Source organism: Streptomyces sp. NPDC055962, from assembly GCF_042270185.1.
Taxonomy (GTDB): domain Bacteria; phylum Actinomycetota; class Actinomycetes; order Streptomycetales; family Streptomycetaceae; genus Streptomyces.
The window spans coordinates 913,715-1,140,758 of sequence record NZ_JBHJYN010000002.1; the positions used below are offsets into that span (position 1 = coordinate 913,715).

The 227,044-nt window shown below is 71.8% G+C and carries 205 protein-coding genes, 5 pseudogenes and 2 riboswitches (2 of these 212 cut by a window edge); of the genes and pseudogenes, 110 read left to right on the forward strand and 100 right to left on the reverse strand.

What is annotated here, in order from left to right:
• Together ACFC51_RS09345 and ACFC51_RS09350 are read right to left on the reverse strand one after the other, a co-directional pair.
• A protein-coding gene (locus ACFC51_RS09345; protein WP_376527798.1) for a pyridoxamine 5'-phosphate oxidase family protein crosses the window boundary here: on the reverse strand, positions 1–98 show its 5' end (the start). The gene continues 331 nt to the left of window position 1, outside the view; 98 of the gene's 429 nt are visible here — the first part of the coding sequence; the start codon lies at positions 96–98; its stop codon lies beyond the left edge, outside the window.
• A 78-nt stretch (positions 99–176) separates the two neighbouring features.
• The gene (locus ACFC51_RS09350) at positions 177–683 is read right to left on the reverse strand and encodes a universal stress protein (RefSeq protein ID WP_376527800.1); all 507 of its coding nucleotides are present in this window, start codon (positions 681–683) and stop codon (positions 177–179) included.
• A gap of 197 nt (positions 684–880) precedes the next feature.
• Here ACFC51_RS09350 and ACFC51_RS09355 point away from each other — a divergent pair, with 197 nt between their 5' ends.
• Positions 881–1,372: a GNAT family N-acetyltransferase gene (locus tag ACFC51_RS09355; protein WP_376527802.1), complete on the forward strand. Its 492-nt coding sequence runs from the start codon at positions 881–883 to the stop codon at positions 1,370–1,372.
• A gap of 26 nt (positions 1,373–1,398) precedes the next feature.
• Here ACFC51_RS09355 and ACFC51_RS09360 read toward each other — a convergent pair whose 3' ends face one another.
• The 3 genes from ACFC51_RS09360 to ACFC51_RS09370 all read right to left on the reverse strand — a co-directional run bounded on the left by ACFC51_RS09360 (position 1,399) and on the right by ACFC51_RS09370 (position 4,463).
• The gene (locus tag ACFC51_RS09360) at positions 1,399–2,301 is read right to left on the reverse strand and encodes a glycosyltransferase family 2 protein (protein ID WP_376527804.1); all 903 of its coding nucleotides are present in this window, start codon (positions 2,299–2,301) and stop codon (positions 1,399–1,401) included.
• A 78-nt stretch (positions 2,302–2,379) separates the two neighbouring features.
• Positions 2,380–2,961: a GNAT family N-acetyltransferase gene (locus ACFC51_RS09365; RefSeq protein ID WP_376373035.1), complete on the reverse strand. Its 582-nt coding sequence runs from the start codon at positions 2,959–2,961 to the stop codon at positions 2,380–2,382.
• A 53-nt stretch (positions 2,962–3,014) separates the two neighbouring features.
• The gene (locus ACFC51_RS09370; protein ID WP_376527807.1) at positions 3,015–4,463 is read right to left on the reverse strand and encodes an MFS transporter; all 1,449 of its coding nucleotides are present in this window, start codon (positions 4,461–4,463) and stop codon (positions 3,015–3,017) included.
• A 107-nt stretch (positions 4,464–4,570) separates the two neighbouring features.
• Between ACFC51_RS09370 and ACFC51_RS09375 the strand changes: the two genes are divergently transcribed.
• Entirely contained in the window at positions 4,571–5,182 is a 612-nt protein-coding gene (locus ACFC51_RS09375) for a TetR/AcrR family transcriptional regulator (protein ID WP_376373031.1), read from the forward strand.
• Between the two features lie 141 nt (positions 5,183–5,323).
• On the opposite strand, the gene ACFC51_RS09380 is transcribed toward ACFC51_RS09375, so the two are convergent.
• The 3 genes from ACFC51_RS09380 to ACFC51_RS09390 form a co-directional block, all read right to left on the reverse strand.
• Positions 5,324–6,178, reverse strand: coding sequence for a PhzF family phenazine biosynthesis protein (locus ACFC51_RS09380; protein WP_376373028.1), 855 nt, complete (start codon positions 6,176–6,178; stop codon positions 5,324–5,326).
• A 145-nt stretch (positions 6,179–6,323) separates the two neighbouring features.
• Positions 6,324–6,788, reverse strand: coding sequence for a lamin tail domain-containing protein (locus tag ACFC51_RS09385; RefSeq protein WP_376373026.1), 465 nt, complete (start codon positions 6,786–6,788; stop codon positions 6,324–6,326).
• Positions 6,789–6,925: 137 nt separating this feature from the next.
• On the reverse strand, positions 6,926–7,681 hold the full coding sequence (locus ACFC51_RS09390) for an SDR family oxidoreductase (protein ID WP_376527809.1): 756 nt from the start codon (positions 7,679–7,681) through the stop codon (positions 6,926–6,928).
• A 142-nt stretch (positions 7,682–7,823) separates the two neighbouring features.
• Between ACFC51_RS09390 and ACFC51_RS09395 the strand changes: the two genes are divergently transcribed.
• Positions 7,824–9,491, forward strand: coding sequence for an alkaline phosphatase D family protein (locus ACFC51_RS09395; RefSeq protein WP_376527811.1), 1,668 nt, complete (start codon positions 7,824–7,826; stop codon positions 9,489–9,491).
• Between the two features lie 17 nt (positions 9,492–9,508).
• On the opposite strand, the gene ACFC51_RS09400 is transcribed toward ACFC51_RS09395, so the two are convergent.
• Positions 9,509–10,516 (reverse strand): Gfo/Idh/MocA family protein, encoded by a 1,008-nt coding sequence (locus ACFC51_RS09400; RefSeq protein ID WP_376373017.1) that lies wholly within the window; start codon positions 10,514–10,516, stop codon positions 9,509–9,511.
• An 85-nt stretch (positions 10,517–10,601) separates the two neighbouring features.
• On the opposite strand from ACFC51_RS09400, the gene ACFC51_RS09405 reads away from it, so the two are divergent.
• The gene (locus tag ACFC51_RS09405) at positions 10,602–11,990 is read left to right on the forward strand and encodes a Bcr/CflA family multidrug efflux MFS transporter (protein WP_376373014.1); all 1,389 of its coding nucleotides are present in this window, start codon (positions 10,602–10,604) and stop codon (positions 11,988–11,990) included.
• A gap of 43 nt (positions 11,991–12,033) precedes the next feature.
• Here ACFC51_RS09405 and ACFC51_RS09410 read toward each other — a convergent pair whose 3' ends face one another.
• Positions 12,034–13,338, reverse strand: a complete 1,305-nt coding sequence (locus ACFC51_RS09410) for a hypothetical protein (protein WP_376373013.1) — start codon at positions 13,336–13,338, stop codon at positions 12,034–12,036.
• 165 nt (positions 13,339–13,503) lie between these two features.
• Here ACFC51_RS09410 and ACFC51_RS09415 point away from each other — a divergent pair, with 165 nt between their 5' ends.
• Complete coding sequence (locus ACFC51_RS09415) at positions 13,504–14,520, forward strand: small ribosomal subunit Rsm22 family protein (RefSeq protein ID WP_376373010.1); 1,017 nt, start codon at positions 13,504–13,506, stop codon at positions 14,518–14,520.
• A gap of 198 nt (positions 14,521–14,718) precedes the next feature.
• On the opposite strand, the pseudogene ddaH reads toward ACFC51_RS09415, so the two are convergent.
• Positions 14,719–15,555: pseudogene (ddaH, locus tag ACFC51_RS09420) on the reverse strand (dimethylargininase); the annotation flags it as partial.
• 163 nt (positions 15,556–15,718) lie between these two features.
• Here ddaH and ACFC51_RS09425 point away from each other — a divergent pair.
• Both ACFC51_RS09425 and ACFC51_RS09430 read left to right on the forward strand, forming a co-directional pair.
• A complete protein-coding gene (locus ACFC51_RS09425) occupies positions 15,719–16,345 on the forward strand; it encodes a TetR/AcrR family transcriptional regulator (RefSeq protein WP_376373007.1) in 627 nt (208 codons plus the stop codon).
• Positions 16,346–16,487: 142 nt separating this feature from the next.
• On the forward strand, positions 16,488–17,231 hold the full coding sequence (locus ACFC51_RS09430; RefSeq protein ID WP_376527814.1) for a bifunctional DNA primase/polymerase: 744 nt from the start codon (positions 16,488–16,490) through the stop codon (positions 17,229–17,231).
• A gap of 57 nt (positions 17,232–17,288) precedes the next feature.
• On the opposite strand, the gene ACFC51_RS09435 is transcribed toward ACFC51_RS09430, so the two are convergent.
• From ACFC51_RS09435 to ACFC51_RS09465, 7 genes are all read right to left on the reverse strand, one after another.
• Positions 17,289–18,287 carry a hypothetical protein gene (locus ACFC51_RS09435; RefSeq protein ID WP_376373003.1) on the reverse strand — a complete coding sequence of 333 codons (999 nt, stop codon included), beginning with the start codon at positions 18,285–18,287 and terminating at the stop codon, positions 17,289–17,291.
• A complete protein-coding gene (gene efeU / locus ACFC51_RS09440) occupies positions 18,199–19,134 on the reverse strand; it encodes an iron uptake transporter permease EfeU (RefSeq protein WP_376527816.1) in 936 nt (311 codons plus the stop codon). The genes ACFC51_RS09435 and efeU overlap by 89 nt, the downstream gene beginning before the upstream one ends.
• 22 nt (positions 19,135–19,156) lie before the next feature.
• Entirely contained in the window at positions 19,157–20,413 is a 1,257-nt protein-coding gene (gene efeB / locus ACFC51_RS09445; protein WP_376527818.1) for an iron uptake transporter deferrochelatase/peroxidase subunit, read from the reverse strand.
• Between the two features lie 11 nt (positions 20,414–20,424).
• The gene (efeO, locus tag ACFC51_RS09450) at positions 20,425–21,561 is read right to left on the reverse strand and encodes an iron uptake system protein EfeO (RefSeq protein WP_376527820.1); all 1,137 of its coding nucleotides are present in this window, start codon (positions 21,559–21,561) and stop codon (positions 20,425–20,427) included.
• Between the two features lie 189 nt (positions 21,562–21,750).
• Entirely contained in the window at positions 21,751–22,590 is an 840-nt protein-coding gene (locus tag ACFC51_RS09455) for a heme ABC transporter ATP-binding protein (RefSeq protein WP_376527822.1), read from the reverse strand.
• The gene (locus tag ACFC51_RS09460; RefSeq protein WP_376527825.1) at positions 22,587–23,669 is read right to left on the reverse strand and encodes a FecCD family ABC transporter permease; all 1,083 of its coding nucleotides are present in this window, start codon (positions 23,667–23,669) and stop codon (positions 22,587–22,589) included. The genes ACFC51_RS09455 and ACFC51_RS09460 overlap by 4 nt, the downstream gene beginning before the upstream one ends.
• Positions 23,666–24,730, reverse strand: coding sequence for a hemin ABC transporter substrate-binding protein (locus ACFC51_RS09465; protein WP_376527827.1), 1,065 nt, complete (start codon positions 24,728–24,730; stop codon positions 23,666–23,668). Before ACFC51_RS09465 ends, ACFC51_RS09460 begins: the two co-directional genes overlap by 4 nt.
• Positions 24,731–24,865: 135 nt before the next feature.
• On the opposite strand from ACFC51_RS09465, the gene ACFC51_RS09470 reads away from it, so the two are divergent.
• The 3 genes from ACFC51_RS09470 (at position 24,866) to ACFC51_RS09480 (ending at position 28,623) form a co-directional block, all read left to right on the forward strand.
• Entirely contained in the window at positions 24,866–26,257 is a 1,392-nt protein-coding gene (locus ACFC51_RS09470; protein WP_376527830.1) for an HtaA domain-containing protein, read from the forward strand.
• Between the two features lie 41 nt (positions 26,258–26,298).
• On the forward strand, positions 26,299–27,858 hold the full coding sequence (locus ACFC51_RS09475) for an HtaA domain-containing protein (RefSeq protein WP_376527832.1): 1,560 nt from the start codon (positions 26,299–26,301) through the stop codon (positions 27,856–27,858).
• 93 nt (positions 27,859–27,951) lie between these two features.
• Positions 27,952–28,623 carry a PhzF family phenazine biosynthesis protein gene (locus ACFC51_RS09480; RefSeq protein ID WP_376372980.1) on the forward strand — a complete coding sequence of 224 codons (672 nt, stop codon included), beginning with the start codon at positions 27,952–27,954 and terminating at the stop codon, positions 28,621–28,623.
• Between the two features lie 15 nt (positions 28,624–28,638).
• On the opposite strand, the gene ACFC51_RS09485 is transcribed toward ACFC51_RS09480, so the two are convergent.
• Both ACFC51_RS09485 and map read right to left on the reverse strand, forming a co-directional pair.
• The gene (locus tag ACFC51_RS09485) at positions 28,639–29,301 is read right to left on the reverse strand and encodes a heme oxygenase (biliverdin-producing) (protein WP_376372977.1); all 663 of its coding nucleotides are present in this window, start codon (positions 29,299–29,301) and stop codon (positions 28,639–28,641) included.
• Positions 29,302–29,471: 170 nt separating this feature from the next.
• Entirely contained in the window at positions 29,472–30,329 is an 858-nt protein-coding gene (gene map, locus ACFC51_RS09490; RefSeq protein WP_376372975.1) for a type I methionyl aminopeptidase, read from the reverse strand.
• A 58-nt stretch (positions 30,330–30,387) separates the two neighbouring features.
• On the opposite strand from map, the gene ACFC51_RS09495 reads away from it, so the two are divergent.
• Positions 30,388–30,630, forward strand: coding sequence for a hypothetical protein (locus ACFC51_RS09495; protein ID WP_376372972.1), 243 nt, complete (start codon positions 30,388–30,390; stop codon positions 30,628–30,630).
• A 130-nt stretch (positions 30,631–30,760) separates the two neighbouring features.
• On the opposite strand, the gene ACFC51_RS09500 is transcribed toward ACFC51_RS09495, so the two are convergent.
• Positions 30,761–31,693, reverse strand: a complete 933-nt coding sequence (locus tag ACFC51_RS09500) for an aldo/keto reductase (RefSeq protein ID WP_376372969.1) — start codon at positions 31,691–31,693, stop codon at positions 30,761–30,763.
• Positions 31,694–31,784: 91 nt separating this feature from the next.
• Between ACFC51_RS09500 and ACFC51_RS09505 the strand changes: the two genes are divergently transcribed.
• Positions 31,785–32,402, forward strand: a complete 618-nt coding sequence (locus ACFC51_RS09505; protein WP_376372966.1) for a TetR/AcrR family transcriptional regulator — start codon at positions 31,785–31,787, stop codon at positions 32,400–32,402.
• A 38-nt stretch (positions 32,403–32,440) separates the two neighbouring features.
• Here the strand turns inward: ACFC51_RS09505 and ACFC51_RS09510 are convergent, their stop codons facing one another.
• Complete coding sequence (locus ACFC51_RS09510; RefSeq protein WP_376372963.1) at positions 32,441–33,043, reverse strand: hypothetical protein; 603 nt, start codon at positions 33,041–33,043, stop codon at positions 32,441–32,443.
• 118 nt (positions 33,044–33,161) lie between these two features.
• On the opposite strand from ACFC51_RS09510, the gene ACFC51_RS09515 reads away from it, so the two are divergent.
• The 3 genes from ACFC51_RS09515 (at position 33,162) to ACFC51_RS09525 (ending at position 34,478) form a co-directional block, all read left to right on the forward strand.
• Positions 33,162–33,500, forward strand: coding sequence for a hypothetical protein (locus ACFC51_RS09515; RefSeq protein ID WP_376527834.1), 339 nt, complete (start codon positions 33,162–33,164; stop codon positions 33,498–33,500).
• Between the two features lie 10 nt (positions 33,501–33,510).
• Complete coding sequence (npdG, locus tag ACFC51_RS09520; protein ID WP_376372957.1) at positions 33,511–34,221, forward strand: NADPH-dependent F420 reductase; 711 nt, start codon at positions 33,511–33,513, stop codon at positions 34,219–34,221.
• Positions 34,222–34,298: 77 nt separating this feature from the next.
• Positions 34,299–34,478 (forward strand): hypothetical protein, encoded by a 180-nt coding sequence (locus ACFC51_RS09525; RefSeq protein ID WP_376372954.1) that lies wholly within the window; start codon positions 34,299–34,301, stop codon positions 34,476–34,478.
• Between the two features lie 107 nt (positions 34,479–34,585).
• Here the strand turns inward: ACFC51_RS09525 and ACFC51_RS09530 are convergent, their stop codons facing one another.
• Entirely contained in the window at positions 34,586–35,398 is an 813-nt protein-coding gene (locus tag ACFC51_RS09530) for a site-2 protease family protein (protein ID WP_376372951.1), read from the reverse strand.
• Between the two features lie 123 nt (positions 35,399–35,521).
• Here ACFC51_RS09530 and ACFC51_RS09535 point away from each other — a divergent pair, with 123 nt between their 5' ends.
• Entirely contained in the window at positions 35,522–38,866 is a 3,345-nt protein-coding gene (locus ACFC51_RS09535) for a BTAD domain-containing putative transcriptional regulator (RefSeq protein WP_376527837.1), read from the forward strand.
• Positions 38,867–38,870: 4 nt separating this feature from the next.
• On the opposite strand, the gene ACFC51_RS09540 is transcribed toward ACFC51_RS09535, so the two are convergent.
• From ACFC51_RS09540 to panB, 3 genes are all read right to left on the reverse strand, one after another.
• The gene (locus ACFC51_RS09540) at positions 38,871–39,722 is read right to left on the reverse strand and encodes an ABC transporter permease (RefSeq protein WP_376372946.1); all 852 of its coding nucleotides are present in this window, start codon (positions 39,720–39,722) and stop codon (positions 38,871–38,873) included.
• Positions 39,719–40,738, reverse strand: a complete 1,020-nt coding sequence (locus ACFC51_RS09545; protein ID WP_376372944.1) for an ATP-binding cassette domain-containing protein — start codon at positions 40,736–40,738, stop codon at positions 39,719–39,721. Before ACFC51_RS09545 ends, ACFC51_RS09540 begins: the two co-directional genes overlap by 4 nt.
• Positions 40,739–40,860: 122 nt before the next feature.
• Positions 40,861–41,748, reverse strand: coding sequence for a 3-methyl-2-oxobutanoate hydroxymethyltransferase (gene panB / locus ACFC51_RS09550; RefSeq protein ID WP_376372942.1), 888 nt, complete (start codon positions 41,746–41,748; stop codon positions 40,861–40,863).
• A 184-nt stretch (positions 41,749–41,932) separates the two neighbouring features.
• On the opposite strand from panB, the gene ACFC51_RS09555 reads away from it, so the two are divergent.
• The 5 genes from ACFC51_RS09555 (at position 41,933) to ACFC51_RS09575 (ending at position 48,521) form a co-directional block, all read left to right on the forward strand.
• A complete protein-coding gene (locus ACFC51_RS09555) occupies positions 41,933–43,540 on the forward strand; it encodes an MFS transporter (protein WP_376527840.1) in 1,608 nt (535 codons plus the stop codon).
• Between the two features lie 105 nt (positions 43,541–43,645).
• Positions 43,646–44,347 (forward strand): TetR/AcrR family transcriptional regulator, encoded by a 702-nt coding sequence (locus tag ACFC51_RS09560; protein WP_376372936.1) that lies wholly within the window; start codon positions 43,646–43,648, stop codon positions 44,345–44,347.
• 167 nt (positions 44,348–44,514) lie between these two features.
• The gene (locus ACFC51_RS09565) at positions 44,515–45,537 is read left to right on the forward strand and encodes an endonuclease/exonuclease/phosphatase family protein (protein WP_376372934.1); all 1,023 of its coding nucleotides are present in this window, start codon (positions 44,515–44,517) and stop codon (positions 45,535–45,537) included.
• A gap of 320 nt (positions 45,538–45,857) precedes the next feature.
• Positions 45,858–47,051: a Cmx/CmrA family chloramphenicol efflux MFS transporter gene (locus ACFC51_RS09570; protein WP_376527842.1), complete on the forward strand. Its 1,194-nt coding sequence runs from the start codon at positions 45,858–45,860 to the stop codon at positions 47,049–47,051.
• Between the two features lie 249 nt (positions 47,052–47,300).
• A complete protein-coding gene (locus ACFC51_RS09575) occupies positions 47,301–48,521 on the forward strand; it encodes an MFS transporter (protein WP_376372928.1) in 1,221 nt (406 codons plus the stop codon).
• A gap of 119 nt (positions 48,522–48,640) precedes the next feature.
• On the opposite strand, the gene ACFC51_RS09580 is transcribed toward ACFC51_RS09575, so the two are convergent.
• The 6 genes from ACFC51_RS09580 to ACFC51_RS09605 form a co-directional block, all read right to left on the reverse strand.
• Positions 48,641–49,843 (reverse strand): MFS transporter, encoded by a 1,203-nt coding sequence (locus ACFC51_RS09580; protein ID WP_376527844.1) that lies wholly within the window; start codon positions 49,841–49,843, stop codon positions 48,641–48,643.
• A 202-nt stretch (positions 49,844–50,045) separates the two neighbouring features.
• Positions 50,046–51,800, reverse strand: a complete 1,755-nt coding sequence (locus tag ACFC51_RS09585; protein ID WP_376372923.1) for an NAD+ synthase — start codon at positions 51,798–51,800, stop codon at positions 50,046–50,048.
• 91 nt (positions 51,801–51,891) lie between these two features.
• Positions 51,892–53,487, reverse strand: coding sequence for a multicopper oxidase family protein (locus tag ACFC51_RS09590; RefSeq protein ID WP_376527846.1), 1,596 nt, complete (start codon positions 53,485–53,487; stop codon positions 51,892–51,894).
• Between the two features lie 279 nt (positions 53,488–53,766).
• Complete coding sequence (locus tag ACFC51_RS09595; protein ID WP_376372918.1) at positions 53,767–54,192, reverse strand: CBS domain-containing protein; 426 nt, start codon at positions 54,190–54,192, stop codon at positions 53,767–53,769.
• Positions 54,193–54,316: 124 nt separating this feature from the next.
• Positions 54,317–55,021, reverse strand: a complete 705-nt coding sequence (locus ACFC51_RS09600) for a DUF305 domain-containing protein (RefSeq protein WP_376527849.1) — start codon at positions 55,019–55,021, stop codon at positions 54,317–54,319.
• On the reverse strand, positions 55,018–55,692 hold the full coding sequence (locus ACFC51_RS09605; RefSeq protein WP_376527851.1) for a DUF3105 domain-containing protein: 675 nt from the start codon (positions 55,690–55,692) through the stop codon (positions 55,018–55,020). Before ACFC51_RS09605 ends, ACFC51_RS09600 begins: the two co-directional genes overlap by 4 nt.
• 246 nt (positions 55,693–55,938) lie before the next feature.
• Between ACFC51_RS09605 and glnA (ACFC51_RS09610) the strand changes: the two genes are divergently transcribed.
• Positions 55,939–57,300 carry a type I glutamate--ammonia ligase gene (gene glnA, locus ACFC51_RS09610; RefSeq protein WP_329228065.1) on the forward strand — a complete coding sequence of 454 codons (1,362 nt, stop codon included), beginning with the start codon at positions 55,939–55,941 and terminating at the stop codon, positions 57,298–57,300.
• A gap of 445 nt (positions 57,301–57,745) precedes the next feature.
• Here glnA (ACFC51_RS09610) and ACFC51_RS09615 read toward each other — a convergent pair whose 3' ends face one another.
• Positions 57,746–59,413: a replicative DNA helicase gene (locus tag ACFC51_RS09615; RefSeq protein WP_376527854.1), complete on the reverse strand. Its 1,668-nt coding sequence runs from the start codon at positions 59,411–59,413 to the stop codon at positions 57,746–57,748.
• A gap of 195 nt (positions 59,414–59,608) precedes the next feature.
• Here ACFC51_RS09615 and ACFC51_RS09620 point away from each other — a divergent pair, with 195 nt between their 5' ends.
• From ACFC51_RS09620 to ACFC51_RS09630, 3 genes are all read left to right on the forward strand, one after another.
• Positions 59,609–59,755 carry a hypothetical protein gene (locus ACFC51_RS09620; protein ID WP_376380247.1) on the forward strand — a complete coding sequence of 49 codons (147 nt, stop codon included), beginning with the start codon at positions 59,609–59,611 and terminating at the stop codon, positions 59,753–59,755.
• A gap of 330 nt (positions 59,756–60,085) precedes the next feature.
• Entirely contained in the window at positions 60,086–60,694 is a 609-nt protein-coding gene (locus tag ACFC51_RS09625; protein ID WP_376527856.1) for a hypothetical protein, read from the forward strand.
• A 118-nt stretch (positions 60,695–60,812) separates the two neighbouring features.
• Positions 60,813–61,298 carry a hypothetical protein gene (locus tag ACFC51_RS09630; protein WP_376527858.1) on the forward strand — a complete coding sequence of 162 codons (486 nt, stop codon included), beginning with the start codon at positions 60,813–60,815 and terminating at the stop codon, positions 61,296–61,298.
• A 1-nt stretch (position 61,299) separates the two neighbouring features.
• Here the strand turns inward: ACFC51_RS09630 and ACFC51_RS09635 are convergent, their stop codons facing one another.
• A complete protein-coding gene (locus tag ACFC51_RS09635; protein WP_376380238.1) occupies positions 61,300–61,626 on the reverse strand; it encodes a hypothetical protein in 327 nt (108 codons plus the stop codon).
• Positions 61,627–61,811: 185 nt separating this feature from the next.
• Positions 61,812–62,402, reverse strand: a complete 591-nt coding sequence (locus ACFC51_RS09640) for a TetR family transcriptional regulator (protein WP_376380236.1) — start codon at positions 62,400–62,402, stop codon at positions 61,812–61,814.
• Positions 62,403–62,661: 259 nt separating this feature from the next.
• Between ACFC51_RS09640 and ACFC51_RS09645 the strand changes: the two genes are divergently transcribed.
• Together ACFC51_RS09645 and ACFC51_RS09650 are read left to right on the forward strand one after the other, a co-directional pair.
• Positions 62,662–64,161, forward strand: a complete 1,500-nt coding sequence (locus ACFC51_RS09645) for an MDR family MFS transporter (RefSeq protein ID WP_376528022.1) — start codon at positions 62,662–62,664, stop codon at positions 64,159–64,161.
• A 319-nt stretch (positions 64,162–64,480) separates the two neighbouring features.
• Entirely contained in the window at positions 64,481–65,269 is a 789-nt protein-coding gene (locus ACFC51_RS09650; protein ID WP_376527860.1) for a putative protein N(5)-glutamine methyltransferase, read from the forward strand.
• Between the two features lie 14 nt (positions 65,270–65,283).
• Here ACFC51_RS09650 and ACFC51_RS09655 read toward each other — a convergent pair whose 3' ends face one another.
• Positions 65,284–65,883, reverse strand: a complete 600-nt coding sequence (locus ACFC51_RS09655) for a pyridoxamine 5'-phosphate oxidase family protein (RefSeq protein ID WP_376527863.1) — start codon at positions 65,881–65,883, stop codon at positions 65,284–65,286.
• A 149-nt stretch (positions 65,884–66,032) separates the two neighbouring features.
• Between ACFC51_RS09655 and ACFC51_RS09660 the strand changes: the two genes are divergently transcribed.
• Entirely contained in the window at positions 66,033–69,029 is a 2,997-nt protein-coding gene (locus ACFC51_RS09660) for a bifunctional [glutamine synthetase] adenylyltransferase/[glutamine synthetase]-adenylyl-L-tyrosine phosphorylase (protein ID WP_376380227.1), read from the forward strand.
• 47 nt (positions 69,030–69,076) lie between these two features.
• Here ACFC51_RS09660 and ACFC51_RS09665 read toward each other — a convergent pair whose 3' ends face one another.
• Positions 69,077–70,051 (reverse strand): phosphatase PAP2 family protein, encoded by a 975-nt coding sequence (locus tag ACFC51_RS09665; protein WP_376380224.1) that lies wholly within the window; start codon positions 70,049–70,051, stop codon positions 69,077–69,079.
• A 76-nt stretch (positions 70,052–70,127) separates the two neighbouring features.
• On the reverse strand, positions 70,128–71,171 hold the full coding sequence (locus ACFC51_RS09670) for a LacI family DNA-binding transcriptional regulator (protein WP_376380222.1): 1,044 nt from the start codon (positions 71,169–71,171) through the stop codon (positions 70,128–70,130).
• Between the two features lie 360 nt (positions 71,172–71,531).
• On the opposite strand from ACFC51_RS09670, the gene ACFC51_RS09675 reads away from it, so the two are divergent.
• The 8 genes from ACFC51_RS09675 (at position 71,532) to ACFC51_RS09710 (ending at position 80,288) form a co-directional block, all read left to right on the forward strand.
• A complete protein-coding gene (locus ACFC51_RS09675) occupies positions 71,532–72,803 on the forward strand; it encodes an extracellular solute-binding protein (protein WP_376380219.1) in 1,272 nt (423 codons plus the stop codon).
• 21 nt (positions 72,804–72,824) lie between these two features.
• Entirely contained in the window at positions 72,825–73,841 is a 1,017-nt protein-coding gene (locus ACFC51_RS09680; RefSeq protein ID WP_376414730.1) for a carbohydrate ABC transporter permease, read from the forward strand.
• Positions 73,838–74,716, forward strand: coding sequence for a sugar ABC transporter permease (locus tag ACFC51_RS09685; RefSeq protein WP_376374739.1), 879 nt, complete (start codon positions 73,838–73,840; stop codon positions 74,714–74,716). The genes ACFC51_RS09680 and ACFC51_RS09685 overlap by 4 nt, the downstream gene beginning before the upstream one ends.
• 98 nt (positions 74,717–74,814) lie before the next feature.
• Positions 74,815–76,491 (forward strand): glycoside hydrolase family 13 protein, encoded by a 1,677-nt coding sequence (locus tag ACFC51_RS09690; RefSeq protein WP_376527866.1) that lies wholly within the window; start codon positions 74,815–74,817, stop codon positions 76,489–76,491.
• Positions 76,476–77,534 carry a LacI family DNA-binding transcriptional regulator gene (locus ACFC51_RS09695; RefSeq protein WP_376374745.1) on the forward strand — a complete coding sequence of 353 codons (1,059 nt, stop codon included), beginning with the start codon at positions 76,476–76,478 and terminating at the stop codon, positions 77,532–77,534. Before ACFC51_RS09690 ends, ACFC51_RS09695 begins: the two co-directional genes overlap by 16 nt.
• Before the next feature lie 174 nt (positions 77,535–77,708).
• The gene (locus ACFC51_RS09700) at positions 77,709–78,911 is read left to right on the forward strand and encodes an NAD(P)/FAD-dependent oxidoreductase (RefSeq protein ID WP_376527868.1); all 1,203 of its coding nucleotides are present in this window, start codon (positions 77,709–77,711) and stop codon (positions 78,909–78,911) included.
• Between the two features lie 33 nt (positions 78,912–78,944).
• On the forward strand, positions 78,945–79,844 hold the full coding sequence (locus tag ACFC51_RS09705; RefSeq protein WP_376527870.1) for an RNA polymerase sigma-70 factor: 900 nt from the start codon (positions 78,945–78,947) through the stop codon (positions 79,842–79,844).
• A gap of 105 nt (positions 79,845–79,949) precedes the next feature.
• Positions 79,950–80,288, forward strand: a complete 339-nt coding sequence (locus ACFC51_RS09710) for a hypothetical protein (RefSeq protein WP_376374753.1) — start codon at positions 79,950–79,952, stop codon at positions 80,286–80,288.
• 23 nt (positions 80,289–80,311) lie between these two features.
• Here the strand turns inward: ACFC51_RS09710 and ACFC51_RS09715 are convergent, their stop codons facing one another.
• Positions 80,312–80,527, reverse strand: a complete 216-nt coding sequence (locus ACFC51_RS09715; RefSeq protein ID WP_376374756.1) for a DUF397 domain-containing protein — start codon at positions 80,525–80,527, stop codon at positions 80,312–80,314.
• Between the two features lie 14 nt (positions 80,528–80,541).
• On the opposite strand from ACFC51_RS09715, the pseudogene ACFC51_RS09720 reads away from it, so the two are divergent.
• From ACFC51_RS09720 to ACFC51_RS09730, 3 pseudogenes are all read left to right on the forward strand, one after another.
• Positions 80,542–80,685 (forward strand): annotated as a pseudogene (locus ACFC51_RS09720) (ATP-binding protein); the annotation flags it as partial.
• 61 nt (positions 80,686–80,746) lie between these two features.
• Positions 80,747–80,905: pseudogene (locus tag ACFC51_RS09725) on the forward strand (helix-turn-helix domain-containing protein); the annotation flags it as partial.
• A gap of 16 nt (positions 80,906–80,921) precedes the next feature.
• Positions 80,922–81,645, forward strand: a pseudogene (locus ACFC51_RS09730) (hypothetical protein).
• 21 nt (positions 81,646–81,666) lie between these two features.
• Here the strand turns inward: ACFC51_RS09730 and ACFC51_RS09735 are convergent.
• Entirely contained in the window at positions 81,667–82,440 is a 774-nt protein-coding gene (locus tag ACFC51_RS09735; protein WP_376374759.1) for an alpha/beta fold hydrolase, read from the reverse strand.
• 94 nt (positions 82,441–82,534) lie between these two features.
• On the opposite strand from ACFC51_RS09735, the gene ACFC51_RS09740 reads away from it, so the two are divergent.
• The 5 genes from ACFC51_RS09740 (at position 82,535) to ACFC51_RS09760 (ending at position 92,089) form a co-directional block, all read left to right on the forward strand.
• Positions 82,535–82,978, forward strand: a complete 444-nt coding sequence (locus ACFC51_RS09740) for a MerR family transcriptional regulator (RefSeq protein WP_376374762.1) — start codon at positions 82,535–82,537, stop codon at positions 82,976–82,978.
• Entirely contained in the window at positions 82,947–83,969 is a 1,023-nt protein-coding gene (locus tag ACFC51_RS09745; protein ID WP_376374765.1) for an NADPH:quinone oxidoreductase family protein, read from the forward strand. The genes ACFC51_RS09740 and ACFC51_RS09745 overlap by 32 nt, the downstream gene beginning before the upstream one ends.
• Before the next feature lie 451 nt (positions 83,970–84,420).
• Positions 84,421–86,145 carry a carbohydrate-binding module family 20 domain-containing protein gene (locus ACFC51_RS09750; protein WP_376374768.1) on the forward strand — a complete coding sequence of 575 codons (1,725 nt, stop codon included), beginning with the start codon at positions 84,421–84,423 and terminating at the stop codon, positions 86,143–86,145.
• A 93-nt stretch (positions 86,146–86,238) separates the two neighbouring features.
• Positions 86,239–91,545: a pullulanase-type alpha-1,6-glucosidase gene (pulA, locus tag ACFC51_RS09755; protein WP_376527873.1), complete on the forward strand. Its 5,307-nt coding sequence runs from the start codon at positions 86,239–86,241 to the stop codon at positions 91,543–91,545.
• A gap of 193 nt (positions 91,546–91,738) precedes the next feature.
• The gene (locus ACFC51_RS09760; RefSeq protein ID WP_376374774.1) at positions 91,739–92,089 is read left to right on the forward strand and encodes a 5-carboxymethyl-2-hydroxymuconate Delta-isomerase; all 351 of its coding nucleotides are present in this window, start codon (positions 91,739–91,741) and stop codon (positions 92,087–92,089) included.
• Here ACFC51_RS09760 and ACFC51_RS09765 read toward each other — a convergent pair.
• Positions 92,074–92,808, reverse strand: a complete 735-nt coding sequence (locus ACFC51_RS09765) for a TetR/AcrR family transcriptional regulator (protein ID WP_376374777.1) — start codon at positions 92,806–92,808, stop codon at positions 92,074–92,076. The two genes, ACFC51_RS09760 and ACFC51_RS09765, sit on opposite strands and share 16 nt — an antisense overlap.
• 87 nt (positions 92,809–92,895) lie before the next feature.
• Positions 92,896–94,821 (reverse strand): hypothetical protein, encoded by a 1,926-nt coding sequence (locus ACFC51_RS09770; protein ID WP_376527875.1) that lies wholly within the window; start codon positions 94,819–94,821, stop codon positions 92,896–92,898.
• Between the two features lie 107 nt (positions 94,822–94,928).
• Between ACFC51_RS09770 and ACFC51_RS09775 the strand changes: the two genes are divergently transcribed.
• Positions 94,929–95,423 carry a hypothetical protein gene (locus ACFC51_RS09775; RefSeq protein ID WP_376527877.1) on the forward strand — a complete coding sequence of 165 codons (495 nt, stop codon included), beginning with the start codon at positions 94,929–94,931 and terminating at the stop codon, positions 95,421–95,423.
• A gap of 44 nt (positions 95,424–95,467) precedes the next feature.
• Here the strand turns inward: ACFC51_RS09775 and ACFC51_RS09780 are convergent, their stop codons facing one another.
• The 5 genes from ACFC51_RS09780 to glnII form a co-directional block, all read right to left on the reverse strand.
• The gene (locus tag ACFC51_RS09780; protein WP_376527879.1) at positions 95,468–96,988 is read right to left on the reverse strand and encodes a DUF1996 domain-containing protein; all 1,521 of its coding nucleotides are present in this window, start codon (positions 96,986–96,988) and stop codon (positions 95,468–95,470) included.
• A 280-nt stretch (positions 96,989–97,268) separates the two neighbouring features.
• Positions 97,269–97,916, reverse strand: coding sequence for a LuxR C-terminal-related transcriptional regulator (locus ACFC51_RS09785; protein WP_376374788.1), 648 nt, complete (start codon positions 97,914–97,916; stop codon positions 97,269–97,271).
• On the reverse strand, positions 97,901–99,166 hold the full coding sequence (locus tag ACFC51_RS09790; protein WP_376374791.1) for a sensor domain-containing protein: 1,266 nt from the start codon (positions 99,164–99,166) through the stop codon (positions 97,901–97,903). The genes ACFC51_RS09785 and ACFC51_RS09790 overlap by 16 nt, the downstream gene beginning before the upstream one ends.
• 177 nt (positions 99,167–99,343) lie before the next feature.
• Positions 99,344–99,973 (reverse strand): winged helix-turn-helix domain-containing protein, encoded by a 630-nt coding sequence (locus ACFC51_RS09795; protein ID WP_376374795.1) that lies wholly within the window; start codon positions 99,971–99,973, stop codon positions 99,344–99,346.
• Between the two features lie 389 nt (positions 99,974–100,362).
• Entirely contained in the window at positions 100,363–101,397 is a 1,035-nt protein-coding gene (glnII, locus tag ACFC51_RS09800) for a glutamine synthetase (protein WP_376374797.1), read from the reverse strand.
• Between the two features lie 205 nt (positions 101,398–101,602).
• Here glnII and ACFC51_RS09805 point away from each other — a divergent pair, with 205 nt between their 5' ends.
• The gene (locus ACFC51_RS09805) at positions 101,603–102,535 is read left to right on the forward strand and encodes a Gfo/Idh/MocA family protein (RefSeq protein ID WP_376374800.1); all 933 of its coding nucleotides are present in this window, start codon (positions 101,603–101,605) and stop codon (positions 102,533–102,535) included.
• A 42-nt stretch (positions 102,536–102,577) separates the two neighbouring features.
• On the opposite strand, the gene ACFC51_RS09810 is transcribed toward ACFC51_RS09805, so the two are convergent.
• Positions 102,578–102,937: an ArsC/Spx/MgsR family protein gene (locus ACFC51_RS09810; RefSeq protein WP_376374802.1), complete on the reverse strand. Its 360-nt coding sequence runs from the start codon at positions 102,935–102,937 to the stop codon at positions 102,578–102,580.
• A gap of 118 nt (positions 102,938–103,055) precedes the next feature.
• Between ACFC51_RS09810 and ACFC51_RS09815 the strand changes: the two genes are divergently transcribed.
• The 5 genes from ACFC51_RS09815 to ACFC51_RS09835 all read left to right on the forward strand — a co-directional run bounded on the left by ACFC51_RS09815 (position 103,056) and on the right by ACFC51_RS09835 (position 107,942).
• Positions 103,056–103,325, forward strand: coding sequence for a hypothetical protein (locus ACFC51_RS09815; protein ID WP_376374805.1), 270 nt, complete (start codon positions 103,056–103,058; stop codon positions 103,323–103,325).
• Positions 103,326–103,401: 76 nt separating this feature from the next.
• The gene (locus ACFC51_RS09820; protein ID WP_376374808.1) at positions 103,402–104,208 is read left to right on the forward strand and encodes a hypothetical protein; all 807 of its coding nucleotides are present in this window, start codon (positions 103,402–103,404) and stop codon (positions 104,206–104,208) included.
• 141 nt (positions 104,209–104,349) lie between these two features.
• Complete coding sequence (locus ACFC51_RS09825; RefSeq protein WP_376374810.1) at positions 104,350–105,219, forward strand: arpA protein; 870 nt, start codon at positions 104,350–104,352, stop codon at positions 105,217–105,219.
• A gap of 67 nt (positions 105,220–105,286) precedes the next feature.
• Positions 105,287–106,093 carry a class I SAM-dependent methyltransferase gene (locus tag ACFC51_RS09830; RefSeq protein ID WP_376374813.1) on the forward strand — a complete coding sequence of 269 codons (807 nt, stop codon included), beginning with the start codon at positions 105,287–105,289 and terminating at the stop codon, positions 106,091–106,093.
• Positions 106,094–106,130: 37 nt separating this feature from the next.
• A complete protein-coding gene (locus tag ACFC51_RS09835) occupies positions 106,131–107,942 on the forward strand; it encodes a choline/carnitine O-acyltransferase (protein ID WP_376527882.1) in 1,812 nt (603 codons plus the stop codon).
• Positions 107,943–108,031: 89 nt separating this feature from the next.
• Here ACFC51_RS09835 and ACFC51_RS09840 read toward each other — a convergent pair whose 3' ends face one another.
• On the reverse strand, positions 108,032–108,820 hold the full coding sequence (locus ACFC51_RS09840) for a leucine-rich repeat domain-containing protein (protein WP_376527884.1): 789 nt from the start codon (positions 108,818–108,820) through the stop codon (positions 108,032–108,034).
• Positions 108,821–108,913: 93 nt separating this feature from the next.
• Entirely contained in the window at positions 108,914–109,546 is a 633-nt protein-coding gene (locus ACFC51_RS09845; protein ID WP_376527887.1) for a TetR/AcrR family transcriptional regulator, read from the reverse strand.
• A 106-nt stretch (positions 109,547–109,652) separates the two neighbouring features.
• Between ACFC51_RS09845 and ACFC51_RS09850 the strand changes: the two genes are divergently transcribed.
• From ACFC51_RS09850 to ACFC51_RS09865, 4 genes are all read left to right on the forward strand, one after another.
• Positions 109,653–110,861 (forward strand): CaiB/BaiF CoA transferase family protein, encoded by a 1,209-nt coding sequence (locus ACFC51_RS09850; RefSeq protein ID WP_376527889.1) that lies wholly within the window; start codon positions 109,653–109,655, stop codon positions 110,859–110,861.
• Positions 110,862–110,953: 92 nt separating this feature from the next.
• Positions 110,954–112,276, forward strand: a complete 1,323-nt coding sequence (locus ACFC51_RS09855; RefSeq protein WP_376527891.1) for an MFS transporter — start codon at positions 110,954–110,956, stop codon at positions 112,274–112,276.
• Positions 112,277–112,333: 57 nt separating this feature from the next.
• Positions 112,334–113,779 carry an aldehyde dehydrogenase family protein gene (locus ACFC51_RS09860; RefSeq protein ID WP_376527893.1) on the forward strand — a complete coding sequence of 482 codons (1,446 nt, stop codon included), beginning with the start codon at positions 112,334–112,336 and terminating at the stop codon, positions 113,777–113,779.
• A 52-nt stretch (positions 113,780–113,831) separates the two neighbouring features.
• A complete protein-coding gene (locus ACFC51_RS09865; protein ID WP_376527895.1) occupies positions 113,832–114,893 on the forward strand; it encodes a zinc-binding dehydrogenase in 1,062 nt (353 codons plus the stop codon).
• 137 nt (positions 114,894–115,030) lie between these two features.
• Here ACFC51_RS09865 and glnA (ACFC51_RS09870) read toward each other — a convergent pair whose 3' ends face one another.
• On the reverse strand, positions 115,031–116,440 hold the full coding sequence (glnA, locus tag ACFC51_RS09870) for a type I glutamate--ammonia ligase (protein ID WP_104784933.1): 1,410 nt from the start codon (positions 116,438–116,440) through the stop codon (positions 115,031–115,033).
• A 222-nt stretch (positions 116,441–116,662) separates the two neighbouring features.
• Between glnA (ACFC51_RS09870) and ACFC51_RS09875 the strand changes: the two genes are divergently transcribed.
• Positions 116,663–117,130 (forward strand): RDD family protein, encoded by a 468-nt coding sequence (locus tag ACFC51_RS09875; RefSeq protein ID WP_376374835.1) that lies wholly within the window; start codon positions 116,663–116,665, stop codon positions 117,128–117,130.
• A gap of 98 nt (positions 117,131–117,228) precedes the next feature.
• Here ACFC51_RS09875 and ACFC51_RS09880 read toward each other — a convergent pair whose 3' ends face one another.
• The 4 genes from ACFC51_RS09880 to lipB form a co-directional block, all read right to left on the reverse strand.
• Positions 117,229–117,936 (reverse strand): DUF4191 domain-containing protein, encoded by a 708-nt coding sequence (locus ACFC51_RS09880; RefSeq protein WP_376374838.1) that lies wholly within the window; start codon positions 117,934–117,936, stop codon positions 117,229–117,231.
• Between the two features lie 30 nt (positions 117,937–117,966).
• Positions 117,967–118,167, reverse strand: coding sequence for a hypothetical protein (locus tag ACFC51_RS09885; RefSeq protein ID WP_099176328.1), 201 nt, complete (start codon positions 118,165–118,167; stop codon positions 117,967–117,969).
• A 270-nt stretch (positions 118,168–118,437) separates the two neighbouring features.
• Positions 118,438–119,406 carry a lipoyl synthase gene (gene lipA / locus ACFC51_RS09890; RefSeq protein ID WP_376374841.1) on the reverse strand — a complete coding sequence of 323 codons (969 nt, stop codon included), beginning with the start codon at positions 119,404–119,406 and terminating at the stop codon, positions 118,438–118,440.
• Positions 119,407–119,540: 134 nt separating this feature from the next.
• On the reverse strand, positions 119,541–120,359 hold the full coding sequence (gene lipB, locus ACFC51_RS09895; RefSeq protein WP_376374844.1) for a lipoyl(octanoyl) transferase LipB: 819 nt from the start codon (positions 120,357–120,359) through the stop codon (positions 119,541–119,543).
• Positions 120,360–120,672: 313 nt separating this feature from the next.
• Between lipB and ACFC51_RS09900 the strand changes: the two genes are divergently transcribed.
• Positions 120,673–122,298 (forward strand): regulator, encoded by a 1,626-nt coding sequence (locus ACFC51_RS09900; RefSeq protein WP_376527898.1) that lies wholly within the window; start codon positions 120,673–120,675, stop codon positions 122,296–122,298.
• 73 nt (positions 122,299–122,371) lie between these two features.
• On the opposite strand, the gene ACFC51_RS09905 is transcribed toward ACFC51_RS09900, so the two are convergent.
• On the reverse strand, positions 122,372–123,685 hold the full coding sequence (locus ACFC51_RS09905) for an NAD(P)/FAD-dependent oxidoreductase (RefSeq protein WP_376527900.1): 1,314 nt from the start codon (positions 123,683–123,685) through the stop codon (positions 122,372–122,374).
• 178 nt (positions 123,686–123,863) lie between these two features.
• Entirely contained in the window at positions 123,864–124,763 is a 900-nt protein-coding gene (locus ACFC51_RS09910) for a TIGR01777 family oxidoreductase (RefSeq protein WP_376527902.1), read from the reverse strand.
• A 61-nt stretch (positions 124,764–124,824) separates the two neighbouring features.
• Here ACFC51_RS09910 and ACFC51_RS09915 point away from each other — a divergent pair, with 61 nt between their 5' ends.
• A complete protein-coding gene (locus tag ACFC51_RS09915) occupies positions 124,825–125,352 on the forward strand; it encodes a GNAT family N-acetyltransferase (RefSeq protein WP_376527905.1) in 528 nt (175 codons plus the stop codon).
• A gap of 122 nt (positions 125,353–125,474) precedes the next feature.
• Here ACFC51_RS09915 and ACFC51_RS09920 read toward each other — a convergent pair whose 3' ends face one another.
• From ACFC51_RS09920 to ACFC51_RS09955, 8 genes are all read right to left on the reverse strand, one after another.
• On the reverse strand, positions 125,475–125,993 hold the full coding sequence (locus tag ACFC51_RS09920; RefSeq protein ID WP_376528024.1) for a DUF4240 domain-containing protein: 519 nt from the start codon (positions 125,991–125,993) through the stop codon (positions 125,475–125,477).
• A gap of 83 nt (positions 125,994–126,076) precedes the next feature.
• On the reverse strand, positions 126,077–127,045 hold the full coding sequence (locus tag ACFC51_RS09925; RefSeq protein WP_376527907.1) for a helix-turn-helix transcriptional regulator: 969 nt from the start codon (positions 127,043–127,045) through the stop codon (positions 126,077–126,079).
• Positions 127,046–127,233: 188 nt separating this feature from the next.
• Positions 127,234–129,903, reverse strand: coding sequence for a pyruvate dehydrogenase (acetyl-transferring), homodimeric type (aceE, locus tag ACFC51_RS09930; protein WP_376527910.1), 2,670 nt, complete (start codon positions 129,901–129,903; stop codon positions 127,234–127,236).
• A gap of 267 nt (positions 129,904–130,170) precedes the next feature.
• Positions 130,171–130,794: a GntR family transcriptional regulator gene (locus ACFC51_RS09935; protein WP_376527912.1), complete on the reverse strand. Its 624-nt coding sequence runs from the start codon at positions 130,792–130,794 to the stop codon at positions 130,171–130,173.
• A 147-nt stretch (positions 130,795–130,941) separates the two neighbouring features.
• Positions 130,942–132,732 carry a 2-oxoglutarate dehydrogenase, E2 component, dihydrolipoamide succinyltransferase gene (gene sucB / locus ACFC51_RS09940; protein ID WP_376527915.1) on the reverse strand — a complete coding sequence of 597 codons (1,791 nt, stop codon included), beginning with the start codon at positions 132,730–132,732 and terminating at the stop codon, positions 130,942–130,944.
• A 56-nt stretch (positions 132,733–132,788) separates the two neighbouring features.
• Positions 132,789–134,177, reverse strand: a complete 1,389-nt coding sequence (gene lpdA, locus ACFC51_RS09945) for a dihydrolipoyl dehydrogenase (RefSeq protein WP_376379974.1) — start codon at positions 134,175–134,177, stop codon at positions 132,789–132,791.
• Positions 134,178–134,521: 344 nt separating this feature from the next.
• Positions 134,522–136,072: a leucyl aminopeptidase gene (locus ACFC51_RS09950; protein ID WP_376379971.1), complete on the reverse strand. Its 1,551-nt coding sequence runs from the start codon at positions 136,070–136,072 to the stop codon at positions 134,522–134,524.
• A 150-nt stretch (positions 136,073–136,222) separates the two neighbouring features.
• Positions 136,223–137,005 (reverse strand): adenosylcobinamide-GDP ribazoletransferase, encoded by a 783-nt coding sequence (locus ACFC51_RS09955; RefSeq protein ID WP_376527917.1) that lies wholly within the window; start codon positions 137,003–137,005, stop codon positions 136,223–136,225.
• Between the two features lie 87 nt (positions 137,006–137,092).
• On the opposite strand from ACFC51_RS09955, the gene ACFC51_RS09960 reads away from it, so the two are divergent.
• On the forward strand, positions 137,093–137,863 hold the full coding sequence (locus ACFC51_RS09960) for a hypothetical protein (protein ID WP_376379965.1): 771 nt from the start codon (positions 137,093–137,095) through the stop codon (positions 137,861–137,863).
• A gap of 4 nt (positions 137,864–137,867) precedes the next feature.
• On the opposite strand, the gene cobT is transcribed toward ACFC51_RS09960, so the two are convergent.
• Complete coding sequence (cobT, locus tag ACFC51_RS09965; RefSeq protein ID WP_376379962.1) at positions 137,868–139,016, reverse strand: nicotinate-nucleotide--dimethylbenzimidazole phosphoribosyltransferase; 1,149 nt, start codon at positions 139,014–139,016, stop codon at positions 137,868–137,870.
• A 115-nt stretch (positions 139,017–139,131) separates the two neighbouring features.
• The gene (locus ACFC51_RS09970) at positions 139,132–140,334 is read right to left on the reverse strand and encodes a bifunctional adenosylcobinamide kinase/adenosylcobinamide-phosphate guanylyltransferase (RefSeq protein WP_376527920.1); all 1,203 of its coding nucleotides are present in this window, start codon (positions 140,332–140,334) and stop codon (positions 139,132–139,134) included.
• Positions 140,335–140,419: 85 nt separating this feature from the next.
• Here ACFC51_RS09970 and ACFC51_RS09975 point away from each other — a divergent pair, with 85 nt between their 5' ends.
• Positions 140,420–140,623, forward strand: coding sequence for a hypothetical protein (locus ACFC51_RS09975; protein WP_329227939.1), 204 nt, complete (start codon positions 140,420–140,422; stop codon positions 140,621–140,623).
• 67 nt (positions 140,624–140,690) lie between these two features.
• On the opposite strand, the gene ACFC51_RS09980 is transcribed toward ACFC51_RS09975, so the two are convergent.
• The 3 genes from ACFC51_RS09980 to ACFC51_RS09990 form a co-directional block, all read right to left on the reverse strand.
• Complete coding sequence (locus ACFC51_RS09980) at positions 140,691–141,764, reverse strand: S1C family serine protease (RefSeq protein ID WP_376527922.1); 1,074 nt, start codon at positions 141,762–141,764, stop codon at positions 140,691–140,693.
• Between the two features lie 74 nt (positions 141,765–141,838).
• Entirely contained in the window at positions 141,839–142,573 is a 735-nt protein-coding gene (locus ACFC51_RS09985) for a class I SAM-dependent methyltransferase (RefSeq protein WP_376379980.1), read from the reverse strand.
• Positions 142,574–142,632: 59 nt separating this feature from the next.
• The gene (locus ACFC51_RS09990; protein WP_376379955.1) at positions 142,633–143,232 is read right to left on the reverse strand and encodes a DUF3043 domain-containing protein; all 600 of its coding nucleotides are present in this window, start codon (positions 143,230–143,232) and stop codon (positions 142,633–142,635) included.
• A 296-nt stretch (positions 143,233–143,528) separates the two neighbouring features.
• Here ACFC51_RS09990 and ACFC51_RS09995 point away from each other — a divergent pair, with 296 nt between their 5' ends.
• The 5 genes from ACFC51_RS09995 (at position 143,529) to ACFC51_RS10015 (ending at position 150,028) form a co-directional block, all read left to right on the forward strand.
• Positions 143,529–144,311: a PspA/IM30 family protein gene (locus ACFC51_RS09995; protein WP_014156668.1), complete on the forward strand. Its 783-nt coding sequence runs from the start codon at positions 143,529–143,531 to the stop codon at positions 144,309–144,311.
• Between the two features lie 10 nt (positions 144,312–144,321).
• Positions 144,322–144,600, forward strand: coding sequence for a hypothetical protein (locus tag ACFC51_RS10000; RefSeq protein WP_376379952.1), 279 nt, complete (start codon positions 144,322–144,324; stop codon positions 144,598–144,600).
• A gap of 131 nt (positions 144,601–144,731) precedes the next feature.
• A complete protein-coding gene (locus tag ACFC51_RS10005) occupies positions 144,732–146,000 on the forward strand; it encodes a histidine kinase (protein WP_376379949.1) in 1,269 nt (422 codons plus the stop codon).
• Positions 145,997–146,686: a response regulator gene (locus ACFC51_RS10010; protein WP_376379946.1), complete on the forward strand. Its 690-nt coding sequence runs from the start codon at positions 145,997–145,999 to the stop codon at positions 146,684–146,686. The genes ACFC51_RS10005 and ACFC51_RS10010 overlap by 4 nt, the downstream gene beginning before the upstream one ends.
• A gap of 186 nt (positions 146,687–146,872) precedes the next feature.
• Entirely contained in the window at positions 146,873–150,028 is a 3,156-nt protein-coding gene (locus tag ACFC51_RS10015; protein WP_376379943.1) for an efflux RND transporter permease subunit, read from the forward strand.
• A gap of 95 nt (positions 150,029–150,123) precedes the next feature.
• On the opposite strand, the gene nadA is transcribed toward ACFC51_RS10015, so the two are convergent.
• Entirely contained in the window at positions 150,124–151,311 is a 1,188-nt protein-coding gene (gene nadA / locus ACFC51_RS10020; protein WP_376527925.1) for a quinolinate synthase NadA, read from the reverse strand.
• Between the two features lie 221 nt (positions 151,312–151,532).
• Between nadA and ACFC51_RS10025 the strand changes: the two genes are divergently transcribed.
• Complete coding sequence (locus ACFC51_RS10025) at positions 151,533–151,889, forward strand: iron-sulfur cluster assembly accessory protein (RefSeq protein WP_056784314.1); 357 nt, start codon at positions 151,533–151,535, stop codon at positions 151,887–151,889.
• A gap of 88 nt (positions 151,890–151,977) precedes the next feature.
• On the opposite strand, the gene ACFC51_RS10030 is transcribed toward ACFC51_RS10025, so the two are convergent.
• Positions 151,978–153,420 carry a hypothetical protein gene (locus tag ACFC51_RS10030; RefSeq protein WP_376527927.1) on the reverse strand — a complete coding sequence of 481 codons (1,443 nt, stop codon included), beginning with the start codon at positions 153,418–153,420 and terminating at the stop codon, positions 151,978–151,980.
• A gap of 131 nt (positions 153,421–153,551) precedes the next feature.
• Complete coding sequence (locus ACFC51_RS10035) at positions 153,552–153,749, reverse strand: hypothetical protein (protein WP_376381081.1); 198 nt, start codon at positions 153,747–153,749, stop codon at positions 153,552–153,554.
• Between the two features lie 159 nt (positions 153,750–153,908).
• Here ACFC51_RS10035 and ACFC51_RS10040 point away from each other — a divergent pair, with 159 nt between their 5' ends.
• Complete coding sequence (locus tag ACFC51_RS10040) at positions 153,909–154,883, forward strand: carbohydrate kinase family protein (RefSeq protein ID WP_376381078.1); 975 nt, start codon at positions 153,909–153,911, stop codon at positions 154,881–154,883.
• 46 nt (positions 154,884–154,929) lie between these two features.
• Here ACFC51_RS10040 and ACFC51_RS10045 read toward each other — a convergent pair whose 3' ends face one another.
• A complete protein-coding gene (locus tag ACFC51_RS10045; RefSeq protein ID WP_376527930.1) occupies positions 154,930–156,312 on the reverse strand; it encodes a cysteine desulfurase/sulfurtransferase TusA family protein in 1,383 nt (460 codons plus the stop codon).
• Positions 156,313–156,582: 270 nt separating this feature from the next.
• Here ACFC51_RS10045 and coxB point away from each other — a divergent pair, with 270 nt between their 5' ends.
• From coxB to ACFC51_RS10065, 4 genes are all read left to right on the forward strand, one after another.
• Complete coding sequence (gene coxB, locus ACFC51_RS10050; protein WP_015576869.1) at positions 156,583–157,551, forward strand: cytochrome c oxidase subunit II; 969 nt, start codon at positions 156,583–156,585, stop codon at positions 157,549–157,551.
• Positions 157,548–159,284: a cytochrome c oxidase subunit I gene (gene ctaD, locus ACFC51_RS10055; protein WP_376381072.1), complete on the forward strand. Its 1,737-nt coding sequence runs from the start codon at positions 157,548–157,550 to the stop codon at positions 159,282–159,284. The genes coxB and ctaD overlap by 4 nt, the downstream gene beginning before the upstream one ends.
• Positions 159,281–159,679 (forward strand): cytochrome c oxidase subunit 4, encoded by a 399-nt coding sequence (locus ACFC51_RS10060; protein ID WP_376381069.1) that lies wholly within the window; start codon positions 159,281–159,283, stop codon positions 159,677–159,679. The genes ctaD and ACFC51_RS10060 overlap by 4 nt, the downstream gene beginning before the upstream one ends.
• A 125-nt stretch (positions 159,680–159,804) precedes the next feature.
• Positions 159,805–161,061 carry an Ig-like domain-containing protein gene (locus ACFC51_RS10065; protein WP_376380979.1) on the forward strand — a complete coding sequence of 419 codons (1,257 nt, stop codon included), beginning with the start codon at positions 159,805–159,807 and terminating at the stop codon, positions 161,059–161,061.
• 72 nt (positions 161,062–161,133) lie between these two features.
• On the opposite strand, the gene ACFC51_RS10070 is transcribed toward ACFC51_RS10065, so the two are convergent.
• On the reverse strand, positions 161,134–161,535 hold the full coding sequence (locus ACFC51_RS10070; protein ID WP_376380982.1) for a hypothetical protein: 402 nt from the start codon (positions 161,533–161,535) through the stop codon (positions 161,134–161,136).
• 187 nt (positions 161,536–161,722) lie between these two features.
• Here ACFC51_RS10070 and ACFC51_RS10075 point away from each other — a divergent pair, with 187 nt between their 5' ends.
• From ACFC51_RS10075 to ACFC51_RS10100, 6 genes are all read left to right on the forward strand, one after another.
• A complete protein-coding gene (locus ACFC51_RS10075; protein ID WP_103513972.1) occupies positions 161,723–162,343 on the forward strand; it encodes a heme-copper oxidase subunit III in 621 nt (206 codons plus the stop codon).
• Between the two features lie 55 nt (positions 162,344–162,398).
• Complete coding sequence (locus ACFC51_RS10080; RefSeq protein WP_376380985.1) at positions 162,399–163,208, forward strand: c-type cytochrome; 810 nt, start codon at positions 162,399–162,401, stop codon at positions 163,206–163,208.
• Positions 163,205–164,257, forward strand: coding sequence for a Rieske 2Fe-2S domain-containing protein (locus tag ACFC51_RS10085; RefSeq protein ID WP_376380988.1), 1,053 nt, complete (start codon positions 163,205–163,207; stop codon positions 164,255–164,257). Before ACFC51_RS10080 ends, ACFC51_RS10085 begins: the two co-directional genes overlap by 4 nt.
• On the forward strand, positions 164,254–165,879 hold the full coding sequence (locus ACFC51_RS10090; protein ID WP_376380990.1) for a cytochrome bc complex cytochrome b subunit: 1,626 nt from the start codon (positions 164,254–164,256) through the stop codon (positions 165,877–165,879). The genes ACFC51_RS10085 and ACFC51_RS10090 overlap by 4 nt, the downstream gene beginning before the upstream one ends.
• 120 nt (positions 165,880–165,999) lie before the next feature.
• Complete coding sequence (gene trpD / locus ACFC51_RS10095; RefSeq protein ID WP_376380993.1) at positions 166,000–167,064, forward strand: anthranilate phosphoribosyltransferase; 1,065 nt, start codon at positions 166,000–166,002, stop codon at positions 167,062–167,064.
• Between the two features lie 84 nt (positions 167,065–167,148).
• Positions 167,149–167,266, forward strand: a riboswitch (SAM riboswitch).
• Between the two features lie 181 nt (positions 167,267–167,447).
• Positions 167,448–168,824 carry an aminotransferase class V-fold PLP-dependent enzyme gene (locus ACFC51_RS10100; protein WP_376380996.1) on the forward strand — a complete coding sequence of 459 codons (1,377 nt, stop codon included), beginning with the start codon at positions 167,448–167,450 and terminating at the stop codon, positions 168,822–168,824.
• Between the two features lie 81 nt (positions 168,825–168,905).
• Here ACFC51_RS10100 and ACFC51_RS10105 read toward each other — a convergent pair whose 3' ends face one another.
• On the reverse strand, positions 168,906–169,187 hold the full coding sequence (locus tag ACFC51_RS10105) for an Lrp/AsnC family transcriptional regulator (RefSeq protein ID WP_033303376.1): 282 nt from the start codon (positions 169,185–169,187) through the stop codon (positions 168,906–168,908).
• Positions 169,184–169,933 (reverse strand): rhomboid family intramembrane serine protease, encoded by a 750-nt coding sequence (locus ACFC51_RS10110; RefSeq protein ID WP_376380973.1) that lies wholly within the window; start codon positions 169,931–169,933, stop codon positions 169,184–169,186. The genes ACFC51_RS10105 and ACFC51_RS10110 overlap by 4 nt, the downstream gene beginning before the upstream one ends.
• Before the next feature lie 170 nt (positions 169,934–170,103).
• Between ACFC51_RS10110 and ACFC51_RS10115 the strand changes: the two genes are divergently transcribed.
• From ACFC51_RS10115 to ACFC51_RS10135, 5 genes are all read left to right on the forward strand, one after another.
• Positions 170,104–170,346, forward strand: a complete 243-nt coding sequence (locus tag ACFC51_RS10115) for a hypothetical protein (RefSeq protein WP_014156692.1) — start codon at positions 170,104–170,106, stop codon at positions 170,344–170,346.
• Positions 170,347–170,383: 37 nt separating this feature from the next.
• Positions 170,384–171,745, forward strand: a complete 1,362-nt coding sequence (locus ACFC51_RS10120) for an NYN domain-containing protein (RefSeq protein ID WP_376380969.1) — start codon at positions 170,384–170,386, stop codon at positions 171,743–171,745.
• A 295-nt stretch (positions 171,746–172,040) separates the two neighbouring features.
• Positions 172,041–173,066, forward strand: coding sequence for an NlpC/P60 family protein (locus ACFC51_RS10125; protein ID WP_376380976.1), 1,026 nt, complete (start codon positions 172,041–172,043; stop codon positions 173,064–173,066).
• A gap of 248 nt (positions 173,067–173,314) precedes the next feature.
• Complete coding sequence (locus tag ACFC51_RS10130; RefSeq protein ID WP_376380966.1) at positions 173,315–174,337, forward strand: NlpC/P60 family protein; 1,023 nt, start codon at positions 173,315–173,317, stop codon at positions 174,335–174,337.
• 16 nt (positions 174,338–174,353) lie between these two features.
• Positions 174,354–175,607, forward strand: coding sequence for a hypothetical protein (locus tag ACFC51_RS10135; protein WP_376527932.1), 1,254 nt, complete (start codon positions 174,354–174,356; stop codon positions 175,605–175,607).
• Here ACFC51_RS10135 and ACFC51_RS10140 read toward each other — a convergent pair.
• On the reverse strand, positions 175,564–176,820 hold the full coding sequence (locus tag ACFC51_RS10140; RefSeq protein ID WP_376527934.1) for a glycosyltransferase family 87 protein: 1,257 nt from the start codon (positions 176,818–176,820) through the stop codon (positions 175,564–175,566). The two genes, ACFC51_RS10135 and ACFC51_RS10140, sit on opposite strands and share 44 nt — an antisense overlap.
• Before the next feature lie 77 nt (positions 176,821–176,897).
• Between ACFC51_RS10140 and ACFC51_RS10145 the strand changes: the two genes are divergently transcribed.
• Positions 176,898–178,040, forward strand: a complete 1,143-nt coding sequence (locus ACFC51_RS10145; protein WP_376527937.1) for a glycosyltransferase family 4 protein — start codon at positions 176,898–176,900, stop codon at positions 178,038–178,040.
• Between the two features lie 128 nt (positions 178,041–178,168).
• Here the strand turns inward: ACFC51_RS10145 and ACFC51_RS10150 are convergent, their stop codons facing one another.
• The gene (locus ACFC51_RS10150; RefSeq protein ID WP_376527939.1) at positions 178,169–179,965 is read right to left on the reverse strand and encodes an AMP-dependent synthetase/ligase; all 1,797 of its coding nucleotides are present in this window, start codon (positions 179,963–179,965) and stop codon (positions 178,169–178,171) included.
• Between the two features lie 280 nt (positions 179,966–180,245).
• Between ACFC51_RS10150 and ACFC51_RS10155 the strand changes: the two genes are divergently transcribed.
• The 6 genes from ACFC51_RS10155 (at position 180,246) to ACFC51_RS10180 (ending at position 185,396) form a co-directional block, all read left to right on the forward strand.
• Positions 180,246–181,055, forward strand: a complete 810-nt coding sequence (locus ACFC51_RS10155) for a metallophosphoesterase (protein WP_376378614.1) — start codon at positions 180,246–180,248, stop codon at positions 181,053–181,055.
• A gap of 120 nt (positions 181,056–181,175) precedes the next feature.
• The gene (locus tag ACFC51_RS10160) at positions 181,176–181,625 is read left to right on the forward strand and encodes an SRPBCC family protein (RefSeq protein ID WP_073747652.1); all 450 of its coding nucleotides are present in this window, start codon (positions 181,176–181,178) and stop codon (positions 181,623–181,625) included.
• A 4-nt stretch (positions 181,626–181,629) separates the two neighbouring features.
• A complete protein-coding gene (locus tag ACFC51_RS10165) occupies positions 181,630–182,811 on the forward strand; it encodes an ArsA-related P-loop ATPase (RefSeq protein WP_376527942.1) in 1,182 nt (393 codons plus the stop codon).
• Positions 182,812–182,891: 80 nt separating this feature from the next.
• Positions 182,892–183,383 carry a DUF5304 domain-containing protein gene (locus tag ACFC51_RS10170; RefSeq protein WP_376378620.1) on the forward strand — a complete coding sequence of 164 codons (492 nt, stop codon included), beginning with the start codon at positions 182,892–182,894 and terminating at the stop codon, positions 183,381–183,383.
• Positions 183,384–183,619: 236 nt separating this feature from the next.
• The gene (locus ACFC51_RS10175; RefSeq protein WP_376378623.1) at positions 183,620–184,561 is read left to right on the forward strand and encodes an ROK family glucokinase; all 942 of its coding nucleotides are present in this window, start codon (positions 183,620–183,622) and stop codon (positions 184,559–184,561) included.
• 73 nt (positions 184,562–184,634) lie between these two features.
• Positions 184,635–185,396 (forward strand): endonuclease/exonuclease/phosphatase family protein, encoded by a 762-nt coding sequence (locus ACFC51_RS10180; protein WP_376527945.1) that lies wholly within the window; start codon positions 184,635–184,637, stop codon positions 185,394–185,396.
• A 246-nt stretch (positions 185,397–185,642) separates the two neighbouring features.
• Here the strand turns inward: ACFC51_RS10180 and ACFC51_RS10185 are convergent, their stop codons facing one another.
• Both ACFC51_RS10185 and ACFC51_RS10190 read right to left on the reverse strand, forming a co-directional pair.
• Positions 185,643–186,314, reverse strand: coding sequence for a hypothetical protein (locus tag ACFC51_RS10185; protein ID WP_376378627.1), 672 nt, complete (start codon positions 186,312–186,314; stop codon positions 185,643–185,645).
• On the reverse strand, positions 186,307–187,086 hold the full coding sequence (locus ACFC51_RS10190; protein WP_376378629.1) for an alpha/beta hydrolase: 780 nt from the start codon (positions 187,084–187,086) through the stop codon (positions 186,307–186,309). The genes ACFC51_RS10185 and ACFC51_RS10190 overlap by 8 nt, the downstream gene beginning before the upstream one ends.
• A gap of 215 nt (positions 187,087–187,301) precedes the next feature.
• Here ACFC51_RS10190 and ACFC51_RS10195 point away from each other — a divergent pair, with 215 nt between their 5' ends.
• From ACFC51_RS10195 to ACFC51_RS10215, 5 genes and pseudogenes are all read left to right on the forward strand, one after another.
• Positions 187,302–188,021: a lysophospholipid acyltransferase family protein gene (locus ACFC51_RS10195; protein ID WP_376378631.1), complete on the forward strand. Its 720-nt coding sequence runs from the start codon at positions 187,302–187,304 to the stop codon at positions 188,019–188,021.
• 60 nt (positions 188,022–188,081) lie between these two features.
• Positions 188,082–189,299, forward strand: a complete 1,218-nt coding sequence (gene macS, locus ACFC51_RS10200) for a MacS family sensor histidine kinase (RefSeq protein ID WP_376527948.1) — start codon at positions 188,082–188,084, stop codon at positions 189,297–189,299.
• Entirely contained in the window at positions 189,296–189,988 is a 693-nt protein-coding gene (locus tag ACFC51_RS10205; RefSeq protein ID WP_376378637.1) for a response regulator, read from the forward strand. The genes macS and ACFC51_RS10205 overlap by 4 nt, the downstream gene beginning before the upstream one ends.
• 92 nt (positions 189,989–190,080) lie before the next feature.
• A pseudogene (locus ACFC51_RS10210) lies at positions 190,081–190,326 on the forward strand (6-phosphofructokinase); the annotation flags it as partial.
• Between the two features lie 114 nt (positions 190,327–190,440).
• Positions 190,441–191,445, forward strand: a complete 1,005-nt coding sequence (locus ACFC51_RS10215) for a 2-hydroxyacid dehydrogenase (protein WP_376378683.1) — start codon at positions 190,441–190,443, stop codon at positions 191,443–191,445.
• 102 nt (positions 191,446–191,547) lie between these two features.
• Here ACFC51_RS10215 and ACFC51_RS10220 read toward each other — a convergent pair whose 3' ends face one another.
• From ACFC51_RS10220 to ACFC51_RS10230, 3 genes are all read right to left on the reverse strand, one after another.
• Positions 191,548–192,069, reverse strand: a complete 522-nt coding sequence (locus ACFC51_RS10220) for a hypothetical protein (protein ID WP_376378639.1) — start codon at positions 192,067–192,069, stop codon at positions 191,548–191,550.
• 75 nt (positions 192,070–192,144) lie between these two features.
• On the reverse strand, positions 192,145–194,031 hold the full coding sequence (locus ACFC51_RS10225) for an anthranilate synthase family protein (RefSeq protein WP_376527951.1): 1,887 nt from the start codon (positions 194,029–194,031) through the stop codon (positions 192,145–192,147).
• A 95-nt stretch (positions 194,032–194,126) separates the two neighbouring features.
• Complete coding sequence (locus ACFC51_RS10230; protein ID WP_124277238.1) at positions 194,127–194,183, reverse strand: trp operon leader peptide; 57 nt, start codon at positions 194,181–194,183, stop codon at positions 194,127–194,129.
• 103 nt (positions 194,184–194,286) lie between these two features.
• On the opposite strand from ACFC51_RS10230, the gene ACFC51_RS10235 reads away from it, so the two are divergent.
• Both ACFC51_RS10235 and ACFC51_RS10240 read left to right on the forward strand, forming a co-directional pair.
• The gene (locus ACFC51_RS10235) at positions 194,287–195,633 is read left to right on the forward strand and encodes a class II 3-deoxy-7-phosphoheptulonate synthase (protein ID WP_376378645.1); all 1,347 of its coding nucleotides are present in this window, start codon (positions 194,287–194,289) and stop codon (positions 195,631–195,633) included.
• A gap of 161 nt (positions 195,634–195,794) precedes the next feature.
• On the forward strand, positions 195,795–196,064 hold the full coding sequence (locus ACFC51_RS10240; protein WP_376378648.1) for a bacterioferritin-associated ferredoxin: 270 nt from the start codon (positions 195,795–195,797) through the stop codon (positions 196,062–196,064).
• A gap of 47 nt (positions 196,065–196,111) precedes the next feature.
• Here the strand turns inward: ACFC51_RS10240 and bfr are convergent, their stop codons facing one another.
• Positions 196,112–196,591, reverse strand: a complete 480-nt coding sequence (gene bfr / locus ACFC51_RS10245) for a bacterioferritin (RefSeq protein WP_376378651.1) — start codon at positions 196,589–196,591, stop codon at positions 196,112–196,114.
• A gap of 155 nt (positions 196,592–196,746) precedes the next feature.
• Here bfr and ACFC51_RS10250 point away from each other — a divergent pair, with 155 nt between their 5' ends.
• Positions 196,747–197,379 (forward strand): sulfite oxidase-like oxidoreductase, encoded by a 633-nt coding sequence (locus ACFC51_RS10250; protein ID WP_376378654.1) that lies wholly within the window; start codon positions 196,747–196,749, stop codon positions 197,377–197,379.
• Positions 197,380–197,395: 16 nt separating this feature from the next.
• Here ACFC51_RS10250 and ACFC51_RS10255 read toward each other — a convergent pair whose 3' ends face one another.
• The 6 genes from ACFC51_RS10255 to thiO form a co-directional block, all read right to left on the reverse strand.
• A complete protein-coding gene (locus ACFC51_RS10255) occupies positions 197,396–197,890 on the reverse strand; it encodes a DUF4396 domain-containing protein (RefSeq protein ID WP_376378657.1) in 495 nt (164 codons plus the stop codon).
• 77 nt (positions 197,891–197,967) lie between these two features.
• Positions 197,968–198,825 (reverse strand): deoxyribonuclease IV, encoded by an 858-nt coding sequence (locus ACFC51_RS10260; RefSeq protein WP_376378660.1) that lies wholly within the window; start codon positions 198,823–198,825, stop codon positions 197,968–197,970.
• 22 nt (positions 198,826–198,847) lie between these two features.
• A complete protein-coding gene (gene pknB, locus ACFC51_RS10265) occupies positions 198,848–200,770 on the reverse strand; it encodes a Stk1 family PASTA domain-containing Ser/Thr kinase (protein WP_376378663.1) in 1,923 nt (640 codons plus the stop codon).
• A gap of 125 nt (positions 200,771–200,895) precedes the next feature.
• Positions 200,896–201,690 (reverse strand): thiazole synthase, encoded by a 795-nt coding sequence (locus ACFC51_RS10270; protein WP_376378666.1) that lies wholly within the window; start codon positions 201,688–201,690, stop codon positions 200,896–200,898.
• A gap of 2 nt (positions 201,691–201,692) precedes the next feature.
• Positions 201,693–201,923, reverse strand: a complete 231-nt coding sequence (gene thiS / locus ACFC51_RS10275) for a sulfur carrier protein ThiS (RefSeq protein ID WP_376378669.1) — start codon at positions 201,921–201,923, stop codon at positions 201,693–201,695.
• Entirely contained in the window at positions 201,920–203,140 is a 1,221-nt protein-coding gene (thiO, locus tag ACFC51_RS10280; protein WP_376378672.1) for a glycine oxidase ThiO, read from the reverse strand. The genes thiS and thiO overlap by 4 nt, the downstream gene beginning before the upstream one ends.
• Positions 203,138–203,250, reverse strand: a riboswitch (TPP riboswitch). Its footprint overlaps the gene before it by 3 nt.
• Positions 203,251–203,301: 51 nt before the next feature.
• Between thiO and ACFC51_RS10285 the strand changes: the two genes are divergently transcribed.
• The 6 genes from ACFC51_RS10285 (at position 203,302) to ACFC51_RS10310 (ending at position 208,160) form a co-directional block, all read left to right on the forward strand.
• Entirely contained in the window at positions 203,302–203,643 is a 342-nt protein-coding gene (locus ACFC51_RS10285) for a hypothetical protein (protein WP_376527954.1), read from the forward strand.
• A gap of 28 nt (positions 203,644–203,671) precedes the next feature.
• Positions 203,672–204,904, forward strand: a complete 1,233-nt coding sequence (locus tag ACFC51_RS10290) for an NAD(P)/FAD-dependent oxidoreductase (RefSeq protein ID WP_376378677.1) — start codon at positions 203,672–203,674, stop codon at positions 204,902–204,904.
• A 68-nt stretch (positions 204,905–204,972) separates the two neighbouring features.
• A complete protein-coding gene (locus ACFC51_RS10295) occupies positions 204,973–205,338 on the forward strand; it encodes an Rv2175c family DNA-binding protein (protein ID WP_376378680.1) in 366 nt (121 codons plus the stop codon).
• A 163-nt stretch (positions 205,339–205,501) separates the two neighbouring features.
• Positions 205,502–206,152, forward strand: coding sequence for a thiamine phosphate synthase (gene thiE / locus ACFC51_RS10300; protein ID WP_376377982.1), 651 nt, complete (start codon positions 205,502–205,504; stop codon positions 206,150–206,152).
• Positions 206,153–206,268: 116 nt separating this feature from the next.
• Positions 206,269–207,186, forward strand: coding sequence for a methylenetetrahydrofolate reductase [NAD(P)H] (gene metF / locus ACFC51_RS10305; protein WP_376377979.1), 918 nt, complete (start codon positions 206,269–206,271; stop codon positions 207,184–207,186).
• A 50-nt stretch (positions 207,187–207,236) separates the two neighbouring features.
• Complete coding sequence (locus ACFC51_RS10310; RefSeq protein ID WP_376377976.1) at positions 207,237–208,160, forward strand: hypothetical protein; 924 nt, start codon at positions 207,237–207,239, stop codon at positions 208,158–208,160.
• Between the two features lie 61 nt (positions 208,161–208,221).
• Here ACFC51_RS10310 and ACFC51_RS10315 read toward each other — a convergent pair whose 3' ends face one another.
• From ACFC51_RS10315 to ACFC51_RS10335, 5 genes are all read right to left on the reverse strand, one after another.
• Positions 208,222–209,718, reverse strand: coding sequence for a phytoene desaturase family protein (locus ACFC51_RS10315; protein WP_376377973.1), 1,497 nt, complete (start codon positions 209,716–209,718; stop codon positions 208,222–208,224).
• Positions 209,719–209,749: 31 nt separating this feature from the next.
• Positions 209,750–210,367: a DUF4126 domain-containing protein gene (locus tag ACFC51_RS10320; protein WP_376377970.1), complete on the reverse strand. Its 618-nt coding sequence runs from the start codon at positions 210,365–210,367 to the stop codon at positions 209,750–209,752.
• A gap of 400 nt (positions 210,368–210,767) precedes the next feature.
• The gene (locus tag ACFC51_RS10325) at positions 210,768–211,379 is read right to left on the reverse strand and encodes a TetR/AcrR family transcriptional regulator (RefSeq protein WP_376377967.1); all 612 of its coding nucleotides are present in this window, start codon (positions 211,377–211,379) and stop codon (positions 210,768–210,770) included.
• Positions 211,380–211,408: 29 nt separating this feature from the next.
• Complete coding sequence (locus ACFC51_RS10330) at positions 211,409–213,496, reverse strand: YhgE/Pip family protein (RefSeq protein WP_376527956.1); 2,088 nt, start codon at positions 213,494–213,496, stop codon at positions 211,409–211,411.
• A complete protein-coding gene (locus tag ACFC51_RS10335; protein ID WP_376377961.1) occupies positions 213,468–214,313 on the reverse strand; it encodes an ATP-binding cassette domain-containing protein in 846 nt (281 codons plus the stop codon). The genes ACFC51_RS10330 and ACFC51_RS10335 overlap by 29 nt, the downstream gene beginning before the upstream one ends.
• A 170-nt stretch (positions 214,314–214,483) precedes the next feature.
• On the opposite strand from ACFC51_RS10335, the gene ACFC51_RS10340 reads away from it, so the two are divergent.
• The 3 genes from ACFC51_RS10340 (at position 214,484) to ACFC51_RS10350 (ending at position 216,590) form a co-directional block, all read left to right on the forward strand.
• Entirely contained in the window at positions 214,484–215,023 is a 540-nt protein-coding gene (locus ACFC51_RS10340; RefSeq protein WP_376377958.1) for an SAV_6107 family HEPN domain-containing protein, read from the forward strand.
• A 102-nt stretch (positions 215,024–215,125) separates the two neighbouring features.
• A complete protein-coding gene (locus ACFC51_RS10345) occupies positions 215,126–215,884 on the forward strand; it encodes a methyltransferase (RefSeq protein ID WP_376377955.1) in 759 nt (252 codons plus the stop codon).
• A 301-nt stretch (positions 215,885–216,185) separates the two neighbouring features.
• On the forward strand, positions 216,186–216,590 hold the full coding sequence (locus ACFC51_RS10350; protein WP_033303312.1) for a DUF3040 domain-containing protein: 405 nt from the start codon (positions 216,186–216,188) through the stop codon (positions 216,588–216,590).
• Between the two features lie 418 nt (positions 216,591–217,008).
• On the opposite strand, the gene ACFC51_RS10355 is transcribed toward ACFC51_RS10350, so the two are convergent.
• The 4 genes from ACFC51_RS10355 to ACFC51_RS10370 form a co-directional block, all read right to left on the reverse strand.
• Positions 217,009–219,510, reverse strand: a complete 2,502-nt coding sequence (locus tag ACFC51_RS10355; protein WP_376377952.1) for a DUF3488 and DUF4129 domain-containing transglutaminase family protein — start codon at positions 219,508–219,510, stop codon at positions 217,009–217,011.
• Entirely contained in the window at positions 219,507–220,886 is a 1,380-nt protein-coding gene (locus tag ACFC51_RS10360) for a DUF58 domain-containing protein (protein ID WP_376527959.1), read from the reverse strand. The genes ACFC51_RS10355 and ACFC51_RS10360 overlap by 4 nt, the downstream gene beginning before the upstream one ends.
• Positions 220,886–221,932: an AAA family ATPase gene (locus tag ACFC51_RS10365; protein ID WP_376527961.1), complete on the reverse strand. Its 1,047-nt coding sequence runs from the start codon at positions 221,930–221,932 to the stop codon at positions 220,886–220,888. The genes ACFC51_RS10360 and ACFC51_RS10365 overlap by 1 nt, the downstream gene beginning before the upstream one ends.
• A gap of 199 nt (positions 221,933–222,131) precedes the next feature.
• Positions 222,132–222,695: a beta-class carbonic anhydrase gene (locus ACFC51_RS10370; protein ID WP_376377945.1), complete on the reverse strand. Its 564-nt coding sequence runs from the start codon at positions 222,693–222,695 to the stop codon at positions 222,132–222,134.
• Between the two features lie 408 nt (positions 222,696–223,103).
• On the opposite strand from ACFC51_RS10370, the gene rsmH reads away from it, so the two are divergent.
• The 4 genes in view from rsmH to ACFC51_RS10390 are tightly spaced (at most 49 nt apart) and all read left to right on the forward strand, a layout consistent with a single transcriptional unit that may run on beyond the window.
• Positions 223,104–224,069 (forward strand): 16S rRNA (cytosine(1402)-N(4))-methyltransferase RsmH, encoded by a 966-nt coding sequence (gene rsmH, locus ACFC51_RS10375; RefSeq protein WP_376527964.1) that lies wholly within the window; start codon positions 223,104–223,106, stop codon positions 224,067–224,069.
• Positions 224,070–224,118: 49 nt separating this feature from the next.
• Entirely contained in the window at positions 224,119–224,628 is a 510-nt protein-coding gene (locus ACFC51_RS10380) for a septum formation initiator family protein (protein WP_376527967.1), read from the forward strand.
• Positions 224,629–224,632: 4 nt separating this feature from the next.
• Positions 224,633–226,624 carry a peptidoglycan D,D-transpeptidase FtsI family protein gene (locus tag ACFC51_RS10385; RefSeq protein WP_376377938.1) on the forward strand — a complete coding sequence of 664 codons (1,992 nt, stop codon included), beginning with the start codon at positions 224,633–224,635 and terminating at the stop codon, positions 226,622–226,624.
• A 16-nt stretch (positions 226,625–226,640) separates the two neighbouring features.
• Positions 226,641–227,044: the 5' portion of a UDP-N-acetylmuramoyl-L-alanyl-D-glutamate--2,6-diaminopimelate ligase gene (locus ACFC51_RS10390; protein WP_376377935.1), read on the forward strand. It continues 1,324 nt past the right edge of the window; only the first 404 of its 1,728 coding nucleotides appear in the window; it begins with the start codon at positions 226,641–226,643; the stop codon falls past the right edge of the window.

Below are 227,044 nucleotides of genomic sequence, written 5' to 3' on the forward strand. Positions count from 1 at the left end.
GTGAGCGGGGCCCGTCCCTCCTCCAGCGCGTCCACGGCCAGGGCGGCGACGTGCGGTTCGGCCAGGAACTGCTCACGCTCTTCGCGGGTCAGAGCCACTGCTTGAACTCCTCGGGTGGGGGATCGGCGTTGCCTCCGGCCGCATTATGCAACGCTCGCCCCGGCCCGGCGGGGGAGTCACACGCCGTCCCGGCCCATGAGTTCCCGGAGGTCCGGCCGCAGTGGCGCTGCGGTCCTCCGCAGGGGTGACGGCGGTACGGCGAGCACGGGGCAGGGCGCGTGGGCCACGCAGTAGCGCACCACGGACGGCCGCAGGCAGCGGTGCAGCGCGCCACGGGGACCGGCCCCGACCACCAGCAGGGAGTCCCCGGCGGTGGCCATGTCCACCAGTACGGCTCCGGGGGTGCCCCGGACGGCCCGCCCGGCGACCTCCACCCCGGCCCCGGCCGCGCCGAAGGCGGTGGTGAGAGCGGCGCGCAGCCGTACGGCGGCGTCCGTGCGGCAGAGGAGGAGCGAGGGCCCGAGGCCGGCTCCCTGCCGGCCGCCGAGACCGGCCCCCGGGACGTCCCAGGCGAGGACCGCCCACAACTCCGCGTCCCTCAGCCGGGCTTCCACGGCCGCCCGCCGCAGTGCGGCCAGGCCGCCGGGCCTCCCGCTGACCCCGACCACGACTCTGGGCCGCATGGCTTCCCGCCTCTCCCGATCGCCGGACCTTCTTCCCCATCACAGCGCGGGGCGGCCGCCGGAGCCACGGCCCTGACGGCCCTCTGACGCGCCGGCCTCCGGTCATGACGGATCGCTGACGCCCAGGCGGGACGGACCACCTTCCTCGGCGAACGTCCCTGGTATACCTGTGCGTTCACCGGCAAGGGGGAGCGGCCATGGCTCAGGACACGTTCGTACGGCTGCGGGCGGCGCACGCCGAGGACGCGGAGGAGATCACCCGCGTCTTCCTCGCCTCCCGGGAGGCGGCGCTGCCCGGTCTGGCACGGGTGCACAGCGACGAGGACACCCTCGCCTGGATCACCCATGTGCTGCTGCCCGGCACGCAGGTGTGGGTGGCCGAGGGGGAGACGGGGGAGCTGCTGGGCTTCGCCTCCCTGGACGGGGACGAGCTCGACCAGCTCTACCTGCGCCCGGACACCCTGCGGCGGGGTGTGGGGACACGCCTGCTGGAGCGGGTGAAGGAGGCCTCGCGCGGGGAGCTGAGCCTCTACACGTTCCAGCGCAACACCGGGGCGCGCGCCTTCTACGAGCGGCACGGCTTCGTCGCCGTGGCCTACGACGACGGCAGCCGCAACGAGGAGGAGGAGCCGGACGTGCTCTACCGGTGGACCGCCGCCGGACGGCCCGCGGCGGCCCGCCCCGAGTGAGCGGACGGGCGGCCGCTCGCGGGCGGTCAGACGACCGGCGGGCGGCCCAGGCGCGTCATGCGCCACACCGTGCGCCAGCGCATCGGCCTGCGCGGCCCGCAGCCGGTGCACACCCCCTCGGCGAAGCCCGCCGCCCAGGCGCGCAGACCGGAGGCCGAGCGGGTGCGCGCGAGGGTGAGCAGGAGCCAGGTGCCCAGGTAGACGGGGACCAGGAGGAGGGGCAGGTTGCGGCGGGCCAGCCAGACACGGTTGCGGGCCGTCATCCGGTAGTAGACCGCGTGCCGCGCCGGTGACGTCCTGGGGTGCTGGAGCAGCAGGCCCGGCTCGTAGAGGATCGTCCAGCCCGCGTCGAGCGCCCGCCAGGACAGGTCCGTCTCCTCGTGGGTGAAGAAGAACTCGGCCGGCCAGAGGCCCGTCCCGGCGAGCATCTCCAGGGAGAGCGCGTGGCCGCCGCCGAGGAACGCCGTGACCGGGCCGCCGCGCATCGGGTCCTTGGCCCGGAGGCGGGGAACGTGCCGGCGCTGGGTCTCCCCCTGCTCGTCGGCGATGCGGAAGCCCACGATGCCGAGGCGCGGATCGGCGGCGTACAGCTCCTGGACCGTGCGGAACACGTCCTTCTCCACCAGGAGACCGTCGTCGTCCAGCTCGATCACCACGTCCACGTCGCCGAAGCCGGCGAGCGCCTCCAGCGCCTCGTTGCGGCCGCCGGGGCACCCCAGGTTCTCGTCGAGTTCGAGCAGCGTCACCCCGCCGTCGAGGTCCGTCAGGCCGGGGAACGAGGTGTAGTCCGGAAGGCGGGAGCCGTTGCCCACGATCACCACGCGGGCGGGCCGCACGTCCTGCACGGCCACCGACGCCAGGAGCGCCTCGACCTGCTGCGGACGGTCCCCCATGGTGACGATGGCTACGCCGACGCGTGGTACGGACAAGGCTCGGCTCTCCCGGGGGTTTCGGCGGCTGCTGCGTCGCGGTCCTGCCGCGGTGCCCGCGATCGTAACGTCTGGTGTTCAGCGTCCGTCGGCCGCCCGGTCACCGGAGGGACGGTCGTCGTTCAGCCGGGAGTACATCAGCATGTCCCGGCGGCGCCCCCCGATCTCCTGCCAGTCGCGCAGCAGGCCCTCGCGCCGGTAGCCCGCGCTCTCGGCGGTCCGCAGGGAGGCCGTGTTCCACGGCTCGACGAGCACCTGGACCCTGGGGATGCGCAGCTCGTGCAGGGCCCAGGTGGTGACCGTGCGCAGGGCCGCTCCCGCGACGCCCCGGCCGCGGGCCGGCGCCGCCATCCAGTAGCCGAGCGTGGCCCTGCCCTCGGCCACGTCCGCGAGCCAGAGGCCGACGGAGCCGACCGGCCTGCGGTCCCGGGTGCGGGCAATGGTGAACGGATAGCCGCTCCCGGTGGCCGCCCGGTCCCACTGGCGTCTGACGTAGGCCTCGGCCGCCTCGTGGGAGTAGGGCGTCGGGATCGTCGTGATCAGCGGGATGTAGTCGTCCTCCGCCGCCTCGCGGACGAGGGGCAGATCGCTCATCTCCCAGGGGCGGAGGACGAAATCGGCTCCGGCGGTCATGCTGGGGACGGTCAGCGGTTGTGCCATGGACGTCATCCTGCCGCCCCGGCGTCCCGCCGCCCGGACCCGACTCACCCGACTCACCCGGCGGACGTGCGGCTGCCGGACCGGCCGAGGAACACACCGGCGAGCAGGGCCCCCGCGAGGACGAGCGCCGAGTTGACGAGGACCGCCGTCGAGACCCCGGACAGCACCGCGGCGGGCCCGGTGTCCGTCCCCGTCCGGGCGGTGACGACCGCGCTCATCACGGGGATCCCCATGGTGATGCCGACCTGCTGCGTCATCGTGGCCAGGCCGGTGGCCAGGCCCTGTTCCCCGTCGGGCAGGCCGGAGGTGGCGGTGACCATGAAGCCCACGATCATCAGCATGTTGCCGACGCCGCCCACGAAGGTCGCTGCCAGCAGGAGCGAGATCCAGCCGCCGGAGGTGCCGAGCGCCACCAGGGACAGGGTGGCGGCGGCCTGGACGGCACCGCCCGTGACGATGGTGCGACGGCTGCCGAACCGGCCCACTGCGCGCCCGCCGAGCATCCCGCCGACCACGGTGCCGATGCCCAGGACGCCGAACGCGAGGCCGGTGGCGAGAGGGGAGTAGCCGAGGACCTCCTGGAGGTAGAGCGTCAGGAGGAAGACCAGGGACGTCTCGGTGACGAAGGCGGTCAGCCCGCTGGCGTTGCCCCAGACGACGCTGCGCCGCCGGAGGATGTGCACGGGAACCAGGGGTGCGGCGGCCCGCTTCTCGACGGACCAGAACCCGACGAGGAGTGCGGCGCCCACGAGCAGGGCGGTCAGGGTGGTGGGGGTGGTCCAGCCGGACTCGCCCGCCTGTGTCAGTCCGTACACGAGCAGCAGCAGGCCGCCGGTGACGGTCGCGGCTCCTGGCAGATCGAGCTTCGGCCGCCCGGCGGGCCGCGAGTCGGTGATCACGGACGGGGCGAGGGCGACGACCAGTGCGGCGACGGGGACGTTCACGAAGAAGGCCCAGCGCCAGGAGAGGAGGTCGGTGAGCAGCCCGCCGAGGACGGCCCCGGCCGTGAACCCGGCGGACATCAGGGCGCCGTTGAGGCCGAGGGCGCGCTCGCGCAGGGGGCCCTCCTTGAACGCCGTGGTGAGCAGCGCGAGTCCGGCAGGGGTGACGGCCGCGGTGGCCAGGCCCTGGAGGACACGGGCGGTGAGCAGGACCTCGGGAGAGGTGGCGAGCCCGCCGAGCGCCGAGGAGAGGCCGAGGAGGACCATGCCGCCGGTGAACAGGCGCTTGCGGCCGACGAGATCGGCGACACGCCCGAACAGCAGGGTGAATCCCGCGGCGGCGAGGGCGAAGGAGGTGGCGATCCACTGGAGGTGGGCGAGGGAGAATCCGAGACCCTCGCCCACGGCGGGCAGGGCGACGTTCAGGATCGAGAAGTCCACAGCGATCATGAACTGCGCGCCGAGGAGGAGGACGAGCACGAGCTTCTGCCGCCCCGTCATGCGGACGGCCGGCGGCGGGGGAGGCGCGGTGACGGGTGCCGTGCTGCTGGAGGTGGACATGGGGTGCCCCTTCCTGGAGGCCCTGAGGTGTTAACGGTCCTTCGGTTCCGTTAATATGGACGCCACCGTAGCAGGGAGTGGGCCGCTAATGGAACTGGAGAGCCGTTATGGGTGCTGAGGAAGTGGAGCCGGGCACGGTACGGCCCGGTGGGCGTACGGCCCGGGTGCGGGAGTCCGTGCTGCGGGCCGCCGGTGACGCGCTGGTCGAGCACGGCTTCGGGGGGCTCGATCTCGCCGACGTGGCCCGTCGCGCGGAGGTCGGCAAGACGACGGTCTACCGGCGCTGGTCCACCACGGCGGGGCTGGTCGCCGACCTGCTGACGGACATGGCGGAGCAGTCCGTCCCGCGCGCGGACACGGGTTCCCTGGACGAGGACCTCAGGGCCAACGCCCGGCTCGTGGTGCGGACGCTGACCGACGCGCGTCAGGGCCCCCTCTTCTCCGCCGTCGTCGCGGCGGCGACGTGCGACCCCCGGACCGCCGAGGCCCTGCACCGCTTCTACGCGGTGCGCGTCGAGGAGTGGGCCGGCTGTGTGGACGCGGCGGTCGCGCGGGGCGAACTGCCCGCGGGCACCGACGCGCGCGAGGTGGTCAAGGCCGTGTCGGCGCCCCTCTACTACCGCCTGCTGGCCAGCGGCGATCCGCTCGACGAGACGGTCGCCGACCGGGCGGCCGAGGCGGCGGCCGTGGCGGCGAGGGCCGGCGTCTACGCGGGCTGACGCCGCCCGTACGGGAACGGGCGCGGCGGGCCCGCGGCCCCCGTACGGGAGGGGGTGCGGCGGCCGGGCGGGTGATCAGGTCCGCAGCGCGCCCCGACGGCTCCGTCTCCGGGCCGGCCGGGGCGCGGCATGCTCCGGCGGTCAGCCGATGCGGGTGCCGGTCCCGCTCACCCGGATCCGCGCGTCACCGGACCGCAGTTCGACGGTGAGCGTGCCGGGACGGCCCATGTCGGCGCCCTGGTGGAGGGTGAGGACCGCGTCCTCGGGTACGAGGCCCAGCTCGCGGGCGTACGCCCCGAACGCGGCGGCCGCGGCGCCCGTCGCGGGATCCTCGACCACGCCGCCGACCGGGAACGGGTCACGGACGTGGAAGACCGAGCCGGACTCCCGCCGGACCAGCTGCACGGTCGTCAGGTCCAGTCGGCGCATGAGGGCTTCCAGGCGGGCGAAGTCGTACGAGAGGTCCGCGAGCCGCTCCCGGGTCGCGGCGGCCAGTACCAGGTGCCGGGCTCCGGCGTAGGCGATGCGCGGGGGGAGCGCGGGGTCCAGGTCGGCGGCCGGCCAGTCCAGGGCGGCCAGGGCCTCCGTCACGTCCTCGGGGGCGACGTCCTCGGTGTGCGGCTCGACGCTGGTGAGGGTGGCGCGGAGCTCGCCGCCCTCGCGGACGACGCTGACGGGGACCGTGCCGGCGGCGGTGGAGAACACCAGGTCGCCGGGGCCGTCCCGCTCGGCGAGCGCCAAGGCGGCGGCCACCGTGGCGTGGCCGCAGAAGGGGACCTCGGCCTTCGGGCTGAAATAGCGGACGGTGTACCCGCCGTGGCCGTCGGGCGCGGTGAGGAAGGCCGACTCGCTGTACCCGAGATCAGCCGCGACGGCGAGCATCGCCGCGTCGTCCAGGCCGGAGGCGTCCAGGACGACCCCGGCCGGGTTGCCGCCCCCGGGGTCGGCGGAGAAAGCGGTGTAGCGGAGGATCCCGGCGCTGTCGTGTGAGCTCATGCCGCACGTCAACCGAGGTGCGCGGGCGGGCATTCCCCGGGCGCCCCCGCCCGGTGCGCACGGGAGTGGCCCGGGGTCCTGACTCCCCGGGCCACCCCTCTGGCCGCTCCGCGGACCCCCGGCCGCGGCGGCCCGTTCACTGCGGTCAGTGGCAGACCTTCACGCCGGTGCCCTTGCCCCAGGAGCACGAGTCCAGGAGTGTCCCGCTCGGCTTGATCAGCCGGGCCTTGTCGCCGGTGTTGTTCCAGACGTACGAGCCGCGGTTCCAGTACACGTGCGCCCCGGAGTTCCTGCCCTTGCCGGTGTGCACCCGGACCGTCTTCCCGGCGGCGACGGTGAAGGAGGGGAAGGTGTAGGTGTAGCCCGTGTCGTCCTTCAGCTTGTAGCCCTTGAGCTGCAGCGCGGACTTCCCGTTGTTGTGGATGTCCACGTACTCGGCGACGAGGGACGTGTTGGACCGGGTGTCCTTGCCGGGGCTGTCGTACTGGATCTTGCCGAGGTGCAGCCCGCCCTGGTGGGAGGCCGCCGAGGCCGGAACCGTGGCGAGGAGCGAGCCGGCCAGTGCGGTGGCGGCGGCCAGGGCGAGGGGCGCGGCGGAGCGTATGCGCATGCTTTGTGGTCCTTCTGTGTTCATCCGGTGAAGGTCAGCAGCATACGGGCAGCACGCGCTTGCCCGGTCTCGAAGGTTGAAACTCGCAAATTCTGTCATTCGAGGGCGAGTTCCGGGCAAGCGCGCATCGAAATGGATCAGCCTCGGCCCACGTAGGGCATGGCGGTCGCCAGAACGGTCGCGAACTGCACATTGGCCTCCAGCGGCAGTTCCGCCATGTGCAGGACGGTCCTGGCCACGTCGTCCGCCGCCATCACCGGCTCGGCGGTGACCTCGCCGTTGGCCTGGAGGATCCCGGTGCTCATCCGCTCCGTCATGTCGGTCGCCGCGTTGCCGATGTCGATCTGCCCGCAGGCGATCCGGTACGGCCTGCCGTCCAGCGACAGCGACTTCGTCAGCCCGGTCACCGCGTGCTTGGTCGCCGTGTAGGCGATCGAGTGCGGGCGCGGCGCGTGGGCAGAGATCGAGCCGTTGTTGATGATCCGGCCGCCCCGCGGGTCCTGCTCCTTCATCAGGCGGTACGCCGCCTGCGCGCACAGGAACGTCCCCGTGAGGTTGACGTCCACCACCGTCCGCCAGTCCTCGTACGCGAGGTCCTCGACCGGGGTGGAGCCCGGCCCGAAGGTCCCCGCGTTGTTGAAGAGCAGGTCCAGCCGGCCGAAGCGGTCCCGTACGCCGGTGAAGAGCGCGGCCACGTCGTCCGGGTCGCTCACGTCGGCGGGCAGGCGCACCGTGGCGCCCGGGCCGGCCTCGGCGGCCGTCTCCTCCAGGGCCGCGGCCCGGCGCCCCGCCAGGACGACCGTCCAGCCCGCACCCGTGAGAGTGAGGGCGACCGCCCTCCCGATCCCCGATCCGGCACCCGTGACGACAGCGATTCTCTGCTCAGCGTTCATGGCCCGGCAGCGTACGGGAGGTCTCCGGCCGCCCGGCACCCGGTGCTCATCGCACCGCCATATGGATGTTGTGTACGTGCCAACGGAAAGTCGTCGCCCCGCATTCCAATGCCTCTGACAACATCCGGCAGGGGAGGGGCACATGACACCCGCAGAGATCAGCAGGACGCCCGGTCGGCGCGGCCATTCCGCCGAGATGCGCGACGCCGCGCGGCTGCTCGGCTCCGGCGTGGGGCGCCGCCGGTTCCTCACGGTCACCGGCGCCGCGGCCGCACTGGCGTTCACCACCGGCCTGCCCGGCGCGGGCACGGCCGCGGCCGCCGAGCTCGACGCCCGGAGGATCACCGAGGACCCCTTCACCCTCGGGGTGGCCTCGGGCGACCCGCTGCCGGAGTCCGTGCTCCTGTGGACGAGGCTCGCGCCCCGCCCGTACGAGGCCGACGGCGGGCTGCCCGCCGAGCGCGTCGAGGTTCGCTGGGAGATCGCCCGCGACGAACGCTTCCGGCGGGTCGTCCGGCGCGGATCCACCACCGCCCACCCGGAGTTCGGCCACAGCGTCCATGTGGACGTCGGCGGGCTCGACTCCGACCGGGGCTTCTACTACCGCTTCCGGGCCGGCAGCTGGACCAGCCCCACCGGACGCACCCGCACCGCCCCCTCCCGCGGTGCCCGCACCAGCTCGCTGAGCCTGGCCGCCGTCTCCTGCCAGGCGTACCACGACGGCTGGTTCACCGCCTACAAGCACCTCGCGGACGAGGACGTCGACGTGGTCTTCCACCTCGGCGACTACCTCTACGAGTACGCGGTCACCGCCACCGGCGGAGCCCGCAACTACACCGACCGGGTCCTGCCGGACCACTTCAACCGGGAGACGCTCACCCTGGAGGACTACCGCATGCGGTACGGCCTCTACAAGTCCGACCCCGACCTGCGCGCCGCCCACGCCGCACACCCCTTCGTCGTCACCTGGGACGACCACGAGACCGAGAACAACTACGCGGGCGACACCCCGGAGAACACCGTCCCCCCGGAGGAGTTCCTGCTGCGCAGGGCCGCCGCCTACCGGGCGTACTGGGAGAACCAGCCGCTGCGCGCCCCGCAGCGCCCCGTCGGACCCGACATGCGGCTCTACCGCCGCCTGGAATTCGGCCGGCTGGCCCAGTTCGACATCCTCGACACCCGGCAGTACCGCAGCAACCAGGCGTACGGCGACGGCTGGAAGGTCCCCGGACCGGAGTCCGAGGACCCGTCGCGCACCATGACGGGCGCGGCCCAGGAGCGCTGGCTGCTCGACGGCTGGAAGAACTCCGGCGCCCTCTGGAACGTCGTGCCCCAGCAGGTCACCTTCGCGCAGCGGCGTGACGTGGCGGGCGACGCCTACAAGCTGTCCATGGACTCGTGGGACGGCTACCCGGCCTCCCGGCAGCGGATCATGGACGGCGCGGAGGCCGCCGGGATCGAGAACCTGATGGTCCTGACGGGCGACGTGCACGTCGGCTACGGCTTCGACCTCAAGAAGGACTTCGACGACCCGTCCTCCCGGACCGTGGGCACCGAGATCGTGGCCACCTCGATCACCAGCGGCAAGGACGGCGCCGACCGGCCGGCCAACTGGGACAACCTGACCGGGGCCAACCCGCACATGAAGTTCTACAACGGCCGCCGCGGCTACGCGCTCGTCACCCTCGACCGGGACGAGGCCCGCGCCGACTTCCGTACGGTCCAGGCGGTCACCACACCCGGCGCGCCCGTCGCCACGGCAGGCTCCTTCGTGACCGAGGCCGGGAACCCGGGGCTCACCCCCGCGTGACCCGGCCCCGCGCGGGGTCAGGCGAGGCGGTCCGCCGGATAGCGGACGCCGATGCGGTCACGTACCGCGTCGAGCGTCCGCATCACGGCCAGCGAGCCCTCCAACGGCACCAGGGGGGACTCCTTCTCGCCCGCCAGCAGCGCCCGCGTCACCTCCGCGGCCTCGTACTGCATGCCCGAGAGGCCCTGCGGACCCGGGCCCGTCACGACCGTCTCGGGCTCGCGGCCCGACCGGTGCAGGACAAAACTCTCCGGGTGGAAGAAGCCCTTCGGGAAGTCGATCCGACCCGCCGTGCCCGTGACGGACGCCGTGGTCGGCAGATCGCCCACGATCGAACAGCTCAGCAGCGCCGTGGCCCCCGACTCCCAGCCCAGCAGCATCCCGGTGTTCAGGTCGACGCCCTCCGGGGACAGGAGCGCGTCCGCCTGCACCCGGTCCGGCTCGCCCAGCAGCAGCTGTGCGAACGACACCGGGTAGACCCCGAGGTCCAGCAGCGCGCCGCCGCCCAGCGCGGGGTCGCGCAGACGGTGCTCCGCCCCGAAAGCGCCCGCGAAACCGAAATCGGCCTGCACCGTGCGGATCTCGCCGATCGCGCCGTCCCGCACCAGCTCGGTCATCCGGCGGATGAGGGGGTTGCAGTACGTCCACATGGCTTCCATCAGGAACAGCCCGCGCTCCCGGGCCAGCTCCACCAGCTCCCGTGCCTCGCGCTCGTTGAGCGTGAACGCCTTCTCGCACAGCACGTGCTTGCCGGCCTCCAGCGCGAGCCCGGCCGCCTCCCGGTGCGCGGAGTGCGGGGTGGCGACGTAGACGACGTCGACGCTCTCGTCGGCGACGAGCTCCGCCCAGCTGCCGTACGCCCGCGCGATCCCGAAGCGTTCGGCGAAGGCCCGCGCTGAGGCCTCCGTGCGCGAGGCGACCGCCACGACCTCGGCGCCCGGGTCCTTCATCGCCAGCAGGTCCCCCGTGAAGGTCGCGGCTATGCCGCCCGTCGCCAGTACACCCCAACGCACAGTCCTGCTCATGCCCGCCCGCTCCCACGCAAAAAGGTATCGACCACTCCAGCTGACCTGAGAGCATAGATGTGGTTTCAACGAAGCGGAGACGAGGATGCCGGACAGCGGCGCGAGCCGGGCCCAGCAAGAGAACGACCCCATACCGACGAGCAGCAGGGGCGCCGCACTCGGCGCCCAGGCCACCGCCACCCCCACCGCTGCGGGTGTGCCGGCCATATCCACCACCACGGCGCCGGGTCTCCCGGCCGCCTCCACGACCACCGCACGGCGGGCCGGAATCCTGGTCACGCTGGTGCTGGGCGGGCTCACCGCACTGCCGCCCCTCTCGATGGACATGTACCTCCCGGCACTCCCGGAGGTCACCGACGCCCTGCACTCCCCGGCCGCGACGGTCCAGCTCACCCTGACCGCCTGCCTCACCGGCATGGCGCTCGGCCAGCTCGTCGTCGGGCCCATGAGCGACCGCTGGGGCCGGCGCACGCCGCTGCTGCTCGGCATGGTCGTCTACGTGCTGGCCACCGCGATCTGCGCCGTGGCACCCACCGCGGAACTCCTCATCGGGTTCCGCCTCCTCCAGGGCCTGGCCGGCGCCGCCGGCATCGTCATCTCCCGGGCCGTCGTCCGTGACCTCTACGACGGCGACGAGATGGCCCGGTTCTTCTCCACACTGATGCTGATCTCGGGGGTCGCCCCCGTCGTCGCACCCGTGATCGGCGGCCAGGTGCTGCAGTTCACCGACTGGCGGGGCATCTTCGTCGTCCTCACCCTCGTCGGAGTGCTGCTGACGCTCGTCGTCTGGAAGTGGCTCCACGAGACGCTCCCCCCGGAGCGGCGGCACACCGGCGGGGTCGGCGACGCGCTGCGCACCATGCGCGGGCTGCTGGCCGACCGGGTGTTCACCGGCTACATGGTCGCGGGCAGCCTCGCCTTCGCCGCGCTCTTCGCCTACGTGAGCGCCTCGCCGTTCGTCGTGCAGGAGATCTACGGGGCCTCACCGCAGACCTTCAGCCTGCTCTTCGGGATCAACTCCATCGGGCTGATCGCCGTGGGCCAGATCAACGGCAAGCTGCTCGTCGGGCGGGTCAGCCTGGACAAGGCGCTCGGCTTCGGTCTCGCCGTCATCTCCGTCGCGGCGACCGCCCTGCTGCTGATGACCTCCGGTGTCTTCGGCGAGGTCGGCCTGCTGCCCGTGGCCGCCGGGCTGTTCGTGCTCATGTCCGCCATGGGCCTGGCGATGCCCAACACCAACACCCAGGCCCTGATGCGCACCAAGCACGCGGCGGGCTCCGCCTCCGCGCTGCTGGGCACCTCCCAGTTCCTCATCGGCGCCGTCGCCTCACCCCTGGTCGGGATCGCGGGGGAACACACCGCCGTACCCATGGCCCTGGTCCAGGTGGTCTGCGCCCTGTCCGCGGTGGCGTGCTTCCTGCTGCTCTGCCGCCCCTGGCGGAACACGGGCGCCGCGCGCCGGCCGCTGCTCTGAACGACCGGTGGCCGGCCGGGACGCCTCCCGGCCGGCCACCGGCTCAGCCCTCGCGGGGATAGCCCAGCAGGTGCAGACGGTCCTTGCGGTCCGTCCAGCGGAACACCCCCACGCCGGAGGTCTCCACCTCCGGCAGCCGCGTGTTCGCGGCCAGGGCCTCGACGCCCCAGGTCGCGAAACTCATCGTGACCGGGCCGCCCCCGCCCCCTTCGAGGGCCTCGTCCGCGTCCCGAGCGACGGTCGCGCCGTAGGCGCTGCCCCCGTCCGTCACCGAGGCGAGCGTCAGCTGCGCCGACCCGTCCGCCTCCTCGAAGCAGAACCCCTTGCGCGCCTCCAGGTCGAAGGCGAGGTTGCCCGCCACCAGGTATCCGCCCGAGGGCGAGACGACGGCCTGCGGATAGCTGCCCGGCTCTATGGCCGGCCTGTGGCACTCCACCGAGACGACCGGCTTGCCGGTGGCGGCGTCGTGGACCGTCCACATCTGGTGGGTGGCGGCCCGCTTCGAGCCCTTCGCCGGCTGCCACTTCGCCAGGACCAGCCCCGGCGCCACCGCCGTCGGCACCCCCGACGCGGGGTCCGCGCCCTTCGGGGCGGTCCTCCTGCTGAACCAGCCGCCCCGCACCCAGAACTCGCGCACCCCGCTCAGCAGCAGCCCCTTCGCCGTCTGCCCCCGGACCTCGGTGAGCTGCCTGCAGGCGGTGCACCCCTTCGGATACGCCACCTCGGACGCCGCGATCTCCGACACCTCACCGCTGACCGGGTCCACGACCGCGCTGTTCGCCCTGCCGTCGCTGATCAGCACGTCCGGTCCCGTCGCCGTGACGGTCGGCACGCCGGTCCACGGCACCTCGACGCGCCTGCGTTCGCCGTCCGCCGCGTCGTACACGTCGAGGGAGACGAAGGTCTCCGCCGGGGCGGACCCCTCGCCGGTCCTCCCGGACGACCAGGCCACGAAGAACACCCGGTCGTCCTTGGCGACGGTGAGCAGTTCCGGGAAGCGCGTCGGGTCCGGCGGCCGCCACGCCTCGCCGCTCCAGCCCGCCCGGCCGGTCTCCGTGTCGAGCGTCCGCAGCCGGTAGCGGTGGCCGGGAGCCCTCACCAGGTAGGCCAGCCTGCCCGTCGTGTGCGACACGGCGTAGTCGGGCCCGGCGCCGACGATCTCCCAGCCGCGCCCCGTCGTGTACTCCGCCGGCACGTCCAGCTTCGTGGCGGGGCCGGAGCTCCGCCTCGCCGGCTTCCGCGGTTCGTCGTCCTCCCCGCCCCCGCCTCCGCAGGTCGCCAGCAGGAGGAGCAGGGCGAGGACGAGCACCCCTCCCACCAGAGCCAGGCGCACGATCCTCTGTCTCATGGTCCCCCCGATGAGCCACGCACTGAGCAATCCCCGATGCGGCGTCGGTCAGCGTAGCAACGGGCCTACGGGGAGCAGCAGTTCGGTCCTGCTGCCGTTCCGTCCCGATTCCGTCCCGGACCGCCGGACTGCGGGGGGAGGGTCCGCTGCGCCTACAATTCGGCGGTGAACGACACCCTCCCCACCGCGGAAGCCCTGCGCGCGGCCCTGGCCGCCCTGCTCGACGGGCTGCCCCCGACGAAGGCCGCGCAGGCCGTCGACCGGCTGATCGCCAGCTACCGCGGGACCACCCCCACCGACGCCCCGATCCTGCGGGACCGCTCCGACGTCGTCGCCTACGCCGCGTACCGGATGCCCGCGACGTTCGAGGCCGTACGGTCCTGCCTCGACGCACTCCGGGAGGCCGCGCCGGAGTGGGTCCCCGCCACCCACACCGACATCGGGGGCGGCACGGGCGCGGCGAGCTGGGCGGTCGCCGGGGCCTGGGACGGACCGCGGACGACGGTCCTGGACTGGTCGGAGCCCGCCCTGGCGCTCGGCCGCGAGCTGGCCGGAGCCTCCGGGCTCCCCGGACTGCGGGCCGCCACCTGGGAGCGGGCGCGGATCGGCGCTTCCCCCGCGCCGGAGCCCACGGACCTGGTGACCGTCTCGTACGTCCTGAAGGAGCTGACCCCGAAGGACCGGGCCGTGGTCGTGGACGCCGCCGCGGCGGCCGGGCAGGCCGTGGTGATCGTGGAGCCCGGCACGCCCGACGGCTACGACCGTGTGATCGAGGCCCGCTCGCGGCTGATCGCCGCCGGGATGAGCATCGCCGCCCCCTGCCCGCACGACGCGGCCTGCCCCATCGAGCGCGGCACGGACTGGTGCCACTTCTCGGCGCGGGTCAGCCGCTCCTCCCTGCACCGCCAGGTCAAGGGCGGCTCGCTCAGCCACGAGGACGAGAAGTTCAGCTACGTCGTGGCGACCCGCTTCCCCACCGAACCTGCACGTGCACGGGTCGTCCGCAGGCCGCAGATCCGCAAGGGCCAGGTGCTGCTGGAGCTCTGCACCCGCGACGAGGGCCTGGAGCGCGCCACGGTCACCAAGCGGCACGGCACGCTCTACCGCGCCGCCCGGGACACCGCCTGGGGCGACGCCTGGCCGCCGCCGGGGAGCGACCAGAGCTGTCTCCTCGAAGCGTGACTGCCGGCCATGACGGCCTCGAAGGCCGGGGCGTCGCCCGCCCGGCCTGCTGCGACGCGAAGGGCCGAGGGCCGCGCACGGCTGTCGCCGGCGAGCTCCAGGTCGTCGCCGCCGCGCCGCCCGGCTGGGCCGCAGCGCTCCTCGTCGACGGCCCTGCTCCACCGTGCGGGTGCACCACCCACCCTTCTGCGACAGCCTTCAGGCCCGCAGCTCCTGGGTGCAGCACTTCACGCTGCCGCCGCCCTTGAGCAGCTCGCCCAAATCCATCGGGACCGGCTCGAAGCCCCGGTCCCGCAGCGGGTCGAAGAGCCCGGTGGCGGCCTGCGGGAGCAGCACGTGGCGCCCGTCGCTGACCGCGTTGAGGCCCAGCCGTGCGGCGTCCGCCTCGTCGGCCAGCAGCGCGTCGGGGAAGAGCCGGGCCAGCACGGACCGGCTGCCCGGCGAGAAGGCACCGGGGTAGTACATGATCTCGTCGGCCGCCTCGTCGAGCACGCACAGGGCCGTGTCCAGGTGGTAGTAGCGGGGGTCCACCAGATCGAGGCCGATCACCGGGCGCCCGAAGAACTCCTGGGCCTCGCCGTGGGAGAGCGGGCTGGACCGGAAGCCGCGACCGGCCAGCAGGTACGAGGAGGTCACGGCGAAGTCGCCCTCGCCCTCGTTGACATGGGCCGGCTCGTGGATCTCGGTGAAGCCGTTGCCCCGGAACCACTCCCGGTGCGCCTCGGCCTCCGCGTACCGCTCCCGGTAGGCGAACAGGGCGCCGAGCACGCGGCCGTCGACCACGGTGGCCCCGTTGGCGGCGAACACCATGTCGGGCAGGTCGGGGCGCGGCGTGAGGAGCTCCACGGTGTGGCCGAGGGCCCGGTAGCGGTCGCGCAGGTCCTCCCACTGGGTGGTGGCCAGGGCCAGGTCCACGGGTTTGGACGGGTCCATCCACGGGTTGATGGAGTACGTGACCTGGAAGTGGGCCGGGGCGCACATCAGGTAGCGACGAGGGGTGGCGTCACGGGTCAATGCAGGCTCCTCGCGAACGGCGGCCGCGGCCGCGGAACGGTGGGATGCGCACGGGGTGTGTGCGTGAGTTCATGGTGCGCCGAGCGGGGCCGCCGCGCTGTGATCCGTTCGGGTGGTTCCTCTGCGGTGGCGGGGCCGACGGCAAGACGATACGTATCGGGTCGCGACCCTCTACGCTGGCCCGATGTCACCTCACAAGGCCCCCGACTCCAGCCGCCGCAGCGACCGCTCCCGGCGCGCGATCTGCGACGCCGCGCTCTCCCTCGTCGGCGAGGTGGGCTACGCGAGGACGACGATCGAGGGGATCGCCGCCCGCGCCGGTGTCGGCAAGCAGACGATCTACCGCTGGTGGCCGTCGAAGGCGGCCGTGCTCATGGAGGCGTTCATCGACATGGGCGCCCGGGCGGCAGAGGCCGACGGGGCCGGGGGAGGCGGTGAGCACGGCATCCCCGACACCGGTGACCTGGCGGCCGACCTCAGGCTCGTCCTGCGGGCCACGGTCGACGAGCTGAACGACCCCGCGGTCGAGGCGCCGACCCGGGCGCTGACCGCCGAGGGCGTCATCGACCCCGCACTCGGGGCGCAATTCGTGGAAAATCTGCTCGAACCCCAGCTCCAGTTGTACGTCACACGGCTACAGGCCGCCCAGGAGGCCGGCGAGGTGCGCGAGGACATCGACCCGCGGGTCGCGCTGGAGCTCCTGATCGCCCCGCTCACCCACCGCTGGCTGCTGAGAACCCTTCCGCTGACCCATGCGTACGCCGACTCCGTCGTCGACCACGCCCTGCGGGGGCTCTCCGTCCGGCCGTGAGACCGGTCACGCATTTCACGACATTCCGCATGAGTGGGGCGGCCTCCGCGGGGCGGCCCGGGCACCCCGCTTGGGAACTCTGGCCACCCGAGGAGCAGGATGGTGGGACCATGGAGAGGAAACCGCTGAGGTGAGGGGATAGATGGGCGCCGATTCCGGCCGCTATCGCGGCACAGAGGGCAGGATCTCCCAGTGGCTGCGCAGGCGGCCCCGACCACAGCCGGAGGCCGACGACGCGGCCCGGCTGGCGCTGCTCCTGGCCGTCGCCGAGGCAGGAATGCCGATCTCGCCCGCCGCGTACCCCTCCGGGTACCGATGTTCGTGCGACCGCATCGGCTGCCCCACCCCGGCCCGGCACCCCGTCTCGTTCGCATGGCAGACACAGTCGACGACGGACGGCGCGCAGATCGAGCGCTGGGCGGCCAACCAGCCCCTCGCCAACTTCATCACCGCGACGGGCACGATCCACGACGTCCTCGACGTTCCCTTCGCCGCCGGTCAGGCGGCCCTGGAGCGGCTCACCGCCGCCGGCATCGACGTCGGGCCCGTGGCCCGGTCCGGCAGCGACCGGATGCTCTTCTTCACCGCCACCCGCGGCACCCCGGACGACGAGGACGAATGGTGGCCGTGCGAGCTGGACTGCCACCCCGAGACCATGGACGAGCATCCGGGGCTGCGCTGGCACTGCCGCGGCAGCTACGTGCTCGTGCCGCCCGCACGCCTCCCCGGCGAGCTGGACGTGCACTGGCTCCGCGGACCCGAGCACCCGCTGCCCGACCCGCTGACCCTGCTCGAGACCCTGACCGACGCCTGCGCGCAGTACGCGGACACGGCGGACGAGAACGACCTGCACCACGACTCGGTGGCCTGGCCGCTCAGCCGCTGAGCCGGCCGGACCGGCGGGCGCGACCGTCGGGCGACCGGGCCCTGCCGTCCGCGGCGGTCAGGAGCCCTGCGCCGCGACCAGACCCGGCAGCCGGTTCAGCACGCGCACCGTGCCGCCGGTCCCGCCCGCGCCCTTCTTCGGCACGTAGACCAGCTGGCTGGAGACCCGCTCCTTGGTGAGGGTGCTCTTCACCTCGCCCGTCAGGAGCGCCCGCACGTCGGCCGTGACCGTCGGCCGCAGCCCCTGCGCCGCCGTCTGCCGCTCGAAGTGCTTGCTGCTGAAGAAGACCAGCGCCCCGCCGTCCTCCGTCGTCAGGCCCAGCGGCGCGAACGTCCCGGAGTCCAGCGCCCGGTCGTCGTACTGGTAGGAGAAGCCCGCCCGGCGGGTGTTCTTCCGCGCGTCCCGCCAGCCGGAGGTCATCGACCCCGGGGCGAACACGTCCGGCGCGCCGTCCCTGAGGTAGTCCGTGTACGTGGTGCTGAGCTCCGCAGGCGGGGTGGCCAGGGCGGCGTCGGTGTCCGCCGAGGGGACGGGCTGCGCCCAGCCGTCCTCGTCCTCGCGGAACTTCGGGATCTCGGACGGGGACGCGACCGCCAGGTAGGAGACCTTCCAGGGGGCGTCCGGCCCGGTGCGCACGAACGTCAGCAGCCAGCGGGTGTCCAGCTTCCCGCCGTCCTTGTCGCGGTTGGAGTCGGTGTCCGCGAGGAACCAGCGGGGCCAGCCCGCCTTCTTGGGGATGGCGTAGGAGGCGTCCGTCAGCTCCAGCGGCTCATGGCGCGCGTTGCCCTCCGGACTGTTCTTCTGCCGCGCGACCAGACCGGCCTGGTTGATCGCGCCCAGCGAGCCCGTCACCCGGTCGGCGTCGAGGTCCGGATCGTACGCCTTGTCCGCCTTGTTGTACGCGACGGTGAAGTCCTCCAGGGCCTGGGCGGCCTCGGACTTCGTCGCCCCCGGCACGACTTCCAGTTCACCGTGCACCGTCACGCAGCCGCTCGCCGTCACGACCAGTACCGTCGCCGTCCCGAGCCCCGCCGCCAGTCGACCCAGCCTTCTCATCCGTTGCCTTCTGCGCCTTCTGATCCGTCGTCCGCACTGACCGCCTGAACCCTACCGGGGCGAGGAACAGCGTGAGTGCGGGGACGAGATACAGCGCCCACACCGTGACCTGGAGGACGGTCGGGTCGGCCTGGAAGTTGAACACCCCCTTGAGCAGGGTGCCGTACCAGCTGTCCGGCGGGATCGTGGCCGTGACGTCGAACGCCTTGTCCGCCAGGCCGCCGAGGAAGCGCGCCTCCTGCAGGTCGTGCACGCCGTAGGCGAGGACGCCCGCCGCCACGACCACGAGCATGCCGCCCGTCCACGTGAAGAACTTCGACAGGTTGATCCGCAGTGCGCCCCGGTAGAAGAGCCAGCTCAGCACGAGTGCGCTCGCGATGCCCAGCAGCACCCCGATCAGAGGTGAGGAGGATCCCTCCCCGCTCGCCCGCACCGAGGCCCAGACGAACAGGGCGGTCTCCAGGCCCTCACGGCCCACCGCCAGGAACGCCGTGGCGACGAGAGCGCCCGTGCCCATCGCGAGGGCCGAGTCGAGCCTGCCGTGCAGCTCCCGCTTGAGGTGCCGCGCGGTGCGCCGCATCCAGAACACCATCCAGGTGACGAGCCCGACCGCCACGATCGACAGAGACCCGCCGAGCGCCTCCTGCGCCTCGAACGTCAGCTCCTGGGAGCCGAATTCGAGCGCGGCGCCGAACGCCAGCGAGAGCGCGCAGGCGATGGCGATGCCGGTCCACACCGGGCGCAGCGCGTCCCGTCGCCCGGTCTTGACGAGATAGGCGATGAGGATGCAGACCACCAGGCCGGCTTCGAGGCCCTCGCGCAGCCCGATCAGATAGTTGCCGAACATGCCGGTCCTTCCACGGTGTCGGTCATGAGAGCAGCGTCCGGCCCCACCAGTCGTCCGTGTCGCGGACGCCGGGCGGGACGGCGAAGACCGCCGAACCCACGTGCTGGATGTACTCGTTGAGCGCGTCGGACGCCGCGAGCCTGCGCTGCACCGGGATGAACCCCCTGCGCACGTCACGCTGGTAGGCGAGGAAGAAGAGGCCGGCGTCGAGCCTGCCCAGGCCGTCCGTGCCGTCGGTGAAGGAGTAGCCGCGGCGCAGGATCGTCGCACCGTCGTTGGTGTCCGGGTGCGCCAGCCGCACGTGCGCGGTCGGCAGCATCGCCTTCAGGAACGGCTCGTCGCGCTCCTTCGCCTTGCCCACCGGGGCGCCCTCGCCCTTGTCCCGGCCGAAGATGTCCTCCTGCTCCTGCAGCGGGGCCCGGTCCCACGTCTCGATGTGCATCCGGATGCGCCGGGCGACGAGGTAGGACCCCCCGGCCATCCAGCCGGTGCCGTCGGCCCCGTCCGCCCACACGTGCTTCTTCAGGGTGGCGTCGTCGGTGCCCGAGATGTTCCTCGTGCCGTCCTTGAAGCCCATCATGTTGCGCGGGGTCAGATCACCCGGGGTCGTGGAGGACGTCTTGCCGAACCCCAGCTGCGACCAGCGGACGGCGGTGCGCCCCATGCCGATCCTCGCGAGGTTGCGGATGGCGTGCACCGCGACCTGCGGGTCGTCGGCGCACGCCTGGACGCACAGGTCGCCGCCGCTGCGGGCGGCGTCGAGATTGTCTCCGGGGAACTTCGGAAGGTCCACCAGCGCCTCGGGGCGCCGGTCCTCCAGGCCGAAGCGGCCGCCGGCGAACAGGGAGGGGCCGAAGCCGAGCGTGAGGGTCAGCCGGGACGGCCGCAGGCCCAGCGCCTCGCCCGTGTCGTCCGGCGGAGCCTCGGCCGGACCTCCGTACGCCCCCTCGCCCACGGCCCGGCCGGCCGTCATCCGCTCGGCGGCCCGGGTCCACTCCTTGAGGAGCGAGACCAGTTCGGCCCGGTCCTCGGTCGTCACGTCGAAGGCGGCGAAGTGCAGCCTGTCCTGCACGGCGGTGGCGATGCCCGCCTGGTGCGCCCCGTGGAAGGGGACCGCCGCGCCGCTGTCCGACGCCGCTTCCGCCGTCCCGCCGGAGCGCACGGCGGCGACCGCGCCGCCCGCCGCCGCGGCTCCCAGGGCGAGTCCGGCGCCACCCCAGCCGAGCAGGGCCCGGCGCGACGGGGCGGGGGAGCCGCCCGTGTCCTCGGCCTCCGTCATGACGTCCTCCGCTACTTCGTGACCGCGGCGGCCAGCTTGGACAGCGGCTCCGCGAGCGCGTTGACGGCGTCGGAGAGCTCCTTGCGGTCCGCCGTGCCGACCTTGTCGTACGCGGTGAAGTCGTAGGACTCCTTGTCCGCGCGGTACCGGTCGAGCAGCGTGTTCAGGGCGGCGAACCGCTTGTCCAGCGAGTCGGTGAGCGCGGCGTCGTTCTTCGACGCGATCGGCTCGAGGAGTTCGTAGGACTTCTCCGCGCCCTCGACGTTCGCCTTGAAGTCGACGAGGTCGGTGTGGCTGTAGCGCTCCTCCTCGCCGGTGACCTTGCCGGTGGCGACCTCGTCGAGGAGTTCCTTGGCGCCGTTGGCCATCGAGGTCGGGGTGATGTCGGCCCGGCCGACGCGCTTCTGCCAGTCCAGCAGGTCCTTGTACAGGACGGGGGCGAGTGCCTTCTCCTCGGCGCCCAGCTTCCCGTCCTGCCACAGCGCCTTCTCCAGGCGGTGCCAGCCGGTCCACTTCTGGCCGTCCTCCAGGCCGTCCTCGCGGACGTCGACCTTCGGGTCGATGTCACCGAAGGACTCGGCGACCGGTTCGGTGCGCTCCCAGCCGATGCGCGAGCCGGCGTACGCCTTCTTCGCGGCCTCGACGTCGCCCGCGGCGACGGCGTCCGTGAAGACCTTCACCTCGGGCAGCGTCGCGTCGGCCTGGGCCTGCACGTAGGTGCGGTACCCGGCGACCGCGCGGTCCATCTCGGGGGAGCGTGCCGCGGCCTTGCCGCCCGTGACCTCCACGGTCTGCCGGATGCCGTCGCCCTTCATGCCGGGCTTGCAGGCGATCTCGTACGAACCTGCCTTGATCTCGGCGGTGATCTTCGCCTTGGTACCGGGCCCGATGTTCTCGCGCTCGGTGACGATCCGGTCGTCGGGGAAGAGCACGTAGACCTCGGTGACCTTGGACCCCTTGTTCTGCACGGCGAGTTCGACGTGGCCGGCCGGGATCTTCGTCTTCGAGACCTCGCAGGAGTCGTCCTTGGCGACCACCTGGACGGCGCCGTCGCTCTTGGCGTCGCTCTTCTCTGCGCAGCCCGTGACGGCGGTCAGTGCGGCCACCGCCGCGGCAGCGGTGACGACGGAGGAACGAACGGCTCGCATACGGGCTCCACAGATCTCGGGACGAGGGTCGGAACGGCGGGGACGACAGCAGGTGAGGCGGCCTTAACTTAGCCGAGCCTTACTTAACCGATACCCGTCATTGCTGTGATTCGGGTCTCATCGGGCGATCTCGGGAACAGCCTGGTCACGGCCCTCCCACAGGGAACCCACAGGATCGTCAAACGTTGGTCAAGCAAGCCTTTTCGGTACGACGAGCGGCACACCGGTCCGCGGGTGGGGGAACACCTCGACGGGCTGCCGGTAGACCTCCCCGAGCAGCGCGTCCGTGAACACCTCGGCGGGCGGCCCGGCCGCCGCGACGCGGCCGCCGTGCAGCACCACGGCCCGGTCGGCGTACGCCGCCGCGAGGCCCAGGTCGTGCAGGACCACGACCACCGCGTCCCCGGCGGCGGCCCGTTCGCGGCAGATCCGCAGGACCAGCTCCTGATGGCGCAGGTCCAGCGCGGCCGTCGGTTCGTCCAGGAGCAGCAGCGGGGCGCGCTGCGCGAGGACCCGGGCCAGGGCGACGCGGGCGCGCTCGCCGCCGGACAGCGCGGAGAAGGGACGGGCGGCGAACTTCCCGACCTCCGTCGCGGCCATCGCCGCCGCGACCGCGGCGTCGTCCTCCTCCTCTCCGGCCGTGCCCGTCCAGGGCGCCCGTCCCATCCGTACGACGTCCTCGACCGGGAACGGGAACGCGAGCGCGGCGGACTGCGGCAGCACCGCTCGGCGCAGGGCCAGTTCGGCCGCGGACCAGGCCGTGACCGGCCGTCCGTCGATGCGTACCGCGCCGTCGTCCACGGGCAGGTCGGCGGCGAGTGCCGCCAGCAGTGTCGACTTCCCCGCGCCGTTGGGCCCGACGAGGGCGAGCACCTCGCCCGCCCGGACCGTCAGCTCCACGGAGTCGAGGACCGGCCGCCCGCCCAGCACGACACCCACCCCGGCCGCCTCGGCGGCGGCGGAGCCCGGTGGGACGGGGGACGGCAGTTCCCGGCCGCGGGCCCTGAACAGTGCTGTGAACGGGTTCATGCCCAACCACCTTGCCTACGACGGGTTCTGCGCAGGAGCCAGAAGAAGAACGGGCTGCCGAGGAGCGCCGTCAGCACCCCGAGCGGGAGCTCGGCCGGGTCGGCGACGGTCCGCGCGGCGAGATCGCCGACGACCAGCACCAGGGCGCCGCCCAGCGCGCTCCCCGGGACGAGGAAGCGGTGGCCCGGGCCGTTCGCCATCCGCAGCAGATGCGGCACGAGCAGCCCCACGAAGGAGATGATCCCGGCGACGGCGACCGCCGCGGCGGTCAGCAGTGCCACGACGAGCACGAGCACGATCCGCAGCCGTTCGACATCGACGCCGAGATGCCGGGCGGGCCGCTCGCCGAGCGCGAGCAGATCCAGCTTCCCGGCGTGGAACGGGGCGACCAGCAGCCCCAGCACCGCGCACGGCAGTACGGCGAGGACCTTCGGCCAGGTCGCCTGGGACAGCGAACCGAGCTGCCAGAAGGTGATCTGGGTGATCTGCGCGTTGTCGGCGAAGAAGATGAACAGGCCGATCAGGGCGCCCGCGAAGGCGTTGACGGCGATCCCGGTGAGGATCAGGGTCACCACCTCGGTCCGGCCGCCCGAGCGGGAGAGCACGTACACGAGCAGGACCGTGGCGAGACCGGAGACGAACGCGCAGACGGTGACCGTCCAGGTGCCGAAGAAGGTCAGCCCGAGCGCGATCGAGGCGACGGCGCCGACCGCCGCGCCCGAGGAGATCCCGATGACTCCGGGCTCCGCCAGCGGATTGCCGAACACCCCCTGCATCAGCGCGCCCGCGCAGCCGAGGGAGGAGCCGACGAGCAGGGCGAGGACGACCCTCGGCAGGCGTACGTTCCACAGGACGCTCTCGCCGACCCGGTCCAGGGCCTGCCCGCCGAGGCCGGCGCGGTGCTGGACGGAGGAGAGGACGTCGGCGAGCGGGATGCCGTACGCGCCGAGTCCCGCGGAGAGCAGGCACGCGAGGAGCAGCGCGGCGGTCAGGGCGATGGTGAGGACGAACGCCTTCCCGCGCCGCGCGGCCACGGGGGCGGCCGTCGTGCCGGCCCCGCCGTACGGGGTGGCCGTCACGTACGGTCCCCGCCTTCCGGATAGAGCTGCTCGACCAGTTCGGCCAGCACCCGGTCGGTGCGCGGCCCGTAGTTGAGCAGTACCCCGTCGTCGATCGAGACGATCCGGCGGTCCATCCCGGCGGGCGTCTGGGCGACACCCGGGAGCTTCACCAGCCCGTCGACGCCGCCCACCGAGTCGAGGCCCTTGGTCATGACGAGGATCGCGTCCGGTGCCGCCTGCGCGAGGGCCTCGCTGGTGAGGGCCGTGAAGTCCTTCGTCAGCCCGGAGGCCTTTCCCGCGTCGACCGCTCCCGCCGCTTCGAGCAGCGAACCCGCCCCGGAATCCCGGCCGCCCAGCAGGTAGACGGAGGCCGAGCCGCGCAGATAGAGGAAGGCCACGCGTGGCCCGCCGTCCTCCCGGCGCGCGGGAATCGTCTTCTGTACGGCCGCGATACGGGACTCCGTACGCGTCTGGAGGGTCTCTCCCGCGGCGGGGACGCCCAGGGCCGCCGCCACGGTCCCGATCCGGCGGCCCACGTCGGCGAGTCCGCCCGCCGGTTCGACGACGACGAGGGGGATGCCCGCGTCCCGGATCTGGGCGACGGCCTCGGCAGGGCCCGTCGTGGTGTCCGCGAGGACGACCGTCGGCCGCAGGGAGAGCACGCTCTCGGCCGACACGTCGTGGGCGCGGGTCACGACCGGGAGGTTGCCGGCCTGTTCGAAGGTGGCGGTGATGTCGCGCGCCACGACCCGCTCGCCGAGTCCGAGGGTGAACACGATCTCGCTGAGCGATCCGGTGAGCGGCACGATCCGGTCCGCGGAGGTGACGGTGACGTCGCCGCCGTCGGCCGAGGGCACGGTGACGGGGAGCAGCGGCTCGGGCGTACCGGTCAGCGGCTCCACGGCGTCCGCCGGCGCGGAGGCGGCCGGCGTGCCTGCCGTCCGCCCGCCGGGTGCTCCCGTACCGCATCCGGCCAGGGCCGCCGCGAGTGTCACGGCGACGGCCAGGATCCGGGGCGGGCCGGTGTACCGCCGTACGGCTCTCGGGCCCGCCGGGGCGGATGTCTGGGGAAAACGCACGGGTGCACCGTCCTGGGGGTGTCTTGCGGACGTGAGAGGCCGGAGGGGTTCCGGCGCACGCTGAAGAGATATTAGGTTAGCCTCACCTCACTAAGCTTAGGCTAGCCTTACTTCACTGTCAGTCCGGAGGGCCCCATGCCGTCGTCCCGATCCGTCCGCGCGCTCACCGTCGCGCTCCTCGCGGTGCTGCCCGGAGCGCTGCTCCCGGCGACCGCCGCGCAGGCGGCGAGCCGCACGGTGCAGGGCGGCCGGCTGGACTGGGGCATCAAGTCCTCCTTCCAGAGCTATGTCACCGGGCCCATCGCCCACGGCAGTTGGAGCCTGACCGGCGGAGCCGCGACGGTCGGCAGGAGCCAGTTCCGTTTCCACTCGGCCACCGGCTCCTACGACCCGGCGAGCGGGGACCTCCGCGCCGGTTTCTCCGGTGGAGTCCACTTCGTGGGGCACCGGCAGGCGGACGGCGGCAACGAGCTCGACCTCACCATCAGCCGCCCCACGGTCCGGATCTCCGGCGGCACCGGCACTCTCTACGCCGACATGGCCAGCAGGACGCGGGGGAGCGGCAGGGTCACCAGCTCGTCCCAGGTCCCCCTGGCCACGCTCGGCCTCTCCGGGATCGACATGAAGGGCGGCTCCACGCCCGTCGGCCTCACCGGTGTCCCCGCGACGCTCACGTCGCAGGGCGCGAGCGCGTTCGCCGGCTACTACGCGGCAGGGACCCCGCTGGACCCGGTCAGCCTCTCCGTCGACACGACGGCGCCCGCGCCGGCTAAGCCGTCCAATTCACCCTCGCCCTCGCCCTCCGCGGTGAAGAAGAAGGAGACCGCGGGCCGTGTCGAGGACGCCGCCGTGGACTGGGGTGTGCGCCGCACCTTCCGCGAGTACGTCACCGGCTCCGTCGGCCGGGGCGGATGGACGCTCGCCGGCGGGGCCCAGGACGGCGGGGCGGTCTTCCGCTTCCCCCGGGGCGAAGGCACCTACGACGCCGTGAAGCACACGCTGGACGCCGGCTTCGCCGGCAGCGTCCGCTTCACCGGGGCCGACGGCCTGGACCTCGAACTCGCCGCGTTCACGGCGCGGGTGGCCTCGGGCAGGGGCACGCTCCTGGCGGACGTCACCCGCGGTGGCAGCACCGACGAGGCCGTCCCGCTCGTCACCTTCGCCGCCGGGGACCTCGAACCCGAGGACGGGCTCGCCGTCCTCACCGAGGCCCCCTCGACCCTGACCGCAGAGGGAGCCGAGGCCTTCGGCTCCCTCTACAAGGCCGGCACCGCGATGGACCCGGTCTCCCTCGCCGTCGCCGTCGACGCGAGGGCGGAACTGCCCGCGCTGCCCGATCCGGGCAGCGCGGCGGAACCGTCCGGAGCGACCGCGACGCGGCCCGCCGCGACCCCTGCCGCCCAGCCCGTGGCCGCGGAGTCCGGCCCCCGCACCTCCCTCCTCGTCGGGGGCGGGGCCGCTCTGACCGCGGCGCTCGCCGCCGTGCTGTACGCGGCCCGTCGCCGCCGTGCGGCTCGGAACACCTGACCTCCCTCCCTCATCACCCACGTCCACCAGGAGCCACCGCCATGGCAGCCAACCGCCGCCCCCTAGCCCTCGCCGCAGCCGTCGCCACCGCGGCCGCCCTCGGGGCGACGTTCGCCCTCCCCGCCCTCGCCGTCGACAAGGCGGCACCCTCGGCCACGACGGAGCTGACGGACGGCACGCTCGACTGGGGCTTCAAGGAGTCCTTCCGCAGATACATCGGCGGCGCCGGCACGGTCACCGTCAAGGACGGAGCCACCCAGGCGCCCGGCAACGGGGTCTTCACCTTCGGCAACGGCACGGGCACCTACGACACCACCACCCACGGCACCGACACCGCCTTCGACGGCAGCGTCAACTTCAACGCCCACGGCGGCGTCCTCGACATCACCCTCTCCGACGTGAAGGTCACCACGAGCGGCACGGGCGGTGCCATCACCGTCGATCTGAAGACCCCGCAGGGCACCGAGAACGACGTGGCGTTCGCCGAACTGGACCTGTCGGCCGTGCGGCCCGGTCAGGGCGAGGGCGGCGCGATGGTCTTCGAGGACATCCCCTCGAAGCTGACGAAGGCCGGCTCGGCGGCCTTCAACGGCATGTACGCGGAGGGCGAGACCCTCGACCCGGCCACCCTGTCGGTCAAGGCGGTGACGGCGCCCCCGACCGAGGAGCCGACGAAGGAGCCCACGAAGGAGCCCACGAAGGAGCCCACGAAGGAACCGGGCAAGGAGCCGACGAAGGAGCCCACCGGGAAGCCGACGGCCACCCCCACGGACAAGCCCACGGCCCCGGCCTCCCCGAGTCCCTCCGCATCGGTCACCACTCCCGCGGCCGAGCAGGGCGAACTCGTCGACGGCACCCTGGACTGGGGCGTCAAGGAGTCCTTCCGCTCGTACGTCACCGGCCCGATCGCCGACGGCAAGGTCGAGACCACGGGCGGCGCCACCGCGTCGGCCGCGGGCTACCGCTTCCCCGACGCGACCGGCGACTTCGACGCCGACGAGCAGACCCTGGACGCAGAGTTCGACGGCACGGTCCGCTTCCTCGGCCACCAGGAGGGCGGCGCCTACACGCTCGACCTCTCCCTCACGGGCCTCCAGGTCCGGGTCGAGGACGGCATCGGCACGCTCGTGGCCGACGTCTCCACCAAGGACCGGGAGACCAGGAAGGTCACCACCCACACCGACCTCGCCGTCGCCGACCTGAAGCTCCCCGGCGGTGAACTCGCCACGAAGAACGGTGTGGTGACCCTCTCCGCCGTACCGGCCACGCTGACCGCCGACGGCACCAAGGCGTTCGGAGGCATGTACGCCGAGGGCACCCGGCTCGACGACCTGACCGTCTCCGTCGCCCTGGACGAGGACGCCGAACTCCCCGGCGGCACCGGCGGATCGGGCGGCACCGGCGGTGACGCTTCCACGGACGCCGGCAGCGGCACGGTGGGTGGCGGCACGGTCGGTGGCGGCGGCACCGTGGGAGGCTCCGGCTCCCTCGCCTCCACGGGCGCCGGCCTCCCGGCGGGCGCGCTGATCGCCGCGTCCGGTGTCGTCGTGGCCGCCGGTGCAGGCGTGGTGGTCGCGGCACGCCGCCGCCGCACGGTCTGATCCCGTCCCCGCGGGACAAGGGGCCGTACCGGCATGTCGTGCCGGTACGGCCCGTTGGCGTGAGGGGGTGCTGGGCGGTGCTTGAATGACCGGGTGAACGACTACGACGTACCCGCGGGCATCGACGTACTGCACGTGTTCTGCGGACCGGACGGCCGCCACGGCAACGCGCTCGGTGTCGTGCGCGACGGGCGCAGGTACCCCGACAACGAGTCCCGGCAGGCGCTCGCGCGGAAGCTCGGCTTCAGCGAGACGGTGTTCGTGGACGACCCGGAGCGCGGCACCGTCGACATCCGCACCCCCGGGCTGCGGCTGCCGTTCGCCGGACACCCGCTCGTCGGAGCCGCCTGGCTGCTCGACGTGGAGGTCCTGGAACTGCCGGTCGGGGACGTGACGGCCCGCCAGGACGGCGAGTTCACCTGGATCACGGCCCGCCCCGAGTGGGCGCCGCCGAGGGCGCTGGAGCGGTACGCGTCGGTCGCGGAGGTCGAGGCCCTGACGGGGCCGCCGCCCGGCGAGGGCTGGCTCTACGTCTGGGCCTGGGAGGACGAGGCCGCCGGCCGCGTACGGGCGCGGGCCTTCCCGCGCCGCGACGACGGCATCGACGAGGACGAGGCGACGGGTGCCGCGGCCATGCTGCTGAGCGCGGAGCTCGGACGGGCCCTCAACATCACGCAAGGACGCGGCTCCCAGATCCTCACCGCACCCGCGCCGGACGGCACGATGGAGGTCGGGGGCCGCGTCCTTCTGGTGGTCACGTCCTGAACCGGACGGGCCGTCCTACGCGCTGAGCGGGAAGACCGCGCCGAGCTCGTGGAAGACGGCGGTGTTCAGCGCGAAGGCGCGCTTGCACTCGTCGACGATGCGCTGCTTCTCCAGGTCGTCGGCGTTCACCGCGTCCAGCAGCTCCCGGTACTCCCGCTTGAAGGCGGCGGGGTTGGGGATCTGCTCGAAGACGTAGAACCGCACCCCGTCACCCTTGCGCGCGAAGCCCCAGGTCTTCTCCGCGGTGCCGCGGATGATCTGGCCGCCCGAGAGGTCCCCGAGGTAGCGGGTGTAGTGGTGCGCGACGTATCCGGCGGGCCAGTCCCCGGCGCACTCCGCGACCCGTGCGGCGTACGCGGCGGTGGCCGGCAGCGGCTCCAGGCCCTCACGCCATCCCTCGCCCCGCAGATGGGCGAGATCGCGCTCCAGCTCGGCCGTGCGCATCAGCTCGGGCCGGATGAAGGGCCCGGCGACCGGGTCCTCGCCCAGGGTCCGCGCACCGTCCTCCAGCGCCCGGTAGACGAACCACAGCTGCTCGGTGTACCGCGTGTACGCGTCCACGCCGAGCCGGCCGCCGAGCATGTCGCTCATGAAGGTCGAGGACTCGGCCTCCGTGTGCTGCTCGTGCGACGCGGTGCGGATGAGGGTCGAGAAGGGGGTGGTGGCGGTCGAGTCCAAGGCGGGCCTCCGGGGACCGAGGGGGACGGGAAGTCCGGACAGAAACATGCATACCGGCAGCAGCTGTGCACGCCGCCGCGCACCGATATGCTGATCCTCCTACTTAGGCTTACCTAAGTCAACAGGTTTCCGACTGCCTGTCGGTAAGAGTGGCCGCCTCCGGGGGTGCCCTACGGAAGGGTCAGGATCTCGGCCCCGGTCTCGGTCACCACCAGTGTGTGTTCGAACTGCGCGGTCCGCTTCCGGTCCTTCGTGACCACGGTCCAGCCGTCGTCCCACATGTCGTAGTCGTGGGTCCCGAGCGTCAGCATGGGCTCGATCGTGAAGGTCATCCCGGGCTGCATCACGGTCGTGGCGTGCGGGCTGTCGTAGTGCGGGATGATCAGGCCGGAGTGGAACGAGGAATTGATCCCGTGCCCGGTGAAGTCCCGGACCACCCCGTAGCCGAACCGCTTCGCGTACGACTCGATGACGCGCCCGATCACATTGACCTGCCGCCCGGGCCGCACCGCCTTGATGGCGCGGTTCAGCGACTCCCGGGTGCGCTCCACGAGGAGGCGCGACTCCTCGTCGACGTCGCCGCAGAGGTAGGTGGCGTTGTTGTCCCCGTGCACGCCGTCGATGTACGCGGTGACGTCGAGGTTCACGATGTCGCCGTCGCGCAGGACGGTGGAGTCCGGGATGCCGTGGCAGATGACCTCGTTGAGCGAGGTGCAGAGCGACTTCGGGAAGCCCCGGTAGCCCAGGGTCGACGGGTAGGCCCCGTGGTCAACCATGAACTCGTGGGCGACCCGGTCGAGTTCGTCGGTCGTGACCCCCGGGGCGATGTGCTTGGCGGCCTCCTCCATCGCCTGCGCCGCGATACGGCCCGCGATCCGCATGCGCTCCACGGTGTCGGAGTCCTGGACCTCCGGCCCGGTGTACGGGGTCGGAGCGGGCTTCCCCACGTACTCGGGGCGCCGGATCCTTCCGGGGACGGAACGGACGGGAGTGATCTCCCCTGGTACGAGGAGCGACTGGCCAGACATGTCAGCGAGTCTAACCAGCGTCCTCGGGGCACCATGGCAACGAGGAAAGGATCCCGCAATGGCCCTGTTCAAGAAGCGCACGGTGGGCAAACCGGGCGAATGGTACTACTGCCTGGAGCACAAGAAGGTCGAGGAGGGCCCCGAGTGCCCGGGGAAGGACCGTTTCGGCCCGTACGCCACGCCGGGGGAGGCGCAGCGCGCGATGGACACGGCGCGCGAGCGGAACCTGGAGTGGGAGAACGACCCGAAGTGGCATGACCGGCCGGAGGGCCCGGAAGGCGGGACACCGGGCCAGGGCTGACGCGGACCGGGGGTCCGACGGGCGCACCGGAGGGGCGGCGGATGCTGTCGCCCCTCCGGTGGCCGATGGGCCGCCTGGGTTTCCCGGTCGTCCCGGATCCCGCGGTCGTCCCGGTGGCCCGTCGTCCCGGTCAGTCCGTGTGGATCGCGTCCAGGGCGGCGAGGGCCTCGGGGCCGAGTGTGACGGCGCCCGCGGCGACGTTCGCCTCGAGGTGGGAGGCGTCTGCGGTGCCCGGGATCAGCAGGGTGCCCGGGGTGTGGTGGAGGAGCCAGGCCAGCCCGGTCTGGGCGGGGGTGGCACCGAGGGAGCGGGCGACCTCCTGCACGACCGGGTGCTCGGTGACCTTGGGGAGGCCGGGGAAGGCGCTGCCGAGGGGGAAGTAGGGCACCCAGGCGATGCCGTGCGCGGTGCAGGTCCGCACCAGTTCCTCGTCCTCGCGGGCCAGCAGGCTGTAGGCGTTCTGCACGCAGGCGATCCCCACCGGCAGTGCCCGGCGCAGGTCGTCGAGGCCGATGGTGCTCAGGCCGATCGCGCCGATCTTGCCCTCGTCGCGCAGGGCGGCCATCTCGGCGAGCTGGTCGTCGAGGTCGACGATCTGGTCGGGGCCCGCCGACAGTCCGAAGCCGGACGTGGTGGCGCGGCGCAGGTTGACGAGCGGGATCCGGTCCAGGCCGAGGCTCCTGAGGTTGTCCTCGACGTCGGCGCGGAGTTCGGCCGGGTGCTGGGCGTACCGCATCGGCGCGGGACCGCCGGGGTCGGGGGTGGCGCCGACCTTGCTGACCACGACGACGCCGTCCTGGGGGCGGATCGCCTCACGGATCAGGTCGTTGGAGTAGCCGTTTCCGTAGAACTGCGCGGTGTCGATGTGGTCGATGCCGAGTTCGACCGCACGGCGCAGGAGGGCCAGCGCACCGGCGCGGTCCTCGGTCATCCGGTGGAGCTGCATCGCGCCGTAGCCGATGCGCGAGACGGTGCGGTCGCCGAGCCGGCCGGCCCCTCCGGCGCGGGGGGCGCCGGTGGCCGTGGTCGGTGAGGAGGGCAGGGGGGAGGCGGGGGAGGTCAAGGGGGGCCGTCCTCGGGTGTGAGATGCTGAGGGGGAGTGGAGGAATCCTCCACTTCTACGACCGTAACAGGAAGCGGAGGAATCCTCCACTATGGTTCCGCGCGCCGCCGGCGACCCTGCCTCCCCGGAATCCGGCACACCGCGTGCCGCCCGGACCGACGCACGCCGTAACCGCGACAAGATCGTCCAGGCGGCCCGGGCCGCCTTCACCTCCGCCACCGGGCCGGTGGCGCTGGAGACCGTCGCCCGGCAGGCGGGCGTCGGGATCGCCACGCTCTACCGCAACTTCCCGACCCGCGACGCGCTGGTGGAAGCGGTCTACGAGAACGAACTGGACGCCGTGGCCGCATCGGCCTCCGCCCTGCTCGGGGAACTGCCCCCGCGCGCCGCGCTCCGCGCGTGGATGGACCGCTACCTCGCCTTCTCCGCGACCAAGCACGCGATGCACAAGGACCCCCGCATCGGCCCCACCGCCGGAAGGACGGCGCCGCTGCTCCCCACCCGCGTACGCATCGGTGAAGCCGTGGAGAGGCTGCTGAGCGCCGGGGCGCACGACGGATCGCTGCGCACGGACATCGACGCCGACGACGTCACCACACTCCTGCTGGGCGTCTCCCTCGCCGCGGTGGCGGGCATCGAGCCCGCACAGACGGCACGCCACCTCGACCTCGTCGCCGACGCGCTCACCGCTCCGGGGTACCGCCCCTGACGGCCCGGTGCGCGGGAGGCCCTCCGTCCGCCGGCCCGTCACCACCGGGCCGGCGGCGGAGCGGTCAGCTGGTCGGCCAGGCGCGAGAGGCGGTCCCGGAACGTCCGGCGGCCCCGGGATGACGGTGCGCCGTTCTCCCCGGCCGCCGCGCTGACCAGGTGCTGCACCGTGTCCAGGTCGACCTCGTCGTCGTCGGAGACCGTCAGCGCCTCGTGGGCGAGACCCCGCACCTCGGGATCGCCGCCGTCCAGCGAGAGGACCGTCGCCCCCGCGCGGCGCGCGTCGTGGACCCGTTCCAGCAGGCCGCCGTCCGGCCGCTCCGGTGCCACCACGAGCAGCGTCTCGCCGCGCCCCGCCGCCTCGATCCGGCCCAGACCGACGGCCAGGTGCACCGGGTCGTCCGGCTCGACCCGGTGACGTACGAGCGTGGGGCGCAGCTGCGGCAGCCCCGACCACGTCGACTCGTCCACCAGGTGCGCGGCCATGTGCCACGGCTCGTAGACCTCGGTCCCCACCAGCAGCAGCCCGCCGCCCTGCGGGACGACCGACGACCGCAGCGTCCGGGCGAACACCCGGGCCGCCGTGGGCCATTCGGTGCCGGCCAGCACCTCACGCAGCAACGCGACACGCACAGCATCCATGGCCCGGCATCATGCCCCGGCCTTCGGCCCGGGGCTGCCGGAACGCGGCCGTTCACTCGTACGGGAACTGCCGGGATGCGGCCCTGCCACCCCCGGCCGCCGCCGGCACGATGAGGCCATGACCGCCGCACACACCTTCGCCTGGGCCCGGTCCCTCGGCTGGACACTCCTGGTCCTGCCGCTGTCCCTCGCGCTCCTTCGCGGCCGGGCGCCCGCATGGCTGCGAAGGAGCGCGACGCCCCGCATGATCCGGATGCGGGGTGTGGGAGGCCTGATCCTCCGGGCGAGCGCCGTGACCTCGTCCACCCTCTCGTCCGCGGGAGCTGCCGGCGGCGCCTGGTACCCCGTGAGGGCCCTGGCCGGACCGGTGGCGGTGCTCGCCGCGCTCGTCCTCGTCGCCGTGACGGATTCCGCCGAGCGCCGCCGGCGCCGGAACGCCCTCCCTACCTCGCAGTAGGGTCGGCGCCATGACTACGAATGACAGTGGAAGCGCACCCAAGCCCCCCGCCAAGGACCCCTGGGACCTGCCCGACGTGTCCGGCCTGACGGTCGGCGTGCTCGGCGGAACCGGCCCCCAGGGCCGGGGCCTCGCCTACCGTTTCGCCCGCGCCGGGCAGAAGGTCGTCATCGGCTCGCGCGCCGCGGACCGTGCCGAGGCCGCCGCCGCCGAACTGGGCCACGGCGTCGAGGGCGCGGACAACGCGGAGTGCGCCCGCCGCAGCGACATCGTGATCGTCGCCGTGCCGTGGGACGGCCACGCCAAGACGCTGGAGTCGCTGCGCGAGGAGCTCGCGGGCAAGCTCGTCGTCGACTGCGTCAACCCGCTCGGCTTCGACAAGAAGGGTGCCTACGCCCTGAAGCCCGAGGAGGGCAGCGCCGCCGAGCAGGCCGCCGCCCTGCTGCCCGGTTCCCGGGTGACCGCCGCCTTCCACCACCTCTCGGCGGTGCTGCTCCAGGACGAGACGATCGAGGAGATCGACACCGACGTGCTGGTGCTGGGCGAGGCCCGTGCCGACACCGACACCGTGCAGGCGCTCGCGAGCCGCATCCCCGGCATGCGGGGCGTCTTCGCCGGGCGCCTCCGCAACGCGCACCAGGTCGAGTCCCTGGTGGCGAACCTGATCTCCGTCAACCGCCGCTACAAGGCACACGCGGGGCTGCGCACCACCGACGTGTGAGCCCGGCCGGGAGCAGAACCGGGCATGAGGGACACTGGACGGGACCGCGCCATCCCCGGACAGGAGCACCAGCCCTCATGCCCCGCCTCGCTCTCTACTCCCTCGTCGTCTGCGTCCTCGCCATCGCCGCCGCCGTGGTCTCCTTCGTCCAGGGCGGCATCCTGCTGGGCGTCGTCTGGGTGCTGCTGGTCGGCCTCTCCTCGAACATGGCGTGGTTCTACCTCCGCAGGTACCGCGCGGAGGCCGCCGCGCGGTAGGCGCCCTCCGGCTCCCGGTCGCCTTCCTGCCGCGCTGCGCGAAGGCCCCCGGGGCGGCGGGGGAGCCGCATTCCTCCGCGCCGCCCCGGCCCCGACGGTGGCGGCGGTCAGCGGATCAGTGCGCAGCCCGGGTCCTGGTCACCGAACCACTCCTGCCAGAAGCGGTAGGCGTCGAGCCCGCAGTACGTCTCGACCTCGCTGACGCCCAGGCCCCGCAGCAGCGCGTCCACCGCGTCGAAGAAGACCCCGTTGACCTCCGGGATCCAGAGCAGCGCGAAGACCGCGATGAGCCCGAAGGGCGCGAACGGCTCCACCTGGCGCCGGACCTTGTACGAGAGCCACGGCTCGATCACCCCGTAGCCGTCGAGCCCCGGAACCGGCAGGAAGTTCAGGATGGCCGCCGTCACCTGGAGCAGGGCCAGGAACGCCAGCGCGAGCCGGAAGGTCAGCGGGACGCCCTCCAGACCGTCCAGCCAGAACGGCGCCGTGCAGACGACGGCGAACAGGACGTTCGTCAGGGGGCCGGCCGCCGAGATCAGGCTGTGCTTCCAGCGCCCGCTGATGCGCCCCCGCTCGATGTAGACGGCACCGCCCGGCAGACCGATACCGCCCATGATCACGAACAGTACGGGCAGCACGATGCTCAGCAGGGCGTGGGTGTACCTGAGCGGGTTGAGCGTCAGATACCCCTTCGCCCCGATCGAGATGTCACCGCTGTGCAGCGCGGTACGCGCGTGCGCGTACTCGTGGAGGCAGAGCGAGACGATCCACCCCGCGGTGACGAAGAGGAAGACCGCGAAGCCCGTCTGCTCGGCGAAGTCCGTCCACACCGCCCAGCCGGAGACGGCCATGACGGCGACGATCCCGAGGAAGACCGGGCTCACCCGCCGGTCGCTGGGGCGGCGGAACGCGGTGGTCATCGGCGGCACTCCTGGGGGCTGGACGGCGGCTGGAGCCCCCGACAGTACGGGTGTCACGGCGAGAACGTCTCACAGCGGGGTGGTAGTTCCTCGGAAGCCCGGGCCGTCACGGACAATGGGCGCGTGCACTACGGCATCCTCGGTACCACCCTCGTCCTCCGTGCGGACGGCACGCCCGTCGCCCTCGGCGGGGCGCGGCTGCGCGCCCTGCTCACGGTGCTCGCCCTGCGTCCCGGGCACACGGTCCCGGCCGGGGTGCTCGTCGACGAGGTGTGGGACGGCGACCCGCCCGCCGATGCCCCGGGTGCTCTACAGGCACTCGTCGGCCGGCTCAGGCGCGCCCTCGGCCGGGACGCGGTCGAATCGGCGGCGAACGGCTACCGCCTCGCCGCCGACCCGGACGCCGTGGACCTCCACCGCTTCGACCGCCTCGCGGGGGACGGCGCCCGGGCGCTGGAGGAGGGCGACGCGGCGAAGGCCGCCACCGTCCTCGACGAGGCGCTCGCCCTGTGGCGCGGCCCCGCGCTCGCCGATCTGCCGGACCGTGCCGTGGCGGGAGTGCGGTGGGAGGCCAGGCGCCTGGAGGCCCGCCGCACCCGGATCGGGGCTCTCCTCGCACTGGGCCGCGGCGAGGAGGCACTCCCCGAGGTCACCGGGCTCTGCGCCGACCACCCGCTGGACGAGCCCCTCCAGGCCCTCCGCATCAGGGCCCTGCGCGACGCCGGACGCAGCGCCCAGGCACTCGCGGCGTACGACGAGGTGCGCTCGCTGCTCGCCGACCGGCTCGGCGCCGACCCGGGTCCTGCCCTGCGCGCCCTGCACGCGGAACTGCTGCGCCAGGACGCGCCCGCCCCCGCTCCTGCTCCGGCCCCCGCTCCTGCCTCCGTCGCCCCGCCCGTGCGGCTGGGCAACCTCCGGGCCCGGCTCACCAGCTTCGTCGGGCGCGAGGCCGACATCGCCGCGCTGCGCGACGATCTGGCCCGTTCCCGGATGATCACCCTCCTCGGCCCCGGCGGCGCGGGCAAGACCCGCCTGTCCCAGGAGACCGCCGAGACGGTCGCGGCGGCCTGGCCCGACGGGGTCTGGCTGGCGGAACTCGCCCCGGTCGACGACCCGGACACCGTCCCCGAAGCCGTGCTCAGCGCACTCGGCGCCCGTGAGACCGTCCTGCGGGGCGCGGGTGCCGAGGGGCTCCGCGCCGTGGAGAGGGGAACCGAGGGCGGCTCGGGGGACGTCTTCGCCCGCCTGGCCGAGCACTGTTCGGGACGCCACATGCTCCTGCTGCTCGACAACTGCGAGCACGTGATCGCGGCGGCGGCCCGGCTCGCCGACCATCTGCTCGCCCGCTGCCCCCGGCTCACCGTCCTCGCGACGAGCCGTGAGCCCCTCGGCGTCCCCGGTGAACTGCTGCGCCCCGTCGATCCGCTGCCCGACCCCATGGCCCTGCGCCTGTTCGCCGACCGCGGGGCCGCCGCCAGGCCCGGCTTCCGGGTCGACGCCGACGAGGAGACCGCGGCGGCCTGTGCCGAGATCTGCCGGCGCCTGGACGGTCTGCCCCTCGCCATCGAACTGGCCGCGGCCCGGCTGCGGATGCTCGGCCCACGCCAGATCGCGGAACGCCTCGACGACCGATTCCGGCTGCTGACCAGCGGGAGCCGTACGGTGCTGCCGCGCCAGCAGACCCTGCGCGCGGTCGTGGACTGGTCGTGGGACCTCCTCGACGAGGACGAACGCGCCGTGCTGCGCAGGCTGTCCGTGTTCGCCGGCGGCTGCGACCTCGCCGCGGCCGAGGAGGTCTGCTCCCTGCCCGGGGCGGCCCTGGCCGACGCCCGCGACGTGGCGCTGCTCCTCGGCTCCCTGGTCGACAAGTCCCTCGTGGTCGCGGCGCCGGGCGACGACGGCGACATGCGCTACCGGCTCCTGGAGACCGTCGCCGAATACGCCGGCGAGCGCCTCGACGAGGCGGGGGAGAGGACGGCCGCGGAACGCCGGCACCTCGTCCACTACCGTGAGTTCGCCCGCACCACCGATCCCGGGCTCCGAGGCCCCGGCCAGCTGGAGACCATCCGGCGGTTCGAGCGCGAGTACGAGAATCTGCGCACCGCCCTGCGCCGCGCGACGGCCGCCCGCGACGAGCACGAGGCACTCTGCCTCGTGCTGTGCCTCGCCTGGTACTGGCAGATGCGCGATCTGCGGGCCGACGCCCGGCACTGGGCCGGGGTGGCGGCCGGTCTCGGCCCCGACCCGTTCGCCGAGCCCGTTGAGCCGGCCCCCTCGCTGCTGGAGCGCTGCACCGACCGGCCGCCGCCGATGGATCCCGAGCAGCTCCAGGAGGCCCGGCGGGGGGTGCGGCTCGTCGAGCTGGCCAGCATGGACCACGCCGCGGACGACTGGACGACCGAGGACGGCCGGGCGCGGCTGAAGGCGATCGCCCGTACGTACCGGGCGGGCCAGCCGCAGACCTGCCGGATGCCCGGGTCCCTGTGGCTCTTCGCCATCATCTTCACCGGTGAGCCCGGCACACTGCGCGAGGTCACCGACGAGACGGTGCGCACCTGCCGGGAGCTCGGCTACGAGTGGGAGCTCGCCGCCGGGCTGCAACTGCGGGCCAACGTGCTGGCCAACCGCGCCGAATGGGTGGCCGAGGCCAGGAAGGACGCGGACGAGAGCCTGGAGATCTTTCTCCGGATCGGGGACGTGTGGGGCGTCGCGGAGGCGTACTCCTCCCGCGGCGAGGCCAACGAGCGGGCGGGCCGGAGCGCGGAGGCCGCCGAGGACTTCCGCGCCGCGGTCGGATACGCGGAGCGGCTCGGGGCGCAGTCCCAGGTCGCCGTGTTGCGGGCCAGGTACGCCGCGGCGCTGTGCGAGACGGACCGGGGCGAGGAGGGGGAGCGGATCCTGCGCGAGGTGCTGCTGGAGAGCCGGACCTCGGGGAACGAGGCGCGCCCCGCCGCGCGCCTGTTCCTCGCCCAGTGGCTGGGCAGGACCGGACGCATCGACGAGGCGCGGGAACAACTCATCCTGCTGCGCACCGACTTCGGGTCCGAGACGGTGGCGATCTTCGACGGGTTCGTCGTGGGCATGCTGGCGTGGCTGGACACCGTGGACGGCGCTCACGCCGAGGCCCTGACCGGGGCTCTGCACGCGCTGGAGAAGTCCCGCAGTCCGATGGCGCAGATGGTGGCACCGCAGATGACCTCGGCCCATCTGGTCACCCTCGCCCGGGCCGTGGCCGGGGTGGGCGGTGAGCGGAGCGGGCGAGACGCGGCGATGCTGCTCGGTCTCCAGGCGGAGCAATTGCCGAAGGACCATGTCCCGACCGCGGTGGAGCGTCAGATCCTGGCCGGGGCCGAGCACGCGGTGCGTGCGGCCCTGGCGGACGCCGCGGTGTACGAGGCGGCCTATGCCGAGGGCGGTGGGCTCTCCCTGGAGGAGGCCACCGCCCTCGGTGAGGCGTACCGCGACTGAACCGTCAGGACGCCTTGCGGAACTTCGACACCGCGAGCGGGGACATCACCAGCGTGATGACCACGGTCCAGCCGAGCGTCAGCCAGACCGAGTGGCCGAGCGGGCCGCCCATCATCAGCCCGCGGGCCGCGTCGGCCAGGTTGGACAGCGGGTTGTAGTCGGTGAAGGACTGGAGCCAGCCGGGCATCGTCTGCGTCGGGGCGAAGATGGAGGATCCGAACTGGAGCGGCATCATCACGATCATTCCCATCCCCTGGACCGCCTGGGCCGTCTTCATGGTCAGACCGAGCAGGATGAAGATCCACATGATGGCTGCCCCGAACGCGGCCGCCAGGGCGATCGCCCCGATCAGCCCGAGCACTGTCCCGTGGAGCTCCATGCCGAGCGCGAAGCCCATGCCCAGCAGGATCAGGGTGGCGACCGTCATCCGGCCGAGCTCGACCACGATCTTCGCGATGAGCACCGACGAGCGGGCGATCGGCATGGTGCGGAACCGGTCCATGACCCCCTTGCGGAAGTCGTCGTTGACACCTGACCCGACCGCCATGGCGATGTTCATGCCCATCATCGCCATCAGGCCGGGGATCAGGTAGTTCAGGTACTCCTGCCGGCCGCCGCCCAGACTGCTGCCGACCGAGCCGCCGAAGACGTAGACGAACAGCAGCACGAAGATGACCGGCATCAGGAGCGCGTCGAACATCGACTCCGGATCCTTCTTGATCTGGAGCAGATTGCGCCGCACCAGCGCGCCGATGTGCCGCAGGTTGTTCCGCAGTCCGATCCTGCCCTCGTCGTGGAGTTCCCCGGCCGGTGCGACGGCTCCGGTGGGGGTGGGCGTCAGTGTCGTCGTGCTCATGCCGCGACCTCCTGGGGAGTCGTGTCGGTGACGGTCGCCTTGTCGCCCGTGATGGCCAGGAACACCTCGTCCAGGCTGGGCAGTGCGGTGGAGACATGGGCGAGCGAGAAGCCCCGGGTGCCGAGCAGCCCGATGACGGCGGTCAGCTGCCCGTCGCTGAGGATGGGTACGTAGAGCAGTCCCTCGTCCGGGACGGCCTGCGCCCCGGCGATGCCGTCGAGACCGGCCTCCCGCAGCGCCTGTGCCATCGCCGCGAGCTCGCCGGGGTCCGACGGGCGGATCTGGAGGGTGCGGCCGCCGACCTTCGCCTTGAGCTCGTCGACACCGCCGCGGGCGATGATCTTTCCGTGGTCGATGACCGTGAGCTCGCTGGCGAGCTGTTCGGCCTCCTCCATGTACTGGGTGGTGAGCAGCACGGTCGCCCCTTCCGCGACCATGCGCTGCACCTCGTCCCAGACCTCGTTGCGGGTGCGCGGGTCGAGGCCCGTCGTCGGCTCGTCCAGGTAGAGGACGGCCGGGCTGCCGATCATGGATGCGGCGAGGTCCAGCCGGCGCCGCATGCCGCCGGAGTACTCCATCGCGGCCTTCTTCGCCGCGTCGGTGAGCGAGAAGCGCTCCAGCAGCTCGTCGGCGCGGGAGCGGGCCTTCTTGCGCGGCAGGTCGAGCAACCGCCCGATCATGTAGAGGTTCTCCCAGCCGGAGAGCTTCTCGTCGACCGAGGCGTACTGCCCGGTCAGGCCTATGGTGCGGCGCAGCTGCCGGGGTTGCTTCACCACGTCGTAGCCCGCCACGACCGCATGCCCGGCGTCGGGCCGGATCAGGGTGGACAGGCAGCGTACGAGGGTGGTCTTGCCGGCACCGTTGGGACCGAGCACACCGAGGACGGTGCCCTCGCGCACGTCGAGGTCCACGCCGTCCAGTGCCTTGGTCGTGCCGTAGTGCTTGACCAGCCCCCGTACCTCGACGGCGTTCCTGCCGTGCTTGAGGTTCTTGTCCTTTTGCGTCATGGACACCATCAGACCACCCGCCACCGACAAGTCACCGACATATCGCTGACAGGGTGGCGACAGCAAGGCGACAGCCCGCCGATGGGGGAAGTCGGCGGGCTGTCGGTGGTGCGGCAGTGGTCCGAGGGGCGTCAGTGGAAGGTGTGCTCCGCCGCCGGGAAGGTGCCGCCGACGACCTCGTCGGCGTACGCCCTGGCGGCGTCGGTCATCACCTGACGCAGGTTGGCGTACTGCTTGGTGAAGCGCGGCACCTTGCCGCCGGTCAGGCCGACCATGTCGGTGTAGACGAGCACCTGCGCGTCCGTGTCGGGACCGGCGCCGATGCCGACGGTCGGGATGTGCAGGGTGCGGGTGACCTCGGCGGCCAGCTCGGCCGGCACGAGCTCCAGGACGACGGCGAACGCGCCCGCGTCCTGCACCGCCTTCGCGTCGCGCAGCAGCTGCTGGGCGGCCTCCTCGCCGCGGCCCTGCACCCGGTAGCCCATGGCGTTGACGGACTGCGGGGTCAGACCGATGTGGCCCATGACCGGGATCCCGGCCTCGACCAGGAGGCGGATCTGCTCGTGGGAGCGCTCGCCGCCCTCCAGCTTGACCGCGCCGACACCGGCGTCCTTGATCAGCCGGGTGGCGTTGCGCAGGGCCTGGACGGGGCCCTCCTGGTACGCCCCGAAGGGCAGGTCGGCCACGATGAGGGCGCGGCTCGTGCCCCGTACGACGGCGGCCGAGAGGATGGTCATCTCGTCCATCGTGACGGGCACGGTGGTCTCGTAGCCGAGGTGGCAGTTGCCCATGGAGTCGCCGACGAGCATGACCGGGATGCCGGCCTCGTCGAAGACGGACGCGGTCATCGCGTCGTAGGCGGTGAGCATGGGCCACTTCTCGCCGCGCTCACTGGCGGCGGCGATGTCGTGGACGGTGATGCGGCGGGTGCTCGTGCCCCCGTAGAGGGCCTTACCGGCGCCGGGGGTGGGGCCCGCGGGGGGAGTGGCGGACTGGTTCTGCGCAGCCTGAAGCGACATGGCCAACGGCTCCTTCGTCATCTCGAGGCGCCCTGACGGCGTCCCCGGATCCCTTCCATGGTGGCATCCCGCGACCGTTCCCGTGAAGTGGGCCCACCGGGCCCGACGAGCGGTGCGCGGCAACTGGGTAAAGTCTTTCCTATACGGAACGGTATCGTATCGTAAAGCGGTTAGAGTCGTGCCCATGTCCATACCGTCCGGCGCTCCTGCCGCCGCGCCCCGTGTCCCCGAGGCGGTCCACCGCCGCCGCTGGGCCGTCCTCGCCGTCCTCATGTTCAGCCTGCTCATCATCGTCCTGGACAACTCGATCCTGAACGTCGCGGTCAAGACGATCGCCAGCCCCGCGCCGACCGGTATCGGCGCCACCCAGAGCGAGCTCGAGTGGGCCATCAACTCCTACACGCTCGTCTTCGCCGGGCTGCTCTTCACCGCCGGGCTGCTGGGCGACCGCATCGGCCGCAAGAAGGTCCTGCTGGCGGGCATCCTCGTCTTCGGCCTGGGCTCCGCGCTGGCCGCGCTCTCGTCCTCGCCCGGCGAACTCATCACCTGGCGTGCCCTGATGGGCTTCGGCGCGGCGTTCGTGATGCCCGCCACGCTCGCCGTCCTGATGAACGTCTTCGAGCGTGACGAGCAGCCCAAGGCCATCGGCATCTGGGCCGGCGGCGTCGGCCTCGGCATCGCGATCGGCCCGATCACCGGCGGCCTGCTCCTGGAGCACTTCTGGTGGGGATCGATCTTCCTGGTCAACGTGCCCGTCGTGGTCGTCGCGCTGATCGCCATGGCCGTCCTGGTGCCCGACTCGCGGGACCCCGCCCCCGGCCGCGTCGACCCGCTCGGGGTCGTCCTGTCCATCGTCGGCCTGGTCCTGCTGGTCTACGGCATCATCCGCGGCGGCGAACTCGCCTCCTTCACCGACGTCACCGTCCTCGCGCCGGTGATCGGCGGGCTGCTGGTGCTGGCGGGCTTCGTGTGGCACGAGAAGCGCAGCACCCATCCGTCGATCGACATCTCCTACTTCCGCAAGCCCGCGTTCTCCGCCGCCGTCGCCGCCATCGCGCTGGTCTTCTTCGCGCTGATGGGCGTCACCTTCTTCTCCGCCTTCTACCTGCAGAGCGTGCGCGGCTACACCGCGCTGGAGTCCGGCCTGCTGATCCTTCCGCTCGCCGCCGCGCAGATGATCTTCTCGCCCCGCGCCCGTCTGGTCGTCGACCGCTTCGGGGCCCGCGCGGTCTGCACCGTCGGCATGCTCCTCGTCGCCGCCGGCCTCGCGTCCTTCGCGCTGTTCGGGGAGGACACCCCGCTCTGGGTGCTCTGCCTGGTCTTCTTCGTCCAGGGCACCGGCATGGCGCACATCATGCCGCCGGTCACCGTCGCGGTGATGCAGGCCCTGCCGCGCGAGCGGGCCGGTTCCGGCTCCGCCATCAACAACACCTTCCGCCAGGTCGGCGGGGCGCTCGGCATCGCCGTGCTCGGCTCGGTCCTCTCCACGGTCTACCGCGGTGACATCGAGGGGCACCTGGCCGGTGTGCCGGCCGCCGCACGGGACGTCGCGGGAGAGTCCATCGAGGCGACCCTCGGGGTCGCACAGACGATGGGCCCGGCGGGCAGGCCGCTGATCGCGGCGGCGAACGACGCCTTCATCGGCGCCATGCACGTCACCGCCCTCGGCTCGGCGGTGGTCGCGCTCATCGGCGCCGCGGTGGTGGCCGCGTTCCTGCCCGGCAGGCCGCCGGCCCGCCCGGCGGTCCCGCGGCAGGCCGAGCCCGACGGGGCGCCGGTCCTCCGGTCCTGACCCGCCGCCCCGGCCGGGGGGAGTCGCTTCCTCCCGGCCGGTCGGCGAGAATCAGGACGTACGGCGAAGAGTCAACGGCGGACGGCGCAGCGGAAGGCGGCCCACGTGCGGCAGGCGGCACAGAACCCGGCGCAGGACCCGGCCGAGGGCGCGGGACCGCCGCCCCTCCCGGAGGGGGAGGCCCGCCGGGGCCGCCCCCGGAGCGCGGCCGCCGAGCGCGCGATCCTCGACGCCGTCGTGCGGCTGCTGGAGGCGGGGGAGACCCTGGACGGCCTCTCCATCGAGCGCATCGCCCGCACCGCGGGCGTCGGCAAGGCCACCATCTACCGCCGCTGGAGCGGCAAGGAGGAACTCTTCCTCGACGTCCTGCGCGACATCGAGCCCCCCGACCCCTCCGTCTCCGGCACCGCCGGCCTGGACGACCTGCGCATCATGCTGGAATCCATGCGTACGCGCAGTCTCGCCCAGCGTTCCTCCGCCCTCCTGCACAACGTGTTCGTGCAGATGAAGAAGCACCCGAGGCTCTGGACCGAGTACCAGACCACCGTCCTCGGCCCGCGCCGCGCCGCCATGCTGGCCGCCGTGCAGCGCGCCGTGGACGCGGGGGAACTCCGCGACGACCTCGACGTGGAGCTCATGAACGACCTCTTCCTGGGGCCGATGCTCGTACGCACCGTCCACCGCCCCGACGCGGCGCTCCCGGAGGACCTCGCCGACCGCATCGTCCGGACCCTCCTCCAGGGTCTCGCGCCACGCGCGGCGAAGCAGCAGGCCACACCTGTGGAACCGACGGCCGCCCCTGTGTGATCGTTCTGTCACAAGCCTCACAACCGCCCCCACGGCCGGAACCCGGCGCACCGCTTCCTTCGTCCTGATGGCAGTACGGCCGTCGTCGACGGCGGGAACGGCGTCACCCATCGCCTAGGGTCGGGAGGCGCGGTGATGTGTACGGCAAGGCAGTGAGGACGAGCGCGATGGTGCAGGCGTACAGGACGGACACCGAGGACGCCGGCGCGGGTCCGCAGCCGGGCTCGCGTCTGCGGGCCCTGCGGCACAGGCTGGCCTCGGACCGGGGCATCTGGCGCCGCGGCATCCTCCTGGCGCTCTGCTCGGTCCTCCTGACCGTCGTGATGGTGTTCCACGCCGACATCCCGAACACCATCGGCAACCTGGGCAGCCTCATCGAGACGTTCCTGCCCTGGTTCGGCCTGCTCGTGCCGGTGCTGCTGGTCCTCGGCCTGGTCCGGCGGTCCGCGACCGCGCTCGTCGCACTGATCCTGCCGCTGGCGGTCTGGCTCAACCTCTTCGGCGGCCTGCTCTTCGCCGACAAGTCGGGAACCGGTGGCGACCTCACCGTCGCCACGCACAACGTCAACGCGGGGAACCCCGACCCCGCGGGCACCGCCCAGCAGGTCGCGGGCTCCGGAGCGGACATCGTGGCGCTCCAGGAGCTGCCCGGCGGGAAGGTGGCGGCGTACGAGGACGCGCTCGCCGAGACCTACCCGCACCACTCCGTCCAGGGCACCGTCGGCCTGTGGAGCAAGTACCCGGTGTCGGACTCCAGTCCCGTCGACATCAAGCTGGGCTGGACCCGCGCGATGCGTGCCACCGTCACCACGCCCGAGGGCCAGGTCAAGGTGTACGTCGCCCACCTCCCCTCCGTGCGGGTCAAGCTGAACGCGGGCTTCACCGCCAACCAGCGGGACGACAGCGCCGACGCGCTCGGCGAGGCGATCGCCGACGAACCGATCGAGCGGGTCGTCCTGCTCGGCGACCTGAACGGCACGATGAACGACCGCTCCCTGAACGCGGTCACCGCCCAGATGCGCTCCACCCAGGGAGCCGCGGGAGACGGCTTCGGCTTCAGCTGGCCGGCGTCGTTCCCGATGGCCCGGATCGACCAGATCATGGTGCGGGGCGTCGAACCCCTCGCCTCCTGGACCCTCCCCGCCACGGACAGCGACCACCTGCCGATCGCGGCCCGCGTGGAACTGTGAGCCTGCGTACCGGCCGAAGCGCTACGCTGCCCCTCATGTCCAGCCCCGAGTCCGACAGACTCAGGCCGCCGGTTCGCCGGTGGCCGGTCACCGACGCCGAAAGCCTCTGACCCCAGCGGTCACCGGGCCGTCCCCGTCGTGCCGTAGACCACCGCCGGATCGTCCGCGGCGGTGTGGGCCGGCCTTCATGTCCCGTGCGGACACCGGACATCCACCGCGTCGCCGTCGCCCCGCGCTCCCGCGTGCGGCGACGGGCGCGGCCCGCACCCCCTGCACACCGCTCGTCTCCTCCGACGGTTCCGTACAAGGGGTTCCTCCTCATGCCATTCGCTGTCCACGTGCTCGGCCTGGCGGTCTTCGCCCAGGGCACATCCGAGTTCATGCTGTCCGGCCTGCTCTCGGGCATCGCCGGTGACCTGCACGTCTCGCTCGGCGCCGCGGGGCTGCTGACCTCGGCCTTCGCGGTCGGGATGGTGATCGGCGCGCCGCTCACCGCTCTCGCCGGCCGCACCTGGCCCCGGCGCCGGGCGCTGCTGTTCTTCCTCGGCGTCTTCGTCGCCGCCCACGTCGTCGGCGCGCTGACCTCCAGCTACGGGGTCCTGCTGGCCACCCGGGTCGCCGGTGCGTTGGCCGACGCAGGTTTCTGGGCGGTCGCGCTGGTCACCGCACGGGCGATGGTGGGCCCGGAGCAGCGGGCCCGTGCCACCGCGGTGGTCGTCGGCGGGGTCACCGTCGCGTGCGTCGTGGGTGTCCCCGCCGGGGCCGCGCTCGGCGGGCTCTGGGGCTGGCGCGCGGCGTTCTGGGCCGTGGCCCTGGTCTGCGTGCCCGCCGCGCTCGCGCTGTGGGCGACCGTGCCGGAAGGCCGTCCCGACGACGTACGGGGAGTGGGTGCGCGCAGCGAACTGCGCGCCCTGGCCCGGCCCCGGCTGCTGCTGACCCTCCTGGTGATGGCGCTCGTGCAGGGGGCGACCTTCTGCGCGTTCTCCTACCTGGAACCGCTGCTCACCCGGGTCACCGGGATGGGCGCCGGCGGGGTGCCCGTGGTGCTGGCGCTGTTCGGCGCCGGCTCGTTCGCGGGCGTCACCCTGGCCGGCCGCCTCGCCGACGCCCGCCCCGGCACGGTCCTCGCGTTCGGCATGACCGCCCTGGCGGCCGGCTGGGCCGTCCTGGCCCTGTCCGCCGCCCACCCGGTGGCCGTGTCCGCCCTCGTGCTGCTCCAGGGAGCGCTCGCCTTCGGTACGGGGACGACCCTGATCACCCGGGTCTTCCACCAGGCCCCCGACGCCCCGACGTTGGCCGGTTCGTTCGCCACGGCCGCCTTCAACGTGGGCGCGGCGGCGGGACCTTGGCTGGGCGGCCTGGCGCTCGGAGGAGGGCTCGGCCTCCGCTCCCCGGTCTGGGTGAGCGCCCTGCTGATGTGCCCGGCCCTCGTGGGGGCGGGTGTCCTGGCGGCCACCTCCGGCACGGTGCGCAGGACGCCCGCCGCGCGACGGGCGCCGCTGCCGGAGGGATGACGCCGAAGGAGCCCCGGCCGGACCGGAGAGGTACGGTCGGGGGTCCGCGTGTGCACGGCCCCGCAGAGTGACGCCCAGATCACACCCCGGCGCAACGGCTTGTTCACGTCCGGGCATAAAACGTCTGAGAGACTTTGTTCCGACGGGATACATAACCTGTCCCGGCAATGACGCCGACGCTCCCGCACACACACCGCCGCCACCCGGACGCCACGTTCCGGGCGGCCCCCCGCCCGAAAGGTCACTTCCATGCCCCTGGCCCTGCTCGCCCTCGCTGTGAGCGCCTTCGGCATCGGCACCACCGAGTTCGTGATGATGGGGCTGCTGCCCAACGTCGCGGACGATCTGGGAACGTCCGTACCCACCGCCGGCTACCTCGTCTCGGCGTACGCGATCGGCGTCGTCCTCGGTGCCCCGCTGCTCACCGGTCTCGGCTCCAGGATCCCGCGCAAGCGGATGCTCCTGCTGCTGATGGCCCTCTTCACCGTCGGCAACCTCGCCTCCGCCTTCGCACCCGACTTCGGCTGGCTGCTGGCCGGCCGGGTCCTGGCCGGACTGCCGCACGGCGCCTTCTTCGGCGTCGGCGCGGTCGTCGCCGCCCGCCTCGTGCCGGACGGCCGCCAGGCCCGCGCGGTCGCCACGATGTTCCTCGGCCTGACCGTGGCCAACATCGTCGGCGTACCCGCCGCCACCCTGCTGGGACAGCACCTCGGCTGGCGTGCCACCTTCATGGTCGTCGCGGTGATCGGTCTCGGTGCGATGGCCGCGCTCGCCCGCCTCGTCCCGCAGATCCCCGTCGAGGCGCACCAGAACGTACGCCGTGAGCTGAGCGCGCTCGGCAACCGGCAGGTCGTGCTCGGCCTGCTCACCGCCGTCCTGGGCTTCGCCGGCGTCTTCGCCGTCTACTCCTACCTCTCGTCCATGACGACCGAGGCCATGGGCTTCGGCGAGTCCTCGGTGACGCTCGTCCTCGCGCTCTTCGGTATCGGGATGACGCTCGGCGCACTGGCCGCGGGGCCCCTGACCGACCGCGCGCTGCGTCCGACCCTGTACGGCTCGCTGGCGGCCCTGGCCGTCGTCCTGGTCGTCTTCCCCTTCACCGTCCACGTGCAGTGGGCCGCGCTGGTCATGGTGGTGCTGCTCGGCGGCATCGGCTTCATGACCACCACGCCGCTGCAGATGCTCGTCATGAACAAGGCCAAGGACGCCCCCACCCTCGCGTCCGCCTCCAACCACTCCGCCTTCAACCTCGCCAACGCGGGCGGGGCCTGGCTCGGCGGGGTCGCCATCGCGGCGGGCTGGGGCTGGACCTCCCCGGCCCTGGTCGGCGCGGTCCTGGCCGTCGCCGGCCTCGCCGTGGCGGTCACGGCGGGCTTCCTGGACCGGACCTCCAGCGCCTCGCGCGTGGTGGCGTCCGGCGCCGGGGCCGAGACGCGCGAGCCGGTCGCGGCCCGCTCGTACGAGGGCTGACGCGCCACGAGGCCGGGCCGGCGGAGAGCACTCACGCTCCCGCCGAGCCCGGCTTCGCGCTGCTCCCGCCGGTTCGCCTTCGTGCTCGGCCCCCGGTCCGGCCGCCTCCGTGGAGGCCCTCACGTCCCCGCAGGCCCGGCCTCCTGCCGCTCCCGGCGACGCGGGCGCAGCCAGGCCGCCGTGGACAGTCCCACCAGCGCCGCGGCGGGCAGCAGCAGCCGGACGTCCACCACGGCGACCAGTCCCGCGCCGCCTGCCAGCGCCATCGCGTTGGGCACCGTCATCAGCGAGTTGGCCGCCGCCGCGGTGCGGCCGAGCACCGCGGCCGGGGTCTCCCGCTGCACCGCGGTCATCGCGGCGATGAGCACGCACGGCAGGCCCGCGCCGATGGCCGTGCTCGCCGCGAGCGCCACCAGGTCCCCGCCCAGCGCCCGTGCCCCCACCGCCAGGGCGAACACCGCGGTCCCCACCGCCGCGAACGCCCGCTCCCGCATCCGCCGCAGCAGGGGGCCCGCCAGCAGCCCGACCGCCACGGAGCCGGCGCCCTGGAAGGCGTACAACACCCCGGCGTACGCCGGTGGACGGTCCAGTGTCTCGTCCACGACGGCGTACACGGCAGCCCCGTTGACCCCCGCGAGCAGCATGGTCAGCGCCCCGGCGTACACCAGCCGACTCAGGACCGGCGAGCCGCGCAGCAGGCGTATCCCCGCCGCCGTGCCGCCCGGCCGTGCCGTCTCCCCGTCCTGGGCCGGCTCCCGTACCCGCAGACGGGCGAAGACCAGGGCGGCCAAGGCGAACGTCGCCGCGTCCAGCGCCACCACCGGGCCCGCGCCGTACCGGGTGAACAGGCCGGCGCCCGCGAGGGGCGCGAGCAGCTTCATGCCCTCGTTCACCGTCGTACGCAGCCCGTTGAAGTCCCCCAGCAGCCGGGCGTCGACCGCCTGTGCAACCAGGGCCGCCTCCGCCGCGTCCAGGAGGACACCGCTCGCGCCGTACACGACGAGGACGGCGAAGAGCGCGCCGATCCGGTGGCCCGGGCCGACGAGGAGCAGCGAGCCCACAAGGCCCGCCATCACCAGGTTCACCACGACCAGCAGGAGCCGGCGCGGCACCCGGTCGGCGACCGCCCCGATGGCCGGGCCCGCCAGGACCGGCGCCCACATCGCGCACACCGTCAGAGCGGCCAGACTGTCCGACCCGGTGGCCGACTTGACCCAGATCCCGGCGGTCAGCCACATCGCGGACGTACCGAAGCCGGACACGAGCAGCCCGGTGAGGCACAGCAGAGCCGTCCGGTCCCGTACCACCGCGCCCCACGCCATCCCGTGCCCCCGCCGTCCACCGCCCGAGCCCCGGACGGGCGCTCCGGCGGCCCATCCTGACGACTGAGGAGGGGCGGCGGCATCGGGCGGATGCCCTATCCGTGCCCGGAGCCCCGCAGAACCGCACGAGTCGGGACCGGAGCGAGGACGGGCCCGGCGACCCGCGTGCCGGCCAGGGCCCGCGCGGGACCGGGCCGGGGCGTCAGCCCGACTCGCGCCACCGGTTCGTGATCGGCAGCCGGCGGTCCTTGCCGAAGCCCTTCGGCGAGATCTTCGTGCCCGGCGGGTACTGCCGGCGCTTGTACTCGGCCGTGTCCACCATCCGCAGGGTCTTCGTCACCAGGGCGTCGTCGAAGCCCGCCGCGACGATCGCGTCCCGGCCCTGGTCCCGGTCGACGTACAGCTCCAGGATGCGGTCCAGTACGTCGTAGTCGGGCAGCGAGTCCGAGTCGACCTGGTCCGGGCGCAGTTCGGCGCTGGGCGGCTTGGTGATGGACGCCTCCGGGATGGGCGGAACCTGCCCGCGCTCCTCGGCGGCCCGGTTCCGCCACTTCGCGAGGCGGAACACCGACGTCTTGTACACGTCCTTGATCGGCCCGTACGCGCCGACGGAGTCCCCGTAGAGAGTGGAATACCCCACCGCCAGCTCCGACTTGTTGCCCGGCGCGAGCACGATCCGGCCCTCCTGGTTGGAGAGGGCCATCAGCATCGTGCCGCGCAGCCGTGACTGGAGGTTCTCCTCGGCCAGCCCGGTGAGCGCCAGTGAACCCATGTACGCGTCGAACATCGGCTCGATCGGTACGGTGCGGAAGTTCAGCCCCGTACGCCGCGCCAGTTCGGCCGCGTCGCCCTTGGAGTGGTCCGAGGAGTACTTCGACGGCATCGAGACGCCGTAGACGTGCTGGGCGCCCAGCGCGTCGCAGGCGATGGCCGCGACGAGCGCCGAGTCGATGCCGCCGGAGAGCCCGATCAGCACGCTGCTGAAACCGTTCTTCGCGGCGTACGCGCGCAGGCCCACGACCAGCGCCGAGTACAGCTCCTCGTCGTCGTCGAGCCGCTCGGCGTAACCGCCGGTCAGTTCGGGCTCGTAGGCCGGGAGCGGCTCCTCGCCCAGGACCACGTGGTCGATCCGCAGCCCGTCGGCGACGACCCCCGAGGGTGCCCCGCCCGCGGCGGCGGGGAGGTCCAGGTCGAGGATCACACTGCCCTCGGCGAACTGGGGCGCGCGGGCGATGACCTCGCCCGCCTCGTCCACGACGATCGAGTCCCCGTCGAAGACCAGCTCGTCCTGGCCGCCGATCATCGCCAGGTACGCCGTCGTGCAGCCGGCCTCCCTCGCCCTCCTGCGGACCAGCTCCAGCCGGGTGTCGTCCTTGTCGCGCTCGTACGGGGAGGCGTTGATGGACAGCAGCAGCCCCGCTCCTGCGGCACGGGCGGCCGGGACGCGGCCGCCGTCCTGCCACAGGTCCTCGCAGATCGCGAGCGCCACGTCGATGCCGTGCACCCGCACGACGGGCATCGAGTCGCCCGGCACGAAGTACCGGAACTCGTCGAATACGCCGTAGTTGGGCAGGTGGTGCTTGGCGAAGTTCAGCGCGATCCGCCCGCGGTGCAGCACCGCGGCGGCGTTGCGCGGGGACCCCGCGGGCTGTCCGTAGCGTGCCGCCGCGTGCTCGGAGCGGTCGAGGTGGCCGACGACGACGGGCAGTTCCCCGAAGCCCTCGTCGGCGAGACGGGCGGCGAGGGCGCGCAGCGCCGTACGCGAGGCCTCGACGAAGGACGACCGCAGGGCCAGGTCCTCGACGGGGTATCCGGTCAGCGCCATCTCCGGGAACGCCACCAGGTGGGCACCCTGCTCGGCGGCGTGCCGGGTCCAGTGGACGATCGACTCGGCATTGCCGGCGAGATCTCCGACGGTCGCGTCGATCTGATTGAGTGCGAGGCGTAGTTGAGGCACGGAACCAGTGTAATCGTCTGACTGACGCGATGTCCTGGCGTACCGGCTTCCCCGCCGGAGATTCCCCGCCGCGGACCCGGCTGCGCGCGGCTCAGCGGAGGTAGCCGAGCACCGTCATCATGCCCGCCTCCGCGTGGTAGACGTTGTGGCAGTGCAGCATCCACAGGCCCGGGTTGTCCGCGTCCAGATCGACCGTCAGGGTGCGTCCCGGCAGGACCGCCGCCGTGTCCTTGCGCGCGCCGAGTGCCGTGCCGGCCAACGCGAAGGTGTGGCCGTGCAGATGGATGGGATGCCACATCGAGGTGCGGTTGGTGAAGGCCAGGCGCACCCGCTCCCCGGCCCTGACCGGCTGCCGTACCGCCGGGTCGTAGGGCTTGCCGTCGAAGGCCCAGTCGTAGGCGTCCATGGAGCCGGTGAGCGTCATCCGTACGGTCCGGTCGGGCTCGCGGGCCGCCAGGGCCACCGACTCGTCAGGGACCAGCCGGTCCGCCGTGACCAGCTCGCCGTCCAGCTCCGCGGGGCGCGCCGTGGCGGGCGGCAGTGCTCCCGGTGCCGTCCGCAGGACGGCCATCGCCGACGCGTCCTTGCCCTCGGCGAGCGCGGTCAGGGGGAACACCCCGTCCCCGGCCGTCACCAGCACGTCGTACCGTTCGCCCATGGCCAGCAGCAGCGTGTCGGTCCCGGTGTGCTGCACGGGGAAGCCGTCCGTGTGCGTCACGGTCATCCGGTGGCCGCCGAGCGACAGCCGGAAGGCGGTGTCGCCGCCGGCGTTGATGACGCGCAGCCGGATCCGGTCGCCCGGGCTCGCCTCGAAGACCGAGGGGTCCGTCGCCCTGCGCCCGTTGACCAGGTAGTGCGGGTAGGCGACGTCGCCGGCGTGGCCTCCGAGCAGATCGCTGCTCGCGCCCACCAGGAGGCGTGAGGGTGCGTCGCCGTCCGCCGCGGCCGCGCGGCGGCGGGCCGCCTTGTGGCCGGCCGCGTCGTGGCTGCTGCCCCGGCCCTTGGTGAGTTCGTCGAGGACCGCGTCGGGGGTGGAGCCCTCCACCCCGTCGAGCCAGTCGTCGAGGACGACCACCCACTCCTTGTCGTAGGAGAGCGGCTCCCTCGGGTCGTCGACGATCAGCGGCGCGTACAGCCCGCGGTCCAGCTGGACGCCCGAGTGCGGGTGGATCCAGTACGTCCCCGGGTGCGAGACCGCGAAGCGGTAGGTGGACGCGGCGCCGGGCGCGATCGCCTGCTGCGTCAGTCCCGGTACGCCGTCCATGTCGTTGCGCAGCGAGAGGCCGTGCCAGTGCAGGGAGGTCGACTGCGTGAGGCTGTTGGTGAGGGCGAGCTCCAGGGTGTCGCCCGCCGTGACCCGCACGGCCTGGCCGGGGAGGTGGTCGCCGTACGTCCAGGTGGGCACGGTGAGCCCGCCGCCCAGCTCCCGGCTGGAGGGGGCGGCGGCGAGCGAGACCTTCCGCAGCGGCCCGGCACCCCGCTTGGCCTCGGCCTCCAGCACCTCAGGGCCGTCGGGGGCGACGTAGGTGTCGGCGGCCCGCGCGGGGGAGGGGGCGCGCGAGGGGGAGCCGGGGCCGGGCCGGGCGGCGTCGGCCCGGGCGGCGTCGGCCCGGGAGGCCAGAGCCGTCGATCCTGCCAGGGCGAGGCCGGTGGAGAGCACGGTGCGACGATTGGGCATTTCAGACATATTGCGCACCGTACCCCTGTCGGGTATACGTGCGTCGCCTCGACACCCGCGTCGGCCCGGCACCCGCGTCGGCCTGGCATCCGCGTCGGCCCGGCATCCGCGTCGGCCGGGCATCCGCGTCGCCTCGGCATCCGCGTCGGCCCGGCACCTGGCGCACGCAGGTCGCCCGGCGCTCCACAGGTCACCCGGCGTGCCACATGTCCCCCGGCGGGCCACGGGGCGCTCGTCTCGCGCGGACGGGACGCAACGGGACCGGGCCGGCGGGTGGGGGAGCCGCGGTCAGGTGCCGGCGTAGACCATCTCCGCCCAGTCGGCGACCTGCTCGTCGGAGAGGTGGCGTGCCAGGTCGGCCTCGCTGATCATCCCGATCAGCTTCTTGTTCTCGACCACCGGGAGCCGGCGGATCCGGTGGCTCTGCATCTCTCCGAGCACCGCATCGACGTCCGCCGTCGACTCGATCCAGCGCGGCGTGCCGTCGCAGAGCTCGCCCGCCGTCACCTTCGACGGATCGTGCCCCGACGCCACGCACTTGATCACGATGTCGCGGTCGGTGATGATCCCGACCATCCGGTCCTGCTCGCCGTTGGCGGAGACGGGGAGAGCCCCCACCTTGTGGTCCCGCATCATCTGGGCGGCGCGGTCGAGCGTCTCGTGGGCGGGGATCCACCGGGCCCCGGTGTGCATGATGTCCTTGGCCGTCGTCATGGGGTTGCCTCCTGCGTGCCGATGGGCACTGCTGTACGGCCCCGAGTCCTTCCATCGTCGGCGGCCTGCCCGGCGCGCGCGAGTGCTGTCACCCGTTCGGGCGTACGCCGGGCCGGTCCCGCGCTCAGGGGCGGGGCGCGGAACCGCGCGCCGCGAGCATGTCCGCCATCAGGTCCAGCTCGGACCGCTGGGCATCGACCATGCCCTGGGCCAGACGCTTCTCCGCCGGCACGGTGCACTGCCGGGCGCAGCCACGGGCCATGTCGACGCCCGCCTCGTGGTGGTCGGTCATCAGCTGCAGGAAGAGGATCTCGGCCTTCTCGCCACGGGCCTCGCGCAGCTGTGCGAGCTCGTCCCTGGTCGCCATGCCGGGCATGAGCGCACCGTCGTGATCCATACCCTGCATGCCGTCCATACCCTGCATGCCCGCCATGCCCTGCATGTCGTGGCCGCTGTGGGCGCCCGTCATCCAGGACATCGGCCCCTGGCCGTCCGGGGCGGTCTTCGGCAGCTCCCACAGGTCGAGCCAGCCGAGCAGCATGCCCCGCTGGTTCGCCTGGGTGTTGGCGATGTCGTAGGCGAGACGCCGTACGTCCTCGTCCCGCGTCCCGTCGCGCACGATGAAGGACATCTCCACGGCCTGCTGGTGGTGGACGGCCATGTCCCGTGCGAAGCCCGCGTCCGCGGACACCGAGGAAGGCGTCCGGGGGCCCGTCCCGGCCCCGTCACCCCGCGCGGAGGCGACCGTCGCCGCCCCCGCGAACAGCACGGCGAGTGCCACGGCGGAGCCCGCCACCCACCGCGTACGCCGGTCGAGAGCCGGGCTCATCCGTCGACCCCGCCGGTGCAGGGCGCGCCCGGCTCGGGCGTCTGCGCGCCCTGGACGTACTTGGCGAAGAACCGGGCCACCCGCGGGTCGTCCGCACCGTCCACCGTGACCTGCTTGCCCCAGGCGCTGAGCATGATCGCTCCGGCCTGCCCCTCGTACGGAGACATCAGGGAGTACGGGGTGCTCCTCACACGCGACGCGAGCGTGGCGACGTCGTCCGCGGTGGCCTTCTCGTTGTGCGTCACCCAGACCGCGCCGTGTTCCAGGGCGTGCACCGCGTTGACGTCCGGGACGGCCTTTTCGTATACGACGCCGTCGCAGTTCAGCCAGGCCGGATTGTGGTTCCCGCCGACCGGCGGCCTCATCGGGTACGTCACCTCGGTCGTGACGTGGTCGCGGGTCAGCTTCGCCGCGTCCCACGTCTTCTCACCCTCGATCGGCTCGGCGGCGAGCTTCTTCTTCTCCTGCTCGGTCTGCTTGGAGTCCTGGGCCCGGCTCTCCTCCGTCTTCTCCTTCGCCTCGGACTTCTCCAGGAGCATGTAGGAGCCGAATCCCAGCAGGCCGGCGACCACGACGGCACTCAGGCCGATGACGACGACCCGGTTGCGGCGGTCGCGCGCACGGTCGGCGCTGCGCATCTGCTCTATGCGGGTCCTGCGGTCGAAGCTCATGACGTCGGGTCCTTCTGCCAAGGGGTCGGGAGGGACAGGAGCGGAGCGGGGAAAACCCGTGTGCGGGGGGCCGTGGCGGAGCGGCTGCGGTCCTTGCACACCATGGGCGCCGATCGTAGTGGGTGGCCGCGTGCTCTCTCTCACACCGTGTGCGTAATCTGGGTGAAATCCCGGGTCGTGATACTGAGGTGTCTCCCCTACCCCGGGCGGTGGTGCACGGACCGTCTGAACTGCAAGGATGTGGCTATGGACAAGCAGCAGGAATTCGTCCTCAGGACGCTTGAGGAGCGCGACATCCGCTTCGTACGGCTGTGGTTCACCGATGTTCTCGGTTACCTCAAGTCCGTCGCCGTGGCCCCCGCCGAGCTGGAGCAGGCCTTCGACGAGGGCATCGGCTTCGACGGCTCGGCCATCGAGGGCTTCGCCCGTGTATACGAATCGGACATGATCGCCAAGCCGGACCCCGGCACGTTCCAGATCCTTCCGTGGCGTGCGGAGGCCCCGGGGACGGCGCGGATGTTCTGCGACATCCTGATGCCCGACGGCTCGCCCTCCTTCGCGGACCCGCGGTTCGTGCTCAAGCGCATCCTCGCCAAGACCTCCGACCTCGGCTTCACCTTCTACACCCACCCGGAGATCGAGTTCTTCCTGCTGAAGAACAAGCCGGTCGACGGCAGCCGCCCCACCCCGGCCGACAGCTCCGGCTACTTCGACCACACCCCGCAGAACGTCGGCATGGACTTCCGCCGCCAGGCGATCACCATGCTCGAATCGATGGGCATCTCGGTCGAGTTCAGCCACCACGAGGGCGCCCCGGGCCAGCAGGAGATCGACCTCCGCTACGCGGACGCACTCTCCACCGCCGACAACATCATGACCTTCCGCCTCGTCATGAAGCAGGTCGCGCTGGAGCAGGGCGTGCAGGCCACGTTCATGCCGAAGCCGTTCTCGGAGTACCCGGGCTCGGGCATGCACACCCACCTCTCCCTCTTCGAGGGCGACCGCAACGCGTTCTACGAGTCGGGCGCCGAGTACCAGCTCTCCAAGGTGGGCCGCTCCTTCATCGCGGGCCTGCTCAAGCACGCTGCGGAGATCTCCGCCGTGACCAACCAGTGGGTCAACTCCTACAAGCGCATCTGGGGCGGCTCCAGCCGCTCCGCGGGCGCCGGCGGCGAGGCCCCCTCGTACATCTGCTGGGGCCACAACAACCGCTCCGCGCTGATCCGCGTCCCGATGTACAAGCCCGGCAAGACCGGCTCGGCCCGTGTCGAGGTCCGCTCCATCGACTCCGGCGCCAACCCCTACCTGACGTACGCGGTGCTGCTCGCCGCGGGCCTCAAGGGCATCGAGGAGGGCTACGAGCTCCCGGCAGGCGCCGACGACGACGTGTGGGCCCTCTCCGACTCGGAGCGCCGCGCGATGGGCATCGAGCCGCTCCCGCAGAACCTGGGTGAGGCGATCGCACTGATGGAGAAGAGTGAACTGGTCGCCGAGACGCTGGGCGAGCACGTCTTCGACTTCTTCCTCCGCAACAAGAAGCAGGAGTGGGAGGAGTACCGCAGCGAGGTCACGGCCTTCGAGCTGAAGAACCTGCTGCCGGTGCTGTAACCGCAGGTCAGCGCCCCGAGGTGCGTGTACACGACTTTGGGCCGACGGTGTCGCACCGTCGGCCCGAAGCCGTTCTAGGCGTCCTGGGCCGTCTGCTGTCGCAGTGAGGGCCTCATACATGCTGTCCACGGCCTTCCGGGTGCGGCCTTCACTGCTCGGCATGGGATACGTGTAGACCCGCAGGGTGAACCCTGGGTCGCTGTGACCGAGGTACGTGCTCAGCGCCTTGATGTTCTCACCGTCGACCCGAAGCGGTTTCAGGCGTCGTGGGCCGTCTGCCCGCATCGGCGGCCTCGTGCATCCTGTCCTCGGTCTGCCTGTGGCGCGCCTCGCTGCCCGCACGTCACCGAAGTGGCGAGGGCAGCAAGTCGACGGCCCATGAGGCGTACAAGGTCCTGGAGCAGGAATTCGGTCCGCATCGGTGACCAGGTGCCGCCGGAGGTGGTCATGCAATATTCATGAAACGTGCGTAATGCCCCTGGAAGGCTATAGTGGCAACTCCTGTGGGCCCTGTCCGGTTCTTCGCGATGACGAGATCTGCTTCACCTGCTCGTGGTGACTCTCGCTCATAAGCGTCTTCTCGGTGCAGGAGGACCACTCGGTCTGCGTGCTTTTCGAGGGAATCAGGGATGTCGCGCAGCGAGGGAAGGGTGCTTGAATAGTGTTGCGTCGACCTTTCGGTTTGGAAGAGGGCGACGATTGGAATCTCTAGTCTCCTTGCTTCCTTCCGCAGCTCTCGCCCGATGCGTGAGAAGCTGTACTTGGCTTCCTCTGCGGTGCTGTCAAGCTCCAGCAAATCAATACTGTCGATCACCACGAGTCTCAGGTTCTTGAAGTTGACCAGCCACTCGCAGGAAGAGATGAGGCTTCGAAAGGAGTACGTAGGATCGTCTTCCATGTACAGGGGTGCCTGAGAGATTTTTGGCATGACGGCAGCGACGCGCTTCCATTGCTCATCGGTCATTTCAGAGGAGCGCATCGCCTGAAGCGGCACACGGGCCTCGGCCGACATGATCCTCATGGCCATCTCGTCCCGGCTCATCTGGAGTGACGCGAGGAAGCTGGTTTGAGATTGAGCGATCGAGCAGTTCCTGATGAAGTCAAGGCCTAGCGTGGATTTTCCGATTCCGGATGCGCCCCCGAGGATGGTAAGTTCACCGGGCCTGAAGCCCGAGCTCAACAGGTCGAAGTGGCGAAATCCGCTCAGTACGGGACGACTTGTCCTCTTGTTTATGCCTTCGACTTCGTCCAGTACTGGGATTATTTTTCGACCGACAGTGCTTATGTTGTGAATTTCTTCCATGTAGGAAAGAACCTCATCCTCGACCGAATCGACGAGGGATTCGACGTCGGGTTCCCCCTGCTTGGATATCGACCTTCCTGCCAGATTCGTAAGAGTGGCCCCCAGTAGGGCTACTCGCTTCACTTCCGCTATTCTTTTTGCGAATGCGACGCATGCCGCTGCTTCATCAGGATCGATGGAATCGTCAAGGATTGCCTCGATGATTTTCTCCGTATCGCGGCCGGGAAATCCTGGGCTAACCTCTTGTGTGACTTTTTGTGGGGTCACTTCCTCGTTGTCCGCGTACAGACCGAGCAGGGACAGGTAAATTGCACGATTCACTTCATCGGCGAAAACTTCCGGTGCCAGGTCTTCGATGACCGCCGCCAGGGCCGACTCGGATCGCATCATGCAGCTGAGAAGTGCCCGCTCGATATGGGCCTCTGCTGCAAGTGTCGATCGGATTATGTCCGAATGTGCAGAATAATCTTCGGTCTCTTCACGCCTGTGTGCGCTCCTGTGTGCTGCTTCCAGGTGTTCCAGTAGTTTCTTTACGCCCTCATCATTGTTTTCGTCGTTGTTTCGTCCGATGTTTCCCTCTCGAATGAGCCATGCGGCCAAGCTGACCAATTGGCGTGGACTCGGAAGTTGTTTCCCGTTGAGGATTTTTCCGATCGCCTGGTAATTGAGTGTTGCTGGGGCGCGGTCATCGTTCTTCACGCCCGCAGCAATCTGGCGGAGTCCAGGCCGACCGGCAGCGCGATACGCGTCGTGCAGCGCTGAGAGAAGATCCCTGTGCGGGCCGGCTGGAACATCACGCTCGCTCGGCATGGTGAGCCCGCGCTTCCCTCGTGTGTCCATTGTCGTCCCCCCGAGTGTCTTGAAGTGTTTCCCTCGGAGCTTCTCATATGGCATCGCTGCAGGTCACGGGGTTGGCCATGCTCGCAAGTGTCCAGTTGTGGCGCTGGCCGAACATGTGCGCTGCAGTGACGCCGACGCTGGTACCCAGGAACCGGAAGGGGAACCATGCGTCGTCGGAAGCGTGCGAAGAGTGCCGAGCGCCGTCAGTTCGCTGCTGACATCAAGTCCGTGGTGATGGTGGCCGTCGTTCAGGCCACGATCACTCCTGCTCTCAACAGCCTGGCGGCGGTCGTCGCGGAGTGGATCAGGTGAACTGCCGCGTCAGTAGTGCTCGTGAGCGCTCGTGCACGTAGTCGATGCTGGTGAGCGGCGAGTTGGGCCGTCTGTGGGCTGCCGAAGGGCGGCCCACGGACACCGCAGATGACTTCCTGCGCAGCAGGGGGTGGGAGGGGGCCGGAGCGAGATCACGGCGTACTGGCTGAAGTACGTGCTGCCGGTGCCGTGACTTTTCGTCAGGGGGCGTGGTTCCTGCGCCGCTCTCTGACGGCCCCTCCGGGGAGGAGGCCGCAGTTCCCTCGGAAAACACCGTGCCGGGCTCGGGGGAACGGTGGCACGATTCCCGTCGGCCCGCAGAGGGAACGCATGGGACTTTCCTACAGCTACGAGATCATCACGCCCGCCCGCGATGTCGGCACCGCACTGCGGAAGCTCAGGGAACTGGCGCCGCGCCCCGACCGCAGGCCGCCGATCACGGTCACCCTGCCCGGCGGTGACCGGGTCGTCGTGCCGTACACCTCCGGCTTCAGGGGCGAGCCGGTCGACTGCTCCGCGGGCGGCACGCTCGAACTCGACACCTCCCTCATGTTCGGAGTCGACGACGCGGTCCGTGAGTACATGGAGGACCGTGATCCGGAGGCCGACGAGCTCGGGAGAGTCCCGATCGGGTACATCTACCTCACGGTCCGGTTCGCGCCCGCGGAACATCCTCGGTACGCGTCGCTGGAGTTCATGGCGGCAACGACGGGCATGAGCCGGCTGTTCGCCCGGTCCCCAGGCGTCAGGGCGGTGTTCACCGGCTTCGCCGCAGAGTCCGGGGGAGTGTGCTGCCTGTTCGACACCGAGACCGAGATCCTGGACGTCTGCTGGCTGGACGGCCGGCCGGTCCAGGAGACGGTTCCCGGTCCCCGCTTCGCGAACTACCGTGCGCTGGCGGCCACATGGTCCGGCCAGGGTCCGGTGGCGAAGCCGTAGCGCCGTCCAGGCGCACGACGCCCGTGCGTGCGAGGGGTGCGACGGGGGCAGCCGTACTCGTGCACCGTGGGCGTCCTGACCGGCCCGCGGCCGTTGCCGAGCCGAGGAGGGGCACCGCATGACCACACTGGCCGTGACCGGGCACATCGATCTGACCGAGGAGACCGTCCCGCTCGTACGGGCAGCGATCCGCGAACTGCTGGGGCCCTACAGCGGGGACCTCACCGGAATCTCGTGCATCGCCGCCGGAGCCGATTCGCTCTTCGCCGAGGAGGTCTCCGCCATCGGAGGCCGCGTGATCGCCGTCATCCCGTCCCTGGACTACCGCTCCGCGGTGGTGAGACCCCAGGACGCCGCCGTGTTCGACCACCTCAGCGAGACGGCCGTCGAGGTGCGGACCCTGCCCTACGAGACCGCCGACCGCGCCGCGTACGAGGCGGCCAACGCCGAGCTGCTGAAGGGCGCGGACCGTCTCGTCGCCGTGTGGGACGGGACCCCGCCGTCCGGGCGGGGCGGCGGGACGGCGGACCTGGTCGAGGAGGCCCGGCGGGCCGGCATACCGGTGGACGTGATCTGGCCGGACGGTGCCGCACGGCGCGGCTGAGTCACCTCCGGCGTGCGGCGGACGAGACCGCCGACGCCATGGTCCCCGACAGGACGGCCACCACCAGTGAGGCGAAGAACAGGACCACCAGCCACCCGGGGGTCCCTCCGGTGACCGTCCCGTCCGCGGACACGCAGGACACCTCCGTCGGGAAGACCTGTCTGCGTACGTCGTCACAGGTGTTCGGCAGGTCGTCGTCGAGGCCGTAGGCCTGGAACCAGGACAGAGCCCAGCTCGCCAGGAAGACGGCGAACGCGGCGGACGAGAGGGCCCACAACTGGTTCGGGCCTGCCGGTCGTGGTGTGCCATCCCTCGTGTCCGCTGCCATGCGGGGATCGTAGCCGCCACGGCCCCGGTGATCGCCCGGCCGCGCGAGGAGCGGACGGCGATCACCGGGGCCCCGCGCACGGCGCGCGGAGGGCGACCGCCCGGCCGGCCGCGACCAGCCTGGCCTTTCGCCGACAGGTCGTGATCCGCTGCCCCTCCCGTGCGGAGTACGGGCCGGGGCGCCGCTCAGCCGAAGCTCCGTCCCATCTCGTCGAGGACCTCGTCGATCACCTCGGCCGGGGACCGGGCCAGGTCCTCCTCGATCCACATGCGCATCGCGATCCGCAACGAGGAGAGGAAGGCCGCGGCCAGCACCAGGGGCCGCACCGGGTGCCCCTCGGGGCCCCGGCGGGCGGCTATCGCGTCCGCCAGGTCCCGTTCCAGCGCGGCGTGGTTGGCCAGCTGGCGGGCCAGGAGGGAGGGGTGACGCATGGCCAGCCGTGTGCGGACGGCCCATTCGCGCTCCGGGGTCACCATGCGTGCGGAGAAGTCCGCCACCGCGGCCCGCAGCGCCGGCCAGGCGGGCTCCTCGGCGGGCCGGTCCCACACGGTGCGGACCAGCGAACCGATCAGCTGCTCCTCGCCGTAGAGGAGGGCGTCCTCCTTGTTGGTGAAGTAGTTGGAGAACGTTCTGCGGGAGATGCCGGCCGCGTCGGCGACCGCCTCCACCGTCACGTGGTCGAAGCCGAGCTCGACGGTCAGCCGCATCGTCGCTTCGTGCACCGCCTGCCGGGTGGCCGCCTTCTTGCGTTCCCGCAGTCCCACTGGGCTCTCCATGCATCCATTATCTACGGCGCGGACATCCATGGCGCAAAAATGTTGCACAGTGAGCAATGTTGCCCAATGTGCATGTAAGGTGAAGGCTTCCTCGGTTCGTCCCCCGGCCCTGTCCCGGGCGCGGGGTCCGGGGGCTCCGGTCCTGGTGGTTTCCGGGTCCGCCGCCCCTCACGAACCGTTGCCCTTGATCCTTCTCCTCGAACTCCTCCGGAGGTTGCGCGTGAGCGCAGTTACGGCGGCGCCGGCCGATGCCGCGCCGATGGACCACCGCCATGTGCTGCGGGCGCTGAGCGGTCTGCTCATCGTGCTGTTCGTGGCGATGATCAGCAGCACGGTCGTCTCGGTGGCCCTCCCGCAGATCATCGGCTCGCTCGACGGGACCCAGTCGCAGTACACCTGGGTCGTCACCGCGACCCTGCTGGCCTCCACGGCCTCCACGCCGATCTGGGGCAAGCTCGCGGACCTGTTCAGCAAGAAGCTGCTCCTGCAGGTAGCCATCGGGCTGTTCGTCATCTCGTCGGTCGCGTGCGGATTCGCCCGGTCCACCGAGCAGTTGATCGCCTTCCGCGTCATCCAGGGCCTCGGCATGGGTGCGCTCCAGGTGCTCGTGCAGGTGATCATCGCCGCGATGATCAGCCCCAAGGAGCGGGGCCGCTACAACGGTTACCTCGGCGGCGTCATGGCGGTCGCCACCGTCGGAGGTCCGCTGCTCGGCGGGTTCATCACCGACACCTCGTGGCTCGGCTGGCGCTGGTGCTTCTTCATCGCCATCCCGTTCACCCTCGTCGCCTTCGTGCTGCTGACCCGCACCCTGCACCTCGCCGAGGTGCGCCGCGAGGGCGTGAAGGTGGACTACCTGGGCGCCGCCCTCATCGCCGCCGGCGTCAGCCTGCTGCTCCTCTGGGTCACCTTCGTCGACAACGACTTCGCCTGGGTGTCCTGGCAGACCTTCGCCATGGTCGGCGGCAGCGTCCTGATCCTCGCCGCGGCCGTCCTGGTCGAGGCCCGCGTCAAGGAGCCGGTCGTCCCGCTCCATGTCGTACGCCGCCGGGACCCCGCCCTCGCGATCGTCGCGAGCCTCTCCGTCGGCATGGCGATGTTCGGCGGAGCCGTCTTCCTCGGACAGTACTTCCAGATCGGCCGGGGCAACTCGCCCACCGAGGCCGGACTGCTGACCATCCCGCTGATGATGGGCGTGCTCATCTCGTCCACCGTCGCGGGGCGGCTCGTCTCCAAGACAGGCAAGGTCAAGCCGTACATCATCACGGGCGTCGTCGTGCTCACCCTCGGCTTCCTGGGGCTGTCCACGATCGACCACCAGACCTCCCTGGTCATCGTGTCGGCCGGGATGCTCGCGGTCGGCATCGGCGTCGGCATGTCGATGCAGAACCTCGTGCTCGTCCTGCAGAACACCGTGCCGCTCAGCGAACTCGGCGCGGCCAGCGGGGCGATCACCTTCTTCCGGTCGCTCGGCGGCACGATAGGCGTCTCCGTCCTGGGCGCCGTGCTCGCCAACCAGGTCTCCGTGAAGATCGCCGAGGGGCTTGCGAAGCTGGGCGTCGACCCGGCCGCGTCCGCCTCGGGCGGCTCGACGCTGAACGTGGCGGCGATGCCGCCGCAGATCCAGGAGGTCGTGCGGGCCGCCTACGGCGACGCGACCGGACACATCTTCCTCATCTCCGCCGGGATCGCCCTGGTCGGTGTCGTCGCGTCGCTCTTCCTGACGCCGACGAAGCTGCGCGACAGCGTGGACCTCTGACCGGCCGGGGCGCCTGAGCCTCCGACCGGGGCCCGGGAACGGTCTCCGCGAGGGCCGGCCCAGGTCTGCCGCCCACCGTGCCCCCGCCACCGACGTGGCGGGGGCACGGTCGTGCTGCCCCGGCCCGCGGAGCTCCGCCGGCGGTGCGGCGGCCGGCGTGATTCGGGTAGTGTGACGCGTCCCGAGACCGGGACCGACCCAGGAGGTGAGACCCATTACCGCTTCAGCAGGCCGGGTGCTCACTCCTCGCCGTCGTACGGCCCGCCGGGCCTAGAGCGATCGCGGAGCGCCCATCGGATTTCCCGAAAGGCTCCGCATCATGCAGGAATTCGCACCACCGCTCACCTTCGCCTCCCTCGTCACCCTGCTCCGTGAGGCGGGCTGCGTCTTCGCCGAGGACGAGGCCGAACTCCTCGTCGCCGCGGCGGACGACCCCACCGAACTCGCCTCCATGGCCGGGCGCCGCGCCGCCGGGCTGCCGCTTGAACACGTGCTCGGCTGGGCCGAGTTCTGCGGGCTGAGGATCGCCGTGGACCCCGGGGTGTTCGTGCCCCGGCGGCGTACCGAGTTCCTCGTCCGCCAGGCGGCGGCACTCGCCCCCGGATCACCGGTCGTGGTCGACCTCTGCTGCGGCTCCGGGGCGCTCGGCACGGCGCTCGCCTCGTCGTTGCGGGACGCCGAACTGCACGCCGTCGACGTCGAACCCGCCGCGGTGCGCTGCGCCCGGCGCAACGTGGGCCGTCTCGGGACGGTCTACGAGGGCGACCTCTTCGCTCCGCTGCCCGGCTCGCTGCGCGGACGCGTGGACGTCCTGCTCGCCAACGTGCCCTACGTACCCACCGAGGACGTCGGGCTGCTGCCCGCGGAGGCGCGCATCCACGAGCCGCGGGTGGCACTGGACGGCGGGGGCGACGGGCTCGACGTGATGCGCCGCGTCGTCGCGGAGGCGGCCGACTGGCTGGCGCCGGGCGGCAGCCTCCTCGTCGAGACGAGCGAGCGGCAGGCCGCGCGCGCCCTGGAGACGGTGGGGAGCAGCGGGCTGACCGCGCGCGTCGTCGCCTCCGAGGAACTGCACGCCACCGTCGTCATCGGGACCGGACCGAAGTAGCTGCGGGGCGGAGGTCAGACGAAGCGCCAGCGCGTCTGCCCGAACGGGTCGCCCTTGGCGAAGCCGAAGACCGTGCGGGGCGCCACCGCGAAGACCTCCGCACGGCCGCCCGCGCCGTTGGAGAACATCCCGTCGCTGACGCCGAAGTGCCAGTCCTCGCCGTACTTCGTCTCCCAGGCCCCGGCCAGCGCGATCAGGCGCTGCTCGTCGGTCACCCGGGCGGCCCGGCCCTCGACCACCACGTCGAGTCCCTCGTCCAGGGTGTTGGCGCCGGTGGTCAGCACCACCTCCGGGTTGGCGGCCAGGTTGCGCGCCTTGCGTTCCGACGGCCCCGTGCAGAAGTGCAGCGCGCCGTCCGACCAGAGGCCGATCAGCGGGGTGACGTGCGGGCGGCCGTCCGGGCGGACCGTGGACAGCCAGTAGATCTCGGCGCCCTCCAGCAGCGCGACCGCCTCCGCCCAGGGGCGGGCGGTCGCGTCCTCGCTGCTGTAGTGCGGGTCCAGGGCGGTCTCGGGACCGGTTGCCGTCCTCCCGGAGTTCCCGGAGTCCCCCGCGTTCTCGGCGTTCCCGGCGTTCCATGTGTGCTCGGCGTTCTCGGCGTTCTCGGGCGGCATGACAGGCCTCCTCGGGCGATATGGCGGTGTCCATGGTCTTCTGTTCGATCGTGCCTCTGCAGGGTGGACTCCGCCGCCGCTCCGGATTCATCGGTACGGGGCTAGGCTCGAAGGGCGGACAGGTGTGATCGGCGGGCAGGAGACACGGGATGACGACGGTGCCGGGACGCAGGAGCAGTACGTTCACGAGACTGCTGCGGCACGGTTTCACCGATCCGTCCGCCGCCGAGAGGCTGCTGGATCTGCCCGAGCTCTCCTCCGTACGGGCCGATCCCGTCCTCTTCGACGCCCTCGGAGCGACCGCCGACCCGGATCTTGCCCTGCACAGCCTCGTACGGCTCGTCGAGGCCGAGGAGGCGGACGAGCGGCAGATCCTGCTGGACACCCTGGTCACGGCCAAACCGCTCCGGGACCGGCTCCTCGGGGCCCTGGGCGCCTCCGAGGCCCTCGGTGACCACCTGGCACGGCACCCGCGTGACTGGCAGGTGCTCGTCACCTACGAGGCCACCGACCTGCACCCCGGGGTGCGCGAGTTCGAGGCCGTGCTCAGCGACGCGGTCGATCCGGACTCCCTGCGCGTCGCCTACCGCAGGTCCCTCCTGTCGATAGCGGCCCGTGACGTGTGCGGGACGACGGACGTCGCCCAGGTCGCCGCCGAGCTGGCCGACCTGGCGACGGCCACCCTGCGCGCGGCGCTCGCCATAGCCCGTGCCGACGCGCCCTCCGACGCCGCCCAGTGCCGGCTCGCCGTCATCGCGATGGGCAAGTGCGGCGGACACGAGCTGAACTACGTGTCGGACGTCGACGTGATCTTCGTGGGCGAGCCCGTGGACGGCGCGGAGGAGAGCGGTGCGATGCAGGCCGCCACCCGGCTCGCCGCCCACATGATGCGGATCTGCTCCGACACCACCGTCGAGGGCACCATCTGGCCCGTCGACGCCAACCTGCGCCCCGAGGGCCGCAACGGGCCGCTGGTGCGGACCCTGTCCTCCCACCTCGCCTACTACCAGCGCTGGGCCAAGACCTGGGAGTTCCAGGCCCTGCTCAAGGCCCGGCCGGTCGCCGGTGACCCCGAGCTCGGAGCGCAGTACACCGAGGCTCTGTCCCCGCTGGTCTGGCAGGCCGCCGAGCGCGAGAACTTCGTCGCCGACGTGCAGAAGATGCGCCGCCGCGTCGTGGACAACATCCCCGTCGACCGGGTCGACCGTGAGCTCAAGCTCGGCCCCGGCGGGCTCCGGGACGTCGAATTCGCCGTCCAGCTGCTCCAGCTCGTCCACGGCCGCAGTGACAGCACCCTGCACTCCGGCTCCACGCTGGAGGCCCTCCAGGCCCTCGCCGACGGCGGATACGTCGGACGGGCGGACGCCGCGCAGCTCGACGAGGCCTACCGCTTCCTGCGCTCCATGGAGCACCGCATCCAGCTCTACCGGCTGCGCCGCACCCACCTGGTCCCCGAGGAGGAGGCCGACCTGCGGCGGCTCGGCCGGTCCCTCGGCCTGCGCACGGACCCGGTGGCCGAGCTCAACAGGGCCTGGCGGCGCCACGCCTCCGTGGTGCGGCGGCTGCACGAGAAGCTCTTCTACCGGCCCCTCCTCGACGCGGTCGCCCAGCTGGCGCCCGGCGAGAGCCGGCTCAGCGCCAAGGCCGCCGTCGTACGCCTGGAAGCCCTCGGGTACGCCGATCCCGCCGCCGCGCTGCGGCATCTGGAGGCCCTGTCGTCGGGGGTCTCCCGCAAGGCCGCCATCCAGCGCACGCTCCTGCCGGTGCTGCTCGGCTGGTTCGCGGACTCCGCCGACCCGGACGCCGGGCTGCTCGGCTTCCGGCAGGTGTCCGACGCCCTGGGCAAGACCCCCTGGTACCTCCGGCTCCTGCGGGACGAGGGCGCCGCGGCCGAGAACCTCGCCCGGGTCCTGTCAGCCGGCCGGCTCGCCCCCGACCTGCTGATGCGGGCCCCCGAGGCCGTCGCCATCCTCGGCGACCCCGAAGGGCTCACGCCGCGCAGCCGGAACCACCTGGAGCAGGAGGTCCTGGCCGCCGTCGGCCGGGCGCAGGGCGCCGAAGCGGCGGTCGCCGTGGCGCGCGGGGTGCGGCGGCGGGAGCTGTTCCGTACGACGGCCGCCGACCTCATCGGCTCGTACGGCACCGAGGACAACCCGGCCGAAACCGATCCGGGGGCCCTCGCCGACCGGGTCGGCTCCGCCGTCACCGACCTGAACGCCGCCACGCTCTCCGGGGCGCTGCGCGCCGCCGTACGGGAGCGGTGGGGCACCACCCTGCCCACCAGGTTCGCCGTCATCGGCATGGGCCGGTTCGGCGGCCACGAGCTGGGCTACGGCTCCGACGCCGACGTCCTGTTCGTGCACGAGCCCCGCGAGGGGGTCAGCGACGAGGAGGCGGCCCGGGCCGCCAACACCGTCGTCACGGAGATGCGCAGGCTGCTGGAGCTGCCGACCGCCGACCCGCCCCTGCTCATCGACGTCGACCTGCGGCCTGAGGGCAAGACCGGGCCGCTGGTCAGGACCCTGAAGTCGTACGAGGCGTACTACCGGCGCTGGTCGCTGGTCTGGGAGAGCCAGGCCCTGCTGCGCGCCGATCCGGTGGCGGGGGACGAGGAGCTCGGCCGCGCCTTCGTCGAGCTGATCGACCCGCTGCGGTACCCCGTGGAGGGGCTGGGGGACGACGCGGTGCGGGAGATCCGGCGGCTCAAGGCCCGGATGGAGTCGGAGCGCATGCCCCGGGGCGCCGATCCGACGCTCCACACCAAGCTGGGACGCGGCGGGCTGAGCGACGTCGAGTGGACGGTGCAGCTGATGCAGATGCAGCACGGCTGGTCCGAACCCGGGCTGCGGACCCCGCGCACGCGTGAGGCGCTGGCGGCGGCCTGCGCGGCGGGGCTGATCCCGGCGGAGGAGGCGCAGACGCTGGACGAGGCGTGGGTGCTGGCCTCGCGGGTGCGCAACGCGGTGATGCTGGTGAGGGGGCGTCCCGGGGACACGTTCCCCTCGAACCCGCGTGAGCTGACGGCGGTCGGGCGGTACCTGGGCTACGAGCCCGGACACGTGGGGGACATGCTGGACGACTACCGGCGGATCACCCGGCGGGCCCGTGCGGTCGTCGAGGAGCGCTTCTACGGGGCTGCGGGGTGAGGTCCGCCCTCACGGCCGCGGGCTGAGAGCGGCGGGGACGGCAGCCCTCACTCTCCGGACACGCCCGGGCCGCCTGCCCGGGCCCCGGCCGTCCGGACCCCCGGCACCGGGGCGGGCGGCCGCCGCAGGGCGCGAAGGCGGCTGCGGCCGGCGTGCTGCACCCGCTTCGGCAGACGGTGCGGGAGCGTTCCGTACCAGGCGTACGAGACCGCCAGGCCGAAGGCCAGACAGGTCATCCCGCCCACCGCGTCCAGCCAGAAGTGGTTGGCCGTCGCCACGATCACGACCAGCGTGGCCACGGGGTACAGCGCGCCCAGGATGCGTGCCCAGGGGGCGGTGGCCAGCGCGCAGATGGTCAGACCGCACCACAGCGACCAGCCGATGTGCATGGACGGCATCGCCGCGTACTGGTTCGACATGTGCTTGAAGTTGCCCGAGGCCATCGACCCCCACGTCTGGTGCAGCATGACCGTGTCGACGAAGGCGCCGCCGTTCATCAGCCGCGGTGGTGCCAGGGGGAAGAGGTAGTAGCCGAGCAGGGCCACCGCGGTCGTGGCGAAGAGCACCAGACGGGTGGCCGCGTAGCGGCCCGGATGGCGGCGGAACAGCCAGACGAGCACACCGATGGTCACGACGAAGTGCAGCGTCGCGTAGTAGTAGTTCATCGACACGATCAGCCATGTCACCGAGTTGACGGCGTGGTTGACCGTCTCCTCGAAGGCGAGCCCCACCGTGTGTTCGAGGGACCAGATCCAGTCGGCGTTGCGCAGGGCCGCGGCCTTCTGCTCGGGCACGGCGTTGCGCACCAGGGAGTAGAGCCAGTAACTGACCGCGATCAGCAGGATCTCGAACCAGAGACGCGGGCGGCGCGGGGCGCGCAGGGAACGGAGGGAGGGGCGGGGGATGCGCATGCGGGACAGGGGGATCACTCTCGTCGAACCGGACTCCGTCGATCCGTCCGCGACGGGTGACGGGGTGGCCGCCGTGCGGTCTTCCTCAGTGGTCACGTGCGATTCACCCATAGGCGCAGAGTCTGCCAGATACGTCCCCCTCCGCCCGATGATCCTCCGGTCGGGTTCCGGTCGCACATCCTGTGCGCTACCGGCCGCTGCGGGCCGGTGAGGAGGGGCCCGGGCCCGATGCCGTTGAACCGCGTACGACAAGTTCGGGCATGAACACGAACTCGCTGTGCGGAGCCGGCGTGCCGCCGATCTCCTCCAGCAGCGTGCGTACGGCGGCCTGGCCCATCGCCGTCACCGGCTGCCGGATGGTGGTCAGCGGGGGATCGGTGAACGCTATGAGGGGCGAGTCGTCGTATCCGACCACCGAGAGGTCGCGCGGAACCTCCCTCGACAGCCGGCGTGCCGCCCGGATCGCGCCGAGCGCCATCATGTCGCTCGCGCACACCACGGCGGTGCAGCCGCGTTCCATCAGCGCCGAGGCGGCCGCCTGGCCGCCCTCCAGCGTGTACAGGGAGTGCTGGATCAGCTCCTCCACGGCGTCGGCGGTGAGCTTCAGCTGCTCCTGCATCGTGGCGTGGAAGCCCTCGATCTTGCGGAGCACCGGGACGAAGCGTTTCGGCCCGACCGCCAGGCCGATGCGCTGGTGGCCGAGCGCCACCAGGTGTGTCACCGCGAGCCGCATCGCGGCCCGGTCGTCCGGGGAGATGAACGGCGCCTGCACCTTGGGGGAGAAGCCGTTGACCAGGACGAAGGGGACCCCCTGGGCCCGCAGTTGTTCGTAGCGCTGCATGTCGGCCGAGGTGTCGGCGTGCAGGCCGGAGACGAAGATGATGCCCGAGACCCCGCGGTCGACGAGCATCTCCGTGAGCTCGTCCTCGGTGGAGCCGCCCGGCGTCTGCGTCGCCAGTACCGGCGTGTAGCCCTGCCTGGTGAGCGCCTGGCCGATGACCTGGGCGAGCGCCGGGAAGATCGGGTTCTCCAGCTCGGGCGTGATCAGGCCGACGAGGCCCGCGCTGCGCCGGCGCAGCCGGACGGGGCGTTCGTAGCCGAGGACGTCGAGCGCCGCGAGGACGGATTCACGGGTGGCCGCTGCAACACCGGGCTTGCCGTTCAGTACACGGCTGACCGTCGCTTCGCTGACCCCCGCCTGAGTTGCGATATCGGCAAGCCGTGCGGTCATGGCAAGGGACTGTACCGGGCGCGTGTCGGATTGCCCACCATGCACGGGATTCGGGCAGTCCGCCCCGGCAGCCACCGTTCGCCGGGCCCCGGGCAGCAACATCTTGCAAGGCTTTGCGAGATCGGTCATGCCCTTGCAGTCGGATCGTCGTACCGCCTCCGCAGGGGCCCTGGCCAGGCACGGGCAGGGAGGAAGGGCTGCCGTCAAGAGGCTTGACGGCAACCTTGAGGACACGCCAATGTAACGATCAGCAGCGCTTGCAGAAATCTTCCGCAAAGTCTTTCGGTCGTCTTTCATCCTTGTTACGTTCACGTCGACCCGGCGCCGCGACGGAGCGGTACGGCAGTTGAAGGAGTTCAGATGCGACGTGGCATAACGGCCACCGCCCTGGTCGCGGCCCTGGCGCTCGCGGCGACCGCCTGCGGCAGCGACGACGAGTCCGGCGGCAGCAAGAGCTCGGGCGAGCTCTCCGGCACGGTGACGTGGTGGGACACCTCGACCGTCGGCAGCGAGGACAAGGTCTTCAAGAAGATCGCCGAGGGTTTCGAGAAGAAGCACCCGAAGGTCGACGTCAAGTACGTCAACGTCCCCTTCGGTGAGGCGCAGAACAAGTTCAAGAACGCCGCGCAGGCCGGCGCCGGTGCCCCGGACGTCATCCGCTCCGAGGTCGCCTGGACCCCCGAGTTCGCCGACCTCGGCTACCTCGCCCCGCTGGACGGCACCACGGCGCTGAAGGACCAGGACGACTTCCTCGACCAGGCCGCCGCGTCCACGAAGTACAAGGACAAGACCTACGCGGTCCCGCAGGTCATCGACTCCATGGGCATCTTCTACAACAAGAAGATCTTCAAGGAGGCCGGTGTCGAGGTCCCCCAGAACATCGCCGACCTGAAGACCGTCTCCAAGACGATCAAGGACAAGACCGGCAAGACCGGCCTCTACCTCCGCGGCGACGACGCGTACTGGTTCCTCTCCTTCCTCTACGGCGAGGGCGGCGACCTGGTCGACGCCAAGTCGAAGACCGTCACGGTGAACAACCCCGAGGGCGTCAAGGCCTTCAAGACCGTCAAGGACCTCGTCGACTCGGGTGCGGCCAAGACCGACGCCACCGACGGCTGGGAGAACATGCAGTCGTCGTTCAAGGACGGCAAGGTCGCGATGATGATCAACGGCCCGTGGGCCGTCGCCGACACCCTGACCGGCAAGGAGTTCACCGACAAGGCGAACCTCGGCATCTCCCCGGTGCCGGCCGGCACGGCCGGACAGGGCGCCCCGCAGGGCGGCCACAACCTCGCCGTCTACGCGGGCTCCAAGAACCTGGACGCCTCCTACGCCTTCGTCGAGTACATGACCTCGGTGGAGACCCAGGCGCAGACCGCCGGTGAGCTGAACCTCCTGCCGACCCGCACCTCCGCCTACGCCAAGCAGGAGGCCGCGGACAGCGAGATCGTGCAGTTCTTCAAGCCCGTCGTCGAGACCGCCGTCGAGCGCCCCTGGATCCCCGAGACCGGCAGCCTCTTCGCGCCGCTCGTCACGGAGTACACCAAGGTCCTCACCGGCCAGACCACGCCGGAGAAGGCCGCCTCGACGACCGGCGACTCCTACCGCAAGCTCCTCAAGGGCTGGAAGTAACTCAGGAAGGCAGGCCGGCTGATGGCTGTCCACACCAGCCAGTCGGTGGCGAAGGCCGCGGGCGACGACGTCGCCCGCGGCCGGAGCCGCGGTACTGGTGAATCCGCACCACCGAGCAAGCTCCGGCGGGCCATGTCGGTCCACTGGTACGCCTGGACCATGGTCGCCCCCGTCGTGATCGTGATCGGCGTGATCATCGGATATCCGCTGGTCCGCGGCATCTACCTGTCGCTGACCGACGCGAACGAGCGCAACGTCGCACGGTCCATCGGTGTCAACGAACTGCCCGCCACCTACGAGTTCGTGGGCGTCGACAACTACGTCGACGCGCTGACGGGTACCCAGTTCCTCGGCACGCTCGGCTGGACGCTGGTGTGGACGGTCTCCTGCGTGGGCATCACCTTCTGCCTGGGCATGGCACTCGCCAACATCCTGAACCGCCGCATCGCCGGACGCTCCGTCTACCGCATGGCCCTGATCCTGCCCTGGGCCATCCCCGGCTTCGTCTCGGTGTTCGCCTGGCGCTTCCTCTACAACGAGGACCGCGGGCTGCTCAACAAGATCCTCGGCGGCGCCGGGATCGACGGCATACCCTGGCTGAACGACCCCACCTGGGCCAAGTTCTCCGTCATCGCCGTCAACGTCTGGCTCGGCGTCCCCTTCATGATGGTCGCCCTCCTCGGCGGACTGCAGTCGATCCCCTCGGAGCAGTACGAGGCCGCGGAGATGGACGGCGCCACCGCCTGGCAGCGCTTCCGCCACATCACGCTCCCCGGACTGCGCCCGGTGTCCACCACGGTGATCCTGCTCTCCACCATCTGGACCTTCAACATGTTCCCGGTGATCTTCCTGCTGACCCGCGGCGGACCCGGCGAGGCCACCCAGATCCTGGTCACCCAGGCGTACAAATTCTCCTTCGAGATCAGCCCGCGCGACTTCGCGCAGTCCTCCACCTGGGGCGTGCTGATCCTCGTACTCCTGATGCTCTTCGCCATGGTGTACCGGCGAGTGCTCCGCACACAGGGAGACACCTGGTGACCACCGCCACCGCACACCCCGCCCGGCACAGCGCCCCCAAGGTCCGCCGGCGCGGCGACCGCTCGCCGCTGGCCTCCACGGCCCTGCACCTCACCCTGATCATCGCCTCGGTGATCGCGGTCTTCCCGGTGCTCTGGGTCCTGCTGACCTCGCTCAAGCCCGCCAAGTTCGCGACGACGACGGACTTCTTCAAAGAGACGACGTTCGAGAACTACACGAACCTCATCAAGGACACCGAGTTCCTGAGCTGGTTCGGCAACTCCGTGATCGTCGCCGGACTCTCCACCGTCATCGGCGTCTTCGTCTCCGCCACCACGGGCTACGCGGTCAGCCGCTTCCGCTTCCCCGGCAAGCGCGGGCTCATGTGGACGCTGCTGATCACCCAGATGTTCCCGGTCGCCGTCCTCATCGTGCCGATCTACAACATCATGTCGACCATCGGGCTGCTCAACCAGCCGGCCGGCCTCGTCATCACCTACCTCACCATCTCGGTGCCGTTCTGCGCCTGGATGATGAAGGGCTTCTTCGACACGATCCCCCACGAGATCGACGAGTCGGGGCAGGTCGACGGGCTCACGCCGTTCGGCACGTTCTGGCGGCTCATCCTGCCGCTGGCCAAGCCCGGCCTGGCCGTCACCGCCTTCTACTCCTTCATCACCGCCTGGGGCGAAGTGGCCTACGCCTCCGCCTTCATGGTCGGCGACGAGAACCTCACACTCGCCGGCGGACTGCAGAAGTTCGTCAACCAGTACGGAGCCCAGTGGGGCCCGATGACCGCGGCGTCCGTGCTCATCGCCATCCCGGCCGCACTGGTCTTCCTCTTCGCGCAGAAGCACCTGGTGACCGGCATGTCCGCCGGAGCCGTCAAGGGCTGACGCACCCAGTCCCGCACGACCGCACGCAACGTCACGGCGGCGCCGGATCCCCGACCCGGTCCCGGCGCCGCTCCCCACCCAGACACCCCAGGGACGACATGACCCAGCACCTCGCTGCCCCCTCCACCGGCACGTCCGACGACGCCCCGGGCCACCGCACCGGCTGGTGGCAGGACGCGGTGATCTACCAGGTCTATCCGCGGAGCTTCGCCGACGGCAACGGCGACGGCATGGGCGACCTCGCGGGCGTCACCGCCCGGCTCCCGTACCTCCGGGACCTCGGCGTCGACGCCGTCTGGCTCAGCCCCTTCTACGCCTCCCCGCAGGCCGACGCAGGCTACGACGTCGCCGACTACCGGGCGATCGACCCGATGTTCGGCACGCTCCTCGACGCCGACGCGCTGATCCGCGACGCCCACGGCCTGGGGCTGCGCATCATCGTCGACCTGGTGCCCAACCACTCCTCCGACCAGCACGAGTGGTTCAAGCGCGCCCTCGCCGAGGGCCCCGGCTCCGCCCTGCGCGAGCGCTACCACTTCCGGCCCGGCCAGGGCACCGACGGCGAACTCCCGCCCAACGACTGGGAGTCGATCTTCGGCGGCCCCGCGTGGACCCGGACCACCGACCCGGACGGCACCCCCGGCGAGTGGTACCTGCACCTCTTCGCGCCCGAGCAGCCCGACTTCAACTGGGAGCACCCGGCCGTCGCCGACGAGTTCCGCTCCATCCTGCGCTTCTGGCTCGACATGGGCGTCGACGGCTTCCGCGTCGATGTCGCCCACGGGCTCGTCAAGGCGGAGGGTCTGCCCGACCTCGGGTCGCACGACCAGCTGAAACTGCTGGGCAACGATGTCATGCCGTTCTTCGACCAGGACGGTGTGCACGAGATCTACCGCAGCTGGCGCACCATCCTCGACGAGTACCCCGGCGACCGCATCCTGGTCGCCGAGGCGTGGACCCCCACCGTCGAGCGCACCGCCAACTACGTGCGCCCCGACGAGATGCACCAGGCCTTCAACTTCCAGTACCTGTCGACCGCCTGGGACGCCGACGATCTCCGCGCCGTCATCGACTCCTCGCTCGACGCCATGCGTCCGGTGGGCGCCCCCACCACCTGGGTGCTCTCCAACCACGACGTGACCCGGCACACCACCCGCTTCGGCAACCCGCCGGGCCTGGGCACCCAGATCCGCACCCCCGGAGACGGCGAGCTCGGTCTGCGCAGGGCGCGCGCGGCCACCCTGCTGATGCTGGCCCTTCCCGGCTCCGCCTACGTCTACCAGGGCGAGGAGCTCGGCCTTCCCGACGTCACCGACCTGCCCGACGAGGCACGCCAGGACCCGTCGTTCTTCCGCGCCGAGGGCCAGGACGGCTTCCGCGACGGCTGCCGTGTGCCGATCCCGTGGACCCGGGAGGGCAGCTCGTACGGCTTCGGCAGCGGGGGCAGCTGGCTGCCGCAGCCCGACACCTGGGGCGCGCTGTCCGTCGAGGCGCAGACCGGTGCGGAGGGCTCCACGCTGGAGCTGTACCGCGCCGCGATCGCGGCCCGGCGCGAGCACCCGGGGCTCGGCGCCGGCACGGACGTCGAGTGGCTGGACACCCCCGAGGGCGTCCTCGCCCTCGGCCGCCCCGGCTTCGTCTGCACCGTCAACACCACGGGCGCAGCCGTCCGCGTCGCCGTCCCCGGCACCCTGCTGCTGGCCAGCGCCCCGGTGACCGTCGAGGGCGACACCGTCGAGCTGCCCGCGGACACCACGGTGTGGTGGACGGTGTGACCGTCCCCGCACCCAGGACCGGACCGGCGCTGCGGCTCTCCGACATCGCCGGTCAGGCCGCGGTCAGCGAGGCCACCGTCAGCCGGGTGCTCAACGGGAAGCCGGGGGTCGCGGGCACCACGCGCCAGCGGGTGCTCGCGGCGCTCGACGTCCTCGGCTACGAACGCCCTGTACGGCTGCGGCAGCGCAGCGCCGGGCTGATCGGACTGGTGACGCCCGAACTCGTCAACCCGATCTTCCCGGCGTTCGCGCAGTCCGTGGAGCAGGTGCTCGCGGGGCACGGCTACACACCCGTGCTCTGCACCCAGCTGCCCGGCGGTGCCACCGAGGACGAACTGGTCGAACAGCTCGTCGAGCGCGGCGTCGGCGGCATCGTGTTCCTCTCGGGACTGCACGCCGACACCTCGGCCGACCCGGCGCGCTACGCCGCGCTCACCGAGCGCGGCGTGCCGTTCGTGCTGATCAACGGCTACAACGAGCGCATCAGCGCCCCGTTCGTCTCGCCCGACGACCAGGCCGCCGTACACATGGCCGTCAGCCACCTCGCGGAGCTCGGCCACCGCCGGATCGGCCTGGCGATCGGACCGCAGCGCTACGTGCCCTCCCGGCGCAAGCGCGAGGGGTTCGTCGACGCGGCGGTCTCGCTGCTGGGCATGGACCGCGACGACGCCGAACTGCTGGTCTGCTCCACGCTCTTCAGCGTCGAGGGCGGCCAGGTCGCGGCGGGTGCACTGCTGGACGCCGGCTGCACCGGTATCGTCTGCGGCAGCGACCTCATGGCGCTCGGCGTGGTCCGGGCGGCCCGCGGACGAGGGTTCGACGTCCCGCGCGACGTCTCCGTCGTCGGTTTCGACGACTCGCAGCTCATCGCCTTCACCGACCCGCCCCTGACCACGGTGCGCCAGCCTGTGCAGGCGATGGCGGCGGCGGCGGTGGGCGCGCTGCTGGAGGAGATCGCGGGAAGCCCCGTGCAGCGCACGGAGTACGTGTTCCAGCCGGAGCTGGTGGTACGGGGGTCTACCGCTGCCGTACGCAGCGTCTGAACGGGGGCGTGAGCGGGGCCGGGTCCGGAGGGGGGACCCGGCCTTTCGCGTACCGGCATGTTCCTTCCGGAGGCGTGCGGGAGACGGTCCGAGTGAACTGGGTCACAGGCTGTCACAGGGTCCGTGCAGGTGGTGTCTTGAGCTCGAACAGCTCGAAACGAGGGAGACATCATCATGGTGAAGAACACCGACGTGGTCGTGGTGGGCGGCGGGTACGCCGGCGTCATGGCGGCCAATCGCCTGACGCAGCGCGACGACGTGACCGTGACGCTGGTCAACCCGCGCCCCGCCTTCGTCCACCGTGTCCGCCTGCACCAGATGGTGGGCGGGACCGACACCGCTGTCGTCGACTACCAGGACGTGCTGGCGGAGGGGGTGCGGCTGGTGGTCGACTGCGTGACGCGGATCGACGCGGCCCGGCGCGAAGTGGAGCTGGCGAGCGGTGGTGCGGTCGGCTACGACTACCTGGTCTACGCGGTGGGCAGCGGCAGCGCCGACCCGCAGGTGCCCGGTGCGGCCGAGTTCGCCTACCCGATCGCCGGCCTGGAGGAGGCGCAGCGGCTGCTGCCGGTCCTCGACGCCGCGCCCGCACCGGCCCCGGTGACGGTCGTCGGAGCCGGTCCGACAGGCATCGAGACCGCCGCCGAACTGGCCGAACAGGGCCGCGTCGTGACCCTGGTCTGCGGTGGGGTGCTCGGCCCGTACCTGCACCGGCGGGGGCGGCGGTCGGTGGCCGGGCGGCTGACGGCGCTCGGGGTGAGGGTCGTGGAGGGTGCCGACACGAAAGTGACGGCGGTGACGCCTGACGCGGTGCGGCTCGCCGACGGCCGGGAGCTGCCCAGCGCGGTGACCATCTGGACCGTGGGCTTCGGCGTGCCGGACCTGGCCGTCCGCAGTGCGCTGAGCACCGATGCCCTGGGCCGCCTGCTCACGGACGAGACGCTGACGAGCGTGGACGACGACCGCATCGTCGCGGCCGGGGACTCGGCGGCGCCGTCGGGCCTGCCGCTGCGGATGAGCTGCCAGACGGCGATGCCGCTGGGCGCACGGGCCGCAGACACGGTCCTCAGCCGGCTGGCGGGCGAACAGCCCGAGACCCTCAACCAGTCGTTCGGAGCGCAGTGCATCAGCCTGGGCCGGGGCACCGGCATCTTCCAGTTCGGCAACAGGTCCGACGTCGCGGTGTGGTTCCACATCGACGGTCGCCTCGGCGCGAAGATGAAGGAGACCGTGTGCAAGGGCATCGTGAAGCACCTGGCCGACGAGGCGCACAAGCCCGGTGGGTACAGCCTGCACCGCATGAAGGGGGGCGCCGGACGCCGCGAGGCGCTGGAGGCCGTACGCGCCGAGGCACCGGCCATCGAACGGATTTCCTAGGTCCGGGCCGGCCGAAGGGGAGATGATCCACACATGAGTGCTGATCCCGTCGTCGACCGGGCGACCGAGACCTTCGTCGCCCAGCGCAATCTGCTCTTCACCGTCGCGTACGAGATGCTCGGCTCGGCGGTCGACGCCGAAGACGTCCTCCAGGAGACCTGGCTGCGGTGGGTCGAGGTCGACCTCGACCAGGTGCGCGACCAGCGCGCCTACCTGGTCCGGATCACGACCCGGCAGGCGCTCAACCGGCTGCGCACGATGTCCCGGCGCAAGGAGTCGTACGTGGGCCCCTGGCTGCCGGAGCCGCTGCTGACCACGCCGGACGTGGCGCAGGACGTCGAACTCGCCGAGAGCGTCTCGATGGCGGTGCTGCTGGTCCTGGAGACGCTGTCACCGACCGAGCGGGCCGTCTTCGTGCTGCGCGAGGTCTTCGACGTCGGCTACGACGAGATCGCGGCGGCGATAGACAAGACCCCGGCAGCGGTCCGCCAGATCGCGCACCGTGCCCGCCGTCACGTGGACGCCCGGCGCCCACGCTCAGTGGTGACTCAGCGCCAGACGCGGGCGGCTGTGGAGTCGTTCGTACGGGCACTGGAGGGCGGGGGCCTTCAGGAGCTGCTCGACGTCCTCGCGCCGGACGTCGTCTACATGGGCGACGGCGGCGGCGTGAAGCACGCCGCGCTACGGCCGATCGTCGGCGCCGACAAGGTGGCCCGCCTCCTGGCCGGCGGCCTCAGCAGGAACACGATCCCGGTCACCTTCGACCCCACCATGGTCAACGGCAGCCCGGCGCTCGCGCTCCATCTGGACGGTGAGCTGGACAGCATTCTCGCGGTCCACGTGGAAGACGGCCGCATCACCGGCCTCTACGTCGTCCGCAACCCGGAGAAGCTGTCCCGCATCGCGTCCGAGACACCGCTCACCCTGCGGTGAATTAACCATAGTCGATCTGCGACGTGGGAATTCGGGCGCGGTAGTGGACCTCGTGCCGTCCCGGAGGAACATCAACTCGTCCGAATCCAGAAAGAGATCATTGGCATGGAGATCCTTCGCTATGTGTTCCTCGTCTTCCACCTCTTCGGGTTCGCCGCGCTCCTGGGCGGCGTCTTCTACCAGCTGAGAGGGAAGGACCCGGTGACCGGCGGCTACATGGTGAGCAGCGCGGTCGTCCAGCTGGTCACCGGTGCGGGGCTCATCTGGACCCGGATATCCCAGGACCTGCCGGTGGACAGCGCGAAGATGGGGGTGAAACTGGCCCTGGACGTCCTGGTGGCGGTCACCGCGCTGGTCGGCATGCGCAACAAGCGGCCGTGGGCCTTCTTCGCCGTGGCGTCGTTCACCGCCGCCGCAGCAGTCGTGGCCGTCGTCTGGAAGTAGCCCCGCGAACAGTCACGGAGAGGTCAGCGTCGGGAGGCGTACGCCAGAAAGGCCGTCCAGGCGGCGGGAGTGAAGCCGAGAAGGGGGCCGGCGGTGCTCTTGGAGTCACGGACGTGCACCGTACGGGGGGTGGGTGCGACCTCGACGCAGTCGTTGCCGCTGCTGCTGTCGCTGCAGCTGCTCTTGAACCAGGCCAGTTCCAGTTCGTGGGAGTCCTCGGCGGCGAGCTTGTCGATCACGTCTCTCCCAGCAGTTGCTCGATGAAGGCGAGCGATTCCCGCGGAGTGAGCGCCTGGCGGCACACCTGGGGGACTGGGGGCTGCCCGTCGAGCCTGCCGCGCACATCGTGGCGGAGCCGGCAGCGAACGCCGCCCTGCACGGGCGCGTGCAGGGGAGGGCCGCCGCCGCCGGGTCGCGGGGCGCCCGCGACCCGGCGGGCCGTGACGCGGTGACCCACGATGTCGCCTCCGCTGCCCGGCATGCGCGAGCTGGCCCCCGTACGCCCCGGAGTGATCGTCATCCCGCTCCAGAACTGCGACCGCCGCGACCGCGCCTTCCGCTCGCGCCACCCCGGCCACTGCCGTGACTGCCGCACCGACCTGCCCACAGCCGCCTGATCCCGAACGGAAACCCATGGTCAGCGCACCGCACGAAGCGATGCACCGCATCTTTCAGGAATACCCCGGCCTCATCTCCCAGCTCTCCGACGTCCTCGGGCTGGCTCTGCCGCCGCTGGTGTCGGCAGAGCCGCTGACCGTCGACCTCACCGAGGTCGAACCGCTCGAACGACGCGTGGACACGCTCCTGCGCATCGAGACCGAGGGCGACGGTCCCTTCCTCCTCGTCGTCAAGAAGCCCAGGGGAAGAAGGGCTTCGGCAAGAAGGCCAGCTGGCCGTACTACGTCACGTATCTCCACAACAAGTACCGGCTCCCCGTCCTGCTTCTCGTGATCTGCCAGGACCGTCATCACGAACGTGGCCGAGGCCCGCAAGGATCTGCCGCTCGCCACACTCGCCGCTATCACACACGCTGACAATCCGGACGTCGATGCGATACTGAGGACGATGTCCGTCGCCCTGCGCGACACACCGGAAGCGATCGCTGGACCTGTCGTCGAATTCATCGCACAAGGCCTGGGCAATCGCCCGGCTGCACAACAGTGGAGCAACCTGGTGGCCGTGGGCCGACGGTGTCCTGCTCATCCTGGACATGCGCGGCATCGAGATCACCGACACCACCCGGGACAAGGCCACCACCTGCGATGACCCGGAGCTCCTCCGCCGGTGGTTGGCTCGCGCGGCGGTCGTCACCACCGCTGACGACATCTTCGACGAAGAGACCCCCGACGGCCGGTAGAGCCTGGGGCCGGCCGCGCTCTCAGCCGTCGGCCGTGAGCGCGGCGGCCACCTCACGCGCGAACGCGTCCGGGGCGTCCAGCATGATGTTGTGCCCGCAGTCCGGGACGGGGACCACGCGGACCCCGGCGCCGGTGAGCGCGTCGGTCCCCGCGAGAGCGCCATCGGCCGCCGGGAACAGGAAGGTCCTGGGGATCGACAGCCCCAGCAGCAGCTCGCGCATGGTGGGGGTGGTCCCACGGGCGAGGTGGACGGCGCTGCGATGCAGGGCCTCCAGGCCGGCGAGGCGCATCGTGGACCACCAGTGAGGGCCTGCCAGGTCCCGGATCTCCTGCCAGCCGCCCGCCAGGAATTCGGGCTCGGAGAGGGCCGCGATCCCGCTGCTGCCCGGTGCGCCGGACACCGGCTCCAGCGGATCGAGATTCGCGTCCACCAGCATGAGACGGGACACCAGATGCGGGTGACGGCTCGCCAGGACGATCGCCACGGACCCGCCCATGCTGTGCGCCACCACCTCCGCGCCGGTCACGCCCGCGTGCGTCAGGGCGGCGGCCAAGGCGTCGGCGTGGGATGCGAGCCGGTAGTCGAAGTCCGTCGGCCGGTCGCTGATGCCATGCCCGAGCAGGTCGACGAGCAGGGACCTGCGGCCGGTGAGCAGCGGATGGGCGGCGGCCTGGGCGAAGTAGGCGGGTGAGGTGGCGCCGAGGCCGTGCACATAGACACGGGCCGGTTCCTGTCCGGGCAGCTCCACCCATCGGATCCGGTCCCCTGCGGGCGTCACGGTGGCGTCGCGCATTCCTCTTCCCCCTGGCTCGTCGGTGGTCGGGCAGAGCCTAACCGCGGCGGCCCGGGCGGGAAGAGCGTGCTGCTCCCGGACGTTGGCCTCAGGCATGAGGATCGGCGAAGCTTCCAGAGTCAGCGGCGCAAGTGCGCGATCGTTACGGCACTACGAGGACGAGGGACTGATCGTCCCCGGTCGTTCCGGCAACGGGTTCCGCGACTACTGCCGGTCCACCGTCGACCGGGTGCTCGTCATCCGTTCGCTGCTGGAGTCAGGGCTGCCGGTGCGGTTGATCAGAGAGGCTCTTCCACGCCTCGTCGACGGAGCCGAGTCCGGAGCCGATGTCGTGCACGGGGAGTTCCTCGACGAGGTGCAGGCCCACCGTGACCGGCTCGTCGCTCGGATCGCCGTGCTCAGCGACCAGCAGGCGGCACTCGACGCCTATCTGCGAGACGCCCGCCGCACGGGTCTCCCGCCGTCACTTGACCCTGCCACAAGTGTCAGGGTCCTACCTTCGGCGCATGGAGACCGACGAGCAGCAGCACACCGTTGAGGGGACCGGGACCGTACGGGCGCTGGTCCAGCAGTCGCACGGGGGCCCGAAGGATCTGACGCTCACGACCGGCCATCGCCGCCCCGTGCCGGGGCCCGGCGAGTACCTGATCCGTGTGGGTGCCGCCGGGGTCAACTTCGCCGACGTCATGCAGACCCGGGGGACCTACGGAGGAGGCCCGCAGGCCCCGTATGTGGCGGGCTTCGAGGCCGCCGGCGAGATCGTGGGTATCGGCCCGGACGTCGCCGGGCCGCTGCGGCCCGGCACTCATGTCGTAGGAGCCGGTCCGGGCGCCTTCGCGCAGTACATGACGCTGCCGGCGGCGGGCGTCCTTCCCGTACCGCACGGATGGAGCGATGCCGAAGCTCTCGGCCTGGTCCTGAACTGGGCCACCGCGCTGGCGGCGTTGAAGCCGTTGGGCGAGATCAGGAGGGGCGAGACGGTACTCGTCCACGCCGCGGCGGGAGGCGTGGGGCAGGCCGCCGTGCGCCTCGCCCGCCACTACGGGGCGCGGGTGGTCGCCACGGCGTCACCGGCGAAGCACGACACCGTCAGGGCGCTCGGCGCGGACGAGGTCCTGGACGGCCGGCGCTCCGATCTGGCCCAGGAGATCACCCGCCTGACCGGCGGTGTCGATCTCGTCCTGGAATCGGTGGGACAGGCCACGTTCAAGGCGAGCCTGTCGGTCACGAGGCCCCTCACCGGCCGGGTCGTCGTGTTCGGCGCCGCTTCCGGTGATGCCACGCTGACCACGCACGATCTGGTCTTCGCCCATCCGGTGCAGATCAAGGGCCTGCACATCGGTGCGCTGGCCGTCGAGGCCCCGTCCCTCTACCGGTCGTTGCTCGACGAGCTCGAAGCGCTCATCGCCCGAGGCGTGTACCCGCCCGGTGCTCCTCAGGTGCACCCCCTCGCCGAGGGACCAGCGGTGCTGGAGCGACTCGAAGCGGGCCGGACCTGGGGCAAACTGGCTCTCGACCCCTGGCGATAGGCGTATCGCCCCCCAGTGCCGTCGACGCGAGCGGCCGGCGTCACGGGACGGCCCCGCGCAGGAGAGGCCCCGAGTTCGGCCCGGGATGGGCCGGCGGGGAAGCGACGTCGGGGCCTCTCCTTGGCGTGACCGGCCCGGCCGGCCGGGCGCGTGGGGCCCGGCGTACCGGCCCCCCGGCCGGCCGGGCCGGAGTCGGGACGAACTTAACAGCACCGCAATATCTTGCGTAAGTCCTTGCAGGAAGAAATCTACGAGATTTCGTCGATGTGAGCGGGGTGTAATCGCGTCGTGTCCAGGGGGTTGACCGGGGCAGGTCAGGCTCGTACGGTCTGCTGCACCCCAGTTTTTGCATTCTTGCTGCAAGAACCTTCAGAAGCCTTGACGGCACGGCGCGTTGCCCGGTGAGGCTGCTCCGCCATCCCCGCACTTCCCCCACCGCAGGAGGAACGTCATGGCACGCAGACCGTTGTCCGGCGCGCTCGCCCTCACCTTGGGCGCCGCTGTCCTCGCCGTCCCGGCGGGGCTCGGCGCCGCCGGGACCGCCCAGGCCGCGCCGCCCGGCGAGAAGGACGTCACCGCCGTGATGTTCGAGTGGAACTTCGCGTCCGTGGCCAAGGCCTGTACCGACAGCCTCGGCCCGGCCGGTTACGGCTTCGTCCAGGTCTCGCCGCCCCAGGAGCACATCCAGGGGAGCCAGTGGTGGACCTCGTACCAGCCCGTGAGCTACAAGATCGCCGGCCGCCTCGGTGACCGTACGGCCTTCGCGAACATGGTCAGCACCTGCCACACCGCCGGCGTCAAGGTCGTCGCCGACTCCGTCATCAACCACATGTCGGCCGGCTCGGGCACCGGAACCGGCGGCTCGTCGTACTCCAAGTACGACTACCCGGGCCTCTACTCCGTCAACGACATGAACGACTGCCAGTCGCAGATCAGCAACTACGGCGACCGGGGCAACGTCCAGAACTGCGAGCTCGTGGGTCTCGCCGACCTGGACACGGGCGAGGACTACGTCCGGGGCAAGATCGCCGGATACCTCAACGACCTTCTCTCCCTGGGCGTGGACGGGTTCCGGATCGACGCCGCCAAGCACATGCCGGCTGCCGACCTCGCCAACATCAAGTCGCGGCTGAGCAACACCGGCGTGTACTGGAAGCACGAGGCGATCTACGGGGCAGGGGAGGCGGTCTCGCCCTCCGAGTACCTCGGCAGCGGCGACGTCCAGGAGTTCCGCTACGGCCGCAGCCTCAAGCAGGTCTTCAACAACGAGAACCTCGCCAACCTGAAGAACTTCGGCGAGGGCTGGGGCTTCATGGAGTCCGGCAGGTCCGCCGTCTTCGTCGACAACCACGACACCGAACGCGGCGGCGACACCCTGAACTACAAGGACGGCGCGAACTACACCCTCGCGAACGTCTTCATGCTGGCCTACCCCTACGGCTCCCCGGACGTCCACTCCGGCTACGAATGGTCGGACAAGGACGCCGGACCGCCCAACGGCGGCCAGGTGAGCGCCTGCTACAGCGGCGGCTGGAAGTGCCAGCACGCCTGGCGCGAGATCTCCTCCATGGTGGGCTTCCGCAATACCGCCCGCGGTCAGGCCGTCTCGAACTGGTGGGACAACGGGGGCGACCAGATCGCCTTCGGCCGGGGCTCCAAGGCGTACGTCGCCATCAACCACGAGGGCTCGTCGCTGAGCCGTACCTTCCAGACCTCGCTGCCCGCGGGCGACTACTGCGACGTGCAGACCGGCAACGGCGTCACGGTCAACGCCTCCGGGCAGTTCACCGCGACCCTCGGTGCCAACACGGCCCTGGCCCTGCACGTCGGCGCCCGCACCTGCACCGGCGGCGGCACGACCCCGGACCCCGGCACCGGCCAGTCCGGTGCCTCCTTCGGCGTCAACGCCACCACCCAGCTCGGCCAGAACATCTACGTCACCGGCAACCAGGCCGCACTCGGCAACTGGGCCCCGGCCTCCGCGCTGAAGCTCGACCCGGCGACGTACCCCGTCTGGAAACTCGACGTGGCGCTGCCCGCAGGCACGTCCTTCGCGTACAAGTACCTCCGCAAGGACGCGAGCGGCAACGTGACCTGGGAGAGCGGCGCCAACCGCACCGCCACCGTCCCGTCCTCCGGAAAGGTCACGCTGACCGCCGACGTCTGGCGCAGCTGACCGCACACACCACAGGGCCGGGGACGCGAGGGTGAGCGTCCCCGGCCCGCACCGCTCCACCGCCCGATCCCCGAAAGCCGAGGAGAACCCTCCGTGTCCCGACCCACCCTCCGGCGGGGGGCCGTAGCCGCACTGTGCGCGGCGCTGCTGCCCGTCGTCCCGGCGGCCACCGCGTCCGCCGCGCCCAGACCCCCCGCGCCGCCCTCGGACGCGTCCCTCGCCAAGGAGCCGGCCAGGCACGACCTGACCCGCGAGCAGTTCTACTTCGTGCTGCCGGACCGCTTCGCGAACGGCGACACGTCCAACGACCGGGGCGGGCTGACCGGCTCCCGGCTGGAGACCGGTTACGACCCCACGGACAAGGGGTTCTACCAGGGCGGCGACCTCAAGGGCCTCACCCAGCGGCTCGACTACATCAAGGGCCTCGGCACCACGGCGATCTGGCTCGCCCCGATCTTCAAGAACCGCCCCGTGCAGGGCACCGGCGACAACGCCTCGGCCGGCTACCACGGCTACTGGATCACCGACTTCACCCAGGTCGACCCGCACTTCGGGACCAACGCCGACCTCACGAAGCTGATCGACAAGGCCCACGGCAAGGGCATGAAGGTCTTCTTCGACGTCATCACCAACCACACCGCCGACACCGTCGACTACGCCGAGAAGAAATACGGCTACAAGCCCAAGGGCGCCTTCCCGTACCTCGACGAGGACGGCCGCCCCTTCGACGACGGCCAGGGCGTCGGGGAGGTGGACGAGAACTCCTTCCCGTACACCCCGGAGAACACGGGCAGGAAGGTCCCCGCCTGGCTCAACGACACCACGATGTACCACAACCGGGGCGACTCGACCTACGCCGGCGAGTCCACCGAGTACGGCGACTTCTCCGGCCTCGACGACCTGTGGACCGAGCGCCCCGAGGTCGTCTCCGGCATGGAGAAGATCTACGAGAAGTGGGTCCGCGACTTCGACATCGACGGCTTCCGCATCGACACCGTCAAACACGTCGACCTCGACTTCTGGACCCAGTGGGCCACCGCGCTCGACGGCTACGCCGCGAAGCACGGCCGGGACGACTTCTTCATGTTCGGAGAGGTCTACTCCGCCGACACGGCGATCACCTCGCCCTACGTCACCCGGGGCCGGCTCGACGCCACCCTCGACTTCCCCTTCCAGGAAGCCGCCCGGCAGTACGCCTCCCAGGGTGCCCCGGCGTCGAAGCTCGCCGCCGTCTACGGCGACGACTACCGCTACACCACCGACAAGGCCAACGCCTACGAGCAGGTGACCTTCCTCGGCAACCACGACATGGGCCGGATCGGCACCTTCCTGAAGCAGGACAACCCGAAGGCCTCAGACGCCGAACTCGTGAAGCGCGCCCGCCTCGCCGACGAGCTGATGTTCCTCGGCCGCGGCAACCCGGTGGTCTACTACGGCGACGAGCAGGGCTACACCGGAGCGGGCGGCGACAAGGACGCCCGCCAGACGCTCTTCGCCTCGAAGACCGCCGACTACCTCGACGACGACCAGATCGGCACCGACCGTACGCACGCCTCCGACGCGTACGACACCACGCACCCGCTCTACCGCTCCATAGCGGCCCTGTCGAAGCTCACCCGGGAGCACCCCGCACTGCGCGACGGCACCCAGACCGAGCGCTACGCCAAGGACTCGGTCCACGCCTTCTCGCGGACGGACACCAAGCGGCCCTACGAATACCTCGTCGCCACCAACAACGGCCAGGAGGCGAGGACCGTCGAGCTGCCCACGGCATCGGCAGGCATGAACTTCCGTACGCTGTACGGCGGTTCCGGCAGCGTTCGCAGCGGTGCGGACAAGGCCGTCAAGGTGACCGTGCCCGCGCTGTCCAGCATCGTGCTCCGCGCCGACCAGCAGCTCGGCAGCCCCGCCGCCAAGCCCGCGCTCACCCTGAAGGCCCCGGCCGCCGGAGCCACCGGCACCGTGGAGCTCACCGCCGACGTGGACGGCGGCGGCCTGAACCGCGTCGTCTTCGCCGCGCAGACCGGCAACGGGAAGTGGACCACCCTCGGCTCCGCCGACCACGCCCCGTACAAGGTCACCCAGCACCTCGACGACTCGGTGAAGGCCGGGACGCCGCTGCGCTACAAGGCCGTCGTCGTCGACCGCGCCGGACGCACCGCGAGCGCCCTCGCCTCCACCACCGCGGGCCAGGCCCCGCCCGCGCAGAAGCCCGTCGCCGTCGACCGCGACCAGGCCGTCGTCCACTACAAGCGCGCGGACGGCGACTACGAGGGCTGGCAGCTGAAGTCCGGTGGGAAGAGCGCCGACTTCATCGGCCGCGACGCCTACGGAGCCTTCGCCTGGATCGACCTCGACGAGGGCACCTCCTCCGTCCCGTACACGGTCGAGAAGGACGGCACAGCCGACGGCCCCGAGCGCACCGTCGACCTCGCGAGGACCGGCCAGGTCTGGGTCGAACAGGGCAAGGTCGAGCAGGCCGCCGAGGCTCCCGAGACCCCGCCGCAGGACACCACCAAGGCTGTCCTGCACTACCACCGCGCCGACGGCGACTACGACGGCTGGGGACTGCACACCTGGACCGGCGCGGCCTCGCCCACGGACTGGGCCAAGCCGCTGCAGCCCGTGAGGACCGACGCCTACGGCGTGACCTTCGAGGTCCCGCTCACCGACGGCGCCACCTCGCTCAGCTACATCCTCCACAAGGGTGACGAGAAGGACCTCCCCAGCGACCAGTCCCTGGACATCGCCTCGTACGGGCACGAGGTCTGGATGCTCGGCGGGAAGCCCGGCTACCTGCTGCCGCAGGCCGGCGGGGTGCCCACGCCCGACCTCACCAAGGCCGAGGCCCAGTGGATCGACGCGGACACCGTCGTCTGGAAGGTGAAGGCCACCGACGCCACCAGCCAGCAGCTCGTCTACGCGAAGGACGGCGGGATCTCCGTCGTCGACGGCGCCCTCTCCGACGAGGGACAGTGGCTGCGGCTCGGCGCGACGGAGCTCACCGACGCGCAGAAGGCGAAGTACCCGCACCTCAAGGACTATCCGGCGTTCACCGTCGACACCCGGGACCGCGACCGCGTCGTTACGTCCCTCCGCGGCCAGCTGATCGCCACCCAGCGCGCCGCCAACGGGGCGCTGCTCGCCGCCACCGGCGTACAGACGGCGGGTGTCCTGGACAGCCTGTACGGGAACGCCGCGAGCGGAGCCTCCCTCGGCCCGGTCTTCCGCAAGGGCAGCCCCACGCTCTCCGTCTGGGCGCCCACCGCCCGGACCGTCGCGCTCGAACTCGACGGGAAGAGCGTCCCGATGCGGCGCGACGACCGCACCGGCGTGTGGTCCGTCACCGGCCCGAAGAGCTGGAGCGGCAAGCCGTACCGCTACGCGGTGACCGTCTGGGCGCCGAGCGTCCAGAAGACCGTCACCAACAAGGTCACCGATCCCTACTCCACGGCCCTGACCGCCGACTCGGCCCGCAGCCTCGTCGTCGACCTGGAGGACCCGAAGCTCGCGCCGAGCGGCTGGTCCGCCCTGAAGAAGCCCGCCGCCGTCCCGCTGCGGAACGCACAGATCCAGGAGCTGCACGTCCGCGACTTCTCGGTCACGGACCCGACCTCGAAGCACCCCGGCGAGTACCTCGCCTTCACCGACACCCGCTCCGACGGGATGAAGCACCTCGAGCAGCTCGCCGACTCCGGCACCAGCTACGTGCACCTGCTGCCCGCCTTCGACATCGGGACGATCCCCGAGAAGAAGAAGGACCAGCAGCAGCCCGCCTGCGACCTGTCCGTCTACGCCCCCGACTCCGAGGAGCAGCAGGCCTGCGTCACGAAGGCCGCCGCGAAGGACGCCTTCAACTGGGGCTACGATCCGCTGCACTACACCGTCCCCGAGGGCTCCTACGCCTCCGACCCCGACGGCACGAAGCGCACCACCGAGTTCCGGCAGATGGTCCAGGGGCTCAACAAGGCCGGGCTGCGGACCGTCATGGACGTCGTCTACAACCACACCGTCGCCTCCGGCCAGGACGACAAGTCGGTCCTCGACCGGATCGTGCCCGGCTACTACCAGCGGCTCCTGGAGGACGGCACCGTCGCCACCTCGACCTGCTGCGCCAACACCGCGCCCGAGAACACCATGATGGGCAAGCTCGTCGTGGACTCGATCGTCACCTGGGCCAGGGAGTACAAGGTCGACGGCTTCCGCTTCGACCTCATGGGACACCACCCCAAGGCCAACATCCTCGCCGTCCGGAAGGCCCTCGACGAGCTCACCGTCGCCAGGGACGGCGTCGACGGCAAGAAGATCATCCTGTACGGCGAGGGCTGGAACTTCGGTGAGATCGCCGACGACGCCCGCTTCGTCCAGGCCACCCAGAAGAACATGGCCGGCACCGGTATCGCCACCTTCTCCGACCGGGCCCGCGACGCCGTGCGCGGCGGCGGCCCCTTCGACGAGGACCCCGGCGTCCAGGGCTTCGCCTCCGGCCTCTACACCGACCCCAACACCTCGCCCGCCAACGGCACCGAGGCCGAGCAGAAGGCCCGGCTGCTCCACTACCAGGACCTGATCAAGGTCGGCCTCACCGGCAACCTCGCCGACTACACCTTCACCGACACCCAGGGCCGCACGGTCAAGGGCTCGGCCGTCGACTACAACGGGGCCCCCGCCGGCTACGCGGCGGCGCCCGGCGACGCGCTCGCCTACGCCGACGCCCACGACAACGAGACCCTCTACGACGCCCTCGCCTTCAAGCTCCCGGCGGACACCACCGCCGCCGAGCGGGCCCGCATGCAGGTCGTGGCGATGGCCACGGCCGTGCTCTCGCAGGGACCGGCGCTCTCCCAGGCCGGCACCGACCTGCTGCGCTCCAAGTCCCTGGACCGCAACTCCTACGACAGCGGCGACTGGTTCAACGCCCTGCACTGGGACTGCCGCAAGGGCAACGGCTTCGGCCGCGGCCTGCCGCCCGCCGCCGACAACCAGGACAAGTGGTCCCACGGGAAGCCGCTGCTGACCTCCGCCGCCCTCACCCCCGGGTGCGCCGAGATCACGGGGGCGTCCGCGGCCTACCAGGACCTCCTGACCATCCGCACCGGTGAGAAGGACTTCGGCCTGGCCACCGCCGGGCAGGTCCAGGACACCCTGTCCTTCCCGCTCTCCGGCAAGGACGAGACCCCCGGTGTGATCACGATGCGTCTGGGCGGCCTGGTCGTCGTCATGAACGCCACCCCCGGCACGCAGAGCCAGGTCGTCCCCGGCCTGGCCGGGAAGGCGTACGCCCTGCACCCCGTGCAGGCCGCGGGCGCGGACGCCGTGGTCAAGAAGTCCTCGTACGAGGCGGAGTCGGGCGGCTTCACCGTGCCGGGACGCACGGTCGCCGTGTTCTCCCGCGGCTGACGCCCCTCCTCCCCCCCGGCCGGTCCCCGGCCCCGCGCTCTCCACGGGCCGGGTGCCGGGGACCGGCCGGTCCGCGTGGTGGGCCCTCCCTTGTGCCGGCGGTGCGATCGGGCGAAGCTGGCACCGTACACATCCGTGCACGGCGTACACGTACACGTACGCGTCCCGACTCGCCCGCCGTCAGGAGCGCTTGATGCCGCAGATCACCGTCGACTACTCCGCCGAGCTCGACGACAGCTTCGACCGCCGCGGCTTCGCGCTGGCCCTGCACCCGCTCGTCGCCGAGACCGTGTCCACCAAGGTCCCCGCCTGCAAGACCCGGTTCCGCCGGGCCGAGGACTCCGTCGTCGGCGACGCGGCGACGGGCGACTCCCTCGTCAACGTCTCGATCGCGATGCTGCCCGGCCGTACCCCCGAGATCAAGGCCCAGCTCACCGAGGCCGTGCTGGAGCTGCTGGCCGGGCACCTGAAGCCCGTCGACGGCCTCACCGTCCACGCCTCGGCCGAGGTCCGGGACCTCGACGCCTCCTACCGCAAGGGCTGAGGCCGCCGCTGCGGCGGAACGGCCGGTGCGGCGGGTGCCAGGGCGGAGAGCCGGGCCAGCAGCTCGCCGAACGGGCCGTCCTCCGGCTCCTGCGCGAAGACCCGCAGCATGATGCCGGCCATCTCCTGGTCGTACGCGGCGCTCACCGCCGCCAGCGCCGCGAAGTCGTGCACCAGCTGCAACTCCAGCTCGGCGCGCGGGATGCGCTTCCCGTCCAGCCAGAGCAGCGCCGTCGACTCCGCCAGCGACACCCAGGACCGCACGACGAGTTCCAGCCGGGCGGGCGGTGACGCGACGCCGAGATGCGCGACGATCTGGTCGTACGCGGCCTGCCGCACGCCGTCGACCAGCGCGTTGGCCGTCGACGAACCGCCCGCCGGACCGCCGCGGATGAGTGCGGCGAAGCCCGGGCCGTGCTCCTCGACGAAGTCGAAGAACCGGTGCATCACCCGGATCAGCCGGGCCCCCAGGGGGCCTTCGTGCGCCTCCATGAAGCGCGCGGCCAGCTCGTCGGCGGCCCGCTTCAGCGCCGCCTCGTACAGGCTCCGCTTCCCCGGGAAGTAGTGGTATACGAGGGGACGGGAGATTCCGGCGGCCGACGCGATCTCGTCGATCGACACCTCGTCGGGCGAGCGGTGGCTGAACAACTCCAGCGCGACACCGATCAACTGGGCCCTGCGCTCATCGACGCCCATCCTGCGCCGCACCCCGGTCGTCATGCCGGACAGCCTAACGGGGCAGGGAGCGCGTCCCTCCGCCGCACCTCCACGGGACAGTTGAGGGCCCGGCAACCGTGCTCCCGGCGCTCAGCGCAGGGAGCCCACCTGGCTGCCGTCGGCCAGCAGCCCGTCGAGCCGGGGCCGGTCACCCTCTCTGGTGGGAAGGGCCAGCAGGCGCCCGTCGGCCCGGCCCTTCGCGCCGCCCGTCGCGGTCAGCGATGTGAACTGCCGTGATCCCGCGGCCAGTACGTACCACCGGCCGCCGTCCGACTTCCACAGCACTCCGGCCAGCACCCGGGGCCTGCGTATCCCGCAGTCGGGCGAGTCCTCCGCACGGGCGGCGACCGCGCCCGGCGCACCCGTGCCCCCCGACAGCTCGGGCGGCGCCTGGAACTGGGCCAGGACCCTGCTGCCCGAGCCCCGCCAGGTGTCGGCCCTCGTGCAGAACCACAGCGCGTCGCCCTCGCCCTCCGGCAGCCGCTGCCTCGCGTACGGCCACGAGTTCACCGAGCGGACGCCGTTGGACCGCACCGCCGGCAGGAGACAGGCGGTGCGTGCCCAGCTCTCCCGCTCCGCCCGGCCCGCCACGTCATGGGGAGCCGACGGCGCACCCGAGGTGAGCCGCACGGGGGTGAGCTCACCGAGGTCCGTCAGCAGCCGCGTCGCAGTGCCGTCCCGCACCTCCAGGACCTGCCAGGAGCGGCAGTCCGCGCGGCCCCCCGCCGTCCCGGGCACCGCCAGCGGGTCCGTCACCCCGTGGCGGTCACGGGGCAGCGGCCGGGCCGCCGTGTGCGGGGCCAGCAGGTCCCGCGCGCCGGCGCCCCGCACCCAGGGCGCGGTCAGATAGCGGATCCGCCCGGCACGGCGCTGCACCACCAGCGCGCTCGCCGCCACCGCGTCCGCGCCGTCGACCCGGGCGAAATCCAGCGCGGCCCCTCGGGACGGACCGGCTCTGCGCGGTTCGGCGTAGCGCACGACGCGCAGGCCGTCGTGGAACAGGACCACGAAGGCCGTGCCGACCTCGCCCGCGTACAGCAGCTGCGGCGGTCCCATCGGCGGGCCGTCGGGCGTGCCGGGCGTCACCGAGGAGACCACCGCCGGACCGGGCCGCGCCCAGGAGTCGAGGGCACGGCGCAGCAGCCCGGCGTCCCCGGTCCGGTCGCCGCGGGCCGGCCAGACGGTGAAGTCCCGCCGGGTGGAGGCCCGCCAGACCCCGTCGGGCACCCGGCGCAGCGCGGCGGGGTCCAGGGCCCGCTGCGCGGACTGGTGGCGTGCGTGGAACGGCGCGGAGGCCGCGCGCGGACCGCCCAGACCGTCCCCCGGCATCAGCAGCAGCGTCCCGCAGACCACCAGGGCGCCGGCGCCGGCCAGGACGGTCCGCCCCCGCCTCCTGCGACGGGCCGGGTCGGTCGGTCTGACCTGCAAGGAGCACGGGTCGAACTCCGGTGAGGCCAGCAGGGTGTAGGGCGCGGTGAGGGCGTCGGCCTCCAGCAGCGCCGCCCGGGGATCGGCGACGCCCGCCGCGTCGAGGACCCGGCAGATCTCGGCGTCGTCGAGCCCTTCGAGCCCCCGCAGCACGTGGGCGGCCCGGCAGGGACCAGACGACGCGGCGAGGGCCTGTTCCAGGGCCAGCTCGTCCGCACCGCAGGAGTGGGGGAAGAGGCGCAGCCCCCACACCTGGGGCACCACCGGAGGGAACTGCGCCCGCCGGGGCCGGGCGAACCGGAGCAGCGGCAGCCCCGCCTCCAGCGCGGAGCGCACCACCCGGAGACGTACGTGCGCGTACGCGCGCCCCGGATCCGCTGCCCGGACGCCGCCGGCCAGGGCGCGCTGGGCCAGCCAGTGGGCCGACAGCACCCGGCGGTTGCGGCCGAGCGAGGGCACCAGCACGAGGTACGCGATCCGTACCAGCCGGGCGTAGTGCTCGGCGGGCCCGGCCTCGGCCCGCTCCCCGGCGGGCTGCTCCTCGTACGGGCGGCCGGCGGACGGCGGTACTGCGCGCAGTGGGGGCATATTCAGCTGAACGAGCGAATGGTGCGATGGTCACTCCGGCGCGTGCGCTCCGGGGCGGGTTGTGCGGTTTCCCGGCGCGAGCCGGGAGCGCCGGGCACGATGGCCGCATGGTCGAACGGCTTGAGTGGCGACGAGGACGGGCCCGCCGGGCATCGGCGCGCATGCTGGCGGGGTTCGCCCTGCTCACGGCGTGCGGCGTGCTCACCGCATGCGGCGGGGGAGCGGACGGCGACGACAAGCCCGCCGAGCCGCCGACGGCGAGCGGGACGCTGGAGCAGCTCGCCTCGAAGGCACACTGCGAGCCGGATCTGCAGACGGACGCCGAGGAGCTGCGGCAGGCCAACTGCACGACCGGCGACGGGCGCTGGGTCCTCGCGACCTTCGCCACCGACCGCGGCCAGCGGGAGTGGATCAACGAGGCCAACGACTACGGCGGCTCCTACCTCGTCGGCCGCAAGTGGGTCGCCGTCGGGGACGCGGACGTGGTCGCAGCGCTGCGCGGCCGGCTCGGGGGGACGGTGGAGACCGGCTCGTCGCACCACTCGGGGGACAGTGGCGGTGGGGGGAACGAGCCAGGGCACTCCGGTCACCACAGGAGCTGACCGCGCAGGCAGGAGGGGCGGGCGGCGCTGTGGGGGCTGCCGCGTCAGCGGCACTTCCGCCCGCCGTTGATGCAGCTCACCACCTTCTTCATGAGCCTTTCGTCGAAGACGTTGATGAAGTCGCCGTGGTCGGTGCCGGGCTTGTGCAACTGCTCCGGGAAGGAGTCGACGGCGAATCCGGGGCCCGGCGGGACGTCGTACACGATGCGCTGGACCAGCTGCGGGATGGCCCGGAAACCGGCCGGACAGCGCCCGTCGTCCTGGGCGAACGCCACGTGGGTGCGGTGGTTGGCGCTGTCGGTGTTCTTCCCGTCCCAGCAGCTCTGGAAGGCGAACGACCGGACGACCTGGCTGCCTTCGGGGCAGATCGGGTACTTGTCCGCGAGCTGCCGGTCCTCGAACCCGGTGCAGCTCCAGGACGCGTTGGCGTTCGCGTCACCGTTGGTGAAGGACTTCGCGTCCCCGGTGATGATCCGCAGGAAGCGCGGCATCGCCGTGACCTTCCCGGCGGGGGAGCCGACGAACCTCAGCGTGACCTGGGACGGGGTCTGGATCTCCCCGGTGTTCTGGTCCTTGCCGCCGCCGTCCGCGTCGACGTCGTTCTCGTCCTCGCCGTTCTGCAGGCGGAGCACGGGCCAGTAGTACGTGGACCGGTCGCCCCGGTTGCGGCAGGTCGTCCCGCCGCCGGCCAGGTCGTCGTCACCGGCGAAGGCGTCCGTCGCCTGGTTGCCGACGTAGTCGTGCATGTGGTGGGCGCCGTTGCTCACCCCGGGAGCGGCGATGACGTTGTCCGGGTTGAACTTGCCGTTCTCGTTGCGGCCGCAGTCCGTGCTGAAGGTGCCCCGGGAGGCACCCCGGCGGTTGCGGGGCCGGTCGGCGCCGGGCCGGACGGACCGGATGTCGACGAAGTCGGAGGCTTCGGGGCCGTTGCCCTGCTGCCCCTGCTCGCCCCCTTGGCCCTGACCGCCGTCCTCCAGCCCGTCGCCGCCCTGATCGCCCTCCTGGCCGCCGTCCTGACCGGGATCCGCGCTCCCGGTGGGGTCCTGGCCGCCGTCACCCCCGTATCCGCCGCCCGGCCCGCCGTCCTCGTCGTCGGCGCGCAGGCTGCATCCGGCGAGCCCGTCCAGGCCCTGAGGCCGGGCGCCGGCGACCCTTTCGACGGCGATCCCGATCCGGTCGAGGCTGGCCGACCGCTTGCTCCGCAGCGGACCGAGCACCGCGTTCTCCGCGAGTGACGGGTCCTGGGCGATGCGCTCCTTGCGGTCCGCGAACTGCCGGTACGCGTCGGTGATCTGGGTGTCCATGACGGCCAGCTCACGGTCCACCTCCGGCCGTGCCGGGTCCGGCACGTCGGGAAGGGCGATCCCCGCGTCCGGGCAGTCGATCGTGGACATCTGGCGAGCCGTCCCCCGGTCCTGCCCGCGAGCCGGACCGGACCTGCCCTCCCCGGCACTCGCGTAGACGTCGACGGCGACCAGCCCACCTCCTCCCAGAACCAGCGCGGCCGCGGCGGCGATCGCCCGGTTGGCCGTGGCCGTACGTTTCCTGCGCGATGTGCGTCCCATGAAACTCCTCCGCTTCGAGTCCGCTTCGAGTGCTCCGAGTCGGAAGCGTGACGTCCCATACGGACCGGGGGCCCCATGCGTTCAGTGCGCGGTGGAATGTGCCATAGCGAGACACGCCGGCCGGTCGGTCATCGGCGTGATGCACCGGGATCTCGCGGTCCAGGGCCGCCCGGACGCACGCCCGGCCCACGGCCCCACCCTCCGGACGGTGGGGGCGCGGATGGACCCCGCGGGCACCGGCCCCGCGTGCGAGAGCTCGCGGGGCCGGGCGGTCGTGCCGTCAGCCGTGGTCGAGGTAGGCGAGGACCGCGAGCACGCGCCGGTTGTCGTCGTCCGACACCGGCAGGCCGAGCTTGCCGAAGATGTTCGAGGTGTGCTTGGCCACCGCCCGCTCCGTGACCACCAGCTGCGCGGCGATCGCCACGTTGGAACGGCCCTGTGCCATCAGCTCCATGACCTCGCGCTCCCGCGGCGTCAGACCGGCCATCGGCGCATCCACCGAACGCCGGGACAGCAGTTGCGCGATGACCTGCGGGTCCATCGCCGTACCGCCGGCGGCGACCCTGCGCACCGCGTCGATGAACTGGTCGGCGTCGAACACCCGGTCCTTGAGCAGGTATCCGATGCCCCCGTTGCCGTCCGCCAGCAGCTCCCGCGCGTACAGCTGCTCCACGTGCTGCGACAGGACGAGCACCGGCAGGCCCGGTCTCCGGCGGCGCGCCTCCAGTGCGCACTGCAGGCCCTCGTCGGTGTGGGACGGCGGGAGCCGGACGTCGACGACGGCGACGTCCGGCTCCGACTCGGCGAGCGCCCTGGTCAGTTCGGGGCCCGTCCCCACCGCCGCGGCGATCTCGAAGTCGTAGGCTTCGAGCATGCGTACGAGGCCGTCGCGGAGCAGGAAGAGATCTTCTGCTAGGACAACGCGCAAGGGATCTCCATGGTCACCATGGTGGGACCGCCCACAGGGCTGCTGACGGCCAGGACGCCGTCGAATGTACCGAGCCGGCGTTCGATCCCGCTCAGCCCGGAGCCTGTTCCGACGACCGCCCCGCCCCTGCCGTTGTCGGTGACGGAGATCCGCAGCATCCCCCCGGAGTGGTGCATGTCCACCCATATGCGGTCGGCGCCGGCGTGCTTCGCCGCGTTCGTCAGCGTCTCGCTGACGGCGAAGTACGCCGCCGACTCGACCGGGGCGTCGGCGCGACCGGGAAGCTCCACCGTGACCTCGGACGCGAGCGGCAACCGCAGGGCCAGCGCCCTCACCGCGTCCCCCAGGCCCCGCTCGGCGAGGACCGGCGGGTGGATGCCCCGGACGAGGTCCCGCAGCTCCGTGAGAGCCTCCGCGGACGACGTACGTGCCATCGCCAGCAGCTTCTTCGCCTCCGCGGGGTCCTTCTCGACGAGTGCCTCGATGGTGCCGAGGTTCATCCCCATGGCCACCAGCCGGGCCTGCGCCCCGTCGTGCAGATCCCTTTCGATGCGCCGCAGTTCGGACGCTGCCGTGTCCACGGCCTCGTGACGCGTCTCGGTGAGCCGGTCGATGCGCCGGGCCAGCTCCTGCGGGGTGGGCGACAGCGACGACCGGGCCAGCAGGAAGTGCAGCCGCAGCAGGGGCCGGCTCGCGAACAGCCCCGCATGGAAGATCAGGACGCCGAGCGCCGCCGCCGCCAGCCCGGTCGCCTGGCTGCTGACCGGCACGAAGCCGTACCAGTACGTGCTGTCCTCGAACACCCGCCACAGCCCCGCCCCCAGGACGATCCCTTCCAGCGGATAGACCAGCAGCGCGAAGGTGAGGACCAGGAGCACGTAGCCCGCCGTCATGTCGACGAGCAGCCACCGCAGGTCCCGCCAGGTCGCCGGATCCTTCAGCATCAGCACGGTGCGCTCCACCTGCCCGGTGAACCCGGTGCGCAGGTCCTTCGGGAACGGCCGGTAGGGCTCGGGGATCCGCACGTCCGACCAGGCCGCCGCGAGGCGCCGGCGCCGGCCGGCGTGCCGGCGCACCGCGTCCAGGACCGCGGGTGTGGTGACGAGCCCGACGCCCAGCAGGATGAACGAGACCGAGAGGACCGACAGGACGAAGAGGGTGACGGAACCGGTGATGCTCGCGAAGGAGAGGGCGAACGCCCGTCCACCGGTGAGGAACGCGGCCCGCACCCGGCTCTGTGCCGATCTCATGATGGTGTCTCCCCTCGCCGGGCTCCCCGCCGGATCCCGTCCGGGATCAGTCTCGCCCGGGGGCGGGGGCCGTCGTCAGCCGTTCCGCCACCCGGTGATGGTGTACCTGGCACCACCCCCCAAACGGCGGGAGGCCCCGGGACGGGTCCCGGGGCCTCCCACGCGTGCGGTGCGAGATCAGGGTGCGTACTTGTAGCCGACGCGGCGCACCGTCTGGATCGACCGGCGGTGCTCCGCGCCCAGCTTGCGGCGCAGCCGTGCGACGTGGACGTCGACGGTGCGGCCGTCGCCCACGTGCCCGTAGCCCCAGACCGTCGTCACCAGCTGGTCCCGGGTGTGCACCCGGTGCGGGTGGGCCACCAGGTGGGCCAGCAGCTCGAATTCGAGGTAGGTGAGATCGAGGGTGACACCGTCCACGGCGGCGGTCCGCCGGGTGGGGTCGATCCGCACGGGACCGCCCGCCGGGACGCCGCCCGCGGGCTCCGGCACGAACTCCAGGTGCTGGGCGGAGGCCACGGCTCCGGCCAGGGCCGGCTGCTGGTCGGCCGGGACGAGCACCAGGTAGCCGACCATCGGCGGCCGGCCCGGCAGCGCCGGCAGAGTGTGCTGGGGCGCGGGCAGCCAGGTGGCGCCCGGCGGCAGGAAGCCCGCCACGTCGGCCGGCTCGACGACCTCGTCACGGTCGACGGCCCGCAGCCGGTGGCGGTTGGGGGACAGGGAGGTGCGGGCGGTGGTGGTGGCCGCAGCGGACACCGCGGTGGCCGCGGTGGCGGCGGATGCGGTGGAGAAGGTACGGGTGTTCGCCATGAGGGTCAGCTCTTTCGCGCGAGGAGTCGTCGAGGACGTACGTCGTGCGCGCGGGCCGAAGGCCGGGGTGAGGCGGCTTTAGAGGGCCTGCGCGTTCCTCGCGCGGCAACACACCCGGTCGAAGTCATGGTGCTGACGGGAGGGCCAGAACGGTTCGAGGTCGCTGCGACCCGACGCGGTGTACTGGAAGCTGGCCATGCCCCCATTGAAGCAGAGATTGCCGCCGCGCAGCAGGGTCCTCTCACCCGTCGATACGGACCGCCGTGTCAGGTTCCTCACGCACCCCTCCCGCACCGTCCGTCCCCGGACGTCCACAGGCCGTCCCGGCGGCGGACACGCCGAAGGGGCGCCCGGCATGCGGGCGCCCCTTCGTCACGGACGGGTGCGGATCAGACCTGGTCGGCCTTCTCCAGCGCGGTGCAGCAGGTGTCGACGATCAGCCGCGTGACCACGTACGGGTCGACGTTGGCGTTGGGGCGACGGTCCTCGATGTAGCCCTTCTGGTCCTGCTCGACCTGCCACGGGATGCGGACCGAGGCACCGCGGTTGGAGACGCCGTAGCTGTACTCGTTCCACGGGGCGGTCTCGTGCAGACCCGTCAGGCGGTCGTCGATGCCCGCGCCGTAGTTCTTGACGTGGTCCATCGGCTTCGAGCCCTCACCCAGCGACTCGGCGGCCGTGATGATCGCCTCGTAGCCCTCACGCATCGCCTTGGTGGAGAAGTTGGTGTGTGCGCCCGCGCCGTTCCAGTCGCCCTTGACCGGCTTCGGGTCCAGGGTCGCGGAGACGTTGAAGTCCTCGGCGGTGCGGTACAGCAGCCAGCGCGCGACCCACAGGTGGTCGGAGACCTCCAGCGGGGAGACCGGTCCGACCTGGAACTCCCACTGGCCGGGCATGACCTCGGCGTTGATGCCGGAGATCGCCAGGCCGGCCTTCAGGCAGTTGTCGAGGTGCTTCTCGACGATGTCACGGCCGAAGATCTCGTCGGCGCCGACACCGCAGTAGTAGCCGCCCTGCGCGGCCGGGAAGCCGCCCTCGGGGAAGCCGAGCGGGCGGTGGCCGTCGAAGAAGGTGTACTCCTGCTCGATGCCGAAGATCGGCTCCTGGCCCGCGAACTGCTCGGCGACCGGACGGAGTTCGGCGCGGGTGTTGGACTCGTGCGGAGTCATGTCGATGTTGAAGACCTCGCACAGGACGAGGATGTCGTCACCGCCGCGGATCGGGTCCGGACACGCGAAGACCGGCTTCAGGACCCGGTCGGAGGCGTGGCCCTCGGCCTGGTTGGTGCTCGAACCGTCGAAGCCCCAGATGGGAAGGTCCGCCACGCCCTGCGAGGGGCTGCCCGCCATGATCTTCGTCTTCGAACGAAGCTTGGCGGTCGGCTCGGTGCCGTCGATCCAGATGTACTCAGCCTTGAACGTCACGGACGCCATCCTTTGCGGGTGCTGCGGTCTATGGTGCGCAGCTTCGCAAAGTGCGATTTCCCGACCGTTGCCCGCATGTGAACCCGGTGTTACCGAGGTTTCCCGGGGGTGTCGGACGGCAGGTCCCCGCCGCCCCGGGCCGTCTCACCCCGCGGCGCACCGGATACGTTCCGGGCCGGCGGCCGGCCGGGGCAGACTGGCCCGCATGACGACACACACGGCCTCCGCCGGGCCGCTCCGGATCGGCCTCGTCGGGGCGGGCCCCTGGGCCCGCATGACCCACGCCCCCGCTCTCGCCGCCCACCCCGGCGCCGTGCTGAGCGGGGTGTGGGGCCGGCGCCCCGAGGCGGCGGAGGCGCTGGCCTCGGCCCACGGCACGCAGGCGCACACCGGCGAGGCCGGCCTCGGCGCGCTCCTGGCCACCAGCGACGCGGTGGCGTTCGCCGTGCCACCGGACGTCCAGGCGCCCCTGGCCGTACGGGCCGCCGACGCCGGATGCCATCTCCTGCTGGACAAGCCGGTCGCCACGACGGTGGAGGACGCGCGTGCGGTCGCCGGGGCCGCCGGGCGCGCCGGGGTGGCCTCCGTGGTCTTCTGCACCCTGCGGTTCGCCGAGGGGACGGCCGGGTGGATCGACGAACAGGCGGCGGCGGGCGGCTGGTTCACGGCCCGTGCCCTGTGGATGGGCGCGCTCTTCGCCCCGGGCACCCGCAGCGAGTTCGCCGCCTCGCCCTGGCGCCGGGAGAAGGGCGCCCTGTGGGACGTGGGCCCGCACGCGCTCTCGGTCCTGATCCCGGTCCTGGGCGAGGTGACGGAGGTGGTCGCCGCCCGCGGCCCCGCCGACACCACGCAGCTGCTGCTGCGCCACGCCTCCGGAGCGTCCAGCACCGCCACCCTCGCGCTGGACGGGCCGGAGGCAGCTGCGGGGACCGAGGTCGAATTCCGCGGTGAGCAGGGGGTGTCCGCCCTGCCCGCGGGAGGCGGCGACGCGCTCGGCGCGTTCCGGGCGGCCGTCGACGCGCTGACAGCCGCGGCGGGCACAGGGGTGGCACACCCCTGCGACGCCCGGTTCGGGCTGCGCCTCACCGAGGTCCTCGCCGAGGCCGAGGCGCAGCTGGGACGGGCCCGGCCCGCCTGAGGCCGGGGCGGGGAGCGTCCGGCCGGGGGCCGTCGCCCCGCCTCAACGCCCCAGCGCGTCCCGTACCGCCTCGTCCGTCCGCGCCACCACGGCCGATCCGTCCTGCGCAGTGATGATCGGGCGCTGGATGAGCTTCGGGTGCTCGGCCAGCGCCGTGATCCACCGCTCCCGCGCACCCGCGTCCCTCGCCCACTCCTTCACCCCGAGCGTCCTGGCCTCCGCCTCCTGGGTCCGGGTGATGTCCCACGGCTCCAGCCCGAGACGGTCCAGCACCGCCCGGATCTCCTCGGCCGACGGCACGTCCTCCAGGTACCTGCGGACGGTGTAGTCGGCCCCTTCGGCGTCGAGCAGACTCAGCGCGCTGCGGCATTTCGAGCAGGCGGGATTGATCCAGATCTCCATGGGGCCAAGGGTACGGGAGGGACCCCGAAATGGCCTCTGGCCAGGGACGATTGTCAGTGGTCGGCGGTAGTATGGAGGGAGTTCGTGAGGGTTCCACCACTGTGCCAGGAGGTTGCCGATGGCCGTCGCCACAGCCACACCCGAGCCGCTCCACACGCCCCTGCGGAAGAAGCGTCTCCCCGCGGGCCGGCCCCGCGAGTGGTACGTCTCGCACAACCGCCGACTGAAGGCCATGCGCCTGGCGATCGCCCTGCTCGACACCGGCGTGTACCAGCCGTCGAGCGCCCACAACGCCCGCATACGCGAGGCGGCCGACCGCCTCGCCATGCACCGGCCGTCCGACACCACCTGCCGCATGGTCCGCACCCTGATCCGTTACGGCCGCTGATCCCGCCCCGCCCGTGCCCCCGGGTCCACCGGGGGCACGGGCACCGTTGTGCCGCCCGGCTGCGAGACTGCGCTCCATGCCTCATGCCGACCTGACCCTCGCCCGCTGGCGCGCCCTGGACGCCGCCTCCGCGGAGCGGTTCGCGCGGGAGGCGGCCCGCGGAGCGGGCGGCCGACTGCTGCGCCTCGACCCCGCCCCGCACACGGAGGGCGCCCTGCACCGTGCCCTGATCGAGCGGGACGGCGAGCGGTACGCCCTGGTCCCGGGCGGCGAGGTGACCGTGGGCTTCGACGTGGACGGCTGGCAGCCGCTCCCCGAGCAGCTCGCCTCCTACCGCGAGGAGAGCCTCGCGGGCGGGTTCGGCTTCGAGGACGACCCCCGCGCCCACCTCGCGCGGATCATGACCCCCCGGCGCACGGTCGCCCTGCCCGCCGTGCTGATGGCGGTGGAGCCTCGCAAGCTCCCCGAACTCCCCGAGCTGGTCGGCGCGTTCTTCGCCGGTCAGGGGCTCCGCCTGCCCGGCCCCGACGAGTGGGAGCACGCCTGCGGAGCCGGCGCCGGGACGCTGTTCCGCTGGGGCGGAGGCTTCCCCTCGGGCGTGTCCCCCTACGGCGGCGGCACGGGCCCGCACCTCCTGCCGAACGCCTTCGGGCTGCACATCGCCTTCGACGTCTACGAGAGCGCCGAGATGACCTCGGACCCCGGTTCCGTATACGGCGGCGACGGGGGAGAGGCCGCCTGCGGCGGCTACGGCACCCTGCTCGAATGGCTTCCGCTGGCCACCGCCAACCGCAATCCGCACACGGCCGACTTCCTCCACGGACCGGAGGGCGAGGACATGTTCGCTGACTTCACCGCCCGTCCCGTCATCGACCTCGACTGACGGGAACGGCCGGCGGGAGCACCCGGCCACCGCACACACCGTGCGGACGTGTGACGTGTCACAGACAACACAGCGGTGCTGTGGGAACTTCAACCCTGTTACTCGTCAGTTGAGTTACCGACGTGCGCGTGGAGAGGTCGAATGAGCACTCTGCAAGCCATCACGCTCGACCAGGTGGTCGACACGGACCGCTACCCCCTCTCGGACCCCGAAGGCACCGCGGCCCGCGCCGTGGTGGCACGGGCACGGCGCGAACTGGCCGACGACGGCTGCACCGTGCTGCCCGACTTCGTCCGCCCCGCGCTGCACGGGATCCTGCGCCAGGAGTGCGCCGCGCTCGCCCCGCACGCCTACTTCGACGTCGAGACGGTCAACGTCTACAACATCGACGTGGACGCGGAGCTGCCCGAGGACCACCCCGGCCGGCGCACCTTCGAGCGCGGCAACGCGTTCGTCGCCCGCGACCGCATCCCCGGGGGCTCCCTCATCAGCAGGCTCTACGCCCATGAACCGTTCCAGCGGTTCGTCGCCGACTGCTTCGGCCTGCCCCGCCTGTACGAGCTCGCCGACCCGCTGTCCGGCCTCGTGCTCAACGTCGTCCGGCCGGGCATGGAGCACCCCTGGCACTTCGACACCAACGAGTACACGGTCAGCATGCTGACCCAGGAGGCACAGGAGGGCGGCTCCTTCGAGTACTGCCCGAACATCAGGTCCGCCGAGGACGAGCGCTTCGACGCCGTGCGGGGCGTCCTGGACGGCCGCCCCGCACGGCAGCCCGAACGTCTGCCGCTGAGGCCGGGCGACCTGCAGCTGTTCAAGGGCCGCTACTCGCTGCACCGGGTCAGCCCCGTCCGCGGCGGCCTCGCCCGCCACAGCGCGATCTTCGCGTACAGCGAGCGCCCCGGCGTCATCGGGAGCGTGGCCCGCACCCGGCAGCTCTTCGGCCGCGTCCTGCCAGGACACCTGGAGGCGGAGGGCAGGGCCGTGCGGGGCGACCGGCTGCTGGACTAGAGCTCCCGGCGGCACCAGCACGGCGAACGGCTCCAGCCACCCACGCGCCCCACCGAGGAGAAGCCCCTTGCGTCTCGACGCGTCCGGAAAAGTCTCGCTGGACCACATCTACACCGCGGCCGACCCCCGCACCTACTTCCAGGAGCTGCGCCCGCTCGGCTACTGCGTCCCCCAACTGGCCAAGCCCTGGTTCGACAAGCTCATCAAGGAGTACCGGGAGACGGAGCGGGTGCCCGTCCCCCGCGTCCTGGACATCGGCTGCTCGTACGGGATCAACGCGGCACTGCTCAAGTACGACGCCACCATGGACGAGCTGTACGCGCGCTACGACGGCAGCGGCCCCGCCTCCCGCGCCGCGCTCCTGGAACGTGACCGGGACCTCGCCCGCTCCCGCAGACCCGCACACGGCCTGCGCTTCACCGGCCTGGACGCCTCCACCAGCGCCCTGGCCTACGCACACGAGGCCGGCTTCCTCGACGACACCGTCCACGCGGACCTCGAGGCGAACGACCCCACCCCCGAGCAGCGGGACCTGCTCGCCGGGACGGACCTGGTGATCTCCACGGGCTGCATCGGCTACGTCACCGAACGCACCCTCACCCGCGTCGTGCGGGCCCAGGACGGCCGCCTCCCGTGGATGGCGCACTTCGTGCTGCGGATGTTCCCGTTCGGACCCGTCGAGACGGCCCTGGCGGAGCTGGGCTACCGGACCGTGCGGATCGACGAGGTCTTCAAGCAGCGGCGGTTCGCGGGCCCGGAGGAGCAGCGAGGCGTCCTGGACAGCCTGGCCGCCGCGGGAGTGGACGCGAGCGGCCTGGAGACGGACGGATGGCTCTACGCTCAGCTCCACCTCTCCAGACCCCGGCACCGCTAGCCCCCTCATCCACCGACTCATCGAGAAGAGAGCCGCATTGAACGTCAGTCAGGAAGCAGCAGCCGAAGCGGCCTTCGCCCGCGAAGGCGCCCTCCCGCGCGTGCCGCTGCCCACGATCGAGGCGAGTTGTGAGCGGTTCCTCGCCTGGTGCGCCCCGCTGCTGACCGCGCAGGAGCGCGTCGAGACGGAGGCCGAGGTCACGGCGTTCCTGCGGCCCGGCGGCCCCGGCAGGACCCTGCACGCCGCGCTGGAGGAGTACGACGCGACGGAAGGCGTCCACAGCTGGCTCGACACCTTCTGGCCGTACCGCTACCTCGGCCGCCGGGACCGGATCGCGCTCAACGCCAACTTCTTCTTCCTGTTCAAGGACACCGGGCAGGGGCAGCTCGACCGTGCGGCGGGGCTCGTCGCGGGAGCCCTGCACTACAAGCGGCAGCTCGACGAGGGCCTGATCGCCCCTGTGGAGCAGCGCGGCGTCCCCCAGTCGATGGTGCAGAACAGGTACCTCTTCTCCACCACACGCATCCCCGGCGTGCCGCTGGACACGGTGCGCGCCCCGTACAGCGAGGAGGCGCCCGGGCCGTCCACCGCCCGGCACATCGTGGTGTTCTTCCGGGGCACCATGTTCCGGCTCGACGTCATCGGCCCCGACGGCGTCCCGCACAGCCTCGACGAGATCGAGGCCGGGCTGCGCGCCGTGACCAAGGCCGACGTCCACACCGCCGAGGAGGACAGGGCCGGCCACCTCACCACGATGGCGCGGGCGGAATGGGCGGCCACCCGCGCGGCCCTCGCCGCCCGCCACCCCGGCAACGCCCGGACGCTGGACGACATCGAGACCGCCCTGTTCTGCGTCTGCCTGGAGGACTTCGTACCGGCCGGCACCCAGGAGGCCTGCGACGAACTGCTCCACGGGGACCGCGGCAACCGCTGGTTCGACAAGGCCGTCTCCTTCGTCGTCCACGCGGACGGCAGGGCCGGCATCAACGTCGAGCACTGCGAGCTGGACGGGACGACCATCCTCAGCTTCACCGACGCGCTCCTCGGCACCTCGCCGCAGGAGCACTCCCTCGGCTCCGGCGCCCGCTCCCAGGGAGACCCCGTCCCCCGGCCGCTCACCTTCGAGCTGGACGAGCCCCTCAGGGCCCAGGTGCGCGCCGCCGCCGAGTCGTTCGCCGCGTACGGACGGGACACCGCCACCACCACGGTGTCCTTCCAGGACTTCGGCAGCACGGCTGCCAAGGCGCTCAAGGTGTCCCCGGACGCCTTCGTGCAGGTCGCGTACCAGCTGGCCCACCAGCGCGCCAAGGGCCACCTGGGGGCGACGTACGAGTCGATCGCCACCCGGCAGTACCGCCACGGACGCACCGAGGCGATGCGCGTCGTCACCCCCGAGATGCCGGCCTTCGTCGCGGCGATGGAGGACCCCGCGGCCGGCCGCGAGGCCCGCCGCGCCGCGTTCCGGGCCGCCGCCGCGGCCCATGTGGCACGGGCGAGGGAGTGCCAGGCGGGGGAGGCCCCCGAGCAGCACCTGTGGGAGCTGGAACTGATCCAGCGCCGCCGCGGCGAGGAGCTCGGCGTGGACGAACAGCCCGCCCTGTACCGCTCCCCGGGCTGGCTCACCCTGCGGGACGACTACCTGAGCACCAGTTCGGCGCCGTCGGAGAACATCCAGTACTTCGGCTTCGGCTCGACGAGCAGCCGCTGCATCGGCATCGCCTACGTCCTGCTGCCGGACCGCTTCAACCTCTACCTGAGCACCCCGCGCACGGTCGCCGGCCAGATGCACGCCTTCGCGGACCACCTCCGCGAGGCGGTCGCCGAACTGCGCGCCCTGCTGGCGGACTGAACCCCCGACCGCGCGGCGGCGTACGCCCGTACCCACGGGTGGACACCGCCGGGCGCAGGCCGGTTCGCGGTGCGGCCCCGCGGCACCGCTCAGCGGATGTCCGTGCTGACGGTGCCGGGCCCGCCCAGGTGCGGGGCGGAGGCGTAGCCCTCGGCGGGGGCGGGGAGGGCGTCCAGGCAGTCCTCCGAGCACGCGTTGACGAGCAGCGGCAGGACGTCGGTCGCCACGGCGAGCGATATCCACCGCCGGCGGAGTTCGCGGTCCGGCACCGGGCCGGCGCAGACGCTGCAGGCGTGGACCGCCCCGCCGCCCCAGCGTCCCGGGTCCACCGACGTCCTCTCCCAGTCGTCGTCCACGGTACGGAGCACGGGGAACGGCGGCCGGTACCTGAAGTTGCCGTACAGGGCCCGCGTACTCACGGTGCTGTCGCGCAGCTTGCGGCACCGGGTGATCTCGTACGGCAGCCAGTGGAGCCTGCGCGAGGTGTACGGACTGAACTCCGCCAGATTCGTCATCGCCCCGATCTCGGGCGGGATGCGTACCAGGTTGCTGCCGTAGAGGACCAGTTGCCGCACCTCGGTGAGGCCGGCGATGCCGGCCGGCAGCGTGACGATCTGGCGCCGCTCGGCGGGACTCAGCTCCACCAGGGGCTTGAACACCTCCCGGCCGTCGGCGGCCGCCTCGTCGACGAGTTGGAGCAGGTGCAGCCAGCCGGGCGCCGATGTGTCCTGCCGGTCCGGGTGGAAGGCGACCTCCGCCTTGTTCGAGCCGCCGCGCCTGTCGAGGCAGTCGCACCGGTCCCGGTCCGGCTCCCCGCCCGGTCCCACCGCGTCCGCCCACCGGTTGCCGAACAGTCTCGGCCGCTCTCGCTCATCCATGGACGCGACCCTATGGGCTGGGCGGGTCCACCTGCCCGGAGACGGAGATCCGGCAACGCAGAAGGGCCGCCGTCCCGCACGGGACGGCGGCCCTCAGCACGTCGGTTCCCCCGGATCCTGCCGATCCGTGACCAGCCCGTGAAGCATCCGGTCGTAGACGGCGGCCGCCCGCTCGTCGAGTTCCTCCGGTTCCAGGCCGAGGTCGCGGGCGATCGTCTCTCGGAAGATGCAGTAACCGAGGTACGTCGACGCGGTCATGGCGTGCATGACCAGCCCGTCGGCGTCCTCGGGCAGAGCGCCCTCGCGCCGGTCGCGCTCCAGTGCCCGCCTGGTGCGGTCCAGCTCCGGGAAGAGCGTCAGTTCCGGGTCGCCGTCCAGCGCCAACAGAGCTTCCAGGCGCAGGAGCTGGGGTCGTTCCAGCGCGTATCGGAGCATGGTGCGGCGGCGTTCGGCGAAGGGTTTGTCCCAATGGCTCTGCGCACCGAGTGGCGCGGTGTCGAGGATGCGGCCGATGGCTGCCCGCAACAGCGTCTGGCGGTCCCCGAAGTACTGGTAGATCTGGCCGTGGTTGACCCCGGCCTCCTTGGCGACCTCGCGCAGCGTGATCCCGGCCAGCGCGCCGTCGCGTTCGAGAAGCCGCAGGGCCGCGTCGAGCAGATCCGCCTCGGTCTCCTGGCGAGTGCGCCGGCGGCGCCTGGCGGGTGCTGCGGCTGGCTTGTCCGACATGACACTCCCAAAACTACTGGTCAGTAACCCGTTGTCGGGTGCGTGATCGCGACGTACGGTCCCATCTTAACGTTCCGTTGTTAACGAACCGTTGATTAGGTGGATCATGACCGACACACAGCCGCCTCTGGCTGGAATACGCGTACTCGACGTCTCGACCGTACTGGCAGCCCCGGTGACCGCGACCTTCCTGGGTGACTTCGGCGCCGACGTGGTCAAGGTCGAGGAGCCGGGCCGCGGCGACTTCACCCGGGGTGGGGCCGGACAGGACGCCCCTGGCAAGCGGTCCCTGCAGTGGGTGCAGGAAGGGCGCAACAAGAAGTCGGTCACCATCGACCTGCGCACCGGGCGCGGGCAGGAACTGCTCCGCGAGCTCGTTCCCCACTTCGACGTCGTGGTCACCAACTACCGTCCGCCGACGCTGGAGAAATGGGGGCTCGGGCCGGACGCACTGCGCGCCCTCAATCCGCGCGCCGTGCTCGTCTTCCTCACCGGCTACGGGCTGACCGGCCCGTTCCGTGACCGGGGCGCCTTCGACCGGATCGCCAGTGCCTACTCGGGGCTGACCTATGTCAGCGGCGATCCGGACCGCCCGCCGGTGCGCTCGGGCTACTCGGTCATCGACTACATGGCGGCCTACCTGGCCGCCTTCGCGACCATGACCGCGCTGTACCACCGCGATCTGCGCGGCGGTGAGGGACAGATCATCGACCTCGCGCTGTACGAAGCCGGGTTCCGGGCCTGCGAGAACGCGCTCGTCGCCTACAGCGGAACCGGCGCGGTCCGCGAACGGCTCGGCAACCGCAATCCGAACATCGCGCCCGCCAGCGACTTCGACACCGCCGACGGCCGCCGGGTGTCCGTGCACGCCGGCACCGACCCCCTCTTCCGCCGCCTGGCCCAGGCGATGGGCCGCCCCGGGCTGACGGAGGACGAGCGCTTCGCCGAGCGCGACGCACGGCTCGCGCACCAGGAGGAGTTGTACGAGATCGTCGCGACCTGGGTGGCCGCCCTGGAGGCCGACGCCGTGGTCACGCTGCTCAACGACGCGGGCATTCCGTCCGCGCCGCTCATGAACGTCGCCGACATCGCCGCAGACCGCCACTACCGCGAGCGCGGCACCCTCGCCGAGGTGCACGACGAACACCACGGTGACCTGCTGATGGCGGCGCCACTGCCGCACCTGAGCGAGACGCCGGGATCCATCCGCAGCCTCGGTGCCGCACTCGGCGAGCACACCGACGAGGTCCTCGCCCAGCTCCTCGGCCTCGACGCCGCGGCCCTCGCGGCGCTCCACGCCGACGGTGTCGTCTGACGCGACGCCGCCCCTCCCTCCGTGTACCCCGATCTCCGACGACGTAGACAGGCGTGACGACCATGACTCGACAGCAAGGGGCCCTGCCTGAAGTGGCGGATTCCGCCGTGGTTCCGCAGCCCCGGCGCGCGTGGCTGATGGCGTTCATGATCTTCGCCCTCGCGATGATCAACTTCGGGGACAAGACGGTGCTCGGGCTCGCTGCCGACCCCATCTCCGACGAACTGGGCCTCAGTCACAGCCTGTACGGCCTGGTGGCCAGCAGTTTCTTCGTCTTGTTCAGCATCTCGGCGGTCGTCGTCGGCTTCGTCGCCAACCGGGTCGCCACCCGCTGGGTGCTGCTCGCCCTCGCCGTGGTCTGGTCCCTTGCCCAACTTCCGCTGCTCCTCGCGGCGTCGGTCGGCACGCTGTTCGCCTCGCGCGTCGTCCTCGGCGCCGGCGAGGGCCCGACCGCGGGCGTCGCCGTGCACGCGCTGTACAAGTGGTTCCCGCCCAGGCGCCGCGCCCTGCCCAGCGCGCTGTACGTCATCGGATCGGGCCTGGGTGTCTTCGTCGCCGCCCCCGTGCTCACCCACCTCATCGACCACCACGGCTGGCGCGCCGCGTTCTGGGCCCTGGCCGCCACCGGCGCACTCTGGGCCGTGCTCTGGCTCCTGACCGGTCGCGAGGGCCCCTTCGGCGTGGACGCCGACGGCAACGCGCAGAGCGCCTCGCCGTCCGGGGCCGAGCCCTCCCGCGCATCCGCCTCACTCACCTCGTACCGCCGCTTCCTCGGCAGCCGTACCTGGTGGGGCGGTGCGATCGGCGGGTTCGGGGCGTACTGGACCGTCGCCCTCGGCTCCGCGTTCCTGCCCTCGTACCTGAAGGACCAGTACGGCTACACGTCGGCGCAGGCCGCTCAGGCGGTCGCCCTCTATGCCGCGTTCACAGTCGTCGTCCCGCTGACCGTCAGCCCGTGGGCGGCCCGGATGTCCCGGCGCGGCGTCTCCTCCCGCCGCTCGCGCGGCATCACGCAGGGGGCGCTCGTCCTGGCGGCCGGGACCGCGCTCGCCTTCCTGCCGTCCGTCGACGCGAAGGCGGGCCAACTCGCGCTGGTGGCCGTCGCGTTCGGCTTCGGCGTCGGTGCCTTCGGGCTCTCGTACGAGACGACGTCCGAGGTCACTCCCGTGGACCGGCGCGGAGCCTCGCTCGGCTTGCTGGTCGCGGTCCAGAGCTTGCCGGGGCTGATCGCCCCCGCCGTCACCGGCGTGCTCATCGACGCCGCCTCGGACGACAGATCCGGCTACACGCTCGCGTTCGTGTTCGGCGGCGCCCTGACCTTCGTGTGCGGCCTCGTGGCCGTGCTGACCGTCGATCCGGAGCGCGACGCCCCGAAGGCCCCGGTGCCGACGGACGTCGAGCCGCTCCCCGCCTGACCCCCTCCACAAGCTTCCCGGCACCCTCGCCGGGAGCAGTACGAAAGGTACTTTCCGATGCACAACCAGCACGCCGCGCCCGCGGGTCGGACCGCCGTGATCGAGATCGTCGACCCGGCCACCGAGAAGGTCGTCGGCGAGGTGGTGAACCACGGTCCGAAGGAGTGCGACAGCGCCGTCGAGGTGTCCGCAGCGGCCCAGCGCCGGTGGGCCGCCCTGCCCGGCGAGGCCCGCAGCCAACTGCTCTGGAAGTGGGGCGAGCTGGTCGAGGCCCACCACCAGGAGATCGCCGAGCTGGACGTGCGGTGCACCGGCAAGAACCTGCCCGACGCCCTGATGGAGAGCCACCGCGGCGCCCGCCACGCCCGCTACTGGGCAGGCCGCGCCGACAAGCTCTTCGGCCAGCAGCTCGCCGACGTGCCCGGCCGCCTCTCGTACAGCGTCCTGGAACCCCTCGGCGTCTACGTGGTGATCCTGCCGTGGAACGCCCCCGCGCACTCCTTCATGGCCCGGGTCACTCCGGCGCTGGCCTGCGGAAACTCCGCCGTCGTCAAGCCGTCCGAGCTGTCGCCGCTGTCCGCCGTGCGGCTGGCCGAACTGGCCGAGGAGGCCGGCATCCCGGCGGGCGTCCTCCAGGTCGTCACCGGTGACGGCTCCACCGGCGCGGCGCTGTGCGCCCACCCCGGCGTCGCGGGCGTCTCCTTCACCGGCTCCGTGCCCACCGGCCGGGCCGTCGCGCACGCCGCCGCCGACACGTTCAAGAAGCTCACCTTGGAGATGGGCGGCAAGTCGCCGATCGTGGTGTTCGACGACGCCGACCTGGACTCCGCGGCCCGCGCCGCCGTCCTCGGCATCCTCGTCAACGCGGGGCAGATCTGCGCCGCGTCCAGCCGCCTCATCGTGCACGCCGACATCGCCGAGCAGTTCGTCCAGGAGGTCCGCGAGCGGATGACCCGGGTCACCGTGGGCGACCCCACCGCCAAGGGCACCATGGTCGGGCCGCTGGTATCCCGCGGTCAGTACGAGAAGGTCGTCGGCATGCTGGAGGAGGCACGGGCGGACGGTGCCCGCGTCCTCACCGGGGGCGGTGCCCACGCCCCCGGTGAACCCGGCTTTTACGTCCAGCCGACCCTGCTCGACGGCGTGCGCCCGGACATGCGCATCGCCGAGGAGGAAGTCTTCGGCCCCGTCCTGACCGTCCAGACCTTCACGACCGAGGCCGAGGCGATCGGGCTGGTGAACTCGGGCGATCTGGGCCTGAGCAGCTACGTCTGGACCCGGGACATGGGCCGCATGATCCGCATGACCCAGGCCGTCGAAGCAGGCGTCGTGCACGGCAACACCCCGCTGGTCATGGACTCCGCGCTGCCGTTCGGCGGCTTCAAGGACAGCGGCCTGGGCGGCGCCTACGGCGAGGACGCCGTCGCGGGCTGCACCCGCACCAAGCGCGTCACCCTGCGCGTCGCCGACGCGCCGCTCCCCAGTCCCTGGCCCGGCATCTGACGCGCTGACCTGGCGCCGCACCACTCCGTACGTCCGAATCAGGAGCACCACCATGCCCACGAACACCCGTATCGTCGTCCAGGACAAGCCCGGACAGCCGCTCGAACTGCGCGAGGTCACGCTGCCCGGCCCGGGTCCGCACGATGTGCTCATCAAGGTCCACGCCAGTGGCGTCTGCCAGAGCCAGCTGTTCTGGATGCACGTGCCGCACCCCGATCCGATGCTCTTCGGCCACGAGGGCTACGGCACCGTCCTCGCCACCGGCAGCGAGGTGACGCACGTGGCCGAGGGCGCGACCGTGCTGGTCACGTGGCTGCCGCGCGCCGCCGACCGCATGCCGGGCCGCGCCTCCCTCGACATCCCCGGCCTCGGCACCGCCTACTCGCCCAACGTCTACACCTGGGCCGACCACGCCCTCGTCGACGAGCTGTACGTCGTCCCGCTCGATGAGAAGAGCCGTCAGGACGTCGTCTCGGTGGTCGGTTGCGCCGTGCTGACCGGCGCGGGCGCCGTCTCCCGCGTCGCCCCGGTCGCCGCCGGTGGCAGCGTCGCCGTCTTCGGGGTCGGCGGCGTGGGCCTCTCCGCCGTCGCCGCCGCGTCCATCCGCGGCGCCGAGCACGTCGTCGCCGTCGACCTGGCCGCCGAGAAGCTGGAGTTCGCGCGGAAGTTCGGCGCCACCCACACCGTCGACGCGAGCCAGGGCGACCCCGTGCAGGCGATCATCGACATCACGGGAGGCGGCGTCGACGTGGCCGTGGACTGCGTCGCCCTGCCCGAGACGGTCACCCAGGCCGTCAACGCGTCCCGCCCCGGCCGCCTCGGCGTGTCGATGGGCGGCACCGCCGTCATCGTGGGCCTGCCCAGGAAGCCGCTGGAACTCGACATCGCCCGGCAGACCAACGGCAACATGCTCACCGGTCAGAAGTCGCTCATCGGCACCACCGCGGGCGGCTGCCGTCAGGACGACATCGCGACATTCCTCGACTGGCATCACAACGGCACGTTCGACCTCAACGCCTTCGTGACCGACCGCTACCCGCTGGACGACATCAACAGGGCTGTCACCGACCTCGCCCAGGGCAAGATTCTCGGCCGGGCGCTGACCACGATGTGAGCCGTGCGCACCGCCGGACATGGCCCCGCCATGGGACCGGGCCCCGCCGAGGGGAACGGCTGAGGCCGCCACTCCGAGGGGAGTGGCGGCCTCAGCCTTGCCGACAGCCAGGTCGGAGGACCGACCGGCGGTCGTCCTTAGAGGTCGAAGTACAGCTCGAACTCGTGCGGGTGCGGGCGCAGCTGGATCGGGGCGATCTCGTGCGTGCGCTTGTAGTCGATCCACGTCTCGATCAGGTCGGGCGTGAAGACACCGCCGGCCTGGAGGTACTCGTGGTCGGCCTCGAGGGCGTCGAGGACCGCCGGGAGCGAGGTCGGGACCTGCTGGACGCCCGCGTGCTCCTCGGGGGCCAGCTCGTAGAGGTCCTTGTCGATCGGCTCCGGGGGCTCGATCTTGTTCTTGACGCCGTCCAGGCCGGCCATCAGCAGGGCCGAGAACGCCAGGTACGGGTTGGAGGACGGGTCCGGGGCGCGGAACTCGACCCGCTTGGCCTTCGGGTTGGACCCCGTGATCGGGATGCGCATCGCGGCGGAGCGGTTGCGCTGCGAGTACACCATGTTGACCGGGGCCTCGAAGCCGGGGACCAGGCGGTGGTAGGAGTTCACCGTCGGGTTGGTGAAGGCCAGCAGCGACGGGGCGTGCTTCAGGATGCCGCCGATGTAGTAGCGCGCCATGTCCGAGAGGCCCGCGTAGCCCTGCTCGTCGTAGAACAGCGGGGAGCCGCCGGACCACAGGGACTGGTGGACGTGCATCCCCGAGCCGTTGTCACCGAAGATCGGCTTCGGCATGAACGTCGCGGTCTTGCCGTTGCGCCAGGCGACGTTCTTCACGATGTACTTGAAGAGCATGAGGTCGTCGGCCGCGGCGAGCAGCGTGTTGAACTTGTAGTTGATCTCGGCCTGGCCGGCGGTGCCGACCTCGTGGTGCTGGCGCTCGACCTGGAGGCCGTTCTTGTCCAGCTCCATGGAGATCTCGGCGCGCAGGTCGGCGAAGTGGTCGACCGGAGGGGTCGGGAAGTAGCCGCCCTTGTAGCGGACCTTGTAACCCCGGTTGTTCTCGACCGCACCGGTGTTCCAGGCGCCGGCCTCGGAGTCGATGTGGTAGAAGCTCTCGTTCGCCGACGTCTGGAAGCGGACGTTGTCGAAGACGTAGAACTCGGCCTCGGGGCCGAAGTACGCGGTGTCGGCGATGCCGGTCGAGGCGAGGTATGCCTCGGCCTTCTTGGCCACGTTCCGCGGGTCACGGCTGTACTGCTCGCCGGTGATCGGGTCGTGGATGAAGAAGTTGACGTTCACCGTCTTGTCACGGCGGAAGGGGTCGACACGGGCCGTGGACAGGTCCGCGCGGAGCGCCATGTCCGACTCGTGGATCGCCTGGAAGCCGCGGATCGACGAGCCGTCGAAAGCCAGTTCCTCGGCCGGGTCGAAGGACGCCGCGGGGATCGTGAAGTGCTGCATCACACCCGGCAGGTCGCAGAACCGGACGTCGACGAACTTGACGTCGTTGTCGGCGATGTACTTCTGGACTTCGTCGGCGTTCTGGAACATCCAACTCCTCCTACTCCCGACCCGGGAAAGGGCGGGGTTGCAGCTCGTCTGTGTGGCCAGTGCGGTGGCACACGCTGGACCCGACCATAGGCAGAAGGGATTTCTCCAGCATGACCCATTTGTTTCGCACAAGTTAACCAGCCGGGTTGCCGGCGGCACCTCAGCGACGTGTTCCGTGCCCCGCCCGGCCAGTCGCAAACGTGGGCGCAGTACCGTGGACGGGTGGACAACAGGCAAGCAATCGGATCGTGGCTCTCGGGGCCGCGCGCGGCGGCCGAGGAGATGGGCGCCGACTTCGGTTACCGGGGCGAGCGCCTCGGTCTCCCCCAGGAGGGCCCGGGGTCCATCGCCCCGCTCGGCCGGCGCTTCGGGGCACTCTTCATCGACTGGGCCGTGTGCATGGTGATCGCATACGGGCTGCTCGCTCCGGGTGACCAGCAGGCGGCGGGGAACTGGGCGCTCGGCGTCTTCCTCGTGATGAGCCTGCTGACGGTCGGAACCGTGGGTTCCACGCCGGGCAAGCGGATCCTGGGGCTGCGGGTGCTCGCCGAGGACGGCGGACGGCTCGGCGTCGTCCGGGTCGTCCTGCGGAGCGTGCTGCTCCTCCTGGTGATCCCGGCCATCGTCTGGGACCGCGACAGCCGGGGTCTCCACGACAGGCTGGCCCGCGCCGTCCAGGTCCGGATCTGAGGAGTCGGGGCGAGGCGTCCGGCGGACGTACGGCAGCGAAGAGGGGCGGCCCCGGACGAGTGCATCGTCCGGGGCCGCCCCTCTTCGTACGTGCTCGGTCAGCGCATCTTTCCGCCGCGCGGCATCCGCATGCCCTTCGGCATCGGGCCCTTGGGCAGCGGCATGTTGCTCATCAGGTCGCCCATCGCCCGGAGCCGGTCGTTGGCCGCGGTCACCTGCGGGCCGGTCAGGACCCGCGGAAGCTTCAGCATCGTGGTGCGCACCTTCTTCAGCGGCACCTGGCCCTCGCCGTCACCGACGATGATGTCGTGCACCGGTACGTCCACGACGATGCGCGCCATGCGCTTCTTCTCGGCGGCCAGCAGGCTCTTCACCCGGTTCGGGTTGCCCTCGGCCACCAGCACGATGCCGGCCTTGCCGACCGCCCGGTGGACGACGTCCTGGCTGCGGTTCATCGCGACGGCCGGAGTGGTGGTCCATCCGCGGCCCACCCGGTCCAGCACCGCCGCGGCCGCGCCGGGCTGTCCTTCCATCTGGCCGAAGGCCGCGCGCTCGGCACGTCGTCCGAAGATGATCGCCATTGCGAGGAGGGCCAGTACGAAGCCCAGGATGCCCGCGTAGACCGGGTGACCGATCAGGAAACCGATCGCGAGGAGGACACCGAAGGTGATGATTCCCACACCCGCGACGACAAGACCCACCTTGGGGTCCGACCGCCTGGTCATCTTGTAGGTCAGGGCGATCTGCTTGAGCCGCCCCGCGTTCTCGGCGCTGTCCGCGCCTTCAGTGTGTGCCTTCCTCGCCATGTACAGAAGTTTACGTGGCCCGGGAGTGACCTAGGAACGGTGGTCGGCCACAGCCTTCAGCACATGCTCCGCCTCGACCCGGTCCTGGGCCCTGCGGCGGTCCTCGAGGACGGCCGTCCAGGCGTTGCGGCGGGCGGTGCGCTGGCCGCTGCTCATCAGCAGCGACTCGACCGCGCGGAGCGCGGTGGTGACGGTCGGGATGGCGTTGGCTCGTACCGGTGCTGCGTGCATCGTGGGTGTTCCCCCTCGGAGCGGATGCGCGCGTCCGGCGCGCACTGAGTAGCGGGAAGCAATGACGAAGGCGGCTGCGGAAGCCACCGCCGATGTACCTAGGGTCACTGCTCGGTGTTACCAGTGCATGACCGGTCGGTCAAACACCAATGAAACCCTGATTTCGGTGCCGCGCACGCCGACGCGGCCCATACGGGCCCCCGACCTGCGGGGGACGTACGGGCCGCGCCGTCGCGACTGTTACTGCTCAGTAATCTCTTGTGCGCCGATTCACACGGCGGACGGGGCCGCGGCGGTCGCGCCGCGCCGCTCCATCGCCTGCTGGAAGAGGCGTCCCGCACGGTAGGAGGAGCGCACCAGCGGCCCCGACATGACGCCGGAGTAACCGATCGCGTCGGCCTCGTCCTTCAGCTCCACGAACTCGTGCGGCTTCACCCAGCGCTCGACCGGGTGGTGCCGCGCGGAGGGGCGGAGGTACTGCGTGATCGTGATGAGCTCGCAGCCCGCGTCGTGCAGGTCCCGGAGCGCCTCGCTGACCTCTTCGCGGGTCTCGCCCATGCCGAGGATCAGGTTGGACTTCGTCACCAGGCCGGCCTCGCGGGCCCGCGTGATGACCTCCAGGGAGCGCTCGTAACGGAAGCCCGGCCGGATCCGCTTGAAGATGCGCGGGACCGTCTCGACGTTGTGCGCGAGGACCTGGGGGCGTGAGGAGAAGACCTCGGCCAGCTGCTCGGGCTCCGCGTTGAAGTCGGGGATGAGCAGCTCCACCTTGGTGGCGCCGCCCTCACGTCCGGCGGTCTGGGCGTGGATCTGGCGCACGGTCTCCGCGTACAGCCAGGCACCGCCGTCCTCCAGGTCGTCGCGGGCGACGCCGGTGATCGTGGCGTAGTTCAGGTCCATCGTCACGACGGACTCGCCCACGCGGCGGGGCTCGTCGCGGTCCAGAGCCTGCGGCTTGCCCGTGTCGATCTGGCAGAAGTCGCAGCGCCGGGTGCACTGGTCGCCGCCGATGAGGAAGGTGGCCTCGCGGTCCTCCCAGCATTCGTAGATGTTCGGACAGCCGGCCTCCTGGCACACGGTGTGCAGCCCCTCGCCCTTCACGAGCGCCTGCATCTTCGTGTACTCGGGGCCCATCTTCGCCCGGGTTTTGATCCACTCGGGCTTGCGCTCGATGGGGGTCTGGCTGTTTCGGACCTCCAGGCGCAGCATCTTGCGCCCGTCGGGTGCGACACCGGACACTCCGGCACCCCTTTGCTTTCGCTGCATTGGATTCTTCGGCGAACACCAGGGTACGCCCGTGGTTAGAACGGTCTTACGTATGGCCAACCTGTGGCCGAGGGGCCCTATTCCGTCCGTGGGCCCGCGCGGGCGCCTCAGGCGGGTGCCGCGGCCCTCGGGGGCGCCGGCGGCTCGACGACCCGGGGCGCGGGCACCGCGTTCTCCAGGACGTCCCTCAGGTGCTTCTCGGCGACCGGGAGAACATCGGCGATCGTGACCTCACGTCCCAGTTCGTACGAGAGCGATGTCACGCCTGCGTCCCGGATCCCGCAGGGCACGATCCTGTCGAACCACGTGTTGTCGGGGTTCACGTTCAGGGCGAAGCCGTGCATGGTCACGCCCTTGGCGACCCGGATGCCGATCGCGGCCAGCTTGCGGTCCTCGCGGCGCTGGCCCGCGTTGGACGGCGCGTACTCGGGGCCGTTCAGCCGGGGGTCGAACTCCTCGTCGTGCAGCCGGGGATCGAAGTCGAGCGAGAGCCCGCCGAATGCGGGGCGGTCCTCGACCGGGTCGCCGAGGACCCAGACACCGCTGCGGCCCTCGACCCGGCTGGTCCGCACGCCGAACTCGGCGGCCGTGAGGATCAGCGCGTCCTCGATGCGCCGGACGTGGGCGACCACGTCCACCGGGCGGGGGAGCTTCAGGATCGGGTAGCCGACGAGCTGCCCGGGGCCGTGCCAGGTGATCTTGCCACCGCGGTCGACGTCGATGACGGGGGTGCCGTCCAGCGGGCGTTCGCTCTCCGTGGTGCGCCGCCCCGCCGTGTAGACGGGCGGGTGCTCGAGGAGCAGGCAGGTGTCGGGGACGGTGTCCTCGAACCGGGCCGCGTGCACCTCACGCTGCTTCTGCCAGGCCTCCTGGTAGTCGACCCGGTCCTCGCCGAATCCCAGACGGACGAACCGCAGCTCACTCACTCGGGTGCCTCCCTACTCGCGGTGCCGCAGGGCCGGGGGGTGTCCCCGGAGCCACGTCACCATGCACTGATGTGCGCCCCCAGCCACTGTACGACCGCCCCGGAGGGCCCCGTCCGGCAGGTTACGGGCAGGGAGATTTTCGTCAGTGATCCGACAATCCTCACACGATCGGATGAATGTGAAGCGAAGGTCACCGACGTCGCCGCCGGGGCGGTTAAGTTCGCGCCGTTCCATGACGGGCTCGCCCGCTCCTCATCGTGGGAGCCCGTGAGGGCCGTACGCCCGGCGCCGAAGGCAGGAGACCTTACAGCTGATGTCGGAACGACCTCCGCAGCGCACCCCGAACAGGCGGCTCGCTGCCCTCATCGCGGAGGCCGGGTTCTCCCATGCGGGCCTGGCCCGCCGCGTGGACCAGCTCGGCCTCGAGCACGGGCTCGACCTGCGATACGACAAGACCTCGGTGACGCGCTGGCTGCGCGGCCAGCAGCCGAGGGGCACCACCCCCGCGCTGATCGCCGAGGTCTTCACCCGGCGGCTCGGGCGCCGGCTCTCCGCGCAGGACCTCGGCCTGGACGCGTGCGCGCCCGTCTACGCCGGCCTGGAGTTCGCGGCCACGCCCGCCGAGGCCGTCGACATCGTCAGCGGGCTCTGGCGCAAGGACTCGGGCAGCCACGCGGAGCTGCGCAAGATCGCGTTCACCCCCGCGGGCCTGGTCGTCCCCAGCAGGGACTGGCTGATCGGACGGGCCGACGAACGGGTCGGCCGCGGTGAGCCGCCGGACCGCGGGAACGCAGAGGCCGGCCTGCCCGCTCCGCGCGCGACCGCCGAGGCGCAGCCGCTACGCGGCCCGCACGGGCTCCACCGGGCCAACGGTTCCGGCGCCCCGCAGACGCCCGGCGGACCCGTCCCCACGCAGACGGCGGCCGGCCCCGGGATCCGGGGGACCGGCGGCACCCGTGGACCCGGCCCCTCCCGTCCGCCCTCTCCGCCGGCCCTGGGCGTCCCGCGCCAGCGGCAGACCGACCGCGCCGCCGGGCAGCGGGTCGGCAGCGGGGACGTCGCCGCGCTGCGCTCGGTGGGCGAGCTCTTCCGCACGCTCGACCACGCCTACGGCGGCGGGCACGCCCGGCAGGCCCTCGTCCGGTATCTGGAGCACGAGGCCGAGCCCATGCTCCGGGGCAGTTACGGCGAGGCGCTGGGGCGCCGGCTGTTCTCCGCCGCGGCCGATCTGACCCGGCTGGCGGGATGGACCTCGTACGACATCGCGGCGCACGGCCTCGCCCAGCGCTACTTCGTCCAGGCGCTGCGGCTCGCCCAGGCGGCCGGGGACCGGCCGTACGGCGCGTACGTGCTGATCACGATGAGCAGGCAGGCGGTCTATCTCGGGCACGGCAGGGAGGCCGTCCAGCTGGCGCGCGTCGCCCAGCAGGGGATCGGCTCCTCCGCGCCGCCCGTCGTCATGGCTCTGCTGCACTCGGTGGAGGCGCGCGGTCACGGCGTCCTCGGCGAGACGAGGGCCTGCGTCGCCGCGCTCGTGCGGGCGGAGCGCGCCCTCGGCTCCTCCCGCCCGGGCGACGACGTGCCGCACTGGGCCCGCTACTTCGACGAGGCCCAGCTCGCCGACGAGTTCGGCCACTGTTATCGCGATCTGCAGCAGTACCGCGTCGCCGCCCAGCACGCCGAACGCTCACTCGAACTACGCGCGCCGGCGTACGCCCGGAGCAGGCTGTTCTGCCGGGTGGTGCTCGCCTCCGCGCGGCTCGGGCTCGGCGAGCTGGACCAGGCGTGCCTGCTGGGCGCCGAGGCGGCCCAGCAGGCGGCGGAGATGAGGTCCGTCCGCGCGACCGAGTACGTACGGGACTTCGAGCGCCGCCTGGAGCCGTACCGGGACGCCGTAGCCGTACGCGGATACCGCGACCGGGTCGCCGCGCTGGGCTGATCCGGGCGTCTCCCGGGGACCAGGAGGAACGACCGGGCCGGACCAGGTCCGGCCCGGCCCGTGCGGAGCGCCTCTACGCGGCGGCGGGCAGGCCCACGCCGTCCGGGTTCGGCCGGCGCACCCCCAGGTCCGCGAGGATCGCCGAGGCGGCGCGCCCGCCGGAGCGCAGGGCGCCCTGGACCGTGCCGGTGTCGCGGTGGTCGCCGCACACGTACAGCCCGGCGAGCACCCGGACCGGCCGCAGCGGGTCGTGCGGCGGTGGCATGGCAGGCACGGCCTCAGGGTCGTGGTGCGAGGCCAGCAGCTCCCAGCCGTCGGTGGGGGTGCCGTACAGCCTGGCGAGATGCGCCCGCACCGAGCGGTCGAGGTCCGGCGGTTGCGCGCCGAGCACGGTGGAGGTGATCAGGGCCCGGCCGCGCGGGGCGCGTGAGGGATCGACCTCGCTCATCACGGCGGTGTACGCCACCGGCCCCGAACGGTCCGCGTCCAGCAGCAGACGGGCGCCCGTCGACGGCGCCTCCGCGGCGGTGTGGTGCAGCACGGTCACCGGGTGGAACGCGGGCACCCGCAGGCCCGGCAGCAGTTCGGCCGCGGCCCCCGCCCCGGTGGCCAGCAGCAGCGACCGGCAGCCGAGTTCGCCGTGCTCCTTGGTGCGCACGGACGTGGTGTCGGCGGCCGTCACATGGACCCCCGTCCGCACCGTCCCCGGTGGCAGGGCGGCGGCCAGCAGCTCGGGCAGCGTCGCGGAACCGCCCGAGGGGACGCAGAGCCGGCCGCGCGCGAGGTCCCGCAGCGTGAGTTCGGCGATGCGGCTGGACGTGGTGAGCGTGGGATCGTTGAGGAGCGCCGTGAGCAGCGGGTGCAGGAAGCCGCCGACGACGCGGGAGGAGAGGCCGCGCCCCGAGACCGTCTCCGCCGCCGGCCTGTCGGGCCGGGCCAGGATCCGGGACTCCGGAGTGGTGGCGAGCCGGGCCAGCCAGGCCCCGAGCCTCGCCTGCTCGATCGCCCCACCGAGGGGCGCGCGGGGGGCGCTCGGTCGGGAGCGTACGGCGCGAAGTGCGCCCCGCGCGCTCCGCACGTCCCCGGCGCGGTACTGCCGCCCCTCGCTGTGGACGAGCACCCCGGGGGCGAAGTCCCGGAGGACCAGCCCTTCGAGCCCCGGGGTGGTGCCCAGCTCCGGATACGCGGAACTGAGCAGCGGCCCCAGATGGTCGAGCCGGAAACCGTCCACGTCATGGGTGGCCATCCGGCCGCCCACCTGTGCGGCGGCCTCCAGGACGGTGACGCCCACTCCCGCGCTGATCAGCTGGTGGGCGGCCGACAGGCCGGCGATCCCGGCCCCGATGATGACCACATCCGCGTGGTCTGCTGTGTGTGCCGTGAGCACGTGCCCCTCCCCGAGTCGGTGCGACTGGTGGGGGGCTATTGCCCCCAACAGGCCCCCGGAATGCCCGAGTTCGGGTCGAGGCTAGGCGTATGGCCGAGAGAGGAGCAGTCGCACGCACCCAGGGCACCGGTGCACGGGGTCGCACGGCGGCCCGGCGCGGGGGCCGGGGCGGCCCTGGTCAGCGCAGGGCGGCGCGGATGGCGTCGTCGATGCCGGGGAAGGCGAACGCGAAGCCGGAATCGAGAAGTTGGCCGGGCAGCACCCGCTGACTGGCCAGGACGTCCCCGGAGAACTCCCCGAGGGCCGCCTTCAGGGCGGGCGCCGGGGCGGTGAACAGGGTGGGGCGCCGCAGCACTCTGCCCATCGCGGCCGTCACCTCGCCGTTGGTGACGGGGGAGGGGCCCGTCAGATTCACCGGACCCGAGAGCGTCTCCGTGTCCAGGATGTGCCGCAGGGCCGCGATGTGGTCGTGCAGCGCGATGAAGCTCCAGTACTGCCGGCCGTTCCCCATCCGTCCGCCGATGCCCGCCTTGAAGAGCGGGAAGAGGCGCCCCCAGGCGCCGCCCTTGCGGGAGACCACCAGACCGGTCCTGGCATGGACCGTGCGCACCCCCGCCTCCTCGGCGGGAGCCGTCGCCTCCTCCCACTCCACGCAGACGGACGGCAGGAAGCCCTCGCCGGGCGGTGCGCCCTCGTCCACGGCACGGTCCCCGGTGTCGCCGTAGAAGCCGATGGCGGACCCGGACAGCAGTACCTTCGGCGGGGTGTCGAGCGAGGCCACCGCCTCGGCGACGGCCGCCGTGCCCAGCACCCGGCTGTCGCGGATCTCCTGCTTGTACGCCTCGGTCCACCGGTGGTCCCCGACTCCGGCGCCGGCCAGGTGGACGACCGCGTCGCAGCCGGCCAGTCCGGCCACGTCGACGTGCTGCCGCTTCGGATCCCACTCCACCTCGTCGCCCGTGGCGGCCGGGCGGCGCACCAGGCGCACCACCTCGTGCCCGTCTGCACGCAGCGAGCGCACGAGCGCCGCTCCGATGAGGCCGGTGGATCCGGAGACGGCGATTCGGGAGCGCAGCATGACGCCCATCCTGCCCCATGGGCCGCCGGTCACGCGGAAGGGACGTGGCACAGTGGCGCGCATGTCCGAGCCGCACTTCCGGTCCCTCCGCCCCGTCCGTCCCGCCGTGCCCGGGGACGAGACCGCCCTCGGGGAGCTCGACCGGGCCACCTGGTCGACGCTCCACGCCGTCCAGCCGAGGCCGCAGCCGCCGTACCCGCCTTTCTTCGACGACCGGCACCCGCCCGGCGACTACCTCGTCGCGGACGCGGTCACCGGCGCGGGCGGGGTGAGCCCGGCCGGCTATCTCCGGCTGGGGCGCCCCACGCCGCTCGCCTGCAACGCCCATGTGCGCCAGATACAGGGCCTCGCCGTCGCCGGCTGGGCACGGCGCCAGGGCGTCGCACGGGCGCTGCTCCGCGCCTCGTTCGCGGAGGCGCGACGGCAGGGCGCCGGACGGATCACCCTGCGCGTGCTCGGGCACAACACCGCCGCGCGGGCGCTCTACGAGGCGGAGGGCTTCACCGTGGAAGGCGTACTGCTAGGGGAGTTCTTCCTGGGCGGCCGGTACGTCGACGACGTCCTGATGGGCCGCTCGACGGCGGCCTGACCGAGGGCACGGATCGTCGGGCGGATCAGGGATCAGGGATCAGCGGATCAGGGATCAGGGATCAAGGGACAGGAGCCAGGGACCAGGGACCAAGGACGAAGGAGCAGGCCCCGGCCCCTGCCTCAGGCCGGTCCGAAGCGTTCCCAGAGCGCGGGGAAGCGCTCCGCCAGCGCTGCGTCGTCGAAGCCGAAGGGTGTGCCGGCCGGTTCCGTGGGCTGCGGCGGCAGCCCCAGGTCGGGGGTGACGACACCGGTGAGCTGTTCGTAGGCCTCGTCGGCGGCGTAGCCGAGGTCCTCCCCGTCCCCGTCGAGCTCCTCGTCGAAGTCGTCCAGCAGCTCGGCCAGGCTGTCCGGGTCGTGCACGGCGCCCTCGAAGACCTCGCGGCCCTGCGCGATCAGCCAGCAGCGGAAGTAGTCGAACGCGTCGTCGCTCGCGCCGCCCAGCAGGACGGCCGCAGCGCCCCACAGGTCCCATCGGTACGCGCGGTTGTAGCGGGCCTCGAAGTGCCGGGCGAAGTCCAGCACGGAGTCGGGGTCGAGCCGCACCAGCCGTTCGACGAGCAGGTCGGCGTGCTCCTCGGGGTCGCCCTCGGCGGCCTCGCGGCTGCGGTCGATGATCTCCCAGAACTCCGTCTCGTCCATCACTGGTCCAGCATCTGCCCCGGGGGCGGGCGACGCACGCGCAGACACCGAAATGAAGCCTTCGGCATCACTTCCGGGCCACTTCAGCGGTAGAGGTCGCGCATTCGTTCGGCGGTATCGGCCATGCGTTCGCGCAGGGCCGCCGGTGCGAGGACCTCCACCTCCGGTCCCAGCGTGAGCAGCTGGTCGTAGGCCACCTCCAGCGACTCCACCGGCAGGGCCACCGTGCGCAGCCCGTCGCCGTCCGCTCCGGCGGCCCCGGCCAGCGCCTCCTCGGCGGCGGCCCGGTCCACCACGTGCGGCAGCCGCCGTGCCCCTTCCCGCGACAGCCGCACGGTCACCTCCGTCCGCAGGATCGACCGGGCGAACTGCGCGGCCCGTTCCTCCCAGAAGCGCGGCAGGTCGAAGTCCTCGTCCCGTACGAAACGCGTCTGCGACACGGCGACCGCGGTGAACCGGTCGATCCGGTACACCCGGAAGTCCTCGCCGGCGCGGGCACAGAGGTACCAGACGCCCGCCTTCAGGACGAGTCCGTACGGGGCCAGCTCCCGCTCCACCTCGTCCGAGGACCGGCGCCGGTAGCGGGCCCGGACCAGCCGGTCGTCCCAGACGGCCTCCGCGACGGCGGGCAGCAGCTCAGGGGTGACCGGGTCGTGGTACCAGCCGGGGGCGTCCAGGTGGAACCGTCGCGCGGCGCTGTGCGAGGCGTCCCGGAGCGAGGGGAGCAGGGCGGCCGAGACCTTCAGCCGCGCGGCCGATGCGGCGTCGTCGAGCCCCATCTCGCGCAGGGCGGAGGGCAGCCCGGACAGGAAGAGCGCCTCGGCCTCGTGGCGGGCCAGCCCGGTGAGCCGTGTCCGGTAGCCGCCCACCAGCCGGTAGCCGCCGGCCCGGCCGCGGTCGGCGTAGACGGGCACACCCGCCTCGGAGAGCGCCTGGGCGTCCCGGGCCACGGTGCGCTCCGACACCTCCAGCTCCCCGGCCAGCTCGGCGCCGGTCATGGACGGCCGGGATTGCAGGAGCAGCACCATCTTGATCAGGCGGGCAGCACGCATGCGGCCATTGTGCGTCCCCGCGCCGCACCGCCTGCGCCCGCCCCGGAGACGGCGCGCAGCTCGGTGCCGGGCCGCCGCCAGGTCGGCAGGAGTACCCCGTGGCCCGGGACGCCCGCAGGGCGGGCCCGAAGCGGGCCCGCCCTGCGGTGTGGAGCCGAGCCGTGCGGCGGGAGCCGACGGCCGGGTGCTCAGAGGCCGTACTGCTCCCGGGCCTCCTTGACCTTGGAGGCCGGGATCTCGCCGCGCCGGGCCAGCTGGGCCAGCGCGGCGACCGTGACGGACTCCGCGTCGACGCCGAAGTGGCGGCGGGCACCCTCACGGGTGTCGGAGAGGCCGAAGCCGTCCGTGCCGAGCGAGGACCAGTCCTGCTCCACCCACTGGCTGATCTGGTCCGGGACCGCACGCATCCAGTCGCTCACCGCGAGGACCGGGCCCGGCGCGCCGGAGAGCGCCTGGGTCACGTACGGCACGCGCTGCTCACCGCGGAGCAGTGCCTCGTCGCACTCCAGCGCCTCGCGCCGCAGCTCGCCCCACGAGGTGGCGGACCAGACGTCCGCCGTGACACCCCAGTCGGCGGCCAGCAGCTCCTGGGCCTTGAGGGCCCAGTGGATCGCCGTGCCCGAGCCCAGCAGCTGGAGACGCGGGGCGTCCGCCGTGGCGGGTGTGCCCTCCTTGAAGCGGTACAGGCCCTTGACGATGCCGTCCTCGACGCCTTCCGGCATCGCGGGCTGCTGCTTCGGCTCGTTGTAGACCGTCAGGTAGTAGAAGACGTCCTCGGGCTGCGGTCCGTACATCCGGCGCAGACCGTCCTTGACGATCACCGCGATCTCGTACGCGAACGCCGGGTCGTAGTTGAGCGATGCCGGGTTCGTGGACGCGATCAGGTGCGAGTGGCCGTCCGCGTGCTGGAGGCCCTCACCCGTCAGGGTCGTGCGGCCGGCCGTGGCGCCGACGATGAAGCCCTTGCCGAGCTGGTCGGCGAGCTGCCACATCTGGTCGCCGGTCCGCTGCCAGCCGAACATCGAGTAGAAGATGTAGAACGGGATCATCGTCTCGCCGTGCGTCGCGTACGACGAAGCGGCGGCGATGAAGTCGGCCATGGCACCGGCCTCGGTGATCCCCTCGTTGAGGATCTGGCCGTCCTTGGCCTCCTTGTAGTACATCAGCTGGTCGCGGTCGACCGGCTCGTACGTCTGGCCGAGCGGCGAGTAGATGCCCGCCGAGGGGAACAGCGACTCCATACCGAAGGTACGGGCCTCGTCCGGGACGATCGGGACCCAGCGCCTGCCGGTCTCCTTGTCCCGCATCAGGTCCTTCACCAGGCGGACGAACGCCATGGTGGTCGCCATCTCCTGCTTGCCGGACCCCTTGTACAGGGCCTTGAACGCGCGCTCCTCCGGCTCCGGCAGCGCCACGGCGTGCACCCGGCGGGCGGGGGCCGGACCACCGAGGGCGGCACGGTGCTCCTGGAGGTAGCGGACCTCGGGGGAGTCGGCGCCCGGGTGGCCGTAGGGAACCAGCCCGTCCTCGAAGGCGCTGTCCGGGATCGGGAGGCCGAGCAGCTCGCGCATGCCCTTGAACTCGTCGATCGACAGCTTCTTCATCTGGTGGTTGGCGTTCTTGGACTCGAAGCCCTTGCCCAGCGTGTAGCCCTTGACCGTCTGGGCCAGGATCACGGTCGGCGCGCCCTTGTGCTCCAGGGCGGCGCGGTAGGCCGCGTACACCTTGCGGGCCTCGTGGCCGCCGCGGGAGCTGTAGAAGCACTCGGCGATCTTCGCATCGCTCAGTAGTTTCGCCAGCTCGGCGAGGGCGGGCTCGGCGCCGAAGAAGTGCTCGCGGATGTAGGCCACGTCGCGGGTGGCGTACGTCTGGAACTGCGCGTCCGGGACCTCGCGGAGGCGGCGGATCAGCGCGCCCGTGGTGTCCAGCTGGAACAGCTCGTCCCAGGCGGAGCCCCAGAGCGTCTTGACGACGTTCCAGCCGGCCCCGCGGAAAGCGCCTTCGAGCTCCTGGACCACGCGGAAGTTCGCGCGGACCGGGCCGTCGAGGCGCTGCAGGTTGCAGTTGATGACGAAGGTCAGGTTGTCGAGCTGCTCACGCGCCGCGAGGGCGAGGGCCGCGGTCGACTCGGGCTCGTCCATCTCGCCGTCGCCCAGGAAGGCCCAGACGTGCGAGTTCGACGTGTCCTTGATCTTGCGGTTGGTCAGATAGCGGTTGAAGCGCGCCTGGTAGATCGCCGAGAGCGGGCCGAGGCCCATCGACACCGTGGGGAACTCCCACAACCAGGGAAGCCGCCGGGGGTGCGGGTACGACGGCAGCCCGTCGCCCCCGGACTCCTGGCGGAAGTTGTCGAGCTGCTGCTCGCTGAGGCGGCCGTCGAGGAAGGCGCGGGCGTAGATGCCGGGCGAGGCGTGGCCCTGGATGTAGAGCTGGTCGCCGGAGCCGTCACCTTCCTTGCCGCGGAAGAAGTGGTTGAAGCCGGTCTCGTACAGCCAGGCCGCCGAGGCGAACGTGGCGATGTGACCGCCGACGCCGTACCGGGCGCCACGGGTGACCATCGCGGCCGCGTTCCAGCGGTTCCACGCGGTGATCTTCGATTCCATCTCCAGGTCGCCGTCGAACGCGGGCTCGGCGGAGGTGGGGATGGTGTTGACGTAATCGCTTTCCAGCAGCTTGGGCAGCGCGATGCCGGCGCCCTCAGCGTGCTGGAGCGAACGCCGCATCAGGTACGCGGCGCGGTGCGGGCCCGCGGCCTTGGTGACGGCGTCCAGGGAGGCCGCCCACTCGGCGGTCTCCTCGGGGTCGCGGTCCGGGAGCTGGTCGAGCTCGCTCGGAAGCTGTGCTACGGGGTCGGTCATGATCGCCGCCTTCCGGAGTGGGAGGGGGTGGAGAAGGCCCTGACTGGCAGGACAGGGCGATCGGGCCGGTGGGCCCGCGACTGAACTGTAAGTCGCCGATCGATGATCGATCAAAGGGTGAAGGGCAAAACTTCTCGATATGAAGAAAAGTGGCATGCGGTGCCGCGAAAGGGGGCACGGAGTGACGGGATCAAGGGGGTGAAACGGGCACTGTCCTGCACGGCCGAGCGCCCTGCGCCGCAGATGGGCGCCGCTGTCCCCGGCCGGTCAGGCGCGCGGCGCGCACCCCAGGACGTGCTCCTTGACCAGCACGGCGATCTGCGGGTCCTGCCGGAGGAACGCCTCGATGAGCGCCTCGTGCTCCTCGGCGTAGGACTTCTGCACGGTGCCCAGCCAGCGGATCGACAGGGCCGTGAACACCTCGATGCCGAGCCCCTCCCAGGTGTGCAGCAGGACGGCGTTCCCCGCGGCCCGCACCATCTCCCGGTGGAAGGCCACCGTGTGCCGCACCTGCGCCTCGCCGTCGGCCAGCCGGTCCGCCTCGTACAGCGCCGCCACGTGCGGGGCGAGCGCCGAGCAGTCCTCGCCCAGCGCCGGCGCCGCCAGCTCCGCCGCGATCTGTTCGAGCCCTGCCCGCACGGGATAGCTCTCCTCCAGATCGGCCGCGGTGAGATTGCGGACCCGGACGCCCTTGTTGGGTGCGGACTCGATCAGCCGGAGCGTCTCCAGCTCCCGCAGCGCCTCGCGCACGGGTGTCTGGCTGACCTCCAGCTCGGTCGCGATGCGGCGCTCCACGATCCGTTCGCCCGGCTTCCAGCGCCCGCTGACTATCCCTTCCACGATGTGCTCGCGGATCTGTTCGCGCAGCGAGTGGACGACGGGCGGGGTCATGAGGAGCTCCTTCGGGGACGAACCGGTGCTGCCTGCACCGACCGGCGGCGGAGACGACCGGTGGTGTCTAGACAATACGGCGGCGCCCCCGCCCGGAAGTGTTCCGGACGGGGGCGCCGCTGGTGAGGCTGGTTACAGCTGTACGGCTCAGAGGCCGAGCTCGACCTCGAACTCGCCCGCCTCGAGGATCGCCTTGACCGTCGTCAGGTAACGGGCGGCGTCCGCGCCGTCCACCAGACGGTGGTCGTAGGAGAGCGAGAGGTAGGTCATGTCGCGGACGCCGATGACGGTGCCCTCGGCGGTCTCGATGACCGCCGGACGCTTGACCGTGGCACCGATGCCCAGGATGGCCGCCTGGTTCGGCGGCACGATGACCGTGTCGAACAGCGCACCGCGCGAACCGGTGTTGCTGACCGTGAAGGTCGCACCGGACATGTCGTCCGGGGTGAGGCCGCCACCGCGGGCCTTGCCGGCCAGCTCGGCGGTCTTCTTCGCGATACCGGCGATGTTCAGGTCGCCCGCACCCTTGATGACCGGGGTCATCAGGCCCTTCTCGGCGTCCACGGCGATGCCGATGTTCTCCGAGTCGAAGTACGTGATGGTGCCCTCGTCCTCGTTGATCCGGGCGTTGACGACCGGGTGGGCCTTCAGCGCCTGGGCCGCCGCCTTCACGAAGAACGGCATCGGGGACAGCTTGACGCCCTCACGGGCGGCGAAGGACTCCTTCGCCTGGTTGCGCAGCTTCATCAGCTTGGTGATGTCGACCTCGAGGACCGAGGTCAGCTGGGCCTGCGAGTGCAGCGCCTTCATCATGTTGTCGCCGATGACCTTGCGCATCCGGGTCATCTTGACCGTCTGGCCGCGCAGCGGGGACGCCTCGACCTTCGGCGCGGCCTTGGCCGCGGGAGCGGCGGCGGCCGGAGCCGGAGCGGCTGCGGCGGCCTTGGCGGCCTCCGCGGCGGCCACCACGTCCTGCTTGCGGATACGGCCACCGACGCCGGTGCCCTTGACCGCGCCCAGGTCGACGCCGTTCTCGGCGGCGAGCTTGCGGACCAGCGGCGTGACGTACGCGCCGTCGTCACCCGAAGGCGCCGACGGAGCGGCCGGAGCCGGAGCGGCTGCGGCGGGCGCCGGAGCCGGGGCGGCCGGGGCTGCCGGGGCGGCGGGAGCCGGAGCCGGAGCGGCGGGGGCTGCCGGGGCGGCTGCGGCGGGGGCGGGCGCCGGAGCCGGGGCCGCGGGGGCGGCCGGAGCCGGCTCCGGAGCGGCGGCGGGGGCCGGGGCGGCCTCCGCCGGGGCGGCGGCGGGAGCGGCACCCGGAGCGCCGATGACGGCGAGCTTGGCACCGACCTCGGCGGTCTCGTCCTCGCCGACGACGATCTCCAGCAGCACGCCGGCGACCGGGGCGGGGATCTCGGTGTCGACCTTGTCCGTGGAGACCTCGAGCAGGGGCTCGTCCTCCGCGACCTCCTCGCCGACCTCCTTCAGCCAGCGGGTGACGGTGCCCTCGGTGACGCTCTCGCCGAGCGCGGGGAGGGTGACGTCGGTGCCCGAGGCGCCACCGGCCGGAGCGGCGGCGGGGGCCTCGGCGGCAGGGGCCTCGGCGGCGGGCGCCTCGGCGGCGGGGGCCGGTGCGGCCTCCTCGGCCGGAGCCGGTGCGGCCTCCGGCTCGGCCGCCGGAGCGGCCTCGGCGGGCGCGCCCGAGCCGTCGTCGATGACGGCCAGCTCGGCGCCGACCTCGACGGTCTCGTCCTCGGCGACCTTGATGGACGCGAGCACGCCGGAGGCGGGCGCGGGGATCTCGGTGTCGACCTTGTCGGTCGAGACCTCGAGCAGCGGCTCGTCGGCCTCGACGTGCTCGCCCTCGGCCTTCAGCCAGCGGGTGACGGTGCCCTCGGTGACGCTCTCGCCGAGCGCCGGAAGGGTTACGGAAACCGACATGGTTTCAGTTGCTCCTTACGAAAGTGCGGAAGTGGTCGGTCGTCCCCGGGACTGGATCAGTCGTGGGAGTGGAGAGGCTTGCCGGCCAGGGCCAGGTGGGCCTCGCCCATCGCCTCGTTCTGGGTCGGGTGGGCGTGGATGAGCTGCGCGACCTCGGCCGGCAGCGCCTCCCAGTTGTAGATCAGCTGGGCTTCGCCGACCTGCTCGCCCATACGGTCACCGACCATGTGGACGCCGACCACGGCACCGTCCTTGACCTGGACGAGCTTGATCTCGCCCGCGGTCTTGAGGATCTTGCTCTTGCCGTTGCCCGCGAGGTTGTACTTGAGGGCCACGACCTTGTCCGCGCCGTAGATCTCCTTGGCCTTGGCCTCGGTGATGCCGACGGAGGCGACCTCGGGGTGGCAGTACGTGACCTTCGGCACGCCGTCGTAGTCGACCGGCACGGTCTTGAGACCGGCGAGCCGCTCCGCCACGAGGATGCCCTCGGCGAAGCCGACGTGCGCGAGCTGCAGGGTCGGGACCAGGTCACCGACGGCCGAGATCGTCGGGACGTTGGTCTGCATGTACTCGTCGACGAGGACGTAGCCGCGGTCCATCGCGACGCCGGCCTCCTCGTAGCCCAGGCCCTGCGAGACCGGGCCGCGGCCGATCGCGACCAGCAGGACCTCCGCCTCGAAGGTCTTGCCGTCGGCGAGGGTCACCCGCACGCCGTCCTGCGTGTACTCGGCCTTGTCGAAGAAGGTGCCGAGGTTGAACTTGATGCCGCGCTTGCGGAACGCGCGCTCAAGAAGCTTCGAGCTGTTCTCGTCCTCGACCGGGACCAGGTGCTTCAGGCCCTCGACGATGGTGACGTCGGTGCCGAAGGACTTCCACGCCGAGGCGAACTCGACGCCGATGACGCCGCCGCCCAGGACGATCGCGGACGCCGGCACGCGGTCCAGCTTCAGCGCGTGGTCCGAGGAGATGATGCGGTTGCCGTCGATCTCCAGGCCCGGCAGCGACTTCGGCACGGAGCCGGTCGCCAGCAGCACGTGGCGGCCCTGGACGCGCTGGCCGTTCACGTCCACCGAGGTGGGCGACGAGAGACGGCCCTCACCCTCGATGTAGTGCACCTTGCGCGAGGCGACGAGACCCTGCAGGCCCTTGTAGAGGCCCGAGATCACGTCGTCCTTGTACTTGTGGACGGCCGCCATGTCGATGCCCTCGAAGGTGGCCTTCACGCCGAACTGCTCGGCCTCGCGAGCCTGGTCGGCGATCTCGCCGGCGTGCAGCAGCGCCTTCGTGGGGATGCAGCCGTTGTGCAGGCAGGTGCCGCCGACCTTGCCCTTCTCGATCAGTGCGACGTCCAGGCCCAGCTGAGCTCCGCGCAGGGCCGCGGCGTAACCGCCACTGCCACCGCCGAGGATCACTAGGTCGAAAACGGTGCTGGCGTCGTTCGCCACGTCACGTCCTCCATGCATGTGCGCCGTACGCCGGGCCCCGTCGCTGGGGTGTGACCGGCCGGTCGGCTGGTGTTCGGCCGCTTGCGTTATTCGGCCCTGTGGTGGGGGCCCTGTCCTGCCGAGAACCCATCTTCGCACTTGTTGAGGGCGGACGGGACGCGGGCCCCTGCTCCGAGCCGGACCACGAGGGGGTCCGGCCGGTTACCGATGCGTACAGATGTCCGGAAAAATGCCGGTCGGAGCCATCCGGGGCAACACCGACGGCCCCGGGCGTATGCCCGGGGCCGTCGGCGCCGCGAGCGGACCTCGCGTGCGGGTCCGTGCGCGGACGCCGGCTCCGGCACTCAGCCGAGGTCGCCCGCGGCGGTGCGCTCCGCCAGCCGCACCAGGGTGCGGACCGCGGATCCGGTACCGCCCTTGGGCGTGTAGCCGTAGGGGGCGCCCTCGTGGAAGGCCGGGCCCGCGATGTCCAGGTGCGCCCAGGCGATGCCCTCGCCCACGAACTCCTGCAGGAACAGTCCGGCCACCAGGCCGCCGCCCATCCGCTCGCCCATGTTGGCGATGTCGGCGGTCGGGGAGTCCATGCCCTTGCGCAGGTCGGCGGGGAGCGGCATCGGCCACGACGCCTCGCCGACCTCCTCGGCGATCTCGTGGATCGACGTGCGGAAGGCGTCGTCGTTGGCCATGACACCGAAGGTGCGGTTGCCGAGGGCGAGGACCATGGCACCCGTCAGGGTCGCCACGTCGACGATCGCGTCCGGCTTCTCCTCGGAGGCGCGGGTCAGCGCGTCCGCGAGGACCAGGCGGCCCTCGGCGTCGGTGTTGAGGACCTCGACGGTCTTGCCGCTGTACATGCGCAGCACATCACCGGGGCGGGTGGCGCTGCCGGACGGCATGTTCTCGGCGAGGGCCAGCCAGCCGGTCACGTTGACCTGGAGGCCCAGGCGGGAGGCGGAGACGACGGCGGCGAACACGGCGGCGGCACCCGCCATGTCGCACTTCATCGTCTCGTTGTGCCCGGCCGGCTTGAGCGAGATGCCGCCCGAGTCGTAGGTGATGCCCTTGCCGACCAGGGCGAGCGTCTTCTCCGCCTTGGGGTGGGTGTAGGACAGCTTGACCAGGCGGGGGCCGTGCGTGGAGCCCTGGCCGACACCGAGCAGACCGCCGAAGCCGCCCTTGACGAGCGCCTTCTCGTCCAGGACCTGCACCTTGATGCCGTGCTCCTTGCCGGCGGCGGTGGCCACGGCGGCGAAGGACTCGGGGTAGAGGTCGTTCGGCGGGGTGTTGACCAGGTCGCGGGCGCGGTTGATCTCCTCGGCGACCGCGACGGCGCGCTCGGCGGCCGCCTTGAACGCCTTGTCGCGCGGCTTGGCACCGAGCAGGGCGACCTCGCCGAGCGGGAGCTTCGCCCCGCTCCCGGCGCCCTTGGGGGCCAGCTTGTTCTCGCCGCCCTGGTAGGCGGTGAAGGCGTAGGCACCGAGCAGGGCGCCCTCCGCGACCGCTCCGGCGTCCTCGACGGACTCCGTCGGCAGCGCGAAGCCGGCCTTCTTCGAACCCTTCAGTGCACGGGCGGCGCTGCCCGCGGCCCGGCGCAGCACCTCGGCGTCGTACGCGTCGTCCTTCGCCGGGACCGGACCGAGGCCGACCGCGATGACGACCGGGGCCTTGAGGCCGGACGGAGCGGGGAGCTTGGTCACCTCGCCCTCGGCGCCGGAGGCGCCCAGGGTCTCCAGGACGGTGGCGAGCTTTCCGTCGAACGCCTTGTCCACGGCCTCGGCGCCCGGCGCGACGACCAGGTTCCCCGCCTTGGACCCAGCGCCCTTGGCGACGCCGACGACGAGTGCGTCGGCGCGCAGCGTCGCCGCACCTGAGGTGCTGAGAGTGAGAGCAGTCACGGTGGTGAAATCTCGCTTCCGTTGAGTTGTGTGCCGGTCTGTGTGGGTCGAAGGGGTGGCCGACCGGGCCCGGCGCATCGTGGACCCGCCGCAATGTGCCGGGAATGAGCCTACGCGCGCCTTTGCGTCCCGCTCACGGGGGCGGGGCACTCACCCCGGCGACAGCGCGAGCAGAGCCACCGTCGCGGCTGTCTCCTCCAGGGCGCCGAACACGTCGCCCGTCACCCCGCCGAAGCGCCGTACGCAGTGACGCAGCATCAGCTGCGTGGCCGCGAGGCCGGCGAGGACGGCGAGGGCATGGTGCAGGGCCGCGCCGGATCCGCCCACCGGCACACCGGCCGCCGCGCACCCCGCGACCACCGCGCAGGCCGCGGCCGCCGCGCCCAGGGGCGGCACGGTGCCCGCCACCGCCGCGCCCAGGCCCTCGGGCCGGGCGGGCGGGACGCCCCGGCGCGAGGCGAGGGTGAGGGCGAGCCGCGCGGTGACGGCGGCGACGACCGTGCCCAGCGCACCCTCCGCCCAGCCCCGGCCGTACAGCTCGAAGAGCGCCGCCACCTGGGCCAGCAGCACGAACACGAGGGTGATCACGCCGAACGGGCCGATGTCCGACTGCTTCATGATCCGCAGCGCGTCCTCGGCGGGCCGGGCGCTGCCGAGCCCGTCGGCGGTGTCCGCCAGCCCGTCCAGGTGCAGCCCCCGGGTCAGCGCCGCGGGGAGCGCGGCGGAGGCGACCGCCGACAGCAGAGGGCCCGCCCCGGCCCACAGGAGGAGCACCCCGGGGACGGCCGCGAGCAGTCCCACGGCCAGCCCGGCGACCGGGGCGCACAGCATGCCGGCACGGGCGGCACCCCGGTCCCAGCGGGAGACGCGTACGGGGAGCGCGGTCAGGGTGCCGAAGGCGAAGCGCAGGCCGTGGCTGTTCAGGGAGGTCACCGCGCGCACGCTAGCCGGTGCGGCGGCCCGTCGGATTGGGCAGAGTGACCCATAAGCCGCATACGCGGACCGCCGGGTGGAGGTGGCATGGGTCACTGGTTCCAGCAGAACATCGTCGAGCCGGGCAAGCTGCCGCTGCTGCTCGCCCTGAGCGCGTTCGTGCTGACCTTCGCCATCACCCGGATGATCACCAGGATGATCAGGGCGGGGAAGGGGCCGTTCGGCAACATCACGCCCGGCGGTGTCCACGTCCATCACGTCGTGCCCGGCGTCGTGCTGTCGGTGGTCGGCGGCTTCGGCGCTGTCGCCAGCGGTCAGCACGGCGTCGCGGCGGGGATCTTCGCGGTGGTCTTCGGGGTGGGCGCCGGCCTGGTCCTCGACGAGTTCGCGCTGATCCTCCACCTCGACGACGTGTACTGGACGGAGGAGGGCCGGCAGAGCGTCGAGGTCGTCGTGCTCACGGCCTCCCTCGTCCTGCTCGTCCTGGCGGGCTTCTCACCGCTCGGCGTCGACGAACTGACCGGGCAGCAGCAGCAGGACAGGCTCGGCGTCGTCCTGACCTACGTCTTCAACTTCGGCCTGGTGCTGATCACGCTGTTCAAGGGCAAGGCCCGGATGGCGGTCATCGGCACCCTGATCCCGTTCGTCGCGCTGATCGGCGCGATCAGACTCGCCCGGCCCGCGTCGCTGTGGGCCCGCCGCCTCTACCGCCGCCGCCACCGGGCGCGCGCCAGGGCGGTGCTGAGGGCCTATCACCACGACGTGCGCTGGGTGGGACCCCGGCGCCGCTTCCAGGACCTGATCGGCGGGGCCCCGGACCGGACCCCGCTGCCACCCCGCCCCGGAAGCGGCCCCTGACGCCTCAGGCGGTCGTCCCCGCGGGATCCCCGGCCTCCGGGGTCTCGGCGTCCGGCGTCGTGGCGTCCGGCGTCCTGGTGTCGGGGGCCTTCGAAGGCTCCTCCCCGGCAGGCTCCGCCGCGCGCTCGGGCAGCTCCGCCGCCAGCGCCGCCGCGGCCTGGACGAGCGGCAGCGCCAGCAGGGCGCCGCTTCCCTCGCCCACCGTCACCCCGTGGTCCAGCAGCGGTGTCAGCGCCATCCGGTCCAGTGCCTTCAGCTGAGCAGGCTCCCCGCTGAGCTGCCCGGCCAGCCACCAGTCCGGTGCCCGGAAGGCCGCCCGCTGCGCCACCAGCGCACAGGCGGCCGAGACCACCCCGTCCAGCACGACGGGCATCCGGCGCACCGCGCTCTGCAGCAGGAACCCGGTCGTCGCCGCCAGGTCCGCGCCGCCGACCGCGGCCAGCAGCTCCAGCTGGTCGCCCAGGACCGGCCGGGCCCGCCGCAGCGCGTCCCGGACCGCCGCGCACTTGCGCATCCACGCCAGGTCGTCGATCCCGGCGCCACCACGCCCCGTCACCACCGAGGCGTCCGTGCCGCACAGGGCGGCGATCAGGGTCGCCGCCGCCGTCGTGCCGCCGACGCTCAGATCGCCCAGCACCACGAGGTCCGTGCCGGAGTCGGCCTCCTCGTCGGCGATCCGCATCCCCAGCCGTACCGCCTGCTCGGCCTCCTCGGCCGTCAGCGCGTCCTCGACGTCGATCCGGCCGCTGCCGCGCCGCACCCGGTGGCGTACGACCTCCTCGGGCAGCAGCCCGGGGTCGCAGTCCAGTCCGGCGTCCACGATCCGTACGGGGACGGAGAAGCGGCGGGCCAGCACGGCGACGGGACTCGCCCCGTCCAGCACCGACCGGACGAGCTCGTGCGTGGTGCCGGCGGCGCGGCCCGAGACCTCCAGCTCCGCCACCCCGTGGTCCCCGGCGAACAGCACCACGCGCGGCTGTCCGACCGCCTTGACCGGGACCGACTGCTGGGCGGCCGACAGCCATTCACCCAGCTCGTCGAGCCGGCCGAGCGCGCCCGCGGGGACGGCGAGCCGCTCCCTGCGTTCCTCGGCATCGCGCCGCACGCCCCCGTCGGGGCGTTCGATCAGGTCGGAGAAGTCGTCCAGATTCACGGGGGTCTGCCTCGCGGGTCGTCACAGGGTGGGCGGGAACCCACCGGGGGGCTCCTCTGCGGAACAGTACCCGGCACTCCCTCCTGCATCCCCGGCCCCGCACACCCCCCGCGGTTCAGCTCCGCAGCACCAGGGCCTGCCCCGCCACCACCAGCAGCACCTGCTCGCACTCGGCGGCGAACGCCGCGTTCAGGCGGCCCAGTTCGTCCCGGAAGCGGCGCCCGGAAGCCGTCGCCGGGACCACGCCCGACCCCGTCTCGTTGGTCACGGCGACGACCGTGCGACGTGTCCCGCGCACCGCGCGGACCAGTTCGGAGACCCGTTCGCGCAGCTTCTCCTCCCCGCCGTCCGCCCACCGGCCGTCGTCCCAGGCGTCGACCCGGTCCATCGCGTCGGTCAGCCACAGCGACAGGCAGTCGATCAGCAGCGGCGGGCCGTCCTGCTCCAGCAGGCCCGCCAGTTCGCAGGTCTCCTCGGTGCGCCAGGCCGCCGGCCTGCGCTCCCGGTGCAGCCCGATCCGGGCGTCCCACTCCGCGTCCCCCTCGCGGCGGCCGCCCGTGGCCACGTACACCACCTCGGGGAAGGTCTCCAGGCGCTGCTCGGCCTCCACCGACTTCCCGGACCTGGCCCCGCCCGTGACCAGCGTGCGCCGGGGCACCTCGGGTACGGGGTGGTAGGCGCCCACCGGCACGGTCGTCCCGTCCGGCACGGCCCGCGCGCCGCCGGCCGCGAGCCGGCGGTCCAGCTCGGCCCCGGCCGGCGCGTCGTGGTCCAGATGGACGGCGATCACCTCGGTGGCGGGCCCGACGGCTCCGACGGCCCGCAGTCTTGCCACGGCGTCCGGCCGCGCGATCACATCGCACACGACCAGGTCGTAGGGGTCCGCCACGGCGTCGGCCAGACCGGCGGGGGCGGCCCCCGGCGGCAGGTAGAGCAGACGCTCCCCTTCCGGCGAGGTCACCTCGTAGCCGGTGCCCGGCGCGTCCATGGCCAGGGCCCGGATCCGGTGCCCGCTGATCAGCGTCAGCTCCTGGCCGTCGGGGACACGCCCCGCAGGCGGGAGCGAGTCGGGCAGCTCCATGGCGGGCCCGTCGTGGGGATGGGTCAGCAGCACCTGCCGTACGGCGGAGAGCGAGCGGCCCGCGCGGGCGGCGGCGAACACGGCGCCGGGGGTGAGGTCCAGGAGCAGGGCGTCGTCCACCAGCAGCGCGGTCGCCGCGCGGGCCCCCGTACCGCGGGAGGACGCGCAGACGGCGCAGGGGCAGTCGGGCCGCGGCAGCCCGTCGGGGGCTCCGGTGCCGAGCAGTGTCAGTTCCACGTGTCGATCCTCCCGTGTCCGCGGACCACCTGCGCGCGCGGGACACCCACTAGTCTTCGGGGAGCAACGTGACCCGGGAGGCGACATGGCGTGGACGTGGCGGTTCGAGAAGTCCGACGGTACGGAGACGGAGCCGGCGCTGCAGCCGGAGGAGTTCACGACCCAGGGCGACGCGGAGTCCTGGATCGGTGAGTTCTGGAAGGAGCTCCTCGAAGGCGGCGCGCACCAGGTGACGCTCTTCGAGGACACGACGAAGATCTACGGCCCGATGAGCCTCCAGGCCGACTGAGGCCCGCCGGCCCGCCCGCGCACAGGCTGCCCGGGCGGGCCGTACGGCCGTCGTGCCCCGGTTGCTCTCAGATCTCGCCCAGGGTGACCCCGGCGGTCTTCGACGCGCCTTGCCGGGTGTACGTCACCGTGACCTTCTGGCCGGGCTCGTCGTCCGCCAGGGCCTCCGAGAGCGAGGTGATCGTGGTGACCCGCGTGCCGCCGATCCGGGTGATGATGTCCCCGGAGCGCAGGCCCGCCTCCTCCGCGGCCCCGCCCTTCCGCGCGCTGACGATCGCGACCCCGGCCGGCCGGTAGTCGTCGTCGACGACCGTGCGGCCCGTGATGTCCAGCGCCGCCCGCCCCGAGTCGGTGACCTTGCCGGACTCGATGATCTGGTCGGCGACCGTCCGCACCATCGACACGGGGATGGCGAACCCGATCCCGGGCGCCGCGCTGTCACCCAGCTGGGGGTCGGTCGCCGCGAGGGTGGGGATGCCGATCACCTCGCTGTCGAGGTTCACGAGGGCGCCGCCGCTGTTGCCCGGGTTGATGGCCGCCGAGGTCTGCACCATGTCGGCGAGCGTCGCCCCGGTGCCACCGCCCGAGCTGCTCTCGCTGACGGTCCTGCCCACGGCCGAGACGATGCCCTGGGTGACGCTGCTGGACAGCCCGAGGGGCGAACCCATGGCCAGGACGATCTGCCCCACCTCGACCTCGTCGGTGTCCCCGAACTCCGCGGCGCGCAGCCCGTCGGGGACGTCGTCGAGCTTGACGACGGCCAGGTCCTGCTCCGGGTAGGAGGAGACGAGGGAGGCCTTGAGTACCTTCTCGCCGGTGGCCACGCTGACGTCGAAGGTCTTCTCGCTGCCCACCACATGGGCGTTCGTCACGATGTGGCCCTTGTCGTCGTAGACGATGCCCGAGCCGAGCCCGTCCCCGGCGCCGATCTGCACGACCGAGGGCAGCACGTCCCTGATGACCGACCGGTACCGGTCCTCCAGGTCACCCGCGGCCCGGGACACCGCTGCCTGCTGGGCCGGCGCGGCGGCCGGGGCGGGCCCGCGACCGGTGCAGCCGCCTGCCAGCGCGATCGCGCAGGCACCGGCGGCCAGAGGCGTGAGCGAGCGGCGTACCCGGCTGCGGGAAGGGGTTGAGTCCATTCCCGGAGTATCGCCAGGGTCCGCCGCGCGCGGCCTGCGGTGCTGGGCCGATCAGCCGTACGGCTCCGGAGGGGTCAGCCGCGTACCCCGCACAGGTGCAGCAGCGCGGCCACCCCGCGGTACGGATCGGTCCGGCCCGCCCTGTCCTCCGCGGAGAAGATCCGCGCCAGCTCCTCGGGGCCGGGTAGCTCCGCCTCGTTGGCCACGTTGTCGGTGAAGACCCGCACGCCGTACCAGGCGTGCAGCGGGGCGGCGATCCCGGCGAGGGTGGCCCGCAGCACGTCGAGCCGGTCCGCCCGGACGTCGAGGCCGAGCCTGTTGGTGTAGGTGTCCGTGTCGAACGCCGCGAGGGCCCCGGCGAAGTCGCCCGCGGTCCCCGGCCGCATCGCCAGGGCGTCGGCGTTGCGCACGAGCAGCGAGAGCAGCCCCCCGGGTGCCAGCACCCGGGCCAGACCGGCGAGCAGCGGATCCGGTTCGGGGACGTACATCAGGACGCCGTGGCAGAGCACCACGTCGAAGCTGCCGGGTAGGAAGTGCACCCCGGTGTCACGGCCGTCGCCCTCGATGAGCCGCACCCGTTCCCGGATTCCCTCGGGCTCGCCCGCCAGGGACTCCCGCGCGGTCCGCAGCATCTCGGTGTCGGACTCCAGGCCCGTCACCGAGTGCCCGGCCCGCGCCAGGCGCAGCGCCTGCGTGCCCTGGCCCATGCCGACGTCGAGCACACGCAGCCGCTGCCCCACGGGGAAGCGCCCGGCTATCTGCTCGTCGAGCTGCCGGGCGACGAGCTCCTGGCGGACCGTGTTGCGCAGCCCTCCGAGTCCGCTCAGCCACCGGGTGGAAACCCCCGTGAAGCCGGAGGCCTCCGTGCTCAGGGCCGCTCTCCCCGCTTGACCTGCGGCTTGGGAAGACGCAGTCGGCGCATCTGGAGCGTGCGCATCAGGCCGTAGGCCACCGCGCCGCGCTTCGGGGTGTCCGGGAAGCGCTGGGCCAGCTGCTTCTTGAGGCGGAAGCCGAGGCCGATGGAGTCGACGACGATCAGCACGATCACGCCGAGCCAGAGCAGCAGCGAGATGTTCTGGATGTTCTGGACCTGGATCACGCTGAGGATCAGGATGATCACTGCGAGCGGGAGGAAGTACTCCGCGATGCAGAAGCGCGAGTCCACGAAGTCACGGACGAAGCGCCGCACGGGGCCCTTGTCACGCGCCGGCAGATAACGCTCGTCACCCGACGCGAGAGCCTCCCGCTGCCGGGCCAGGTCCGCCCGGCGGGCTTCGCGCTGGCGCTTCGCGGCCTCCTTGCGATCGGTCGGCGCGCCGCTGGAGGCGCGCCGGCGCTGCGTCTGGGAGTCGCTGCGCTTGGGGGTGGGGCGACCTTTGGGAGCCTGGGGGTCGCGGGGCTGCTTGGAGAGGTCCGCCGTCACCTTGCCGGTGGGGGCCTTCTCTTCCTTGGAACGGCTACGGAACACAAAACCCAAGGGTACGGGGTCGCCGGGGAGTACCGGGGACCGGCCGGGAACGATCCGGCAACGGCCTGCGTCCTGAAAAGTGTCCCGACAGGGGCAGAACGGACGTTGCCGACGTCATCCCTGATGGACCTCTACTCCCTGGGCGGGAGCGGTCGCCGGCGGCAGTCGTCCTTGCGGAGGAGCACATCGGTGCTCGAACAGTGCGGTAATGGAGACAGGGCCCGTACTGTGGGTTCTGTTGGAGTGCTGGAGCTCAGTCCGTCAGAAGGGGGCGCGCGAAGCCCATGAGCGGTGTCATGAAGCGTATGGGAATGATCTTCCGCGCGAAGGCAAACAAGGCCCTTGACCGGGCCGAGGATCCGCGCGAGACCCTCGATTACTCGTACCAGAAGCAGCTCGAGCTGCTCCAGAAGGTACGCCGCGGCGTCGCCGATGTGGCGACCTCGCGCAAGCGGCTGGAGCTGCAGCTGAACCAGCTGCAGGGGCAGTCGTCCAAGCTGGAGGACCAGGGCCGCAAGGCGCTCGCGCTCGGCCGCGAGGACCTGGCCCGCGAGGCGCTGTCGAGGCGCGCCGCCCTCCAGCAGCAGGTCACCGATCTGGAGACGCAGCACCAGACGCTGCAGGGCGAGGAGGAGAAGCTCACCCTCGCGGCCCAGCGGCTGCAGGCCAAGGTCGACGCCTTCCGGACGAAGAAGGAGACCATCAAGGCCACCTACACGGCCGCGCAGGCCCAGACCCGGATCGGGGAGGCCTTCTCCGGCATCTCCGAGGAGATGGGCGACGTCGGCCTGGCCATCCAGCGGGCCGAGGACAAGACCCAGCAGCTGCAGGCCCGCGCGGGAGCCATCGACGAACTGCTGGCCTCCGGCGCCCTCGACGACCCGTCCGGCACGGCGAAGGACGACATCGCCGCCGAGCTGGACCGGATCTCCGGTGGTACGGATGTGGAGCTGGAGCTGCAGCGCATGAAGGCCGAGCTGGCCGGCGGCTCCGCAGGGCAGCAGCAGGCCATCGAGGGCGGCGCCGAGGACGCGGCACCGCAGTCGCAGCAGTCCCCGCACAAGTTCGACAAGCAGTGAGGGCGGCGTCATGATCGTACGGATCATGGGGGAGGGCCAGGTCAGCCTGGCCGACAGTCATGTCGTCGAGCTGAACGAGCTCGACGACGTACTCCTCGCGGAGATGGAGAGCGGTGACGGACCCGGTTTCCGCACCACGCTCCACGCGCTTCTGGACAAGGTGCGCGAGCTCGGCTCGCCGCTCCCCGACGACGCCCTCGAACCGTCCGAACTGATCCTGCCGTCACCCGACGCCACCCTCGAAGAGGTGCGCTCCATGCTCCGTGACGACGGGCTGATCCCCGGCTGACCGGGCAGCCCGCTCCGCACTCCCCACGGTGCCCCCGCCCCGGTCCGGCCGGTGCGGGGGCACCGTGCCGTGACGGGGACCGGACACGGCAGCGACCGGCCCGTCGGCGGCACGCCGTACCGTGGTGCGACGTGACCATCCTCGGAACCGGGCAGGTGCGCGCCACCCGCTGGCTGCGCGGCCATCCCCTCGCCTTCGACGCGGTCCTCGCCGTGTTCGTGCTCGCCTGCATGATCTGCGCGTCGTTCACCGAGCCGAACCCGGGCCACGGGCGGCCCGTCTTCGGTGCGCGGGTGCCCGAGCCGTCGAGCGTGCTGCTGATGGTGCTCGGCGCCGCAGCGCTCGTCCTGCGGCGGCGCAGGCCGATGGCGGTGCTCGTGGTGACCGGGCTGCTGTCCGTCGTCGAGTTCCTCCTGATGGATCCGCCCGCGCCCGTCGTGATCAGCGCGGTCATCGCGCTCTTCACCGTCGCGGCCAGGACCGACCGCCCCACCACCTGGCGGGTCGGCCTGCTCACCATGGGCGGGCTGGCCATGGCCGCGATGGTGGCCGGTCCGACACCCTGGTACAGCCAGGAGAATCTGGGCGTCCTCGCCTGGACGGGCCTGGCCGGCGCCGCCGGCGACGCCGTACGCAGCAGACGCGCGTTCATCGACGCGATCAGGGAACGGGCCGAACGCGCGGAGCGCACCCGCGAGGAGGAGGCCCGCCGGCGGGTCGCCGAGGAGCGGCTGCGCATCGCCCGGGACCTGCACGACGTCGTCGCCCACCACATCGCCCTCGTCAACGTCCAGGCCGGGGTCGCGGCCCACGTCATGGACAAGCGCCCGGACCAGGCCAAGGAGGCCCTCGCCCACGTACGGGAGGCCAGCCGCTCCGCCCTCAACGAACTGCGGACCACGGTCGGGCTGCTGCGCCAGTCCGGCGACCCGGAGGCGCCCACGGAACCCGCCCCGGGGCTCGCCGTCCTCGAGACCCTCGTCGGCACCTTCCGCAACGCCGGGCTCCCCGTGGAGGTGGCCTGCACCGATCCGGACAGCCCGCTGCCCGCCGCGGTGGACCTCGCGGCCTACCGGATCATCCAGGAGGCCCTGACCAATGTGCGCAAGCACGCGGGCGCCGGGGCGAAGGCCGAGGTGAGTGTCGTACGGGTCGGGGAGACCGCGGAGGTCACCGTGCTCGACGACGGCAGGGGAGCCGACCCCCTCCCGACCCGGGCCGACGGCGGAAGGCACGGATTGATCGGCATGCGCGAGCGGGTCACCGCGCTCGGCGGCACCCTCACGGCCGGACCGCGCTACGGGGGCGGGTTCCGGGTCCATGCGATCCTTCCCGTCACGTCCCGCACACGCGCGCCGGGGCGGCCGGGCGCGGTGGGGACGACGGGGGGATACGTATGACGCCCATCAAGGTGCTGCTCGCCGACGACCAGGCCCTGCTGCGCAGCGCGTTCCGGGTGCTGGTCGACTCCGAGCCCGACATGCAGGTCGTCGGTGAGGCCGCCGACGGGGCGCAGGCGGTGGAACTGGCCCGCTCGACCCGCGCCGACGTCGTGCTGATGGACATCCGGATGCCGGGTACCGACGGGCTCGCCGCGACCCGGACGATCAGTGCGGACCCGGACCTCGCGGGGGTCCGGATCGTCATGCTCACCACCTTCGAGGTGGACGAGTACGTCGTGCAGTCGTTGCGGGCGGGCGCCTCCGGCTTCCTGGGCAAGGGCGCGGAACCGGACGAACTGCTCAACGCGATCCGGGTCGCCGCGGCGGGCGAGGCGCTGCTCTCCCCGGTCGCGACCAAGGGCCTGATCGCCAGCTTCCTCGCCCAGGCGGGCGCCGGCACCGACGGACCCGACGGCGCCGAGTACTCCGAGCGCCTCGCCGCGCTCACCGGGCGCGAGCGCGAGGTGCTCGTCCAGGTCGCGGGAGGGCACTCCAACGACCAGATCGCCGACCGGCTGGCCGTCAGCCCCCTCACGGTGAAGACCCATGTGAACCGGGCGATGGCGAAGCTCGGGGCCCGGGACCGTGCCCAATTGGTGGTCATCGCGTACGAATCGGGCCTGGTCCGTCCCCGGGTGGAGTGACGGGTGGAGACCCGGCTACTCCAGCTGCGGTATGCGCGGGATAAAAAGGCAACCCGGGGGCCGACGATTTCGCGGACGGAACCGGCGATCGTATAGATGGGCGGGCTGTGTCCCCTGTGATCGCCGGACCGGCGGTCGCCGAACAGCCGCCCACTGCCGCGTACGCCACAGAAGAGAGACCCACCCATGTCCTGGCTGTCCAGATTCAGCCTCGCGCAAAGGGCGCTGATCGGGCTGATCTCGATCGTCGCGCTCGTTTTCGGAGCGATCGCGATCCCGCAGCTCAAGCAGCAGCTGCTCCCCACCATCGAACTCCCGATGGTGTCGGTGCTGGCGCCCTATCAGGGTGCGTCCCCCGATGTGGTCGAGAAGCAGGTCGTCGAGCCCCTCGAGAACTCCATCAAGGCCGTCGACGGCGTCGAGGGCGTCACCTCGACCGCCAGCGAGGGCAACGCCGTCGTCATGGCGACCTTCGACTTCGGTGACGAGGGCACGAAGCAGCTCGTCGCCGACATCCAGCAGGCCGTGAACCGGGCCCGCATCCAGCTGCCCGACGACGTCGACCCGCAGGTGATCGCCGGCTCGACGGACGACATCCCGACCGTCGTCCTCGCCGTCACCTCCGACAAGGACCAGCAGGCGCTCGCCGACCAGCTGGACCGCACGGTCGTCCCCGCGCTCGAGGACATCGAGGGCGTCGGCCAGGTCGCGGTCGAGGGCGTCCAGGACCTCCAGGTCTCCGTCGTCCCCGACGACAGGAAGCTCGCCGCGGCAGGCATGAACGCCGGGTCGCTGGCCCAGGCCCTCCAGGCCGGGGGAGCGACGGTCCCGGCCGGCTCCTTCTCCGAGTCGGGCAAGAGCCGCACCATCCAGGTGGGCGGTTCCTTCACCTCGCTCCAGCAGATCGAGGACCTCAAGGTCTCGGCCGCGAACCCGGCCACGGGCAAGGCCGGGAAGCCGGTCCGCATCGGTGACATCGCCACGGTGAAGCAGGAGCCCGCCACCGCGGTCTCCCTCACCCGCACGAACGGCAAGCCGAGCCTCGCCGTGATGGCGACGATGGACAAGGACGGCAGCGCCGTCGCCATCTCGGACGCCGTCCAGGACAAGCTGCCGGGACTGCGCAAGGACCTCGGCGCCGGCGCCGAGCTGACCGTCGTCTCCGACCAGGGGCCGGCCGTCTCCAAGGCGATCTCGGGCCTGACCACCGAAGGCGCGCTCGGCCTGCTCTTCGCGGTCGTCGTGATCCTGGTGTTCCTCGCGTCGATCCGCTCGACGCTGGTCACCGCGGTCTCCATCCCGCTCTCCGTGGTCCTCGCGCTGATCGTGCTCTGGACCCGCGACCTGTCGCTGAACATGCTGACCCTCGGCGCGCTGACCATCGCGATCGGCCGCGTCGTCGACGACTCCATCGTCGTACTGGAGAACATCAAGCGGCACCTCGGGTACGGCGAGGAGCGCCAGTCGGCGATCATCACCGCGGTCAAGGAGGTCGCCGGCGCGGTCACCTCGTCCACGCTCACCACCGTCGCGGTCTTCCTGCCCATCGGTCTGGTCGGCGGCATGGTCGGCCAGCTCTTCGGCTCCTTCTCCCTCACGGTCACGGCGGCTCTGCTGGCCTCCCTGCTGGTCTCGCTGACCGTGGTCCCGGTCCTCTCGTTCTGGTTCCTCCGTGCCCCCAAGGGCACCGACGCCGACCCGGACGAGGCCCGCCGCAAGGCCGAGGAGAAGGAAGCCGCCAGCCGGCTCCAGCGGATCTACGTCCCGGTGCTCCGCTTCGCGACCCGGCGCCGTGTCACCAGCATCGTCCTCGCGTTCGTCGTCCTGTTCGGCACCTTCGGCATGGCACCCCTGCTCAAGACGAACTTCTTCGACCAGGGCGAGCAGGAGGTCCTCTCCGTCAAGCAGGAGCTGACCCCCGGTACGAGCCTGGCCGCCGCCGACGAGGCCGCGCAGAAGGTCGAGAAGGTCCTCGCCGCCGACAAGGGCGTGGAGGACTACCAGGTCACCGTCGGCTCCTCCGGCTTCATGGCCGCCTTCGGCGGCGGTACGGGCGCCAACCAGGCCTCCTACCAGATCACCCTCAAGGACTCGGCGGACTTCGAGGCCACCCAGGACCGGATCGACGAGGCCCTCGGCAAGCTCGACGGCATCGGCGACACCACCATCGCCGCGGGCGACGGCTTCGGCAGCCAGGACCTCAGTGTCGTGGTCAAGGCCGCCGACGCGGACGTCCTGAAGAAGGCGTCCGAAGCGGTGCGCGGCGAGGTCGCGAAGCTCAAGGACGTCACCGACGTCCAGAGCGACCTGGCGCAGAGCGTCCCGCGCATCTCGGTCAAGGCCAACGACAAGGCGGCCGACGCCGGGTTCAACGAGACCACGCTCGGCGCGGCGGTCGCCGGTGCGGTGCGCGGCACCCCCTCCGGCACCGCGCTCATGGACGACACCGAGCGTGACGTCCTGGTGAAGTCGGCCTCGCCGGCCACCACGACGGCCGAACTGAAGGAGCTTCAGCTGGGCCCGGTGAAGCTCGGCCAGATCGCCGACGTGAAGCTGGTCCCCGGTCCGGTCTCGATGACCCGGATCGACGGACAGCGCGCGGCGACGATCACCGCCAGGCCGACCGGCGACAACACGGGCGCGGTCACCGCCTCGCTCCAGACGAAGATCGACGCCCTGGACCTCCCGGAGGGTGCCACCGCGACCATCGGTGGTGTCTCCCAGGACCAGAACGACGCCTTCATGAAGCTGGGCCTGGCCATGCTGGCGGCCATCGCGATCGTCTTCATGCTGCTGGTGGCGACCTTCAGGTCGCTCGTCCAGCCGCTGATCCTGCTGGTCTCCATCCCCTTCGCTGCGACGGGAGCCATCGGCCTCCTCGTCGTCACCGGCACCCCGATGGGCGTCCCGGCGATGATCGGCATGCTGATGCTGATCGGCATCGTGGTGACCAACGCCATCGTGCTGATCGACCTGATCAACCAGTACAGGTCGCAGGGCATGGGTGTCGTCGAAGCCGTGATCGAGGGCGGCCGCCACCGCCTCCGCCCGATCCTGATGACGGCGCTGGCGACGATCTTCGCCCTCCTGCCGATGGCGCTCGGCGTCACCGGTGAGGGCGGATTCATCTCCCAGCCGCTGGCGGTCGTGGTGATCGGCGGTCTGATCACCTCCACCCTGCTGACGCTGCTCCTGGTGCCGACGCTCTACGCGATGGTCGAACTCCGCAAGGAGCGCCGCGCGAAGAGAAAGGCGGCCAAGCAGGCGGCGAAGTCCGGCGAGGCCGCCCCGGAGACGGCCGAGGAAGCCGTCTCCGACGAGCCGGAGCCCGCGAAGGCCTGACACCGGGCCCGCAGCAACACGGGGAAGGCCCCCGACGCCGTGCACACGGCGTCGGGGGCCTTCCCCGTGGGTGAGGGGGCGGCCCCTCACCCGTACTACGGCAGCGCCAGCATCCGCTCCAGTGCCCGCTTCGCGTACTTCTCCGTCTCCGGGTCGACCTGGATGCGGTTGACCAGGTTGCCCTCGGCCAGCGACTCCAGCGTCCACACCAGGTGCGGCAGGTCGATCCGGTTCATCGTCGAGCAGAAGCACACCGTCTTGTCGAGGAAGACGATCTCCTTGTCCTCAGCGGCGAAACGGTTCGCCAGCCGGCGCACCAGGTTCAGCTCCGTGCCGATGGCCCACTTCGAGCCGGCCGGGGCCGCCTCCAGGGCCTTGATGATGTACTCCGTGGAACCCACCTGGTCCGCGGCGGCCACGACCTCGTGCTTGCACTCCGGGTGCACCAGCACGTTGACGCCCGGGATCCGCCTGCGTACGTCCTCGACGGACTCCACCGAGAAGCGCCCGTGCACCGAGCAGTGTCCGCGCCACAGGATCATCTTCGCGTCGCGCAGCTGCTCGGCGGTGAGGCCGCCGTTCGGCTTGTGCGGGTTGTAGAGGACGCAGTCCTCCAGGCTCATGCCCATGTCCCGCACGGCCGTGTTCCGGCCCAGGTGCTGGTCCGGGAGGAAGAGCACCTTCTCGCCCTGCGCGAAAGCCCACTCCAGGGCCCTCTTCGCGTTGGACGAGGTGCAGATCGTGCCGCCGTGCCTGCCGGTGAAGGCCTTGATGTCGGCGGAGGAGTTCATGTACGAGACCGGCACGACCTGGCCGGCGACCCCGGCCTCCGTCAGCACGTCCCAGCACTCGGCGACCTGCTCCGCGGTGGCCATGTCGGCCATCGAGCAGCCGGCGGCCAGGTCCGGCAGCACGACCTTCTGCTCGTCACCGGTCAGGATGTCCGCGGACTCCGCCATGAAGTGCACACCGCAGAAGACGATGTACTCCGCCTCGGGCCGCGCCGCCGCGTCCCGGGCGAGCTTGAACGAGTCGCCGGTGACGTCCGCGAACTGGATGACCTCGTCGCGCTGGTAGTGGTGGCCGAGCACGAAGACCTTGTCCCCGAGCTTCTCCTTGGCCGCACGGGCCCGCTCCACCAGGTCCGGGTCGGACGGGGAGGGCAGGTCACCGGGGCATTCGACCCCGCGCTCGCTCCGGGGGTCGGCCTCGCGGCCGAGCAGCAGAAGGGCGAGGGGTGTCGGCTGGACATCCAGGGGCTGGGCGGTGGTCACGACACGCACCCTTTCTTTTCCGCGAAAAGCCTTTTCGTCGAATTGACGTTATCTATCATAACCGCTTCACGTCAGCTTGACGATGCCGATAGCGTCGATGTGACGCATCCCCCCGTGCGGGTGGTGTGCGAGCATGAAGGGAACAGACACGCGCCTGGCCCGGAATGAATCCGCGGCCCCGATGGTTGGACCCGTCGGCAAGCAGTCCGTACAACCCGGGAGAGAAGCAGATGTCCGTATCGGACGAGACCACCACCGTGAGCGACGGCATCCTCCTGTCCGACGCCGCCGCAGACAAGGTCAGGACCCTGCTCGAGCAGGAGGGCCGTGACGACCTCGCGCTGCGCGTCGCCGTGCAGCCCGGAGGCTGCTCGGGCCTGCGGTACCAGCTCTTCTTCGACGAGCGCTCGCTCGACGGCGACGTCGTGAAGGACTTCGGCGGCGTCAAGGTCGTCACCGACCGGATGAGCGCCCCGTACCTGGGCGGCGCCTCCGTGGACTTCGTGGACACCATCGAGAAGCAGGGCTTCACGATCGACAACCCGAACGCCACGGGCTCCTGCGCCTGTGGTGACTCCTTCAGCTAGACCCGAGTCGTACGACAGCGGCGGCGGTCCCGGAGGACGGGACCGCCGCCGCTGTCGTGTGCGCAGGGGGCTCGTTCGCGGCGGGTGCTCAAGCGCGGGGCACGGCCTCGCCCGACCTCGTGTCGACCACGGTCCGGCCGTCCAGCGGGGCGTCGAGCGTCACCGTACGGGTCAGCTCCTTGGCGATCATGATGCAGGCCTTCCCGGGCTCCTGCTTCGACTCGGAGACCGTGACCCGCACCGTCGTGCCGTCCTCCGTGGCGCGGGCCGTGTAGGTGCTGCAGACGCCGCCCCAGAACGTCACCTCCAGGGTCCGTCCGTCCGCGCTGTACGAAGTGATCCCCGCACCCGAACCGTCCGGGTCCTTCGTGGGCTCCGGCGACGGCGGGGTGTCCTCGGGCGTCAGGTACTCCGGGTCCACGGCGACCTGGGCGACCGTGCTCCGGGGGCCGCCGCCTTCGGCACGCACGGAGAAGAGCCAGGAGGGTACGAGGATCTGCTCGCCGTCCGCGTACCGCGCCGCGAGCCCGAACTCGGCCTTCTCGACCGTCGCGGTGGCTGCCGGGGGAGACCCGTCCGACGTGCCGCAGTCGGGTTCCGGTGCGAGGTCGTCCTCGAGCGGCACGGAGGTCGCGCAGCCGCCGACACCGCCCTTCGGGGCCCGCCCGCTCTCCGCGTTCAGCTGTTCCAGCGCCTCGTCCGCGCCGGTCACCGGATAGCTGTCGCCCTTCTCCAGTCCCTTCAGGTGCCCGCTTCCGCCGACGATCGCGCCGTCGGCACCCACCTGGACACCGGTCGACCATCCGTACGTCGGGAGCCCGTCCACCACGGGATCGGCGTTCACCACGCGCACGGAGCCCATCACCTGGTCCGCGTCGAGCGCCGCGCCCTCCTGCCCCACGGCCTTCAGCACGGGAGCGGCGGCGGCCCGTGCCGCCTTCTCGCTCACCGGTGAACCGGTGCCCGGCGACGCGTCCTTCGCGCAGACGGTGGGCGACGCGCACGCGTCCGGGCCGCCGGAGCCGTACCGGGCGAAGGTCCACGTGCCCGGAGCCTGTTTGATCACTCGCAGGAACGGACCCGACCCGTCCCCGTCGCTGCCCACCTTCCAGGCGGTGCCCTCCGTGCGCGGCGTCCCCCGCACCCCGAGGGCCTTCGCGAGGCGCGCCACCTCGGCCCCCGTCACCGTGCCCGCCGCCCGGTGGACGGCGGCCTCGTCCGGGCCGCCGGGCAGTTCCCCGGAGGCGCGGTAGACGGTTCTGCCGCCGTGGGGGTCGGGTTCACCGGGCGCGATGCCCGGCGGGGGCGCCGTCGGCCCGCTGTCCGCCGCCGCGTCGAGGGAGAGCGGAGGGGGTGATCCTGTCCCGGGGTCGGGGAGGAGGCCGGGCGCCGACTCACCAGAGGTGTTCGACGCCCAGTACGCGCCGCCGCCACCGGCCAGCAGCACCGCCGCCGCCACCGAGGCCACGACGAGGGGCGGACGCCGCCGCCGGGTGCCGGTCACGTCGTTCTCGGGTCGCTCGGTGCTCACCGGATCGCTCCTTCGCCTGCATCGCCGCCACTGGCTCGTCGCCAGTCCCCCGAGTGGGGACGAGGGTGTGACGGAACAGGGGAGCGCACGGTTCCCCCGGCCGGTGCAGGGGGACCCGGTCCGCCGCCCGGTCAGTCCCCGTAGTCGGACATGGCGTCGACCATCCGGGCCGACGAAGGCGGCACCGTGACGCCGTGGATGCGGGAGGGCTCCACCCGCTTCGACGCGGTCTTCTCGGGTACGACCCAGTGCGGCGCCATGCGTGCGCAGTCACCGCGCAGGTCGGCCAGGCTCATCTCGGACTCGCGCGTGACGATGGTGTTCGACATATCCGCACCGTAGGCACAGGAGCACTCAGGTAGAAAGACCTACTATCGGGTAGTTTTGCCCATTCGGGCACTGTGGCGTCACCGGGTAGCGTGAACTGTCACGCCGTCCCGGAGGGCGCGCTCACGCGTTCCCTTCGCCTTCCGCAGGAGCAGCTCCCCGTGCGCATTGCAGTCACCGGCTCCATCGCCACAGACCACCTCATGACCTTCCCCGGCCGATTCGCCGACCAGCTGGTCGCGGACCAGCTGCACACGGTCTCGCTCTCCTTCCTCGTCGACAACCTCGACGTCCGCCGGGGCGGGGTCGGCGCCAACATCGCCTTCGGCATGGGTGTGCTCGGCACGCAGCCGGTCCTCGTGGGTGCCGTGGGGGCCGACTTCGACGACTACCGCGCCTGGCTCGACCGGCACGGCGTCGACACCGGATCGGTCCGGGTCTCCGACGTCCTGCACACGGCGCGCTTCGTCTGCACGACGGACGCCGACCACAACCAGATCGGCTCCTTCTACACGGGTGCGATGAGCGAGGCCCGGCTGATCGAGCTCAAGAGCGTCGCCGACCGGGTCGGCGGCCTCGACCTCGTCTCCATCGGGGCCGACGACCCCGAGGCGATGCTCCGCCACACGGAGGAGTGCCGCTCCCGGGGCATCCCGTTCGCCGCGGACTTCTCCCAGCAGATCGCCAGGATGGACGGCGAGGAGATCCGGATCCTCCTCGACGGCGCGACGTACCTCTTCTCGAACGAGTACGAGAAGGGGCTCATCGAGTCCAAGACCGGCTGGAGCGACGAGGAGATCCTGTCGAAGGTCGGCCACCGCGTCACCACCCTCGGTTCGCGGGGCGTCCGCATCGAGCAGGCCGGCCAGGACCCCATCGAGGTCGGCTGCGCGGAGGAGGAGCGCAAGGCCGACCCCACCGGCGTCGGCGACGCCTTCCGGGCCGGTTTCCTCTCCGGTCTCGCCTGGGGCGTGAGCCTGGAGCGCGCCGCGCAGATCGGCTGCATGCTCGCGACCCTGGTCATCGAGACGGTCGGCACCCAGGAGTACACCCTGCGCCGCAGCCCTTTCATGGACCGCTTCACCAAGGCGTATGGGGACGAGGCGGCCTCGGAGGTCCGCAAGCACCTCTCCTAGGACGCCGGACGAGGACGGTGCGGGCCCGCGGGCGAGCGGCACGGGCTCAGACGAGGCGGCGGACCACATAGGCCGAGCCGCGGTCGGCCGGCTCCTCGCCCGCGTACTCCTGTTCCCGCATCGCGCACCAGGCCGGGATGTCGAGGCGGGCGGCCTCGTCGTCGGAGAGCACCGTCACCGTGCCGCCCACGGGTACTCCCTCGATCACCTTTGCGAGTTCGATCACCGGGACCGGGCAGCGCCTGCCGAGCGTGTCGACGACGACCGAGGCGTGGGCCGCGGGGGAGGGCGACGCCTCGGCGGGCGCACCGAGCCTCTCCCGCACCCCGGCCACCACGCCCGGCAGTACGCCGAGGAAGCCGTCGACCTCTTCCTGCGTCGTCCCGGCGGGCAGCGACAGGCGCACGTTCCCCTCGGAGAGCACTCCCATCGCCTTCAGGACATGGCTGGGCGTCAGGGTGCTGCTCGTGCAGGAGGAGCCGGACGACACGGAGAACCCGGCCCGGTCCAGCTCGTGGAGCACGGTCTCGCCGTCGACATAGAGACAGGAGAAGGTCACCAGGTGCGGCAGCCGCCGCACCGGATCGCCGACCACCTCCACATCCGGGACCAGCGTCCCCACGGCCGCCCTGACACGGTCCACCAGGACACGCAGCCGCGCCGCCTCCGCCGCCGCCTCGGCGCGCACCGCGCGCAGGGAGGCCGCGGCCGCCACGATCGCCGGGATGTTCTCGTAGCCGGGAGCCCGGCCCGACTCCCGCTCGTCGGCCGGTCCTTGCGGCGCGAAGCGGACCCCCTTGCGCACGGCGAGCAGTCCGACCCCGGCGGGCCCGCCCCACTTGTGCGCGCTCGCGGCCAGCAGCGACCAGCGGCCGGGCACCGGCCCCCAGCCGAGCGACTGCGCGGCGTCCACCAGCAGCGGCACGCCGGCGTCGGCACAGACCTCCGCGGTCTCCTCCACCGGCTGCTCGGTCCCGACCTCGTGGTTGGCGGACTGGAGACAGGCCAGTGCGGTGTCCGCGCGGAGAGCCCGTCGGTACGCCGAGGGGTCCACCGCCCCGGTCCGGTCCACCGGCACCTCGGTGAAGGACCCGCCCTCCGCTTCGAGGGCCGCCGCCGTGTGGAGTACCGAGGAGTGCTCGACCGCGGAGAGGACCAGGTGGCGGCCGACACGCCGACGCCCGGCAAGCGCTCCGGCCACCGCAGAGTGCACCGCACGGGTGCCGGACGAGGTGAAGACGAGCTCGTCCGGCCGGCAGCCGACCGCCTCCGCCGCGGTCTCCCGGGCCGCGTCGAGCAGCATCGCGGCCCGCCGGCCTTCGCGGTGGAGGCGGGCGGGATCGGCCCAGCCCTCGTCCAGGGAGGCAAGCAGCGCCTGGCGGGCGACGGGGTGCAGGGGGGCGGAGGAGGCCGCGTCGAAGTAGGGCACACCGTCACGCTAGCCCGCAGGCGGACGACCAGGTGACCGGCCGCCGGCATGAGGGGAAGAGGGGGCGTCAGATGGCGGCCGGAGGCTCGCATTCCATCCCTTCGGGGTGTCGTGCGGCGCGTTGGGCACCCTCCCCGCGCGACCCCAAATAGCGTCCAGTAGGGTTTGGTCCGCATAAACATCCAAACCCCTGCCCGCGTCAGGGCCGGCGACCGACCAAGTGAGACGGCCGCGCCGACCGTGCGGGCGAGACTCTCGGGAAGGCGCTACGTGAGTCCCAACGGCTCCGACCGCTCGTCGCGGCGCCCGATGCGGCGGAAGCTGCCGCAGGTGCTGACTGCGGGCCTGGTCCTGGCGACGGCCTCCGGTTGTTCATACAACTGGGAGGATTTCCCCCGCCTCGGTATGCCCACCCCGGTAACGGAAGAGGCCCCTCGGATCCTCTCCCTCTGGCAGGGCTCGTGGGCGGCAGCGCTCGCCACGGGCGTCCTTGTCTGGGGGCTGATCCTGTGGAGCGTCATCTTCCACCGGCGAAGCAGGACCAAGGTGGAGGTACCCCAGCAGACCAGGTACAACATGCCTATCGAGGCGCTGTACACAGTGGTCCCCCTCATCATCGTCTCGGTGTTCTTCTACTTCACCGCGCGCGATGAATCGAAGCTCCTCGAGCTCAGCCCGAAGCCGGCCCACACCATCAACGTGGTCGGCTACCAGTGGAGCTGGGGCTTCAACTACATCGAGAACGTGGAGGGCTCGCCCTCCACCGGCAACGAGGTCCCCAAGGAGCTCGACGCCATCCCCGACAAGTTCCGCGAGGACTTCCCCAAGGACGCCGGCGGCGTCTACGACGTGGGCATCCCCGGTACGCGCAACCCGCAGAACGGCAACCCGGGTCCGACCCTGTGGCTGCCGAAGGGCGAGAAGGTCCGCTTCGTACTGACTTCGCGCGACGTCATCCACTCCTTCTGGGTGGTGCCGTTCCTCATGAAGCAGGACGTCATTCCGGGCCACACCAACTCCTTCGAGGTCACGCCGAAGAAGGAGGGCACCTACATGGGTAAGTGCGCCGAGCTCTGCGGCGTCGACCACTCCCGGATGCTCTTCAACGTCAAGATCGTCTCTCCCGAGCGTTACCAGCAGCACCTCAAGGAGCTGGCGGAGAAGGGTCAGACGGGCTACGTGCCGGCAGGCATCGAGCAGACGGACCCGGCCAGGAATGCGGAGACGAACAAACTGTGAGCATCCTCAACGAATCCCAGGGTGCCGCGGCAGCAGACGCCTCGTTCGAGGACGAGCTGCCGGTGCGGCGCAAGCAGCCGGGGAGTGTCGTCGTCAAGTGGCTGACCACCACTGACCACAAGACGATCGGCACGATGTACCTGGTCACCTCGTTCGCCTTCTTCTGCATCGGTGGCCTCCTGGCGCTCTTCATGCGCGCCGAGCTGGCTCGTCCGGGCACGCAGATCATGTCGAACGAGCAGTTCAACCAGGCGTTCACGATGCACGGCACGATCATGCTGCTGATGTTCGCGACGCCGCTGTTCGCAGGGTTCGCGAACTGGATCATGCCGCTCCAGATCGGTGCGCCCGACGTGGCGTTCCCGCGGCTGAACATGTTCGCGTACTGGCTGTACCTCTTCGGCTCGATCATCGCGGTGGCCGGCTTCCTCACCCCGCAGGGTGCGGCCGACTTCGGCTGGTTCGCCTACTCCCCGCTGTCGGACGCGGTCCGCTCGCCGGGCGTCGGCGCCGACATGTGGATCATGGGTCTGGCCTTCTCCGGCTTCGGCACGATCCTCGGTTCGGTCAACTTCATCACCACGATCATCTGCATGCGCGCCCCCGGCATGACGATGTTCCGCATGCCGATCTTCACCTGGAACGTCCTGCTGACCGGTGTCCTGGTCCTGCTGGCCTTCCCGGTCCTGGCCGCCGCGCTCTTCGCGCTGGAGGCCGACCGGAAATTCGGCGCACACGTATTCGACGCGGCCAATGGCGGCGCATTGCTCTGGCAACACCTCTTCTGGTTCTTCGGCCATCCAGAGGTGTACATCATCGCGCTACCATTCTTCGGAATCATTTCCGAGATCATCCCGGTGTTCAGCCGCAAGCCGATGTTCGGCTACATCGGCCTCATCGCGGCGACCATTTCCATCGCCGGTCTTTCGGTGACGGTGTGGGCGCACCACATGTATGTCACCGGCGGTGTGCTGCTGCCGTTCTTCTCCTTCATGACGTTCCTCATCGCGGTGCCCACCGGGGTGAAGTTCTTCAACTGGATCGGCACGATGTGGAAGGGCTCGCTGTCCTTCGAGACACCGATGCTCTGGTCGGTCGGCTTCCTGATCACCTTCGCCTTCGGTGGTCTGACCGGCGTGATCCTGGCCTCGCCGCCGCTGGACTTCCACGTCTCCGACTCGTACTTCGTCGTCGCGCACTTCCACTACGTCGTCTTCGGCACCGTGGTCTTCGCGATGTTCGCCGGATTCCACTTCTGGTGGCCGAAGTTCACCGGAAAGATGCTGGACGAGCGGCTCGGGAAGATCACCTTCTGGACGCTGTTCATCGGCTTCCACGGCACGTTCCTGGTGCAGCACTGGCTGGGTGCCGAGGGCATGCCGCGTCGTTACGCGGACTACCTCGCCGCGGACGGTTTCACCGCCCTGAACACGATCTCGACGATCTCCTCGTTCGTGCTCGGCCTGTCCATGCTTCCGTTCATGTACAACGTGTGGAAGACGGCCAAGTACGGCAAGAAGATCGAGGTCGACGACCCGTGGGGCTACGGCCGTTCGCTCGAATGGGCGACGTCCTGCCCGCCCCCGCGTCACAACTTCCTCAGCCTGCCGCGGATCCGTTCCGAATCCCCGGCGTTCGACCTGCACCACCCGGAGATCGCGGCGCTCGAGCAGCTGGATCACCTGTCCGAGGGTGAGAAGGTCCTCGCGGGCGGCAAGGAGGACGGCAAGTGAAGATCCAGGGCAAGCTCTTCATCTGGCTGAGCTTCTTCATGCTGGCCATGGCCGTCACGTACGGCGTCTGGTCCAAGGAGCCCGTCGGTACCACCGCGCTCGTCCTGGCCTTCGGGCTGACCATCATGATCGGCTTCTACCTGGCCTTCACGGCCAGCAGGGTCGACGCGATGGCCCAGGACAACAAGGAGGCCGACGTCGCGGACGAAGCCGGTGAGGTCGGCTTCTTCTCCCCGCACAGCTGGCAGCCGTTCTCGCTGGCCATCGGTGGCGCCTTCCTCTTCATGTCGGTCGTCTTCGGCTGGTGGCTGGCCTACTTCTCGGCCCCGCTGCTCCTGATCGGCCTCTTCGGCTGGGTCTTCGAGTACTACCGGGGCGAGAACCGCACCCAGTAGGACACGCCTCCACCGGAGGCGCAGCACCCGTACGGGGGCCCGGCCCGCTCAGCAATGAGCGGGCCGGGCCCCCGTTTGCAGTCATTGAACGCGCTGGATCGGATGAATCTTCTTAGCGTGGGTTCATGAACCACACGCCGCGCATCCGCACCGTAGTGAGCTGCACTCTGCTGGTCGTGACCCTGGTTGCAGGTGCGACCGCCTGTGGAGGGTCCGACGGTGATCCGCTGTCGCTCAAGCCCTACGACGCCGCCGATCTGATCTCCTTCAACGGCCCGGCCGGGAACGAGAAGGCCGACCCCGACAAGCCGCTCGAAGTCGCCGTCAAGGACGACGACGCGAAAATCACCGACGTGACGGCCGTGGACACCGAGGGCCGCCACCTGGCGGGCGAACTCGACGCCGACGGCAAGCGGTGGCACTCGACCACCTCGCTCGCGGCCGGCACCCGATACACCGTCAAGGTCTCCACCGAGAACGGCGACGGCGCCCCCGGCAGCCGTACGTACGCCTTCGGCACGACCTCGGCCAAGAAGTTCCTCAAGGTCTCCTTCGGCCCGCAGGCGGGCACCTACGGGGTCGGACAGCCCCTCACAGCGGAACTCAGCGCTCCGGTCACCGGCCGGGCGGCCAGGGCCACCGTGGAACGCGGGCTCCAGGTCCGGTCGACCCCCGCCGTCACGGGCTCCTGGTACTGGGTCGACGCCAAGACCCTGCACTACCGCCCGAAGGAGTACTGGCCCGCCGACGCCCGCATCGACGTCCGCAGCAACCTCAAGGGCATCAAGGTCACCAACGCCCTCTACGGCGACGCCACCAAACCCCTGAAGCTCACCACCGGTGACCGGATAGAAGCGATCACCGACGCCTCGGAGCACCACATGACCGTCCTCCGCAACGGCGAAGTGATCAACACCCTGCCGGTCACCACGGGCAAGCCCGGCTTCGACACGCGCAACGGCGTCAAGGTGGTGCTGGCCAAGGAACAGTTCGTACGCATGCGCGGTGAGAGCATCGGCATCGCCGCCGGCTCCTCGGAGTCCTACGACCTGCCCGTCTACTGGGCGACACGCGTCACCTGGAGCGGTGAGTACGTCCACGCGGCGCCCTGGTCCACGGGATCACAGGGCAACGCCAACGTCAGCCACGGCTGCACGGGCATGAGCACCGCCGACGCCGAATGGTTCTTCGAGACCGTGCGCGAGGGCGACATCGTCAAGGTCGTCGGCAGCGACGGCGAGACGATGACGCCGTTCGACAACGGCTTCGGCGACTGGAACCTGGACTGGGACGCCTGGCTGAAGGGCAGCGCCCTGCACGGTGGCGGCACGCCCGACACCGGCACCGACGTCGAGACGGCGCGGCTGCGTCCCCAGGTCTGATCCCCGCGGGAAGTGAGCCGCGCCACGGAGAATCGCCGCGGAGGGGTTCGGGGCCCCTCCGCCTCAGCCGCCTCAGGCCTCCACGGACAGCCTGTGGCGCAGCAGGGAGGCCAGGGCGTCCGCGAAGTCGACCGGGTCGACAGGATGCGTCACAGCGGCGTCCGCACGGCTCCACGTGGCCAGCCAGGCGTCCTGCGGGCGCCCGATCAGCAGCAGCACGGGCGGGCAGCCGAAGATCTCGTCCTTGATCTGCCGGCAGACGCCCATACCGCCCGCGGGAGCCGTCTCGCCGTCCAGCACACAGACGTCGACACCGCCCCGGTCCAGTGCGCTCAGCACGGCGGGAAGGGTGGCGCACTCCAGGAACTCCACCGGCGGCACGTCCGCCGCAGGCCTGCGCCCGGCTGCCAGCCTCACCTGCTCGCGGGTGTTGGCGTCGTCGCTGTAGACCAGGACCGTGGCGGTCGGCTGCATTGTTCCTCCGTGACGTCTGTGTCTTCGGGGCTCTCGGGGCATGAACCGATGGGCGGATCGTACTCCGGCGGACCGGCTGTCAGCACCGGTAAGGACAGCGATTCGATGGGCCGTTCGGTGAGGACACACACCACTGACACACCGAACGGCACCCCCCGGAGTGAGGGCGGGATAAGCGACCGACATAATGTCGGTCGTGGCGACAGCAACGACAGTAGAAACCGGGCACGCGCACCCGTCGGTCAATCGGCCGAACCTCACCAGCGTCGGAACCATCATCTGGTTGAGTTCCGAGCTGATGTTCTTCGCGGCCCTCTTCGCGATGTACTTCACCCTGCGATCGGTGATGGGACCCGAACACTGGAAGGAGATGGCCCACCATCTGAACTTCCCGTTCTCGGCGACGAACACCACGATCCTGGTGCTTTCCTCTCTCACCTGCCAGCTCGGCGTATTCGCCGCGGAGCGGGGCGATGTGAAGAAGCTCCGCACCTGGTTCATCATCACGTTCGTGATGGGTGCGATCTTCATCGGAGGCCAGGTCCTCGAGTACACCGAGCTGGTCAAGGAGGCGGGTCTCTCCCTGTCCTCCGACCCGTACGGTTCGGTGTTCTACCTGACGACCGGCTTCCACGGTCTGCATGTGACAGGCGGTCTCATCGCCTTCCTGCTCGTCCTGGGCAGGACATACGCGGCCTCGAGATTCACCCACGAACAGGCCACCGCGGCCATCGTCGTGTCCTACTACTGGCACTTCGTCGATGTCGTCTGGATCGGCCTGTTCGCCACGATCTACATGATCAAGTAGCCGGGCTCGCACCCGCCCATCATCGACGCAGAAGATCCTGACACCGGGGTAATCCGTGAAAAAGCTCTCCGCACGACGACGCCATCCGCTGGCGGCGGTCGTCGTACTACTCCTCGCGCTGGCGGCTACCGGGGGGCTGTACGCCGCGTTCGCGCCTGCGGGTAAGGCGCAGGCCGACGAAACCGCCCAGTCCCTCGCCATCGACGAGGGCAAGAAGCTCTACTCCGTGGGCTGCGCAAGCTGCCACGGATCCGGCGGTCAGGGCACCACCGACGGGCCGTCCCTCGTGGGCGTCGGCTCCGCCGCCGTCGACTTCCAGGTCGGTACCGGACGCATGCCGGCCCAGCAGCCGGGCGCCCAGGTCCCGAAGAAGAAGGTCATCTACAACCAGGCCGAGATCGACCAGCTCGCGGCGTACGTCTCGTCGCTGGGCGCCGGTCCGATCACGCCCACCAAGAGCCAGGTCGACCCCTCGGGCGCCGACGTGGCCAAGGGCGGCGACCTGTTCCGCACGAACTGCGCACAGTGCCACAACTTCACCGGCGAGGGCGGTGCCCTGACGAAGGGCAAGTACGCCCCGAGCCTCGAAGGCGTGAGCCCGAAGCACATCTACGAGGCCATGCAGACCGGCCCGCAGAGCATGCCCTCCTTCCCGGACAGCACCATGCCGGAGCAGGAGAAGAAAGACATCATCGCGTACATCAAGACCGTCAACGGTAATGAGTCCGAGACCCCCGGCGGGCTCTCGCTCGGTGGCCTCGGCCCCGTCAGTGAAGGTCTCTTCGGCTGGATCTTCGGCCTGGGCGGCCTGGTCGCCATCGCCGTATGGGTCGCGGCCCACACCGCTAAGGCCAAGAAGTCATGAGTAGCCAACAGATTCCAGAAGAGAACCTGCCGGTAGAGCAGGGCACCGCGCACGGCGCGGTGGAGGGTGCGAACGACCCGTTCGCGAACCCCGGGATGCCGGCCCACAAGCCGCGCATCCAGGACATCGACGAACGTGCCGCCGACCGCTCCGAGCGGGCCGTCGCGTTCATGTTCTCGCTGTCCATGCTGGCGACGATCGGCTTCATCGCCTGTTACGTCATCTTCCCGGTCGACAAGATCGTCTTCATCTGGCCGTTCGGCCATGTGAGCGCGCTCAACTTCTCCCTGGGCCTGACCCTGGGGCTGGCGCTCTTCTTCATCGGCGCGGGCGCCGTCCACTGGGCGCGCACCCTGATGTCCGACGTGGAGATGGTCGACGAGCGGCACCCCATCGAGGCGACCCCCGAGGTCAAGGCGCAGGTCCTGGCCGACTTCGCGGACGGTGCCCGGGAGTCCGCGCTCGGACGCCGGAAGCTGATCCGCAACACCATGTTCGGTGCGCTGGCCCTGGTGCCGCTCTCCGGTGTGGTGCTGCTGCGCGACCTCGGTCCGCTGCCGGAGAAGAAGCTCCGCTCGACCCTGTGGGCCAAGGGCAAGCAGCTCGTCAACATGAACACCATGGAGCCGCTGCGTCCCGAGGACGTCGTCGTCGGTTCGCTGACCTTCGCCATGCCCGAGGGCCTGGAGGAGGACGCGCACGACTTCCAGACGCAGATCGCCAAGGCCGCCCTGATGATCATCCGCATCGAGCCGGACAACATCAAGGACAAGCGCGAGCGCGAGTGGGCCCACGAGGGAATCGTGGCCTTCTCCAAGATCTGCACCCACGTCGGCTGCCCGATCAGCCTGTACGAGCAGCAGACGCATCACGTGCTCTGCCCGTGCCACCAGTCCACCTTCGACCTCTCCGACGGCGCCCGCGTCATCTTCGGTCCGGCCGGTCACCCCCTCCCACAGCTGCGGATCGGCGTGAACAGCGAGGGCAACCTCGAGGCGCTCGGTGACTTCGAAGAGCCCGTCGGTCCTGCCTTCTGGGAGCGCGGATGAGTACTGCGACGGAAACAAAGCGCAAGGCGCCCGCCGGTGAGCGGGTGGCCGACTGGGCGGACGGCCGGCTGGGCGTCTACGGCCTGGCCAAGGGCTACATGCGCAAGATCTTCCCGGACCACTGGTCCTTCATGCTCGGTGAGATCTGCCTCTACAGCTTCATCATCATCATCCTCACGGGTGTGTACCTGACGCTGTTCTTCCACCCGAGCATGAACGAGGTCGTGTACCACGGCTCCTACGAGCCGATGCAGGGCATCCGCATGTCCGAGGCCTACGCCTCGACGCTGGACATCAGCTTCGACGTCCGCGGTGGGCTGCTCGTCCGGCAGATCCACCACTGGGCAGCGGTGATCTTCCTCGCCGGCATGTTCGTGCACATGTTCCGGGTGTTCTTCACCGGCGCGTACCGCAAGCCGCGTGAGATCAACTGGCTGTTCGGCTTCCTGCTGTTCGTCCTCGGCATGTTCACCGGGTTCACCGGCTACTCGCTCCCGGACGACCTGCTCTCCGGCACGGGTGTGCGCTTCACGCAGGGCGCCATCCTGTCGATGCCGATCGTGGGCACGTACATCTCGATGTTCCTGTTCGGCGGGGAGTTCCCCGGCGGCGACATCATCGCCAGGTTCTACTCGATCCACATCCTGCTGCTGCCGGGCATCATGCTCGGGCTCGTGGTCGGCCACCTCATCCTGGTCGTCTTCCACAAGCACACGCAGTTCGCGGGTCCGGGCCGTACGAACAAGAACGTCGTCGGCATGCCCGTGCTGCCGGTGTACGCGGCCAAGGCCGGCGGGTTCTTCTTCCTGGTCTTCGGCTTCATCGCGATCATCGCGGCGATCGCCACGATCAACCCGATCTGGGCGCTCGGCCCCTACCGTCCCGACCAGGTGTCCACGGGCGCCCAGCCGGACTGGTACATGGGGTTCGCCGAAGGCTTCGTCCGTGTGATGCCGGGCTGGGAGATCAACCTCTGGGGCCACACGCTGGTCCTGGGCGTGCTGATCCCGCTGGTCCTGTTCGGTGTGATCCTCGCGGCCCTGGCGCTCTACCCGTTCATCGAGTCGTGGATCACCGGGGACAAGCGCGAGCACCACATCCTGGACCGTCCGCGCAACGCTCCGACCCGCACCGGTCTGGGTGTGGCCTGGGTGACGATCTACTTCGTCATGCTGATCGGCGGCGGCAACGACATCTGGGCGACGCACTTCAACCTGTCGCTCAACGCGATCAGCTGGTTCGTGCGGATCGCCTTCTTCGTCGGCCCGGTCGTGGCGTTCGTCGTCACCCGCCGGATCTGCCTCGGCCTCCAGCGCCGCGACAAGGAGAAGGTGCTGCACGGGCGCGAGTCCGGCACCATCAAGCGCCTTCCGCACGGTGAGTTCGTGGAGATCCACGAGCCGCTCAGCCCGGCGCAGCTGCACACGCTCACGGCGCACGAGCAGTACAAGCCCCTCGAGATCGGCCCGACGGTCGACGAGAACGGTGTCGAGCGCAAGCCGTCGGCTCTCCGGAAGCTGCGGGCCAGGCTCAGCCAGAGCTACTACGGCGAGGACAACCAGATCGCCAAGCCCACCGTCGAGGAGTACAAGGAGATCACCGAGGGCCACGGCCACCACTGATCACCAGCTGAACGCCACAGCAGGAGCCCCGTCCATCCGATGGACGGGGCTCTTCGCTGTCCCCGGGGCTGGATAGGGTGGAGGCATTCTTGTACCGGCTGTGGACCCCAGGAGCGGACCATGAACGTTGTGACCCCGGACGGCGGCGACAGCGTGGCGGCCCCTACCTGGCCCGGCGTGCTGACTCCCCTCCTGCGCGGTGAGGACCTGAGCGAGGACGACACCGCCTGGGCCATGGACCGCATCATGAGCGGTGAGGCCTCGGACGTGCAGATCGCCGGCTTCGCGGTCGCGCTGCGCGCCAAGGGCGAGACCGTCGGCGAGGTCACCGGACTGGTCCGCGCCATGTACGAGCACGCCCACACCATCCACGTGCCCGGCCGCACGGTCGACATCGTGGGGACCGGTGGCGACATGGCCAAGACGGTCAACATCTCCACCATGTCCGCGATCGTCGTCGCGGGGACGGGCGCGAAGGTCGTCAAGCACGGCAACCGGGCCTCCTCCTCGGCGAGCGGGGCCTCCGACGTCCTGGAGAAGCTCGGCGTCAACCTGGACCTGACACCTCAGCGCGTCGTGACGGTGGCCGAGGAGGCCGGCATCACCTTCTGCTTCGCCGTGAAGTTCCACCCGGCCCTGCGGTACGCGGCCAGGGCACGCAAGGAGCTCGGCACGCAGACCACCTTCAACATCCTGGGCCCGCTCACCAACCCGGCCCGGGTGCGCTCCCAGGCCATCGGGGTCGCCGACGTGAAGATGGCGCCCATCGTGGCGGGCGTACTGGCGGCCCGGGGGAACTCGGCGCTCGTCTTCCGGGGCGACGACGGCCTGGACGAGCTGACCACCACGGCGACCTCGCGGGTCTGGATCGTGCGTGACGGCGCCGTCCGCGAGGAGGCCTTCGACCCGCGCGACGTCGGCCTGGACCTGGTCCCCGTCGAGGCCCTGCGCGGCGCGGACGCCTCGTACAACGCGGACGTGGCCCGCCGGCTGCTCGACGGCGAGCACGGCCCCGTACGGGACGCTGTGCTGCTCAACTCCGCTGCCGCGCTGGTCGCCCTGGACCCGGGGGAGGGCACGTTGAACGAGCAGCTCGCCGCGGGGATCGCGCGGGCGGCGGAGTCGATCGACTCCGGCGCCGCCAAGCGCGCGCTGGAGCGCTGGGTGGCCGCCAGCAACGCCTGAGGGCGCACGGTGTGAGCAAGGGCGCAGTCCGGATCGCGGACTGCGCCCTTGCGCGTCGTCGCGGGTATGGCAAGATGCTGCGCAGGTCATGAGTGACAGCGACTACGGCCCCGGCCCGCTGTCCGGCAACCCTCCGTCCGTGGCGGGGTGCCCCGGGTGAAGACCAGGCCGCAGGCAGCGAGGTCTGTGGCAAGCGCGGGCCCCTCGGCATCTCGAATGCCACCCCTTGGGGTCCTGGTCCCAGGGAGCCTCTTGTGAGCAAGCGAATGCGATAGGGCTGGACGCCCCCCTTCGCGCACCCACTTCTTCTGTCCCCGTGCTGCTGCCGTGTCCTGTCGGACCGCCGGTGCGAGGATTTCGCCTGCCTCTTACGGGAGTTCGCCATGTCTGTCTCCACCGCTGCCGTCGACCAGTCGGTTTGTGCCCCTCTGCCGGTTCTGGGTGCCGATGTCACCGTTCCGCTCGTGACGGGCGGAGACGTCACCTACGCCGCCCTCGACTACGCGGCCAGCGCCCCGGCCCTCCGGCGCGTGTGGGACGACGTGGCCGCCTACGCCCCCTACTACGGCAGCGTGCACCGGGGGGCCGGCTACCTCTCGCAGCTCTCCACCGACCTGTTCGAGAGCAGCCGCGTGACCGTCGCGGAGTTCCTCGGCTGCCGGGCCGACGACCAGGTGGTCTTCACCCGTTCCACGACCGACTCCCTGAACCTGCTGGCGGCCGCGCTGCCCGCCGACTGCCAGGTGTTCGTCTTCGAGACCGAGCACCACGCCTCGCTGCTTCCCTGGCGCGACGCCCGGGTGACCTACCTCGACGCCCCGCGCACCCCGGACCAGGCGGTCGCCACCCTGGAGCGGGCGCTCGCCGGCCGTGACCCCCACGGGCCCGCCCTGGTCTGCGTCACGGGCGCGTCCAACGTCACCGGAGAGCTCTGGCCGGTGAAGGAACTGGCCGCCGCCGCCCATGCCCACGGCGCGCGGATCGTGCTCGACGCGGCGCAGCTGGCGCCCCACCACCCGGTGGACATCGCCGAGCTGGACGTCGACTGGGTCGCCTTCTCCGGCCACAAGCTGTACGCCCCCTTCGGCTCGGGCGTGCTCGCGGGCCGGGCCGACTGGCTGGTGGCAGCGGAGCCCTACCTCGCCGGCGGCGGAGCTTCCCGGAAGGTCGCCCGGCGTGCCGACGGCGGTGTGGACGTCGAGTGGCACACCACGGCGGCCCGCCACGAGGCCGGATCGCCCAACGTCATCGGCGTCTACTCCATCGCGGCCGCCTGCAAGGCCCTGACCGAGGCGGGCTTCGACCGGCTGGTCGCACGGGAGCAGCAGCTCGTGACCCGTGTCCGCGAGGGGCTGGCCGGTGTCCCGGAGGTCAAGGTGCTCTCGCTGTTCGGCGACGACGCCCCGAGGGTCGGCGTCATCTCCTTCGTCGTCGAGGGGTGGAACAGCTCGCACTTCGCCGCGGCGCTCTCTGCCGAGTACGGCATCGGGGTGCGCGACGGACTGTTCTGCGCCCACCCGCTGGTGCGGACGCTGCTGGGCAGCGAGCCCCAGGACCCGGGTGAGTGCGGCGCCCCGGAGGCGGCGCCGGGGGAGAGGTCCCTCAACGCCATCCGGGTGAGCTTCGGCGCCGGCACCCCGGACGAGCACATCGAGCGGTTCGTCGGGGCTGTCCGGGAACTGGTGAGCAAGGGCGCCCGCTGGACCTACCGCACCGAGGAGGGCCGCTGCGTGCCCGACCGGGGTGCCGCGCAGGTCTGACCGGCCCGGAGACGGCTCAGGCGGGGGACGGGAGGCAGCATGCCTCCCGTCCCCCGCCTGAGCCGTACGCGCAAGGAGCCCTCAGGCGTCGAGGCCGATGGCGAAGGCCGCCTCGAGGTCGTGCTGCGAGTAGGTGCGGAACGCGACATGGGTGTCCGTCGCCTCCACGCCCTGGATCTTGCTGATCCGGCCCGGGATGACATCGGCCAGATCGTCGTGCCGCGCCACCCGGACCATGGCGATCAGGTCGTACGTACCGGTGACCGAGAAGACCTCGCTGACGCTGTCCAGCGCGGCGATGGCCTCGGCGATCTCCGGAATCCGGTCCACGCTGGTCTTGATGAGCACGATCGCGGTGATCACGGCTGTCTTTCTCCCTCGGTGGCCGTGGCTGGAGCTTTCACTCTAGTCCCCCGGAACCGGCCCCAGGCGTAGAGGAACCCGGCCGCGAACCCCGCCACGTGGGCGAGGTACGCCACGCCCGGGCCGCTGCCCGCGCTCTGCGCCGCCAGCCACTGCAGGACGAACCAGAACACGAGGACGATCCAGGCGGGGAAACGCAGCGGGAGGAAGAAGAGGAAGGGGAAGAGGCTGGTGACACGGGCCCGGGGGAAGAGGTAGAGGAACGCGCCGAGCACCGCCGAGATCGCCCCCGACGCCCCGACCAGCGTCTGGTCGGAGCCCGCGTGGACCACCGCGTAGGCCACCAGGGCGAAGTAGCCGCACGCGAGGTAGAAGAAGGTGAACTCGGCGCGGCCCATGCGTTCCTCGGTCATCGCGCCGAAGACGTGGAGGAAGAGCAGGTTGCCCAGCAGGTGCAGCCAGCTGCCGTGCACGAAGAGCGCGGTCAGCGGGGTCAGCGCCGCGTGCGCCGAGCCCTCCATGAGCTCGCTGGGGATCACACCCCACTGCTCGAAGTACCCGGCCTGAGCGGCCAGGAGGGCGTCGGCGCCGCCCCGGACGGGACGGAACCCGGACAGCGGGCTGATCAGGAACACCGCGCAGCAGAGCGCGACGATCCCGTACGTGACCGGGGCGCCGCCCGCCGAGGCCGCGGCCCCGAGCTCCCGGGCGCGCTCCCGCCAGTGGACCTGCCGCCGATCGATCACGTACAGAGCATGACGCACCCGGCGAGAACGGGACAGACCGCCTCGCCGTGTCGATGGGTATGCGCAAGGCCGTAGGGTTGCGGCAGGACATCCGCAGTTCGACGGCGCACCGCGAGATCGAAGACCTGGGCACGCACGAGACTCGACGAACGACGAAAGAGGACGCAACGATGACGACGGTTCCCCAGCCGACGGACGGGACCCGCTGGCGCTGCACGCTCTGCGGCAACCTGACCCGTTTCGATGTGACGCGCTCCTCGAAGGTCGTGGAGTACGTGCATCTCGACCTGGCCGGGGAGTCGAGTGTCGAGGAGCGCGAGGTGGTCAGTGAGACCATCGAGTCGGTGCGCTGTCGTTGGTGCAACGCCGTGGACCAGATCGAGCTGGTCGACAGGCCGGGTGCCGACTCCTGACGGGGCCGTGCGGACATACACATTGAGGTGATGGATGGTGGAGCAGCCGACAGGCGGCGCCGGACCGGCCGGACCGGCCGACGGCACCGCGGAGTCGCTCGACCGTCCGCTGCCCGAAGGCGTACGCCGCAAGGTGGTGGCGCTGGTCTCGGACGCCTTCGGCGGTCTGACCGTCGGCGAACTCCCCTCCCAGCTACGGCAGTACGCCCGTTTCACACCGACCAGGCGGGCCAAGTTCGCGGGTAACGCGATGGCCGCCGCGCTGGAGAGCGATCCCGCCTTCCGGCGGCGCATCGGCGAGCGCGTCGGCCAGACCCAGCCGGAGCTGGCCGAAGCCCTCACGTCCGGTGCGCCGCCCGCCGCCGCCGACCCGGTCGACGTGGCCGCGGCCGCCTACGTGCTGCGTCCCGCCGGCTGGGCCGAGCTGGTCGCCGCCGCGGGCGAGGAGGTCCAGCGGGCGCACGCCGAGCGGGCGGACGAGGAGACCAGGCGCGAGCTGGAACGGCTGCGTGAGGAGCTCGACCACGCCCGTGGGCAGACCAAGGCCGACACCGAACGGCTGCGCTCGGAGCTGGAGTCCTCCCGTAAGGAGGCCGACTCCCTGCACCGCAAGCTGCGCAGCGCGCTCAGCGAGGTGAAGCGCGGGGAGGCCGCCCTGCGCAAGGCAGGCGCCGAGTTCGACGCCGTACGGGCCGAGGCCGCGGCCCAGGTCTCCGCGGCCGAGAGCGAGTCCCGCCGGCTCAAGGCCCGACTGGCCGAGGCGGAGGCCTCCGTCGAAGCGGGCCGCAGGGCCGCCAGGGAAGGACGGTCCGTCGAGGACATGCGGCTGCGGCTGCTGCTCGACACCGTGCTCGACGCGGCCCAGGGGCTGCGCCGTGAGCTGGCCCTGCCGCCCTCGTCGATCCGCCCCGCGGACGGCGTCGAAGCGGTGGAACCCGGCCGGATGTCGCCGAAGGACATTGCGGCCAGGGCTCTTTCGGAGACCGATCCGGCGCTCCTGGACCAACTGCTCGCCCTGCCTCAGGCGCATCTGATCGTCGACGGCTACAACGTCACGAAGACCGGCTATCCGCAGATGCCGCTGGAGAAGCAGAGGCTGCGCCTCCTGGGGGGCCTCTCCGTCCTCGCGGCCCAGACCGGCGCGGAGATGACCTGTGTCTTCGACGGTGCCGAGCTGGCCGTTCCCGTCCTGCTCGCGCCGCCGCGCGGCGTCCGTGTGCTGTTCAGCAAGGCCGGGGTCACCGCGGACGAGCTGATCCGTCAACTCGCGCGCGCGGAACCGCCGGGCAGACCCGTCGTGGTGGTCTCCACCGACCGCGAGGTCGCCGACGGGGTGGCGAAGGCGGGGGCGAGGCCGGTCGCGTCCGCCTTGCTCCTGAAGCGCCTTTCGCGCGTCTGACGCGTCTTGTGAGGCATGGGCGACTTGCCGGAATTTCTGGAACGTACCGTCAAGTCTCCACTACACGCAGTGTGATGAAAGTAAAGAAGTGCCTGATGTGACGAGATTTTCCTTGTGAGGATTTGAACTGATCACAAGATGGTCACTAGGGTCAGGCCTCGAACCTTCGCACGGTTGATTGCCCACCCGGGGTGACAGCGAAGGAACCGCCGAGTCCGTGACCTGCACGGAGCCGGGGTCCGTCCGTGTCCCCCACAACCCGGTAGGCGGCTCGAGGAAGAAGGAGCTCGCCTTCGTGGCGTCCCACCGTCGTCCCAAGCAGCCGAGCCGCACCCGTGTGACCGTGCTCACCGCGACCGCCGCCGCGGCCGTGGCCCTCACCTCCCAGGCCGCCCACGCCGACCCCAAGCCGACCAAGAGCGAGGTCAAGGCGAAGGTCGACAAGCTCTACCACGAGGCCGAGGAAGCCACCGAGAAGGCGAACGGCGCCAAGGAGCAGCAGGACAAGCTCAAGAAGCAGGCCGACGCGCTCCAGGACAAGGTCGCCCGCGGCCAGGACGAGCTCAACGCCCTGCGCGGCGAGCTGGGTTCGCTGGCCACCGCGCAGTACCGCTCCGGCGGTCTCGACCCGTCGGTCCAGCTGCTGCTCTCCTCGGACCCGGACAGCTTCCTCGACCAGGCCTCCGCGCTCGACCAGCTGACGGCCAAGCAGGCCGAGTCGCTGCAGAAGATCCAGGCGAAGCAGCGGACCCTCGCGCAGGAGCGCAAGGAGGCGCAGGCCAAGCTCAGCGACCTCGCCGACGTCCGCAAGACGCTCAACGAGAACAAGCAGAAGTACCAGGGCAAGCTCGCCGACGCCCAGAAGCTCCTGAACACCCTCACCGCCGCCGAGCGCGCCAAGATGGCGGAGCAGGAGCAGCGCGCCAGCCGCGCCGCCGGCGACCGGGTCGAACTCGGCAACGAGGTCCCCGCGTCCGCCCGTGGTGCCGCGGCCCTCCAGGCCGCCGCCACGCAGCTCGGCAAGCCGTACGTCTCCGGCGGCACCGGCCCCAACTCCTTCGACTGCTCGGGCCTGACCCAGTGGTCGTACGCCCAGGCCGGTGTCCAGCTCACCCGCACCACGTACACCCAGATCAACGACGGCCCGCGCATCGGCCGCAGCGCCCTGAAGCCGGGCGACCTGGTCTTCTTCAACAACACCTCGCACGTGGGTCTGTACGCGGGGAACAACCAGATCCTGCACGCCCCGAAGCCCGGCGCCGTGGTCCGCTACGAATCGATGGACTACATGGGCACCTTCCAGTTCGGCGTGCGCCCCTGACGCCCGAACGGGCGAATCACGGCACCCCGCGACGACACCCCGCCCCGCCGGAGACCACAGGTCACCGGCGGGGCGCCGTCGTTTCCCGTCCCGTTCACCTCCTGCCGGGTACCGGCGTGGCCTTTGGCCGGTGCGTAGCCGTGCGGTTACTGTCTGCGCTGCCGCGCAGCTCCCGGTCGTCGGTCCGCCCTCCCTGGGCGGCAGGGGCTGCGCACGTCTGCGTACAGCGGAAGGGAGTGCGGCTTCCTGTGGTGTCGCATCGCCGCCCCACCCGGCCCGGCCTCAACCGTGGCGTCCGGGCCACCGTCCTGTCCGCCGCCGCGGCCACCGCGGCGGCCACCCTCAACGCAGCGCCCGCCGGCGCCGTGCCGGAGGACACCCACGAGACGGCGAAGGCCGCGGTCGACCGGCTGTACGGGGAGGCCGAGCGCGCCACCGAGCAGTTCAACGCGGCACGCGAGAGCCTCGTACGGCAGCGCGACCGGCTCGCCGCGGCTCAGGACTCGGCGGCCCGGACGCAGGAGGACGTCAACCGCATGCGGGACTCCCTCGGTGCGATGGCGGGCGCGCAGTACCGCTCCGGGGGCATCGATCCCTCGGTCGCGCTGCTGCTCTCCTCGGACCCGGACAGCTTCCTGGACCGGGCCGCCGCCCTGGACCGGGCCGGAGAGCGACGCGCCATGACGCTCGGCAAGCTCCAGCGGGCCCAGCGCAGGATCGCCCAGGTCCGCGCCGAGGCCGCCGGGGCACTGGCGGCCATGGAACGCGACCGGGCCTCCGTGGCACGCCACAAGCGTGCCGTGGAGGGAAAGCTGGCCCGGGCCCGCCAGCTGCTGCAGACGCTGCCCGCCCCCGACCGCGCGTCCCTCGGCCGTGCGTCGCGCTCCGGCCCCGGCACGGCGCTCGGCGCCGAGGCCGCCGGCTCCGCACGCGGTCTGGCGGCCCTCATGGCGGCCCGGGGAGCCCTGGGCCGCCCGTACGTGTGGGGCGCCAACGGGCCCTCCGGGTTCGACTGCTCGGGGCTGATGCAGTGGGCGTACGCACAGGCCGGTGTCGGTCTGCCCAGGACCTCGCAGGCACAGCGGTACGCGGGCCGCATGGTGCCGCTCTCGCAGGCGAGGCCCGGAGACCTGGTCGCCTACCGCGCGGACGCCAGCCATATCGGTATGTACGCCGGGAACGGCCAGGTCATCCACGCCCCCTACCCCGGCGCCCCGGTGCGCTACGACCCCGTCGGCATGATGCCCGTCTCCTCGGTCACCCGCGTCTGACCGTACGATCGGCTGGATGGCTGTTCGGACGCAGGACGCGCGGCGGGAGCGCACCCGCAGGCGGGGCACGGCGGGTGCCGTGCTCGTCGCCCTGCTGCTCGCGCCCGCCTGCTCCGGCCCCCGGGACACCACCACCGGGACCACCGTCCAGGAGGTCGCGGCCACCCTGGACCGCAGGGCCGCGGCAGTCATGGAGCACGACACCGGCGCCTACCTGGCCGCGCTCGACCCCCGGGCCGCCTCCTTCCGGGCGGCCCAGCGCACCGAACTGCACAACCTCGCCGACGTACCCCTGGAGTCATGGGCGTACGAGGTGAAGGACGTGACCGGGGAAGGGGCGGACCGGGTCACCGCGGAGGTCGAGCTGCGCTACCGCATCGAGGGCTACGACCGGGCACCCGTGTCCTCCTCCCGCACCGTGGAGCTGGTCCGTCGCGGCGAGGACAGCACCTGGTACGTCGCCGCGGACAGGGCCGCCGACGGTGCCCCGGCCCAGCTCTGGCAGCAGGGCGACGTCGAGGTCGTACGGGGCACGCACAGCCTGGTCCTCGGGGTCGGGCGGGAGACGGACGAGCTGCACCGGATCGCGGCCACCGCGGACCGGGCCGTACCCGCCGTCACGGAGGCCTGGCCCGATCCCTGGGCCGGGCGGGTCGTGGTGCTCGTCCCCCGGTCCGTGGACGACATGGCGGGGCTCCTCGACTCACCCGCGGCCAGCTACCGGGGCATAGCCGCCGTCACGACCGGCAAGGTCGGAGGCAGCGGCAGCGCGCCGGCGGACCGGGTGATCGTCAACCCCCAGGCGTACGGGATGCTCGGCGACTTCGGGCAGCGGGTCGTCCTCACCCACGAGACCACCCATGTGGCGACCCGGGCGCACACCTCCGCCGCCACCCCTGTCTGGCTCTCCGAGGGCTTCGCCGACCGGACCGCCTACCGCGGGGAGAGCCGTACGGCCGCGGAGCTGGCACCGGAGCTCGCGGAGGCGGTCCGCCGCGGTGACCTGCCCGCCCAACTGCCCGCCGACGAGGAGTTCGGCTTCGGCGAGGACGCGGAGAAGCTCTCACGGGCCTACGAGGGCGGCTGGCTGGCCTGCGAGCTGATCGCGCGGGACTGGGGCGAGGAGAAGCTGATCGCCTTCTACGAGGCCGTGGGGAGCCGTTCGGAGCGGGACGGGGCCGTGGAGCAGGCCATGCACACGGTGCTCGGCATCACGCCCCAGGACTTCACGGCGCGCTGGCGGGAGTATCTGAGCGCCCTGCTCGGCTGATCCGCTCCGTCCCGCTCCCCTTCCGCGCCCCCGGCACGGTGTCCCGCCACAGCCGCCGGGCCGCGCCGACCGCCGCCACGGCCAGCAGACCGTTGCGCACGAGCATGAGCGCCACGCCCTCCGCGTCGCTCGCCACCACGTGCGCGAAGCCGAGGGGGAACTCCAGCAGCGTGACGCCGGTGGCCAGCAGGACCAGGCACGCGGGCAGCGCCATCCGGCTGCCCCGGAACACCAGGCAGACCGCGCCGACGCCGAGCGGCCACACCATGTACTGGGGGCTGATGACCCGGCTGGTCACGGTGAACAGCAGCACCGCGGTGAAGGCCGCGTCCGCCGGGGTGTGCACGGCGGAGATCCGGGCCCGCAGCCGCCACAGCAGCAGCCAGCCGAAGGCGAACACACTCAGGGCCAGGGCCAGCGTGCTCACCAGCGCCACGTGCGGGCCGGCGAACTCCATCGAGCCGTAGCGCAGTTCCACCCGGCCCTCCCAGCCGAACCGCCGGGCCACGTGGAAGACCAGCGCGCCCAGCGACTCGATCTCCAGCCCCCGGTCCCGCTGGAACGTCAGGAAGGCGAACGCCCCGGGCAGGGCCACCGCCGACGCCAGGACCAGCACGGCCGCCGTCACCGCCGCCGCCGACCAGGAGCGGCGCGTGTCCCTGCCCCGGGCGGTGCCCACCAGCAGCAGCGCCGGCCACACCTTCAGCAGGGTGCCGAAGGCGGCCAGTGCCCCCAGCACCCTCGGGTGCCGCACCCCGGCCAGCAGCGCGGCCACCGCCACGGCCGTCACCATCAGGTCGTACCGGGCGTACACGGTCGGTCCGAGCAGCGGCACGCCCGCCACCCAGAGCCACACGCCGGCCGTGCGACCGCCCGTACGGCTGCCCGCGTACAGCAGGAGACCGAACACCAGCGCGTCGCAGAGGAGGACGAGGACGAAGAAGGCGGAGGCGTACTCCAGGAAGGGCAGCAGATCCGGGGAGAGGACGGCGAGCGCGGCCGCGGGCGGATACTGCCAGGTGACGTCGTCCAGCGGATAGGAGCCGGCGCGCAGCACCTCGTACCAGCCCCGGTAGATCGCCGAGACGTCGCTGGTGACGTCCGGCCCCGGCACTGTGAACACCTTGAAGACGCAGAGCAGCAGCACCGCCCGGGTGAGGCCCCACACGGCGAGGGACAGAGCCCGGCCTCCCCGGCCACTCGTACCTGTCATGCCCGTCATGATGCAGGCCCCGGCTGTGCGGGAGCCGTCAGGCAGGGCCGTCGGGACGCCCGGTACTGTCGGCGGCGATGGACAAGACGCTGATCGTGACGAACGACTTCCCGCCCCGCCCCGGCGGCATCCAGGCATTCCTGCACAACATGGCGCTGCGCATGGACCCCGAGCGGCTCGTCGTCTACGCCTCCACCTGGAAGCGCGGCGCCGAGGGCGCCGAGGCGACCGCCGCCTTCGACGCCGAGCAGCCCTTCACCGTCGTGCGCGACCGTACGACGATGCTCCTGCCCACCCCGCGCGTCACCCGCCGGGCCGCCGGGCTGCTGCGTGAACACGGCTGCTCCTCCGTGTGGTTCGGCGCCGCGGCGCCGCTCGGGCTGATGGCGCCCGCGCTGCGCAGGGCCGGTGCCCGCCGGATCGTGGCCACCACGCACGGCCACGAGGCCGGCTGGGCGCAGCTGCCCGCGTCCCGGCAGCTGCTGCGCCGTATCGGCGAGGGCACCGACACGATCACCTACCTCGGCGAGTACACCCGCTCCAGGATCGCGGCCGCGCTCACCCCGGCGGCCGCGGGCCGCATGGTGCAGCTGCCGCCCGGCGTCGACGAGAAGACCTTCCGCCCGGACTCCGGCGGCGACCGGGTCAGGGCGCGGCTCGGCCTCACCGAGCGGCCCGTCGTCGTGTGCGTGTCACGGCTCGTCCCGCGCAAGGGCCAGGACACCCTCGTCCTCGCCATGCCCGCGATCCTCGCGCGGGTGCCGGACGCCGTCCTGCTGGTCGTCGGCGGCGGCCCGTACGCCGGGCAGCTGAAGAAGCTGGCCGCCGAGACGGGCGTCCAGGACTCGGTGCGCTTCACCGGGCCGGTGCCCTGGGAGGAGCTGCCCGCGCACTACGGCGCCGGCGACGTGTTCGCCATGCCCTGCCGCACCCGGCGGGGCGGGCTCGACGTCGAGGGCCTCGGCATCGTCTACCTGGAGGCGTCCGCGACCGGGCTGCCGGTCGTGGCCGGCGACTCGGGGGGCGCCCCGGACGCCGTGCTCGACGGCGAGACCGGGTGGGTGGTCCGGGGCGGCTCCGCCGAGGAGTCGGCCGACCGGATCGTCACTCTCCTCCAGGACCCGATGCTGCGCTCGCGCATGGGGGAGCGGGGCAGGGCGTGGGTCGAGGAGAAGTGGCGCTGGGACCTGCTCGCGGGGAAGCTCGAAGCCCTGCTCTGAGCGTCCGCGGACCGCAGGCGCGACGAGGGGTCCGGACACGGCCATGAAGGGCCCGCGGCGCCCGCGTGTACGACGGAGGGGCCCGCACCGGTCACGGTGCGGGCCCCTCCGTCGCAGGTGTCCGGGCTTCAGCCGCGGTAGATCGACTCGACCTCGTCCGCGAAGTCCTTCGCCACGACGTTGCGCTTCAGCTTCAGGGAGGGCGTGATGTGACCGGCCTCCTCGGTGAACTGCGCCGCCAGGATGCGGAACTTGCGCACGGACTCCGCCTTGGAGACCGCAGCGTTGCCGTCGTCCACCGCGCGCTGCACCTCGGCCAGCAGGTCGGGGTCCTCACGCAGGGAGACCGCCGTCGACCCGGCCGGCTTGCCGTTCTCCTCGGCCCAGCGGGAGAGGAACTCCTCGTCGAGGGTGAGCAGCGCGCCGACGAACGGCCGCCCGTCGCCGACCACCATGCACTCCGCGACAAGGGCGTGTGCGCGGATGCGGTCCTCGATCACCGCGGGGGCGACGTTCTTGCCGCCCGCCGTGACGATGATCTCCTTCTTGCGGCCCGTGATCGCGAGGTAGCCGTCCTCGTCGAGCGTGCCGATGTCGCCCGTGTGGAACCAGCCGTCGGCCAGCGCCTCGGCCGTCGCCGTCTCGTTGCCCCAGTACCCGGTGAACAGGTGCTCGCCGTGCAGCAGCACCTCGCCGTCGTCGGCGATCCGCACGACCGAACCGGGCAGCGGCTGGCCGACCGTGCCGATCTTCTGGCGGTCCCACGGGTTGAAGGCCGTCGCGGCACAGGTCTCGGTCAGGCCGTAGCCCTCGAGCACCGTGAAGCCGATGCCGCGGAAGAAGTGGCCGAGCCGCTCGCCCAGCGGCGCACCGCCGGAGATCGCGTACTCGCCGCGGCCGCCGAGCACGGCCCGCAGCTTGCTGAACACGAGCTTGTCGAAGACCTTGTGCTTGACCTTCAGACCCACCGAGGGGCCCTCCGGGGTGCCCAGCGCGCGGCTGTACGCGATCGCCGTGTCGGCGGCGCGGTCGAAGATCTTGCCCTTGCCGTCCGCCTGCGCCTTGGCGCGCGCCGAGTTGTAGACCTTCTCGAACACGCGTGGCACACCGAGGACGAGCGTCGGCCGGAAGGAGGCCAGCTCGTCGGTGAGGTTCTTGATGTCCGGCACGCAGCCGAGCTTGATCGGGGCCATCACCGAGGCGACCTCGACCAGCCGGCCGAAGACGTGCGCGGCGGGGAGGAAGAGCAGGACGGAACACTCACCGGTGCGGAACAGGGGCTTCAGCCGCTCCACGATGTTGCCGCACTCCGCGAAGAAGCTGCGGTGCGTCAGCACACAGCCCTTGGGGCGGCCGGTGGTACCCGAGGTGTAGACGATCGTCGCCGGGTCGTCGGCCTTGGCGCTCACCATGCGCAGGTCCAGGGTCTCGTCCGAGACCCCGGCACCCGCCGCCACGAGCTCGCCGACGGCGCCCCGGTCGATCTCCCAGACGTGCCGCAGACCGGGGAGCCGGTCACGCACGGACGCGACGGACTCCGCGTGTGCGTCGCTCTCCACGACGACCGCGACCGCGCCCGAGTCGCCGAGTATCCACTGGACCTGCTCGGCGGAGCTGGTCTCGTACACCGGCACGGTGACGGCGCCCGCGCTCCAGATGGCGAAGTCCAGCAGGACCCACTCGAAGCGGGTCCGGGACATGAGCGCCACCCGGTCGCCGGGCTGGATGCCGGACGCGATGAGGCCTCTGGCGGTGTCTCTGACCTCAGCGAGGAACCGGGTCGCCGTGACGTCCGTCCAGACGCCGGCCACCTTCCGGCTCATCACCGCGACGTCGGGATGCTGAGCGGCGTTGCGGCGGATGAGATCCGTCAGGTTGCCGTCCGTAGGGACCTCGTACAGGGCCGGAAGGCTGAACTCGCGCAAGACTGCTGCTCCTCATCGGGCTCCGGTTCCACGGCTCTGTGCGACGTACCGGATCGGTCCAAGACTGGCAGATGCTCAGTGGGGTGAGCACGACTGGACTGGCCGGACGTTACCCACCGGTACTCGGTTCCGGAAAGGGGGATCCGGCCAGATGTCTTATGCATCACACATATCGGTGGTCCTTCGGCGCACATTAGTCCACCCGTGTCCCGATCCGGAAGTAATCGCAGGTCCGGCGGCCTCTACCCAGAGCAGCGAGTGGAGACCTAGGGTGATCCCCATGCGAGCCGGCACACCGCACGATCAGCACACAACCCCCACCCGACGGACACGCGTGCACGTGGTCAGCGACGTGCACGGGAACACGGAGGCGCTGGCGCGGGCCGGCGACGGCGCGGACGCCCTGATCTGTCTGGGGGACCTCGTCCTCTTCCTCGACTACGCCGACCACTCGCGCGGCATCTTCCCCGACCTGTTCGGCGTGGCCAACGCCGACCGCATCGTCGAGCTGCGCACCGCGCGCCGCTTCGAGGAGGCGCGCGCCTTCGGGCGCGAGCTGTGGGCGGGTCTGGACCGCAACGCGGCGATCCTGTCCGCCGTACGCAAGCAGTACACCGAGATGTTCGCGGTCATGCCCACCCCTACATACGCCACGTACGGCAACGTCGACGTGCCGACGCTCTGGCCCGAGTACGCCAATTCCGGTACCACCGTGCTGGACGGCGAACGGGTCGAGATCGGCGGCCGGGTCTTCGGCTTCGTCGGGGGCGGGCTCAGGACCCCCATGAACACCCCGTACGAGATCAGCGACGAGGAGTACGCCGCGAAGGTCGAGGCCCTCGGCCCCGTGGACGTCCTCTGCTCCCACATCCCGCCGGACGTCCCGGAGCTGACGTACGACACCGTGGCCCGGCGCTTCGAACGCGGCAGCCGCGCGATCCTCGACGCCATCCACCGCACCCGGCCCCGCTACGCGATTTTCGGCCATGTGCACCAGCCGCTGGTCCGCAGGATGCGGATCGGCGTCACCGAGTGCGTCAACGTCGGCCACTTCGCCTCGACCGGCAGGCCCTGGGCCCTGGAGTGGTGAGCGACACGGCCGGTGCCCGCGGGCCGGGGCGCGGACGGGAGGGCGGGCCGCACGCGATAGCCTGCACACGGCAGGCCTCTGCCGAACGCGACCGGTACACCGCACTGGAGGGCCACGGCGATGGCTGAACACACCAGCTCGAGCATCACGATCGAGGCGGCACCGGCCGACGTCATGGGAGTGATCGCCGACTTCGCGCGCTATCCGGAATGGACGGGCGAGGTGAAGGAGGCCGAGATCCTGGCCACCGACGACCAGGGCCGTGCCGAACAGGTGCGCCTCGTCCTGGACGCCGGAGCGATCAAGGACGACCACGTCCTCGCCTACACCTGGAACAGCCCCTACGAGGTCGGCTGGACCCTCGTCAAGTCCCAGATGCTGCGCGCCCTCGACGGCAGCTACGCGCTGGCGCCCCTGGGTGACGGCGACCGCACCGAGGTCACCTACCGGCTCGCCGTCGACGTGAAGATCCCGCTCCTCGGCATGATCAAGCGCAAGGCCGAGAAGGTCATCATCGACCGCGCCCTCGCCGGGCTGAAGAAGCGCGTCGAGTCCGTCCCGAAGGCCTGATCCCGTGCGTACGGTCCTCGTCACCGGCCCCGGCGGCGCAGGCCGTACCACCGTCGCCGCGGCGACCGCGCTGGCCGCGGCCCACGACGGCCGGCGCACCCTCCTGGTCTCGGCCGACGCGGTTCCCGCCTTCCCCGCGGGCACCGGACCGGTCGGGGCCGCCGAGCGGCTCGACTGCGTCCGCATCGACTCCGCCGCGCACTTCCGGGCCGAGCTCCTCGAACTCCAGGACCGGGCGTCCGGGGTGCTCGACCTGCTCGGCGCCAACCGGCTCGACGGCGAGGAACTCACCGAACTGCCGGGCAGCGCACAGCTCGCCGTGCTGCACACCCTGCGACGGGCGGCCGAGGGCGACTGGGCCGCGCACGGCTACGAGGTCCTCGTCGTCGACCTGCCTCCGCTGACCGACGCCCTCGCCCTGCTCGCGCTGCCCGGGCAGCTGCGCCGCTACCTCCGCAGGCTCCTGCCCCGGGAACGCCAGGCCGCCCGCGCTCTGCGCCCGGTGCTCGCCCAGCTCGCCGGCGTCCCCATGCCGGCGCAGTGGCTCTACGAGGCCGCCGCCCGCAAGGACGCCGAACTGGCCGCCGTCGAGGCGCTGATCGAGGACGACGCGACCACCGTGCGGCTCGTGGCGGAACCTGGTGAGGCCGCGGGGGAGGCGCTGAGCTCCGCCCGCACGGGACTCGCCCTGCACGGCCTGCGCGTCGACTCCCTCGTGGCCACCAAGGTCCTGCCCCGTCACTCCGGCGACCCCTGGTTCGCGGATCTCGCCGCCGGCCAGGAGAAGTGCCTGGACCACTGGCAGCAGCAGTGGGCGCCCGCGACACCCGTGCGCGAGACGCCCCACCTCGGCCGCGAGCCGCGCACCGCCGAGGACCTGGCCCTGCTCGCCGGGGCCTGCGCACCGGACCACCGGGAGCCGGGACACGCCGGGGACCCCTGGTGGACCGAGGACGCCGGGGACGGCGTCATCGCCTGGTGCCTGCCCCTGCCCGGTGCGTCCAAGCAGGACCTCAGGCTCGTACGGCGCGGCGACGAACTGCTGCTCACGGCGGGTCCGTTCCACCGGATCGTGCGCCTGGAGTCCGCGCTGCGCCGCTGCACCGTCTCGGGTGCCGCGCTGACCGACGGGGTCCTGCGTGTCCGGTTCACACCTGACCCCGCGCTCTGGCCCCGGACACAATGAACGGCGTACCACCGTTCGGGTAACGTCGGTAGTACGTGGCTCGCACGGCCACGCAGGCAACCGCGTCGCAGGAGTCCGCCATGAGTGAAGCCACCGATCGTCCCGTCGACGACGACGCGTGGGCGGAGGCCTGCGCCGAGGACTTCGAGGCCGAGAAGGCCCGTCGACGGGCCCAGTACGGACAGCAGCCGGGTTCCGCCGCCGACGAGCTCCGCAAGCTGATCGACGCCGTGGCCGACAAGGTCTCCTCCCTCCAGTCGCCCCTGCTCGGCATGGCCGCCCAGGGGACCGTCCAGCAGGTGATCCGGCAGGCCAGGTCCGCCGTCGAACCCGTCATCGAGCGCAATCCGGAACTCTTCGACCATCTCGCCGCCGCGGGGAACGAACTCCTGGCCGCCTACCGCTCCGCCGTCGAGGGCCAGGAGAGCCGCTGGACCCGGGGCAGCGAGGGCGCCGGAGGTACCTCGGGCGGCGCCGGAAGCACCCCCGGTCCTGGGAAGAAGGCGGCCGAGGACCCCTCCGACCCGCGCGACGAGGGCACCGGCGGCAGCGAACACATCGACCTGGACTGAGACCGACCGGTACATGGAGGGCGGCGTCGCGGGGGTGGGCACGCACATCTGCGGCGTTGTCGTCAATCACCATGGCTCCGCCATGCCTCAATCCTCCGCCTTGCAGCTGCACGCACCCACCCCCGCTCCTTCTTCCACCCCCCATGTACCGGTCGGTCTGACCCTGGGCAGGAAATACCCGTCCCCGGCTCGGGTACGGTTGGCCGTAGCGGGGCTCGACCGAAACTGAGGGATTCATGGGACTCACCATCGGCGTCGATATCGGCGGCACGAAGATCGCGGCTGGAGTGGTCGACGAAGAGGGCCGGATCCTCTCGACGTTCAAGGTATCGACCCCGCCGACGGCCGAAGGCATCGTGGACGCGATCAGCGCTGCCGTGGCCGGAGCGAGCGAGGGACACGACGTCGAGGCGGTCGGCATCGGCGCTGCCGGATATGTCGACGACAAGCGCGCCACCGTGCTGTTCGCTCCGAACATCAACTGGCGCCACGAGCCGCTCAAGGACAAGGTCGAGCAGCGCGTCGGCCTGCCCGTCGTCGTCGAGAACGACGCCAACGCCGCGGCCTGGGGCGAATACCGCTTCGGCGCCGGCCAGGGGCACGACGACGTCATCTGCATCACGCTCGGCACCGGCCTGGGCGGCGGCATCATCATCGGCAACAAGCTCCGCCGCGGACGCTTCGGCGTGGCGGCGGAATTCGGTCACATCCGGGTCGTCCCGGACGGGCTGCTCTGCGGCTGCGGCAGCCAGGGCTGCTGGGAGCAGTACGCCTCCGGGCGGGCTCTCGTGCGGTACGCGAAGCAGCGTGCCAACGCCACCCCGGAGAACGCCACGATCCTGCTGAGCCTCGGCGACGGCACGGTCGAGGGCATCGAGGGCAAGCACATCAGCGAGGCCGCCCGGCAGGGCTGCCCCGTGGCCGTCGACTCCTTCCGCGAGCTGGCCCGCTGGGCCGGAGCCGGACTGGCCGACCTCGCCTCGCTCTTCGACCCGTCGGCCTTCATCGTCGGCGGCGGCGTCTCGGACGAGGGCGAGCTCGTCCTCGACCCGATCCGCAAGTCGTTCCGGCGCTGGCTCATCGGCGGCGAATGGCGTCCGCACGCACAGGTCCTCGCCGCCCAACTGGGCGGCAAGGCAGGCCTGGTGGGTGCGGCGGACCTGGCACGCCAGGGCTGACCCCGGCCACCGCACGTCCGACGCCCGTCGCGCCCTCCGGGGAGCGGCGGGCGTCCGTCGTATCGTGCCTCCCATGGTCACGATGCCGATGCCCCTGCCCGACTCCCGTACCGAGCCCGACGGTTCGGCTGTCATCCGGGTGCTCAGCTACAACGTCCGCTCCCTGCGCGACGACACCGAGGCGCTGGCCCGGGTCATCCGTGCCTGCGCGCCCGACCTCGTCTGTGTCCAGGAGGCCCCGCGCTTCTTCCGCTGGCGCAAGGCGGCGGCCCGGCTCGCCGCCATGACCGACCTGGTGATCCTCAGCGGCGGCGCCACGGCGGCCGGGCCGCTGCTGCTCTGCTCCCTGCGCGCCACCGTGGAGCGCACCGAGGACGTCCTGCTGCCGCTCACCCCCGGCCTGCACCGGCGCGGCCTGGCCACGGCGGTCGTACGGATCGCCGGGGCGCGGCTCGGCGTCGTGAGCTGTCATCTGAGCCTGCAGCGCGAGGAGCGGCAGGCACAGGCGGGCCTGCTGCTGGAGCAGGTCGACGCGATGGACGTCCCGCACGCCGTCGTGGCCGGCGACCTCAACGACGTACCCGAGGGCGCGGCCTTCCGTGCACTGTCCGGGCGTCTCCAGGACTGCCGGACCGTGCGGCCGTGGGGCGGGGAGCTCACCTTCCCGCACGACGCGCCGCGCAGGCGCATCGACGCGGTGTTCGCGACGGACGGTGTCGAGGTGCTCGGCTGCGGCGTCCCGGAGGACCTGCCCGGGGTGAGCGGCGCGGACCTGCGGGCGGCCACGGACCATCTGCCGGTGCTGGCGGCCCTCAGGGTGCCCGCCGGGGGGTGACCCGGTGGGGGCCGTCGCGCGGTGAGGGGACCGGGTGATGGCCGCCGCGGTTCCGGAGCAGGACCGGGTGGTGGCCGCCGCGAACCATGGCGGGGTGACCCGGTGGGGGCGCCGCGATCCACGCGGCCCGCCCCGGACCCGGCCACCGTGCTGCGGGCGCGGCGCCGGGCGACCGTGCGGGACCCCGTCCGGGCCCCCGTGCAGGGTCAGACGACCGCGCCGCGCCCCGTCCGGCCCCGTCCAGGGTCAGACGACCGCGCCGCGCCCCGGATCGTCGTCCTCCTCGTCGTCCTGCGGCATGCGCGCCACCAGGGTGGCGAAGCCGCCCAGGAAGCCGCCGATGCAGAGCGTGGTGAGCCACCACGTCATCTCCCACTGCATCAGCACCGCGATCAGCATCAGCACCGGGCCGCCCACGACCGCGAGCCAGGCGAACTTCGCCGTCACATCGGCCTCGGGAAGCGGTGGCGGCTCCGGCGGGACGAAGTGCCCCTCCTGGCCGTCGTCCGGATCGTCGATGTCGTCGTCGCCCGGCTCCTCAAGGCCGTAGTCACGCGGGCCCGCGACCCCCGGGGCGAAGACGACCGAACCGCCGAGCGGCTTCCTCTCCGGCGGTCCGCCCGGCGTCTTCCCGGACACACCCTTGTCCGCGTCCTCGCCCGCGCCGGGCTCCGGCGCGGGGTCGAGGACGTTGAGCTGGTCGTCCTCCAGCAGGGCCAGGTCCTCGATCGACTTGAACGGCTTGGCGCCCGGCGGGTCCGGCGGTTCCTCGCCGTACCCCGCGACGATCGCCTCCCAGGCCGCGGCCTCGTCGAGCGGCCGGGGCCCCTCCGTACCCTCGGGGACGGCTGTCCCCTCCGTGGGGCGCGGTTCGCGCTCCTCGTCACTGCCCGCGCGCTCCGCGTCGTGCTCAGCCACCGGACGTGCTCCCCTTCTTGCCGGCATCGGACGCGAGGCGGTCGATGAACTCGTAGCTCTCGTCGAAGATCCGCTCCGCATCGTGGTCCAACGTCGCGACGTGGTAGCTCTGTTCCAGGAGGATCTCCCGGACGTCCCTGGACGAGACCCGGCTGAGGATCCGCGCGGAGTCGGCCGGCGGCACGACATGGTCCTGCGGGCTGTGCAGCAGCACGATCGGCTGGGTGACCTGCGGCAGATCGGCGTCGACGAGGCGGAAGAACGCCCGCACCGAGTGCGCGGCGTGCAGCGGCACCCGGTCGTAGCCGACCTCCTCGGAGCCCTCCAGGGCGATGTCGCTGGTCAGCCCCTTCGTCGTACGCACCAGATGCCGGGCGACCGGCAGGGCGTACGCCGAGAGGCCGTGCACCTTGTTGGCCGGGTTCACCAGCACCAGGCCCGCGATCTCGTCCCCGTGCTTCGCGGCGAGACGCAGGGCGAGGGCGCCGCCCATGGAGAGGCCGAAGACGAAGACCTGCTCGCACCGCGCCCGCAGGGCCCGCAGCTCCCGGTCGACCTCCGCGTACCAGTCCTGCCAGCCGGTGACCGCCATGTCCTCCCAGCGTGTGCCGTGTCCGGGCAGCAGCGGGAGGGACACGGTCAGTCCCCGCTCCGCGAGACGGTCGGCCCAGGGGCGCAGCGACTGAGGCGAACCCGTGAATCCGTGACAGAGGAGGACGCCGACCTCTCCGCCCTCGTGGCGGAACGGCTCGGCTCCAGGGAGGACCGGCACCGGGGTCTCCTGTTCATGAAGCGGGGCGGGGTGCGGGGGGTGTGCAAAAGGATTACTTCACCGTACGCGACCGGACCGACACCGACCAGGGCCGTCACCGTCCGGGCAGCCGCCGCCCGCGTGCGCGGCCGCGGGACGCTCCGCCCGGGAGGGGCGGGGGAGGGGGCGGGCCCACAGGTTAAGGTCTCATCGACGGCACACAGGAGGCACCAGAGTTGATCTACGGCGCAATGAAGTTCTCCATCGGCGGGTCCCTGAAGCTCGCCTTCAGGCCGTGGGTGGAGGGCCTGGAGAACATTCCCGCACACGGGCCGGCGATCCTCGCGAGCAACCACCTGTCGTTCTCCGACTCCTTCTTCCTCCCGGCCGTCCTCGACCGCAAGGTGACCTTCATCGCCAAGGCGGAGTACTTCACCGCCCCCGGCGTGAAGGGCAAGCTCACCGCCGCCTTCTTCAAGGGCGTGGGACAGCTCCCGGTGGACCGCTCCGGCGGCCGCGGCGCCGGGGAGGCGGCCATCAGGGCGGGCATCCAGGTGATCGAGAGCGGCGGGCTCTTCGGCATCTACCCCGAGGGCACCAGGTCCCCCGACGGACGGCTCTACCGGGGCAAGCCCGGTGGCCTCGCCCGGGTGGCGCTCGCCACCGGCGCGCCCGTCATCCCCGTGGCGATGATCGACACCGAGAAGATCCAGCCCCCCGGCCAGATCGTGCCCAGGCTGATGAGGCCGGGCATCCGGATCGGCGAACCCCTGGACTTCAGCCGCTACCAGGGCATGGACGGCGACCGCTTCATCCTGCGCTCGGTGACCGACGAGGTCATGTACGAGATCATGAAGCTCTCCGGCCAGGAGTACGTGGACATCTACGCGACCGCGGCCAAGCGGCAGATCGCCGACGAGGCGAAGAAGAAGGGAACCGGGCGGCCCGGCGCGTAGACGCGCCGCCGGACGCCCGGAGCGGGCAGCATGACTGGGGTGGGTACCGGGGGAGGGGACATGACCGGGCGCGAACGGGTCGTACGGATGTCGGTCGAGCAGCCGCTGTGGCGGGCTCTGACCGGGTACCGCGTACTGACCCTCGTCTACGCGGGACTGCTCGTGGGCTTCGGCCGCGAGAAGTACGAGCGCTTCTGGGTGGCCCTCGCCTTTCTGGCGGTCCTCGCCGTCTGGACGCTCGTCACCCTCCCCAGGGTGGCCAACGCCGCGGCCTGCACCAAGCGCTTCCTCGGCCTGGACCTCGTCGTCGCCCTGACCGGGATCCTCCTGACGCCGCTCGCCGACCTCGACGCCCAGCACCTCGACGGCCCGACCCTGCCCTCGATCTGGACCGCCGGCTCCGTCCTCGCGTTCGCCCTCAAGGGCGGCTGGCGCTGGGCGGCCTTCGCCTCGACCCTCGTCGCGGCGGCCAACATCGTCGAGCGCGGCGAGCCCAGCGAGGACACCTTCCACAACGTGCTCCTGGTGTGGGTCGCGTCCATCGCCATCGGTTACGTCGTCGAGGTGGCACGCGCCAGTGAGCGCACGCTGGCCCGGGCGCTGGAGATCGAGGCCGCCACCCGGGAGCGCGAGCGGCTCGCCCGCGACATCCACGACAGCGTCCTGCAGGTCCTCGCCATGGTGCAGCGGCGCGGTACGGCCCTGGGCGGCGAGGCCGCCGAGCTCGGCCGGATGGCGGGGGAGCAGGAGGTCGCCCTGCGGACCCTGGTCTCCAGCGGGCTGGTGCCGACGACCCGGGTGTCCGAGGACAGCGCCGAGGGCGCGGTGGTCCGTGTGGTGGAGGCCGAGGAGACGGAGAGCGCGGAAACCGACCTGCGCACGCTGCTCGCCCCGCACGCGAGCTCCCGGGTCACCTTCGCGGAGCCAGGAGCGCCGGTGCTGCTCGCGGCCGGAGCGGCACGTGAGCTCGCCGCCGCCGTGAGCGCCGCGCTCGACAACGTCCGGCTCCACGCGGGGCTGGACGCCCAGGCGTGGATCCTGGTGGAGGACGAGCCGGACGAGGTGGTGGTCACGGTCCGGGACGACGGCCCGGGCATCCCGGAGGGCCGGCTCGACCAGGCGGAGGGGGAGGGCCGGCTCGGCGTCGCCCTGTCGATCCGCGGGCGGCTGCGCGACCTCGGCGGCACAGCAGAGCTGATCTCCGTGTCCGGCCAGGGCACCGAGGTCGAGTTGAAGGTTCCGAAGGTTTCACGGGGGAAGGCAGGATCGGCACGATGAGTACACCGAACACGCAGGCGTCCGAGGACCGGCCCGTCAGGGTGATGGTCGTCGACGACCATCCGATGTGGCGCGACGCCGTCGCCCGGGATCTCGCCGAGTCCGGGTTCGACGTGGTCGCGACCGCGGGCGACGGTCCTGGGGCAGTGCGCCGGGCCACGGCCGTGACCCCGGACGTCCTGGTCCTCGACCTGAACCTGCCGGGGATGCCCGGCGTCCAGGTCTGCAAGGAGCTCGTCGGCTCCCTCCCCGGGCTGCGCGTCCTGGTGCTCTCCGCCAGCGGGGAACACGCCGACGTGCTGGAGGCGGTGAAGTCGGGAGCCACCGGCTATCTGCTCAAGTCCGCGAGTACCGGCGAGCTGACGGACGCCGTGCGCGCCACCGCGGCCGGCGACCCGGTCTTCACGCCGGGCCTGGCCGGACTGGTCCTCGGCGAGTACCGCCGGCTCGCCTCCGACCCCGTGCCCACGGCCCCCGACCAGCCGAAGGTCCCGCAGCTCACGGACCGTGAGACGGAGGTCCTGCGGCTGGTCGCCAAGGGCCTGTCGTACAAGCAGATCGCCGAACGCCTGGTCATCTCCCACCGCACCGTGCAGAACCACGTGCAGAACACCCTGGGCAAGCTCCAGCTGCACAACAGGGTGGAACTCGTGCGGTACGCCATCGAGGCCGGTCTCGACGACGTGTGACGTCGATTGCCGCGCACCGGATGTGGCCCGGCCAAGGAGGGCGCACGGCCAAGGAGGGCGCACGGGCAAGGAGGGCGTCCGGCCAAGGAGGGCGCACGGGCAGGGAGGCCAGGACGACGGTCCGTCCTCGGCCATGTCCGGCGCGGCGCTACCCCGAGCGCCTTCGAGCGCCGGCTCGCCCCCCCCGCTTCGGTCTGCACGCCGTCGACGCGCGGTGCACGAAGGCGACCTCGGCGTGTTGGCCGCCCTCAGGGGGACGGACCCTCGTCCGTGTGCCTGTCGCGGAGGCCACGGCCCGCCTGAAGGCCGTCGACCCGGCTCTCCGCGCGGAGGCGGGGTCTCCTCCCGCTGAGACCCCGACGGGCAGGGGCGCGCCCCGGCCGAGCGGCGCCCCGGGGGTGCGGGCCGTATATTCGCGAGGACCGGCCCCACCCCCTCACCCGGGAGACGTCGTGGAGATCCTGGCATTCGGCGTGCAGTCCGACGAGAAGCCGCTCATCGAGAAGGCCTTCGCCGGCCTGCACGACGTCCGCTGCCTGGACGTCTTCCTCACCGAGGACACCGCTCCGATCGCCGCGGGGTACGAGATCGTCTCCACCAGCGTCAACGCGGACCTCGGCGGGCGCGTCCTGCAGACCCTCGCCGCCGGCGGCACGCAGATGATCACCCAGCGTTCCACCGGTTTCAACAACATCGATCTCGGCGTCGCCGAACGCCTCGCCCTGCGGGTGGCCCGCGTCTCCTCCTACTCCCCCCACTCGGTCGCCGAATTCGCCTGGACACTGGCCATGGCCGTCAACCGCCGCATCGTCCGGGCGGTCAGCCGCACCCGGGACTTCGACTTCCGGCTCGACGGGCTCCTCGGCCGGGACATGCACGGCTGCACGGTCGGTGTGGTCGGCACCGGGAAGATCGGTGAGGCCTTCACCCGGATCGCCCACGGATTCGGCATGGATCTGCTCGGCTGGGACATCGCCGAGAACCCCGCCTGCACCGCGCTCGGCATGAGGTACGTGGACAAGGAGCGGCTCTTCGCGGAGGCGGACCTCATCAGCCTCCATGTGCCGCTGTTGCCCGCGACCCAGCACATCATCGGCGCCGAGGCCCTCTCCCTGATGAAGGACGACGCGATCCTGGTCAACTCCAGCCGGGGTGGTCTCGTCGACACCCGCGCGCTCGTCGCCGAGCTGCGGGCCGGCCGCTTCACCGGCGTCGGGCTCGACGTCTACGAGGCGGAGGCCGGGCTCTTCTACGTCGACAAGTCCGTGGAGGGCATCGACGACGACACGCTCGCCCGGCTCGTCACCTTCCCGAACGTCATCGTGACCTCCCACCAGGCGTACTACACGCGTGATGCCGTGGGGCAGATCATCGAGGCCACCGTGCAGAACGTCGCCGACCACCTGGCCGGCCGCCGCAGCGACAACTTCCTGGTTCCGTCGGCACCGGCGGACTAGGCGCGGCCGCACCTCCGCCGCGGCCTCCGGACCGGAGCAGGCCCGGCCCCGCGTGCCCGCCTTCGGGCGGCATGCCCCGTCAGGCGGCGTGTCCCTGGAGGATCATGCGGTGTGATCCTTCAGGAACGCGCCCGCGTACGCCGCGGCCTCCTCCTTGGAGCCGCAGGGGCGGTCCTCGTCCCCCGCGCCGTGCGTGCCGTCCGCGCCCCGGCCCGTCCAGCGCCACACGCCCGAGGACGGTTCCCGGAAGAGCTCGGCCGTCCCTCCGAACAGCTCGACGGACCCCCGCCCCGCCGATGCGGCCGGCCGGTCGACCGCGTCGGGCCACTTCTTGCGGGCGCCCTGCCGCGTTATGCCCCAGGCCGCCCCCAGCTGTTCGTAGCTGGCCCCGTAGGAGCCGGCGGTCCGCGCGGCCCCTGCCGCCAGCCGCGCGACCGTCGTGTCCACCACCTTCCAGCTCGCCAGCACCGACAGCGACACCTCGACCGGGTCCGCCTCCCACATCTGCTCCTCGGGGAGCCCCGTCGTGCGGGCGCGCAAAGCCGATGCGAGTGGAGTCAGGGCGTCGTAGAGGGACCGTTCGAGCGCGGTCATCTCGTCGTGGGGCACCTCGTTCACCGTCATGGCGACAACTTTAGTTACCGATAGGACGCTCGGCAACTAAAGTTACCATCTGGCATATGCCAGTTTCCGCGGCCCTCAGCCGGCCACCGGCAGAGCCGCCAGCAACCCGGTCACGATGGCAGCGCCCCGCAGCGTCAGCACCGATTCCGGGTGGAACTGCACCGACGCGAACCCCCTGCCCCGCAGCGCGTGCAGCTCGCCGGAGGCGGTGTCCCGGCTCACCTCGATGCCGTGCGCACCCAGCTCCGTGGCCGCCGCGTCGTCGCAGAGCGCGGTGAAGCTGTTGTAGAAGCCGACCGTCTCCGGCGTGCCGAACAGGTCGATCCGGGTCTGCGCCCCCTGGTACGGCACGGCCTTCCGCGCGATCTCCAGGCCCAGCTCCGCCGCGATCAGCTCATGGCCGAGGCAGACGCCGAGCAGCCCGTGCCGGTGCTCCCGTACGAGCTCGGCGGTCAGCTCCCTCAGCAGCCGCATCTTCGGATCGCGGGCGTCCGCCGGATCACCGGGCCCGGGCCCCAGCACCACGGGTCCCTCGTGCGCCCCCACGGCCGCGCGCAGTCCGGGGGCGTCGTACGGGAGTACCGACACCGTGAGGCCCGAGGAGCGCAGCAGGTGCGCCAGCATCGCCGTGAAGGTGTCCTCGCCGTCCACCACCAGCGCGTGGCCCGACAGATCCCTCGTGCGCCCCTGCATCCGCAGCCAGAACGGGGCGAGCCCGCCGCGCCGGTCGTCCAGCGCCCCCTGGACCCGGGGATCGGAGGCCAGGCGCGGACGGCTCGCCTCCGACCCGGGCCGTCCCGGCCGGACACCGAGCGCCGCGAGGACGCCCGCCGCCTTCGCGTGGGTCTCGGCGACCTCTCCCGCCGGATCGGAGTGGCGTACGAGCGTGGCCCCGACGGGCACCCGCAGCCGGCCCGTCGCGGAGATGTCCGCGGTGCGGATCAGGATCGGCGAGTCCAGGGTCTGGGCCCCGCCGGGCTCCCGGCCGACCAGGGCCAGGGCGCCCGCGTAGTAGCCGCGGCCGTCCGGCTCGTAGCGCTCGATCACCCGGCAGGCGTTCTGTACGGGGGAGCCCGTGACCGTCGCCGCGAACATGGTCTCCTTCAGGACCTCGCGCACGTCCAGCGAGGAGCGCCCGCGCAGCTCGTACTCCGTGTGCGCGAGATGGGCCATCTCCTTGAGGCGGGGTCCGACCACCACGCCGCCCATGTCGCCGACGGTGCACATCATCTTGAGTTCCTCGTCGACCACCATGGAGAGCTCCTCGGTCTCCTTGCGGTCGTCGAGGAAGGCCAGCAGGCCTTCGGCCGTCGGTCCCGCGGCCGGGTAGCGGTAGGTCCCGCTGATCGGGTTCATCACGACGGTCCCGCCGGACATCCGCACGTGGACCTCCGGGCTCGCGCCGACCAGCGTCCGCTCGCCGGTGTGCACGACGAACGTCCAGTAGGCCCCGCGCTCACCGGCCAGCAGGCGGCGGAAGAGGGCGAGCGCGTCCGCCCGGCCGAATCCGGGGATCTCGCCGCCGAAGGTCCGCCTGATCACGAAGTTCGCACCCTCGCCCCGGCCGATCTCGTCCTCGACGACCCGCCGGACGATCTCCTCGTACGCGTCGTCGGGAACGTCGAACGAGCCGCCCTCGACCCGCACGTCGTGGCCCGGCAGCTCCGCGAGCACCTCGGCCAGGGGCAGCTCGTGCGCCTCGTCGGCGACCAGGACGGCGAGCGGCGTGCCGTCGTCCCGCACGTCGAACCCGCGCTCGGCGATCTGCCGGAATGGCACCAGGGCCAGCGACGGCAGGTCGCGCACCGGGATGTCGGCGAGCCGGGAGATCTCCCGCACCTCGCCGGTCAGGATCTCGACGGTGTCGTGGTCCCGGCCGGGGGTGCGCCTGCGCAGCAGGGCGAAGGGCGGGGAGTCGTCACGCAGCAGCGCGGACACGAGGTCGACGGCGCGGTCGGGCATGGGTGTTCCTTCCTGATGGAGGAACGGCTCCCGGCTCGAAACGCAGAGAAGGCCGCCCCTCGGGCGGCCTTCGCGAAGTCTGTACGCGCGATGAATCAGCGGGCCGCCGGATGAGCGGTCCACCACCAGTTCTGTGTCGTCTGCGCGAACATGCCACGTACCTTAACCGACACGGGGGACGAACGAGCGCGCGTCTCATGTGTTGAGCGGGAGAATGGGACGCCCTCCCGACCCCGTAGTGTTGTCAAGGTGACCGTGAACGCCAATACCTCCGTCGCCGGTGGCCACACCTGGCGAGACCTTCCCGCGGCGCAGCAGCCCGAGTACCCCGATGCCGAGGCTCTGCGCGACGTACTCGCGGACCTCGAGTCGTATCCTCCGCTCGTCTTCGCCGGCGAGTGCGACCAGCTGCGCGCCCGCCTGGGAGCCGTCGCCAAGGGCGAGGCGTTCCTGCTGCAGGGCGGTGACTGCGCCGAGGCCTTCGACGCCGTGTCCGCCGAGCACATCCGGGCCAAGCTGAAGACCCTGCTCCAGATGAGCGCCGTCCTGACGTACGCGGCCTCCGTACCGGTCGTCAAGATCGGCCGTATCGCCGGGCAGTACTCGAAGCCCCGCTCCAAGCCGACCGAGACCCGCGACGGCGTGACCCTGCCGACCTATCGCGGGGACTCCGTCAACGGCTTCGAGTTCACCGAGGCGTCCCGCGTCCCGGACCCCGAGCGGCTGAAGCGGATGTACCACGCGTCCGCCTCCACGCTGAACCTGGTGCGCGCCTTCACCACCGGTGGCTACGCGGACCTGCGCCAGGTGCACGCCTGGAACCAGGACTTCGTGAAGTCCTCGCCGTCCGGGCAGCGTTACGAGGCCCTGGCCCGCGAGATCGACAACGCGCTGAACTTCATGAAGGCCTGCGGCACGGACCCGGCCGAGTTCAAGGCGGTCGAGTTCTACGCCTCGCACGAGGCGCTGCTGCTCGACTACGAGTCCTCGCTGACCCGCACCGACTCACGCACCGGTCAGCTCTACGACACCTCCGGCCACATGGTCTGGGTCGGCGAGCGCACCCGCCAGATGGACGGGGCGCACATCGAGTTCGCCTCGAAGATCCGCAACCCCATCGGCATCAAGCTCGGCCCGACGACCACCGTCGACGAGGCGCTCGGCTACGTCGACCGCCTGGACCCCGACCGCGAGCCGGGCCGGCTGACCTTCATCGTCCGCATGGGCGCCGACAAGGTGCGCGACAAGCTCCCCGAGCTCGTCGAGAAGGTCACCGCCTCCGGTGCCACGGTCGTCTGGGTGACCGACCCGATGCACGGCAACACCTTCGAGGCCGCGTCCGGCCACAAGACGCGCCGTTTCGACGACGTCCTGGACGAGGTCAAGGGCTTCTTCGAGGTGCACAAGCAGCTCGGGACGCACCCCGGCGGCATCCACGTCGAGCTCACCGGTGACGACGTCACCGAGTGCGTCGGCGGCGGTCACGAGATCTTCGTGGACGACCTGCACCAGCGGTACGAGACGGCCTGCGACCCGCGACTCAACCGCAGCCAGTCCCTCGACCTGGCCTTCCTCGTCGCGGAGATGTACCGCGACCAGTAGGGATCACCTGCGCTGAACGCCTGTGGGGCACGGATCGATGTGATCCGTGCCCCACAGGCGTATCCGGGGCTTTTGTGTGCGGGGCGTCGCGGGTAAGGTTAGGTTAGCCTCACCGAGAACTCGGGACGGCGCAGCGATCGACCCGTCGGGAGGTGAACCGCATGTATGTCTGCTCCTGCTTCGGCATCACGGAGGACCAGGTCAAGAAGCATGCGGACGGCGGAGCGTGCACGCCTCGCCAGATAGCCTCCGCCTGCAAGGCGGGCACCGACTGCGGCGGCTGCGTCCGCAGGATCCAGGCCCTGCTCGGCCGCGGCGACTGCGCGCGCCGTGAGCTCGTCGAGGGGCGTACGCCGCCGGTGGGCGCCCCGGCCGGCGCGCCCGTCGCCCTCGGCGCCACGCCGGACGTCAGGCTCTCCGACGCCGCCTGAGGGGACCGCGCGGGACCACGGGTCACCGCGCCGGGGCGAGCGGCGGATCAGCTCTCCGGCTGCTCGATCAACTGGGCGATGTAGAGCGGCTCACCGAGCTTCTCGATCAGCTCCAGCTGGGTGTCGAGGTAGTCGATGTGGTGCTCCTCGTCCTCCAGGATGGACTCGAAGATGTTCGCCGACGTGATGTCGCCCTTGCCGCGCATCACCTCGATGCCCCGCCGGAGGCGGTCGATCGCCTCCACCTCGACCTGCCGGTCCGCCTGGAACATCTCGGTGACCGTCTGCCCGACCCGCACATGGAAGAGCCGCTGATAGTTGGGCAGCCCGTCGAGGAACAGGATCCGGTCGGTGAGGATCTCCGCGTGCTTCATCTCGTCGAACGATTCTGCCCGGGTGTACTTCGCGAGCTTCGTCCAGCCGAAGTTCTCCTGCATCTTCGCGTGCAGGAAGTACTGATTGATGGCAGTCAATTCGGCGGTCAGCTGTTCGTTGAGGAACTCGAGGACCTCGGGGTCGCCCTGCATCGCAGAGGCTCCTTCCAACCGGTGAACTGGGCATGTTTGCGCGCATCCTCGCATCGCACCACGCAACCGTCCAGTAAGTGCACGCTTAGTACGAGTTGCCCCGATCGACTCTCCCCTGGTCATGACCACCCCTGCCTGTCTGTCACCATGGAGGCATGGGTCAGCCGGAAAGCCGGGAACGCGGCACAGCAGAACAGTCCGGGCTCCCGCCGGGGCAGCGGCTGCAGCGGGGATGGCCCGTCACTCATTACGGCCCCGTGCCCAAGTTCAAACCGGACCGCTGGGAGTTCCGGGTCTTCGGGGCCACGGCCGACGGTGACAAGCACTGCTGGAATCACCAGGAATTCTCGGCACTTCCCTTCTCGTCCGTCGTCGCGGACCTCCACTGCGTGACGAAATTCAGCATGCTCGGAGCGGAATGGGGAGGAATCCAGGCCCGCGAGATCGTGGAACTGGCGCCGCCCGCACCCCATGTCACCCACGTGATGGTCTGGGCCGAATACGGATTCAGCTCGAATCTCCGGCTCGCCGACTTCGCGTCGGACCGGACCCTGTTCGCCACCCACAAGGACGGCGAACTGCTCACCGCGGAGCACGGATTCCCGCTGCGCCTCGTCGTGCCGCACCTCTACGCCTGGAAGGGCCCGAAGTGGGTCCGGGGCATCGAGTACATGACGGCGGACCGGCGCGGATTCTGGGAGGAGCGCGGGTACCACAACATCGGTGACCCGTGGAGCGAGCAGCGCTACTCCTACCAGGAGGAGCCCGGGGACGGCCCCGAGCTCTGACGCTCCCGGCGCTCGCTCAGCCGTGGTGGCCGTGCACCACGGCGTGCCCTTTCCCGCGGCCGATCATCCACTTGTTGACCGGTGTCGTGACGACGAAGGCCGCAGCCAGTGCGATGGCCAGCACGGTCCAGAACATCGCGTCCGAGAGCTGGGCGTCCATGGCTCCCGGCCAGAGCGCGATCACTCCGTTGTCGATGAGCTCCATCACGGCGATGGACACGGTGTCGGCGGCCAGCGCGACCTTCACGGCCGCACGGAGGCCCACCCCCGAGCTCAGGACCGAGCGCAGAGTCAGCGCGTAGCCGAAGAAGAACGCCAGGACGATCGCGAGCACCATCGTCCGCGCGTTGCCCCAGCCCAGCGCGGTGCCGACCACCATGCCGAGGATCTCGCCGATGGCGCAGCCGGTGAGGCAGTGCAGGGTCGCGCGCGCGGCCATGGCCCACGCCGGGCCCCCGTCGCCGTGCGCGGAGTGGTGTCCCTGGTGCGTGTGGTGAGCGTCGTGCCGCATGAGAAGCCCCCTGGGTCCGGTCGCGGTGCCCTGACCTCTTCAGGAACGACATACCCCCAGGGGGTATTCCCTGACCTTCAGCGGGTGCCCCGTAGCTTCTTCAGCCGTGCCACGTCCGCCGCGTGGCCCTCCTTGCCGCCAGGTGTCTCGATGATCAACGGCACGCCCTCCGTCGCCGGGTGCGAGAACAGCTCACGGAACGGCTCGGCGCCGATATGGCCCGCGCCGATGTTCTCGTGCCGGTCCTTGTGCGCGCCCACCACGTCCTTGGAGTCGTTGGCGTGGATCAGCTTGAGCCGGCCCTCGCCGACCGTGTCCACCAGCAGGTCCAGCGTCTGCCGCATGCCCGCAGGACCGGTCAGGTCATGGCCCGCCGCGTAGATGTGACAGGTGTCCAGACAGATCCCCAGCCTGGGGTGGGAGTCCAGGGCTTCGAAGTACGGGCCGAAGTCCCAGGTCCGCGAGCAGAGCGAGGAGCCCTGCCCCGCGGTCGACTCCAGCAGCAGGAACGGATCGTCGTCATGGGTCAGCTCCTCCAGCAGCGGGAGCATGTGCGTACGCACCTGGGCGAGGGCCTCCTCGCGGGGGCGTCCGCCGGTGGCCGAGCCGGTGTGCACCACCACACCGAGCGCGCCTATCTCCCTGGCCCGGCGCAGCGAGTGGCGGAGCGAGAGGACCGACCGCTCGACCGTGGCCTCGGTGTGCGAGCCGAAGTTGATCAGATACGGGGCATGGACGTACGCCGGCATGGACGCCGCCGCGCACTCCGAGCGGAACAGCTCGTCCTGCACGGGGTTGCCGGGCGGCGTCGCCCAGCCCCGCGGGTTGGCCACGAAGACCTGCACGGTCTCCGCCGCCAGCTCCCGGGCGTAGCCGAGGCCGATCTTCGCCAGTCCGCCGGCCACCGGCACGTGACCGCCTACGGGGTTGCGCATGTTCCGCCTGTCCTCGGTGGGCCTAGAGACCCTTGGTCCTGATGGTGATCGTGGAGCCCTCGGGGGCCGTCCCGCCGCCCTCGACGGACTGGCTCCCGACCGTGTCGCTGAACGAGAGGAAGGGGCGGTCGACCTTGACCTCGAACCCCGCGTCCTGCAGGGCGCTCCGGGCCTCGTCGACGTCCTTCCCCGTGACATCGGGGACCTCGATCATGCGCGGGCCCTTGGAGACCGTCAGCTCGACGGTGTCGCCCTCGGCGGCCTCGGCGCCGCTGCCGGGCGACTGCCGGGCGATGTCGCCCGCCGCCTCGGAGGAGTTGACCCGCTCGGTCAGCACCTCGGCGTCGAGGCCCGCCTCGTCCAGCTCCGCCCTGGCGTCCCCGACGGAGAGCCCCGTGACGTCGGGGACGTCGACCGGGCTGCCCTTGCTGACGACGAGGGCGACCGCGGAGTCCGGATGGCGCTCGGTGCCGGAACGCGGATCCGTACGGATCACCTTGCCCCGGTCGATCTCCTCGCTGAACTCCCGGGTCACCATCCCGGGTGCCAGGCCCGTCGCCTTCAGCTCGCGACGGGCATCGGCGAGGGCGAGGCCCTCGACGTCGGGCACCTTCACGATCTCCGGGCCGCGCGAGATCACCAGCTTCACCGCGTCGTTGCCCCGGATCCGCTCACCGGAGCCCGGATCGCTGCTGATCACCGTGCCGCGTTCCACCGTGTCGCTGTAGGCGTGGTCGACGCCCTTCAGGTCGAGGCCCTCGTCCGAGAGGCGCCGCTCGGCGGCGCTCTGGGTCTGGCCCAGGAGCGAGGGGACCCGGGTGAACTGACCGGAGTTGATGTACCAGACGCCCGCTCCGAGCCCCAGGGCCAGCAGGACGGCGACGAGCACGGCGACCGCCCCGCGCCGGCCACGGACCGCGAAGGACCCCCGCCGCGACCGGCGCGGCTCCCTGGGCCCGGCCGGAGGCATCTCCAGGCGGCTGGTGTGGTGCGCGGTGCCCTGACCCGCCGGTATCACCCGGGGGATCACGCTCGTACGGTCCTCGGCGGCGTCGTGCGACTCCGCGATCGCCTGCGGGGGCACCGTGTCGAGCTGCTCCTCGGTGAGGCCCGCGCGTATGTCGCGGGACCTCGCGAGGAGGGCCACCGCGTCCGCCGGACGCAGATCGGGGTTGCGCGCCGTGGCGGCGGCCACCAGGTCGTCGAGACCGGCGGCCAGGCCCGGGACGGCACCGGACGGCGCCGGGACGTCCTCGTTGAGGTGCTGGTAGATGACCTGGGCGGCCGTGTCCCCCGCGTGGGGCTTGCCTCCGGTCAGCATCTCGTAGAGAACCACACCGCAGGCGTAGACGTCGGACCTGGTGTCGGCCGTGCCCTGCTCGATCTGCTCCGGGGCGAGGTACGAGACCGTGCCCAGGAGCGATCCCGTGGTGTCCGTGGCGGTGCCCACCGCGCGCACGAGCCCGAAGTCCGCGACCTTCACCCGGCCGTCGTCCCCTATGAGGACGTTTTCCGGCTTCATGTCGCGGTGGACGAAGCCCGCCCGGTGCGCGGCGCCGAGAGCGGCCAGCACCGGTTCGAGGATGTCCAGAGCGGCACGGGGCTGCAGGGCCCCCCGCTCGCGCAGGACGTCGCGCAGGGTGCACCCGGCGACGTACTCCATCGCCAGGTAGACGTACGCCCCCTGGGCGCCCTGGTCGAAGACGCCCACCACGTTGGGGTGGGCGAGGCGGGCGACGGACTTGGCCTCGCGGATGAAGCGCTCGACGAACGAGGCATCGGTCGCGAGCGCCGGGTGCATCACCTTGAGGGCGAGCACCCGGTCGAGCCGGGTGTCCACGGCCCGGTAGACCGTGGCCATACCGCCGACGGCGATCCGCGTATCGATGCGATAGCGGCCGTCGAGCAGCTGCCCGACCAAGGGGTCCTGGAGGGTCGTGTCCACGGGGCGAGTCTACGAGCTGCCACGGACACCACGGATGGCCCAGGGCTCCCGGTGGCCGATCCGGTGCGGAGCCGTGACAGGGGCATGCACGTGCTGTGACCGGGGGGAGCCCGCCGGTGTCCGGGTCAGAAGGCCGGACGCTCCGGGTCCAGCACCGCACGGCCCTCCGCGGGGGAGGACGCCTCGGCGAAGTGACGGCGCGGGATGCGCCCCGCCCGGTGCGCGAGCCGCCCGCCGTCCACCGCGTGCCGCATCGCCGCGGCCATCAGCTCGGGCTCCTGCGCCCGGGTCACCGCCGAGGCGAGCATCACAGCGGCGCACCCCAGCTCCATCGCCAGCGCCGCGTCCGACGCGGTCCCCGCCCCGGCGTCCAGGATCACGGGGACCTCGGCCTGCTCGACGATCAGCTGGAAGTTGTGGGGGTTGCGGATACCGAGCCCGGAACCGATGGGGGAGCCCAGCGGCATGACCGCCGCGCACCCCACGTCCTGGAGCTTGCGGGCCAGGACCGGGTCGTCGTTGGTGTACGGCAGGACCGTGAAGCCGTCGTCCACGAGGATCTCGGCGGCGTCCAGCAGCTCGACCGGGTCGGGCAGCAGGGTCCGCTCGTCGGCCACCACCTCCAGCTTGATCCAGTCGGTGCCCAGCGCCTCCCTGGCCAGCCGGGCGGTCAGCACGGCCTCACCGGCGGTGAAACAGCCCGCGGTGTTCGGCAGTACCTGGATGGCGAGGCGCTCCAGGACGGAGAGCACCGAACCCTGCACGGTGGGGTCGAGCCGGCGCATCGCGACGGTCGTCAGCTCCGTGCCGGAGGCGATCAGGGCGCGTTCCAGCACGTCGAGGCTGGGCGCCCCGCCGGTTCCCATGATCAGCCGGGACGAGAACGTGGCGGAGCCCAGCGCGAAGAGATCGTCGGACATGGTCAGCCTCCCTGGACGGCGGTGAGGACCTCGACGCGGTCGCCGTCGAGGAGCGCGGTGGCGGACCACTGGCCGCGGGGCACGACGGCCTCGTTGACCGCGGCGGCCACCCCGGAAGGTGCCCGGGTCAGCGACGCGACCAGGGTGTCCAGTGCGGTGCCGGCGGGGACGGTGCGGTGTTCCCCGTTGACGGAGACCTGCACGGGATCGGCGAGGGACGCTGGCTGTGTCATACGGGCTGCTCCTGCGAGGCGGGGGCGGTGTCTTCGGGCGAGGGGGTCCGCGGGTGCCCCGGGGCGGCGGTGGCCGGGTCGAAGCGGAGTGGTGCGAAGGGGCGGCCCAGCTCGGGCAGCTCACCGGTGGTCAGCACGTGGGCCATCACATCCCCGGTGACGGGGGTCAGCAGCACCCCGTTGCGGTGGTGCCCGGTGGCCAGGTGGAGGCCGGGCAGTGCCGTGGGGCCCAGCAGCGGCGCGTTGTCCGGGGAGGCGGGCCGCAGTCCGGCACGGGTCTCGGTCAGCGGCAGCTCGGTGATGCCGGGGATCAGTTCGTGGGCGTCCCGCAGCAGCTCGTAGACCCCGCCCGCGGTGACGGTGGTGTCCCAGCCCAGTTCCTCCGTCGTCGCGCCGACCACCAGCTCACCGTTGGCGCGCGGCACGAGGTAGACGTGGCTGCCGCGCACGACGGCCCGCACGGTCCTGCTCAGGAAGGGGGCGTACGCCGCAGGCACCGTCAGCCGCAGGACCTGCCCCTTGACCGGGCGCACCGGCGGCACGACCGCCTCGGGTATCCCCTCCAGCCGGCCGCTCAGGCTGCCTCCGGCGAGCACCACCTGGCCGGCGTCGAGCTCCGTGCCGTCCGCCAGTACGGCGCCCGTCGCCCGGCCGCCCGTGACGGACAGCCGCTGGACCCAGGCGCGGCGGAACACCACCCCGGCCCGCTCGCACGCCGTCACCAGCGCCGAGGCCAGACGCCGAGGATCCACCTGGTGGTCCCCGTCGACGCGCAGCCCGCCGCGCACGCCGGGCGCGAGCATCGGCTCCAGGCGCCGGCACTCGCGGCCGGTGAGCCACTCGGACTCCAGACCCGAACGCCGCTGCAGGGCGTGCAGCTCGCGCAGATGCGCGCGGTCGTCGGAGTCCAGCGCGACGGAGAGCGTGCCGCAGGCCCGGAACCCGGTCTCCTGGCCGCTCGCCTCCTCCAGCTCGCCCACGAACTCCGGATAGCGCGCCGCGGAGGCCACGTTGAGGCCGAGCAGCATCTGCTCGCCGTAGTGCAGCTCGGTGACGGCGGCGAGCATCCCGGCCGCCACCCGGGCGGCCCCGCCGCCGGGGTCGGGATCGGCCAGCGTGGTGCTCAGACCGCGCTGGGCGGACCGCCAGGCGGTCACCAGCCCGATGATGCCGCCCCCGACGACCAGGACGTCGGAACTGTCCGCTGAGATGCGCATGGGTGTCCAGCCCCTCCCTTCGCCGGCATGACCCGGATCAGGTTCGTACGGTCGGAGGCCGGTCAGCCTCCCTCTCAGCCCGGTGCGTCCGGACTCCCGCGAGTGTCTTACGGTGGCCAGCCTAGACCCCACCGGCCGCAGTCAGTAAGGGAGCCGTACCCGTGGCCCGTTCGCTCGACGGACTCGTCCTCTCACCGGTCGCCGACCAGGCCCCCGGCCAGGTCGGCACCCGGACCCGTTTCACCTACCACGAGCGGGACGGCCGGATCTGGGCCGAGTACGCGGGCGGCGACATCGTGCACGGGCACCTCGTCGGCACCCGGGACGGGGACACCCTGGACTTCCGCTACGTCCAGCTGAAGCAGGACGGGACGACCTCGTCGGGGCACTGCGCGTCGACCGTCACGGACCTGGCCGACGGCCGTGTCCGCCTGGACGAGACGTGGGAGTGGGAGTCGCGGCAGGGCAGCGGGACGAGCGTCGTGGAGGAGCTCACCCACTGACGTCACGTCAGGTGATTAGGGTGGACGGGTGAGCGAGCAGACGCAGGACGAGGCAGCTGGACTCCCGTCGCGCGGAGTCGTGATCGTGGGCGCGGGCATGGCCGGTGTGCAGACGGCCGTGGCCCTGCGCGAACGGGGCTTCACGGGGCCGGTCACCCTGATCGGCGCCGAACCGCACCAGCCCTACGACAGACCACCCCTGTCCAAGGCGGTCCTGCTGGGGAAGGCCGAGGACTCCGCCTTCGACGTCGACTTCGAGGCGCTGGACATCACCCTGCGCCTGGGGCTCGACGTCGAGGGGCTGCGCGCCGGGGCGCACGAGCTGGACACCGCGGAGGGACCCGTCGCCTACGGCGCGCTGGTCCTCGCCACGGGGGCGGAGCCCGTCGCGCTGCCCGGCACCGAGGGTGTCCCCGGCGTGCACCTGCTGCGCACCCTCGACGACGCCGCGCGGCTGCGGCCCGTCCTGGAGCGGCAGCACGACGTGGTCGTCGTCGGAGCGGGCTGGATCGGCGCCGAGTTCGCCACGGCCGCGCGCGCGGCCGGATGCGCGGTCACCGTCGTCGAGGCAGCCGGCCGGCCCCTCGCGGGCACGATGCCCGCCGAGGTCGCCGCCCCGATGGCCGCCTGGTACGCCGAGAGCGGAGCCGGCCTCCTCACCGGGGTCCGGGTCGCCCGCATCGAGCGGGGCGCCGTCCACCTGGCGGACGGCCGGGTGATCCCCGCCGGAGCGGTGGTCGTGGGCATCGGGGCCAGGCCCGCCACCGCCTGGCTCGCCGACTCCGGTATCGCACTCGGCCCGGACGGCTCGGTCACCGCGGACAGCACCCTGCGCACCTCGCTGCCCGACGTGTACGCGGTGGGCGACTGCGCCTCCTTCCCGTCCGCCCGCTACGGGGAGCGGCTGACGGTCCACCACTGGGACAACGCCCTCCAGGGACCCCGGACGGTCGCCGCCGGCCTCGCGGACGGAACGGCCAGGACGTACGACCCGGTGCCCTACTTCTGGTCCGAGCAGTTCGGGCGCTTCGTGCAGTACGCCGGCCATCACGCCGGTGCGGACACCCTGCTGTGGCGGGGCGATCCGGCGGACCCCTCCTGGACGGTCTGCTGGCTCCGGCAAGGGGTCTTGGTGGCCCTGCTGGCCGTCGGCCGCCCACGCGACCTGGCGCAGGGGCGCAAGCTCGTCGAGGCGGGCGCGCGGATCGACCCGGCGCGGGCGGCCGACTCCTCCGTACCGCTGAAATCCACGGCGCTCTAGTGGCAGGCGCGGCCCCGTGCGCCCGGCCCGGGTACCGACTGTCGGTCCGGGATGGCACGCTTGTCCTTGTGACCGAGATTGACGCAAAGATCGATGCTCTCGTCCCCGCCTGGCTCCACCTTCCCGACATCGCGGAAATGCTCGATGTCGAGGTGACGCGCGTCCGGCAGCTGGTCAAGGAAGGCCAGCTCATCGCCGTACGACGTGGTGAGAACCGGGCGCTTCAGGTGCCTGCCGCCTTCATCGACGGCGACAGGGTGGTCAAGGGTCTCGCAGGGACCCTGACGCTCCTGAGGGACGACGGCTACAACGACGAAGAGATGCTGGACTGGCTCTTCACCCCCGACCCGACCCTGCCCGGCACGCCCGCGCAGGCCCTGAGCGAGAATCGCGGCACGGAGGTGAAGCGCCGGGCCCAGGCGCTCGCCGTCTGACCGGAGAGCCGTGAGCGGGGTGCGGGCCGTGGCACACACGGCCCGCACCCCGCGTCACCGGCGTCCACAGGCGCGGCGCCTCACCCACGTACACGGCGTGCGCCGTACGGCACGACGCGTCGCCGCACCAGGATCCATCGACGTACCGACGGGGGAAACCACCATGTCCACACCGCGCACCCAGCTCTCCGGCGCCCGGCTCTACCTGTGCACGGACGCCCGCAAGCGACAGGGCGACCTCCCCGAGTTCCTCGACGCCGCGCTGTCCGGCGGGGTTGACATCGTGCAGCTCCGCGACAAGGGCATGGAGGCGGCCGAGGAGCTCGACCACCTCGCGGTCCTCGCCGACGCCTGCAAGCGCCACGGCGCCCTCCTCGCGGTGAACGACCGGGCCGACGTCGCCCATGCCATCGGCTCCGACGTGCTCCACCTCGGCCAGGGCGACCTGCCCGTGCCCGCCGCCCGCGGCGTCGTCGGCGGCGACGTGGTGATCGGGCGGTCCACCCACGCCGAGGCCGAGGTCGACGCGGCCGTCGCCCAGGAGGGCGTCGACTACTTCTGCACGGGCCCCTGCTGGCCCACCCCGACCAAGCCCGGCCGGCACGCCCCGGGCCTCGGCCTCGTGCGCTACGCCGCCTCGCTGGCCACGACACGGCCCTGGTTCGCCATCGGCGGCATCGACGCGGGCAACCTCGACGAGGTGCTGGACGCCGGAGCACGCCGGGTCGTCGTCGTACGGGCGATCACCGAGGCGGACGACCCGGCAGCGGCGGCCGCCTCGCTCGCGCGGCGCATCCGGGAACGCGCGCTCTGAGGCGAGCGGTGCCCTCCTGGCACGGGGCTGTCCGAGGGGTGGACAAATTCCGCCTCATTCCGGTCAATCCGCCCTGCGCGGTTGGGGTACCGCCGGGCCCTGGTTAACCTCCCAGTATGGCCCTTGGCACACCTTCCACCAGGACAGATCACGCGCGCACCGTGCGTGAGCTGCTCGCGACCGGCGAGACGTCGTTCTCGTTCGAGTTCTGGGCGCCCAAGACCGAGAAGGGTGAACGGAATCTCTGGAACGCCCTGCGCCGGGTCGAGGCGGTGGCCCCGAGCTTCGTCTCCGTGACCTACGGTGCCGGCGGCTCCACCCGCGCGGGGACGGTCAAGGCGACCCAGCAGATCGCCGCGGACTCCACGCTCACCCCCGTCGCGCACCTCACCGCGGTCGACCACTCCGTCGCCGAGCTGCGCAACATGGTCGGGCAGTACGCCGACGCCGGTATCCGCAACATCCTCGCGGTGCGCGGCGACCCGCCCGGCGACCCGATGGGCGAGTGGGTCGAGCACCCCCAAGGCGTGCGGTACGCGGCCGATCTCGTCCGGCTGATCAAGGAGGCCGGTGATTTCTGCGTCGGCGTCGCGGCATTTCCGGAAATGCATCCGCGGTCCGCCGACTGGGACTCCGACATCGCCCATTTCGTGGACAAGTGCCGCGCCGGGGCCGACTATGCGATCACCCAGATGTTCTTCCAGCCGGAGAGTTATCTGCAGATGCGTGACCGTGTGGTCGCTGCGGGTTGCGACACCCCGGTCATTCCCGAGGTGATGCCACTCACCAGCGTGAAGCAGCTGGAGAGGTTCGCGCAGCTCAGCAACGCGTCCCTGCCCTCCTCGCTGAAAGAGCGCATCCTCGCCGCAAAGGACGACCCGGCCGCTGTACGCTCCATTGGCATCGAGTTCGCCACGGAGTTCTGCGCGAAACTGCTCTCCGAGGGTGTCCCGGGGCTGCACTTCATCACGCTCAACAACTCGACGGCGACACTCGAGATCTACGAGAATCTCGGACTGCACAAGCAGTCGTGACCGGCCGTACCCGCCACCAACCGGGGCGGTGGCCGTAGGAGGGGGCGGGCGTGGGCTGGACGGTCCTCTACATCGCATTCGGCATAGTGGCGTTGTGGCTGCTGGGCGAGGTGCTGCTGCAGTACAAGGCGCGCCTGCGCTGGAGGCTCCTCGCCTTCGGCGGCTTCCTCGGTGTGGTCCTCGGTGTCCTGATCCCCTCGGTGCTGGTGATCGCCCTGGGCGCGATCGCCTTCGCGACGGGCCAGACGTACGTGACGCTCTCCTTCAGGCGCGGCTTCTCGACGGGGTGGGCCCTGGGCGGCAGCCCCGGCGAGAGCCGCCGTCGGCGTGGGTCGGGCGACCGGAAGCCGACGCTCGAGGTCTCCGGCCTGGAGTACGAGGGAGCCTCCCGGTCGCAGGAGGCGGAGGCCGCCCCCGCGGCGGTCTACGAGCCGGAGCCGATGCCGGACGACACCGGGCAGTACGGCATCTACACCGACCCCGCCCCGGCCGGCCGTGACGACCAGCAGGACCAGCACGGCGAGCAGCAGCCGCAGTACGGCGCCTACGACCCCTACGCCGGCTACGGCCGGCAGGCCCCTCAGGACCCCTACGCCGCCCAGGGCGGCTACCAGGACCAGGGCGTGTACCAGGACCAGGGCGCCTACACCGGCCAGTACGACCACGGAAACGACCAGGCGGGCTACGCCCCCTACTCCGACCCCTACGCCGGCACGGGCACCACGTCGGGCACCGGCCAGTACACCGGCTACGACAACTCCTACGGCAACGGGTACGACCCCTCGTACGGCGGGGGGCAGCAGCCCGCCGATCCGTACGCCGGCCAGTACACCGACACCCCGCCCGGCGGGGTCTGGGTCCCGCAGCAGCGCGAGAGCGACCAGTACCCGCCGTTGCCGCCGGAGGCTCCCGTCCAGCCCGCCCCGTACGGCAACGGCTACGACACCGGCCAGAACGAGCAGTACCGCTACTGAGCCGCCGGGCGGCCGCCGGCGGGCGACGGCCGGCGGCGGCGCGGCCGGGGCGTTCCGCGGCTCACTGCGAGCCGCGGAAGCCGTCACCCTCCACGACGAGTCCGGCGACCAGGGCCCCCGACATCCCCGCGTGCGCCGTCCCTCCGCCCGGATGCGACCAGCCGCCCGCCAGATACAGGCCCGGCAGCGGGCTGCGGTTCCCGTTGTGCAGATACGCGCCCCCCGCCCCGGCCAGGGCCGGAGCCGGCACCGAGCCACCCTCGGCGCCGGTGTCGGCCGCCGTCTCGGCGGGCGTCCGTAGCTCGGCGTGGAGGATCCGCTCACGCAGACCGGGAACGGCTCCGGCGGCACGGCCGATCACCGTGTCCGCGAACCGTTCGCGCAGAGCCCCGTCCGTCCAGTCGACCGGACCGTGCGGAGCCACCGTCACCATCAGGGTCACCGCCTCGTGCTCCTCGTCGGGGCGGGTGGCCGGATCGTCGGGACGCAGCACCGTCACCGTGGGGCTCTCCGCCGTACGTCCGCCGAACACCGCATCCTGCTCCGCACCCGGGTCGCCGGAGTGCACCACCGTACGGTGCGCCGCCCCGGCCTCCCGGGCGCCGCGCAGCGACAGCAGGACGAGGAAGCGGCCAGGCACCCGGCCGTCCCGGGCTCCGGCGGGCGGCTCCTCCGGGACCGGCAGGAGGCCGGGCGCCGGCTGCGCACCGAGGACCACGTGATCGGCCTCCACGCTCGTGCCGTCCGCCAGCTCGATCCCCGCGGTCCGGCCGTCCTTCGCATGCACCCGGACCGCCTCGGCGCCGAAGACGAAGTCCACCCTGCGGGCCAGGCACCGCTCGTACACCGCGTCGGCCAGGGCGCGCATGCCCCCGGCGACGTACCAGCTGCCGAAGGTCTCCTCCATGTACGGAAGGAGGGCCGCGGCCGCCGGGGCACGACGCGGATCGAGTCCGTAGGACAGGGCGTACCCGTCGAGCAGGGCGGCCAGCCGCGGGTCGGCCAGCTCCCAGGCGCCCACCTCCGCGGGCGTCGCCGCCTGCCGGGGGGAGCGCAGCAGCCTGCGCCGGCGCGGCGCCGGGTAGGGGTCACGGCCCAGATGCTGCCGGTCGTCGGGCAGCGGCTCCTCCAGGAGAGGCCTGCGCGAGCGGTCCCACGCGGTGCCCGCCCGGTCCAGGAAGTCGCCCCAGCGCGCTCCCGTCCCCTCGCCCAGCGCCCTGTCCAGCGCACCGACGACGCCGGCCCGTGAGGCGTTGGGCAGCGACACCGCGGTACCGTCCGCGAAGAGGTGACGGCTCGCCGGGTCGACCTGGGTGAGCGTCACGCACTGCTCCAGGCTCTCCTTGCCCGTCTTCACGAACAGATCGCGGTAGACCGCGGGCAGGTGCAGCAGGCCGGGTCCGGTGTCGAAGACGAAGCCGTCACGGGCGTACCGGCCGAGCGAGCCTCCGTGGGTCTCCGTGCGCTCGTACACCGTCACCCGGTGGCCTGCCACGGAGAGCCGGGCCGCCGCCGCCATGGCGCCCGCCCCGGCGCCGATCACCGCAATTCGTGCCATGGCAGTGACCCTACGGGGTGCCGCCGGCCGTTCATCCGGGAGGCCGGTGCCTGCCTGCCCCGGCCAGGTCCCTCTCCTCGCGCCGCTGCGCCCTGCGGCGCAGGAACCGGCGGATCCGGGAGGCCAGGAAGACCAGGGTCACCAGGCCGAGCAGCAGCAGGGCCCCGGCGAGGACGGCCGCCGCCACCGGGTTGAAGACCGCGAAGGTGATGATCCCGGCGACGCCGAGGTCCTCCGCCACGCTGACTCCGATGTTGCTGAACGGTTCCGGCGAGGTGTTGACCGCCATCCTGGTGCCCGCCTTCACCAGATGGCTCAGCAGCGCGGTGGAACCGCCCACGGCGCCCGCCGCCAGCTCCGGCAGGGATCCGCTCTCGCCGGCCAGCAGCGCGGCGACCACCGCCCCGGCCACGGGCCGGACCACCGTGTGTGCCGCGTCCCAGGCGGAGTCCACGTACGGGATCTTGTCGGCCACCGCCTCGAGCAGGAAGAGCACCCCGGCGGTCACGAGGACATCGGGGCGCTGGAGGGACTCGGGGACCTCGTCGGTGAGCCCGGTCGCGCCGAAGAGACCGAGGAGCAGGACCACGGCGTAGGCGTTGATCCCGCTCGCCCAGCCACTCGTGAACACCAGGGGGAGTACGGACACGGACGCGATCGTAACCAGTCGGCGCGGGGCCCGGGTGGGCTCCGCCGCACAGGCCTGAGTACGCCTACCTAGTGCGTGAGATGAGTAGCGACGCGGATGGGCCTCCACCTGCGCGGACGGAAGAGTGGGGACCACGGAAGGGGCGCGGCGCCAGGACCGCCGGCACGGGGCGGCGGAACGGCGCGGTACCCCGGACGTGACGGGGGCGCACGACGCGGGGCTCCGGGACCACGGGGGACACGGGGTCACGGGGGAGGGCCTCGCGACGGCACACCACGCCGGTCCGGTGGAATTCGGGGGGATCGAATTCCACCGGACCGGCGTTCTCGTGCCTCGCCCCGTGCCTCTTCCCTGTGCGTGTCCTCGTGCTTCGTCCTTGTGCCTTTTCGCGGACCGCGGCTCAGCGCCCGCTGACCCGGCCGTGCAGCAGCAGGGACAGGGCGGAGTGCACGTCGTCGATCGTCCGCTCGGGCTGGAAGGCCTGCCAGTCGAGGGCGGCCACGAGGACCATCCCCACCAGCGCGGCCGCCGTCAGCTGGATGTCGATCTCCTCGCTGAGCTCACCGGCGGCGACGCCCTCCCGGAGCACCCCCTCGACCACGGCGACGGCCTCCTGACGCAGCACCAGGAGAGTCGACTGCCAGGCGCGGTTGGTGCGCCACAGCTCGGCGACGTAGAGCTGGGTGAAGGCCGGATAGCGGTCGATGAAGACGAGACCCGCCCTGATCATCGCGTCCAGCGCTTCCACCCGGGTGCCGCCGGCTGCCTCCGTGGAGTCTGCGGCGGTCCGCAGCGACTGCGTCAGGAGCCCCACCCCGTGGCGCAGCAGTTCCTCGAAGAGCTCGGTCTTGCTCTTGAAGTTGTAGTAGACCGTGCCCTTGGCGACCCCGGCACGCTCGGCGATCTCGTCGACCGTCGTCGCGGAGAAGCCCTTCTCCGCGATGAGGGTCACCGCCGCCTCGTAGAGCTTCTGCCGGGTGACCTGGCGGCGCGTGGTGCTACTGCTGTCCATGCCCCTGATTCTCACAGGTCCCGGCGCGGTCACAGACTCAGCTCCGGGTGGAGCCGGTCCAGCGTCCACACCTGCTTGCGGCGCGCGGAGAGGGCGGTCAGCGCCAACGCGCCCGCGGTGAAGGCCAGCAGCACGGCGCAGCCCTGCCAGACCGGCCCCAGCCCGCCGCCCGTGATCAGCCGGCGCAGCCCGTCCACCACGTAGGTCATCGGCAGGTAGGGGTGGATCGCCCCGAAGAACCCCGGGCTGGTCTGGACGGGATAGGTGCCCCCGGCCGAGGTGAGCTGGAGCATCAGCACCGCGAGGACGAGGATCCGGCCTGCCGCGCCGAAGCGGGCGTTGAGCCATTGCACGATCGCGGCGAAACAGCAGGTCACCAGTGCCAGGAAGCCGATCGTGCCGGCGGCGTGCGTCATCTGCAGACCGAGCCGCCAGTGCAGCACGGACATCAGTGCGGCGACCTGGAGGAGGCCGATCGCGGCGACCGGCAGCCAGCCCGCGAAGGCCACGCGCCAGGCCGGGGCCCCGGCCGCGAGTGCACGCCGGTTGAGCGGCTGGATCAGCATGTACGCCACCATCGCGCCGACCCAGAGCGAGAGCGGGATGAAGTAGGGGGCGAAGCCGGTGCCGTAGTTGGGCGCGGCGTGCAGGGAGGACGAGGCCAGCCGCACGGGGTCGGACATGACCCCGGTGCGGGCGTCGCGGTCCTCCTCGTCGTAGTCGGGGATCTTCCCGACCCCGTCGTTCAGCCCCTGGGCGAGCGTCGCGGAGCCGTCGCCGAGCCGGTACAGGCCGCTCTTCAGGCTCTTGGAGCCCGACGTGAGTTTCTTGACGCCGGTGTTCAGGTCCCCGGCCCCGGTCTTCGCGGTCCCGAGGCCCGTGTGGAGGGCGCCGGCCCCCGTGGCGACCTCGTGCGCCCCCTTGTTGAGGGCGTTGATCCTCTTCACGGCCGACTCCAGGTCCGTGTCCAGGCGGGGTGAGCGCTTCGCCAGGGCGTCGGCCTGCTTCTCCAGGCCGGTGAGCCGGGTGCGCAGCTTCGACAGGTCGCCCTTCTGGTTCGTGACCAGGGCGCTGACGTCGTCGGACACCGCGGCGACGTCCTCCGCCGCGGTCCTGGCGCGCTTCAGCTGGGGGCAGACCCCCGGGTCGGGCAGGGCCTGCTCCTCACAGCGGGTGCGGTAGACGTCGGCCAGGTCGTCGGCGGCCTTGTGGGCGGCGGCCGAGGCCGTGGGGGCCGCCTCCACCAGAAGGTCGAGGTTGTCCCGTACCGCCTTCGAGGAGTCGGAGACCAGGCGGGCGGCGTCCCCGATGGCCTTGCCGTTGTCCTTGAGGAAGGGGCGTACGTCGGCAGCGACCGCGTCGACCGTGTCGGCCAGCACCTGGGTGCCGCCGGCGACCTGCCGGGACCCCTTCTCGAGGTCACCCGCGCCCTTGTCCAGCTCGGTGATGCCGGTGGAGAGCCGGCCGCTGCCCGACCCGGCGTCCTTGAGGCCGTCCGCGAGGTCCTTGGAGCCCTTCTTCGCCTTGGTGAGGCCGCTCTCCAGGTCGTCGGCCCCCTTGGCGGCCTTCGCGGTCGCGTCGTGCAGGCCCGAGAAGTCGATGAAGATCCGGTCCAGGAAGCCGCGTGAGGCCTTGGCGGACGCGGCGCTGCGGACCTCGGCGAAGACCGTCCTGGAGATCTGGCCGACGATGTAGTTGTTCGCGTCGTTCGTGCGCACCCGCAGGGCGCCGGTGCCGGGGGAGTCCCCGGCACTCGAGGCGATCCGCGCGCTGAAGTCCGACGGCATGGTCAGGGAGAGGTAGTACGTCCCGTCCTCGACGCCCCTCTCGGCCTCGGCGGAGCCGACCTCGTGCCAGTCGAAGACCTTGGAGTCGAGCAGTTTCTCCGTGATCTCGTCACCGGCCGCGAGGTGTTCGCCGCCGGTGGTGGTGCCCTTGTCGTCGTTGACGAGCGCGACGGGGACGCGGTCGAGCCGCCCGTACGGGTCCCAGAAGGACCAGAGGTACAGCGCCCCGTAGAGCAGGGGCAGCAGCAGGAGTGCCACGAGTGCGGCACGCGGCATCCGGCCCCTGCCGAAGCGCCTCAGTTCAAGCGCGGCCAGCTTCGGCGATCGCATCGGCCGTCCCCTTCCCGTTCCCGGTGGTCGTGTCGCCCTCGGATGCCTCCGCGGCGGGTTCGTCGTCCTCGTCGGCCGGTTCCTCCCGGCCCGGTCCGGCGCCGGCCGGTTCCTCCCCGGCCGTCGGGCGGGTCCGTACGGTGAGCGCGTCCTCGGGGGCCTCGCTGCACACGGCCAGCACCGTGGTGCCGTCCGCCGCGAGGCCGCGCAGCAGCTCCCAGGCCAGGGCGCGGTCCGTGGTAGAGAGCTTGAGGTCGGTGTCGTCGACGGCGAGGAGCCGCGGACGGCCCGTCAGGGCGAGGGCGACGGAGAGGCGGAGGGCCTCCAGTCGCTCCAGGTCCCGCACGGAGGTCCGTTCCGCCTTGGGCAGGGCCGCGACGTCCAGGCCCGCGGCCTCCAGTGCGCACTCCACCGTCGCCCGGGCTGCGGCGGCCCGTTCGGCACGGGGGCGCAGCAGGGAGCGCAGCGAGCCGTCGAAGCGGCGCCGCAACAGGGCACGTTCCCGCAGGTGCTCGGCGACGGTCAGGGAGGGGTCCAGCTCGCTGACCCCGGGGACGGGCCCCAGTGCGCTGAAGCGGCGTACGGCGGCGAGACGGCCGGGCAGGCGCTCGCCCCCCACCTCGGCGTGGCCCTGTGTGGAGCGCATCCGGCCGGTGAGCGCGAGCAGCAGACAGGTGCGGCCCGAGCCGGAAGGCCCCTCCACCGCGACGAGCGATCCGGGTGGTGCGGTGAACCCCACGCCCCGGAAGGCCCAGCCGCGCGGTCCCTTCAGTCCGAAGTCCTCGGCGCTCAGCGCCGCCCCGTGCGGGCTGCTCACGAACCCACCCCCAATTTTTTGAACTGACCAGTCAGTGCAAAAAGCTATCCCGAAGTCTCGTATGAAGCAAAGTGCCTGGTCGGGGGCAGGCTCTGAGGGATTGTCAGTGGCGGCCGTCACGATGGACACATACGGCCACGGAGCCGTCACACGACGACAGGAGGCTCGTCATGGCCAGCTCGTCCGCAGCAGCCGCCCCGCGGCGCCGCACAGGCAGCCCTGCCCCCTCACCGACCGGTCCGGCAACCGACGTCCACCCCGTTCTGCGCCGCGCCACGGCGCCGCCCGCCGCTCTCGATCTGCTCGCCAAGGCCCACGCAGGCCTCGACGAGGCCGCCGTGCTCGACGTGCCCAACGAGCGCTACGCCACCGCCCACCTCGCCGCGCTGCGCACCGCGGCCGCCGTGCTCGCCGCCCGCGGGCGGCCGGAGACCGGCGGCCGCCGCCGGGAGCGGATCCGCAGCGCCTGGGAGGTCCTCCCGGACATCGCGCCGGAACTCGCCGAGTGGAGCGCCCTGTTCGCCTCCGGAGCCGCGCGCAGGGCCCGGGCGGAGGCGGGCATACCCGGCGCGGCCACCAGCCGCGACGCCGACGACCTGCTGCGCGACGTGGCCATGTTCCTGCGCCTGGTCGAGCGGCTGCTGGTCCTCCAGCCCGTCCTCCCGCCGCCCCGGAGGGAGGGGGCGGGGCGGCGGCCCGACGCGGAGTGACCGCGGGGGCGGTGCGAGGCAATAGGGTGGAGACCACCCGTACCACCTGCACTGTTCACGCTCCGCCGTCCGTGGCGGCACCGTGCCGAGGAGTCAACTGCCGTGTCGGACCAGCTGCGCCCCCGCGCCTCACTCCGTACCGCCGTGGTCTGGGAGGTCCTCAAGGACGCTCTCGAGCGCCGGGTCAAGGCGACGGGCAGGGAAACCCTCGACGTACTGGACACCGGGGGCGGCACCGGCAACTTCGCTGTGCCCGTCGCCCGGCTCGGCCACCGGGTCACCGTCGTCGACCCCAGCCCGAACGCCCTCTTCGCGCTGGAGCGCCGTGCCGACGAGGCCGGCGTCGCCGACCGGGTCCGCGGTGTCCAGGGCGACGTCCTCGGCCTGTTCGAGGTGGTGGAGCGCGCCGGCTACGACGCGGTGCTGTGCCACGGCGTCCTGGAGTACGTGGACGACCCCGCCGAGGGCGTACGGAACGCGGTCGACGCGCTCCGCCCGTCCGGTGCGCTCAGCCTGCTCGGCGCCGGCATCGGCGGCGCCGTCCTGGCCAGGGCGCTGGCCGGACACTTCGCCGAGGCCCGCCAAGCGCTCACGGATCCTGCCGGACGCTGGGGTGACGGCGACCCCGTGCCCCGCAGGTTCACCGCGGACCAGCTGGCCGGACTCGTCGCCGACGCGGGCGTCGAGGTCGGCGCGGTCCACGGCGTGCGGGTCTTCGCCGACCTCGTGCCGGGCGTTCTCGTGGACACCGAACCGGGTGCGATGGAAGAGCTCCTCAGGCTGGAGGCGGCGGTCGCGGAACTGCCGGCCTTCCACTCGGTGGCGACCCAGCTGCACGTTCTGGGTGAGAAGCGCCCCTGAGCGCATCGGGGCACACTGGTGGAGTAGGCACGCCGGGCGCCCGGAGCCCGGCTGATCAGCAACGCAGCTGCAGACGGAGTACCGCTGAGAACACCCGATCGGGCCGGGAGCCCCGTATGATCGGGTGACACCATCCGGCATGACGGATCGGAGGTCGGGGAATCTACGCCTCAGCAGCCGAGCCGACATGGCGGTCCGGACTGGCTATGGCTAGAGGGCGGGTTTCACGGGGGCGAATCCCTGCCTATCCTGGAAGGGCCGCATACCGGTCGCCCCCGCGGCCGACGACGAGGAGGACTCCGTGCCGCTCTCGGAGCACGAGCAGCGAATGCTCGAGCAGATGGAGCGAGCGCTGTACGCCGAAGATCCCAAGTTCGCTACAGCGCTTGAGGGAAGCGGGCTGCGCAGGTACACCCGGCGACGGGTCTACCAGGCGGTGGCCGGTTTTCTGGTGGGTATCGCGCTCCTCATGGCCGGAATGGTTTTCCAGCAGACCTGGGTCAGCGTGGCGGGATTCCTCGTCATGCTGGGCTGCGCCGTGCTGGCGGTCACCGGATGGCGCAAGGCGCCGAAGCCCGGTGAGCAGCAGCCGGCGGGGAGTGCGAGCGGGGGCGGAGGCGAACGCCGACATCCCAGGCAGCGCCGGTCGATGATGAACCGGATCGAGCAGCGGTGGCAGCGCCGCCGCGACGAACAGGGCCAGTGAGCTCTCCGCGCCCCGGGCAGCGGCCGGCCCCGGCCTCCGGCCCCGGACGTGGAGTGCACACACCGAGAACTTGACGCTGGTCCTCGCAGGTGAGGGGCGGTCGCATCACAGCGACCGCCCCTCACTCGTGCTCTCCTGCACCCGGCCTCGGAGGCGGGCCCGCCTCCGAGACGCACTGCACCGTCCCCGGGGGGCTGCCCGGCTCCGGGGCGTCACGCACCGCACCGGCCCCGGCGGGCGGTTCCGCGGTACGCCGGTCGCGGGAGCCGTAGGCCGCCCCTGAAGCGCACCCCTCCGGTCCGCCCCGGACCTCTTCGGGGCACCCTCCGGCTGACCTCTTCGGGGCACCCTCCGGCTGACCCGCGCGAGCACCGCCGGGATCCGGGGCCGGACCGAAGCCGGCCCCGGATCCCGGGGGTCAGCCCTGCTGGCGCGACGGCCTGCGCAGCCGCGCCGCCCAGCGGTCGCGTCCCATGCGCTCCGACCACCGGCGGCCCAGCTCCGTCCAGCGCTCCGAGAGCGTCCAGATCACCCGGACGGCCGAACGCGGTGCGAGCGTGGCCCGCAGCCTTCCCCACCGGCCGGCCACGGCCCGGAGCCCTGCCCGGACCTCCCGCACGTCCTCGGCCGACGCGGAGGCCGCGCCCGGCTCGGGCGCGTACAGCACCTGCTCCACCGCCCCCGCCACCCGGTGGACCGCGGCCACCGCCGGCCCGTCCAGACCACCCAGCCGTACGACACGGGCGGCGGCCTTGCGCGGTGTCTGCGACTCGTCCGGCGGGATGCCGTGGTCCCACGCCGTGTCGGTGATCTCCCGCCACGCCGCCAGCACCCTGGCCGAGGCGGCCGCGGCCGTACGCGCGGATGCGGCGGTGACGGCCGCACGTCCCGCTGCTGCGTTCGCGGCCGTACCGCCGGCCACGGCGTCGTCGACGGCCGGAGGCGCCCCTGGGGAGCCGAGCCGTCGGCGGCGGGCCCTCGCCCGCCAGATCATCGGGACCAGCGGAAGCGAGAGCACCAGCAGCCCGCCGACGACCCAGAGCGCCACGGTGCCCGCCGGTGTCCCCGGATCGGTGGGGTCCGCCGAACCGGGGGCTGCGGCGGCGCCGCACTCACCCTGCCGGCGCATCTGCGCCGGGCAGGACTCCGTGGCGGAGGGCACGGCCGTGGGAGCGGCGGAGGCGCCGTCCGTGGGCAGCGCGGGATCGCTCGGGTTCTGCGAGGGCACGTCCGGCCGGGTGTACGCCGGGGGGCTGCCCCGGGACGGCGTCGGCTCGAAGCGGGTCCAGCCCACACCTTCGAAGTAGAGCTCGGGCCAGGCGTGCGCGTCCCGCAGCCCGACCGACACCGAACCGTCCGCCTGGACGGTGCCGGGGGTGAAGCCCACCGCGACCCGGGCCGGAATACCCAGAGTCCTCGCCATGGCGGCCATGGCGAAGGAGAAGTGGACGCAGAAGCCCTCCTTGTCCTTCAGGAACCGCTCGATCGCCGCGGTGCCCGTGCCCGACGTCACCGTCGTGTCGTACCGGAAGCCGCCCTCCGCGGCGAACCAGTCCTGGAGCTTCACGGCCCGTTCGTAGTCGTTGGAGGCACCCTCGGTCACCTTCTCGGCGGTCTTCCCGACCACGCCGGGCAGCGACCCGGGGACCCGTGTGTACTCGCGTCGCACGTCCGAGCGCGGCGCCATCGAGCCGGCCAGCTGCGCGGCCGTCGGCTGCACCACCAGGCTGCTCACCTCGTACCGGGCACCGCCCGTCGTCTGGCCGTCGTCGCCGACCAGCGTGCGGCCCTCGGGCTCGTACCGCCAGCGGCCCTGGACGTCCACCTCGCTGGCGGGATAGGGGAGCGGCAGATACGTCTGCTGGTAGGAGCGCGAAGCGGAGATGTTGGTCCGGATCTCGGTGACCGCGACGTCCCCGGCCAGCCCGGCCGGCTGCGGCAGCCTGTCCGGGACGTCGCTCAGCCGGCGGGTCGAGGGACGCCACTCGCCGCCGTTGAACTGGTCCAGCGCCTGGATGCGCAGATAGAGGTCCTGCGGATCGGTGGAGTTGGTGCGGTACGACATCACCTCCCGATTCTCCGGCTGGTTCAGATTGTTCTGCAGAGAGACCAGCGGGTTCACCGCGGAGATCGTGCCGCCGCCACCGCTGCCCCGGCCGGACCCGCCCGTGCCGCTCAGCAGTCCTCCGTCCAGCGCGGGGAGGACGGCGGGGACGGCCAGGGCGATCCCCAGAGCCACCACACCGATACGCCGGCCCGTACGGACCGGTGCCACGGGCCCGGAGCCGTCCAGACCGGACGCGAGACCGCCGGACGACCGGGAGACACCCCCGAAGACCCGGCCCCACCGGGACAGCCTGTCCCGCCCCTCGGCCAGCAGGAGGAGCAGATAGCCGCACGCCGCGAGCAGGAACCAGAGCCACCCCGCCCCGCCGTCGGAGAGCCCGGCCGCGACCGAGTACAGCGCGAGCAGCGGAAGGCCGGCCGGAGCCGCGGCGCGGAGGGTCACCGCGAGGACGTCCACGGCGAGCCCGACCAGCAGCACTCCGCCGATCAGCATCAGCCGGATGCCGTCCGTCGTCGGTGCGGGAATGGCGTACTTGCCGACGTCGTCGGCGCCCGCGGTCAGCAGATCGGCAAGCCTCTGTACCGCCTGCGGGCCGGGCAGCACGCCGAACAGCGCGTGCTCCCTGGCGAACGCCACGGTCAGCGTCAGCAGGGTGACGAGCACCTGGAGGGAGACCGTCAGCACCCGCCCCAGGCGCATCCGGCGGGCCAGAGCCCCCGCACCGGCCTGGAGGGCCAGCAGGAACGCGGCGTGCAGAACCCATTTCGACGTATCGACCAGGGGGACGAGGGAGCCCGCCGCCATCATCGTGGCGGCGAAGCCGCACAGTGCCAGCCGGCTGCGCCCGCTCATGACCATCCCCCGGAGAGCCCCGTCGTCGTCCCGGCCACGGAGGACTGCGCGCCGGAGCCCTCCTGCCCGGCCTGCTGCCAGAGCGCGGTGAGCTCCGCCCCGGGCCGCACCGCCATCGCCGTCCATCCCGCTTCGCGGAGCAGCCGCAGACGGTCGGCGGCCGGTGCGGGAGACACCGCTCCCACGGAGCCGCGCGCCCAGTCGTCGCCGTCCAGTACGAAGGCGACGGCCCCGCGGCTGCGCTGCCGCATCCGGGCGGCCACCGCCGTCTGCTCCTCGTCGAGGTCGCCGAAGAACGCCACCAGCAGCCCTTCGTTGCTCCCGCGCAGCACGTCGTGGGCGCGCGAGAGACCCCCGCCGTCGGAGTGGTCGACGACCGCCAGGGTGTCCATCATCAGCCCCGTCGAGTCCGCCGACTCCTGGGCCGAGCCGGCGAAGCCGTCGGCCGTCTCACCCGGCACGGCGTTCCCCTCGTCCGTGAGCAGCCGCACGGCGAAGCCGCGCTCCAGCATGTGGGCCAGGGCGGACGCGGCCCCGGACACCGCCCACTCGAAGGCCGATTCGGGTCCGGCCCCCTGATAGGCGATGCGCCGGGTGTCCAGCAGCACCGTGCATCTGGCGCGCTGCGGCTGTTCCTCCCGACGCACCATCAGCTCGCCGTAGCGCGCGGTGGAGCGCCAGTGGACACGGCGCAGGTCGTCACCGTGGCGGTAGCCGCGCGGGATGATGTCGTCCTCGCCGGCCAGCGCCAGCGAGCGCTGTCTGCCGTCGCCGTACCCGGAGGCCTCCCCGGCCAGCCGCAGCGCCGGGAGCGGTTCGGTACGCGGGATGACGACGAGGGTGTCGTAGGCGCTGAAGGAACGCGTCAGCTCGCACATGCCGAACGGGTCGTTCAGCTGCAGTTGCAGCGGCCCGAGCGGGTAGCGCCCGCGCAGATCGGACCGGACGCGGTAGGACACCTCCCGCACGCCGCCCGGCTCCACCCGGTCCAGCACGAACCGGGGCCGGGGGCCGAGCACGTAGGGGACGCGGTCCTGGAGCATGAGCAGACCCGTGTGGAGCCGGGACACGTTGTCCATGCGCAGGTGCACCCGTGCCTCGGCGCCCGCCGGCACCCGGGACGGCGACAGCCGCCGGCTGCCGGCCACCCGGTAGCGGGTGCGGTGGAGGGCGACGACGCAGACCAGCGGCAGCACCGCGAGCAGCAGCCCGACCCGGAGCAGATCGCCCTGGCCCAGCACGAAGGCGCAGACCGCCGCCGCCACACCGGCGGCGAGGAACGACCGCCCCCGGGTCGTCAGTCCGCCCAGTGCCGCCCGCAGTCCGCCCCTGTCGTCGCCGTGGTCCATGGGGCCGGGCGGCCCGGCGGAGGCCATCACAGGCGCCGTACGCCGGGCTGACGGCCGTACACGGGGCTGCCGGGCCGGTGCGGGGGCTGCGCGGGGGCGGCGGTCCCGCCCGACGTCGGCACCGGCGTCCGCTGCAGGATGTCCAGCACGACCTGCTCGGCCGTGCGGCGGTTGAGCTGGGCCTGCGCCGTCGGCAGCAGGCGGTGGGCGAGCACCGCGACCGCGAGGGCCTGCACGTCGTCCGGCAGGGCGTAGTCCCGCCCGGCCAGGGCTGCCGACGCCTTGGCGGCCCGCAGCAGATGCAGGGTGGCGCGCGGCGAGGCCCCGAGTCTGAGATCGGGGTGCTGACGGGTCGCGGCCACCAGTTCCACGGCGTACCGCCGGACGGCCTCGGCCACGTGGACCGTACGCACCGCGTCGATCAGCTTCACGATGTCGTGGGCGTGCGCCACCGGCTGCAGGTCGTCCAGCGGCGAGGCGCCGCCGTGCACGTCGAGCATCTGCAGCTCGGCCTCGGCGCTGGGATAGCCGATCGACACCCGGGCCATGAAGCGGTCGCGCTGGGCCTCGGGGAGGGGATAGGTCCCCTCCATCTCCACGGGGTTCTGGGTGGCGACGACCATGAAGGGATCGGGCAGCTCGTAGGTCTGGCCGTCGATCGTGACCTGGCGTTCCTCCATGGACTCCAGCAGGGCCGACTGGGTCTTGGGCGAGGCGCGGTTGATCTCGTCGCCGATCACGATCTGGGCGAAGATCGCGCCCGGCTTGAACTCGAAGTCGCGCCGCTGCTGGTCGAAGATCGAGACACCGGTGATGTCGGAGGGCAGCAGGTCCGGCGTGAACTGGATGCGCCGCACCGAACAGTCGATGGACCGTGCCAGTGCCTTGGCCAGCATCGTCTTGCCCACCCCGGGCACGTCCTCGATGAGGAGATGCCCCTCCGCGAGCAGCACGGTCAGCGAAAGCCGTACGACCTCAGGCTTGCCCTCGATCACACTCTCGACCGACCTGCGTACCCGCTCAGCTGTGGTGGTCAGATCTGTGAGGCTCGCTCGATCGTCATAGGTCGTCACCCGGCCCTCCTCGGCCCCTTGTGCACGGGTCGGCGCACAAAGCGCCCCGCCCGCCCCGAAATACGGACACTCCCCGGAGGACCCGGGGAGATGTCACACCCGCATTCTTGTTGCCGTTACCGCTTCGTGTCACTCGCCTGTGGACAAGTGGACGCGATATGCCGGATGTGGTCCGTATGTCGGAGGGATCGAGGGGGCTTCAGGAGGACGGAAGGATCTCGCGCAACTTGCCCGTGGTCACGTCGAAGACGAAGCCGCGGATGTCGTCCTTGTGCAGCAGGAACGGAGAGGTCCGCACGCGCTGCATCGACTGCCGCACGTCCTGGTCTGCGTCCGAGTAGGCCTCGACCGCCCAGGCCGGCCGCTGGCCGACCTCGCGCTCCAGGTCCTGCCGGAAGTCCTCGGTCAGCGACTCCATGCCGCAGTTCGTGTGGTGGATGAGCACGACGCTGCGGGTGCCGAGCGCACGCTGGCTGATGGTCAGTGACCGGAGGACGTCGTCGGTGACCACGCCGCCCGCGTTGCGGATCGTGTGGCAGTCGCCGAGCTCCAGGCCGAGCGCGGCGTGGAGGTCGAGGCGGGCGTCCATGCAGGCGACCACGGCGACGTGCAGCACGGGCCGCGCGTCCATGCCCGGGTCGGTGAACGCTTCTGCGTACCGCGTGTTCAGTTCGACGAGGCGGTCGGTGACCGTTCCTTCGGAACGGGCTTCGGACGCGGTGACGGAATCGGTCTCGGCGGAAGGCTGCGCAGAAGTCGACATGGAGACGACGGTAGTCGTCAGAACAGCACCTGGCGTGCTGTGGAAGGGGACAAAGAACGTCAACCAGGCTTGTTGTGAGGTAACCCACAAGCCTCACGCGCAGGCGCCCGACCGGGTGAGGCCGTGCCGCCGTCGAGGCGGTGCGACGCGCTGCGCGGTTCGTTGATCGGGAATGGATCGAATGGCAGGGTGGACTAAAGTGACGCGAAGTTACCGACACGCCAGCGCATTCTGCATATTTTTATACGTTTCGACTTCCCCGTGATGTGCGGCGTACGTGCGGCCCGGCCCTCTCCCGCTCGCGGTCGGCCGACGCCTTCTTCCTCGGCGCCGGCGGACCTCCCCTTCCGGGCGGGCGGGGACCGGACCGTACGTGCGGCCACACGGGACAGAGCCTGAGAGGGCGCTTTGAGCCAGACCCGACACGTCCCGGTGATGCTCCAGCGATGCCTGGACCTGTTGGCCCCGGCTCTGGAGGCGACGGGATCACGGCCACCGGTCGTCGTCGACTGCACCCTCGGGCTCGGCGGACACAGCGAGGCCCTGCTCGCCGCCTTCCCCGAGGCCCGGCTGGTCGCCCTCGACCGCGACAAGGAAGCGCTGCGGCTCTCGGGCGAGCGCCTCGCCCCGTACGGCGACCGCGCCACCCTCGTCCACGCCGTCTACGACGAACTGCCCGAGGTCCTGGACCGGCTGGGCATCCCCAAGGTCCAGGGCATCCTCTTCGACCTCGGTGTCTCCTCCATGCAGCTGGACGAGGCCGACCGCGGTTTCGCCTACGCCCAGGACGCGCCGCTCGACATGCGCATGGACCAGACGACGGGCATCGGCGCGGCCGAGGTGCTCAACACCTACCCGCCGGGCGAACTCGTACGGATCCTGCGCGCGTACGGCGAGGAGAAGCAGGCCAAGCGCATCGTCTCGGCGGTCGTGCGCGAACGCGAGAAGGAACCCTTCAGCAACAGCGCCCGACTCGTCGAGCTGATCCGCGACTCCCTGCCGCAGGCCGCCAAGCGCACCGGAGGCAATCCGGCCAAGCGCACCTTCCAGGCGCTCCGCATCGAGGTCAACGGCGAACTCACCGTCCTGGAGCGCGCCGTTCCGGCCGCGGTGGCGAGCCTGGCCGTCGGCGGCCGTATCGCCGTCCTCTCGTACCACTCGCTGGAGGACCGGCTCGTCAAGCAGGTCTTCGCGGCCGGTGCGGCCAACACGGCGCCGCCCGGACTGCCCGTCGTCCCCGAGCGCTACCAGCCCCGGCTCAGGCTCCTGACCCGCGGAGCCGAACTGCCCACGGAGGAAGAGGTCGCCGAGAACAGGCGTGCCGCCCCCGCCAGGCTGCGCGGCGCGGAGCGGATCCGCGAGGAGGAGCGATGAGCAGGCCCCGCCGGACCGGCCGGACACGGAGAGGAACGGTGGCGCCGCGGTGACCAGGACGGCCGAGCAGGTGAAGGGGCGGGCCGGCCGGCTCGCCCGGCTGATGCCCTCCGGGCCGAGCACCGCCGCCCGCACCCCCTTCGTCCTGCTGGTCGTGCTCCTGCTCACCGGTGGCCTGATCTCGCTCCTGCTGCTCAACTCCGCACTCAACGAAGGATCGTTCAGGCTCAGCAAGCTCAAGCGGGAGACCACCGAGCTCACCGACGAGCAGCAGGCCCTCCAGCGCGACGTCGACGGCTACTCCGAGCCCGATGCCCTGGAGCGCCGGGCCAGGGAGCTCGGCATGGTGCCGGGCGGCAGCCCCGCCTTCCTGGGCCCGGACGGGAAGGTCCGGGGCGTCCCCGAACGGGCCGACGCCGAGCCGCTGCCCACCGCCCCCGAACCGGAGACGGCCGCCCCCGAGCCGGCCTCCCCGTCCGCGGCCCCGCCGCCGGCCGCATCCTCCGCGACACCGTCCACGAACCCGACCACACCGCTTCCGACGAGCTCCGGCAGGTGACGCAGTGCCGTCCAAGGAACCGTCGCGCCGCCGCCTACCCGGCCCCGCGCGTCCCCGAAACCCGGCAGGCGGATCCGGGCGCCCCCGCCCCGCCTCCCGTCCCGAGGCGCGGAGCCCCCGGCGCCCGGCCGCAGGGAAGCGGCGCGGCGGCTCCCCGCAGTCCATCCGCCTGGGCAGCCCGCGACCCCGGCTGCGCCTGATCAGCCTCTGCCTGACCCTCGTCATGCTGGCGTTCGTCGTACGGCTGCTCCAGGTCCAGGCGGTCGACGCGAGCACCTACGCCGCCAAGGCGGAGAAGAACCGCTACCTGGAGTACACGATCGCCGCCGAACGCGGCGAGATCACCGACCGCAGCGGCATCGCGCTGGCCACCAGCGTCGACGCGCACGACATCACGGCCGACCCGAAGCTGTTCACGCCCGAGGACAGCAAGGCCCCGGACGCACCCCAGCAGGCGGCCGCCCTCCTCGCCCCGATCCTCGGCAAGGAGGAGGCGGAGCTGGCGAAGAAGCTCTCGGCCCCCAAGAGCCGCTACACGGTGCTCGCGCGGCGCCAGACCCCCCAGGTCTGGAAGCAGATCAAGGACCTCAAGGCCGTCTTCGCCGAGAAGGCGGCCGAGGACCGGGCGAACGGCGGCCCCGGCGCCGACGTGCTGGCCGGGGTCCTCCAGGAACCCACCACCAGGCGCGTCTACCCCAACGGGGACCTGGCCGCCGGGATACTCGGCTTCGTCAACGCCGAGGGCAAGGGCGGCGGCGGCCTGGAGGCGCAGCTGAACAAGCAGCTCCGGGGCGAGGACGGCAAGATCCGCTACGCCCAGGCGGGCGGACGCCCCGTGCCGACCGCGGGCTCCACGGAGATCCCGGCCGTCGCCGGCAGCGACGTCGAGCTGACGATCGACCGCGACATCCAGTGGGCGGCCCAGCGCGCCATCGCCGACCAGGTGGAGAAGTCCGACGCGGACCGCGGCTACGTGATCGTCCAGAACACCAGGACCGGTGAGGTGCTCGCCATGGCGAACGCCCCCGGCTACGACCCGAACGACCTCGCCCGGAGCAACTCGGCGGCCCTCGGCAACGCGGCCCTCCAGGACGTCTACGAACCCGGCTCCACCAGCAAGGTCATGTCCATGGCCGCGGTGCTGGAGGAGGGTGCCGCCACGCCCGGGACGCACGTCACGGTGCCCAACAGGCTCCACCGAGGCGACCGGCTCTTCCGGGACGACATCGACCACCCCACCTGGTACCTCACGCTCAACGGCGTACTCGCCAAATCGAGCAACATCGGCACCATCCTGGCGACCGGACAGCTCGGGAAGACCCAGCCCGAGGCCAACGAGGTCCTCTACTCCTACCTGCGCAAATTCGGTCTCGGCAGCACCACGGGGCTCGACTACCCGGGCGAGTCGCCCGGCATCGTCGCCAAGCCCCAGGACTGGTCGACCTCGCAGCAGTACACGATCCCGTTCGGACAGGGACTCTCGCTCAACGCCATGCAGGCGGCCTCCGTCTACTCGACCATCGCCAACGGCGGGGTCCGTGTGGAGCCGACCCTGGTGCGGGGCACCAAGGACGCGGGCGGCCGCTACGAGGCGTCCGAGGCCCCCGAGCGCACCCGGGTGGTCAGCGAGAAGACGGCCAAGACCCTGGCGAAGATGCTGGAGTCCGTCGTGGACGACCGGGAGGGCACCGGGACCAAGGCCCACATCCAGGGCTACCGGGTCGCGGGCAAGACCGGCACGGCCAACCGTGTTGACCCCGTGCGCGGCGTCTACAAGGGCTACACCGCGTCCTTCGCGGGTTTCGCCCCCGCCGACGATCCTCAGGTCACCGTCTACTGCGCCATCCAGAACCCCACCAAGGGCAGCTACTTCGGCGGCCAGATCTGCGGCCCGATCTACAAGAAGGTCATGGAGTTCGCCCTCAAGACGCTCCAGACACCTCCCTCCGGCAGCGATCCAGCCAGGATGCCGGTGTCCTTCAAGCCCGGCGAGTGACTCGGGGGAACCCTCAGTGACGACCATCACCCCTGATCCCGGGAACCGGAACGAGAAGTACCGCAACCCCGGCCCCTCACTTCGCGAGAGGCCGGGTCCGCCCGGTACGCTCACCGCCGTGCCCCACGCTGATCAGTGCCAAACCACTCAGAAGGACGCGCCTGTGAACTACCCGGGAGCGCCCCGACCGGACCGGCTCAGGCCGACGTCCCTCGGAGAGCTGGCGGCCCGGCTCGGTGCCGGACCGCAGGATGCCGGTGAGGTCACCGGCATCACCCACGACTCCCGGGCCGTGCGCCCGGGTGACGTGTACGCGGCCCTGCCCGGTGCCCGCTTCCACGGCGCCGACTTCGCCGCCCAGGCCGCCGGCCTCGGAGCCGCCGCGATCCTCACCGACCCGTCGGGCGCCGAGCGCGCCGC

Bases quoted from the DNA above. Each gene is read 5' to 3' on its own strand.
- ACFC51_RS09350 (WP_376527800.1), bottom strand. From the start codon at position 683: ATGCGGCCCAGAGTCGTGGTCGGGGTCAGCGGGAGGCCCGGCGGCCTG.
- ACFC51_RS09355 (WP_376527802.1), top strand. From the start codon at position 881: ATGGCTCAGGACACGTTCGTACGGCTGCGGGCGGCGCACGCCGAGGAC.
- ACFC51_RS09365 (WP_376373035.1), bottom strand. From the start codon at position 2,961: ATGGCACAACCGCTGACCGTCCCCAGCATGACCGCCGGAGCCGATTTC.
- ACFC51_RS09370 (WP_376527807.1), bottom strand. From the start codon at position 4,463: ATGTCCACCTCCAGCAGCACGGCACCCGTCACCGCGCCTCCCCCGCCG.
- ACFC51_RS09375 (WP_376373031.1), top strand. From the start codon at position 4,571: ATGGGTGCTGAGGAAGTGGAGCCGGGCACGGTACGGCCCGGTGGGCGT.
- ACFC51_RS09380 (WP_376373028.1), bottom strand. From the start codon at position 6,178: ATGAGCTCACACGACAGCGCCGGGATCCTCCGCTACACCGCTTTCTCC.
- ACFC51_RS09385 (WP_376373026.1), bottom strand. From the start codon at position 6,788: ATGCGCATACGCTCCGCCGCGCCCCTCGCCCTGGCCGCCGCCACCGCA.
- ACFC51_RS09390 (WP_376527809.1), bottom strand. From the start codon at position 7,681: ATGAACGCTGAGCAGAGAATCGCTGTCGTCACGGGTGCCGGATCGGGG.
- ACFC51_RS09395 (WP_376527811.1), top strand. From the start codon at position 7,824: ATGACACCCGCAGAGATCAGCAGGACGCCCGGTCGGCGCGGCCATTCC.
- ACFC51_RS09400 (WP_376373017.1), bottom strand. From the start codon at position 10,516: ATGAGCAGGACTGTGCGTTGGGGTGTACTGGCGACGGGCGGCATAGCC.
- ACFC51_RS09405 (WP_376373014.1), top strand. From the start codon at position 10,602: ATGCCGGACAGCGGCGCGAGCCGGGCCCAGCAAGAGAACGACCCCATA.
- ACFC51_RS09410 (WP_376373013.1), bottom strand. From the start codon at position 13,338: ATGAGACAGAGGATCGTGCGCCTGGCTCTGGTGGGAGGGGTGCTCGTC.
- ACFC51_RS09425 (WP_376373007.1), top strand. From the start codon at position 15,719: ATGTCACCTCACAAGGCCCCCGACTCCAGCCGCCGCAGCGACCGCTCC.
- ACFC51_RS09430 (WP_376527814.1), top strand. From the start codon at position 16,488: ATGGGCGCCGATTCCGGCCGCTATCGCGGCACAGAGGGCAGGATCTCC.
- ACFC51_RS09435 (WP_376373003.1), bottom strand. From the start codon at position 18,287: ATGAGAAGGCTGGGTCGACTGGCGGCGGGGCTCGGGACGGCGACGGTA.
- efeU (WP_376527816.1), bottom strand. From the start codon at position 19,134: ATGTTCGGCAACTATCTGATCGGGCTGCGCGAGGGCCTCGAAGCCGGC.
- efeB (WP_376527818.1), bottom strand. From the start codon at position 20,413: ATGACGGAGGCCGAGGACACGGGCGGCTCCCCCGCCCCGTCGCGCCGG.
- efeO (WP_376527820.1), bottom strand. From the start codon at position 21,561: ATGCGAGCCGTTCGTTCCTCCGTCGTCACCGCTGCCGCGGCGGTGGCC.
- ACFC51_RS09455 (WP_376527822.1), bottom strand. From the start codon at position 22,590: ATGAACCCGTTCACAGCACTGTTCAGGGCCCGCGGCCGGGAACTGCCG.
- ACFC51_RS09470 (WP_376527830.1), top strand. From the start codon at position 24,866: ATGCCGTCGTCCCGATCCGTCCGCGCGCTCACCGTCGCGCTCCTCGCG.
- ACFC51_RS09475 (WP_376527832.1), top strand. From the start codon at position 26,299: ATGGCAGCCAACCGCCGCCCCCTAGCCCTCGCCGCAGCCGTCGCCACC.
- map (WP_376372975.1), bottom strand. From the start codon at position 30,329: ATGTCTGGCCAGTCGCTCCTCGTACCAGGGGAGATCACTCCCGTCCGT.
- ACFC51_RS09495 (WP_376372972.1), top strand. From the start codon at position 30,388: ATGGCCCTGTTCAAGAAGCGCACGGTGGGCAAACCGGGCGAATGGTAC.
- ACFC51_RS09505 (WP_376372966.1), top strand. From the start codon at position 31,785: ATGGTTCCGCGCGCCGCCGGCGACCCTGCCTCCCCGGAATCCGGCACA.
- ACFC51_RS09510 (WP_376372963.1), bottom strand. From the start codon at position 33,043: ATGGATGCTGTGCGTGTCGCGTTGCTGCGTGAGGTGCTGGCCGGCACC.
- ACFC51_RS09515 (WP_376527834.1), top strand. From the start codon at position 33,162: ATGACCGCCGCACACACCTTCGCCTGGGCCCGGTCCCTCGGCTGGACA.
- npdG (WP_376372957.1), top strand. From the start codon at position 33,511: ATGACTACGAATGACAGTGGAAGCGCACCCAAGCCCCCCGCCAAGGAC.
- ACFC51_RS09525 (WP_376372954.1), top strand. From the start codon at position 34,299: ATGCCCCGCCTCGCTCTCTACTCCCTCGTCGTCTGCGTCCTCGCCATC.
- ACFC51_RS09530 (WP_376372951.1), bottom strand. From the start codon at position 35,398: ATGACCACCGCGTTCCGCCGCCCCAGCGACCGGCGGGTGAGCCCGGTC.
- ACFC51_RS09540 (WP_376372946.1), bottom strand. From the start codon at position 39,722: ATGAGCACGACGACACTGACGCCCACCCCCACCGGAGCCGTCGCACCG.
- ACFC51_RS09545 (WP_376372944.1), bottom strand. From the start codon at position 40,738: ATGGTGTCCATGACGCAAAAGGACAAGAACCTCAAGCACGGCAGGAAC.
- panB (WP_376372942.1), bottom strand. From the start codon at position 41,748: ATGTCGCTTCAGGCTGCGCAGAACCAGTCCGCCACTCCCCCCGCGGGC.
- ACFC51_RS09555 (WP_376527840.1), top strand. From the start codon at position 41,933: ATGTCCATACCGTCCGGCGCTCCTGCCGCCGCGCCCCGTGTCCCCGAG.
- ACFC51_RS09565 (WP_376372934.1), top strand. From the start codon at position 44,515: ATGGTGCAGGCGTACAGGACGGACACCGAGGACGCCGGCGCGGGTCCG.
- ACFC51_RS09570 (WP_376527842.1), top strand. From the start codon at position 45,858: ATGCCATTCGCTGTCCACGTGCTCGGCCTGGCGGTCTTCGCCCAGGGC.
- ACFC51_RS09575 (WP_376372928.1), top strand. From the start codon at position 47,301: ATGCCCCTGGCCCTGCTCGCCCTCGCTGTGAGCGCCTTCGGCATCGGC.
- ACFC51_RS09580 (WP_376527844.1), bottom strand. From the start codon at position 49,843: ATGGCGTGGGGCGCGGTGGTACGGGACCGGACGGCTCTGCTGTGCCTC.
- ACFC51_RS09590 (WP_376527846.1), bottom strand. From the start codon at position 53,487: ATGTCTGAAATGCCCAATCGTCGCACCGTGCTCTCCACCGGCCTCGCC.
- ACFC51_RS09595 (WP_376372918.1), bottom strand. From the start codon at position 54,192: ATGACGACGGCCAAGGACATCATGCACACCGGGGCCCGGTGGATCCCC.
- ACFC51_RS09600 (WP_376527849.1), bottom strand. From the start codon at position 55,021: ATGAGCCCGGCTCTCGACCGGCGTACGCGGTGGGTGGCGGGCTCCGCC.
- ACFC51_RS09605 (WP_376527851.1), bottom strand. From the start codon at position 55,692: ATGAGCTTCGACCGCAGGACCCGCATAGAGCAGATGCGCAGCGCCGAC.
- glnA (WP_329228065.1), top strand. From the start codon at position 55,939: ATGGACAAGCAGCAGGAATTCGTCCTCAGGACGCTTGAGGAGCGCGAC.
- ACFC51_RS09615 (WP_376527854.1), bottom strand. From the start codon at position 59,413: ATGCCGAGCGAGCGTGATGTTCCAGCCGGCCCGCACAGGGATCTTCTC.
- ACFC51_RS09620 (WP_376380247.1), top strand. From the start codon at position 59,609: ATGCGTCGTCGGAAGCGTGCGAAGAGTGCCGAGCGCCGTCAGTTCGCT.
- ACFC51_RS09625 (WP_376527856.1), top strand. From the start codon at position 60,086: ATGGGACTTTCCTACAGCTACGAGATCATCACGCCCGCCCGCGATGTC.
- ACFC51_RS09630 (WP_376527858.1), top strand. From the start codon at position 60,813: ATGACCACACTGGCCGTGACCGGGCACATCGATCTGACCGAGGAGACC.
- ACFC51_RS09635 (WP_376380238.1), bottom strand. From the start codon at position 61,626: ATGGCAGCGGACACGAGGGATGGCACACCACGACCGGCAGGCCCGAAC.
- ACFC51_RS09640 (WP_376380236.1), bottom strand. From the start codon at position 62,402: ATGGAGAGCCCAGTGGGACTGCGGGAACGCAAGAAGGCGGCCACCCGG.
- ACFC51_RS09645 (WP_376528022.1), top strand. From the start codon at position 62,662: ATGGACCACCGCCATGTGCTGCGGGCGCTGAGCGGTCTGCTCATCGTG.
- ACFC51_RS09650 (WP_376527860.1), top strand. From the start codon at position 64,481: ATGCAGGAATTCGCACCACCGCTCACCTTCGCCTCCCTCGTCACCCTG.
- ACFC51_RS09655 (WP_376527863.1), bottom strand. From the start codon at position 65,883: ATGCCGCCCGAGAACGCCGAGAACGCCGAGCACACATGGAACGCCGGG.
- ACFC51_RS09660 (WP_376380227.1), top strand. From the start codon at position 66,033: ATGACGACGGTGCCGGGACGCAGGAGCAGTACGTTCACGAGACTGCTG.
- ACFC51_RS09665 (WP_376380224.1), bottom strand. From the start codon at position 70,051: ATGGGTGAATCGCACGTGACCACTGAGGAAGACCGCACGGCGGCCACC.
- ACFC51_RS09670 (WP_376380222.1), bottom strand. From the start codon at position 71,171: ATGACCGCACGGCTTGCCGATATCGCAACTCAGGCGGGGGTCAGCGAA.
- ACFC51_RS09675 (WP_376380219.1), top strand. From the start codon at position 71,532: ATGCGACGTGGCATAACGGCCACCGCCCTGGTCGCGGCCCTGGCGCTC.
- ACFC51_RS09680 (WP_376414730.1), top strand. From the start codon at position 72,825: ATGGCTGTCCACACCAGCCAGTCGGTGGCGAAGGCCGCGGGCGACGAC.
- ACFC51_RS09690 (WP_376527866.1), top strand. From the start codon at position 74,815: ATGACCCAGCACCTCGCTGCCCCCTCCACCGGCACGTCCGACGACGCC.
- ACFC51_RS09700 (WP_376527868.1), top strand. From the start codon at position 77,709: ATGGTGAAGAACACCGACGTGGTCGTGGTGGGCGGCGGGTACGCCGGC.
- ACFC51_RS09705 (WP_376527870.1), top strand. From the start codon at position 78,945: ATGAGTGCTGATCCCGTCGTCGACCGGGCGACCGAGACCTTCGTCGCC.
- ACFC51_RS09710 (WP_376374753.1), top strand. From the start codon at position 79,950: ATGGAGATCCTTCGCTATGTGTTCCTCGTCTTCCACCTCTTCGGGTTC.
- ACFC51_RS09735 (WP_376374759.1), bottom strand. From the start codon at position 82,440: ATGCGCGACGCCACCGTGACGCCCGCAGGGGACCGGATCCGATGGGTG.
- ACFC51_RS09740 (WP_376374762.1), top strand. From the start codon at position 82,535: ATGAGGATCGGCGAAGCTTCCAGAGTCAGCGGCGCAAGTGCGCGATCG.
- ACFC51_RS09745 (WP_376374765.1), top strand. From the start codon at position 82,947: ATGGAGACCGACGAGCAGCAGCACACCGTTGAGGGGACCGGGACCGTA.
- ACFC51_RS09750 (WP_376374768.1), top strand. From the start codon at position 84,421: ATGGCACGCAGACCGTTGTCCGGCGCGCTCGCCCTCACCTTGGGCGCC.
- ACFC51_RS09760 (WP_376374774.1), top strand. From the start codon at position 91,739: ATGCCGCAGATCACCGTCGACTACTCCGCCGAGCTCGACGACAGCTTC.
- ACFC51_RS09765 (WP_376374777.1), bottom strand. From the start codon at position 92,808: ATGACGACCGGGGTGCGGCGCAGGATGGGCGTCGATGAGCGCAGGGCC.
- ACFC51_RS09770 (WP_376527875.1), bottom strand. From the start codon at position 94,821: ATGCCCCCACTGCGCGCAGTACCGCCGTCCGCCGGCCGCCCGTACGAG.
- ACFC51_RS09775 (WP_376527877.1), top strand. From the start codon at position 94,929: ATGGTCGAACGGCTTGAGTGGCGACGAGGACGGGCCCGCCGGGCATCG.
- ACFC51_RS09780 (WP_376527879.1), bottom strand. From the start codon at position 96,988: ATGGGACGCACATCGCGCAGGAAACGTACGGCCACGGCCAACCGGGCG.
- ACFC51_RS09790 (WP_376374791.1), bottom strand. From the start codon at position 99,166: ATGAGATCGGCACAGAGCCGGGTGCGGGCCGCGTTCCTCACCGGTGGA.
- ACFC51_RS09795 (WP_376374795.1), bottom strand. From the start codon at position 99,973: ATGGCGAACACCCGTACCTTCTCCACCGCATCCGCCGCCACCGCGGCC.
- ACFC51_RS09805 (WP_376374800.1), top strand. From the start codon at position 101,603: ATGACGACACACACGGCCTCCGCCGGGCCGCTCCGGATCGGCCTCGTC.
- ACFC51_RS09810 (WP_376374802.1), bottom strand. From the start codon at position 102,937: ATGGAGATCTGGATCAATCCCGCCTGCTCGAAATGCCGCAGCGCGCTG.
- ACFC51_RS09815 (WP_376374805.1), top strand. From the start codon at position 103,056: ATGGCCGTCGCCACAGCCACACCCGAGCCGCTCCACACGCCCCTGCGG.
- ACFC51_RS09820 (WP_376374808.1), top strand. From the start codon at position 103,402: ATGCCTCATGCCGACCTGACCCTCGCCCGCTGGCGCGCCCTGGACGCC.
- ACFC51_RS09825 (WP_376374810.1), top strand. From the start codon at position 104,350: ATGAGCACTCTGCAAGCCATCACGCTCGACCAGGTGGTCGACACGGAC.
- ACFC51_RS09840 (WP_376527884.1), bottom strand. From the start codon at position 108,820: ATGGATGAGCGAGAGCGGCCGAGACTGTTCGGCAACCGGTGGGCGGAC.
- ACFC51_RS09845 (WP_376527887.1), bottom strand. From the start codon at position 109,546: ATGTCGGACAAGCCAGCCGCAGCACCCGCCAGGCGCCGCCGGCGCACT.
- ACFC51_RS09850 (WP_376527889.1), top strand. From the start codon at position 109,653: ATGACCGACACACAGCCGCCTCTGGCTGGAATACGCGTACTCGACGTC.
- ACFC51_RS09860 (WP_376527893.1), top strand. From the start codon at position 112,334: ATGCACAACCAGCACGCCGCGCCCGCGGGTCGGACCGCCGTGATCGAG.
- ACFC51_RS09865 (WP_376527895.1), top strand. From the start codon at position 113,832: ATGCCCACGAACACCCGTATCGTCGTCCAGGACAAGCCCGGACAGCCG.
- glnA (WP_104784933.1), bottom strand. From the start codon at position 116,440: ATGTTCCAGAACGCCGACGAAGTCCAGAAGTACATCGCCGACAACGAC.
- ACFC51_RS09880 (WP_376374838.1), bottom strand. From the start codon at position 117,936: ATGGCGAGGAAGGCACACACTGAAGGCGCGGACAGCGCCGAGAACGCG.
- ACFC51_RS09885 (WP_099176328.1), bottom strand. From the start codon at position 118,167: ATGCACGCAGCACCGGTACGAGCCAACGCCATCCCGACCGTCACCACC.
- ACFC51_RS09900 (WP_376527898.1), top strand. From the start codon at position 120,673: ATGTCGGAACGACCTCCGCAGCGCACCCCGAACAGGCGGCTCGCTGCC.
- ACFC51_RS09910 (WP_376527902.1), bottom strand. From the start codon at position 124,763: ATGCTGCGCTCCCGAATCGCCGTCTCCGGATCCACCGGCCTCATCGGA.
- ACFC51_RS09915 (WP_376527905.1), top strand. From the start codon at position 124,825: ATGTCCGAGCCGCACTTCCGGTCCCTCCGCCCCGTCCGTCCCGCCGTG.
- ACFC51_RS09920 (WP_376528024.1), bottom strand. From the start codon at position 125,993: ATGGACGAGACGGAGTTCTGGGAGATCATCGACCGCAGCCGCGAGGCC.
- ACFC51_RS09925 (WP_376527907.1), bottom strand. From the start codon at position 127,045: ATGCGTGCTGCCCGCCTGATCAAGATGGTGCTGCTCCTGCAATCCCGG.
- aceE (WP_376527910.1), bottom strand. From the start codon at position 129,903: ATGACCGACCCCGTAGCACAGCTTCCGAGCGAGCTCGACCAGCTCCCG.
- ACFC51_RS09935 (WP_376527912.1), bottom strand. From the start codon at position 130,794: ATGACCCCGCCCGTCGTCCACTCGCTGCGCGAACAGATCCGCGAGCAC.
- sucB (WP_376527915.1), bottom strand. From the start codon at position 132,732: ATGTCGGTTTCCGTAACCCTTCCGGCGCTCGGCGAGAGCGTCACCGAG.
- ACFC51_RS09960 (WP_376379965.1), top strand. From the start codon at position 137,093: ATGGGTCACTGGTTCCAGCAGAACATCGTCGAGCCGGGCAAGCTGCCG.
- ACFC51_RS09975 (WP_329227939.1), top strand. From the start codon at position 140,420: ATGGCGTGGACGTGGCGGTTCGAGAAGTCCGACGGTACGGAGACGGAG.
- ACFC51_RS09980 (WP_376527922.1), bottom strand. From the start codon at position 141,764: ATGGACTCAACCCCTTCCCGCAGCCGGGTACGCCGCTCGCTCACGCCT.
- ACFC51_RS09995 (WP_014156668.1), top strand. From the start codon at position 143,529: ATGAAGCGTATGGGAATGATCTTCCGCGCGAAGGCAAACAAGGCCCTT.
- ACFC51_RS10000 (WP_376379952.1), top strand. From the start codon at position 144,322: ATGATCGTACGGATCATGGGGGAGGGCCAGGTCAGCCTGGCCGACAGT.
- ACFC51_RS10010 (WP_376379946.1), top strand. From the start codon at position 145,997: ATGACGCCCATCAAGGTGCTGCTCGCCGACGACCAGGCCCTGCTGCGC.
- ACFC51_RS10015 (WP_376379943.1), top strand. From the start codon at position 146,873: ATGTCCTGGCTGTCCAGATTCAGCCTCGCGCAAAGGGCGCTGATCGGG.
- ACFC51_RS10025 (WP_056784314.1), top strand. From the start codon at position 151,533: ATGTCCGTATCGGACGAGACCACCACCGTGAGCGACGGCATCCTCCTG.
- ACFC51_RS10035 (WP_376381081.1), bottom strand. From the start codon at position 153,749: ATGTCGAACACCATCGTCACGCGCGAGTCCGAGATGAGCCTGGCCGAC.
- ACFC51_RS10065 (WP_376380979.1), top strand. From the start codon at position 159,805: ATGAACCACACGCCGCGCATCCGCACCGTAGTGAGCTGCACTCTGCTG.
- ACFC51_RS10070 (WP_376380982.1), bottom strand. From the start codon at position 161,535: ATGCAGCCGACCGCCACGGTCCTGGTCTACAGCGACGACGCCAACACC.
- ACFC51_RS10075 (WP_103513972.1), top strand. From the start codon at position 161,723: ATGTCGGTCGTGGCGACAGCAACGACAGTAGAAACCGGGCACGCGCAC.
- ACFC51_RS10085 (WP_376380988.1), top strand. From the start codon at position 163,205: ATGAGTAGCCAACAGATTCCAGAAGAGAACCTGCCGGTAGAGCAGGGC.
- ACFC51_RS10090 (WP_376380990.1), top strand. From the start codon at position 164,254: ATGAGTACTGCGACGGAAACAAAGCGCAAGGCGCCCGCCGGTGAGCGG.
- trpD (WP_376380993.1), top strand. From the start codon at position 166,000: ATGAACGTTGTGACCCCGGACGGCGGCGACAGCGTGGCGGCCCCTACC.
- ACFC51_RS10100 (WP_376380996.1), top strand. From the start codon at position 167,448: ATGTCTGTCTCCACCGCTGCCGTCGACCAGTCGGTTTGTGCCCCTCTG.
- ACFC51_RS10115 (WP_014156692.1), top strand. From the start codon at position 170,104: ATGACGACGGTTCCCCAGCCGACGGACGGGACCCGCTGGCGCTGCACG.
- ACFC51_RS10135 (WP_376527932.1), top strand. From the start codon at position 174,354: ATGGCTGTTCGGACGCAGGACGCGCGGCGGGAGCGCACCCGCAGGCGG.
- ACFC51_RS10140 (WP_376527934.1), bottom strand. From the start codon at position 176,820: ATGACAGGTACGAGTGGCCGGGGAGGCCGGGCTCTGTCCCTCGCCGTG.
- ACFC51_RS10145 (WP_376527937.1), top strand. From the start codon at position 176,898: ATGGACAAGACGCTGATCGTGACGAACGACTTCCCGCCCCGCCCCGGC.
- ACFC51_RS10155 (WP_376378614.1), top strand. From the start codon at position 180,246: ATGCGAGCCGGCACACCGCACGATCAGCACACAACCCCCACCCGACGG.
- ACFC51_RS10160 (WP_073747652.1), top strand. From the start codon at position 181,176: ATGGCTGAACACACCAGCTCGAGCATCACGATCGAGGCGGCACCGGCC.
- ACFC51_RS10170 (WP_376378620.1), top strand. From the start codon at position 182,892: ATGAGTGAAGCCACCGATCGTCCCGTCGACGACGACGCGTGGGCGGAG.
- ACFC51_RS10175 (WP_376378623.1), top strand. From the start codon at position 183,620: ATGGGACTCACCATCGGCGTCGATATCGGCGGCACGAAGATCGCGGCT.
- ACFC51_RS10180 (WP_376527945.1), top strand. From the start codon at position 184,635: ATGGTCACGATGCCGATGCCCCTGCCCGACTCCCGTACCGAGCCCGAC.
- macS (WP_376527948.1), top strand. From the start codon at position 188,082: ATGACCGGGCGCGAACGGGTCGTACGGATGTCGGTCGAGCAGCCGCTG.
- ACFC51_RS10205 (WP_376378637.1), top strand. From the start codon at position 189,296: ATGAGTACACCGAACACGCAGGCGTCCGAGGACCGGCCCGTCAGGGTG.
- ACFC51_RS10220 (WP_376378639.1), bottom strand. From the start codon at position 192,069: ATGACGGTGAACGAGGTGCCCCACGACGAGATGACCGCGCTCGAACGG.
- ACFC51_RS10225 (WP_376527951.1), bottom strand. From the start codon at position 194,031: ATGCCCGACCGCGCCGTCGACCTCGTGTCCGCGCTGCTGCGTGACGAC.
- ACFC51_RS10240 (WP_376378648.1), top strand. From the start codon at position 195,795: ATGTATGTCTGCTCCTGCTTCGGCATCACGGAGGACCAGGTCAAGAAG.
- bfr (WP_376378651.1), bottom strand. From the start codon at position 196,591: ATGCAGGGCGACCCCGAGGTCCTCGAGTTCCTCAACGAACAGCTGACC.
- ACFC51_RS10250 (WP_376378654.1), top strand. From the start codon at position 196,747: ATGGGTCAGCCGGAAAGCCGGGAACGCGGCACAGCAGAACAGTCCGGG.
- ACFC51_RS10255 (WP_376378657.1), bottom strand. From the start codon at position 197,890: ATGCGGCACGACGCTCACCACACGCACCAGGGACACCACTCCGCGCAC.
- ACFC51_RS10260 (WP_376378660.1), bottom strand. From the start codon at position 198,825: ATGCGCAACCCCGTAGGCGGTCACGTGCCGGTGGCCGGCGGACTGGCG.
- ACFC51_RS10270 (WP_376378666.1), bottom strand. From the start codon at position 201,690: ATGTCCGACGATCTCTTCGCGCTGGGCTCCGCCACGTTCTCGTCCCGG.
- thiS (WP_376378669.1), bottom strand. From the start codon at position 201,923: ATGACACAGCCAGCGTCCCTCGCCGATCCCGTGCAGGTCTCCGTCAAC.
- thiO (WP_376378672.1), bottom strand. From the start codon at position 203,140: ATGCGCATCTCAGCGGACAGTTCCGACGTCCTGGTCGTCGGGGGCGGC.
- thiE (WP_376377982.1), top strand. From the start codon at position 205,502: ATGTCCACACCGCGCACCCAGCTCTCCGGCGCCCGGCTCTACCTGTGC.
- metF (WP_376377979.1), top strand. From the start codon at position 206,269: ATGGCCCTTGGCACACCTTCCACCAGGACAGATCACGCGCGCACCGTG.
- ACFC51_RS10315 (WP_376377973.1), bottom strand. From the start codon at position 209,718: ATGGCACGAATTGCGGTGATCGGCGCCGGGGCGGGCGCCATGGCGGCG.
- ACFC51_RS10325 (WP_376377967.1), bottom strand. From the start codon at position 211,379: ATGGACAGCAGTAGCACCACGCGCCGCCAGGTCACCCGGCAGAAGCTC.
- ACFC51_RS10330 (WP_376527956.1), bottom strand. From the start codon at position 213,496: ATGCGATCGCCGAAGCTGGCCGCGCTTGAACTGAGGCGCTTCGGCAGG.
- ACFC51_RS10340 (WP_376377958.1), top strand. From the start codon at position 214,484: ATGGCCAGCTCGTCCGCAGCAGCCGCCCCGCGGCGCCGCACAGGCAGC.
- ACFC51_RS10355 (WP_376377952.1), bottom strand. From the start codon at position 219,510: ATGAGCGGGCGCAGCCGGCTGGCACTGTGCGGCTTCGCCGCCACGATG.
- ACFC51_RS10360 (WP_376527959.1), bottom strand. From the start codon at position 220,886: ATGGCCTCCGCCGGGCCGCCCGGCCCCATGGACCACGGCGACGACAGG.
- ACFC51_RS10370 (WP_376377945.1), bottom strand. From the start codon at position 222,695: ATGTCGACTTCTGCGCAGCCTTCCGCCGAGACCGATTCCGTCACCGCG.